We start from the raw sequence: 224,769 nt of genomic DNA on the forward strand, positions 1-224,769 counted from the left end.
GAGAACAACCATTACGCCATGGGCACCTCCGTCGAGCGCGCCTCGGCCCAAGCCAAGGAGCTTCACCATCGCGGGCTCGCGTTCGGCATTCCGGGGCGCGAGGTCGACGGCATGGACGTGGCGGCGGTAAAGGCCGCCGGCGAAGAAGCGCTTGCCCATGTTCGCGGCGGCAACGGGCCGATGATCTTGGAAATGCTGACCTATCGCTATCGCGGCCACTCCATGTCGGATCCCGCGAAATACCGGACCCGCGAAGAGGTCCAGGACATGCGCCAGCACCACGATCCGATCGAGCTCGTCCACAAGCGCCTGACCGAACTCGGGCGCCCCGAAGACGAGATGAAGGCGATCGACAAGGAGATTCGAGCGATCGTCAACGAGGCCGCGCAATTCGCTCAGGACGAGCCGGAACCGGATCCAGACGAGCTTTGGACCGACGTCGTGGCGACGAAAGGCTGAGACGATGCCCACCGACATTCTCATGCCAGCGCTGTCGCCCACGATGGAGGAGGGCACGCTCGCCAAATGGCACGTCAAGGAAGGCGACGCCGTCCAGACCGGCGACGTGATCGCCGAAATCGAAACCGACAAGGCGACGATGGAGGTCGAAGCCATCGAGGACGGCGTCATTCAATCGATACTCGTGGCCGAAGGCACCGAGCATGTGCCCGTCAACCGGCCCATTGCCGTGCTGCAATTGGAAGACGACGAAGCCCCGGCGGAGGGCGGGCCGGCCGCCGCAGCACCGCCGCCCGCGCCCGAGCCGGAACAGCCCGCGCCCCCTGCGCAGGAGCCGCCGCCGGACTTTGGCGAAACCGAGCCGGAGGTGGAGACCGCTCCTGCAGGCCCGCAAGCGGCTCCGTCCGAGCCCGCGCCCGAGCCCGACGTCCCACCCGGTACCGAGACCGTCGACATGACCGTGCGCGAAGCCTTGCGCGACGCCATGGCCGAGGAGATGCGCCGCGACGCCGACGTTTTCGTCATGGGCGAGGAGGTGGCCGAGTACCAAGGCGCCTACAAGGTCACCCAGGGGCTGCTGCAAGAGTTCGGCGACCGCCGCGTCATCGATACGCCCATCACGGAGTACGGCTTCGCGGGCATCGGTGTCGGCGCGGCCTTCGCGGGGCTCCGCCCGATCGTCGAGTTCATGACCTGGAACTTCGCGCTGCAGGCCATAGACCACATCATCAACTCCGCCGCCAAGACGCTCTATATGTCGGGCGGACAGATGCATTGTCCCATCGTTTTCCGCGGACCGAACGGGGCGGCTGCACGCGTCGCGGCGCAGCACAGCCAGGACTTCTCCGCCATCTATGCTCAGGTGCCGGGATTGAAAGTCATCGCGCCTTACAGCGCTGCCGATGCGAAGGGTCTGTTGAAAGCGGCGATCCGGGAGAACACGCCCGTCATTTTCCTGGAGAACGAAATTCTCTACGGTCAAAGCTTCCCGGTTCCCAAACTCGACGACTTCGTTTTGCCCATCGGGAAAGCCCGTATCGCGCGGCCCGGACGCGACGTGACGCTCGTCTCCTATTCACGCGGCCTGGCTTACACCATCGACGCGGCCGAACGCTTGGCGGAGGAGGGGATCGACGCGGAAGTCATCGACCTGCGCACCTTGCGGCCGCTCGATATCGACACCGTGCTGGCCTCGGTGCGGAAGACCAATCGCATCGTGACCATCGAGGAAGGTTGGCCCATCTGTTCCGTCGGCACCGAGATTTGCGCGCAGGTGACATCAGGGGCCTTCGACTATCTGGATGCGCCGCCCCTCAAGGTCACGGGGGCGGACGTCCCCATGCCCTACGCCGCCAATCTCGAGAAGCTCGCGCTGCCCTCCGTGAACCTTGTCGTCAGCGCAGCCAAATCTGTTTGCTACCGGGAGGATGCCGCATGACGGACTTCTGGCTTACCGATGAGGAAATGGACAAGGAGATCGAGGCCAACCGCGCGGCGTGCGAGCGTTTCGACAATTTCGATCCGGATGAGGACGGCTGGAGCGAGATCTGGGACGGCCTGTTTGCGATCCTCACCGAGCACATGGACGAGGTCCGCGAAGTGTTCGACCTGGACCCCCGGAAGTCGGTCCTGTTCGCGAAACATCCGGATCTTCTTTGGGCCGCCTGCGATCCCCAACAGCCCGTGATCTACTCGCCTGTGTTCCGCGAGTTCGGCATGCCCGTCTTCGACGGCGGACCGGCCATGACCACGCTGCGCTACGATCCGTGGACGGGCAAGGAACTTCCGACTTCCGTGCGCAACGCCTTTTTCGAAGAGGCGGAGAGGATCCTAGGTCACGACGTCGGCGTGCTCGACGAGGAACTCGATACGCTGCCTGACGCTTATCAGAGTGAGGCTTGGTGGATCGAGAAGGGACTTTGACCATGAATGTCCCCGTGGGTCACAATGGTCCGCATGAAAGCTCTGCGGAGCATGTGATGGACCGGATTGCGGAGCAAATCCTGGGAAGCGCGCAAGACGGAAACGGTGGCACCACACGGTTGTTTGCGTCTCCTCTGGCGCGGCGCATCGCCCGCGATCGCGGCATCGACCTTGCGTCGCTGAAGGGCTCAGGCCCCCATGGCCGTATCGTGCTCGCCGACGTGGAACGCGCGGAAAGTCAGCCCCGGCCAGCGGCGCCCGAACCGTCCGCCGCACAGAAAGAAGCACCCGTCCACGGCGAGCTCATGCAAGCGCCGTCATCTTCGACGGCATCTGTCCCCGGCATGGCTCAACCCATGCCGGACAAGCAGATCCTCGCGCTGTACGAGGCAGGACGCTACGAGGTCGTGCCACACGACACGATGCGCCGCTTCATCGCCGACCGTCTGACCCTCGCAAAGCAGACGATCCCGCATTTCTACCTCAACATAGAATGCGAGTTGGACGCGCTTCTCGCCGCCCGCGAGAGGCTGAACGGCATGGCGCCCCAAGAGGGTCCGCGCGCCTTCAAGCTCTCGGTGAACGACTTCATCATCAAGGCCATGGCCATGGCGCTGCAGACCGTGCCGGCGGCCAACGCGACCTGGACGGAACAGGGCATCCTGCGCCATCGCCCGTCGGACATCGCCGTGGCGGTGGCTCTCGAAGGCGGCGGTCTTTACACGCCGGTGATCCGCGACACCGAGCTCAAGAGCCTGTCGGAGATCTCCAACGAGATGCGCGACCTCGCGTCCCGCGCCCGCTCCAAACGCCTCGCGCCGCACGAATATCAGGGCGGCGCGACGTCTATCTCCAATCTCGGCATGTACGGCATCGACAGCTTCGACGCGGTCATCAACCCGCCGCACAGTTCGATCCTCGCCGTGGGGCGCGCGGAGAAGAAGCCCATCGTCAAGGACGACGCCATCAAGATCGCTACGATGATGGGCGTCACGCTCTCTTGCGATCATCGGGTCATTGACGGTGCGCTCGGAGCGGAGTTGCTTGCCGCCTTCAAGGCCTATCTCGAAGACCCCGTGACGATGCTGGTCTAGCGGGGGAGACCGTCTGACATAGCCATGGCGCTCGAACCCACATTCCGCCCGGCGACGCTTGCCGATGCCGCCGACTTGGCCGTGCTCGCGGACATCGCGGCGAATGGTCTCGCGAACAGGATCTGGCTGGAACAGGCCGGGCCTGGGCAGTCGGCGCTCGAAGTGGGGCGCCAATCGGTGCGACGGCCCGAGGAAGTGGTTTCCTATAGCAATGCGACCATTGCCATGGTGGGTACGGAAATCGCCGGCTGCCTGATCGGTGGGCTGCCCGAGGATCTGTACGACGTATCTCTTCCTGACGAGAAGCCAGACTATTTTCGCCCCGTCGCGCAGCTCGCGATTCAAGCGCCAGGCACATGGTACATCGACGTCATTGCCAGCTACGCTGAGTTCCGGGGATATGGTCTCGGGTCGAAGCTTCTGGCGGTTGCGGCCTCGAAGGCCACGGAGACCCACACACGCGGCAATAGTCTCGTCGTCGGCAGCTGGAACACAGGTGCCCAACGCCTCTATGCGCGCTGCGGTTTTAAACAAATGGCACGGGAGCCGGCAATCTTGCCGGAGTCGTATCCGCAATCTGGAGACTGGATTCTTATGCAAAGGCCGCTGACGTGACCAAGACGCCGACATTCCGCCCGGCGACACTCGCGGATGCAGCCGCCTTGGCCGTGCTCGTCGATATCGCGGGCGAGGGCGGACCGAACCGGCTGTGGCTCGATATGGCCGGCCCGGGGCAATCGGCGCTCGAGGTCGGACGCGAACGCGCGCGCCGGGAAGAGGGAGGCTTCTCGTATCGTCACGCGACCGTAGCCGAGATCGGCGAAGAGATTGTCGCCTGCCTCATCGGCTACCGGCTGGACGACCCGTACGATCTTTCGGACGTCGACGAATTGCCCGCCATGTTTCAACCGCTTGTGCGTCTCGAAGCCCAAGCGCCCGGCACGTGGTATGTGAACGTGCTGGCGACGTTTCCGGAGCACCGCGGCCAAGGCCTTGGGCTAGAGCTTCTCGAAATCGCAAACGGCCGAGCGCATGAAAGTGGCGCCTCGGCCGCAAGCATCATCGTGGGAAGCTGGAACGAGAGGGCAAGCCGGCTCTACCGGCGCGCCGGATACGAGCAGATCGCAAGTGAACGTGCCGTGCTTCCGCCGGACCTGCCGCAATCGGGAGACTGGATTTTGATGACACGGCCATTGACGAGCGGGGCGACCGCATGACGTCCGCCACGGAGTTCGACCTCGTCGTCATCGGCGGCGGACCCGGCGGCTATGTGGCGGCAATCCGCGCCGCGCAACTTGGCATGCGCACGGCCCTGATCGAGCGCGAGCATCTCGGCGGCATTTGCCTCAACTGGGGCTGTATTCCCACCAAGGCGTTGCTGCGCACCTCGGAGCTCTACAGGCAAATCAAGGAGGCCGAGGCATTCGGCCTGCTCGTAGACGGTGTCGGCTTCGATTTCGAGCGGCTCATTCAAAGAAGCCGCGCAGTGGCCGACAAACTGTCCAGCGGCGTCGCCTTCTTGATGAAGAAGAACAAGATCACGGTATTTGACGCGAGCGCCAGGCTCGAAGGTCCCGGCCGCGTCGCCCTCACAGCAAAAGACGGCGCCATCCTGCCGTCGGTCACGGCGAAACACATCGTCATCGCGACCGGCGCGCGGGCGCGCAGCCTTCCCGGCCTGGAGCCGGATGGGGTCCGCATTTGGACCTACAAGGAAGCCATGGTGCCGCCGAGCCTGCCGAAGTCGCTGCTCGTCATCGGCTCGGGCGCGATCGGCATCGAGTTCGCCAGCTTCTATCGGGCGCTCGGAGTCGAGGTCACGGTTGTGGAAGTCCAGGATCGAATTCTGCCGGTGGAAGACGAAGAGATATCCAAGCTCGCCCATAAGGCGTTCACGAAACAAGGCATCACCATCCACTCGGGCGCGACGGTCGAACAACTCCACCATGATGACGCCGACGGCGTCTCGGCACGGCTGCGCACCGCCGACGACAACACCACCGAAATCGCCCTGGAGCGCGCCATCATGGCGGTCGGGATCACCGGCAATGTCGAAGGCCTCGGCCTCGAGCAGCACGGCGTGACGGTCGAAAGGGGGCACATCGTCATCGACGAATGGTGCCGCACGAATGCGCCCGGCATCTATGCCATCGGAGACGTGGTCGGTCCGCCCTGGCTCGCCCACAAGGCCATGCATGAAGGCGTCCTCTGTGTGGAGAAAATCGCCGGCATAGTGGGCGTTCATCCGCTCGACCCGCGCAACGTGCCGGGCTGCACCTATTGCACGCCCCAGATCGCGAGCCTCGGGCTGACCGAGACCGCTGCCCGCGAGGCGGGCTACGAGCTCAAAGTCGGCCGCTATCCATATTCCGCCAACGGGAAGGCCATTGCGCTGGGTGAGACCGATGGCCTCGTCAAGACAATCTTCGACGCCAAGACCGGCGCTCTGCTCGGCGCGCACATGATTGGCGCCGAAGTCACGGAACTGATTCAGGGATTCGCGATCGGCAAGACACTCGAAACGACTGAAGCCGAACTCATGGCGACGATCTTTCCTCATCCGACATTATCGGAGATGATGCATGAGTCGGTTCTGGATGCGTTTGGACGTGCCTTACATATTTGAACGCGCCTATTCGATAGCGCCGAACAGACGCACGGCATGGTGGCGCAGCACCGATAGCCAGACCAACGGCAGGAGATTCGAAATGTCGCTCATCATCTTCCTTGTGGTCGGCCTGATCGCCGGCGTTCTCGCCTCGTATCTGATGGGGCGTAAAAACGATCTTCTCACCAATCTGTTGATCGGCGTCGTGGGCGCCGTCGTGGGTGGCCTGCTGGGCGGCGTCGTCGGCATCACCGCCTCGAACCTCCTTGGCCAAGTCATCATCGCGACCGCAGGCGCCGTTCTGTGTATTTGGCTTTGGCAGCGGATGCGCTAGGCTCGCGCCAGCGGCCTTACAGCAGAAGGGGAGGCAGGAATGGAAGCGCACGGTTTGTTCTCGATGCCAGGTGTCGGCTTTCTCGGCTTGATAATCATCGGCATCCTCGCCGGTTACATCGCCGAGAAGATCACGGCATCCGACCACGGCTTGTTCACGAATTTCCTGGTCGGTATCGCCGGTTCGTTTCTCGGCGGCACGCTGGCGCGGGTTATCGGCGTCGAGTTCTACGGCTGGCTCGGCAATCTGATCGTCGCCTCGATCGGCGCCGTCATCGTCATCTGGCTTTGGCGTAAGATCAATCCGTAGCCCATACCTTCAAGATTGCGCATGGTTACACTGCTGAACACGGTTGACACTCCGAGCAAGCGCCCACGCCATCCCGAAAAGGCGCGGCTTCCCGATACGCCCGTGATGCGCAAACCCGCTTGGATCCGCGTGAAGGCGCCGGGAAATAATACGTTCGACGGCACGCGCGAGACGTTGCGGCGGCACGGTCTCCATACGGTCTGCGAAGAGGCCGCTTGCCCCAATATCGGCGAATGCTGGTCGAAGCGGCATGCCACCGTGATGATCATGGGCGATGTGTGTACGCGTGCCTGCGCCTTCTGCAATGTCGCCACGGGCAAGCCGGCGCATCTGGATCCGGATGAGCCGGAGCGCACGGCGGGCGCCATTGCCGAGCTCGGCCTGACCCATGTGGTCGTCACGTCCGTAGATAGGGACGACCTTGCCGATGGCGGCGCGGCCCATTTCGCGCGCACCATCACCGCGATACGAGAAGCGGCGCCGGAAACCACGATCGAGGTTTTGACGCCGGACTTCATGCGCAAGGAGGGTGCCCTCGAGATCGTCCTGGACGCGCGTCCCGACGTCTTCAACCACAACATCGAGACGGTGCCGTCGCTTTATCGGCGCATCCGTCCGGGTGCCGACTTTTCTCATTCCACGTGGTTGCTCAAAGAGGCAAAGCGTCTCGACCCGGCCGTCTTCACAAAATCAGGCATCATGGTTGGCCTCGGCGAAACCGACGACGAGGTCGAGAGCGTCATGGACGATCTACGCTCCGCGGACGTGGATTTCCTCACGATCGGCCAGTACTTGCAGCCGACGCGGAAGCACGCCGCCGTCGACCGTTTCGTCACGCCCGAGCGGTTTGCTGACTACAAACGAATCGCCGAGGCCAAGGGCTTCCTTCTTGTCGCATCGACACCGCTGACGCGCTCGTCCTATCACGCGGCAGAAGACTTCGAGCAACTGAAAGCGGCGCGGCTTGCGAGCCTCCACAGCTAGTTTAAAAGCCCGGCATGCAAACTTACGAAACCCGACACCGCGTCGCCCACGGGGCTGACGAGATGTATGCGCTGGTCGCGAATGTGGAGGACTATCCGAAGTTCCTGCCGCTCTGCGAAGAGCTCACCATCGCGCGCCGCGAGACCGTCGGTGGCAAAGAGGTTCTCACCGCCCTGATGGAGGTCGGATACAAACTCATCCGCGAACGGTTCACCAGCCGGGTCACGCTCGACCCAGCGGCGCGGTCGATCCTCGTCGAGTATGTCGACGGGCCTTTCGAGCATCTGGAAAATCGCTGGGTGTTCGAACCGCTAGGCGCAGGCGCATCGGAGATCGACTTCTACATCGCTTACCGGTTCCGCTCACGCATATTCGAGAGGCTGGTCGGCAGCTTATTCGACAAGGCGGTCCGCAAATACACGGACGCTTTCGAAGCGCGCGCGGACCAGATCTATGGCGTGAAGGGCCGGGTGCTCACAAGCTAGAAGCGACGCTAGGCGAGGGCGCGCAACATGAGGAGCGCGCGTTCCACGCTCAGGCGCCGAACTTCGTCGCGGCCAACGTCGCCAAACTCAACACGCTGATGCTGTGTCGGCACGTCCCGGCGTTCCGCCGCGAAGTGCACCAATCCGACCGGTTTGTCGGCCGTCCCGCCGCCGGGCCCGGCGATGCCGGTAATGGCCACGGCCATGGTCGCGTTGCTGTGGGCCAATGCGCCGCCTACCATGGCGCGCGCGACCTCCTCGCTCACCGCGCCATGTTTCTCGATCAGCCAGAAGGGGACATTCAGCATTTCAGACTTGGCCGTGTTGGAGTAAGTGACGAACCCGCGGTCGAACACGTCCGACGATCCCGGAACGGATGTGAGGGCGGCCGACACCAGCCCGCCGGTGCACGATTCCGCCGTTGCGATCAGATCACCACGTTCACGCGCGACCTCGAGCACCTCAGCGGCCAGCGCCGTCAACGCCTCGTGTGACGGGGCCTCGCTCACGGCAGCATCACCGTTGCCGTGGCCATGGCAGCGATACCTTCCTCGCGGCCAATGAAACCGAGCTGCTCGTTCGTGGTGGCCTTCACGCTGACTTGGCCGAGGCTGAGACCGAGAATGTCCGCAATCGCGCCGCGCATGGCATCGCGATGCGGCCCGATCTTCGGCGTCTCGCAGATCAGCGTCACATCGGCATGCACGATCGTGCCGCCAAGTGCCGCGATCCGCTCGCCCGCGTCCTTCAGGAACATATCCGAACTGGCGCCGCGCCATCGTGCATCCGTGGGCGGGAAGTGCGCGCCGATGTCCCCATCGGCGATCGTGCCGAGCAGGGCGTCGGTCAGCGCATGCAGACCCACATCGGCATCGCTGTGACCGAGCAGCGTCCGCGTGTGGGGAATGACCACACCGCAGAGCGTGACGGCATCGCCGGGTCCCAGCCTGTGCACGTCATACCCCGACCCGACGCGCATGGTGCCGGCGGGAGCGCTCTGGCGCATCAGTTGATCGGCGATCATCAAGTCCTCCGCCGTGGTCAGCTTCCGATTGTGTTCCGAGCCTTCGACGATCGCCACGTTGATCCCGAACCACTCGGCCACGGAAGTATCGTCCGTGAACTCGAGTGTCGAATCCCGGGCGGCCGCCCGGTGTGCCGTTAGGATCGCCTCGAAGTTGAAACCCTGCGGTGTCTGCGCGCGGAGCAGTCCCTCGCGCGGCACGGTGCCGGCCACACGCCCGGAGTCCTCGCGTTTCAGCGTGTCGGTCACGGGCAGACAGGGCAGGGCGCCGGGCGACGCCTCCAGCGCATCGATCACGCGCGAGACCAACGCTTCGTCGGCGAAGGGCCGCGCGGCGTCGTGGATCAGAACCTTCGCCGGCGCCTTGTCAGCGAGCGCTTCCAGCCCAAGACGGACACTGTCCTGACGACGCGCGCCGCCCAGAACGGCAGGCAGGATGTCAGATGCAAACGAGGCGGTGGCCGCGTCATACAACGCCACATCGTCTGGGTGAATGACGACGAGGATGTCTTGTACACCCGGATGGGCGGCGAAAACCGATAAGGTGCGGGCCAGCATCGGCGCGCCGCCGATTTCGCAGTATTGCTTCGGCTGCGATGCGTCAGTGGAGGCCCGCGCGCCCCGCCCGGCAGCCACGATCAACGCTGCGACAGTCACCAAATACCTCCCCAAGCAGTGCAACAAGAGTACCCATATCGGGCCCTAAGTTGCTGATTCGCAACGTTGTTGCACTGCGGCATATCGATTATTGCCCCAAATGAAAAACACACGTATGTTGCCCAATAATAGTTCATGACTCATCCGTGCTTATATTTTATGCACGGCTCATTGGGCCACCGGAAGGCGGCGGCGAGGATATAGGCTTTGACGCTCTCTACCAAAACGCCAAGGGCGGTCCATGACATAAAGGGCCCTGCGTGCGAAGCGCTTGTGGAAGCCCTTCCGCATCCACTTCTGGTCATCGGCAAGGGACTTGCCATCGACTATGTGAACTCGGCGGCCGAGGACTTCTTCCAGATGAGCGCCAGCGTGCTGTGCCGACACAGCCTGCTGGACGTCGTCGCCTTCGGATGCCCTCTCATCGCGCTCGTGGAGCAAGTTCAACGCAATGGAACAACCGTCAACGAATACGGTGTCGAGCTGAGCTCATTCCGTTTCGAATCCACGAAGCTCGTCGACCTGTATGGCGGACCGGTAGCGGTCGGCGACGGCTCGGTGATGGTGATGATCCAGCAGCGCAGCATGGCGCAAATGATCGAACGCCAGCTGACCCATCGCGGAGCCGCGCGGTCCGTCTCCGGTCTTGCCGCGGTTCTGGCACACGAGATCAAAAATCCGCTCTCGGGTATCCGCGGCGCGGCGCAGCTTCTCGAGGGCGACTGCGACGAGTCCGACCGCACGCTGACCCAGTTGATCTGCTCGGAGTCGGACCGCATCTGCAAACTGGTCGACCGGATGGAAATATTCGGGGACGAACGCCCGCTGCAGCGCGAGCCGGTGAACATCCATGACGTGCTCGACCATGTGAAGCAGGTGGCCTCGACGGGATTCGCCAGCAACATCAAGATCGTCGAGAATTACGATCCGTCTTTGCCGCCGGTTCCCGGCAGCCGCGACAAGCTCGTGCAGGTGTTCCTGAACCTCGTCAAGAATGCCGCGGAGGCGATCGGCGACTCCCGCAAGGACGGTCAGATCACGTTGTCGACGGCCTTCCGCCCGGGCGTGAGGCTGTCCGTACCCGGAAGCCAGGCCCGCGTGAGCCTACCGCTGGAAATCGCCGTCGAGGACAACGGCAGCGGCGTTCCCGCCGACCTGATCCAACACCTGTTCGATCCATTCGTGTCCACCAAACCATCCGGGACAGGCCTGGGCCTTGCCCTGGTTGCGAAAATCATCGGGGACCACGGCGGCATCATCGAGTGCGATTCACGGCCGCGCTACACGGTGTTCCGTGCACTGATGCCGATGGCGAGCCGCGACGGGACAACGCGGACCGCGGAAACAACCGAACAAGACGAAGCACACATCTAAGAGACAGACCGAAGTATGGGAAAAGGCAATATCCTGATCGCCGACGACGACGCGGCAATCCGAACGGTTCTGAACCAGGCACTTGCCCGCGCCGGCTACGCGCCGCGCGCGACCGGGAACGCCGCGACGCTGTGGCGTTGGGTTAGCCAAGGCGACGGGGATCTCATCATCACCGACGTGGTGATGCCGGACGAAAGCGCGTTCGATTTGATTCCGCGCATCAAGAAGCTGCGGCCGGACCTGCCGATCGTCGTGATGAGCGCCCAGAACACGTTCATGACCGCCGTCACCGCGGCAGAGCGGGGGGCGTACGAATATCTGCCCAAGCCCTTCGATCTGAATGAGCTCGTTTCGGTTGTCAGCCGTGCGCTCGCGGAACCCCGCAAGAAGGTACAGCCGCTCACCGCCGAGTCCTCGGACGGCATGCCGCTGATCGGGCGCTGCCCCGCGATGCAGGACATCTACCGCGTCCTGGCGCGGCTGACGCAGACCGATCTCACCGTGATGATCACCGGCGAGTCAGGCACCGGCAAGGAGTTGGTCTCCCGCGCGCTGCACGAATACGGCAAGCGGCGAAACGGTCCGTTCGTGGCGATCAACATGGCGGCCATCCCCAGAGAACTCATCGAGTCCGAGTTGTTCGGACATGAGAAGGGGGCCTTTACCGGAGCCCAGACCCGGCATGTGGGCCGCTTCGAACAGGCCGAAGGCGGCACGCTCTTCCTGGACGAGATCGGCGACATGCCGATGGAGGCACAAACGCGCCTCCTGCGCGTGCTGCAGGAAGGCGAGTACACGACAGTGGGCGGACGAACGCCCATCCGTACCAATGTCCGGATCATCGCCGCGACGAACCGCGATCTGCAGCAGCAGATCGATCAAGGCCTGTTCCGCGAGGATCTATACTACCGGCTCAACGTGGTCCCGCTGCGCCTGCCGCCCTTGCGCGAACGGCTCGAGGACATTCCCGACCTCGTGCGTCATTTCCTTGCAATCGCCGAAAAGGAGGGACTCCCGCCAAAGAGCTTCGAAGCCGGCGCTATTGAGCGCCTCAAGCGACACACCTGGCCGGGCAATGTGCGCGAACTCGAGAACCTGGTCCGCAGGCTGTCGGCCATCTACACCCAAGACATCGTGACCGTCGACATGGTGGAAAGCGAGTTCGCCCCAACCTCTCGTCCGGCCTCCTTCAGCGATGCGCCCGAAGCCACGGCGGATTTGTCCGAAGCGGTGGAGCGCTACCTCAGCGACTATTTCATGAGCTTCGGCCAGGACCTTCCGCCGGCCGGGCTCTACACGAGAATCCTGCGGAAAGTGGAATCGCCGCTGATCACGGCGGCGCTGGCCGCAACGCGCGGCAATCAGATTCGCGCCGCCGACCTGCTCGGCGTGAATCGCAATACGCTGCGGAAAAAGATCCGCGACCTCGGGATCAAAGTCATCCGGACTCCCGCAGCGTAACCCTAGCCAGGCCGACTCCCGCACCCCATATGTCGGCGGTGCATGTCTTCCGGGGTGCCTCCAGTCATGCGCCGCCTGCCTGTCGCCAAAGCGCCACATTGTGATCTTAATGCATCATACCTGTGGTCAATATGCCGCACGGATGACAATCGGCCCGAACCGAACCAGGGACTTGGGAGGGAGAGCAGCACACCTTGCGCGACCCCGAACCAGATAAAAAAATAACCAAGGCAGGCAGCAAGTTAGTTGCTCCACCAAAAGTCGCGCATGAGCGCGATCCCGAGGGGCAGACCACAGTTCCGGCCAAGCGCCGCCGGCTTCAATTCACACTCGGCCTGATCATTATGGTGCTGTCCCTCTGCGCGGGACTGGCCACCTATTTGGTTCTGACGGGCCTTACGCCGATCGTGCCGACGCAGCAGGTGGTCGTGACCACTTTGCTCATCAACGCGGTGCTGGTCGTCGCCATGCTGGGGTTGATTGCCTGGCAAGTGACGGGCCTATGGCTCGCCAGGCGGCGACACGAGGCAGGCGCGCAGCTCCACGTTCGGATTGTCAGCCTGTTCAGCGTCATCGCGGTCGTACCGGCCATCGCGCTTGCGATTTTCGCCAGCGTGTCGCTCGATCGCGGCCTCGATCACTGGTTCTCGAGCCGCACGAAGTCGATCATCCAGAATTCGATCGACGTGGCCACGGCCTATCTCCAGGAGCACGGTCAGGTCATCCGCGCCGACACGGTCGGCATGGCCAAGGACATCGACGAGGCGGTGGAACTCGTGCGGGCGCGGCCGCAGGGTTTCGGGAGCTTCTTGCGCGCTCAGGCCGGCATCCGCGCGATCCCCGCAGCGTATCTGATCGATAGCGAAGGCAAGATGCTCGCGACAGCCGCGTCCATGCCGAACATCCCGTATCGCGCGCCGCCGCCAGAAGCGATGGATCTTGCCAAGAAGGGGCAGGTGATCGTGATCGCGCCCGGCAAGACCAGCCTGGTCGGCGCGATCAAGAGCCTCGACAATTTCGACGACACCTATCTCTACGTTATCCGCCCGGTGAACGCGCGCGTGCTCCAGCAGCTGCGCGCGACGCGCGCCAATGTCGCCGAGTATCAATTGCTCGAGCAACGGCGCACCGGCGTGCAGGTCGCCTTCGGCCTCATGTATGTGACCATCGCGCTGACTCTGCTGTTGTCGGCGATCTGGATCGGTATGTGGTTCGCCAACCGCCTCGTTGCGCCGATCGGCCAACTGATGGGCGCGGCAGAAGAGATCAGCCATGGAAATCTCGGTGTGAAGGTCAGAGTCAACCCGGCCGACGGCGATCTCGCCGTGCTCGGCTCGACGTTCAACACCATGGCCTCCGAACTCAAGACCCAGCGCGATGAACTGGTTGGCGCCAACGCGACGCTCGACGAGCACAACCGCTTCATGTCCGCCGTGCTTTCCGGCGTGACCGCCGGCGTTGTCGGCGTCGATGCGGATGGCACCGTCAACCTCGTGAACCCTTCGGCGGAGGAGCTGCTTGGGCTCAAGGGCGCGGATCTCGTCGGAACGCAGCTCGCCGACGCCGTGCCCGAATTCGGACCGCAGCTGAAGCGGGCCCGCAAGCCTGGGAGGCGGCCGGGAACCGACCAAGTCACGCTTCGCCGGCGCGGGTCGGAACGCAATTTCGCCGTCCGCGTGACGAGCGAAGGGGACGGGCAGGGCTATGTCGTCACCTTCGACGACATCACGGAGCTCGTCATTGCGCAGCGCTCTACGGCGTGGGCCGACGTCGCGCGCCGCATCGCGCACGAGATCAAGAACCCGCTCACGCCGATCCAGCTATCCGCCGAACGCATTCGCCGGAAATACGGAAAGGTCATTACCGAGGACCGCGAAATCTTCGAACAGTGCACGGATACGATCGTGCGCCAGGTGTCGGACATCGGGCGGATGGTGGATGAGTTCTCCGCCTTTGCGCGCATGCCGAAGCCCGTGATGGAACTGCATGACGTACGCGAGATCGTGCGCGAGGCCGTCTTCCTGTTCCAGGTGAGCCGGCCGGATATCGATTTCACGCTCGAACTCCCGGACAAACCAGTCATGACTATGTCCGACCAACGCTTACTCACCCAGGCCGTGACCAACCTGGTTAAGAACGCGAGCGAGGGCATCGACACGGCGGTCGAAAACGATCCCGAACGCGCGGGCACCGGCGAGATTACGGCGAGGGTGGCCGCCAAGGGCGACCGCGTTCACATCACCATCATCGACAATGGTTGCGGCCTGCCCAAAGAGGACCGCGACCGTCTGATCGAGCCTTACATGACGACCCGTGTCAAAGGCACGGGACTTGGATTGGCCATCGTGCAGCGCATTACCGAGCAGCACGGCGGCAAATTGCGGCTGGCTGACGCTCCAAAGCGCGGCGGCAAAGTGGAGGGGGCATCGGTGCAGATCGATCTGCCGATCGTGACGCGTGAGGATATGGACAAGGACGTTGCCGTCGGTTCCGTATCCGAGCCCAAGACGAGTGAAGCGTCTGCCGAAGAAGAGGAAGTAACTCATGGCGTCTGACATCCTGATCGTCGACGACGAGGCCGATATCAGGGAGCTCATTTCCGGCATCCTTGAGGACGAGGGTCACGGCACACGGCTCGCAAAGGACAGCGACGAAACGCTGCAAGCCATTGAAGAACGGCGGCCTTCGCTCGTCATTCTCGACATCTGGCTCCAAGGCTCGCGGCTCGACGGACTCGATCTTCTGGAGGAGATCAAGAAGGCTCATCCGGACCTGCCCGTAATCATCATAAGCGGCCACGGCAATATCGAGACGGCCGTGTCGGCCATCCAGCGGGGCGCCTACGATTACATCGAAAAGCCTTTCAAGGCCGACCGGCTGGTGCTCATCACCGCGCGCGCGCTCGAGACATCGAAGCTCAAGCGCGAGAACAGGGAGTTGCGGGAACGCAGTTCCTATTCCTCGGAAATGATCGGCAAGTCGGCCGCCATCGGCCAGCTGCATCAGGCTATCGAGAAGGTCGCCCCCACGAACAGCCGCGTACTGATTAGCGGCCCCTCCGGATGCGGCAAGGAACTTGCCGCGCGGGTGATGCACGCCAAGTCGCACCGGGCCGACGGGCCTTTCGTCGTCCTTAACGCGGCGGCAATGGTGCCGGAGCGGATGGAACTCGAACTCTTCGGAACCGAGGAGGGGACCGGCTCGGGACCCCGGAAGGTCGGCGCGCTCGAGGAGGCCCATGGCGGGACGCTCTACATCGACGAAGTCGCCGACATGCCGCTGGAGACCCAAGCCAAGATCCTGCGGGTGCTGGTCGAACAGCGCTTCCAGCGTCTCGGCGGCGGCCCCAAGGTCCATGTGGACGTGCGCGTCGTCTCCTCGACCAGCCACGACCTCCAGAAGGAGATTTCCGCGGGGCGCCTGCGCGAGGACCTCTACCACCGCCTCAACGTCGTGCCGATCCGTATCCCAGGACTCTCCGAGCGCCGTGAGGACGTGCCGGACCTCGTGCGCTATTTTGTGCAGACCATTTCCGTTGCCTCAGGCTTGCCGCCGCGCCGGATCGGCGAGGACGCCATGGCCGTTCTTCAGTCCCACGAATGGCCGGGCAATGTCCGTCAGCTCCGCAACAACGTGGAGCGCCTTATGATCCTCGTGGGAGGCGACGCCGACACGATTGTCACGGCCGACATGCTTCCCGACGAGATCGTCTCGCCGGTGCCGCTGACGCCCAACGGGGCGGGCGGGGAGCACCTGATGTCGCTGCCGCTGCGCGATGCCCGCGAGATCTTCGAGCGGGAATACCTCCTCGCCCAGGTCAACCGCTTCGGCGGAAACATCTCCCGTACGGCCGAATTCGTTGGCATGGAACGCTCCGCGCTCCACCGGAAACTTCGCGCATTAGGTGTCAATTCGAATGAAAGAAACGCCGCAATGCGTTAGCATAGCTTAGTGACTCGCTTTGTGAGGGAGGCACGCACGCAGAATACGTCCAAAGTCGAATGTCTTACGGACGCACATTATGGTTGCATCTCAACATGGCCGCATAGGGCCACGAGCCGGTTCGTCTCAAGCCGGCATCATTTTTGAGACCTAGCGTGAACCAAAGGGACAATAAGCCCATGCCGACAGAGCGCACGCAAAGCTTGCAAGACACTTTTCTCAATCACGTTCGTAAAGCCAAGATCCCGCTCACGATTTTCCTTGTGAACGGCGTCAAGCTTCAAGGCGTCGTGACATGGTTCGACAATTTTTGCGTTCTACTGCGCCGGGACGGACACTCGCAGCTCGTCTACAAGCATGCAATCTCGACAATCATGCCCGGCCAGCCTATTCAGCTTGCTGACATCACCGATGCGGAAGGTACCGCGGAGTAATTGCGTCCAACTGACCCCAAACAGCTCGTAAGCAAGCAGGGACAACGAGAACACGACGGGGGGCGCGCGGATCGCCGCGTGCGCGCGGTTGTTTTTGCCCCGATCCTCGATGCAAGGGCGGGCCGGTCTCGGCGGGAGAGTTCGCTAAGCCCGTCCGCGGGCGCGGCCGACCGGACCCCGCAAGCCCGGCTCGAGGAAGCCGTCGGCCTCGCGGCCGCCATCGATCTCGACATTCGCGCCAGCGGCATCGTTCCCGTACCGCAGCCAAAGCCCGCAACACTGTTCGGTTCCGGCAAGGTCGAGGAACTGGCAGGGCTCGTCCGGATGGAAGACGCCGACCTTGTGATCGTCGACCATCCGCTGACGCCGGTGCAGCAACGCAATCTCGAAACGGCCTGGCAGGCGAAGGTACTCGACCGGACGGGACTGATTCTCGAGATCTTCGGTGAGCGAGCCAGGACGCGGGAAGGGCGCTTGCAGGTCGAGCTTGCGCATCTCGTCTATCAGAAGAGCCGGCTCGTTCGCTCCTGGACCCACCTGGAACGGCAACGGGGCGGCTTCGGCTTTCTCGGCGGTCCCGGCGAAACCCAGATCGAGACCGACCGGCGCCTGCTTTCCGAGCGCATCACGAAGATTCAGAACGAACTCGAGCATGTGCGCCAAACGCGGACGCTGCACCGGAAGTCGCGCCAGCGGGTGCCGTATCCGGCCGTGGCGCTGGTGGGCTACACGAATGCCGGCAAATCCACGCTGTTCAACACGCTGACGGGCGCGGAGGTCCTGGCGCAGGACATCCTATTCGCCACGCTCGATCCCACCATTCGCGCGCTTCAGCTACCGAACGGATCGAAATCCGTGCTGTCCGACACGGTGGGCTTCATCTCCGACTTGCCGACCACGCTTGTTGCCGCGTTCCGCGCCACGCTCGAGGAGGTTCAGGAAGCGGACCTGATCCTCCATGTCCGTGACATTTCCGACGGCGCCAGCGCGAGCCAACGCGCCGACGTGAACGCGGTTCTCGCCGATCTCGGGATCAATGCAGACGAGGAGCCTGACCGGGTCCTTGAAGTCTGGAACAAGGCCGACCTGCTCGACCCAGACGCACTGGAGCATGCCCGGAACGAGGCGGCACGGCATGGCGCCATCCTGGTCTCCGCCGTGAGCGGGGAGGGCCTAGAGGCCTTGCTCGCCGAAATCGAGACCCGCCTGAACCGGCGCCGGCAGACTCTCCAGATCGAAGTGCAGCCGCAAGAAGGCGCGTTGTCGAACTGGATCTACGAAAACTGCGAGGTGATCAGCCGCGCCGATCTCGGCGAGGGCGTCGTGTCGTTACGCATTCGGGTGGCGCCTGAGAAGCGCGACAAGCTCGCGCGCGTCGCCGGCGCATCGCGCCTGCAGGCCGCGGTCGAGTAGGGGCTCCCTACCCGGAATTCCCGCCGGGAACCGCCTTAGTCTCGTTTGGCGGCCTTCTCGGCCTGCTTGGCCACGTTCCAAAGCGCCTCCATCTCGTCGAGGTCGGCATCCTTCGGCGTCCGGCCATCGGCGGCCAGCGCGGTCTCGATGTGTTGAAACCGGCGGATGAACTTGTTGCAAGTGCCTCGCAGCGCCGACTCCGGATCGACGTGCAGGTGCCTCGCCACATTCGCCAAGACGAAGGCGATGTCACCGAACTCGTCGGCAATACGCTCCTGAGGCTCATTGTGGGCGATGGCCTCCTTCAGCTCGGCGAGCTCTTCTTCGACCTTTTCGATAATCAGTCCGACATCGGACCAATCGAAGCCGACATCGGCCGCGCGTTTCTGCAGTTTGGCGGCGCGCGTCAGCCCCGGCATGCCCACGGGCACATCATTGAGGATACTGGTCGGATCGGTTGCTTCACCGCGCGCGGCCTTTTCTTCGGCCTTGATCTGCTCCCATAGGCCTGAGCCGAGGAACTCATCGCGGCGGGTAGGGTCCTCGAAGACGTGCGGATGGCGACGGATCATCTTCCGGGTGATCGCATCGGCAACGTCATCGAACGCGAACGCACCTTCCTCGCTCGCCATCTGAGCGTGATAGACGACCTGCAGCAGCAGATCCCCAAGCTCGTCCTTCAGCCCGCTCATGTCGCCGCGCTCGATGGCGTCGGCCACCTCATACGCTTCCTCGATCGTGTAGGGGGCAATGGTCGCAAAGCTCTGCTTCACGTCCCAAGGACAGCCGGTCTCCGGGTCCCGCAGCCGCGCCATGACGGCCAGCAGGTCGGCCAGCGCATAGGTCTTGTCGTCCGGCTTGATGCGCGATCCGGTCATGAAATCCGTTCCATTGCGCTCACCCTGATAGGTTCAATTTTATACGCTAGATCATGGCCTTAGGGGAGCATCATAAGCTCCCCACAACCCATACCCGGAATTCGCATAAGGTATATTATGGAAAATATCGGATATGGGTTTCTGAGGGCTGGCGGCGCTCCCGCGCCGCCGCCGCATACCCGTCCAGCGACCTATCGGCGCTCGTACTGATCCCGGATGAAGCGGTCGAGCAAGCGCACGCCGAAACCCGATCCCCAGCTTCGATTGATCTCGGTCGGCTCCGACGCCATCGCGGTGCCGGCGATGTCCAGATGCGCCCAAGGCGTATCCGGCTTGATGAAGCGCTGCAGGAACTGTGCAGCCGAGATCGAACCGCCCCAACGGCCGCCCGTGTTCTTGATGTCGGCAACCTTGGACTCAATGAGCTTGTCGTATTTCGGACCGAGCGGCAGCCGCCACAGCGTCTCGCCGGTCTCCTTGCCCGCGGCGGTCAGTTGCTCGGACAGTTCGTCGTTGTTCGAGAAGAGCCCGGCGTGCAGCTTGCCGAGCGCGACCATCACCGCGCCGGTGAGCGTCGCGAGGTTGATGACCGCCTTCGGCTTGAACTTCTCCTGGACGTACCAAAGGCAGTCGGCCAGAACCATGCGCCCTTCCGCATCGGTGTTGAGCACTTCGATCGTGGTGCCCGACATGGACTCGACGACGTCGCCGGGGCGCGTCGCCGTTCCGCTGGGCATGTTCTCCACCAAACCGATCACACCGACCGCGTTGACCTTGGCCTTGCGCTCCGCAAGCGCGAGCATAAGCCCCGCAACGCAGGCGGCGCCGCCCATGTCGCCTTTCATGTCCTCCATGCCGGCGGCAGGCTTCAGAGAGATGCCGCCAGTATCGAAGGTCACGCCCTTTCCGACGATCGCGATCGGCTCGCCGCCCTTCTGGCCGCCGCCTTTCCACTGCATCACCGCGACATGGCTGGTGTTCTCACTGCCCTGCCCAACGGCCAGAAGCGCGCCCATCCCGAGGCGCTTCATCTGAGCTTCGCTCAGCACGGTGACTTGCACGCCGGCTTTGGTCAGCGTCTTGGCACGGGCCGCGAACTCGGCCGGGTTCAGCACATTGGCCGGCTCGTTGACGAGATCGCGCGCGAAATTGACGCCATCGAGGATGGCACGCTCGGGCGTGTAGGCCCGGCCAGCGGCACGCGGGTCGGCACAATGGATAACAAGCCGCTTGAGGGTCTTGTCGTCATCGTTGTTAGCCGCCTTCTTCGATTTGTATTTATCGAATGTGTAGTTCCGGAGTTGTGCGCCAAGCGCAAAGCTCGCGATATCCTCCGGCGTGATGCCGTCTTTCGCCGTCTCGAGGTAGATATGCGCCGTATCCCCTTCCTGGCCTGTCAGCTTGCCGCGCACCGCGCCGCCGAAATTGAGCCAATCGTCGTTCGCGTAGTCCTTGAGCTTCCCAAGACCCACGAGAACGATACGCGCGAACTTGACGCCTTGCGGTGCAAGCAAATCGACGCTGGTTCCCTGCTTGCCCTTGAAGCCGGCGATCTTCGCGGCCTGTCGCAGCAGACCCTTGGTCTTCTTGTCGAGATCCTGCGCGGCGGGCGTGAGCTTGCCGCCCTCCTCCGCGAAGACAACAGCGATACCGTCGGCGGCGGCGCCGGATGGGCTGGCAAAGGACAACGTCGTCGGTTTGGTCAAGGCAAACTCCATCGGTGTGGGTCGCGCCGCCCCATGAAAGGCGGCGGTGGGCAAGAAACAGCCTTCGCGGGCGCCCGCGCGCCCGTGGTGCAACAATGCAACAGCGGCAGGAAATCGTTCGACCTTGGTAAGTCTTGCTTGGGCCGAAAGCAACCCATACGGAATGGCCGAAATTCCGCCACGTTAAACTGGTCAAATTCTCGATAGAAACCAGCCGCTTGACGTGAATTTGGGGGCATCTTCGCGGGGCTCGGTTTCCGGATATTTAGGGGACACCGTAAATTCAGGCTCATGACGCTCTTTAGCCGATACATGTTTCGGCAGGTGACGAGTGCGTTTCTGCTCATCCTGCTGACGCTGACGGCCATTATCTGGCTGGCTACGGCGTTGAAACAGCTCGACCTTATCACCTCGCAAGGTCAGGGCCTGATTATGTTTTTTCAGATGACGGCGCTCAGTCTCCCGAGCCTCATTACCCTGATCGCGCCCAATGCCGTGCTCATGGCGGCGCTTTACACCCTCGATCGGATGAACGGCGACAGCGAGATCATCGTGATGACCGCCGCCGGCGCGACGGTCTGGCGGATCTGCCGACCCCTCATTGCGCTGGCGCTGATCGTAAGCACGCTGATCCTGCTGGTGAACGTGTTCGTCAACCCGGCCTGCATGCGGTCGCTCCGCGACCTCATCACGCAGGTGCGTGCCGACCTGATCTCGCAAGTCCTTCAACCAGGACGGTTTTCCAGTCCCGAGCGGGGCCTGACCTTCCATATCCGCGACCGCTCCCAGGACGGCGAGTTGCAGGGGCTTCTCTTCCACGACGAGCGAGATTCGAAGCAGGTTATGAGCTATCTCGCAGACAGAGGGCGAATTCTCAGCAATGACGAGGGTAGCTTTTTGATAATGTTCGATGGATACGTTCATCGATACAATGCAAAGGACAAAGATAAATCCGTCCAGATAATTGCGTTCGATCAGAATATGGTCGACCTGTCCAAGTTTACCGAAGGCGGCGATAAGCGAAATAAACTTGAGCCCAAACAAATGCCAATTATGAGCCTCATAGATCCGCCTGAGGAAGACGGGCTATCAGATAAAGACTATGGGCTCTTGCGCTACGAATTACATGAACGACTGGCAACGCCGCTCTATCCTGTTGCCTTTATCTTCCTGGCCATTGCTTTGATGGGTCAGGCGCGGACGACGCGCGAGAGTAGATGGGGCCAGATTCTCACGGTTTTTGGGCTTGCAGTCGCCATCAGAGTGGCCGGCATAACGGTCGGAAATCTGGTCACGTTGAATGCGTGGGCCGTGATCCTCGTATATGCTATTCCGATCGGGGCGATTCTGATTGCGGCGTGGACGGCGCACGTTAGAATGTCGCCAGAACTGCGGTCCAAGCTGAACTTCGAGCTCAAGTTTCAGCCAAAAAACATAAAGTTGTGGACCGCACGAGGGGTACAGACGGGGTGAAGGCGCAGATGCCAGGCATCAGTGCACGTGGAACGCTCGCGCGCTATTTCTCTGCGCGCTTCCTCGCCGCTATGGTGGCGATGTTCCTAGTCTGCTGCGTACTGATCTTCTTCGTGGACTTCATCGAGATTCTACGGCGCTCGGGAAAATACTCGAACGAAGCGTCTGGTTTTCTTTTGGTGTGGATCACGCTGTTGCGTCTGCCGTCATTCTCCGAACTCACCCTACCCTTCGCAGTTCTCATCGGGACGATCGTGATCTTCCTGATGCTCAGCCGCACGTCCGAACTTGTCGTCTTGCGTGCCGCCGGCGTTTCGGTTTGGCAGTTCACCCTTCCTGCCATCCTCGTCGCCTTCCTGCTCGGGATTGGATTCGTGACCGTCTACAATCCGGTCGCGGCATCCGCGCGCGGCGAAGCCGAGCGGCTCTATGCGGCAGCGTTCGGCAAAGGCGACTCCTTCCTGCAATCGGCGGGAAACTCCGGTGCGTGGTTGCGCGAAGATGGCGAGGATGGCCCCTCCGTCGTCCATGCTTTGCGTGTCCTCAATCAGGGACTCGAACTGCGCGGCGTCTCGGTCTTTCAGTACAGCCCCACACACGAACTGACCGAGCGCATCGAAGCCAAGCGCGCCGTCCTGAAGAACGGCCGCTGGGAACTGGAGGAGGCTTGGGTCAGCGCCCCGGGCCGCGAGCCGGTTCTGTACGAAAACTATCTGCTGAGTACCTATCTGACCCCGACGCAGGTGCGTGACACGCTCGGCACCGTCTACTCGATATCGTTTTGGGATCTTCCGAACTTCATCGAGATCGCCGAGCGCGCCGGGTTGCCTGCCACACAGTACCGCGTGCAGTACCAGTTGCTCTTGTCGCGACCGTTCTTGCTCGTGACCATGGTGCTGATCGCGGCAACATGCTCGCTGCAGAGCTTCCGGTTCGGCAACGTGCAGATCAACGCCGTATTCGGATTGGCCGCCGGATTCGGGTTCTTCGTCTTCGCCGAGGTGTCGCGAAACTTCGCAATGTCGGGCCTCACATCGGCAGTGGCGGCGGCCTGGATTCCGGTCATCGTCGCAATGTCACTCGCACTCACTGTGCTCTTGTACAAAGAGGACGGATGACGATGCGCGTGAACCTCACAATCCTCCGAACGATGTGCCGGGCCCTGCCCGGCCTTGACGCGTCTTATGGGCGTCGATTGGCGCTGCCGGTCGCGGTGCTTGCGGCCGCGCTTTGCGCCCTGTGCGTCTCCACCGACCGCGCGCATGCGCAGGCGCAAACGAGCCTGGAACAGATCGTCCAAACGCCCGACGTCAAGTCGTCGGACCCGATGCTGCTGCAGGCGGACGAGTTGATCTACGAGAACAACAACTCGCGTGTCACCGCGCGCGGCAATGTCGAGGTCTATTACGGGGACTACACGCTGCTTGCCGATCGTATCGTCTATGACCGCAGCGCCAACACGCTCGCCGCCGAAGGCAACGTCCGGATGAAGGATCCCGACGGCGCGGTGATTACCGCGAACGAACTGACCCTCACGGACGACTTCCGCGACGGCTTTGTCGATGCCCTCAGATTCGTGACGCAGGATGACACGCGCATCACAGCGCAGTCCGCTTCACGCGAAGCCGGAAATGTCACGGTGTTCCAGAAGGGCATGTTCACGCCCTGTAAGATTTGCCGCGAGAACCCGGACAAGGCGCCGACTTGGCGCATCCGCGCCGGCAAGATCACGCACAAGCGCGATCAGGCGAAGATCACGTTCAACAACGCGACCTTCGACCTCTTCGGTGTGCCGGTTCTCTGGGCGCCCTATTTCGAGACCGCCGACCCCACGGTCAAACGCAAGTCAGGTTTCCTGATCCCGTCCTATAGCCACTCGAACGAGCTCGGCAATACGATCCAGGTGCCCTACTACTTCGCCCTGTCCGACCACTACGATTTCACCTTTGCCCCGATGTGGACGGAGAATGCCGGCACGTTGCTGCTCGGCGACTGGCGGCAGCGCACGGCGAACGGCGGATTCAATCTCGAGCTCGCGGGCGTGTTCGACAACGTCAACGATTACAGCAGCCCCGCCTATGGCGACGACTTCCGCGGCAGCATCAAGACCAAGGGCGTGTTCGCGCTCGACCCCTACTACTCCGTGGGTTGGGACGTCTTGCTCGAAACCGACGAAACGTTCCGGCGCTACTACAATCTCGACTCGCGCCTGCGCACTGACCGTGTCTCGCAGATCTATCTCGAGGGTCTGCGCGGGCGGAACTATTTCTCGACGCGCTTCTACAACACGCAGAGCCTGCTGTTCACCGACGAAGAGTTCTCCGAGGCCGTTGTCTACCCGATCATCGACTACGACTACATCGTCGATAAGCCGGTTCTCGGCGGCGAGCTGAGCTTCAACAGCAACACGATGGTATTCTCAAGCGCTGACGGCACCGACTCGAACCGCTTCATTTTGGAGGCTAATTGGCGGCGGCAGATGATCGATCCCATCGGTCAGGTCTTCACCCCGTTCGGCCGGGTGCGCGGCGACGTCTATAGTCTCGACAATCCCGGTGTTCTCGAGTTGGGCGGCACCGAGGATCTCACGATCGACGATCCGTACAGCGTCGTATCCGACAACCGGGACAACGGCACCATCTGGCGCGGCAACGCGGTTGCCGGTCTCGAGTACCGCTATCCGTTCGTCACGACGACCGGACGGGTCACGCACACGATCGAGCCCATTGGACAGATCATTGCTCGGCCCGATGCCGTGGGAGACCAGCAGGAGATCCCGAACGAGGATGCTCTAAGTTTGGTGTTCGACGATACGATCCTGTTCGATATCGACAAGTTCTCCGGTTACGACCGGATCGAAACAGGCACCCGGGTCAATGCCGGCTTTGGTTATACGGCCCAGCTTGCCAGCGGCGGCTACGCTCGCGCCGTCGTCGGTCAAAGCTACCAGATCGCCGGCGACAATGAGTTCGACAACGCGTTCTACCAGAACAGTGGTCTGTCAACGAGCAACTCGGATTACGTTACGGGCGTCTATGTCCAGACCGTGAGCGGTTTCGCCTTCACCGGCCAAGCGCGTTTCGATCAGGATAATTTCTCTATGGTCCGGACCGATTTGGGCTCCAGCCTCAACTACGGCCCAGTTCAGGCGCGGGTGAACTACGCGAAGGTGCCTGGCACGATCGAAACGAGCGACATCACGCCGAACCTCACCAACGTCGTGAACGCGGACGACAGCGAGGAAATTCTGCTGGCCGGCGCACTGGCCATCACCGACGAGTGGTGGCTGCTCGGCAACCTGCGCTACGACATTGCGGGCAGCCAGACAATCACGGACGGTCTCGGCCTCCGGTACCAAGACGATTGCTTCAAGATCGATGTGACCTACCAGCGCTCGTTCATTCGCGACCAGGACATCGAGCCGGATGAGCGCTTCGTCTTCACGTTCGCGCTGAAGCACCTCGGCGAGTACACCGCCTCGGCAGATGCCGGCGCGCTCGGCACCAGCGACAGCGGAGGGCTCTAGCAGCGATGCGCCTTGCACCTTCAAACCTGCAGCAAGTCTTCATCGCCACCGCCGGCGCGCTCATGTTGCTGCTCGCCGCAGTCGGCGCCCACGCGCAAGACGTGAATATCAAGCTGTTGGTCAATGACGACCCCATCTCCGATTACGACATAGCGCAGCGTGCCAGGTTTCTGCAGCTGACCGCCAGGGAACAGCCCGGTCCGGAGCTCGACAAGAAGACAACGGAAATGCTGATTACGGAGCATATCCAGCTTCAGGAAGGCCAGAAGCTCGGCATTACGCCCAGCGAGGCAGAGGTGAATAGGGTTCTGGACGGCATGGCCTCGCAGAACAATCTCGATGCCAACGGCCTCGCTTCCGCCCTGGCACGCTCGGGCGTCAACATCCAAACCTTGAAGAACCGCATCGGCGCCCAGATGGTCTGGCAGCGCGTCGTCCAGCAAAAATTCCGCCGCGAAGTGAGTGTGAACGACGCTCAGATCGACGAAGCTTTGGCGGAGACCGGCGGCGGGTCGTCGTCGGGTGGCCTCAAACAGATCCGCCTTCCCCTCTCCAGCGGCGCCAACCAGAAAACCGTCGCGGCAAGAGTCGCAGAGGCCGAGAACCTACGGACTCAGTTTCGCGGGTGCGGCAGCGTCCAGACCCTAGCCAAAGGCGTACAAGGGGCAACCATCCGCAACCTCAAGGTCCAGGACGCCACAACGCTCGGATCTCCCGCGCGTATCCTGGTTCGCAACGCCAAGGTGGGACAGATGACGCCGCCCACGGTCGGCCCCGCCGGGGTCGAGCTCTATGCCGTTTGCGGCAGCCAAACCGCCGAGGCCACCGGCGACCTGAATATCCGCGACGAAACCGAGCGGAAGATCATGAACGAAGAGCTCAAGGAAAAGGCGGAGCAATATCTTGCGGAGCTCCGCGAGAAGGCTTTCATCGAGTACCGCTGACGGCGCGCTGCGGCGATGTTCCTAGGCGTCCAGGCATGCTAGGCCATTGCGCATGTCAGTCCCGGCCACCAAGCCCCTCGCCCTGACCATCGGCGATCCAGCCGGCATCGGTCCGGACATCACCCTGCTTGCCTTCGAGGCACGGCACCGCGAGGAGCTGCCCCCCTTTGTCTACCTCGGGGATAAAGCCACGCTGGAGGCGCGTGCGGCACAACTCGGCCTGTCCGTTCGGATCGAGACCGTTGCGCGCCCGCTGGAGGCGGTGGGCATGTTTGCCGACGCCTTACCGATCCTTCCAGTTCCTGTCGCGGTTCCTGTGCAGCCCGGCAAGCCGGAGCCCGGCGCCCAGGCAGCCGTGACCGCCTCCATCGAAGCGGCCGTGGAAATGGTCCTATCGGGCGAAGCACGGGCCGTCGTCACCAACCCGATCTCCAAATCGTATCTGTACCAGGCAGGCTTCACCTTCCCTGGGCATACGGAGTATTTGGCTGCGCTCGCCGCGGCGGACGGCCCGGCCCCGCACCCCGTGATGATGCTCGCCTCGAAAATTCTCAAAGTCGTCCCCGTGACGACCCACATTCCGTTGAAGGACGTGCCATCCGCGTTGACGCGCGACCTGCTGATGAAAACTATCGCCATCACAGACCGGGACATGCGCCGGCGCTTCGGGCTCGCGCGGCCGCGGATCGCCGTGAGCGGCCTCAACCCACATGCCGGTGAGGACGGGAGTCTCGGCCGCGAGGAGACCGACATCATCGCAAGCACGATCCTCGCAGCCCAGGACGCCGGTCTCGACGTCAGCGGTCCCTACCCCGCGGACACGCTATTCCACGAAGCTGCTCGAGAGCGCTACGACGTGGCGATCTGCATGTATCACGATCAGGCCTTGGTGCCGTTCAAGACGCTCGCCTTCGAGGACGGCGTCAACGTCACCCTCGGACTGCCGTTCGTACGCACCTCCCCGGACCACGGCACCGCCTTCGATATTGCCGGCACGGGCAAGGCGAACCCGAGAAGCCTCGTCGAAGCCTTGCGGCTGGCGGACGCCATGACTGCCGCGAGCGCGGGACCCGCCGCATGACCGCGCCGGACGGTCTGCCGCCGTTGCGCGAGGTGATACGCGCAGCCGGACTCTCGGCGAAGAAGAGTCTCGGTCAGAACTTCCTGCTGGATCTCAACCTGACCCGTCGCATTGCCCGCTCGGCCGGGCCGTTGGAAGGCGTGACGGTCGTGGAGGTGGGGCCAGGTCCCGGCGGCCTCACCCGCGCACTTCTTATGGAGGGCGCGGCAAAAGTGATCGTCATCGAGCGCGACGAGCGCTGCCTGGCGCCGCTTGAGGACATCGCCGTGGCCTACCCGGACCGGCTCGAGATCCTGAGCGCCGATGCCCGCGAAATCGACTACGGCGCCTTGCCGATCCAAGGCCCTGCGCGCCTCGTCGCCAACCTTCCGTATAGTGTCGGCACGCCCCTTCTGGTCGGCTGGCTCAAGACCGATCCTTGGCCGCCGTGGTTCGAGAGCCTGGTCCTCATGTTTCAGCGGGAGGTCGCCGAGCGCATCGTCGCCACGCCCGGCGGCAAGGATTATGGACGCCTCGCGGTCCTGTCACAGTGGCGCACGGACCCGCGGATTCTGTTCTCGCTACCGCCGGATGCCTTCACGCCGAAGCCCAAGGTGGCCTCCGCCGTGGTCAAGCTCGTGCCGAAGGCAAATCCTGAGCCGTCCTGCGATGTGAGGGTGCTCGAGCGCGTGACCGCCGCCGCCTTCGGTCAGCGGCGGAAGATGCTGCGGGCGAGCCTCAAGCAAGTCACGCCCGATCCAGAGGCGCTGCTGACGGCGCTTGATCTCGATCCTAAGGCCCGGGCCGAGACGCTGCAGATCGCCGACTTCTGCCGTATCGCGAATGCGCTGGCTCAGAAGCAATAGCGTCGGGCCGGAGTCGGCCAACGGCTAGAGTTCGGTCAGCAGCCCCTGCACGAAGCCGTCCAAGCCGGTCAGCCGTGTGCGCTTCAAACGCTCCGCGGCAAGCACGGCATGTACCGCCGCGACGGACTGATCCACGTCGAAATTGACGAGTACATAGTCGTAGGCCGTCCAATGCTGGATCTCGTTGCTGGCTCCGGCCATGCGGCGCGCGACCACATCGTTGGAATCCTGTGCCCGTGCCTTTAGTCGTTCCTCCAGCGCGCCGGCCGTTGGCGGCAGGACGAAGACGGAAACGACATCGTCTTTCGCTTGCTCGCGCAGAGAATCCGCGCCCTGCCAATCCACATCGAAAAGCACATCGCGGCCGTCCGCCAAGGCTTCGTCCACCGGCGCTCGCGTGGTGCCGTAGAAATTGTCGAACACGAGCGCCCACTCGAGGAACGCCTTCGCGTCGCGCATCTGCGTGAAGGTCTGTTTGTCGATGAAGTGGTAGTCCTTGCCGTCCACTTCCCCGGGGCGCCGTGGACGCGTCGTGTGCGAGATCGAAGGTGCAATGCCTGGGTCTTCATCGAGAACCCGCCGCGCGATCGTCGTCTTGCCCGCGCCAGAAGGCGACGACAGCACCAGCATGAGGCCGCGCCGTTTGATCGTCTCCATGGGAGCGCTCATCTGTTCGCCTCACTCGATGTTCTGAACCTGCTCGCGCAGCTGATCGATGACGGATTTGAGCTCGAGCCCGATCCTGCTGATCTCGATATCGGCTGCCTTCGAACAGGTGGTGTTGGCTTCACGATTGAACTCCTGTGCCAGGAATTCGAGTTTTCGCCCCGCAGGCTGGCCGGTCGCAATCAGCTCTCGCGCGGCGGCGACATGGGCAATCAGCCGGTCGAGCTCTTCTTGTATGTCGGCCTTCGCGGCTAGGAGAAGCCCTTCCTGGTGCAAGCGCTCGGGGTCGAGCGACGCCCCGGCCTCGTCCAACCGCGCGATCTGCTCGCGCAGCCGCGCCGCGATCAGGTCCGGTTGTTTCGCCATGACGGCCGTTGCCTGACAGACGAGGGTCTCGATGGCCGAGAGCTGCGCTTGGATGACTTCGGTCAACCGCTCTCCCTCCGCGACACGCGCGGCGACAAGCTGATTGAGCGCCGCGGACAACCCCTCAAGCAGCGCCGCGGCAAATGCCTCTCGCTGCTCGTCGCTTTCCTCCGGCTCCGCGACCTCGACGACCCCGCGCATGCCGAGAAGCGTGTCGAGCTTCGCCGGCTCGAGTAGGGTCTGCTTGCGCGCCTGCTCCGCCACGGCGAAAGCCGCCGCCAGCGCCGCTTCGTTCAAGCGGATCTCCAATTGCCCGGCGTCGCGTTTTACCGAAAGCGACACGGTGCAATTGCCCCGCGCCAGTTGCTCCTGGCAGCGCGTCCGAACTTGGGGCTCGAGCCGCTCCAACCCGGGGGGAAGGCGCAACCGCAAGTCCAACGAACGGCCGTTCACGCTGCGGATTTCCCAGAACCAGCTGGTGTCGCCGTGAGTCCCGTCGGCGCGAGCAAAGCCGGTCATACTCTTTAAGGTCATAAGTCTTGCCCACCCCTCCCCGACGCGGCCCGGTCCGCCCTAACGAACGGACTTAGCCGGGTTTTATACCCGAGTCGCGACCGAATCGGCCACGAAGCTTGCCTCGGGGTCAGCCCGTTCTCGTGCGTGTGGGTGTGCATGGATCGGCGCGTGAGAACAATGGCTGCCGAGCGGCTTATCGGGTCGGATTGCGCTGCGGCAACACTACAGGGCCGCCGGTCGGGGTCAGCCCGTCTTCGCCTTCCGGCAAGAGCATGCCCAGCTCCGCGGCCAATTTGGCGGCCTCTTCCTCGGCCTTTTGCCGTGCACGGATTTCCCGCTCGATCTTCCGCCACTTGGCGACATTTCGATTATGCTCTGCGAGCGTCGTAGAGAAGATGTGGCCGCCGGTGCCATCGGCCACGAAATAGACCTCGTCGGTCTTCGCGGGCTTCAGAACCGCCTCGATCGCCGCCCGGCCGGGATTGCCGATCGGCGTCGGCGGAAGACCGTCTATTTGGTAGGTATTGTAGGGATTTTCCTGCTTCAGCTCATCCTTGGTAATGGGATGATCACGCATGCCCGAGCCGCCGAAAATGCCGTAGATAATTGTCGGATCGGACTGCAGACGCATGCCCTTCCGCAGCCTGTTGTTGAAAACGGCAGCGATACGCGGGCGCTCCTCCGCGATACCCGTCTCCTTCTCAACAATAGAAGCCAGGATCACGGCCTCCTCGGGCGTCTTGACCATGATGTCCGGGTCGCGCTCTTCCCAAACTTGGGCCAAGAACTTCCTCTGCGCGGCCTGCATGCGCTGGAGAATGTCCTCCTTCGAATCCTTCGTCCCGAAGCTGTAGGTGTCGGGCAGCAACGACCCTTCCGGCGGTATCTCGGTCACCGCCCCGTCCAGTTCGGCGTTCGCTGAGATCCGCTCGACAATCTGCTGGCTGGTCCAGCCTTCCGGGAACGTGATTCTGTACTGAACGGATTTTCCGTCGACGAGCGTGTTGAGCACCTCTCGCATGGTCGCCTGCTTGTCGAACTGGTACTCGCCGGCCTTGAGGGTGCCCTCGCCCTTGAGCCGCATGAAATAGAAGATTGCCGCCATGAAGATGCGGCGATCCGTGATGATCCCCTCTTCAGTGAGCCGGTTTGCAATGGACGTCGTGCTGGCTCCCTTCGGTACCGCGAAGATCGTCGAGACTTGCAGCGGGCCGGGGCGATCAAACTCGACACGCAGAAAGTAGAAGAAAGACGCCACCAAGACAGCCACGATGACGACGAAGTTGAAAAGCCCGTCGAACAACCGCAGGACCGGATGCGAGTTGTCGTCATCCTCGTCCTGGGGCGGCAGTTCCGGCGGCCGCTGCGGCACGAGCGCCTCGGCAGGGCTGGTCGCCGCCACGTTCACGGCGGGACGCGGCGCCACGGGAGGCGCGGGGTGAGGCTGCTGCGGACGGGGAGCGCCTTGAGCCTGCTGACCAGGCTGTTGACCAGCTGGCTGATACGGAATCTTACGGCCCGTGGCGGGGTCCTCGATGTATTTCCGTCCGGTCTTGCGATCGACGAAAATACGGCGCCGCGTTCCTTGCGGGGGCGACGGTGGAGGGGTGTTCCGCGACGAAGTCATACTGGATGAGCGCGAACCTTAGGGATAACGGCACCAAGTTCCGGGGTAATATGGCGAAAGGGTGTTTCGCCTGGCAAGCAAAAGGACCGGCCGTTTAGGCGGCGTAGCGGCGCATCACCAACGAGGCATTGGTGCCGCCAAAGCCAAACGAATTCGACAGGACGGTATCGATCGTGCGCTGCCGCGCCTTGTGCGGCACCAGGTCGATCGCCGTCGAGACCGACGGATTGTCCAGATTGAGCGTCGGCGGCGCAACGTTGTCCCGGATCGCCAGGACCGAGAAGATCGCCTCGACAGCACCCGCGGCCCCGAGCAGATGCCCGGTGGCCGACTTCGTCGACGACATGGAAACCTTGCCGGCGGCATTCCCAAACATGCGCTCCACGGCCCCAAGCTCGATCTCGTCGCCCATGGGCGTCGATGTCCCATGAGCATTGATGTAGTCGATGTCGGCCACGTCGATCCCGGCGCGCTTTACCGCCGCCATCATGCAGCGATAGGCGCCGTCGCCGTCTTCGGCCGGGGCCGTGATGTGGAAAGCATCGCCCGACAGACCGTAGCCGATGACCTCGGCGTAGATCGTCGCCCCGCGCGCCTTGGCGTGCTCGAGTTCCTCGATCACGACCACGCCTGCCCCCTCGCCCATGACGAAACCGTCGCGATCACGGTCATAGGGGCGGGACGCCTTCTGTGGCGCGTCGTTGAAATTGGTGGACAGAGCGCGGCAGGCGGCAAATCCAGCGAGCGACAGACGGCACACAGGCGATTCCGATCCGCCGGCGACCATGACGTCTGCGTCGCCGAAGGCGACGAGCCGTGAGGCATCGCCGATCGCGTGCGCACCCGTGGAACAGGCCGTCACCACCGAATGATTGGGACCTTTCAGTCCGTGTTCGATGGAGACATAGCCGGACGCCAGATTGATCAAGCGTCCCGGAATGAAGAACGGGCTGACCCGGCGCGGCCCTTTCTCGTTGAACAGAAGCGAGGTCTTCTCGATGCCTTGGAGACCGCCGATGCCCGAACCGATCAGAACGCCGGTGCGGGTCTGATCTTCGTACGACGTTGGCTTCCAGCCGGCATCCTGGAGAGCCTGCGTCGCAGCACCCATCGCGTAAATAATGAAGTCATCGACCTTGCGCTGTTCTTTCGGCTCCATCCAATCGTTCGGATTGAACGAGCCGTCGCTGCCGTCGCCCCTGGGAACCTGGCAGGCGACTTGGCACGACAAATCGGACACGTCGAAGTCTTCGATGCGTTTGGCGGCGTTTTCACCCGCCGTCAGACGCTTCCACGCCGCTTCATAGCCGGAGCCGAGGGGTGAAACGAGACCGAGACCTGTAATGACGACACGTCGCATCGCGGCTTTGCCAGATCCTTAAGCAGAGAGTTCGAGGATCGGGCCCTTTCGGGCCGGATCGCTCATGGTCTGAAGTTCGCGATCAAACCGCCTGGGCTGATCGGGCGGCCCATCTAGGCCGAGTTCTTCTCGAGGAACTTGATGGCGTCGCCGACCGTCAAGATCGTCTCGGCGGCATCGTCCGGAATCTCACAGCCGAACTCTTCCTCGAAAGCCATCACCAGCTCGACCGTGTCGAGGCTGTCCGCCCCGAGATCGTCGATGAAGCTTGCGTTGTCAGTCACCTTGTCGGCTTCGACACCGAGATGCTCGACAACAATCTTTTTTACGCGCTCAGAGATATCGCTCATGTCCTCCTCACCGTCCCTTCAACTCTCATAAGTCCCTATTGGCCTCGCGTACCTCAGAGCATGCAGCCCCCGGCCCAAGACACCCTCTAATGGCTAGTCAGGAGGGTTGATCGCGGCGGGATTGTCCTTTGTCAAGCCCCCGCAAACGGCCGATTGCGTAGCATACTCTATTTGACTTTGCCAGAAGCCCCTAACTCGTAGACCGGTTTACAAAAATTCCAAATCACGTCCGTGCCGGACGCCACCTCCACGGCCGTCAGACCATGATCATCCCGCCGTTCACATGCATCGTTTCGCCAGTGACGTAAGATGCTTCGTCGCTTGAGAAAAACACGACCGCGGCCGCAACGTCCTCCGGCTTGCCGAACACCTGCGCCGGAATGGCGGCGGCAATAGCCTCGGTTTGCTTCTCGGTCAAGGCGTCCGTCATGGGCGTGGAGATAAAGCCTGGCGCAATGCAGTTGGCGGTAATGCCGCGCGCCGCAACTTCACGGGCCAATGACTTGGTCATGCCCACGAGACCGGCCTTGGAGGCGGCGTAGTTGCCCTGCCCCGGATTGCCGAGCACGCCGGAGATCGACGCAATGTTGACGATACGCCCGCCGCGGCGGCGCATCATGCCGCGCAGCACGCCGCGCGTGAGCGTGAACACGGACGTTAGGTTGACCGACAACACGTCATCCCATTCCTCGTCCTTCATCCGCATGAAGAGATTGTCCTTGGTGATGCCCGCGTTGTTCACGAGAATATCGACTTGGCCAAGGGCTTTCTCGGCGTCGTCCGCGAGCGCGGCGACGGCCGTCCGGTCTCGCAGATCGCAAGGAAGCACGAAAACCCGGTCGCCCAGCTCACCGGCCAGCTTCTCCAGCTTCGCGGCATTCGTGCCCGAAATCGCCACGGTCGCGCCCTGGTCGTGCAAAGCCTTGGCGATAGCGCCACCAATGCCGCCCGTCGCGCCCGTCACAAGAGCGGCCTTCCCACTGAGGTCGAACATGATCGAATCTCTCCCTAATGCTTTGCGCCCGCCTAGCCGTTCAGTGCGGCGGCGGCGCTCTCCAATTCTTCCGGGGTGCCGACGCTGCTTGCGTCGACCCCGTCGAGGCGCCGCGCCATACCCGTCAGCACACGGCCCGAGCCAACCTCGTAAATCTTGTCGACACCGCTCTCGGCGAGGAATTGCATCGTCTCCCGCCAGCGCACCATGCCCGTCACCTGTTCGACGAGACGATTCCGAATATCTTCCGGGTCGGTAATCGGCGCGGCAAGAACATTGGCGACAACAGGCACGCACGGCTCCGAAATGCTCACGTCCGCCAGTGCCGCGGCCATGGCCTCGGCGGCAGGCTGCATCAGCGCGCAATGGAACGGGGCGCTTACAGGCAGCAGAACTGCGCGGCGCGCGCCGAACTTGGGCGCAAGCGCAACAGCCCGCTCGATCGCCGTCTTCTTGCCGGAGATCACGACCTGGCCCGCCGCGTTGTCATTGGCGGCCTGGCAGCACTCACCCTCGCTCGCCGCCTCCGCCAATTCTTGCGCCTGCGGCAAATCGGCCCCGAGCAAAGCGGCCATGGCGCCCTCACCGACCGGAACGGCCTCCTGCATCGCACGTCCACGGATTTTCAGCAGCCGCGCCGTGTCAGCGAGGCTCAACGCGCCAGACGCGGCCAGGGCCGAATACTCGCCCAAAGAGTGCCCCGCCACGTAGGCGACCTTGTCCGCCAGGGAGAAACCCGTGGCTTCCAGGGCCCGCATCGCCGCAAGCGAGACCGCCATCAGCGCCGGCTGGGCGTTTTCCGTGAGCGTCAGATCCGCCTCGGGCCCTTCCCACATCAGCGTTGAGAGCTTCTGGTCCAGAGCCTCGTCGACCTCGTCGAAAACAGCCTTAGCCGCCGGAAAAGCCTGGGCTAATCCAGCGCCCATGCCGACAGCTTGGCTCCCTTGTCCGGGAAAAACGAAGGCAATACTCATTATTTTGGAAGAACGGCGCGTTGTTTATCGGAAGGTCGCCAAAGACACTGTTTCAATCTGGCCTGTCAAGCGGGCATAAGTACCGCCCGCCCGGCGTCCCCATTTGCCTTGCAAAGCGTCCGCAAACCACTATAAAGCCCAGCTTCCAGTAACCGCTCCGGTCGGAGGCTGAACGGAGGACCGTTTCCGGGCCCATTTATAATGGGCCGGACGGCAGGAGAAATCCGCCCTCCCGTGTCTCCGCTCTTCTGGGCTAGCGCTCTTTAGAGCTACTTCTTGGGCCTTTCCTTCATAGCGCCCACGACGAGGCTTCGCGCCGGAGCAACAAAGAAGAAGGAAAGGCACACCATGCCTCTCTATGAACACGTGTTCCTGGCGCGCCAGGACGTTTCGACTCAGCAGGTCGAAGGCCTGCAGGAGACCTTCCGCTCTCTGATCGAGGAGAATGGCGGAAAGGTCGCCAAGACCGAATATTGGGGCCTCAAGTCTCTCGCCTACCGTGTGAAGAAGAACCGGAAGGCTCACTACACGCTGATGAACATCGATGCCCCGCACGAGGCCGTTGCCGAGATGGAACGCCAGATGGGTCTGTCTACGGACGTCATCCGTTTCCTGACCGTGCGTGTGGACGAGCATGAGGACGGTCCCTCCGCGATGATGCGCCGTTCCGATCGCGACGAACGCGACGGACGCCGTGGCCCGCGCCGCGAACGCGATCACGACCGTGGCGACCGCCCGTCGCGCGACTCCCACTCCGACCGGGGCGCCTCCAGCAGAGACGACAACGAGGACAATTCCTAATGAGCACGACCACGATCCAAGCGCGCCGCCCGTTCTATCGCCGGCGCAAGACCTGTCCCTTCTCCGGCGACAAGGCCCCGAAGATCGACTACAAGGACGTGAAGCTGCTGCAGCGCTACGTTTCCGAGCGCGGCAAGATGGTGCCGAGCCGGATCACGGCGGTATCCGCCAAGAAGCAGCGGGAACTGGCGCGCGCGATCAAGCGGGCCCGCTTCCTCGGCCTGCTGCCGTACCTGATCCAGTAGTCAAGGCTACCGACTTACAACAAGTAGAAGCTTGGGCCTCCGGGCCAGACGACAAATCGAACCGAAAGTTGGGGTGGGCGCAGGTCCCACCCCTAACCGCCCCCAGAAGGCAAGCGGGACAGCGAGACCAATGCCGGCACATCTTCTCATAGGCGCAGGCGCAGGCCTGGTTTCAGCGGCGCTGTTTGCGTCCGCCGTCGTCTCGGCGGCGCTGGCCGGCCTCATTCTCTATCTTTGTCCGTTGCCGCTGTGCCTCGCAGGTCTCGCCTGGGGCAAGCAGGCCGTCACGCTTGCAGGCGTCGTGGGGGCAATCCTCACCCTGCTCGTGCTCGGCGCTTCGCCGGGTATCGTCTATGCAGTCACCGTGGCGATTCCGGCCACGATCCTGGTGCATCTCAGCCTGCAGTACCGCACCGTTCCTGACCCTGCCGGCACGGCCAAGCAGATCGTCGCCTGGTATCCCGCCGGCCGGATCGTCGCCGCCGCCGCCATCATGGCGGGCGTCATCGCGCTGTTGATGGTGCTGCTTCTCGGTCCCGACATGACCCGTTACCAGGCCGCCATCGATCAGATGATTCCGCTGATCCACGAAACGCTGGGTGCGGACAACGAAATCTGGACGCCCGAGGCGACCGAGAATTTGCGGACCCTTCTGACGCGCGCCCTGCCCGCGGTCATGGCGATCGTCTGGATCACCATCGCGCTGTTCAACATGTGGCTCGCCGGCGCGATCGCAAAGGGTTCCGGTCACGCCTTGCGTCCGTGGCCCAACTTCCACACCCTCGAGATTCCGAATGCGATGGTCATTGCGTTCGCCGTGGCCCTCGCACTGTCCTTTGTTCCCGGAATCATCGGCTTGATCGGCACCGGTTTCGCAGGCGCTTTCTTGATCGCGTATCTGCTTCAGGGGCTCGCGGTCATCCACTTCTACACCCTCGGCATGCCGTTCCGCACGGTCCTGCTGGTGGTCCTTTATCTCGCCGTTTTGCTTCTCGGGTGGGTGGCGATCCTCGTCGCCATTCTCGGGCTTGGCGAACCGATGTTCGGCCTGCGAGGACGCGCCGCGGCCGCCCCGATCAAAACTGACGACGACAACCACGACTAACTAACGACGACTGAAAGACTAGGAGTACTGAACCATGGAAATCATCCTGTTGGAGCGCATCGGCCGCCTCGGACAAATCGGCGATGTGGTCAACGTCAAAGACGGCTACGCCCGCAACTTCCTTCTGCCGCATGGCAAGGCTTTGCGCGCAACCGAAGCCAATCGCGCTCATTTCGAGAACGAGCGTGCGCAGCTCGAGGCACGTGACCTGGAGCGCAAGACCGAAGCCGAAGCCGTGTCCGAGAAACTGGCCGGCGAGAGCTTCGTTGTGATCCGCCAGGCCGGTGACACCGGACAGCTCTACGGCTCCGTGTCGACCCGCGACATTGCCGCGGCCGTGACCGAAGGCGGCTTCTCGATCGAGCGCCAGCAGGTGCTGCTCGACAGGCCCATCAAGACCCTCGGCCTTCACGAAGTCCGCGTGGCGCTGCATGGCGAGGTCGTTCCGACCGTGATCGTCAATGTCGCCCGCACCGAGGACGAGGCCGAGCGCCAGGCGCGCGGCGAAGACGTGACCCAGGAGCTGACCGACGAGGAAGAGGAAGCCGCCGAGGCGCTTGCCGCCGGCGAGGCGCTCTTCGAAGAAGGCGCAGCGCCCGAAGAAGCCGACGAGGCCACCGACGAAGAGACGAAAGAGGATGGCGCAGAGTCCGCTTAGCGCGACAATTCGCGACACGAACCATTAGGCATTCGAGGAGGCAGGTTGTTGTCTCTCCTGCCTCCTCTGCCTAGGATATGCGAGGCTCAACGTCGGTAACAACGGGCCCCGAACACATGATCTGTCGCGTGAACTGACATGTTTCGCCCGCTCAAACTCATTCTTGGGCGGACAATAAAGACCGGCCACCTGCAGCTGGTTGATGCCGAGGGCCGAACCCATGCGTTCGGCGACGGTACGGGCACCCCCGTCATCGCCCACATTCAAGACAAGCGCACCGAGAGACAGCTGTTCTTCAATGCATCCCTCGCGGTGGGCGAAGCCTACATGGACCGGCGCCTCGTTCTCGAACAGGGCACGCTCTACGATCTTCTCGAACTCGCAATGAGCAACGCGTCGTGGCAGCGGCGGCCGGGTTGGATCCAGGCGTTAGACGCCGTGCGCGGCGCTGCCCTGCGACTGCAGCACTACAACCTCACCAAACGGTCCCGGCGGAACGTCGCCCACCATTACGATATCGACGGCTCACTTTACGATCTGTTCCTCGACCCGGACCGACAGTACTCCTGCGCCTATTTCGAGGAAGAAGGCCAGTCGCTCGAGGATGCGCAGGAAGCCAAGAAGCGCCACATCGCCGCCAAGCTCAACCTGTCGGACGGGATGCGGGTGCTCGATATCGGTTCGGGCTGGGGCGGACTGGCGCTGCATCTCGCCAAGACCGCTCATGTGGACGTGACGGGGATCACGCTGAGCGAGGAGCAACTCAAAACCGCCCGCGAGCGCGCGGCCGCCGAGGGGCTATCAAAGGCTGTCCGGTTCGAGCTGTGCGACTATCGCGATCTCGAAGGTCAGTTCGACCGCATCGTCTCGGTGGGCATGTTCGAACATGTCGGGTCCGCGCATTACCGGCAGTTCTTCCGGCAGCTGGAGCGGTTGCTGACCGACCAAGGCGTGGCCCTTGTTCATTCGATCGGTCAGTTCGATGCCCCGACGGCAACGAACCCGTTCATCGCCAAGTACATCTTCCCCGGCGGCTACATTCCCGCCTTGAGCGAGGTTCTGCCTGCGATCGAGCGCGAAGGCCTGCTGACCACGGATGTCGAGATCCTTCGGCTGCATTATGCGACGACGCTGCGCCACTGGCGGCAGCGCTTCCGTGGCGCCTGGCATACGGCGGCGGAGAAATTCGGCGAACGATTCTGCCGTATGTGGGAGATGTATTTGGCTTGCTCGGAAACGAGCTTCCGCTACCAGAAACTCATGGTCTTCCAGATCCAGCTGGCCAAATCCATCGACGCTCTGCCCATGACTCGCGATTACATGACGGACCGCGAACGGGACTTGCGCGCACGCGCCCGCCAGGCGGGCGCCGGGGGCTCATAAAGAGCGGCCGGAACGCGAAATTAGCCTGTGGGTTTGGGCACGATCTCCCCGTTGTTCACAGGACTGACATCTGGTCGGCCCCTGGCAATTAGCTACTCTTGCGCATGACCGCACTGATTCGCCAGACGCCCCAGGGGCCGCATCACGAGCCCCATTCCGAGGCCCCGGACTACCGGGAGGCCCCCCATAATCTGGAGGCCGAGCAGGACCTGCTCGGCGCGATCCTCGTGAACAACGAGGCGCTGGACCGGGTCTCAAGCTTCCTGAAGCCCGATCACTTCTTCGACCCGCTTCATGGGCGCATCTTCGAAAGCGCGGCCAAGCTCATTATGGGCGGCAAGCGCGCGACGCCCATCACGCTCAAGACTTTTTTCCAAGCGGACCCGCCTGTCGGCGATCTCACGGTGCCGCAGTACCTGGGACGCCTCGCCGCCAACGCCACCACGATCATCAACGCCGAGGACTATGGCCGAACGGTCTACGATCTGGCCGTCCGCCGGAACCTGATCGAGATTGGCGAGAGCATGGTCAACACGGCTTACGACTCGCCGATCGACGCGGAACCGTCGAAGCAAATCGAAGAGGCCGAACAGCGGCTCTACGAACTCGCGGAGACGGGAAAATACGGCGCCGGCTTCGAGCCATTCTCGTCCGCCCTCACCGACGCGATCGACATGGCTGCGAACGCCTATCAGCGCGATGGCGGCCTGTCCGGACTTGCCACTGGCTTCGCCGATCTCGACCAGCGCATGGGCGGCTTGCAGGCTTCGGACCTCATCATTCTCGCGGGACGCCCCTCCATGGGTAAGACGGCGCTCGCCACCAACATCGCCTATCACGTGGCCAAGGCCTACGCCGCCGATCCCAATACCGGCGAAGCGACGGACGGTGCTGTGGTGGGCTTCTTCTCCCTGGAAATGTCGGCGGAGCAGCTGGCGACCCGTATCATCTCCGAGCAGTCCCAGATCTCTTCGGAGAAGATCCGCCGCGGCCGCATCGACTCGAACGATTTCGACCGTATCGTCGAGGCCTCCCAGGAGCTCCAAAACCTCCCGCTCTTCATCGACCAGACGGGCGGTATCTCCGTCGCCCAGCTTGCCGCCCGTGCCCGGCGTCTGAAAAGGCAGCGGGGGCTTGGATTTATCATCGTGGATTACCTTCAGCTCTTAACGGGGTCCTCACGCCGCGCCCAGGAAGGCCGCGTGCAAGAGGTGTCCGAGATCACCACCGGATTGAAAGCCCTGGCCAAAGAGCTGCACGTGCCTATTCTCGCGCTCTCACAGCTCTCCCGTCAGGTCGAGCAGAGGGATGACAAGCGGCCGCAGCTGGCGGATTTGCGTGAATCGGGTTCCATCGAACAGGATGCCGATGTGGTAATGTTCGTGTTCCGCGAGGAATACTACCTAGAGCGCAGCCAGCCTCGCGAGAACACCGAAGAGCACAGACAGTGGCAACAGGACATGGAAGCCGTCATGGGCAAGGCCGAGGTCATCGTGGGCAAACAGCGTCACGGGCCGACGGGAACAGTGACGCTGCAGTTCTCTCCGGAGTTCACCCGCTTCTCCAATCTCGCGGCCTCGGATCGTCTGCCGGACCGGATGGAGTGAGCGGCGCAGCAGCGCGGCCGCAGAACCCCGGTCCAGCCGGCAACGACACCCACCAGACGGCGATCTTGACGATCGATCTCGGCGCCCTGGCACAAAACTATCGCGACTTGCGCGAGCGCGCGCGCCCTGCCGAATGCGCGGCCGTCGTGAAAGCGGACGCCTACGGGCTGGGTATGGCGCAAGCCGCTGCCGTTCTCTGGCGCACCGGCTGCCGGACCTACTTCGTGGCGACCATCGGCGAAGCGATCGACCTGCGCACCCTATTGCCCGAGGCGAAGATCTATGTGCTGAACGGCCTCATGGCCGGAACCGCCGCCGCCTTTCACGCCTACAATCTCCGTCCGGTGCTCAATAGCGCCAGAGAGGTCCGTGAGTGGGCCGGCTACTGCACCCATGTGCGCGAGGCCCTGCCCTGCGCCGTTCATCTCGACACCGGTATGAACCGGCTCGGGCTCTCCGCAGCCGACATCGACGAGATCATAAGCATCGCCGATCTGTGGCAAACGGTGGCTTTGTCCTTGGTCGTGAGCCATCTCGCCTGCGCCGACGACTGCGCCCACGCCAAGAACGCGCAACAGCGCGCACGCTTTGACGTGCTTCGAGCGATGTTCCCGGACGCGCCGGCGAGCCTTGCCAATTCCGCCGGCATCCTGCTTGGACGCGACTACCACTACGATCTGGTGCGGCCCGGCGTTGCGCTCTATGGCGGCCACCCACAGCGGCAGGGCGAAAGCCCGTTTCGCTCGGTCGTGCACCTGATGGGCCGGATTCTGCAAATCCGCGACGCGGAAATAGGCGAGACCGTCGGCTATGGCGCAACCCGGACCCTCGACCGCCCCACCCGCATCGCGGTGGTGTCGGCCGGCTACGCGGACGGTTTGTTCCGGGCTCTCTCCGCCGGCGACGGCGAGACGGGTCTGACCGGCTATCTCGGACCCTACCCGGCGCCGATCCTGGGACGCGTCTCCATGGATCTGATCAGCGTGGACGTGACGGACGTGCCGGAGGCGTTCTGCCAGCGGGGCGCTTGGGTCGAGCTCCTCGGCCCCAATGTCAGTGCGCACGCCATGGCGGCGCAAGCCGGAACTATCGACTATGAAGTGCTGACGAGCCTCGGCAACCGCGCCTCGCGCCGTTACATCGGCAGCTAAGCGGGGCGCGTAACGCACGAGAGACTATGGCAAAACCCTCCAAAGCTTACGTCTGTCAATCCTGCGGCGCCGTCGCCGCTCGTTGGTCGGGCAAATGCGCTGCCTGCGGCGAGTGGAACTCCCTGATCGAGGAAGCGTCCACGCCCACGCAAAGCCCGGCTCTCGTCGCCATCAAGGGCGGCAAGGGACGCCAGGCGCAGTTCGAAACATTGGACGCAAAGACCGAGGATGCGCCCCGGCTCAAGACCGGTATCGCGGAGTTGGACCGCGTCCTGGGCGGCGGCCTGGTGCCGGGAGCCGCCGTGCTCGTGGGCGGCGACCCGGGCATCGGCAAGTCCACGCTTCTGCTGCAGGCCGCGGCGGAGCTCGCGACGGACGGCGCGTCCGTGATCTACCTGTCGGGCGAAGAGGCCACCGCTCAAGTACGGATGCGCGCGGGACGCCTTGGAGTCGCGGGCGCGCCCGTCGCGCTCGGCACCGAGACCAACGTCGCCAACATCATCGCCACATTGAGCAGCGGTCCGCCCCCTGCCCTTGTCATCATCGACTCCGTCCAGACGCTCTGGTCGGAAGGCATCGAATCCGCACCCGGCACAATCTCCCAACTGAGAGGCTGTTCCGCGGCGCTCATCAGCTACGCCAAGGCCAGCGGCACGACATTGATCCTCGTCGGCCACGTGACCAAGGACGGCCAGATTGCAGGCCCGAAGGTGATCGAACACATGGTCGACACGGTCCTCTACTTCGAAGGGCTCAGCGGCCATCAGTTCCGCATTCTGCGGTCTGTGAAGAACCGCTTTGGGCCCACCGATGAGATCGGTGTCTTCGAGATGCGCCTGGAGGGCCTCCGCGAAGTCGAGAACCCGTCAGCACTGTTCCTCAACGATGCAGACCGCGGCTCGCCGGGCACGGCCGTCTTCGCCGGCATGGAGGGCACCCGGCCCATCCTTGTGGAGATTCAGGGCCTCGTGGCCCAGAGCGTGCTGGGAACGCCCCGCCGCGCCGTCGTCGGTTGGGACCAGAACCGTCTCTCGATGCTGCTCGCCGTCCTGGAAGCGCGCTGCGGCGTGCGGCTTGGCGGCCACGACGTTTACCTCAACGTGGCCGGCGGCCTCCGGCTGAACGAACCGGCTGCCGACCTTGCAGCGGCCGCGGCCCTGCTCTCGTCCTTCACGGGCCGTGCCGCCCCAGAAGACACGGTCTATTTCGGGGAAGTCAGCCTGACCGGCGCCGTCCGCGCGGTCGGCCACACGGACCAGCGTCTCAAGGAATCGGCCAAGCTCGGCTTCGTCCAGGCCGTTGCACCCGCGAGCAAGGGCCCGGCTGAGCACGACGCGGCCGGCATCGTGCTCAACCCCGTCTCCCAGCTCGAAGAACTCGTGACGTGGTTCGCGCTGCCCGAGGGTTAACCCAGCGGTGGATTGCGACGAAGTGTGACCCCCAAGGCATTGCGCAAGGGGGCCCATTCGTGCTTCATCCGCGAGAATCGTGATAGGTTAGTAACTCTTCCGAGGGAGCGTCGTGGCATGCCGATTTCCTGGCTCGATATCATTTTGATCGTCATCATGCTCATCTCGGGCTTCCTCGCCATGGTGCGCGGATTCACCCGCGAGGTGCTGTCGATCTTCTCCTGGGCCATGGCGGCCGTCGCCGCGCTATACTTCACGCCGCGCTACTACGAAGTTCTCTCGCCCTATATCGACAATCCGAGCATCGCGCAGATCGCGTTCGCCGCGGCCGTGTTCATCATCACGCTGATCATCGTCAGCCTCATCACTTTCCGCATCTCCGACAAGGTGCTCGACAGCCGGGTTGGAGCGCTCGACCGCTCGCTCGGATTCGTGTTCGGCCTGGCCCGTGGCTTCCTCCTCGTGGCCATCGTCTTCATTCTTTTCACCGCGCTTGCGAGAGACCAGCCAGAGTGGGTCACCAGCGCGCGTTCTTATCCTGTCTTGCAGCGCACTCAGGTCGCCATCGAGTCGCTGCTGCCGACCAATCCCGAGGAGTACATCCCCAAGAAGGAAGAGGAAGGCAGCGACGCGGAAACGGATGGTGCGCCTGCCCAGCAGCAAGACGCGCCGCTCTAGTTAGGTGCTTGCGTCAAAGTATCCAGTTGCGTGGCATTGAAGCCCCAGACGGGGCGACTATTTATGGATGACGAAAGGTCCTCGCCCGTGACAGACCAACACGACGAATCAACGCAACTTCAATGGCTTGAAGAAGACCGGCTGCACGAAGAGTGTGGCGTCTTCGGCATCTTCAACCATCCCGACGCCGCGGCCCTGACCGCGCTCGGCCTGCACGCGCTTCAGCACCGCGGCCAGGAAGCCGCCGGTATCGTCAGTTTCGACGGCGAGCACTTCCACACCGAACGCCGGATGGGCCTCGTCGGCGACCACTTCACTTCCCGCCCCGTCATCGAACGCCTGAAGGGCGACATGGCCGTGGGCCACGTGCGCTACTCGACCACGGGCGATGCGGTCATGCGCAACGTGCAGCCCCTCTTCGTCGATCTTGAGTCCGGCGGCTTCGCCCTTTGCCACAACGGCAATCTGACCAACGCGCTCACCCTGCGCGAGAATCTGATCAGCAAGGGCGCCATCTGTCAGTCGACCACGGACACGGAAGTTATCCTTCACCTGGTCGCTCGGAGCGAAAAACGGAACTTCGTCGAGCGCTTCGTTGAGGCGCTGCTGCAGGTGGAAGGCGCTTACGCCTTTGTCGGCATGACCAACAAGAAGCTCGTCGGCGCACGCGACCCGTACGGCATTCGTCCCCTCGTCCTCGGCCGTCTTGGCGATGCCTGGGTGCTGGCCTCCGAGTCCTGCGCGCTGGACATCATCGGCGCGGAGTTCGTACGCGAGGTCGAGAACGGCGAAGTGATCATCGCAACCAAGGACGGGCTCGAGAGCCATCGCTTCGTGCCGAAGAATCCGGCCCGGCTCTGCATCTTCGAATACATCTATTTCGCCCGCCCCGATTCCATCATTGACGGCCGCTCGGTGTACGACGTCCGCAAGGCCATGGGCCGGCAGCTGGCCCTCGAAGCGCCCGCCGATGTGGACATGGTCGTTCCCATTCCCGACAGCGGCGTACCGGCGGCCATCGGCTATGCGCAAGAGTCCGGGCTCCCGTTCGAATACGGCATCATCCGCAACCACTATGTGGGCCGCACCTTCATCGAGCCCGAGCAGCAAATCCGCCAGCTCGGCGTCAAACTGAAACACAGCGCCAACGAACTGCAGGTCCGCGGCAAACGCATCGTCCTGATCGACGACAGCGTGGTGCGCGGCACGACGTCGGTGAAAATCGTGCAGATGATGCGCGAGGCCGGGGCCAAGGAAGTACACATGCGCATCTCAAGCCCGCCGATCACCCACCCGGACTTCTACGGCATCGATACGCCGAACCAGGACAAGCTTCTCGCCGCCAACCGTACGCTCGAAGAGATGCGCGAGTTCATGGGCGCGGACTCCCTGGCCTTTATTTCCGTCGACGGCATCTACCGCGCCATGGGCTTTGACGGCCGCGACGACGACAATCCTCAGTTCACGGACCACTGCTTCACCGGCGAATATCCGACGCGGCTGCGCGACCGTGAAGGCCCGCCCCAGCAGAAGCAGCTTTCGTTCCTCGCAGAGGTCGGTTGACCGACCCTGTTCTCAAAGACCGCATCGCCCTGATTACCGGTGCCTCCCGGGGCATTGGGCGCGCCACGGCCAAGCTTCTGGCGGCCGACGGCGCGCATGTGCTCCTGCTCGGCCGAGACAGGAAGAGGCTCGAAGCGGTGGACGACGAAATCAATGCCGCCGGTGGGAAGGCCACGCTCATTCCCCTAGACCTTGCGAACGGCGCCGCGATCGACCCGCTTGGCCCGTCGCTGTACGAGCGCTTCGGCCGTCTGGACATCTTTGTCGGCAACGCCGCAATTCTCGGCGGCCTGCGTCCTCTCAATCACATCCCGTCGCAAACCTGGGAGAAGGTGCTTGCGGTCAATCTCACCGCGAATTGGCGGCTGATCCGCACGCTCGATCCACTGTTGCGCCTCTCCGATGCGGGCCGCGTGGTCTTCGTGACGTCGTCGCGCGTCGCGGCACAGGGGCGCGCCTACTGGGCGCCCTACTCTGTCTCGAAGGCCGGGCTGGAAACGCTTGCGAAGACCTACGCCAACGAGACCGCGGACAGCGCCATCAAGGTCAATATCGTGGATCCTCGCGCGACCGCGACGTCCATGCGGGCCGAAGCCTATCCTGGCGAAGACCAGAGCACTCTCAAGAGCCCCGCGCAGGTAGCCGAGACGATCGTCAAGCTATGCCTGCCGTCCACGACCGACACCGGTCAGATCGTCCCTGTCGGCTGACGAAAAACGAATGCCGATCAAAGCCTAGCCGGTGGTAATCACCATCCCGTCGTAAGCCGGCTCGATGCCGTCGGGGAGCTGCTCCTTCAGCGTCTCGTAGTCGAGATCGACATGCATATGGGTGAAGATCGCCCGCTTGGGCTGCATGCGCCTGACCCAGCCTAGCGCCTCATCCACGCTCAGATGGCTCGGATGCCCGGTGTAGCGCAGCGCATCAAGGATCCAGACATCGAGCCCTTCGAGCATCGGCCAAGAGCCCTCGGGGAAGTCGCTTACGTCTGGCGAATAGGCGAGCCCGCCGAAGCGATAGCCGAGCGAGTCGGTCGAACCGTGCTGCTGTAGAAACGGAACCGCCTCGATCGGGCCGCCGGGTCCGTCGATGACGATGGGTTCGCCGGGCGTGACCTCGTGCCCGTTTAGCACCGGCGGATACTCGCTGCCGGGGGGCGTCTCGAAGCAATAGTCGAAGCGCTGCCGCAGCACATCGCCAGCCTCTTTCAAATAGTAGACGTCCACACGGCGATGGCCGTTATAGGCGACCATGCGCAGATCATCGATGCCGTGCACATGGTCGGCATGGTCGTGCGTGTAGAGTACGCCGTCCAACAGCCCCACATCGGCATCGTTCAGCTGCTCGCGCAGATCGGGCGGCGTATCCACCAGCACACGGGTCACGCCGTTGTCCCCTTCCCGCTCCACGAGCAGCGCGCAGCGGCGGCGCCGGTTCTTCGGGTTCGACGGGTCGCATGCGCCCCATTGATTGCCGATCCGGGGCACGCCGCCGGAGGTCCCGCAGCCGAGAATGGTTGCTCTCAGGCTCATGCGGCGTCTGATTGCTCCTTTAGAGCCGAGCGCGGCACCTTCTTGAAGAGCCTGAAGAAATTGTCCGTCGTGAGCGCCGCCAACGCATCGAGGCTGAGCCCCCGCACCTCGGCGAGACGGGCGGCGGTCTTCGCCACATAGGCCGGCTCGTTGGTCTTGCCGCGGAACGGCTCGGGCGCGAGGTATGGCGCATCCGTCTCCACCAGCAGGCGCTCCGCCGGCACCGACGCGGCGATGTCCCGGAGTTCTTGGGCCTTCTTGAAGGTCACGACCCCTGAGAAGGAGATGTAGCCGCCGAGCGCCAGGCCCCGGCGCGCCAACTCCGGTCCGCTCGTGAAGCAATGGAGGATCAAGGGAAACGCGCCCTTGGCGCTCTCCTCTTCCAGGATGGACGCCATATCCTCGTCTGCCTCGCGCGAGTGAATGACGAGCGGCAGGCCCGTCTCGCGCGCGGCCGCGATATGGGCGCGGAAGCCCTTCGCTTGGAGTTCCGGCGGCGCGTAGTCGTAGTGGTAGTCGAGCCCCGCCTCGCCGATGGCCACGACTTTCGGGTGCCGCGCGATCTCGATGAGTTGTTCCGCCGTGGTGTCCGGCTCCTCGGCCGCATTGTTCGGATGCGTGCCGATGGAACAGAAGATGTTGTCGTGCTCTTCAACCAGCTCCTTCAGCTCGTCGAATTTCGACACATAGGTTGAGATCGTCACCATGAGCCCCACGCCCGCGTCTTGGGCGCGGGCGAGCAACCCCGGCAGGTCGGATTTGAGCTGGGGAAAGTCGAGGTGGCAGTGGCTATCGATCAGCATCACGGAAAGATGAAATATCGTTAAGGTTCAATATGCTAGGCTCGACGATGCGAGCCTGAGTGGCGTCTTTGTGCAGCACTTTCGCAGACGAAACAACCCGACGGAACAAAAGGACGAGCTCGATCGCCACCCATCGGCGACCACGACCCAAAACCATGCCGGAAAGCCTCGACAGAACAGACGTCTCCACCCGCCGGATCACCCTACCGCTCATAGCCGCCATGGCAGCGGCCGTCCTGCTCATACTGCCCATGGGAGCCGCGCAGGCAGCCTGCAGCAAGCGCGTCTACGTCTACAGCGCCGACTGGTGCGGCACTTGCCGCCGCTTGCGGTCCTATCTCGATCTTAACCGCATTCGCTATACGTTGTTGGACGCGGACAACCCACGCGTTAAAGCAGACATGCAGCGGCGCTTCGGCAACCTCGCCGTGCCCCGCACCCTGATCGGCCGGTCCGTTGTCAGCGGCCTCGACACAGCCAAGATCCAGAAGCTTTGCCGCTAGGAGGACTTGTCATGCGAAGCGCGACCGAGAATGGAACCGAATGTTTCGATCCGCGTTTACCTGCTATGACAATAGCACTCGCCTTTGCCGGTACCCTGGTCTTCGCGGTCCTCGTCTCGGCCTTCTTCGACAGCGTCGGCAACTAGATCGGCTGACACTTCATCGGCTGCTTAGTCGCGGCACTACCACGTCAGCCCGCCTCGCCTTCCGGCTCCACGTAGCGCGGGAAGACGGCTTGCGGCGTCGGCAGTTCGGTTCCGGGCTTGAGGCGTCCCGCCTCGCCCAGCGCAGTAAAGTCCCGCGCATTCTCCGGCACATTCAACAGATCCAGCAGCTTGCCGCCACTTTCGGGCATCACGGCCTGGGCGAGGATCGCCGCCTGGCGCACCACATCCGCCGTCACATAAAGGATCGTGCCCATGCGTGCAGGGTCGGTCTTCTTATGGGCCCACGGCTCCTCGCCCGCGAAATAACGGTTCGCATCCGCGATTAAAGCCCAGATGATCTCGAGCGCCTTGTGAATGGCGAAGGCGTCGATCTCCGCTTCCACGCGCGGCAGCAACCCGTCGGCTTCGGCCAGGATCGCCTTGTCGGCGTCCGTAAGTTCGCCGCGCTCGGGAACAGTCCCGCCGCAGTTTTTGGCGATCATCGAGAGCGAGCGCTGCGCCAGATTGCCGAGGTCGTTGGCGAGGTCCGCGTTGATGCGCTGAACGATTCCGTCATGGCTGTAATTGCCGTCCTGGCCGAACGGCACTTCGCGCAAGAGAAAGTAGCGGATCTGGTCGACACCGTATTCGGCGACAAGTGCATTCGGATCGATGACGTTGCCGACCGACTTCGACATCTTCTCCCCGCGATTGTAGAGGAATCCGTGACCGAACACCTGGCGAGGGAGCGCGACGCCCGCCGACATCAGAAAGGCCGGCCAATAGACCGCGTGAAAGCGGATGATGTCCTTGCCGATGATGTGGACATCCGCCGGCCAGTACTTTTTGAAAGACTCGCTCTCTTCGTCGGGGAAGCCGACTCCGGTGATGTAGTTCGTCAGCGCATCCACCCACACATACATGATGTGCTTGGGGTCGTCGGGAACGGGCACGCCCCAGTCGAAGGTCGTGCGCGAGACGGACAAGTCCTTGAGGCCGCCTCGGACGAAACTCTTCACTTCGTTGGCGCGCGTTTCGGGCCCGATGAAGTTCGGGTTTTCATCGTAGTAGGCGAGCAGCCTGTCCTGGAACTGCGACAGGCGGAAGAAGTAGCTCTCCTCCTCGACCCATTCGACGGGCGTTCCCTGCGGCGACAGCTTGGCGCCGCCGTCCGGTCCTTCGCTCAGTTCGCTTTCGTCGTAATAGGCCTCGTCGCGCACGGAATACCAGCCGGCATATTTGTCGAGATAGATATCGCCGGCAGCGGCCATGCGCCGCCACAACTCTTGTGTCGAACGCTTATGGCGCTCTTCGCGCGTGGTGATGAAGTCGTCGTTCGAGCAGTTGAGCACCTCCACCATTTGGCGGAATTTCGGCGTATTGCGGTCCGCCAACTCGGCGACCTCGATGCCCTGCTTGCGGGCCGTCTGCAGCATCTTGATGCCGTGCTCATCCGTGCCCGTGAGGAAGAACACGTCCTTGCCCTGCAGCCGCCGGAAGCGCGCGATCGCATCGGTCGCAACCGCCTCGTAGGCGTGTCCGATATGCGGCGCATCGTTCGGATACGAGATCGCAGTCGTGATGTAGTAGGTCTCTTTGTCGGCCATAATGTCTCCCTTAGCGGAGACATAGCCTTGCCTTCCCTCCCTGCCAAGCTTGCTCATGCAGCGGGTCAGGACGTTTGGCTAGCCGCAAGCTCCTGGAGGCCGAACCAGCTGTTCAGGACGAGCAGGCCCCGGTCGAGATTGAGGGCAAATGTCTCGGCGCGCGCCGCCGAAATCGCCTCCCAGGCCTCGGCCCAGGCGGGCAAGGTCTCCGCGGTCAGTAGCCGCTGCGCAAGCTTCTCCTCCGCGCCCTTGAGCCCCGTTCCCGTGGCGCCGTAGTGCACCAGCCGCTCGATGAGCCCGAGCAGCAGTGCGAGGTAGAGCTCGAGCTGCTCCGTCTCGTTGACGCCCGCCAGCTTCTCAGCCAGGCGCTGCACGCGGGCGCCGTCGAGATCCGGCAACCCTTCGAACGTCGCGACGATATCGTTGTAAAGCCCGATGCCCTCTCCGGTGACGAGTTCGAGCGCGCGCCGCACGCTCCCCTGCGACAAAGCCAGGGCCGTGCGAAGCGTTTCCTCGTCGGCCTCGATCCCGTCACGCTCGAGCGCGGCCCGAACCGCGCCGGCGAGCGCCGTCTCGTCGAGCGGCGACAGCCGCAAAGCCCGGGTGCGGGAGCGGATTGTCACTGGCAGCCGTCCTTCCGCGTTCGAGACCAGCAAGAACAGCGTGCTCGGCGGCGGCTCTTCCAGCGCCTTCAACAAGGCGTTGGCGGCGTTCTGATTGAGCTGATCGGCCCGGTCGACGATCACCACGCGCCATGAGCCATCGCCCGCTGTGCTACCGAGAAAACTGCGCAGCCGCCGGACTTCATCGACGCTAATCACTTGCGAATAGCGCTTGGTCTTCTCCATCCATGTGCGGCGGATGAGCAGCAAGTTGGGATGGGCCAGTCCCGCGACTTTGCGGAAGATCGGATGATCGGGTGCGACATCCGCCGGTTCGCCGGGAAGGAGATCGCCGGCCTCCGCGTGTGCGAGAATGGTGCGGGCCAAGCGGTAGGCGAGTGTCGCCTTTCCGATGCCTTCCGGCCCCACCAGCAGCCAGGCATGATGCAGGCGCCCGCTGCGAAGCGCCTCTTCGAACTCTTGCGCCGCCGCGTCATGACCGAACACGCGATCCACCTCGCGCGGGCTGGAGAACGGCTCGAGCCGATCCGGCTCGATGGGGCCGGTTTCCGATTTCCTAGCTGCGGCGCTCATGATGGACTGCACAAGGTGCCCCGATCAGGGATTGAGACGCTGCAGGACCGTCTCCCAAACATCCTCGGCGACCATGGCTTCGGGCTGACTTGCGTCCACCACGACGCAGCGGCCCGGTTCTTCATCCGCAATGTCCAAAAATCCACGGCGAATGCGCTCATGGCTCATGAGCTCCTGGCTTTCGAATCGGTCGAGGTCCTGACCTTCGGCGCGCGCTGAGACGCGCGCAAGCCCCTCCTCCGCCGGAATGTCCAGAATAAACGTGATGTCGGGCATCACGGGGCCGACGGTGAGCTGCTCCAACGCATTGATCAGCGCTCGGGGAACACCGCCCATCGCCCCTTGATAGGCCCGCGTCGAATCGACGAACCGGTCGCAGATGACCCACTGGCCCTGCTGCAACGCACCCTGGATCGCATTCTCGATATGATCGGCGCGCGCGGTCGCAAAGAGCACCGACTCCGCGAGCGGGCCAAACTGCGCCACTTGCCCGGACAGCAACACCTCACGGATGTTCTCCGCCGCCGGCGACCCTCCGGGTTCGCGCGTCACGAACACGGGCCGGCCGGAACGCGACAGACGCTCGGCGAGAATGTTGACCTGGGTCGACTTGCCGGAGCCCTCGCCGCCCTCGAAAGTGATGAAGCGTCCAATCTCGATGGCTTGCTGCATGGTGGGATGGGCTCGCCTACCCGGCGCTAAAGCAGCCAGCCGAACGCGAGCACCAGCAGGGAATCGATGCCCCGCATGGCGAAGCCGCTGCTGTTGATGTCTTCGCCCGCATAGAGCGGAATCTCATTGATCGCGGCAAGGTCGGCCGATTGCACCTTGAGCGTCGCGATCTGGTCGCCCTTCTTGATGGGGGCCTTGATGGGTCCCTCGTAGATGATCTCGCCGGTGACGGCGCCCGTGGCGCTCGCCGGAAGAAGAAGGTCGATCGCGCCGTCGCCGACGAGCGGCACGTAGTGTTTCTCACCGCCCCACACCAACGCCTCACTCACCTGCTGCCCGTCTTCGAACAGCCGGAACGGCCGGAAGCTCTTGAAGCCCCATTCCAGCACCCGGCGGGACTCGCTTTCGCGGTCGCCCTTGTTCTCAAGGCCCGTAAGAACGAGAACCAGCCGCTGGTCGCCGCGCTTGGCGCTCGACACGAGGCCGTAACCCGCCTCCTCCGTGTAGCCCGTCTTCAGACCGTCGACGCCGATATCCGCCCAAACCAGGGGATTCCGGTTGCGGAAAGTGAACTTGTCCCGATAGCGGAATTCCTTCTGAGCGAAGTAATGGTAGTACTCGGGATAGGTGTCGATGATGTGTTTGGAGAGCAAAGCGAGGTCCCGTGCCGTCATCAGATGGCCTTCGGCGGGAAGCCCCGTCGGGTTCACGAAGTTGGAGCCTGTCAGCCCGATTTGCTTCGCGTAGTCGTTCATCATCTTGACGAAGCCGCCCTCGGTCCCGCCAATTCCTTCGGCAAGGATCAGCGCCCCGTCATTCGCCGACTGAACGGTCACGCCCTGGATCAAGTCGCTGACGGTGATCGGGCTGCCGAGAGGCGCGAACATGGCGGCGGTCCCCGACGGCGCGCCGCCGGTACGCCAAGCGTGCTCACTCACGGTGAAGGTGTCGTCGAGCGTGATGCGCCCCGCCTTGAGCTCACGGAAGACCACAGCCAGAGTCATGAGCTTGCTCATGCTCGCAGGCGGAATTTGCTTGTCGGCGTCCTTCTCGTAGAGGACGAGATCGGCGCCCGAATCCAGCAGGATCCCGCTTTGGGCCTTGGTGGTGAATTCGTTGGTCTTATTCGCGGCCGCCGAGGCAACGCCCGCGGCCAACGCCAAGCCAAGCGCGCAGCATGCGCAGGCAACGGCAACTTTCGTCAATCTACGCAGAGAGCGCACGCGATCACATCGTTCTTGAGGAATGGTGGGCTAGCGGCCGCCGAAGACGGTCGCCTAGGCACCGTCACTATCGAATGCTTGGTCCGAAAAATCAACCGGCCACGGACCAACGCTCAGTTTTGCAAGATGATTTTGGCGCCCCGGTAGCCTGCATCGGCAACGTCGGACAGCGCCGCCGCCGCGGTGATGCCATCCACGAACGGCCCGACACGAACACGGTAGTACGTCTCGCCCTGCTCGGCGATCGGCTCGACCAAGACTGGTCCGACACCCGCGAGCGCACTCAGCGCCCGCTGCGCGTTCGCCTCGTTCTTGAAGAATCCCGCTTGAATCATCGGGCCTTGGAGTTCGTCCGGTGACGATGAGCCAATGGCGCCGGTTGTCGCCATATCGGCCTGCGGAGCCTCCGGCACGGCGAACTTGGCGTCCGCGGCTGCGGCGGCGCGTATGACCGTCGGCATTGGCGCAGGCTCAGGCTCGGCCTGAGCCACAGCGATGCTCGACCGGTCGGGCCGATCCGGAAGCGGCGGCGGCGCCGGCGGCCCCGGCGGTCCAACCGCGACCACCACTTCGGCCAAACCGTCCTCATCGGTGGTGCCGGCATATTGCGAGTAGCCCCGCGTCGACAGGTAGTCGCGCTCAAACGTATCGTCGCCGTCGAGGCTTGCTTTGCGGAGATAGCGCACACGGACATTGGCCGTGCCGGACCTTTTGAATCCGAGCACTTCGGCCGTGTGCCGGGACAGATCGATCAGGCGCCCATCGCGGAACGGGCCTCTGTCGTTCACGCGCACGACGGCGCTCAAGCCGTTGTCGAGATTGGTGACCTTGACATAGACCGGCAGGGGCAAGGTGGGATGAGCGGCCGACAAGCGCTCCATGTCGAAGATCTCGCCATTGGCCGTCTTCCGCCCGTGAAACAGATCGCCGTACCAGGAGGCGACGCCTCTCTGATCGTAGCTGGGGTCTTCCTCGGGGACGTAGCGCACGCCCTCGATCTCGTAGGGATCGCCGATCTTGAAATGACCGCCCCCTTTGGGCGCGGACTCGCCGATCTGGACGTATCGCTTGCCGAGGCCGTCTGGCTTCTGCTCCACCGGCACGCCATCGGGCCATAGCCACAGCACCGAAACCGAAAGAAGAAGGAGAACAAACCATGCCCGCGCGTCAAATACGCGTCGAGTCAGAGACTTAACGCGACCGGAGTCGGGCTCAGGTCCGTCCGATGTCACCCCGTCCAATGATCCGCCCCCCAAAGGGCTCAAGGAAGCCGCGCCGGAAAAGCTACGAACGCAGAACAAATGGAACTCTTCCGGCGCGCGTTCAATTTGAGCCTAAGTCGGTTATCAAAGAATAAATGCTGCCCCCAATTGCTCACGCACCGGTGGATAGAATGGCCGGTGCACTAAATATGTCCCAGAATCAGCCCATTATAACCCGACCAGGCTGATCGCATCAGATTGTTAACCATAGCAAGACAATCCCGTGCCCCAACGGCCACAGAGTCTTTGAAATCACTCGCGAAACCCCCGCCAAGCCTTGTCGCGCAAAGGTTAACTGGATAACGTCCGGGGTGATGGGCGGGTGCTGCTGTCGGCATGGACTGACATCTCACCAAAGTAACAACCGAACGGACGTACGAATGAGTTCGTGGGCGAAGTTGGCGACAACCGCTGCGGCGGCGGTGTGTCTGGTCCTGGGTGCCCTGGGACCCGCGTCCGCCGCTGAGGTCTCCGAACCGCAGCGCGAGGCAATGCTTCAGCGCATGATCGCCAATCCGAGCGATCTCGATCTCGCGTTCGAATACGCACAAGCTTCGTCCGATGCCGGCGACTACGAAGGCGCGATTTCCGCCCTGGAACGCATGCTGATATACGCGCCCAACACGCCCCGCCTCCAGTTCGAACTCGGCGTGCTCTACTACAAGCTTGGCGCCTATGAGGTCGCCCGCAGCTACTTCGAACAGGTGCTCCTCAATCCGAGCGTGCCGAATGAGATCGCCGACCAGGTTCGGCTCTATATCCAGCAGCTCGCCCTCGCCGCTGACCCGCCGCCCTTCTCCGCGTCGATCTTCAGCGCCATCCGCTGGGAGAGCAACGCGAACTTCGGCCCGGGCACCAACACGGTCACCCTGAACGGCATCGACTTCACCCTGGGCGATCAGTCCGTCGGGCGCCCCGGTTGGAGCTGGTTGAACATCGGGACGCTGCATTACTCCTACGATCTGAAGAACCAGGGCGACCGCATCGAGTTCGACTTCCTGGCCTATTCGACCGTCTACTTCGACGACGAACTCTCCGATATCGATCTCGACTTCTTCGAGTTCACCCTCGGCCCGAGCTTCAATCTGAAGCGCATCGGCTGGGACCAGACCCGGCTGTTTCTGTACGCCATCGGCGACCTGTCCTATCTCGGTTACGACTCGTATTTCTACGCACCGGGCGCAGGTATCCGGCTCTTGAGCTTCGCGGCGACGCAGAGCGTGCTCGATGCCCGCCTCGAGACGCGCTACCGCGACTTCCAAGACAACAGCGAACTGCCCACGAATTCGCTGCGCACGGGCTTCCAGACACGCATTGGGGTGAACTACAGCTACTACTTCACGCCCGGTCTCGTTCTGACGACCCAGGTTTACGCGCAGCGGGAGGCGGCCGACGCCGACTTCTACGCCAATACGGAAGTCGCGTTCTCGGCGGGCTTCGCCTACACCTTCCAGAACCCGCTGTGGCGGGCAGACTACCCGCTGACCTGGCAGTTGGGCGCAGGTATCATCCGGCGCGACTACGACGATCCCGACCCGACGATCAACCCGAACGAGTCCGAGCGGGACGATACGTGGTGGGCACGGACGGCGGTGGTGGTACCCGTCGCGGAGACCTGGGCGCTCGTGCCGCAAGTCGAATATCGCGACCAGCAGTCCAATTACGACCTGCGGACATTCGACGATTTGACAACGATGCTCGGCATCCAGAAGAGGTTCTAGCGTGGGAGCCGTACGCGTCATCACAGCGTCAGTCGCACTGTGTGTGGCGGTTGCCGGCGCATCGTCCGGCGCTTTGGCGAACAAGGTCGGCGTCGCAGCGGCGGTCAATCCGGACGCCTTTTCCGGCGGCAAGGAAATCCGCATCGGCAAATCGATCTTCTACAATGAGAGGATCAGCACCGACGCCAACGGCGTCGTTCAGGTTCTGCTCGTCGACGGCTCCACCTTCACCGTGGGCAAGAACTCCAACGTCGTCATCGACAGGTTCGTTTACGACCCCAACAAGAAGACCGGCGAGATCGTCACGTCCTTCTCGAAGGGCTCCATGCGTTTCATCGGCGGCAAGATCTCGAAGAACCCCGGCGGCGTGACCGTCAACACACCGGACGGCAGCCTCGCCATTCGCGGCGGCATGGCTCAGGGCGCGATCACTTCGCGCGGCACCATCTTCTCGTTCCTCTTCGGCAACGAGATGGTCTTCAAGAGCAAGAGCGGGAAGGTCTACACGGTTTACCAGCCCGGCTACACGCTCGACCTCAGCAGCGGGGTGCCGACGATCCGGCCGACGACGGCGGCAGACATCCAGACGGTCCTGGCCAGCCTGTCCAACAGCAACACGAACACGGACGGCGTGACCACGGACAACCAGCCCCCGCCACAGAACTTCGTGATCCTGCCCCAAGATTTTCAGCAGCTGATCATCGACGCCACGGGCACGCGGATCGACGATGAAATCCTCCAGCAAATACTGGCACTGCAGAATTTGCCACAGGTGCAGATCGAGGACCTCGAGGAGACCAGCATCGAGTTCACCATCGGCGGCTATGGCAGCGGAATCGTCAACGACGACTACTATGGCGACTACGCCATCGGTGCGAGTTCGTACTCGACCGACTTCGACTATAACGAGAACTCCGACGTCATCACCCTGACGCTACGCGACGTCGAGGGGTCCCCGCAGCCATACGAAATAGATCGCGGCACCTTCAAGTTCAGCCCGGTCTCCAAGAACAATTGGAGCCTGTCCGGTCTCCAGCTTATCGACCACGGCGGAAATCCGCTCCAGGTGATAAACAAGAGCGGCTTCGCCGAGAGGCAGACTCAGGCGCTATGCGCAAACTGCAATTTCATTGAATGGGGCACGTTCGGCGCGAACTACTCATACTACGACCAATTTGAGTACCAGCAGGACGAAGAGATCCAATATGGCTGGTGGGTCGGCGGTGCGGTGACCGCATTCAAGGATCTGCCGACGACAGGCACGGCGAGCTATGCCGGCACCGCCAGAGGCACGATCGTTTCGGACACCTACGACGTCCCGCAGGTCGAAGGCCGCGGCGATCTCGGCATGACCTGGAATTTCGCCAAGCGCACGGGACAGCTTTCGATCAGCAACTTCGTCCCCGTCAACAACGGCGTCTACAACATGCCCGCGCTCAACGTGAACGGCACCATGACTATGCCGGGGAACGTCAATCGATTCTCCGGCTCAATTAACGGCATGGCCGGACAGGTTTCTGTGGCGGGCGGCGCAAATGGCTCCTTCGTGACAGACCTGACGCGCCCGGCGGCGGGCGCGATCGGCAATTGGGGCGTCCGCCCACAAGGCCTGCAGAACCCGAATGCCTATGTAGCTACGGGTATTTTTGGCGCTGCTGCAAAGCGTTAGGCCAGCTCACCTAAAGTGCTGCCGTAGCTCCCCCATATCCACTCTGTTGGCGTGTTTGGACAATGTAAAGCGGCCCAAACGTGCTATATAGTTCGTTAACTTGGTTCGGCTCTTCTCTACGGCGTGTAGAAAAGGCTAGAGGGATGGTCAAAAACGGTCACTTGACGCTGCCTCGCGGCGCCGTGGCGATCGCGCTGCTCTGTGGCGCGGGCGTTGGCTTTGCCTTGTCCGCGCCCGCGAAAGCCGCAAAGGTCGGCGTTGCCGCAGCCGTCAATCCGGACGCGTTTTCGTCGCTCTCGCAAGTTCCCAACAAGCAGCTGAATATCGGCAAGTCGATCTTCTACAACGAGCGCATCGAGACCTCGGCGCAAGGGCTCGTGCAGGTGCTTCTGGTGGACGGCTCGACCTTCACGGTCGGCCCCAACTCCAACCTCGTCATCGACAAATTCGTCTACGACCCGAACAAGAAGACCGGCGAGATGGTCGCCACCTTCTCCAAGGGCTCTATGCGTTTCATCGGCGGCAAGCTGTCGAAGAACGCCGGCGGCGTGAAGGTGAACACGCCGGACGGCGCGCTCGCCATTCGCGGCGGCATGTTCCAGGGCAACACGCAGAGGCGGATCTACTCCTTCCTCTATGGCCACTCGATGACGATGCAAGGCCGGAACGGCCAAACGCAGACGGTCTATCAACCCGGCTACACGCTCGACATGTCGAGCGGCCGCGGCAACGTCCGCCCCACCACGGCCGAAGACACGAACGTCTTCATGCAGGCGCTGTCGAGCCCGAACTCCAATACGGCAGGGACGACTGGCGGCGACAGCGGCTCGCAGAACCCCAACAGCACCGCGCAGCAGACCGGTCAGCAGGCCGACAATATCTCGAACGCGGCCAGCCAAGCCGTCGGCGACGCGACCTTCGCTGAGATCCAAACAGAGATCGTCAAACAGCTCGTGAGGCTGGAGGAACTGCGCAACGACCCGGTCACGCTGCCGAAGGTCATAGAAACGCCGGTCATCAACCAGCCGCAAACACCGACAGTCGTAAAGACTGCAGCGACGTTCGACGGATTTGCATCCGGGTTCGTGCAGACCGGAGAGAACGGCAGTGGAAAGCCCGAGTTCCTAAACAACGGAACCGTCGTGGTCATGCTGGACCCGAAGGCGAACACAGTGACCGCAAATGTCAGCGCGGACCACAACAGGACGACGGAAGGTCCGCAGATCGACGCGATCGCTTGGCTCAAGGAAAATGTGCAGGAGCTTAGGAATGTACCGGACCGTTATTTCCCAGACATCACTGTAGGCAGTGAGACGAAGACCGCGACGGCCTTTAATCTCGGCTTCCTTGGCAGTGGTAACGGTGCCTACACCAACAACAACATCTTCCAAGCGCTCGGGAACCCTGGCACAACGCAGGTCTCCCAATTCACGTCGAAGACAGGCACAATCGATGTTGGTCGGTTCAGGGTTCTTTGGTGGAAATTTGGCCCGTACCACTACTCCGTGCCTATCTCGCAACGGAATGACGAATATGCGAATGTTCCGCACGAGGGGCATCTGGCGAGTCTCCCAGGAACCCTTCTTTGCAAAGACTGTAGCTACCTGAAATTCGGCACCTGGGCCTCAGACGTATCATTCGGCCAAAACGCAGAAGACCCAACTGTAGAAAAAATGGGCGGCTGGTGGGTCGCTTCCAAAGACGTCGTAAAAACCGTCGGCGAGCTACCCGCGCAGGGCAACGCGTTCTACGCAGGTAACGCGGTCGGCACCTTCGCGCATCGAATCGAGGGTAAGTCCTGGGACCAGGGACTTGCTACCGGAGGCGTCACGCTGGACTGGGATTTCGCGGAGCGTAGCGGCGATCTACAAGTCATCGATTTCGGCAACGACCTCGGCCGCAAATCGTTCGGCGGCACGGTCTCCAGCCCTGTAGATGTTGTCGGCTTCTCAGGTGACATTACGAATGGTGGCAAGGGCTCGATGCGCGGAACGTTCGTTGGAGCACGCCCAGATCTGGCCCCACGTGCGGTGATGGGCGATTTCAACGCCCGTGGCGGGAACTGGAGAGCTAATGGCGTTTATGGCGCCAGGAACGTGCCCAACCTCCCCCGATAGCCTAAAACGATCCTCGTTCCCCGTCGCTGCGCGGCTGCTGACAAACATGTCCGCACGCGCGGAAAGCCCCTGAATCCGTCGGCTTCCCTGCCACAATTCGGCGTTCGATTGCCCTGCGCCTCGGAAGTTTTGGCCGTTTCGCGAAAAGCTTGCCCTGCCTTTTTCTGTCCCCACATGACCGGCTTGCCAACGCCCTGCGGGCCTGCGGCATGCGACACCAACGGGACGGGACAGGTCTTCATGCGCGCTTCGATCAGCCTCACACCGCGGGCAACCGCCATTGTCGCAAGCTCGGTTCTCTCGGTGCTTCCCATGACCGACATGACCGCCACTGCGGAAGCCGCGGAGCGCGTCGGCGTCGCCTCCGCCGTAACGCCGAAAGCCGCCAGCACGCCTCCGGGCGCCGGCACACGAACCCTCAAGATCGGCAAGTCGGTGTTCTACAACGAGCGGATCACCACGTCGGACTCAGGCGTCGTGCAGGTGCTCCTGGTCGACGGCTCCACGTTCACGGTCGGCCCGCGATCGAGCCTGATCATCGACAAGTTCGTCTACAATCCGCACAAGGGGGCGGGCGAGATAACCGCAACCCTCTCGAAGGGCGCCCTGCGCTTTGTCGGCGGCAAGCTCTCCAAGCAGGAACCCGCCGTGAAGGTCAAAACCCCCGCCGGCGAGCTGACCGTGCGCGGCGGCATTTTCCAGGGCATCGTGAACAACTCCAACCAGGCGGTCTTCGCCTTCGTGTTCGGCGACTATCTGACGCTGAACCGCAAGGGACGCCGCTATGTCATCAAGCAAAACGGCAACCTGTTCGCCATCGGCAATTCAGGGCCGCCGATCATCCGGCGCACCACCCAGACGGACACCAATCTCATCCTGGCCGCGATCTCCGGCGGCGCCGTCGCAAAGGTCTACAAGACCAAGGGCAACGGCTGGCCGTTCTACTACGGCGTCCAACCTTCGGGCCGCTATCCCGACCAGCCGTTCGTGCGCGATCAGTATTACGACAACCTGCCGATCAAACTGCATCGCGTTCCGGAGCCGAAGGTCCACGTCCCGCATGTCCGTAGGCCGGAACCCCCTGCCCCTCCCGTACGCGTGCCCAAACCGCCCACGGTGACGCAAGGGCCGGTCTATACCGCCCCGTCGCCCGGGTTCTCGTGCGCCAACTGCTGACCCAGCGCGATCTCCGACGCCCCGTTTCCACTTGAATTGGAACCGGACAGTTCCCAAATGACTCGGGCCGCGCCCGTCCCGGCGCGGTCTTTCCGCATGGCAGTTCGGCTGTCGTCCCCCTATATAATCTGTGAGAACCACGAACGAAGCTTGCGACGTTGAATGAGGCGTGATGCGTGATCCCAAGATGCGTGATCCGAAGTCCCAGATGTTTGCCGACGCCTGCGCGATGCTCAAACAGGCCGAACAGCTCCATCGGCAATTTTTCGGGCCGTCCAGTGGAACCGGCAGCGCCTGCTGGGAACCGCCGGTCGACATTTTCGAGACCGAGCACGAATTGACCGTGATCACGGCGCTGCCGGGTGTCCGTCCCGAGGCGGTCCGTGCCGAGATCGAAGGCACGACGTTGATCGTCACCGGCGTCCGGCCCCTTCCGGCCGCGGGACGCCGCGCCAATATCGTCCGCCTCGAGATCCCTTACGGCCGCTTCGAGAGGCGCATCGCCATTTCCAGCCGTTTGCGGCTGACCGGCCAAGAACTCGAAAATGGATGTCTGAAATTGATCTTTACGAAGGCAGGCTAACCCCATCACTGAAGTGCACATCATGAATGAGCAAGACCAAAACCTGACCACCGAAAGTCTGCAGAAGAGCGAGGAGACCACCGAGTCCCCGACCGCCGCCGGACGGGCCGAGTCGGCCTATCCCGAGCTGCCGAACGATGCGGTCATTCTGCTGCCGACGCGCAACGCGGTGCTGTTTCCGGGCGTGGTCGCCCCCCTGATGGTTGGCCGCCCCCAGACCGTCGCCGGTGCGCAAGCCGCCGCGCAAGCCGGCAAACCCGTCGGCGTGCTGCTGCAAAGCGACCCGAGCGCCGACGCGCCGGGCCCCGACCAGCTGAACCGTGTCGGCACCATGGCCGAAATCATGCGCTATGTGACGTCGCCCGACGGCGCTCATCATCTCGTCGTGCGCGGCATGAACCGCTTCAAGGTTCTGGAGATCCTCGACGGATATCCGTTTCTCGCGGCGCGGATCGAGGAGGTCGGCGGATCCGAGGTGTTCTCGACCGAGCTTGCGGCCCGGGTGCATCAGCTGCGCGAGCGCGCGCGTGAGGCACTGTCGCTCCTGCCCAATGCGCCGGACGAACTCGCCGGCGCCCTCGAGCAGATCGAGTCGCCCTCCATGCTGGCCGACTTCATCGCCAATGTCATGGATATCAGCCCGCCCGAGAAGCAGGGCATCCTCGAAACGTTCGACGTGTCCGACCGCATCGACAAGGTGCTGCGCGAACTCGTGCAGCAGATCGAGGTTCTGCGCCTGTCGAAGCAAATCGGCGAGCAGACGCAAGAGTCGCTGTCCGGGCGTCAGCGCGAACATATCCTGCGCGAGCAGCTTCGCCAGATCCAAAAGGAGCTTGGCGAGGGCGAAGACGGCGAAGCCGAGATCGCCGAGTTGCGCGAGGCCATCGACAAGGCCGAGATGTCCGAGGAAGCGGAGACGCAGGCCAAGAAGGAACTGCGCCGCCTGGAGCGCATGCCCGAGGCGTCCGCCGAGCACGGCATGATCCGCACCTACCTGGATTGGCTGATCGAGCTGCCCTGGTCGAAGCTCTCTGAGGAGACGATCGACATCGCCGAGGCGCGCCGCATCCTCGATGAAGATCACTACGGCCTGCCGAAGGTGAAACAGCGGATCCTGGAGTATCTTGCCGTCCGCAAGCTCAACCCCGATGGCAACAGCCCGATCCTGTGCTTCGTCGGCCCGCCTGGCGTCGGCAAGACCTCGCTCGGCCAGTCAATCGCGCGCGCCATGGGCCGCCAGTTCGGGCGGATCAGCCTCGGCGGCGTTCATGACGAAGCGGAGATCCGCGGCCACCGGCGGACCTATGTGGGCGCCCTGCCCGGCAATATCGTGCAGGCGCTGCGCAAGGCCGAGACGCGCAATCCCGTCTTCATGCTCGACGAGATGGACAAGCTGAGCGCCAGCTTCCATGGCGATCCGTCCGCGGCGCTGCTCGAGGTCTTGGATCCTGCGCAGAACAGCACGTTCCGCGACAACTATCTCGGTGTCCCGTTCGACCTGTCGAAGGTGATGTTCATCGGGACGGCGAACGTGCTCGACCAGATTCCTGCGCCCTTGCGCGACCGCATGGAGGTCATCGAGATCCCCGGCTACACCGAGGACGAGAAGGTCGAGATCGCCAAGCGCTACTTGGTGAGGCGGCAGCTCGAAGCGAGCGGCCTCACCCCGGAACAATGCGAGATTACCGAAGAGGCGCTGCGCACGATCATCGACGGCTACACCCGCGAGGCGGGCGTCCGTAATCTCGAGCGCGAGATCGGCGCCGTCTGCCGTCACGTGGCCATGCAGATCGCCGAAGGCGGCCAATCCAACATGCGCATCGACGTGGACGACCTGCACGGCATCCTGGGCGCCCGCAAGGTCGACAACGAGGTGGCCATGCGGACGTCGGTACCCGGCGTCGCCACGGGCCTCGCCTGGACGCCGACGGGTGGCGATATTCTCTTCATCGAGTGCACGAAAGTGCCCGGCAAGGGCCGGCTCATCCTGACGGGTCAGCTCGGAGAGGTGATGAAGGAAAGCGCGCAAGCCGCTCTGTCTCTTCTAAAAGTCCGGGCTGGACACCTTGGGATCGAGCAGAGCGTGTTCGATACCTCGGATATCCATCTGCACGTCCCTGCGGGCGCCATCCCCAAGGACGGGCCGAGCGCGGGGGTGGCCATGTTCATCGCCCTCACCTCGCTCTTCACCGGGCGAACCGTTCGTAGCGACATCGCCATGACCGGCGAAATCTCGCTGCGCGGCCTCGTGCTGCCGATCGGCGGGGTGAAGAACAAGGTCCTCGCGGCGGTCCGCGCCGGGATCAAAACCGTGATGCTGCCCGAACGCAATCGCCGGGACTTCGAGGATATTCCGGAAGCCGCGCGCGAAGCGGTCAAGTTCGTCTGGATGTCGACCGTGGACGACGCGCTGGCCGCGGCTCTGAGCCCCCCGGAAGTGCCCGCCGACAGCCCCAACGACCTGTCCGACGATCAGCGCCGGCTGGCCAGCGGCTAGACGCCCCGTGATCACGATGGAGCGGCTTGGGCGCGACCTTGTGGCGCTCGGCGTCGCGCCGGGCGACACGTTGATGCTGCACGTCTCGTTGCGCGCCATCGGCTCCATCGAGAATGGCCCTGACGGCTTGCTCGCGGCGTTGACTGCCGCCGTGGGGCCGGACGGCACACTCCTGATGATTTTGAGCGCGGACATCGCCCATGACTGGGTCAACAAGCGGCCCGAGGCGGAGCGCGCGGCCCTCCTTGCGGATGCGCCGGTGTTCGACCCGCTGGAGGCCCCGGCCTTTTCGGAAGTCGGATTTTTCGCCGATGTCTTCCGAACGGCGCCCGGAACGCGCGTCACCGACAACCCGTCCGGCCGGTTCGGGGCGCGGGGGCTGCTCGCCGAAACGCTTCTGCGCGATGCGCCTTGGCACGACTATTATGGTCCCGGGTCGCCGCTGGAGCGGCTCTGCGAAGCGGGCGGCAAAATCCTCCGCATTGGCGCGAACCCGGACACCACCACTGTCCTGCACTACGCGGAGTATCTGGCCGACGTGCCCGGCAAGCGGCGCGTACGCCGTCACTATCGCTGTCAGGGGGCGGGCGGGCCGGTCATCAGGGCTGTGGAATGCCTCGATGACGAAGACGGCATCGTTCTCGTCGATGGCGAGGACTATTTTGCCTGTATTTTGAAGGTCTATCTGGCTCTCGGCCGTGCGAGGCGTGGCCAAGTGGGAAACGCGCCTGCCGAACTGATCGATGCCAACGACATCACCACTTTCGGGGCTCGGTGGATGACGGAGACGTTTGCCCGATAGACCGCCTCTACTGCCCGGTTTTTTATTGACCCGAACAGCGCACACGGACAGGTTGCTCCAAATCGGTCTTTATCTGGGCTGGTGCTGCCCCTATGATCCCCACATTCATTGGGGGGGTCCCATGCGGTTCCTACTTGGCTTCATATTGGGCGTTGCGCTGACGGTCGTGGCCGCGTTCGTCATGGATCAGCGCGAGCAGCAGGTCGAAAAGCGCGTCGTCAATTGGGACGTCGTGAACGAGAAAGTCGGCGCGGCCACGAAGGACGCGCAACAGGTCTGGTCCGACTTCACCAGCGAGATGACGAGCCAGTAAAACGACTCTGCCTCAACGCGCTATGCGCGGGACTTCCACCAAAATTCGAAAGCCGCCGGCAGCGCCGCATTCTTGATTTGCGGGGGCTTTGGCGGCTTGTCCTCCCGCCGGCTCTTGGGATGGGAGCTCGATTTCTCGGCCTGGGTCGTCGCCACCATGTTCATGCCGATCAGGAAGGCGGCGCCGCTGCCGACGACCGTCAAGATTGCGACTGTCCGCAGCGCGCGCCGTAACTCCCTTCGGCCGGGAGATTCCAGCCGCACGGTCCGGTTCACATAGGCCAAGAACGAGCTGAACAGGGCCGCCAACGCGCCGCCGCTAAATACAAGCATGGCCATTGTCACTTTGCGGTCGACGGTCGCCTGCGGCTCCATGGCCACGATGGTCAGCAGCACCAGCGCGGCGATGCCGTTCAGACCGATAAGGAAAGACAGCGCCCGGCCGGCCAGACGGTTTCGCTCCCGCTCGACAAAGGTGTGGTCAAGGCCGGGTCCAGACTGGGGGCTATTCACGGTCATATCGAAACTCCCAAGCCTCGCTAGCGCAGCACCATCTTCGGAAAATACAACGAAACCGTCCAGTTGGGGGCATTGACGATTTCGCTGATCCGCAGATCGGCACAGACGCTGCACAGCATATACGCATCCACCGCGGCCATATTTGTGCTGGCGCAAAGCCAATCGACCATCCCTGAGACGGCGTCCCGCGCCGCCTGCATCAGATCCGGACCGACCCCCGTCGTGGCCCGGTACCCGGCCTCGTCCAGATGGCGGGACACCGGCCCGCGCGTCTCGAAACGCGGATAGGCGAGCCCCGCATGCTTGATCAGGCCGATCTCGATCGCGACGACCATGGGGCTCTCGATGGCTGTCCCGCACACCTCCCCGTCCCCCTGGGCAGCATGGGTGTCGCCGAGCGACAACAAGCCGCCTGCGACCTCCACCGGCAGGTAGAGCGTCGTGCCGACGGCGTTGTCGCGGATATCGAGATTGCCGCCAACCCGGCGCGGCGGGATCACCGAATGCACGCCCGGCTTGGCGGGCGCGAGGCCAACCGTGCCGCAGAACGGCCGCAAGGGGACGGCAGCGCTCGCCCCGAACAGGGCCGGCGCCAGCGTCCGCGCATCGTACTTCCAGATATGGAGCGCGGGCTCGGGGAACTGATCGGCCAAAAGGCCGAAGCCCGGAATATTGGCGGTCCAGCCCCACCCGGACGGCTCGAAATCCTTGAAGGTCACGGCGACCGCGTCCCCTGGCTCCGCGCCCTCGATATAGATGGGCCCGGTCACGGGGTTCACGCGAGAGGAATCCCGCGCGAGGAACTGCTCGAGTGTAGTGTCGGGCCCCACCTGCCCCGCCGAGGCATCGATGGTCTCGATCTCGACCGTCTCGCCTGGCCGCACGGTCAGGATGGGCTCGATGGCGTTGTCCCAGCCGAAATGATGGTGGTGCTGATGGATCGTATGATTGCAGAGCACCGGTACCCTCCCGCCGCGCTTGGCCGATAGCGCATCATACCGATAATGAGATGATTGGGAGGCTGCGTTGTCGCCGCGCGTGGCGGCGAGCCTGGGGCAAATACGTAGGGCCAGGTCTGGCGGAGACGGGGGGATTCGAACCCCCGATACAGCTTTACACTGTATAACGGTTTAGCAAACCGCCGCCTTCAGCCTCTCGGCCACGTCTCCGCTGGACGCAAAGGCTTACTGGTCTCGTTCGAGCCGGTCAACACGCGTGCGTGCGATTTCCAGCCACACAGAGCCCTTGGGAGCCAGGGCCGAGCGGGCCGGCCCCGTATTGCACTCGGGAACAATATGCTAGGCTGATGGTTCGAAATCCTGGGAGGACTAGCGCATGAGCGGCGTCATCCGGTTCGGATGGCCTAGGCGTGCGGCGGCGTGCCTCGGCATAGCTTTTGCCGCCGCGTCTCTTGCCGTGCCCAATACAGCGCGGGCCGGGAGCGCCGAGTATTGCGTGACCTGCAAGAACCCCAACGCCTCCTACCGCTGCCGCCTCGAAGGAAGCGGCGTCACCCAGAGCGACGCGTTCAAGCTCTATTGCGTGGTGCGGACCACCAAGGAGGGCAATCACGCCTCCTGCGCGGCGAAGAAGGACCCCAACTGCGCCGGCGTGGTGAAGGTCTACAACTACGATGGCCCCACCCTGCCCCCAAAAGTCACGGATGACGCGCGCGTCCGCCAGCTGAACGAGCGCGTGGAACGGGAAAACCGGGCGTTCGAGGACAAGCGCGGCGAGCAACCCAAATCCCTGTTCGAGATGGGCGGCCGCGCCTATGACGCCTCGAAGCGCGGGCTGCAGGGAGCCGGTGCCGCGATCGGCATTGGCGCCGGCGCAAAGAACCAGCAGGCCGCGCCACCCCCGCCTCCGCCGCCCGCAGCTCAGGAGGCGCCGAAGCCGCAGAAGAATTTCGCGCGCCGCAGCTGGGACTGCATGACGTCCTGGTTCCGGGAGTGCGGCAAAGAGTAAGGCGGCACGCCGGTTTCGCCGGCATCCCGCCTTCAGCGCACACTCTGGCGCGCTTGAACCTCGCCCAATCCGACCCTAGTGGGTCTGAAGCCACTCGCGCGCTTGGCGTTGGGCTTCGGAGATCTGATCGGTGGTCATCTCCCGAGCCAGCTCCAGCCGGTAGTCACGCGCGGACTCGTTGCCGCGCGCCGCCGACAGGTTGAACCACTTGTGCGCGGTGACGAGATCGACATCCACGTCGCGCCCCGTCGCATACAGCATTCCAAGCTCGAACAGCGCATCCGCTCCGCCGGCCTGAACCGCAGGCTCAAACTGGCTGCCCAAGACTGTTCCAAGTTCCAATCGTGCCATGACGTCCCCCGTTTTGGCTCTTTGTCCCGCCGCGCATTCGGCTTTCCCCACGAAAGACTTTCGATGCGCGGTGTTGCGTTCAACGAAGACGATCATCGGCGAGGTCTTTGAAGAACGTCTGAATCGATGTGCTTAACGCAAGCTCACCCAAGTCTGAATCGCTTGGTAAGCTTGCTTTACGAGGGCACGGGAATCCGCGGGCTAAAGATTAAGAACGCGGGTTTGAAAGGGTCCTCTAACCATTTCCAGTCGCGTCTCGCTAACCACGCGCAACTTTCCCACACGCGAACGAGATTGAGTGTCGTCCCGTTTTCCCGAAGCGGCGCAGCCAGAATGACTAGCGCCGCGACGCCGCCGAGGGCTGCACGAGCGCTATCCTCCACTCCCAGGCTTTCGGCTGGGATGCGCTACCGAGGGTCGTCCACGGCACGTGCAAGGTCTTCGGCTTACCGACGACCTTTCCGTTGATTTGCCGGATGGCCGGCGCAGCCAGGGACCAGAGGTCCTCCGCGTGGGATGGACGCCACACGACGACAGCCGGGGCGGCCAAATCCTGCGGCCGCACGGGGGGCAAGTGATACGGCCGGCGAAGCGAGACGATGCGCGCCTCGGGAAGTAACGGGCGTAGATTGCCGCCATCGTTGCGGTCCATGACGATCAGCGTTCCGCCCCCGAAGCCGCGTGCCTTCAGTTCCTTGGCGAGCCCCTCGTACGGCACAGCGAGGCGGCAGTGATGGCAGTTCGGCCCCATAGCCTTGGCGAGGTACACCGCGCGTATCGGCACGACCGCAAGCGTGACTGCCAGCAGCACGGCGCCCATCACCGCCGGTCGGCGCGCCGGGGCGTCTTGTGCGGCGACCCACAACAGCCACAACGGCGTGAGCAGAAAGAAGGGATGCATGTAGCGCTCGAGATAGTTCGAGGCGCCCGTCAGCACCGCTCCGAGGAACAGGAAGGCGAAGCCGGCGACGGTCATGTGTAGCAACAAGAGCGGCCAATCAGCCCCTGCGTGTGCGAGATTCCGGGGCTGTACGCCGCGCGTGATTCTCGACCACACCTCGGGCAGAAGGGCCGGAAACATCACCAGCAGAATGGCATCGAGGGGGAAGAGAAAACCGAACGGCGCATAGCTCGCGGTGACGATCCCGGTCATGGTCGCGGTCAAACGATCCGAGGCCATGGGCGCTACCGTGCTGTCGAAGACCTGGACGAGGTTGTGGTGGTTGGCAACAAGCCAGTAGCCGAACGGCGCGGCTATCGCGGCGGCGACACCCACGCTCGCCAGCATGCGCATATCGAAGAGCCGGGCCCGCAACGCGGGCTGAAGAAGCGCGCAAACGCAAAGAATGATCAGATAGGCGACGAAGCCGTACTTGGTGAGGAGACCGAGGCCCGCCACGAGCCCGAAGAGCACATAGTCTCCAAGCCGTCCGCGCTCCACTAGTCTCATAAAGGCCCAGAACGACGCGGCGATGGCGCAGGTCATCACAAGGCTGTGCGTCACGCCTTCGTGGATGTTCCACCCGATCTGGTAGAGCAGCAGCGGCGATAAGCTCGCGAGCACGACCCAGCGCCGATCGTCGAACAGCCGACGCGCAATCAGATAGAAAAATACGAATGTCGCGGTGAGCAGGCCGTACTTGATGATCAAGAAGCCCGCTAGACCCGGACCCGTCGCCTGCTGCACCGACCACAACAGCCACTCGTAGACCGGCGGCTGGCGCTCCTGATAACCGAGCGCAAGGGTCTGGCCGAGAATATTGGCGGGAGCAGCGTCGAGCGAAAGATTATCGGAGTAGGCAAGCCGGAGAGCCGTGTGCACCAGCCCGTAAAGTGCGCCGAACAGCACAACCGCGCTAAGGCACCAGGGTGGGCAAAGTCTCTCTTCTGGGCGCGCGATGCAGACCTGCACCGGCATCACTGACGACGCCATAGCTCTCACTCTTCTTCGCGCCCACGAAGATTTGAGTGAACGGGGCTACGGTTGAAATGTGTCGGCTTGGTGTCATCCGAGCCGCCTGCGGCAGCATGTCATCTGCCACGCGCTGGGACCCGCTTTGGGCCCCGCCATAGGACCAGCTATGGGATCAGGACCGACGAGCCGGTGGTTTGGCGGCCTTCCATGGCGCGGTGCGCGTCGGCCGCATCCTTAAGAGCGAAACTCTGGCTCGCCGCGACCCTGACCGCTCCTTTGGCCAGGACATCGAAAAGATCATTCGCTGTAGAGACCAGCTCCTTTCGCGTGGCGATGAAATCCCAAAGCGACGGCCGCGTGGCGAGCAGCGAGCCCTTTTGCGCCAGAAGGTTGATGCGGAATTCCGGCACCGGCCCCGAAGACTGGCCGAAGCTCACCCACAGCCCCCGTCGCTTCAAGCAATCCAGCGATCCGGGAAACGTCTCCTTGCCGACAGAGTCGTAGACCACGTCGACCCCCTCGCCGCCTGTGTACTCCTTCACCTTGGCGACGAAGTCCTCTTCCCGGTAGTTGATCACATGCGTGCAGCCATGAGAGCGCGCGATCAACGCCTTGCCGGTCGAGCCCACCGTGCCGATCACTGTCGCGCCCAGTGACGCCGCCCATTGGCAGGCGATCGTGCCCACGCCACCCGCCGCCGCGTGGAACAGCAGCGTCGTCTTGGGACCGACCTTGAAGATTTGCCGCAAGAGATATTGCGCGGTCATGCCTTTGAGCATCACGGCCGCGGCGACCTCGTCGCTCACGCCGTCGGGAATGCGCACCACGCGGTCGGCGGCAATCAGACGCTCTTCCGCGTAGCTGCCCGTGTGCCCCGCATAGGCCACCCGGCGGCCGACCTTCAGCGTGCGGACGCCTTCGCCAAGCGCGGTGACGATGCCCGCACCTTCCGTGCCCGGAACGAATGGAAGCGTGTCCTGCGGGTAAAGACCCGACCGCATATAGGCGTCGATGAAGTTGAGGCCAATCGCCGTCTGCTTGATACGGATCTCGCCCGGGCCCGGCGCGCCGATATCCGCCTCTTCCCATTTGAGGACGTCTGGTCCGCCATACTTATGCACGCGGATGACGTGGGTCGTATCTTTGGTCTTGGCTCGGGTCATGTCACGGACGATCCGCCGCTCGCGATCAGGCCAACGCTACTCGATACCGAGCTTCGCCTTGATCAGCGCGTTGACGGCCTGCGGGCTGGCCTTGCCGCCCGTCGCCTTCATCACCTGACCGACGAACCAGCCGGCCATCGCCGGCTTCTCCTTGGCCTGCTCGACCTTGTCGGGATTGGCCGCGAAGACCTCGTCGACCGCCTTCTCGATGGCGCCGGTGTCGGTGACCTGCTTCATGCCACGGGCCTCGACGATCTCGGCCGGGTCGCCGCCTTCGGTCCACACGATGTCGAACATGTCCTTGGCGATCTTGCCGGAGATGGTTCCGTCCTTGATGAGATCGACGATGGCGCCGAGCTGGCCCGAGGACACCGGGCTGTCATTGATGGTGAGGCCTTCCTTGTTGAGCCGGCCGAACAGCTCGTTGATAACCCAGTTCGCAGCCTGCTTGGCGTCACGCCCCTTCGCCACGTCCTCGAAATAGTCGACGCTCTCACGCTCGGCCACAAGCACGTCGGCGTCATAGGGAGTCAGCCCGTACTCGGCGATGAACCGCGCCCGCTTCTCGTCGGGAAGCTCCGGGAGGCTGGCGGCGATCTCGTCGACGAAATCCTGCTTCAGTTCGAGCGGCAACAGGTCCGGGTCCGGGAAATAACGATAGTCGTGCGCCTCTTCTTTCGAGCGCATGGACCGCGTCTCGCCCGTCTTCGCATCGAACAGCCGCGTCTCCTGATCGATGGTGCCGCCGTCCTCGATGATCTCAATCTGGCGGCGCGCCTCGTACTCGATGGCTTGGCCGATGAACCGGATCGAGTTCATGTTCTTGATCTCGCAACGCGTCCCAAGCTCGTCGCCCGGACGGCGGACCGAGACGTTCACGTCGGCACGCAGCGAGCCCTGATCCATGTTGCCGTCACACGTGCCGAGATAGCGCAGGATCGTCCGCAGCTTGGACACATAGGTTTTCGCCTGCTCCGAAGAGCGAATGTCCGGCTTAGACACGATCTCCATCAGCGCCACGCCGGAACGGTTCAAGTCGACATAGGAGTTCTGCGGATGCTGATCGTGCAGGCTCTTGCCCGCGTCCTGTTCCAGGTGCAGGCGCTCGATGCCGACAATGACCCGCTCGCCGCTGAGCATGTCGACGATGACCTCGCCCTCGCCCACGATCGGGTTCTTGTACTGGCTGATCTGATAGCCCTGCGGCAGATCCGGATAGAAATAGTTCTTCCGGTCGAACACCGAGTACAGATTGATCTCGGCCTTCAGCCCGAGCCCGGTCTTGATCGCCTGAGCCACGCAGGTTTCGTTGATGACGGGCAGCATGCCGGGCATGGCCGCGTCCACGAGGCTGACATGGGAATTCGGCTCGCCGCCGAACTCGGTCGAGGCGCCCGAGAACAGCTTCGCGTTCGAGGTGACCTGGGCATGGACCTCCATGCCGATCACGACTTCCCAATCGCCGGTCTCGCCTGCGATCAAATTCGATTTGTCCGATTTGGCGTCCATGATGCTGACCTTGGAGGAACCGTTACTCTTTGGATTCCTTGCGGAGATTTTCTTCCTCGTACTGGATGAACCAGCCGATCATTTGGCGCCACAGCGCCTCGACGAGTTCGGGCGGCAGATTGTTCTTTTGCGCCCGTGCGCGCACCTTGTCGATGACCTGCTGAATGCGCCACGGCACCGTGGCGTCGGCCGGTGACTTCTTCAGCTGCCAGGCCCGGTCCACATAGGCGAAGCGCTCGCAGATCAGATCGACCATCTGCTCGTCGATGCGATCGATCTCGACCCGGACGTCGTCCATGCTCTCGCAATTCTGTGCCGCGCGCGTGGCCATGCTTTCGCTCCCTTATGCGGATGTCTCGGGGACGACCGCATCGACGGCGATCTCCACCAGCCAGTCCGGAGACACGAATCCCGTTACCGCGAGCGTGGTATTGGCGGGACGGATGTCGCCGAAGACCTCGCCATGCACCTTGCTCACCGCTTCGAAGTCGGCGATGTCCACAAGATAGACCGTCGTGCGGACAACGTCCTTGAGGCTGGAACCCGCGTCCTTTAGCGCCTGGTCGATGGTCTCGAAGATCGCGCGTGTCTGCGCCTCCGGGTCCCCGATGGCGACGGGCTTGCCGCCCGACGCCGCGGTCGTGCCGGCCACCGAAATCCAGTTGCCAACGCGCACGGCCCGCGAATAGCCGACAGTCTTCTCGTAGGGGCTCCCCGAAGAGATCAGACGGCGGCTCATGATTTGCTCCACCAGTCCTGCGGTTTGGCCATGGGTCCCGCCGCGTCTTCGATGACCTGTCCCACGCGGAACAGCGTTTCTTCGTCGAAGGCCCGGCCGATGACTTGAAGGCCAAGCGGCGTTCCTTCGGACGACAGACCGGCCGGCACCGAAATCCCCGGTAGACCCGCCATGTTCACCGTCACCGTGAAAATGTCGTTCAGATACATCTCCAGCGGATCGCCTGACTTTTCGCCGGCGGCGAACGCAGGCGCCGGCGTGGTCGGCGTCAGGATCGCATCGACCCCTTCGAAAGCCTGATCGAAGTCCCGTTTGATCAGTGTGCGGACCTTCTGCGCCTTGAGGTAATAGGCGTCGTAATAGCCGGCGGACAGCACATAGGTGCCGATCAGCACGCGCCGCTTCACCTCCGCGCCGAAACCGGATTCGCGCGTGTTCTCGTACATCGAGATCACATCGGTACCGGGCTCGCGCAGCCCGTAGCGAACGCCGTCATAACGGGCGAGGTTCGACGAGGCCTCGGCGGGCGCGACGATGTAATAAGATGGCAGCGCGTATTTCGTATGCGGCAGGCTGATGTCCTTGACCGTGGCGCCCGCCTCCGTCAGCCAGGCGATGCCCTGCTGCCACAGCGCCTCGATCTCCGGCGCCATGCCCTCGACGCGGTATTCCTTGGGAATGCCGATGGTGAGCCCCTTCACGCCCTGGCCGACCGCGGCCTCGAAATCGGGCACGGGAAGGTCAGCGCTGGTCGCATCCTTGGGATCGTGACCTGCCATGGCCCCGAGCAGAATGGCGGAATCTCGCACGGTGCGCGCGATCGGGCCGGCCTGGTCCAGGGACGAGGCGAAGGCGACGATGCCCCAGCGGGAGCAGCGGCCGTAGGTCGGCTTCATCCCGACCGTCCCCGTGAAGGCTGCGGGCTGCCGGATCGACCCGCCCGTATCGGTGGCCGTCGCCCCAAGGCAAAGACGCGCCGCCACGGCGGCGGACGAGCCGCCCGAAGAACCGCCAGGCACGAGCGGGGCATCGGAGCCCTCGCGCCGCCATGGGTTGATGACCTCGCCGTAGAAGCTCGTCTCGTTGGACGAGCCCATCGCGAACTCGTCGTTGTTGAGCTTGCCGAGCATGACGGCGCCCGCGTCCCAGAGATTGCTGGTGACTGTCGACTCGTAGGTCGGCGTGAAGCGGTCGAGGATGTGAGAGCACGCGGTGGTTCGGACGTCCTTGGTGCAGAACAGATCCTTGATGCCGAGCGGAATGCCTTCCAGCGCGCCCGCCTCCCCTTTGGCGATCCGCGCGTCGCTGGCCTTGGCCATCTCGAGCGCGCGCTCCGGCGTCTCGAGCACATAGGCGTTGAGCGCCCGGTTGGCCGACTTGATCGCGGCCGAATGGGCTTCGGTCAGCTCCACGGCCGAAAAAGACTTGTCGGCAAGCCCCTTGCGAGCTTCGGCTATCGTCAGGTCTGTAAGATCCGTCACGGTTGGCTACTCAACGATTTTCGGGACGACGAAGTAGTGGTCGTCCTCTTGGGGCGCGTTCTTGACGATTTCGTCGGCTTTGAAGCCGTCTGTGACCTTGTCTTCGCGCATCTTCATGGTCATGGCCTCGACCCGGGTCATCGGCTCTACATTGGCCGTGTCGAGCTCGTCCAGCTGCGCCACCCAGTCGAGAATGCCCGAAAGCTCCGATTCCAGACGCCCAGCCTCCTCGTCGGTGATGGCGATGCGGGCAAGGCGGGCGATGCGAAAGACGGTGGCGCGGTCGACGGACATGGCTTTGACGCTGGGTTGAGTTCAAACCTTGAGGATATCGGTCCCAAAGGCTCGCTGGCTGGGAGGACGGGTGAAACCGGGGCATCCCCTGTAGCACCGCCCCGGCGGGGCGGCAACTGGGCGAGATCCCGCTCCCGGCAACGTTTAGGCGTCGAAAGGAACGCCGACTTTCGGCACCGTGACCTCGATATCGCCCATGGCCGCCACGAACTTGTCGGGCGTCTGGTCGATCACCGGAAACGTACCGTAGTGACACGGGATAACGGTGTCGAAATCGAAGTATCGCTTGCACGCCAGCGCCGCCGTCCTGGCGCCCATTGTATACCGGTCGCCAATGGGGACGATCCCGATCTGGGGCTCGTACAGCTCGTTGATCAAGGCCATGTCCGCGAAAACGTCTGTGTCGCCCATGTGGTAAAGCGTCTTGCCGCTTTTTGCGGTGATCACGATCCCACAGGGATTGCCGAGATAGACCGGGCGCCCATCGACCATGTTGGAAGACGAGTGGAGCGCCTGCACGAAGGTCAGATCGAAACCGTCATGGGGGATCGTGCCGCCCGTGTTGCCCGGATCGGTCTTCTCGACCCCGTGGCCGGCGAGGTAAGTCGCAAGCTCGTGCACGGCGATCAGCGTCGTCCCGGTCTCCTTGCAGATCCGGACCGTGTCGCCGACGTGGTCTTCGTGGCCATGGGTCAGCGCCACATGGGTGATCCCGTCGATCACGTCGATTTCGGAGATACCCGCCTTCTCGAACGTGGGATTGCCGGTGAGAAACGGATCGATCAGGATGCGGCTAGCGCCGAACTCAACGCGAAAACAAGAATGACCAAACCACGTTATCTTCATCGTCTCACCTCTCACATCACTCAGTGACTATGGCTCCGCCCTTTCCTATCGAAGAGTTGCCGTCGAAGCTACAGCCTGGCGCGCGTCTACTTGGCTTCGATGTCGGAACCAAGACCATCGGCCTTGCGCTGTCGGACGTCACCCGGTCCATCGCGACGCCATACGAGACGGTGCGCCGCACGAAATTTACCACCGACGCCAAGGCAATCGCCGCCATCGCGGCCAAGGAGGGCGTGGGCGGGCTCGTGATCGGCCTCCCGCTCAATCTGGACGGTTCCGAGGGACCGCGCGCCCAGTCGACCCGCGCTTTCGCCCGGAACTTGGCGCAGCATCTGGACCTGCCCACGGCCTTTTGGGACGAGCGCCTGTCGACGGCGGCGGTCGAGCGTCATCTGATCGAGGCCGACGCCTCCCGCAAGCGCCGGGCCGAAGTCATCGATAGGATGGCGGCCGCCTACATCCTGCAAGGCGCGCTCGACCGGATGAAGGCGCTTGGCTAGGCCCACGCCGGACTTAATCGTTGAGTTGGAAGAGCTCGTAATTTTCGGGGTTGTCGGGACACAGACCCGTGCCGCAGAGGGCGACCGTCGAAAAGATATTGGCGACGGTCAGGACGAAGAACAGAAGTATCGCAATCAGCGACAAGCCCTTCAAACGCCCGGAGCCGGCCTGCACCTGCGAAAATTGCCGGTCACCGAGCAGCATGATGCCGCTGCCGAGAACGATGGCGACGGCGAAGAGGAAAGCCCAGGTGTAAAGGTGCATGCCCCAGACCGGAGGCCCGTAAAAGCCGGTTCCCGGAACGATGTGCAGCAGGATCTGCCGCATAGAGATCGCGGCGCTCGCGATCCCGCCGATGATGGCAATCCCGTAATGGCTCGGCTTCGGGCCGAACACGACGTTGAGCGCGATGCCGCAACCGGCGGCAATCAGGCCCGCCCGCTGCAAGATGCAGAGGGGGCACGGAAGCTCGCCGAACCAAACCTGATCGATGAACGCCATCGTCAAGACGGTGCCGATGGCGAGCAACCCCAACGCATTCAGCAGCTTCGACAGCTCGGCGGACACGACCCGGCTCCTCAGAGTTGGATGCTCAAGACTTCACCGACATGAACGCGGAATAGGATCAGCATTGTGGCAATCCCGATGAGCCAGAAGCCCACGGACACACCGCGCTGACGCAGCCATGCCGCACCAATCGCGCACGCAAAAAGAACAAAGGGCAAGCTCATCATGGGGGTCGCGCTCCCAATTGTTCCTGTAGGCCGGCCGTTTCCGGCTGCGTACCCGCGCCGATCGAACGAAGCGCCGCTCGGGTGCGGCGTCGAATGGAAGAGGCCCTGGCCAACCAACGATTCGTCTAGTCCCTGACTATTTGGGATTGGCCGCGCCTTTACAAGCCCTCAGGGCGAGGCGCCCCGTTTGTCACAGGCAGATTGTTCCGCCGCATCATGCCAACTTGTAGTATGCTTTGGGCGTCTGATGCGCTCCAGGCTGTGGTGTCATCGGGTCTTCGCGCCTTGGGCGCCACAGCGCAAAGGGGTTCATTCGAACGACACCAAAAACCGCGACCATCGCGGAGACTTCAGACTGCGAAGCCAAGTGCAGCGCGTCGACAGCGGAAGCGCCCCGGAATGCGCTGCGTACCATGCGACTGGGAGACTCACGATGTGCTGCGCCCACCGCTTGCTCTCTGCGGCCCTCGCCGCCCTTTCCCTCCTCGTTCTCGCGCTCATGGCCGTGCCTTCATCCGGCGCGGCCGGTCCGGTGGAACTCGACAATGCGGGCCTCGTCCAGATGCTCGAAAATCTGGGCTACGAGCCGAAGGAAGGGAAATATCCGAATGGCAATCCTTTTCAGACGATCGCGGGAGCCACGCCCGAGCTGACCTGGAGCGCGAACCTGTCGGTCAATCCCAGCACACATCTCATATGGCTGGAGATGAATTTCTGGTCTCTGCAGGGGGACCAGAAATTTCCCTACGACGTCTTGCTCGAAGCACTCGAGCGCAACTTTCAACTCGATACCATGCGCTACGTGTACCTGAAGGAGTCGCGGAAATTCCGCCTGGCGGGGAGCCTTCCGAACCGGGACATCAAGCCGGTTCAGATCAAGGCACTGATCGATGAGGCGGTAAACGAAGCGCAACAGACGCAGCACCTCTGGAACCCCAACAAATGGCGCCAACAGCCGGCCAAGGACGAGCCCGCCAAAGCGCCCGACCAGGAGGAGGCGGCGGAGCAGGAGGCCCCGTAGCACCGTGCCCCGCGGACCAGGAGGGTCCTATGAAGCTCCCGATTGCCTCATCGATTGCGGTGCTGACGCTCCTGGCCGTACCCGGTACGGCCGCGCTTGGGGCCAAGGACGAGCCGATCACAGACCCGGCGAGACTGGAGCAGGCTCTCAAGGCCTGCACGGGCCAAACCAAGACACGCGAACGACGGCAACAGGCAGCCGCCGCCTGCACGCAGGTCATCCAGTCGCCTGCCGCAGAGGATGACGCCAAGTTCACGGCACTGATGACCCGCGGTCAACTGGACCAGTACGATTGGAAGGCGCAGGCGCTCGCCGACTTCGACGCCGCCATAGCGCTGCGCCCTGACTCGGGCCTCGCCCACTACTGGCGCGGGGTGATGTTGAACAGGCTGGACAGCAAAGAAAGCCCCCTGGCCGCTTTCGACAAAGCCATCTCGCTGGACCCAGATTTCGTCGAAGCGCATCTTGCGCGCGCCGATCGCCTCGCCATGGAGGGCCGTCCAAACGAAGCGCTCGAGGCCTATGGCAGAGCGATCGAGATCGCACCGGACAGCGCACCACCGCTGACAGCGAGGGGACGCCTGTACGCGAAGCTCGGAAATGACGAATTGGCCCTTGCCGACTACGGCAAGGCCATCGTGCTGAAGCCCGATGATGTGTTCGCACTGACGCAGCGCGGCACACTCTATGCAAAGTTGGGGAAGGACGACCGGGCGCTCGGCGACTTCGACAAGGCCATCGCGGTGACGTCCAAGACCGACGCGGTGGACCTCGGCGCGAAAAGGGGCAAAGCCGCGATCTTGTACCGCCGCGCCCGCGACCTCTTCGACAAGGGCGCCTACGAACAGTCGGTCAAGGCCTACAGTACCGCAATGGAACTCGTTTACGATTCCGCAGCCCAAGTTCGGAGGGGCGAAGCGTATTACGCGCTGGGGCAGTATAAGCAGGCGCTTGCGGACTTCGACAACGTCATCGCCAACGCCCAACGCCGACGCGAGGAACTCAAACGCGAGTCCGAGTCCGGCGGCAGAGGCAGCTCGCGTGCCGGCGATCTGCTCTCACGCATGTCGCCGCCCAAGGATGCGCTGGAAGGCCACAAAAAAGCCCTCTGCCAGCTTGAAGGCGGAAAAGACTGCGACCCCACCAAGTCCACCGAGACAACGGACACAGAGCGGGACACGGCCGACTCCGCGCTGACGGAGCTCGTCGCTCTCTGCAATGCAAAGGACCCGGCGAAAGCCGTCGATGGTTGCACCAGGATTCTCGACTCCAAGAGCCTGAACCTCGCCAAGAAAGACCGGGGTTACGTCCTCCACCAGCGCGGACGCGCCTATCTGAACCAGAACAGTCTGCGGCCTGCGATGCTCGATTTCACCGCGGCGCTCAACAATGGCGCCGCCCCGGAACCGGTGCTTATCGACCGCGGGCGTCTGTTCGTACGCGCGAAGGAGTACCAAGAGGCCATTAAGGATCTCACCGCCGCGTTGAAAGCAAATGGCGAGAATGGCACCACCTACTACTTCCGCGCGGCGGCCAATGCCGGCGCAGGACAACTCGACTTGGCGGCGCAAGACTTCGAAACCGCCTTACGCCTTCTCAGTTCGGACTTTTCCGCAGATGCCAGCGCGGAATCCCATCTGGAGAAGGCAAAGGTCCATCACCAGCGCGGACAACTCGGGGCCGCGGCCAACGAGTACCTCCACGCGGCGGTCTTGGCGAAGCCGGGAAGCCCGACCAGAATCCAGGCGCTGGAGTTCCTAAGCCGCGCCAACCTCGCCATCGGCATGCCCGAAATCGCCTTGGCAAGCGTGTCGGACTTCTTGGCTCAGAAGCCCGGCTATGCCCCGGGCCACAACACACGAGGCATGATCTATCTCAAGCTGAACAAGAACGATGAGGCGATTGCCGATTTCAATGAGGCGCTGCGGCTTGATCCCGAGCGCTACGCGTGGGCGTATCTCAGCAATCGCGGCGAAGCCTATTTCAATTTGGGCAAGTTCGACCTGGCCCTGAAGGACCTGGACGAGTCCCTGCGCCGCAACCCCGACAATAAAGATGCCAAGGCGAAAAAGGCGGAAGCCGAAGCGGCCTTGGCTAAGCAGAACTGACCGCAACGCTGCATAATCGGGTTTACTTCGCCCCTCCACGCTCTTGATTCGGCTTCCATTGCCTTCCTTTTACGGTGCCCATTCCGGGAGCTCTTTGTTTCAACAGGACGCCCCGCCCCGCTTGAAGCTTTGGAAATCGGGGCCTATACAGTGCCCTTTAATGAGCAACGTGGCTGAAGCCCCTACCCCATCCTTCCCGCATCGCCACCTTCTTGGCATCGAAGGTCTGAAGCGGGACGAGATCCTGTCGTTGCTCGACCTCTCCGAACAAGCGGCGGCTCAAAGCCGCAGGGTCGACAAGAAGAGCAGCGACCTGCGCGGCCGGACGCTCATCAATCTTTTCTTCGAAGCCTCGACCCGCACCCAGAGCTCGTTCGAACTCGCAGGCAAGCGCCTCGGCGCCGACGTGATGAACATGTCGATCCCGACATCGTCCATCAAGAAAGGCGAGACGCTGATCGATACGGCCGTCACGCTGAACGCGATGCGCCCCGATTTGCTGGTTGTGCGTCATCACGCGGCCGGCGCGGTCGAGCTTCTGTCGCAGAAGGTCGATTGCTCGGTCATCAACGCGGGCGACGGCAGTCACGAGCATCCCACCCAGGCCCTGCTCGACGCCCTGACCATTCGCCGCCACAAAAAGCGCTTCGAGGGGCTGACGGTCGCGATCTGTGGCGACATCGCTCACTCGCGCGTGGCCCGCTCCAACATTCTGTCCCTCAATACGCTCGGCGCCCGGGTCCGCGTGGTGGCGCCGTCAACCTTGCTCGGCGAAGACGTGGAGCGGCTCGGGGTCGAAGCGTTCACGTCCATGCATGAGGGCCTCAAGGACGCGGACGTGGTGATGATGCTTCGCCTGCAGCGCGAACGCATGGCCTCCAGCCTGATCCCCAGCCAGCGGGAATACTTTCACTTCTACGGGCTCGACGCCGAGAAGTTGGCGAGCGCAAGAGAAGACGCCATCGTCATGCATCCGGGGCCCATGAACCGCGGTGTCGAGATCGACGCTGCAATCGCGGACAGTCCGCGCAGCGTTATCCGCGAACAGGTCGAGATGGGCGTCGCCGTGCGCATGGCCGTGCTGCAAGCCCTCGCCCGCCATCTTCCGAACGAATGATCGTCATGGACAACGAAGCCGAACCCGAAACCGCCCACCGCCCCCATCGCAAGCCGCTCGCTCTGGTGAATGCGCGGCTTGTCGACCCGGCTTCGGGACTGGATGCGTTTGGCGGGCTTTTGATCGCCAACGGCGCCATTGCCGATCTCGGCATGCACATCACCGAAGGCTCGATCGAGGGCGCCGAGTCCCTCGATTGCGGCGGGCGCACCGTCGCGCCCGGCCTCATCGACATGATGGTCTTCTGCGGCGAGCCGGGCCATGAGCATCGCGAGACCTTGGCGACCGCGAGCCGCGCGGCGGCGGCCGGCGGCGTCACCACGATCTGCTGCATGCCGAACACCGACCCGGTCATCGACGATGTCGCCCTAGTAGACTTCGTGCTCCGGCGCGCGCGCGATACCGCCCTCGTCCATGTCCATCCAATGGCCGCGATGACCCGTGACCTCATGGGCGAAGACATGGCCGAACTCGGCTTACTGCGCGACGCCGGCGCCATCGCCTTCACCAACGGCAAGACGAGCGTCGCCAACGCCAAGCTGATGCGGAACGTGCTGTCTTACGCCAAGGACTACGGCGCGCTGATCGTTCACCATCTGGAGGACGCCGATCTCGCCCAGGACGGCGTGATGAACGAAGGCGAAGTCGCGACGCGTCTGGGATTGCGCGGCATTCCGACAGAAGCCGAAACGATGATGCTCGATCGAGACATCCGGCTCGTCGAGCTGACCGGGGGCCGTTACCACGCGGCGCAGATTTCTTGCCGCGCCTCGCTGGAGGTAATCCAGGCCGCGAAGGCACGCGGCCTACCCGTTACCTGTGGCGTCAGCATCAATCATTTGACACTGAACGAGAACGATATCGGGTCCTACCGGACGTTCTTCAAAATGACCCCGCCCCTCCGGTCGGAGGAAGACCGCCAAGCCATGGTCGAGGGCGTCGCCAGCGGCGACATCGATGTCATCGTCTCGGCCCACGACCCCCGCGGCGCCGAAGGCAAGCGCCGCCCCTTCGCCGAAGCCAATGACGGCGCGGTGGGCCTCGAGACCATGCTGGGCGCGGGCCTGCGCCTCTTCCACAACGGCGAGATCACGCTGCATCGGCTTTTGAACGCGCTCTCGGCGCGCCCCGCGGAGCTCTTAGGGCTGGCCGGCGGGCGTCTCGTGAAAGGCGCGCCGGCGGATCTCGCCTTGATCGATCTGGAAATGCCCTGGACGGTCGCCCGCGAAGACCTCCGCTCGAAATCAAAAAACACGCCGTTCGACGAAGCCCGGTTCGAGGGACGCGCGCTGGTGACGTTCGTTGCCGGGCGCCCGGTGTATCACTACGGTTGACCCGCGCGACGCGCGACACCGTTGAGGGGGGGGAATGCATGCCGACTGAGGACTGGTCTGCCGCGATGCCGCTTGCACTCGGCGTCTATGTCCTGTGCTTCGCGCTCGGCTATCTTCTCGGCTCTATCCCGTTTGGACTTATACTAACGAAACTGGCCGGGCTCGGCGATGTCCGAAACATCGGGTCCGGAAATATCGGCGCGACCAACGTGCTGCGCACCGGGAACAAGGGCCTCGCCGCGCTCACCTTGTTGCTCGACCTGCTGAAGGGTACCGCCGCCGTTCTCATCGTCGGCGCCTTCGCCGGGCCCTATGGCGCCATCATCGCGGGGCTAGGCGCGTTCCTCGGCCACCTCTTTCCGGTCTGGCTGAGATTTAGCGGCGGCAAGGGCGTTGCCACGTATATTGGTGTCGCGCTCGGTCTCTTCTGGCCTGCGGCTCTCGTATTCTGCCTCGTCTGGCTGCTGGTAGCGGTGATCACGCGCTATTCCTCGCTGTCCGCCCTCACCTCCAGCGCCGCCACCGTGATCTTTCTCGCCGTAGCCGGCCTTACGTCCTTGGCTATCCTGTTTGGCTTGATGACCGCCCTCCTCTACCTTCGTCACAAGGAGAATATCTGCCGGCTGCGACGGGGCGAGGAATCACGCATTGGCGGGAGCAAGCAGAAAGCCTGAACCGGAACAACGGTTGAGCGACGCTCAGCGGCTCGCCTGGCTGCGGCTGCTGCGCAGCGAGAATGTCGGGCCGGCGACGTTCCGCGCTCTCGTCAATCAGTTCGGCGGCGCGCAAGCCGCCATTGATGCGCTGCCCGATCTCTCCCGGCGCGGCGGGCGCACCCAGGCGATCCGCCTATGCAGCATCGACGATGCCGAAGCGGAACTTGCGCGCGCAAAGCGCCTCGGCGCGCATCTCGTCGCCCACGGCGAACGCGGCTATCCACCAGCGCTTGCCCACACGGATGGCTCGCCGCCGCTCATCTATGTGAAGGGGCGGCTCGAACTCGCGGACATGCCGATCGTCTCTATTGTCGGCGCACGGAACGGCTCGGCCGCCGGGCAGAAGTTCACGCGACAAATAGCAAACGCCCTCGGGCTCGAAGGCTTCGTCATCGCGTCGGGCCTCGCCCGCGGCATCGACACGGCCGCCCACAACGCGAGCCTCGACAACGGCACCATCGCGGTCGTGGCTGGCGGTATCGACGTGGTCTACCCGCCGGAGAACGCGGACCTCCAGGCGGCGATCGGCGAGCGCGGGCTGCTCATTAGCGAAAGGTCCCCTGGCCATACGCCGCGCGCGAAGGACTTTCCGCGCCGGAACCGGCTGATATCAGGCATCGCCCTGGGCGTGGTGGTGATCGAGGCGGCGCAGCGCTCGGGATCGCTCATCACCGCGCGCATGGCCGGAGAGCAAGGACGCGAAGTCTTCGCCGTGCCGGGGAGCCCGCTCGACCCGCGCGCGGCCGGCACGAACAATCTCCTGAAACAAGGCGCCACGCTGGTCACGACGCCGGAGGACATCACCGAGGCGCTCGCGCCGATCCTCGGCCGTTCTGTGGGCCGCACCCCGCGCGAATTGTCTTCCGATGAAGAGCAGAAGGTGCCCCGCCCGCTACCCGACATCGGTCAGGCCGAACGCGACCGCGTGATCGAGGCCCTGGGGCCAAGTCCGATCGATATTGACGAGATTATCCGCTGCACGGGAATCGAGACGCGCAAGGTCCACATCATCTTGCTGGAACTCGATCTTGCGGGGCGTCTGCAGCGCCACCCGCGCCAACTCGTGTCGCTAATCGAACCGTGACGCGGATCAATCGGGCTCCGCTTTTTTTTCGTTGGCCTTGCTCAAAGACTTCCCGATGGAATACGCCAAATCGGGCATGTCGTACCTCATCGCGACGAGCATCAGTTCCGTGAGATAGTCCGCAATGTAGTCGGCCGCCTCGCGTTGCGAGGCGAAGGCCACGTCGTCTTGCGGATTCCCGGACTTTGCCTGGAGCGATTTCCCCTCGCCATTCCGCCTCGAATCTCCGCTTCTTGTCACCGCAATCATATCCGCTTTTTGTGAGAATTCGGCGGGCGCGGCCGGGTCAGCGCCAAAGCCCTTTTGATCGTCGTATGGTTGCGGACTAGTAATATATACACTCGATGATTGTCAATCGATCTCGCGGCCAATTTGACACCGGCTGATCGAGTCACCATTTTCGCCCACGTGTCCGGGGGCCATATCCCAAAATTCTCCCTTGGCCGCGCGCCACTCGCACGGCTAGGAACATCTCAATGAACATCGTCATCGTCGAATCGCCTGCCAAGGCAAAAACCATCAACAAGTATCTCGGCTCGGATTACCGGGTACTGGCCTCCTATGGTCACGTCCGCGATCTACCGTCGAAAAACGGATCGGTGGTGCCCGACAACGACTTCGAGATGCATTGGGATGTCGATCCGAAGTCGGCCAAGCGGCTGAACGAGATCGCGCAAGCGGTCAAAGGCGCCGACAAGCTCATTCTGGCGACCGACCCGGACCGCGAAGGCGAAGCGATCTCCTGGCATGTGCTGCAGGTGCTCGAGCGCAAGAAGCTCCTCGGCCAGATCCCCGTGGAGCGCGTGGTCTTCAACGCCGTCACCAAGGATGCGATCCGCGAAGCGATGCGCAATCCGCGCGCGATCGACGAGCCCTTGGTCAACGCCTATCTCGCCCGGCGGGCCCTCGATTATCTCGTCGGCTTTACGCTCTCGCCCGTCCTGTGGCGCAAGCTGCCCGGCGCACGCTCGGCTGGCCGCGTCCAGTCCGTCGCGCTACGGCTCGTCTGCGAGCGCGAGCTGGAGATCGAGAAATTCGTCGCCCAGGAATACTGGTCCCTCACAACGACGCTGGCGAACGGCCAGAACGAGACGTTCAACGCACGACTGTTCTCGGCGGAAGGGGACAAGCTCGGCAAGTTCGACATTCCGGACGAAGCGACGGCAATGGCCTTGAAGGCGGCGCTCGACGGTGGCCGCTACAGCGTCGGGTCGATCGAGAGCAAATCCCAGAAGCGCAATCCCGCCGCTCCGTTCACGACATCCACGCTGCAACAGGAAGCTTCGCGCAAGCTCGGCTTCAGCCCGCGCCAGACCATGCAGGTGGCCCAGCGGCTCTACGAGGGCGTGGCCCTCGGCGGCGTCACCGAAGGCCTCATCACCTATATGAGAACCGACGGCGTGCAGATCGTGCCCGAAGCAATCTCCCAAGTCCGCTCGTTGGTGAGCGGGCTCTACGGGCAGCGCTACGTGCCTGCAAGTCCACGCCAATACTCGACGAAGGCGAAGAACGCGCAGGAAGCGCACGAAGCCATTCGGCCGACCGACTTCAGCAAGGCGCCCGACAAGGTCGCCCGCTATCTCGAACCCGATGCCTTGAAGCTCTATAAGCTCATCTGGCAGCGCACGCTCGCAAGCCAAGCAGCCAGCGCGGAAATCGAGCGCACAACGGCCGATATCGACGTGGCCGGAACGGACGGAAAAACCTACGGCGTCCGCGCCACCGGGTCCGTGATCCGCTTCGACGGCTTTCTGAAGATTTACGAGGAAGGCGTTGACGACGCAGTCGGCGAGGATGGCTCCCTGCCCGCGCTGACCCAAGGCGAGAGCCTCGACCCGCGCGCCGTTGAAGCAAAACAGCATTTCACCGAGCCGCCGCCCCGTTACTCGGAGGCTACCCTCATCAAGAAGATGGAGGAGCTTGGCATTGGGCGGCCCTCGACCTACGCAGCCACATTGAACGTGCTGCGCGAGCGCGAATATGTGCGCATCGATAAGAAGCGGCTCATCCCCGAAGACAAGGGCCGTCTCGTAACCGCGTTCCTGGAAAGCTTTTTTAAGCGCTACGTCGAGTACGACTTCACCGCCGATTTGGAGGAGAAGCTCGATCTCATCTCCGCCGGCGACCTTCAGTGGAAGGACGTGCTGCGCGACTTCTGGCGCGACTTCATCGGCGCAGTGAACGAGATCGGCGATCTTCGGATCGCCCAGGTCCTCGACGCGCTCAACGATCTGCTGGGTCCGCACATCTTCCCGGACACGGGCGACGGCAAGCCCCGCGCCTGCCCGTCCTGCGGCGATGGACAGCTCAGCCTCAAGGTCGGCAAATTCGGCGCTTTCGTCGGCTGCTCGAACTATCCCGATTGCCGGTACACACGGCAGCTCGCCGAGACGGGCGAGAAGGCCGCTTTCGCCGATGGCAAGGTGCTCGGTCTCGATCCTGATACGGAGTTGGAAGTCAGCATCCGCACCGGCCGGTTCGGCCCCTATATCCAGCTTGGCGAAGCGGCGGACGGCGAGAAGCCTAAGCGCGCCTCTATCCCGAAAGGCACGGACCCGGACGCCATCGATTTGGACCGGGCGCTCGCCTTGCTGTCGCTCCCCCGCGAGGTCGGCATTCACCCCGAGTCCGGAAAACCGATCACGGCCGGCTATGGCCGCTTCGGGCCCTACGTTCAGTGCGACGGCAAATATGCGAGCCTGTCCACCCCCGAGGAAGTTTTCGAGGTCGGCGCGAACCGCGCCATCACGCTTCTGGCCGAGAAGGCCGCGAAAGGCGCGCAGCGCGGCGCCAGCGTCATCAAGGAGTTGGGCGAACACCCCGAAGGCGGCGGCAAGGTGCAGGTGCTGAGCGGGCGCTACGGGCCTTACGTCAAGCACGAGAAGATCAACGCGACAATTCCACGGGATCGTGCGCCCGAAGACATCACCCTCGAGGAAGCCGTCGAGTTGATCGCGGCGCGCGCGGCCAAGGCACCCGCGAAGAAAAAAACCGCGAAGAAGGCCCCGGCAAAGAAGAAGGCAGCCAAGAAGACTGCCGCGAAAAAGGCCCCGGCGAAAAAAGCTGCGGCCAAGAAGAGCGCCGCGAAGAAGACGGCGCAAAAGAGCACCTCGTCGAAGGAGGCCGCCGACGAGGCGGCCAGCTAAGCGGCAAACGTGGCCCCACCCAAGAAGACGCCCTCAGCCAAGAAGACTGCATCTGCCGGAAGGGCCAAGCCGAAGCGCCCTGCGAAAACGAAGCCTGCGTCCAAGTCAAAGGCGGCTCCGAAGGGCGGGCTGCCCTCCAAGAAGGAGATCATCGAATTCTTGGCCGGCACGACGTCAAAGGCCGGGAAGCGGGAGATCGCGCGGGCCTTCAACATCAAAGGCTCGGACCGGATCGGATTGAAAGCGCTCCTGCGCGAGATGGCCGATGAAGGTCTGATCGCCGGGTCCCGGCGGAGGCTGTTGCGCCCTGGAGTCCTGCCGTCGGTGACGGTGCTGGAGATCGTTGCCCGCGACGAGGATGGGGAATTCATCGCCCGCCCCGCCGCCTGGGACGACGAGAGCGGGCCCATGCCGAAGATCCTCATGGTCGAAGGCCGCGGCAATCTCGTGCAGGTGCCAGGCATCGGCGATCGCGTTCTGGCGCGGCTCACGCCGCAAAAGCCGGACGCGGACTACCCCTATCACGCGCGCACCATCAAGAAGCTGCCGCGCACAACATCGCGGAGCCTCCTCGGCATCTTCCGGTCTCTGTCGGATGGGCGCGGCGTCATCGATCCCATCGACAAGAAACAGCTCAAGGAATGGACGGTACCGAAGGGCTCTACGGACGAGGCCGAAGACGGCGAGCTGGTCCGCTTCGAGATCGCCCGCTCGGCGCGCTACGGCGTTCCCACCGCCCGTGTGGTCGCTCGGCTCGGGAACCCGGAAGCCCAGCAGGCCATCAGCCTGATCGCGCTTCATGCGCACGGTATACCGGACGAGTTCCCGCCGGCCGCGATTGCCGAAGCCGATGCCGCGAAGGAAGTCGAACTCGGCTCCCGTTTGGACCTTTGCGACGTCCCTCTCCTCACCATCGACCCTGTCGACGCCCGCGACCATGACGACGCGGTTTTCGCGGAAGCGGACACGGCCTCCGACAACGAAGGCGGCTGGATCGTCATTGTCGCCATCGCGGACGTGGCGCACTACGTCACGCCCGGCAGCGCGCTCGACAAGGAAGCCCGAAAGCGGGGCAACTCCGTGTACTTCCCCGACCGCGTCGTGCCCATGCTGCCGGAGCGTATCTCGAACGAGCTGTGCTCGTTGAAGGAAGGCGTCCCCCGCCCCTGCTTGGCCGTCCGCATGGTTTTCGACAAGAACGGCCGCAAGAAGAACCACCGCTTCTTCCGCGGGCTCATGCGATCGGCCGCGAGCCTGTCTTACGAACAGGCCCAAGCGGCAATCGACGGCCGCACGGACGAGGCTACGGCGCCGCTGCTGGAAACGGTGCTGCGGCCTCTCTGGGGCGCCTATGCGAGCCTGAGCAAGGCCCGCGATGCCCGCGGACCGCTCGAACTCGACCTGCCCGAACGGAAGATCCTGCTGGACGACAAGGGCCGCGTGCGCGGGATCGCGACGCCGCCGCGGCTCGATGCGCACCGGCTGATCGAGGAATTCATGATCCAGGCGAATGTCGCCGCCGCCGAGGCCCTGGAGACCAAGCGCTCGCCGCTCGTCTACCGCATCCACGACGCGCCTTCGAAGGAGAAGCTCATGGCGCTCGGCGAGTTTCTAGCGACGATCGAGATGAAGCTGCCGAAAGCCGGAGTACTCAAACCGGCGCAGTTCAACCGCATCCTCGCCGATACGCGCAAATCACCGAACGCCGAACTCGTGGCGGAGGTGGTGCTGCGGAGCCAAAGCCAGGCCGAGTACAGCCCCCGCAATCTCGGGCATTTCGGCCTCAACTTGCGCCGCTATGCGCACTTCACCTCCCCGATCCGGCGCTATGCCGACCTGATCGTGCACCGCGCCCTCATCCGGGCCTTCGGCCTCGGCGAAGGCGGCCTGACGGACAAAGAGATCGACGAACTGGAGGAGGTCTCGGGCGCCATTTCCGACACGGAACGGCGCGCCATGGCGGCCGAGCGGGACACGGTGGACCGGCTGATCGCGGCCTACCTCGCCGACCGCATTGGGGCGCAGTTCACCGCCAAGGTCTCGGGTCTCGTCCGGTCCGGGCTGTTCGTGCGGCTGACCGAGACGGGCGCCGACGGGTTCGTCCCGGCGTCCGCAATCGGGCATGAATACTTCTACCACGACGAGGTGCGGCAAGCCCTGGTGGGTGAAGATACGGGCCTTGCCTACCAACTCGGGGATCCGGTCGAGGTTCGCCTGGTCGAGGCCATCCCGACGGCCGGGGCGCTACGATTTGACATGTTGAGCGAAGGACGCAAGATCGCTAGCTCAAGAGGTCGGCAACGGTCCCATAGCGCGGATCGAAGTAAGCAGCGCCAGCGCGGGAAGCCGCGCGGCGGACGGCCGAGCAAGCGGCGGTGATCAAGCGCCAAGAATCAAGGGCCTCGGCCCAGCGAAAGTGAGAGGATAGCGAGAATGTCACAGGAAGCAGGCCGGTCCACTGGCGAACGTCCCCTCCAGCAGTCACTTCTGCGGGGCGCGCTGCTGAAATGCCCAGCCTGTGGCGTCGGCTCGCTCTTCACACGCTATCTCAAGGTCGCCGACAACTGCGCCCACTGCGGCGAGGCCCTGCACCACCACCGGGCCGATGATGCGCCGGCCTATTTCACGATCGTTATCGTCGGCCACGTGATCGTCAGCCTCGTGCTGGCGGTTGAAATGGCCTACCACCCGCCTCTTTGGGTTCACGCGGCCATTTGGCTGCCCATGACCATCCTGGTCGCGCTAGCCGCCCTCGCCCCCATCAAAGGCCTGCTGGTCTCGCTGCAGTGGGCGCTCCTGATGCACGGCTTCGATCCCAACCACGAAGAAGAGATCGGAGACCGGTTGGCGCCGCCGACCGCCTGAGCCCCGCGGCTCAGCTTGACTTCCGCACGCGAAACAGTAGGTTGCGCGCAACTTGACGCTGGCCCGATTGGGCCGGCGCACCCTATCCCGACAGATTCCATCCGAGGACGACAATGGCGAAGCCCGTCACCCAGAAGATCAAGCTCCTGAGCACCGCCGGCACCGGTTACTTCTACGTCACCAAGAAGAACCCGCGTAATCAGACCGAGAAGATGGTGTTCAAGAAGTACGACCCGGTCGTGCGCAAGCACGTCGAGTTCAAGGAAGCCAAAATCAAGTAGCGCCGCGCCGGGTCGCCTAGCGGCCTAAACGGGCACCCGCCTGCATCGCGCGCTCATAGCGCGCCACCATTCAATCCAGCAAGATGTTGGGAAGGTTGGGCCGTCGTCGAGACGATCCGCCGAAAGTGGTGGCCGGTCGAAACGCGGCGCTAACGAGGAGGCCACTCTACCGCGCTCCGACCGGCCAAACCCCACGGACGCAGGAGATGCGGCGGACCTGAGCATTCCGCAGGGTTGTTCTGTTCACTGGTGAAAGGACGAAGCGAAAGGCCACGTAGGCGGTTCAGCCTTGTGTCCCAATTCCGCTCGACGCCTTCCACACGGCGCATTTGGAACTAACTCAAAGCATAAAAACATCGGCAACGGGAACCAAATCAATCGTTGCCAATTGATTAATACGATAAAATCTCTGCTAGTGTAAAGCGTTAAGCTCAGACCCTCAGCCGAGGTGTCAAGACCGGCAATGGGCCGGGAGCGCCCTCCCGGCACTCCGGCCGGCCATTCCCCACGGAACCCAACTGATTCGGCCTGGTCTGCGGTCGTGATGGCCTTGCAGCGGCCATGCCTCAAGCGGCGTCGCCGACCACCCTATTGCGCCCGTCTCGCTTGGCGCAGTACAGTGCTTGGTCCGCACGCTTCAGAATGAGTTCGGGCGTGTCTTCCTCGTATTCGAGGGCCGCCACCCCCATGCTTGCCGTCACGCTGACCGCCTTGTTCTGCGCGCCAGCGATGAAGGGCGCCGCGGCAATGCACTGCCGCAAACGTTCGCCGACCAGATAGGCGCTTTCGAGCCCGGTGTCGGGCATGACGACCACAAACTCCTCCCCGCCCAGCCGGCAAGCAAGGTCGATACCCCGAATGTTGCGCCGTAACCGCAAGGCAAGTTCCCGCAGGACGTCGTCGCCCGCGTCATGCCCATGCGTGTCGTTGATGGCCTTGAAATGATCCACGTCGATCACCAGCACCGATAGCGGCCGCCCGCGTTCGGCCGACTCCTCGAAGAGCGTCTCCAAGTGGCTACTCAGATAGCGGCGGTTGTGGAGGGCCGTGAGAGGATCCAGCACCGCCATCTCGACGGTCTGCTCCAGCCGCGACCGCAAATAGTCCGTATAGCGCTTTCGTTTCAACTGCGTCCGCACCCGCGCCAGGACCTCGCTCGGGTTGACGGGACGCATGACGTAGTCGTTGACCCCCATATCGAGACCGCGATGAAGACGCGCCTCCTCACCAGGCTCAACGATGATCATGATCGGTAGGTGTCGCGTCCGATCCAGCGAGCGCAGCTGGGAGCAAAGACGCAGCCCATCGGCATTCTGCAGATTCAGACTGACAATCATCAGATCGAAGTCGCCATTCGGCGCGACGAGTAGAGCATGCGCCGGATCCACCATGTGGACGACGTCGTTGTCGGTCTGCAGCGCGTCGACAATCCTCGTTGCGGCGCCTTCCCGGTCTTCGACCATGAGAATACGGCCGTCGCACCCCGTGATGACAACGTCGTCGCCCAGCATGGCCGGATAGCCCATCTGCTGCTCGGTCGTCGCCCTCATAAGCATCTCGTCGGTCAACAGCTTCAAACGCGCGAGATTCTTGACGCGGGTAATCAGAGCCAGGTCGTCGACCGGCTTCGTCAGAAAGTCGTCGGCGCCACATTCGAGCGCTTTCAACAAGTCGTTCGGGTGATCGAGCGCCGTCACCATTACGATGGGGATATGCTGGGTGCGAAAATCGGACTTGAGCCGGCTGCAGACCTCGAAGCCGTCCATGCCGGGCATCATGACATCGAGCAGAATGACGTCTGGCAGGTCCTGGCTGCAGATATCGAGGGCATCGGCGCCGCTCGATGCCGTCTGCACCGTGAAATACTCGGCCACGAGCCGCGCTTCGAGCAGCTTCAGATTGGCCAACATGTCGTCGACGATGAGGACACGCGCGGTCATGGGACTCTAACGCGCCTCTCCGATGAACTGCTTGACCGTATCCAGAAACATCATCACGGAAATCGGTTTGGAGATGTATGCCTCGCAGCCCCCTTCCCTGATCCGCTCCTCATCGCCCTTCATCGCAAAGGCGGTCACGGCAACCACGGGAATGGACCGCAGCTGGTCATCCTCCTTCAGCCATTTGGTGACCTCGAGACCGGAAACCTCGGGAAGCTGAATATCCATGAGAATGAGATCGGGATGGTGCTCCCGCGCCAGTTCCAGGGCCTCCACACCGTTGCGCGTCTGAAGCGTCTGATAGCCATGTGCATCGAGGAGATCATGGAAGAGCTTCATGTTGAGCTCGTTGTCCTCGACAATCAGCACTGTCTTCGTCATCGGCATCGGTCCCGGCGATTCTATTCCGTCTTGGTCGGCAACATAGCCACTATGCGCAGACGAGCTTCGTGCCGGCGGCGGCGCAGCGGGCGGGCGCATGAGAGACGCCATCGGCGCCTGCAGAAAACCACGGATCGGCGCAGCCGCTTCCACGGATGTAGATCGTGTCCTCCAAAACATGGTTCATCGCCCTTCTTGGTTTCGGGCAATATCCCATCGAACCTGTAACTAAACTCTGAAGCGGAACCGGAAATCGTTACAGTTCTTGGCCTTTCCGACCTTTTGCCGAGGGTTTAACTACGGGTTTCCCCAGTCGCAACCGGACCTGACGTTCCGTGGGCGGACTATTTACACTTCGTTTCCTTTAAATACTCAAGCGAGCTCAGCTTTCCCTCGACCGTGTATTCGCCATAGTCGATGAGCAGATCGCGGCTAACGCCGTTTTCATAGAGCCGGAAGTCGATCTGGTAGCTCGGGGTCAGGTCTCCGTCCGCCAGATCGAAATAGCCGATCGAGATGGGCCAAGAGGGCATGTCGCCAAGCTTCTGGTCCTCCGCAACCTTCTCGAGCCGGCCCGTGTCCTCGCCCGGTTTCACCATGCGTCCGATGAAAGCGGTCGTATCGAAGACCCGCTGACCCTTCTCCGTGCCGTCGTAGACCTTCGCCTGAAACACGTTCTGGCCGCTGGCCGCGCGCTCGATCAACGCGATGCTGTGCTGGGTCGGGAACAGGACGGGCCCCGCGAGGCTGAACTCTTCGGACTCGGGCTGGGTGAGTCTGACGGTAATCGCCCCATCGGAGCGGCCGCGGCTGGCCCGACCGATGGTCGCCTCGTCGAGCCGGTGGTTCAACCGCTGCGAGGAGTGAAACCGGAAAGACTTCCCGTCGCCGGCCTCCCCGGTCGACGACCAGACGTCGGCAAGGATCGTCTCGCCTTGCGTGTCGGTTATCTGGCTGACCAACCGCGTGTTGAGCGAATAGCCGCGGCATGCGGACCCGGTGAATTCGAACACCATGCGGCCGTCATAGGCCGTGACGCCGGAGCCGGAGCGCGCCTCCCCAAGCGACATTTCGTAGACCGCCCGATGGGGCGCCAAATGGCTGGCCCCGATTGCCCAGGCCTGTTGGGACACCCCCAACGCGGCGCTAAATACCAGGAAAGACAGCCAATAACCTTTGGCGCGGTTCATCTGTTCGGCCTTCTCAAGCTTGCCCGGAGGTCTGCAGCCATTCTGGCCTATCCGAACCTTAATTTTTGTCACTATCGCTTCGGTCCGGCAAGGGCCGTGCAGGCGCTGCGAACGGACACTCGATACGAAATTGCCGGGCAAGCCTTGCAGGCTAAGGCTTTTTGCTCAACTGTGACCGTAGCGTCGGGTAAGGGAGGAATCATGGCAGGCACGATCGAAGCACGGCTCCAAGCCCTAGACATCGCGCTGCCCGAGGCGAAGCCACCGGTCGCCAGCTATGTGCCATTCATCCATATGAACGGACAGCTTCTGATCTCGGGGCAACTGCCCATGCAGGACGGCGCAATTGCCGTCAAAGGTCAGCTCGGCGGCAACGTCACATTGGAGGACGGGCAGGCTGCAGCGCGCCTCTGTGCGCTGAACATCATGGCCCAGGCCAAGCTGGCCCTGGGCGATCTCGACCGCATCACACAGCTTCTGCGCCTGAACGGTTTTGTCTGCGCCGCGCCAGAGTTCGGCGACCATCCCAAGGTCATCAACGGCGCATCGGATATGTTCGTGGAGGTGTTCGGCGACAAGGGACGCCACACGCGCATTGCCGTCGGCTGCGCGAGCCTACCACTGAACGCAGCGGTCGAGATCGATGCGGTGTTTGCCATAGACTGATCGCGTCGAAGAGAGGACGCAAATGGGCGAACTCTACTGGCTGAAGCGGCCGATCGCCCATCGCGGGCTCCACGACGCAACGCGCGGGATCGTCGAGAACAGCGCTTCGGCGGTAAAGGCGGCCATGCGGAGAGGCATCGCCGTCGAAGTCGATCTGCAGCGCGCGGCCGGGGACATGCCCATTGTGTTTCACGACGCCACGCTCGATCGCCTCACGAACGAAAGCGGTCCTGTCGCTGCGCGCGACGTGGATGCCTTGCACGCGATCCCCCTCAAAGACGGTGGCGGCGACCGGATCCTGTCCCTACCCGAACTCCTCGAACTCGTCGGCGACACCGTCCCGCTGGTGTTGGAGGTGAAGAACCACGGACAGGGGGACGGCGCCTTCGAGGCCAACATCGCCAAGCTGCTCGCCGGCTATCGCGGTCCAGTGGCGGTGATGTCCTTCGATCCTCACGCGGTCGCCGCCTTTCGGCAGCACGCACCCACCCTGCCCCGGGGCCTCGTTTCCTGCCGCTTCAACGACGAGTTCTCCAAGACGCATCTTTCGTCGCTGCAACGTTTCGCCATGCGGCATCTCCTCACATCCACCTTCGCACGGCCCCATTTTGTCGCTTACGATATCCACGCGCTGCCGGCTGTCGCGCCGCTGCTTGCCAAATTCGTCGCCGGCCTGCCCTTGCTGGCCTGGACCGTTCGCACCGAGGCGGATCTGGCGCGCGCGCTGCGGTATGCCGATGCGCCGATCTTCGAAGAGATCGCGCCCTGACGGCCGACATTGGAAAGCCCGGGACGCGGGTCAAGGAGTATGACCGGATCGCCGGACACGAAGCGCGGCATGGACACACCAACGGAACGGAACGAGCAAAACGCGCCAGATCACGGCGCCGAAACCCATCACGCTCCCGGGAAGAGCGCCCCGGAAGCGGTTGTGCGCATCGCGAGCCGGATCGCCGACGTACCGGCGGACCAGTGGGACGCGTGCGCGATTGGCGATAGCGTCTTAACAGCGCCCCCCAACCCTTTCGTCACCCATGCTTTTCTGAAAGCGCTCGAGGAGAGTGGTTCGGCCACACGAGAGACCGGCTGGCTGCCCCAGCATCTGCTCTACGAGGACGGCCAGGGTCACCTGCTCGGGTGCATGCCCTGCTACCTGAAGGGCCATAGCCAGGGCGAGTACGTCTTCGACCACGGCTGGGCCGAAGCCTATATGCGGGCGGGCGGCGATTACTATCCGAAGCTCCAGGCGGCGGTGCCGTTCTCCCCCGTACCGGGGCCGCGGCTGCTCGTCCGGAACTCCGACACCCGCATGGAACGGCAGGCCCTGCTGTTGGAAGCGGGCCGGACGCTGACGAACAGGCTCGGCGTGTCTTCGCTGCACATCACCTTCATGACGCGTGATGAGTGGCGGCTCGCCGGCGAACTCGGCTATCTGCAGCGGACCGATCAGCAGTTCCACTGGCACAATGACGGCTACGGCAGCTTCGACGACTTCTTGAGCGCCCTCGCCTCGCGCAAGCGCAAAGCCATCAAGCGCGAACGCCGCGATGCGCTCAGTAACGATATCGAGATCGAATGGCTCACCGGATCCGCCCTGACCGAAGCGCATTGGGACGCATTCTTCGCCTTCTACATGGACACCGGCGCGCGCAAATGGGGCCGTCCCTACCTGACCCGCAAAGCGTTCAGCCTCTTCAGCGAGACCATGGCCGACCGGCTGCTGCTCGTCATGGCCAAGCGCGGCGCGGACTATATCGCGGGCGCGCTCAACGTGATCGGCGCGGACACGCTCTATGGCCGCTATTGGGGCGCGCTCGAGACCCACGACTTCTTGCATTTCGAGGTCTGCTATTACCAGGCCATCGACTATGCGATCGCTCACGGTCTTGCCCGCGTCGAGGCCGGCGCCCAAGGGAGCCACAAGCTGGCGCGCGGCTATGTCCCAACCGAGACATACAGCGCGCACTACATCGCCGACCCGCGGCTCAGAGCGCCCGTCGCCGAATATCTTCAGCGCGAGCGGCTAGCCGTGGCCGAGGAGAATGCGCTGCTCGCGGCGGAGTCGCCGTATCGGAAGGAAACGCCGCAGCGCGCCTAGTCCAGTACGAACGAGATCTTGCCGTTGATACGGTATTTGGTGATCTTGCCGTTCTCGACCGACGCCTCGAAATTCTTGATGTAGATCGAGCGCACGTTGCGCACGCTCTTCTCGGCCGTCTTCAGGGCGGTCTGCGCGGCGTCCTCCCAGCTCTTGTTGGATTCGGCCAGAACTTCGATCACTTTGAGCATTGTCATTGGACCCTCCCGAGATATGCACTTTCAAAAAATTTTTGTGTAACAATACGTTAGCAGAGCAGACGCAGAGCGCTTGACTCCAATAGAGTCAATGAACGGCGAGCGACAAAGTTCCATCCGCAGGCAAACCAGTTCACGAGCTGGTTGACCTCGGGGGCCTAAGGAATCGAAATGATTCAGCAAATTACCTGCGGCGGACAAACGACGAGAGGAGAGACGGACTGATGGCAGAAAACGATGCGGCGGCCTACGACCCGGAGAACATCTTCGCCAAGATTCTCAAGGGCGAGATCCCCTGCCACAAGCTCTACGAGGACGACGACACCCTCGCCTTCCTCGACATCATGCCGCGTACGGAAGGCCACGCCCTCGTCATCACCAAGGAGCCAGCGGCGGACCTGTTCGGGATCACGCCCGAAGGGCTCGGGAAGCTCATGGCCGTCGTGCAGACGCTCGCGCCGAAGATCAAGCAGGCGGTCGGCGCCGACGGCGTCCTGATTCAGCAGTTCAACGGCGCGGCCGCGGGCCAGACCGTTTTCCACCTCCACGTCCACATCATCCCCCGCAAGGACGGCTTCCCCATGCGGCCCGAGGGCGCCAAGATGGCCGACCCGGAAGACCTCAACGCCACCGCCGAGAAGATCAGGGCCGAGCTCGACGGCTAGTCAAAACAATCATGGCCGGGGCTCGTATGAGCGCCCGGCCATGATGCAATGATCTCTAATTAAGACGCGAAGCGCAGGACGAAGTCCTCAGTCCTCGCCGAGGGGGACTTTGGGCACCGAGCCGGAGCCGCTCGCTTTCGTGCCGCCACGGGGCTTGCGGCTGCGCTTGGGTTTCGACTTCGACGCCTTCGCCTTGACCTTGGCCTCGGCTGCCTTCTCGTCGGCGTCGCGCGGCTTGATCGGGGCGTCGGCCGAGATGTAGTCGAAGTCGAGGCTCTTCTCGCCGCCTTCCTCCTTCACGACCACGCGCACTGTGCCGCCATCCTTCAGCGCACCGAAGAGAATCTCCTCCGCCAGCGGCTTCTTGATGTTCTCCTGGATCACGCGCGCCAGCGGCCGCGCACCGAACTTCTCGTCGTAGCCGCGATCCGCCAGCCACGCGTTGGCTTCAGGGGTCAGCTCGATCGTGATGTTCCGGTCTCCAAGCTGGGCTTCGAGCTGGAACACGAACTTCTCGACGACCTGCGCGATGACGGACGGCGGCAGCGCGCCGAACGGGATGATCGCATCGAGGCGGTTGCGGAACTCCGGCGAGAACAGGCGGTTGATCGCCTCCTCGTCGTCGCCCTCGCGCTTGGTGCGATTGAACCCGATCGCCGCCTTGGCCATGTCGGCTGCGCCGGCATTCGTCGTCATGATCAGGATGACGTTCTGGAAGTCCACGTGCTTGCCGTTGTGGTCGGTCAGCTTACCGTGGTCCATCACCTGCAGAAGGATGTTGAACAGGTCCGGGTGGGCTTTCTCGACCTCGTCGAGCAGCAGCACGCAATGGGGATGCTGATCCACACCGTCGGTCAGGAGACCGCCCTGGTCGAAGCCCACATAGCCGGGAGGCGCACCAATCAGGCGCGACACGGTGTGGCGCTCCATGTACTCGCTCATGTCGAAGCGCAGCAACTCGACGCCAAGCAGCGTGGCGAGCTGGCGTGCGACTTCGGTCTTTCCGACGCCGGTGGGGCCGGAGAACATGTAGCAGCCGATGGGCTTGCCCGGCTCGCGCAGGCCCGCACGGCTCAACTTGATGGCCGCGCCCAGGGCCTCGATGGCCTTGTCCTGCCCGAACACGACGCGCTTCAGATCCTCGTCGATCCCGCGCAGCACCTCCGCGTCGGTCTTGGAGATGGTCTTCGGCGGAATCCGGGCCATAGTGGCGATGGTGTTCTCCACCTCCTTGACGCCGATGGTCTTCCGCCGCTGCCTCTGGGGCACGAGCATCTGCGAGGCGCCCGTCTCGTCAATCACGTCGATCGCCTTATCGGGCAGCTTCCGGTCGTGAATGTATTTCGCCGACAGCTCCACCGCGGATTTGATCGCCTGGTTCGTGTAGCGAATGCGATGGAAGTCCTCGAAGTACGGCTTGAGGCCCTTCAGGATCTCGATCGTGTCGGGCACGGACGGCTCCTTCACGTCGATCTTCTGGAAGCGGCGCACCAAGGCCCGGTCCTTCTCGAAGTGCTGACGGTATTCCTTGTAGGTGGTCGAGCCGATGCAGCGCAGCGAGCCCGATTGCAGCGCCGGCTTCAACAGGTTCGAAGCGTCCATGGCGCCGCCCGAGGTCGCGCCCGCGCCGATCACCGTGTGGATCTCATCGATGAACATGATCGCGCCCGGGAAATTCTCGATCTCCCGCATCACGGCCTTGAGGCGCTCCTCGAAGTCGCCGCGATAGCGCGTGCCCGCCAGCAACGCACCCATATCCAGCTGGAAGATGGTGGCGTCGGACAGGACTTCCGGCACGTCGGCCATGACGATGCGCCGCGCGAGGCCCTCGGCGATGGCGGTCTTGCCAACGCCCGGGTCGCCCACGAACAGGGGGTTGTTCTTCTGCCGGCGGCACAGGACCTGGATCGTGCGCTGGACCTCGGCCTCGCGGCCGATGAGCGGATCGATCCGGCCCGTGCGGGCCTTCTGGTTCAGGTTGATGCAATAGACCTCGAGCGCATCGGCGCCGCGTTTCTTGTCCTCGCCGCCTTCCACGGTCGCTGCGTCGTCATCGATGCCGCGCACAGGCCGTGCGTCGGACATGCCGCCGCGCTTGGCGATGCCATGGCTGATGTAGTTGACCGCATCGAACCGGGTCATGTGCTGCTCTTGCAGGAAGAACGCCGCATGGCTCTCCCGCTCGGCGAAGATCGCGACCAACACGTTGGCGCCGGTCACCTCTTCCCGGCCGCTCGACTGCACGTGAGCAACGGCGCGATGGATCACGCGCTGGAAGCCGGCGGTCGGTTGCGCATCGCCGTGATTGTCGAGGACGAGGCCCGACAGCTCATTGTCGATATAGCCGGTCAGTTTTTCCCGCAGCAAATCGAGATCGACATCGCAGGCACGCATGACGGCGGCCGCGTCGCGGTCGTCGAGGAGCGACAGGAGCAGGTGCTCCAGCGTCGCGTATTCGTGGCTGCGCTCGTTCGCATATTGAAGCGCGCGCCGCAGGGCCTGCTCTAAACTGGTCGAAAAAGAAGCCACGGAATTCCTACTCTTTCTCCATCGTGCATTGAAGCGGATGCTCGTGCTGACGGGCAAAGCTGGTGACCTGAGCTACCTTAGTCTCGGCAACTTCGTAAGTGTAGACCCCGCAGATGCCGACGCCCTTTTGGTGGACGTGCAGCATGATACGGGTGGCTTCCTCCGGAGCTTTGTTGAAAAACCGCTCGAGGATGTACACGACGAAATCCATCGGCGTGTAATCGTCGTTGAGGAGCAATACCTTGTAGAGGCTCGGCCGTTTTGTCTTGGGCCGTACCTTCGTAACAATCTGGGTGCCGGAGTCGTCATCCCGGCGCGGGTCGCCATTGCGCGCCATCGTTAGCCTTCATTCGTCGTCCCTTATGTGGGACCGCGCCGCGCCACTTCCAAGGCGGAGCGCCTTGCCAGGTCCGAAAACCCTCTCGAACGCATTCTAGCGTGATCGGACGGACGGCAGCAATTCGGCTCTAGGTGAAAATGCTAATGTGACGCGCTTTGCTGACAGAAATGGGACACGCCGCCGCCAAAGGCGGCACGTTGGCCAAAAAAAAGGCCCGGGGCAGCGCCCCGAGCCATCCTTGGGAGGAAGATTAGGTGCTGTCGCTTACGCGGCCTTCTTCGCCATGGCGGCTTCCATCGGCTTGTACGCGTCTTTAGCCAGGCCGGCATACATCTCGCCGATCTTGGTCATCTCCGCCATGTAGCCGTCATAGGCCTTCTTGGCGAACTGCGACTGGATTTCGATAGCCTGCTCAATGGACTTGGCGCCGGCAAGCTGCTCGAAAGCCTTCGTGGAATCTTCAAACGCCTTCTTGGAATAGTCGGTGAACTCGGCGGCAATGGCCTGAAAGCCTTTGTTCATCTCGCCGAACGAGCGCACATAGGCGTCAAAACCGTCTTTGCCAACTTTCTGAAACTCTTCAAAACCTTTGATCATCGGGCCCTCTACACAGGTTGGGATCGGAAAAATGCTGCGAACGCGAACACAAATATATGCATTGCACAAAAAACGTCAACCTTGATTTTGCAGTGCACAACATTACGGCGTGTCGGACCCCAAACTGCCCTTAACGCTTTGGCAATCGACGACTTCTAGCCTGTCCGCTTGTCGGCGTTGCAACGCGGATTGACGGACCGCGACCGCCTCGGAGGGATGCGCTGAAGCGCTCGAGGGCGGCGTGACAAACGGGGAAAGGCGTAAGCCAAAGTGTTCGAACAGCTCAAATTTGACTCCGAGCCGCGCGGGTCGTGGATCCGCTCGTCCTGGATCAGCAAGTCTTCGGCCTCCATGCGTCAGGTGACGAAGATCAGTCTGGTGCTCCTGCTGGCGCTCGGCGTGACGCTGACGCATGTCGGCGAGGCTTTTGCCGACAAGCGCGTGAAGGCCGCCATCATCGTCGATGCGAACACGAACAACGTGCTCTATTCCCAGTCCGCCGACGTCCTGCGTTCGCCGGCCTCGCTCACGAAGATCATGACGCTCTACGTCCTGTTCGCCTACATGCGGGCAGGCCGATTCAGCCCCGACACCCAGCTGAAGGTCTCCAAGCACGCCGCCAGCCAGTCTCCGACCAAGCTCTACCTCAAGCCCGGTTCCACCATCGCCGTGAAGGACGCCATCAAGGCCCTGGTCACCAAGTCGGCCAACGACGCCGCCGCGGTCATCGCGGAAAATGTGGGCGGCTCGGAGGAGAATTTCGCGCGCATCATGACCCAGACGGCGCGCAATCTAGGCATGAAGAACACGACCTACCGTAACGCGTCGGGACTGCCAAACAATGAGCAGCTGACCACGGCCCGGGACCAGGCGATCCTCGCCATGCACATCATGCAGGACTACCCGGAGTACTACAGCGTCTTCGAGACCAAGTACTTCGACTACAAGGGCAGAAAGTACCGGAACCACAATCGCCTGCTCTTCACCTACAAGGGCACCACAGGCATCAAGACCGGCTATACGCGTGCCAGCGGATTCAACCTTACGGCTGCAGTGCAGCGCGGCGACAAGCACCTGGTGGGTGTCGTCCTTGGCGGCAGCACCAGCTCGCTGCGCAATGCTGCCATGACCTCGCTGCTCGACAAGCACTGGTCGAGAGCCTCGTCGAAGAAGTCGGGTGCCACGAACTTCATTGCATCGCTGCTCGGAACGCCAAATCCGCCGCGGCCCTCGCGCAAACCGGTTGTCTCTGTGGCGAGCGCCGCCGTCCCTGTCGCGAGCCACACGCCGCCTGCTCAGCCTGCCGTCGCTCAGCCGGCTGTCGCCCAGGCCCCAGTCGTGCAGCCCGCCGTCGCACAACCGGCACAGCAGCGTCCTATCGTGCAGGCAAGCCTTGCCCCGAGCCTTGCGCCGAACCGACTGTCGGCGCCGAGCCCCGCTTCAACGAACCGCATGGGCGACTATCACGTCCAAGTCGGGTCCTATACCTCGCCAGCCGATGCCCAGAACCGGCTCGGCATGGTGCGCCAGCGCGCGCCGCAGCTGCTTGATGGGCACCTGCCCTTCACGGCGACGTTCGAGAAAGACAACAAGGAATGGTACCGGGCCCGGTTTGCCGGCTTCTCGAAAACCGACGCGCGCAGTACCTGCGAAGCGTTGAAGCGCATGCGGCTCGATTGCATCGCCCTCGCCGCCGAGTAGAGGCACCCGCTCCGGCCTAACGGCCGATCAGCACATCCTTCGCTTCGTTGATGCGGGCCGCCAGGTAGGTGGACCCGCCCTGATCAGGGTGCAGCTTCATCATCAGCCGGCGATGCGCCTGCCGAATGTCCTGATCCGAGGCGTCTGGCGCGACCTCGAGCACGGCGCGCGCTTCCTCGACACTCATGCGCCCCCTGGAGAACCCGCCTCTTCCGGCGCCGGCACTCGCCTCTTCGGCCTGCTGGCGCCAATCCGGCACACGCCAGTCGAGATAGGCCTCCATGAGGGCCGCTTCCTTCAGACCGTCTGCCTCGAAGGTGGCGTAGAGCTCGACGGCTTCGGCCTCGCTCAAGGACGAGAGCGTGCGCCCCGCAAACCGGCCCTTCAGGCATTTGCCGTCCATGTAGCCGGTATCGTGGTCGAGCTCCATTTCCAGCCGCTCGGTCTGCACATGGGACGCTTGGCCCTTGGACTTCTCGCCCGAGCCGAACCCGCCAACGCCGCTTCCGGCGATCAGGCTCAAGGCGAACGCGGCGAGCGGAATCGCGAGCGGCAAAGCCCCGCGCAGAGCCAAGAAGCCCGCCACGGCGAACAACGCAACCGCACCGATTTTGCGGAGACCGCCCGCGAGTTGTGTCGGGTTGGCCCGGACAATCACGCGTCCGAGCAATAGGAGGGCGACGAGCAGCGCGCATCCGAGGAAGAAATAGACCATCCGTGCCAGCCTACCGCAGCTGTTCGAGTAGGACCGTCGCAGCGCCGCTCTTGGCGTTCTCGAGCGCCTTGCGGCCACCCGAGGCATAGACCGCCACTGCCGTCAGCAGCGCGCGCAGTTGGGCCGCCGAGCCGGCATCAAAGCGGCAATAGGCGCCCCGTGACAGGCGCGCGATTTCCTTGAACGCCCGCTCGGCGCGCGCATCGTGTCCCTCCTGGAATACGAACACGGGCACACCTATGAGACCGAGCTCGCCGGCGAGCTGGCACAACTCGTCGATGCTCTCCTCCATGCAGTCGCCCACATACACCAGCGCATTGACGGTCTGGCGGCCGGCCTCTCTCTTCGCGTGCGACAAGACTTTGCGGATCTGCGTATGGCCGCCTTCGCAATGGACCTGGCGCATCAGCCGCGCGAGCGCGTCCGGATCGCGCACCCATTTGCTCGACCTGCACTCGCCAAAGCCCCGGAAATACATGAGCTGCACGTCGAGGCCGCCGACCTGCTTGACCGCATCGAACATCTCGCTCTGAAGACCGAGGGCGAGGTCCCAAGTCGGCTGACGGCTCATGGTGGCGTCCATGGCGAAGATCAGCCGTCCCGTCCCCGAGGTTGCCGGCTGCAGGCTCTGAACCTTGCTGAGAAACGCATCGAGTTCCGCCGAGGACGAGGCGCGGCGCGCAACATCCCCCGACGCGGATTTGGAAGGGGCCGTTTGCGAAGAGGTCTTGGATGCCGGAGTCTTTGGTTCGCTCATCCACCCGCTCCGCGATGCGGTTCAAATTCTGAGAAAATGCACACGCTTATAAATGGTCATTTCTGGCCGCATTCTCAATCCCGAAGCGCCGCCTAGCTGTCGTCGCCCCCCGCGGCGAGCAGGCTCGCATTGCCGCCCGCCGCCGTCAGGTTCGTGGTTCGCACGCGCTCAACCGCGAAGGCATCCAGATAATGCGGCCCCCCGGCCTTGGGCCCAGTTCCCGAGAGACCCTCGCCGCCGAAGGGCTGCACACCCACCACGGCGCCAATCTGGTTCCGGTTGACGTAGATATTGCCCACCCGCACCCGCTCGGCCACGAAGTCCGCCGTCGCCTTGATGCGGCTATGGAGGCCGAGCGTGAGCCCGTACCCCGTGGCGTTGATCGCCTCACAAATTTCGCCGAGACGCTGCCCGTCATACCGCACTACATGGAGGATCGGTCCAAAGACTTCCCGCTCCAGGACACCAATCTCGGGGATCTCGAAGATCGCGGGCGCAACGAACGTCCCGTGACTGAGCGCCGGATCTAACTTTGGGTCGAACAGGACGCGTGCTTCTCCACGCATTGTCTCCTTGTGCGCCTCGAGCGCCGCCTTGGCTTCCGCATCGATCACGGGCCCGATGTCGGTCGCATAGTCCAGCGGATCGCCGAGCGTCAGCTCCTGCGCGGCCCCGACGAGCATGTCGATGACCGGGTCCGCGATGTCGGACTGGAGGAACAGGACGCGCAAGGCCGAGCACCGTTGCCCGGCGCTGTCGAAGGCCGAGCGCAGCACATCGTCCACCACCTGTTCGGGCAGCGCGGAGGAATCGACGATCATGGCATTGAGACCGCCGGTCTCGGCGATGAGCTTCGGGATGGGACCAGGCCGCGCTGCCAACGCCATGGCGATGGTCTTGCCTGTATCGGTCCCGCCCGTGAACACCACGCCGTCCACACGCTCATCAGAAACCAGCGCCTTGCCGACGGTCTCCCCAGGGCCCGGCAGGAGATGCAATACATCGCCCGGCACGCCGGCCGCGTGCAGCAGACTAATGGCGGCGGCGGCAGTCAGCGGCGTCTGCTCGGCGGGCTTGGCCACGACCGCGTTGCCGGCGGCCAGCGCGCCGGCGACCTGGCCCGTGAAAATCGCGAGCGGGAAGTTCCACGGTGAGATTGCGGCAAACACGCCACGCCCGTGCAGCGACATCTCATTGCTCTCACCGGTCGGACCAGGCAGCGTCACAGGCGTCTCGAACTTGGCGCGCGCTTCGGCTGCGTAATAGCGCAGGAAATCGACCGCCTCGCGCAGATCGCTCTGGGCGTTGGGGAGCGTCTTGCCGGCCTCGCGCACCAGGAGCGCCATCAGCCCTGGCCTTGCTGCCTCGAAAAGATCCGCGGCCCGTTCGAGGATTGCCGCACGGGCTGCGCCGCCCAGCTGATCCCAGCCTTGAGCCGCCGCTTTGGCGGCGTCGAGCGCTGCATCGACAGCCTTCTCGTCCGCTAAAGTACACGTGCCAACGACAACGCGGCGGTCATGGGGCGAGACGATAGACATCGTCCTTCCTGTGTCGATCGCACGTCCGCTAACGATCGGCGCCGCGGTTGCGGGCGCCCGCAAGGCATCTATCATCGCAGCCAGAAGCGGTGTCCGGGTGGCGTCGTCCCAAAGCGGCAGTCCGAGACTGTTCCCCCGCTCGGCCCCATAGAGATCGGGTGGGATGGGAATCGCGGGATTGGCTTTCTCCGGCAGCCGTGCCGCCGTTTCGACCGGGTCGGCAATGATCGCCGGGATCGGCGCCTCGTCGTCAGCCAGACGATGCACGAACGATGTATTGGCTCCGTTCTCGAGAAGCCGGCGCACCAGGTAGGCGAGCAGGTCACGGTGGCCGCCGACGGGCGCATAGATGCGGCAGGGCTTTTTCAGCCCCTCCACCACTTCACGATAAACTGGCGCGCCCATGCCGAAGAGACGCTGGAACTCGTAAGGCGCATCGCCGGCCAGGTCGGCGACGGCAGCGATGGTGTGGGCGTTGTGGGTCGCAAATTGCGGATAGAAGCAATCTGGCCGAGCAAGAAGCGCCCGGGCCGCGGCCAGATAGGCCACGTCCGTATTCACCTTGCGCGTGAACACCGGATAGCCTGCGAGCCCGGCTTCCTGGGCCCATTTGATTTCGCTGTCCCAATAGGCGCCCTTTACGAGGCGCACCGGAATGCGCCGCCCGGTCTTCTCCGCAATGCGCGCAAGCCAGGCGATCAGCGGCAGGGCACGCTTCGAGTAGGCCTGGACCGCCAGGCCAAGCCCGTTCCAGTTCGAAAGCGCCGGGTCGGCGAAGAGCGGCTCCAACATCGAAAGCGACAGATCAAGCCGCTCCGCTTCCTCCGCATCGACCGTAAGAGGAAGCCACACCTCGCGCATCTGCAGGGCAAGCGCGCGAACACGGGGGACAAGTTCCCGGTGCAGCCGCGCCTCTTGCGAGGCCACGTAACGCGGATGCAGCGCCGACAGTTTGACCGACAGGCCGGATCGCTCGTGCAGGATATCTTCCGTGCGCGCGGCCGGCGGACCAATCCGCGTCGCGATCGCCGATGCAGCCTCCGTGTAACGCCGGCCATACCGCTCGGCGTCTTCGGCTGTGCGGGCCCCCTCGCCCAGCATGTCGAACGAGAATCGGTAGCCGTCCCGCATGTCGGGCGCAGCGTTGTCCAAGGCGCCTTGGATCGTCTCGCCAAGCACGAATTGCTTGCCAAGAATGCGCATGGCGCGGCGCACCGCCTCGCGGATAACCGGCTCACCGCTGCGGGCCACAAGCCGCTGGAGCCGCGCGCCGAGGTCGGCGCTCTTGTCCCCGCCCCAATCGAGCAGGTGCCCTGTCAGCATCAGCCCCCACGTCGAGGCGTTCACAAGCACCGAGTCCGAGTGGCCCAAATGCCTGGCCCAATCGCCCGAGCCGATAGTACCGGCGATCAGCCGGTCGGCGGTGGCTCCATCGGGGATGCGCAGCAAGGCTTCAGCCAAGCAAAGAAGGAGTACGCCCTCATCGCTGGAGAGACCGTATTCGGCAAGAAAAGAGTCGATGCCGCCCTGCGCATGCCGGCCTTCGCGCGCCGCCTCCACCAGCCTCGTGGCGATGCGCGCGATCCTGTGCCTGTCATCGCTATCGAACCGCGCGGCGTCGATCAGCGCCGTGACCAGCGCATCTTCATCGGCGAGCAGGGCCGCACTCAGGTCCTGCCGGCCAAGGCCGTCGCCCGTGTCCGGCACGCTTGAACCCACTGCGGCAGTTGGCGCATTCATGCGCCCAATTTAGGGGTTTCGAGCCATCACGGCGAGGCGTTATGGTCGCGCCCCTTCAAGGCCCCGCCAACTCGTGAAAGGCCCCGATGACCACCGAGATCGAGATCGTCAGAACCGTCGCGGACCTGCGGGCCAGGGTCGCCGCCTGGCGCGCCCTGGACGAGACGGTGGCCATGGTGCCCACCATGGGCGCGATCCACGAAGGCCACATGTCCCTGGTGCGGAAGGCCAAGACGCTGGCCGATCGCGTGGTGGCGTCGATCTTCGTCAACCCGCTGCAGTTCGGCCCCAGCGAAGATTTCGAGGCCTATCCGCGCGGCGAGGAGCGGGATGCCGAACTTCTGGCCGAAGCCGGCGCGGAACTTCTATACGCACCGAACGCGCGCGAGATGTATCCGGACGGCTTTGCGACCACCGTTCACGTATCCGGCCTCACCGAGGGCCTGTGCGGCGCAAGCCGGCCGGATCATTTCGACGGGGTCGCCACGGTGGTGGCCAAGCTCCTGCTGCAATGCGGGCCGGATATCGCGATTTTCGGCGAGAAGGACTATCAGCAGCTTCTCATCATCAAACGCCTCGTCCAGGACCTGAACATCCCGGTTGAGATCGTCGGCGGCGCCATCGTGCGCGAGAGCGACGGGCTCGCCCTGTCTTCCCGCAACGCCTATCTCTCGGATGCCGAACGCGCGATTGCGCCCCTGCTGCGGGCTGCGATCCATCAGGCTGCCCAGCAGATCGCAGGGGGCGGCAGCGCCAAAGCTGCGCTGGAAAGCGCCCGCGCCTCCCTCGAAGCGGCCGGATTCCGCGTCGATTACCTGGAAGCGCTCGATCCCCAAACACTGGCCCCGCTGCCGCGCTCCTTCTCCTCGGCGCGCGTCCTCGTCGCGGCATTTCTCGGCGAGACGCGCCTCATCGATAACGTGCCGGTCCCGCCGCCCGCCTAGCGGCTCTAGTCGATGAGTCTTAAGGAGCGGAGTTCTTCGCGCATGCCGGGCGGCATATCGGCAATCGAGTCGTCCGACGCGGAGAGATCGGGCGGCGCCTCGCCGACCTCCAAATAGCGCCAGCCCTGGAACGGACGGCGCGGGTGGGGCCGCGTCTCGATGATCGCCGGGTCGAGCACGATGCCGCAACAGGGCGACCCGTCTTCGCGTACGGTCTCCTTCAAATCCACGATGCGCTGACGTGCTGAAACAAACCCCTTGATGACCCAGTAGAGCGAACCGCCGTCCAAGACCTCGTCTTTCCGGCGCGGCATCTGTTTGGTCTTGTGACACAACTCAGCGACCTGTCCCGCGCGCGACAGATCGTCCAAACGTTTCGCCTGCCAAAGCCGCAAATCCGGGAGCCTGTCTATTCCGACGCAGAGCTTCACGAGGTGAACCGTCATGAGACCCGGCCCGCTAGTGCGACATGAAGAGGGGAATGGTCGCCTCTTCGAGCATGGTCAGCGTCACCCCGCCGAGAATGAACTCGCGCCAGCGCGAATGATGGAACGCGCCCATGACGATCATGTCGGCGGACAGATTCTTCGCCCGGTTGAGCAAAAGCCGGCCGATATCGCCGCTGTCGTTCATGGGCACCGTTACCGGCTCGGCATCGATGCCGTGGCGGGCCAAATGCGCGACCATGCCGTCCACCGGGAGGTGTTCATCACGGGCCTTGGCTTCGTTGAGGCCCGTCAGAAGCACGACCCTCTTCGCAGCTTTCAGAAACGTGCGGGCATCGCCGAACGCGCGCGCCGCCTCGGCGCTGCCGTCCCACGCTACGACCACCGTCTCGAGGCCAACGGTCTCGCCTGGAGAAGCCGGAACGATGAGCACGGGCCGACCGGAGGCGAACAGGCATCGCTCGACCAGCGCATATTGACCGACCAGCGGATCCCCGTCCCGCGGTTGGCCAAGGATCGCCAGATCGGTAAGACGCGCCGCGGCCGCGAAGTCGTGGGGAAACTCGTCGCTGGTGCCATGCATAAGGCGAACGTCGTACGAGACACCCGCCGCATCAGCCGCTGTGCGGAAGCGCGCCAGCGCCTCTTCGCCTTGGGCCTTAACGCCGTCGAGAACACCGCTCATGTCGGCAAAAGCGACATCCGCGCCGTAGAGCGGCATCAAGGCCTGCGGCGCGAGGGCAACCGCTACAAGGTGCGCTCCTTGCACCTGGGCGAGGCCGATCGCCAACCGGTCGCGCGCTTTGGACGCCTCGGTCCCGTCGACATAGACAATGACATCCTTGAAGCCCATGTGGCCCTCCCCGTGACGGCAGATGATACCGCTTAGGCGCGCGCGGCCAAGCATGCGCTTCATCTTGTCCGCGCTGAGTAGAGCTGAATTCACGCCAGCGTGAGGCAAGTCACAACGCTTTGAAGAGGTGTGACGCATCGGATTCGGGAATTGGGTCTACCGTCCTCTCATGGCGTTCGGCGTCAGAAATTGGGAACACCCACACACTAGGAGAGTATCGATGAAGATGAACCAGAAGTCCGGCACCAAGATTGCCCTTACGGCCGCTGCGCTTATCGTGTCCGGCACGCTGGCCACATCCGCCCTCGCCGCGGGCGGCGAAACCGGAAAGTGCTTCGGCGTGAATGCCTGCAAGGGCCAGAGCGCCTGTAAGACCGCTTCGAACGCTTGCAAGGGCCACAACGCCTGCAAGGGCAAAGGCTTCGTCGTCACGACGGATACCGAGTGCGCCGAAAAGGGCGGCGAATTCAAGAGCTAGCGCTCGCGAGCAGACATCCCACCAGTAGACACTCATAGGAGCGTGGATATGAAACTCAACGCGAAAGCCGGCGCCACGATCGCCGCGACTGCCGCCGCACTGCTCGTCTCCGGCACACTTGTCACCGCGGCCGTCGCCGGCGAGCAGGGCAAGTGCTTCGGCGTCAACGCCTGCAAGGGCAAGAGCGCCTGCAAGACCGCTGCGAACGCGTGCAAGGGCCATAATGCCTGCAAGGGACAAGGCTTCCTTGTGATGTCCGAGAAGAAGTGCGCCCGTAAGGGTGGCAGCTTCCAGGGCTAAGGCCCGAGAAACAGGAAGCCGGTCGCGTTTGCGGCCGGCTTCGCCTCTTCCCATATAACTTTTGGTGCTTCGCGCTTTTGGAGATGGAATTGGCCGACCACAAACCACCCTATCTCGGCTTCGGCCTCGGGTTGCGTCCCGAGCACTACAACGAGATTCTGTCCGGCACTCCCCATGTCGACTGGTTCGAGGTGATCTCCGAAAATTACATGATCCCCGGCGGAAAGCCGCTGCGGGTCCTGGACCAGATTCGCGAGCGCTATCCGGTCGTGATGCACGGCGTATCGCTGTCGATTGCTTCCACCGCGCCGCTCGACATGGAGTATCTGACGGAACTCAAAACGCTCGCCGACCGCGTCGAGCCGAAATGGATTTCCGATCATCTGTGCTGGACCGGCGTGCATGGGGTCAACCTGCACGACCTCCTGCCGATTCCCTATACGCAGGAAGCCCTCGGTCATGTGGTCGATCGCGTTAGCCGGGTGCAAGACTTTTTGGGCCGCCGCCTTACACTGGAGAACGTCTCGAGCTACGTGACTTTCGCACAGTCCGAGATGAGCGAATGGGAGTTCGTGAGTGAGGTGGCCCGCCGGGCCGATTGTTGGCTGCTCTTCGACGTCAACAATGTCTATGTCAGCGCCTGCAATCACGGCTTCTCGACGCGCGACTTCCTGCACGGCGTGCCGCGCGACCGCGTGGTGCAATTCCATCTCGCCGGCCATAGCCATGAAGGCGATCACATCGTGGACACGCACGACCATCCCGTCTGCGACGAAGTCTGGGACTTCTACCGCGAGACGGTCTCGCATTTCGGTCCGGTGTCGACCATGATCGAGCGGGACGACAACATTCCTCCCTTGGCGGAGGTGATTGCCGAACTCGACATCGCACGCAAGATCGCTCAGGAGGTCGCCGAGGCCAAAAAGGTGATCGCCGCGGAATGACGGCATTTAGGTGACGGCATTGCCATGACCAGTCTCAAAGATCTGCAAGCGCGCTTCCAGGCCGGCATTGTGGACGGCGACAACACAGCCCTGAACGATATCAACGACAGCGCGACCGAAGATCGAAGCACGCTCTTCGGCGTCTATCGTAATGCCTACGGACTGCGGCTCGCCGAGATCCTCGGCAAAGACTACGAACTGACCCACACCTATCTCGGCGACGAAGCATTTTCGTGCCTCGCGCGGGCCTATATCGCCGCCCACCCGTCGGACAAGCGCAATGCGCGCTGGTTCGGCCGACACCTGCCCACGTTCGCGCGGCAGACGGCGCCCTTCTCGGAGCACAAGGAAGTCGGGGAGCTCGCCGCGCTCGAAAAGGCTCTCGCCGACGCCTTCGATGGTCCCGACGCTGCACCGGTCTCCACCGAGGAACTGGCCGCGATCCCGCCCGAGGAGTGGGCGGAACTGGTCTTCACGCCCCACCCGACCGCGCAGCGGCTTCGCTTCAAGACGAATGCTGGCGCTATCTGGATGGCGCTCGACGGCGACGACACGCCGCCAGCGCCGGTGCAACTCGCCGAGCCTCAGAACATCCTCGTCTGGCGGCAGGATCTCAGTGCCCGTTTCCGGCCGCTGAGTGCCGAAGAGGCCATGATGTGGGCCGAGGCCACGAGAGGCGTGCGGTTTGGCGTTCTGTGCGAGATGGTCGCGACCTTCGCCGGACCCGACGAGGCCGAATTGCGCGCGGCGACCTATCTCAAGACCTGGCTCGACACAGGCGCGCTAGCATGTGTCAGCCCCGACTGTCCTCAGTCGGATCTGGTGCTGGGAACAGCGCATTAGTGCGCCCCGATAGCCAATAGGCCAGAAGTCCCACCCATTCGCGCGTCGCCGTGTCGACGCGCCGCAAGCCTTCGGAGACCTTGTCGAAGGGTTTGGTGAAGTCCTCAGGCCCGCGCGTCCGGTAATCGACCGGCCACGGCTCTACATCGAACCCGGCCTGGCGGAACGCCCCCATCGAACGTGGCATGTGGTAGGCCGAGGTAATCAGGAGCCAGCGGGTCCCCTCGCTGAAAGCCCCACCTCTGTCTAGCTCCTTCTTCAGGAAAACCGCGTTCTCATAGGTGTCGCGCGCATTCGCTTCCAAAACGAGGCGTCCTCTTTCAACACCGAGATCAGTGAGGATATCCGCAGCGCCCTGCGCTTCGCTGTCGGACTTGTACAGGATGCCCGCGTCTCCACCGGAGAAGGCGACTTTCGCATTCGGAAACCGAAGCGCCAGCATCGCTCCTTCCAGCAGCCGCTCTCCCGCCTCGTTCAAGGTCGGCGCCTTGCGCGCACTGCCGACCAGACGGTTTTCCGCACCACCCAGAATGATGAGCCCTGCGGGAGCCGGCTCTTGATCGAGATCGGCCCGTGGGAAGCGGTCTTCGAGCGGGAGGATCAACGCATTGCCCAGGGGCGACAAGCCGACTACCAGAAGCAGAATGGCCCCGATCGAGACGAAACGCCGGCCCCAGCGCGCCCAGCCCGTCCAGATCAGGATAGCGCCGTACCCGATTAGCAGCGCAATAAACGTCGACGGCTGCAGGACGAACCATACCGCCTTGGCCAAATAGAAGAACATGAAGCCCCCTCGCCCCTAAGCTAACCACAAAGCCGCGAGGCCGAGGAAGGCGAAGAATCCGACAACGTCCGTGACCGTCGTCACGAACACGCCTGACGCGATGGCGGGATCCATATCAAGAGCATCGAGCCCCAGGGGGATCAGGATGCCGGCGAGCGCGGCGGCGAAGAGATTGACGACCATTGCGACCCCGATGACGAGCCCCAGGCCATCGCTCCCGAACCAGAAATAGGCGATTGCCGCCATGATGACGGCGAAGAGCAAGCCGTTGACCAAGCCCACCGCGCATTCGCGCCATATGACACGCATGGCGTTGGCGGGACCCAGGTCTTGAGTTGCAAGCGCGCGAACCGCGACGGTCATCGTCTGCGTTCCCGCATTGCCGCCCATCGACGCGACGATGGGCATGAGTACGGCGAGCGCCACCATTTGCTCGATCGTCGCCTCGAAGAAACTGATCACAATGGAGGCGGCAATGGCGGTCATCAAGTTGGCTACGAGCCAAGTGAACCGCAGCCGCGTCGTCTCCCAGACCGTGTCGACCACGGACTCGCCGCCGACGCCACCCATGGCCAGGATGTCTTCGGAGGCTTCTTCCTGAACCACCTCGACGATGTCGTCGGCGGTAATGACCCCAACGAGACGACCGTCGTCGTCAACCACGGGCGCCGAGTTCAAGTTGTAGCGCTCGAACTGCCGGGCCACCTCTTCCTGGTCGGCTTCGACGGGGATCGGGTGCATCTCTTCATCGATAATGGTCTCAACCTCGGTCGGGCGCTTGGACCGCAGGATCCTGTTGAGCGCCACACAACCGATCAGATGATAGGCCGGGTCGACCACGAAGATTTCGTAGAACCGCTCCGGCAAATCGTCTGCCTCGCGCATGTAATCGATGGTCTGACCGACGGACCAGAACGGCGGCACGGCGATCAGATCCGTCTGCATCATGCGGCCGGCGGAGTCTTCCGGGTATTCCAGGCTCCGCTGCAGAGCGATGCGCTCGAAATAAGGAAGCTTGGAGAGGATATCTTCCCGATCCTTCCGATCGAGATCTTCCAGTAGGTAGACCGCTTCGTCGGAATCGAGCTCCTGCAGCGCCTCGGCCACCTGCTCCGGCGGCATCTCCTCGAGGACCTGGTCACGCACCGCCTCGTCCAGCTCCGGCAGCGTAGCGGCTTTGAAGTCTTGGCCGAGTGCTTCAATGAGCCGGGCGCGGTCGTCCTGACGCAGGATTTCAAGAAGATCGGCAAGGTCGGCTTCGTGTAGATCGAGCGTCAGCTCGCGCGCACGGGAAACGTCTCCCTCTTCGAGCGCGTCGGCGACCGCATGGAGGAACTCGGGACGGACATCCCCTTCCTCGTCGCGTAACGGAAAATCGCTCAACGCGTCTTGCATAAACCGCCCAATCTCAGGAGTTTTTCGAGTTCGACCCGGCGAAGAACCGGCTGAAACGGGCTCTGCACCCCGCGGGGCCGATTCGACCGCTACCAGCCCGCTTGTGATATCAGCCCAACCGTCCGCTGCCTACGAAAGAGGGAAATTTCGACACGCCAAGAACACGCTGCACGTGCGCGACCTGAAAAGCCGGGACTTCGATGCGCAAAACACCGAACCGCGGGCGCTGTGCTCTCAGTCGTTCCCGGGGCCGAGAACCGGCGCTGGCGCGGTGATCTCGAACGTAACGCCGCCCTCGCCGGCCACAACCATCTCGATGCAGTTGCCCGGGCCATCCGTGATCATCCAGGCATGACTCTCGAACGTGGGAACGACGACGGTCTCGCCGTGATTGATGCCGGTATGGTCAACCGGCGTGCCGTCGGTATCGATCCATATAAGGCCGCGATAGCCGTCTGACTTGTTGACGAACGTGATCTCCGCCGCATTCTCAGAGCTTTCGGATTTGATCGTGCCGAACTTGTCGCACGAGACCGCATCCATCTTAGGGCTCACGGGCCCACGAGGCGCCTGCGAAGCGATATCGTTCAACGCAGCGGCGATGGAGGAGCCGGTCGCCTGCGCCATGGGATCCGCCGTCGCCCGATCCCGTGATGCCGCCTCGTCCTCAGTACCCGGCAGATCCCCGCCGCTGCAAGTGGCCCTGAACTTCGCAAGCGCGTTGGAGGCGCCGGTCAAATGTAGCTTCTGCTGCTCTCCACCGGGAATGCCATAGGTGAGAACGCCTTCTTTTGCCATGGCCTCCCAGAGGGGCGCCGCCGCACTGAGTACGGCCCGCAGCCCCGACACGCCGACTTCGGCGTCCTTGCCGTAAACCTTGGCGGGCACTTCTTCGGCGATCTCTCCAACCGAAAGCGACAGAACCACATCCTGGTCCTCGTCGAGGTCGACCGTGTCGTACCAGAAGATCGCGCGCGGCGTGTCACCGTCAGCCCCGCCGCACATCGCCTCGAACGCAACCGCATCCGTCTCGGGGATGCCGTAGGTCAGGATCATGGTGTCTCCATGCTCGGGGACATCGCTATCGTATCTATCGACCGTCCACGTCATCCGCTCCTCCGCGCCGGCGCTTCCACACGCAACGGCGCCCAAGATCAGGGCGAACCCGATAGCGCAACACGATCGAAACTGCATTCGATTGATCTCCAGGGACAGGATCGCCATGAGCCTATCGCAAACGCCGTTGGCCGGCATCCGATCCATGACCGGAAAACACCGAAGCGGGGAGCCGAGGCCTACGCAAACGGCGCCTCGACTTGCCGCCCTCGCCGCTTGCGCCCTCGGAGCGAAGCCGACGACCCCGCAATCAACGCAAAGCCGCTAAAAAACAGAACGACGAAAATACAGCCGTCATGTGCCGCAGCGATCGGATTGAAGGCTTGATTCGTGGCGGCTTGACCATTGACCCCGTGGCCCTCCCCGGCGGACAGCATCTCGTGCGGGAACATCGACGTCACGACCAGCAAGGCCAGCAAGCCGTTCTTCACGACGACTTCGATGACGATGGCGAGCGAGTCGCGCTCGGCCATGCCGCAGGCGTAAGCGCAGAGCCGCGTCAGGAACAGTGCGCCGACACCGAAGACCGCGACGATAGCCGGTCCCAACCAACCGTATGGGCCGAACTGCAGCCGACCAGCACCGAGCGACCCGATGATGATCAAGGCAAGCATAGCAAGGCTCGCCCGCACCATGACCTTCGTGAACAGGATCTGTTGCTTGGAATGGGTCATGCGCCGGATGATCATGCCCACCAGCAAAGGCACGATCAGGAACAGACCGATGTCCAGCATGATCTGCAGCTTGTCGATGCTGAAATTGCCGGGCACTTGCACGTTCACAAGCGCCGCCAGAACGATCGGCGTGGCAAAGAGGCAGATGAGCGTCGTGATGGCCGTCAGCGAGACCGACAGCGCGACGTTGCCGTTGCCGATGAACGTGAGCAGGTTGGACAGCGAACCGCCGGGCATCGCCGCCATCAGCGCGATCCCCGTGGCAATCCCGATCGCGCCGGCCATCGACAAGCCGCCGAAGCCTTCCGGAAACAGGCTGATAGCGTACATGGTCAGCCCGGCCCAGATTGGGACTAGGATCAGCTGCGCAATCAGCCCCACGGCGAGGCCGCGCCAGGCCGCAAGCGTGTTCGCGAAATCGCGGACTGTCAGCGTCGCCCCCATGCCGAGCATGGAAAAGGTGACCATTGTCGCCGAAAGGGCGCGTTCGTACTGTCCGAAATTTGCAAAGAAGGAAAGCGGTTGGTCGATCATCTGGAGCGGAGCCTAGGCTAGTCCGGACGGGACCGGCAAGAACGGCAGGAGGAGCAAGGAGGCAGCGGAACGTTTGATTTGATTCGGAAAGAAGCCGCAAGTGACCCCCGGATGTTGGCCGCCGCCGGCGCCCCGCCTCCGATTTCCCCGAAGTTCACATGGCCAATTTGTCGCCAAATTGGGCCACATCACGGCGGGAAGGCCGAGGACTGAACGACCCTGGCTTTTGGCGCGCGGAATACGTGCATTTGTGGTTTTTCCACGCGCGATTTCGCGGTACCTTTAAGGACGGCTGGGGAGTCGTAACGGGGGTTCCATGCTGCCTGTACGCCAGTCCAGTGTACGCCCTGCGGTCACGTCGTTTCTGATCGCTCTCACCCTGGTCGCTTTCCTGCGCCCGCAGGCGAGCGCCGAGGAAGTTGCTGCTGCCTGCGACGAATTCGGGCTCGCGTTCCTGTCATCGCCGATCTCGCCCTGGAAAGGTGCGCCGCTGCGGGTCATCGCCGCCGCCGAGAAGCCCCTCGCCGGCGAACTGACGATCATCGGACCTTCCGGAAAGATCGCCGCTCAATCGTCCGACATGCAGGTCGGACCGCCCTATTTCTGGACAGCCGAAGTCCCCTCTCCCGAGGCCGGTGCTTGGCAGGCTAAGCTCACGCGGCAAGACGCGGCCGCGAACTGCCGCGATGTCACGCACGACATCACAGTCGCATCCGAACGGCCGCGCGGGGCAAGCGGCGGCAAGAACGTTTGGCCGATCCGCGACGCATGGGATCGCTCGACCGAGAACCTCTATTCGGCCTGGATCCAAAAGCTCTTTGACGCTCCGGTCGACGAAGAGCTGTCATGGAAAGCCATGGGCGACGTTCTGCACGACGAGCAAAGGAACTTGCTGTTCAATCATCTCGGGTTGAACGAGGATCAGACACGCGCACGGATCCGGCCTGACTGCGCCGATCTCCCCTATTTCCTGCGCGCCTATTTCGCTTTCAAAATGGGGCTGCCCTTCGGTTATGCGCAGTGCACGCGTGGTGACGGCGGACGGCCGCCACGGTGTACGAAATGGTGGAACATCGCCAATGAACAGCCGTCGACCGTCGTCGTGAACCAAGGGAGCCGTAAGGCAAGGTCGAACGGTCTCTTCGGAGGCGGGTCGGCCTCCGCGTCGCAGGTGCGCTACACCGTACCGCAACGACCCAAAGGGCTTGTGCCCGGCTTCCAGCACTACCTCGTGAGATCGATTGCGGACGGCGTGCACTCGGGCAACGGCCGGACAGCCGCCGACGACGACAATACGGATTTCTACCCCGTGCCGCTGACCCGCGACGCCTTACGTCCGGGCACGATCTACGCCGATCCTTATGGGCACATCCTGATGCTGGTGAAGCGCGTGCCGCAGACCGACGACAGCGCCGGCGTCTTCCTCGCCGTCGACGGTCAGCCCGACGGCACCGTCGCACGGAAACGTTTCTGGCGCGGCAACTTCCTTTTTGCGCAGGACCCCGCGCTCGGAGGCCCCGGCTTCAAACGCATCCGTCCCATCGAACGGACAAGCAACGGCTCATTGCGGCGGTTGACCAACGCCGAAATCAAGGCCGACCCGGACTACGGCGACTTCTCGCTTCAGCAGTCGACGCTCGACGTCGAAGCCTTTTACGACCGCATGGACGACGTGATGTCGCCCGCGCCGCTCGATCCGGTGAAGGCTATGACAGCGGCCGTCACCGCTCTCGAAGAACAAGTGAACGCACGGGTGAATTCGGTCGAGAACGGGCGCGAGTTTCTCGCCGGCAACCGCGGAACAGTGGCGATGCCCAACGGTCCGTCGATATTCGAAACCTCCGGCCCCTGGGAAAACTTCGCGACCCCATCGCGCGACTTGCGGCTCTTGATCGCAATGGATGTCGTGCGGAAGTATCCGGAGCGCGTCGCCAGGCGCCCTGAGCGCTACGCCATGCCCCCTGGCAAGACACCCGACGAGGTGAAGGCCGAGCTCGAGGAAAGGCTTCTGGCGGAGCTCAGCAAGCGCAAGTTTTCCTACAAGCGCAGTGACGGTTCATCGTGGACGCTCTCCCTCGACGATCTCCTCGTCCGCATCAACGACCTTGAGATGGCCTACAACATCAACGACTGCGCCGAAATGCGCTGGGGCGCACTCGAAGGCAGCGAGGAAGCAAAGACCTGTAAGCGACGCGCGCCCGCTTCACAGCGCCGCATCATGGCGACCGACTATCGGCCTTGGTTCAACGAACGCCGGCGTCCGCCGCGCGGCTGAGGCGCAGCCAAGGCAATCGGCCCTTCCCATAAAGTGACGCCCTCGTCCGCCGCATGGTGTAATGACACCGACGGAGAGACGATGAGCTTTTGCGCGCTGGAGGCCGCACATGGCACGCGACACCATCCTGTTCGACATCAACGAAACGGTTCTCGACCTTTCGCCTCTCAGGCCGAAATTCGAACGCGCGCTCGGAGACGACGCCTTGGCCTCCACATGGTTTGCCATGTTGCTGCACGCGTCCATCGTCTGTGCCCTCACCGGCGTGAGGACAGGGTTCGCAGAGTTGGCTGGACTGATGCTGGACAGGCTTGCGTCGCTCCAGGGCCGCACGCTCTCGAGCGAAGACCGTTGCGATATCCTCGGCAGTTTCGCAAGCCTGGCCCCGCATGATGACGTTAGGCCCGCCTTAAACGTCTTGCGCGACCGCGGCTACCGCACCGTCGCGTTTTCGAACTCGTCGCTGGAACTGGTCACGCAGCAGATCGCCAATTCCGGCCTTGCCCCACACTTCGATCTTGTCGTCTCGGTCGAGGAGGAAGGCAGCTTTAAGCCGGACGCCAAGGTCTACGCATTCGCCGCCGAACGCGCCGGGCGGGCCATCGGCGACCTACGCCTCGTCGCCGCGCACGACTGGGATACCCACGGCGCCCTGAGCGCAGGCATGCAGGCGGCCTATCTCGACCGCACCGGCGCCCCCTACAATCCGCTGTACAGGCGTCCCGAGATCGCGGCTACGGACATGCGCCAGCTAGTCGACCTAGTCCTGTCCTCCGATATGGAGGACAGCTAGGCTGATTGCCGAACGCGCTATTGCCGTTTTGCGACTTCGAATTGGAGCCGCTCGACAAAGATGGTTCGAAACAAGGCGTTTTGACCCATCACCTCGCTAAGGGCGCGATAACCGAAGAGCGGCAGAAAGATCAGAAACATGATGATCGTTGTGGCGATCATCTCCTCGGTCGTGCCACCGCCAACCTCTGCCATCGATTCCGAGAAGGTCTTACCGTCGAAGAAGCCCACAGTCGCTTCTTCGATGACCGTAAAACCGGCGCAGAGAATGAGGAACGCGAGCGACTTGTGAACGATCTGCCAGATGAGCGGCTTCGTCCCGTGCCCCTCGCCCACGTGAAGCGCGTGACCGATCATGATGAACTTCGCCAGCACCAGCGACTTGATGACGGCGAACCCCCACGGCAGCCATCGGACGCTGGCCGTTTCCAGAATGGCCGACTTGTAAAACGTCAGCGCACTGAAAACGATCAGCAAGTACGCGGAGATATAGAACAGCTCCTTGAACTCGGCTTTTACGCGGTCGCGGAGCGCAGGCTTGCCTGGTTGCGTCAAATCCACGGTTGTTCCCTTTTAGCAGAGACTCGCACGGTAGCCTCAGACCCAAAGTGGAACACTACGCCGATCGCGATCAATCGGGTGATAAATTCATTGCTGACCGTCTGCCGTCTCTTGTTGGCGATTGACGGGCCCCCTGCATCAGACGTCCCCTCGGGGCGTTGAGCGCCTCCCACTCGGGCCCCATCGGCTCACTGGCGTGAGGTCGTGCCGACGCGCCTCGGCGCCGGTTCCAGAACAGGAGGGATCAAGGTGAGCGGCGGCACTTCGGTGTCCGCTCACGTCAGCGAGCGGACACGCGCACCAGGTGCCGAGACTTCAGGACGTTCCCTACCAGAACTTCACCTTCACGCCGCCATAGGCAACCGTCGGCGGCCCGGGCGTGATCGTGCGCGCGTTGGAGAAGAAGTCGTCGCCCAGTTGCGGATCGGCCGAAGCCGCGGAGTTGCCGGCCTCTAAATTGAAGAACGTGCCGAACACGCCGTACTCCTCATCGAACACATTGTTCACAAGGCCGAAAATCTGGACACGCGGCGTGATGTCGTAGCTGGTGTGGAGATTCACGGTCCAGTACCCGCCCAGCGGCTCGTTCAGGTTTGAGTCGTCCTGGTAGAAGTACTGATTGCTGACCGCCAGCAGGTCGCCGCCGAACTTCCACTTCGGTGTAATCCAGTAGTCCGCGCCGGCCTTGAACCGGTGCTGCGGGATACCCGGAATGCGATCGCCGGGACGGACGTTGATGCAGCGGATTTCCTCTTCCTCGCCTTCTTCGCCATCTTCATCGTCGCCGCCACCGCCGCGCTCGACGCATTCACCGGCCCGTGGGTTGTCCGGCGCTGCGAGCTCCAGCGGGCTGTCGTAGGTGGCGTCGATGAACGCATAGTTCGCATAGGCGAACAGGCGCTCGTTCGTGTAGGCGACGCTGGCCTCAATGCCCTGGCGCAGCGTATCGCCGCCGTTCTCAAAGACGCCGCGGCCGGCGATCGGCGAGTACACGGTGATGATGTCATCGGTGTTGAGGGTCCTGAACAGGCCGGCGCTCCATTGCAGGGCCTCGCGGCCTCTCTTGTGCTCGCCACGGATGCCGAATTCCCAGGTGTGCGACACAACCTGGTCCAGAGGCGGGTCCGCGACCAGGAAGCTCTCGATCAGACACGGGTTGTTCGGATCCGAGCACGCGAGCTCAGCCGCCACGGGCGCACGGTTGGCTTCCGAGTAGCCGCCGTAAAGCGAAAGATCGTCATTGATTTGATAGGTGGCGCCGATAGCCGGGTTGAAACGGCTATACACGCTGGTTCCATTCAATTCGGGCGCAGTGCCGCTCAGATCCTGGATCTCGATCTTGGCGTAGTTCCAGCGGCCGCCGGCGGTGAGCGCCAGCTTCTCCGTGACGTTGAGAGTGTCGGAGAAATAGAGGCCCACATATTCATTCTCCGTGCCGAGATCCTTAGCCTCGACTTCGGTGGGGGCCGACAGAACGAGCCCGTTCCCCTTGACGACGAAGCGCGGCTTGAAGAAACCCAGCTCACTCGAAGCGCCGTAGGTGACATCGCCCTTGTCGTAGCTTGCGCCGATCAAGAACTGATTCTGACGGTCGAACAGGTCGTCGGTATTTACCATCTGAATCGAGCCACCCCAGCTGTCGGCTGTCTGACCGGTACGGTCGATGGACCCGATAGGCATGCGCAGATCGTCGAACACAATCGGATTGCCCGTCTGGTCGAGCGCCAGCTCGTCTTCGATACATAGGAAGCGCTCAATGGCCTCGTCGCCCTCGCACTCCGCAGCTTCCGAGATATTGCCGTCGTCGTGGCTCTGCTTGAAGTACCGGTAATACGCAACGCCGGCCAGCGTCGTCGTGTCGTTGAGCTTCGCCGTCGCGTTCAAGGCCGGCATCAGCATCTCGTTCTTCGTCGTTTGCGGCGACGTGAACGTCCGCGCGCGATCGAGGTCCAGAAGCTGTATCGGCACGGACGCGGTGACACCGACGAAGTTGTCGGCGCCGGTCAGGCTCGCATGCACATCGTAGACATCGTTGCGATAGCCAAGGTCAAGATACATGCGGCGGATCTCGGACTCGGAGAAGTCACGATAGCCGTTGTCGGTGATGCGCTCGCCGCCGAAATAAACGCCCCAGTTCCCGCTCTGCAGACCGGCCTGAACATCGCCTTCCATACGGCCGAACGAGCCCGCCGAGAAGATCGCCTCGCCGCCCTGATAGGTAAAGCCGTTCTTCATGTTGACGACGATGGCGCCGCCGAGAGCGTTCAAACCGTACACCGGATTGCCGCTGACCACGGCGACATCCCCGATGGCGATTTCCGGAAGGAAGTCCCAGTTCACATTGTCGCCGAAGGATTCGTTGATGCGAACGCCGTTCTGGTACACCGCCAAGCCCTGGGGCACGCCGTTCACCGGTGAGACCTCGAAGCCCCGATATTGAATGTTGGTCTGGAATTCATTGCCCTGAACGTCGCCGATGATGACGCCGGGGACGCGCTGCTGAAGGATCTCCTGGAACGTGTCGACATATCCTTCTCGGGCGAAGTCGCCACCGGTCAAGATCGTGGCCGCGCCCGGCACTTTCGCGAGCGGCAGGTCGGCGCCAGGCACCGGCGAGATGGGAACGCCGGTCGTGGCTGTCATCACGCTGCCATCCGTCTCCGTGCCGATCGGCGCGATCCGATCGTCGAAGGTCTGCTCCACAGGCGCAGGAGGCGCACGGCGTACCGCGGCGGGCGGTGACGCGGGCGGTGGGGTGCGCCGTGCGACGGGCCGCGGCGTCGATTTCGGAATGGACTCGGGCTCCTCGACCGGCGTCGGCTTCGGCTGAACCACCTCGATGGCAGGCACCTCTTCGCCGAAGTCTTCATCCGCTCCAGCGGCGCCGTCCACCGCGTCGACTTCGCCACCCTCGGGCGCCGTCGTGGACGTCCCCGTCGCATCGCCATCCGCCGGTGCGGTGGCTTCCGGGGACGAAGCGCTGTCGTCCACGCTCTCCGTCTGAGCGAATGCGGTACTCGCTCCCAAAATGACCGCAGCACCAGCGATCCCACTCAGCAAAATGCGAAGTGTCATGATGTCCCCCACCGTTTTATCGTCATTGATATTGGCGTGCTGACGCGCACGAAATCGGGTAGGCGCTCGGAAGCGCACGCTGAAGCGCGCGCGAGCGGCCGCGAAAAGCTTTCGGAACTGGAAAGGATTACGCGCCTGGCAGGGGACCGGCGCCGACTGAAGTCTCGGGTCCCCGCGTTCCGGATCGACGGAGCGCGTTCAAAAATGGAAGCGGCGAAATGTTCGCTGAATTGGAGCCTTGGCGTTGGCTTGGTGTTCGGCCCGATATCCGGGCCAGACGAACTGGCCCATGCGGCGAGGTCTGTGACCTCGGCCTTAGTCCATGAGATTTCAGCGGGACCTTGAGGAGGCGGGACAGGAGGTGCCCCCGCATTTTGCGGTTTCCATTGGTGCGGGAGCGTCCGTGCAGGACGGGCCTCCCGGACGAAGCACCGTGCGATGGTGGCGACGGCGCAAAGCTCTTCGGTCTCGTTGTCGGTATCTGGGGCCTGATGGGCGCTCGATAGCAGCGCGAGCGCGTCTTCGAGGGAATTCGCTTTGGGACTGGCCATTTCGGCCACGGCAAAGACGGCGGCTTCGGAAGCCGCTGGTCCGTCCGTACTGTCCGCGCGTGCGCCGCCCGTTCCCAGAAGGAACAAGGCAATCGCAAACGCGCTCATGATGACGCGAAAAGTCACGTCAGCGCCCCCCAACAGTCACCGGCCCGTTATTCGGACTCGATTAACCAATCCCTTGAGTCATCATAGGCTTGCCTGCGACAGAGTATCTACCCAACGACTAGGGCGTGTGCGGCAAATCTGTTGTGAAGTTTTGGCATAGTGGATTGCCAAGTTAGCCCGGGCCCGAGCACGGTCCAGAGGCCATCTGGGACGCCGGCGCGGCGGGGCTGCGAACCGCCGCCACACCTACCGACTGCCATCTAGGACGACAGCACGTCCTCCAGCGCGGCCCCGCGCCCAGCACCTGGCCGGGACTCGTCGATGAGGGCCCGAACGCGCGGAAGCGCCTCCGGATACTCGGCGCGCAGCCACTCGAGCATTTGCTCGCGAATCTCGCAGCGGAGGTCCCAGGCCGTCGGCGAGTTCCGTGCGCTCATCAGGGCCCGAACGGTGATGGTCGCAACGCCGGAGTCGACGACCTGCAGGTTCGCCACCTTTCCGTCCCAAAGCTTGTTCGCATAGAGCAGCTCTTCGAGCTTCTTCCGCATTTCGGCAATGGGCGCGCGGTAGTCGAGATGCCAAAGCACGACGCCGAGGATGGCCGCGCTTTCCCGGGTCCAGTTCTCGAATGGCTTCTCGATGAAGTGGGACAGCGGCACGATCAGCCGGCGCTGGTCCCATATGCGGATGACCACATAGGTGGTGGTGATCTCCTCGACCCATCCCCACTCACCCTCGACGATGAGCACATCGTCGATACGGATCGGCTGGGTGAGCGCGATCTGCATCCCGGCGATCAGATTGGTTAGGATCGGCCGGGCGGCAAAGCCGAGCACGAGGCCCGCGACGCCCGCGGATGCGAACAGACTGACGCCGAACGAGCGCACGGCGGGGAAGATCATGAGGCTCGTGCCGAGCGTCAGCAGGAACACGCCGACAAGCGAAGTACGCCGCAGAATATTGATCTGCGTATGGATGCGCCGGGCCGTGAGATTGTCCTCGACCCCGATATCGTGACGGCGGGCGACACGGCGCGCCGTGGCATTGATGGCGATGGCCGCGCTCCAGCCAAGGAGGACCACAACCCCGACCTTCAAGAGCTGCCGCGTGACCTCCGCGAACTCGGCGTTGAACTCCGCCACCGGCAGCGCCAGGACGAGCGCCAAGAGCACCATCGCAAGGCGTGTGGGGCCGCCGATCCGTTTGAGAATTGAACTCGCGATGCTGTCGCGCTTGATAAAACGGCGGAGCACCATCATCGCCACGGCATGCAGTGCGACGGCAATCACAACAGCGCCCGCGAGCAAGAGCAGGATCGAAAGGTCCTCGTTTCCGGTAATGGAGCGCAGCCGCGCATAGGTGCCGATGGCTAGGTCATCGTTCATGCGGTACGCTCCTTACGTTGGCCAGTTCCTTTCAAGAGTCCCCTTTTGCTTGCGTCGTTTCGCTAACGTCGCAAACAGCTTAACGCATCCGGGGGGCTCTGCAGAACCGCCCCTGCGGTGATCCGCCGCGCCCGGTTTAGGCCGGGAAACGGGTGCGCGAACCGTTGGTTGAGTGTTCAGCGGCCCGAGAAGGGCTGGAGCCGGTCTCGTTGAGCCATGGCTTCCGCCTCACTCCCGGACAAAGGTGCCAAGTCCGGTCCGGTCGTAGTAGTCGAGAACGACCTTGGACGCCTTGCCGTCCTCACCGACGGTGAAAATCGCGCCCGCGAGACCGTTGGCGTTCTCGCCCACGGTCTCGAAGCTGAAGGTATCGCCGTCGAAATGGGACAGGGCGAACATTGTCGGCGCGCCCTCCGGTCCCATCGTCATCGACAGGCCTCCGTCCGCAAGGGAGACGTCCAGCGGACCGTAGTAACCGTTGCCGTAGCTGCCGGCATAGCTGGTGAGGTCGCGCGCGGGCGACGGGTTCGCCGGCACCTTGGTGTAGTCCACCTCCGGCGCTTCGGCCGCTGCCATCTGCTCGAAGACTTGTCCGAGAAAGCCGACCCAGTCGACGGTCTGGCGCCCGTTCGTCGCGACATCCAGCAACGATTCACCGATCGCCTCGGCAACGCCGATCGGTTGACCGTTGGTCAGAGTCACCACGCCGACGTCCTCGCCCGGCAGGAAAACGATGTTGGTCGCAGTTCCGAGTTCGAAAGCGCCCGAGTGGCTGACGCGGACGCGGCCGTGATCGTCATAGCCCACGTTCCACCCGAAGCCGTAGAAGCCGGTGCGGCTGGCGACGGAGCGCGGAGACCCGGGAATGACCTGTGGCGCGCGCGGCGCTGCCAGGGCATCGGCATCGATGATCTCCTTGCCGTCCAGCGTGCCGTTGGCAAGTTGCAGACGCAGGAAACGCAGCACGTCGTTGAGCGAGGCACTGGCGCCGCCGGCAGGCGCCTGTGGGTCCGCGTTGCGATCATAGAGGGCGTCCCAGGTGCCGTCCGGGAGCCGCCTGTGGATATGCGCGCGGTCCGCGTGCGCGAGATAGTCCGCGTGACGATAGCTGGCGGTCGCCATGCCGGCCGGGACGAACAGCGCCTCGTCGGCAAGCTCTTCCCAGCTCTTACCCGCCGCGGCCGCAGCGGCGATGCCGCCCGACGTATATCCGAAATTGGAGTAGTGATAGCTCGTGCGGAACGGGTCGAGCGGTTGCTGGTCGATATGGGACAGGATGTAGGCCCGGTCGAAACCGAGATCCTCCAGAAGATCGCCTGCGCCCGTATGAAGGCCGCTCCGATGCGACAGGAGATCGGCGATCGTGGCGTGCTCGCTCACGTACGGGTCGTTCAGGGCGAAGGCGGGATTATGCGTCCTTGCAGGATCGTCCCACTTGACGACGCCATCCCCGACCAGCTTTGCGACGACCGTCGACGCGATCGGCTTCGACACCGAAGCCAGCAGAAACACCGTGTCCGGATCGATTTTGCCAGGCTTGCCGACTTCGCGAACGCCAAACCCTTTGGCGTAGATCACCTTGTCTTTGTAGACGACACCGACCGCCACTCCGGGGACTCCTGTTCTCTTCATGGCGCTCTCGACAATGCCGTCGAGGGCCGCCGTGGCGTTGTCGATGTCGGCTTGGTCGAAGAGCGGCGGCACCGGTGACACGGGCGCGTTCAGCAACGGCTTTGCCGCCTCTTCCGCTGTGACAGGCCCGGCGGCCATGCTGCAAGCGAGGCAGGTGCCGCCCAAGGCGGTGAGGACCACGCGGCGAACACGATGCCGCGCGGCATTGAGGCATGATGTGGTGGGAACGGGCATACGGCGTACTCCGGTACTATCGACGCCGGGCACTATATCAGGGCGGCGGGCGTTGGCAGCTTCGGTGGGTGGCTGCCTCGTAGGCGCACTCGACCGGACCAACCGCCGCCTAAGGCTCAGCCAGCCGCCAAAATCCGCAATGTTGCATGAGGGTGAGAGTGGTGCGGTCGAGAAGACTCGAACTTCCACGGGAGTTACCCCACAGCGACCTCAACGCTGCGCGTCTACCAATTCCGCCACGACCGCAAGATACCCAGAAAGCTGCCCGGATATGGCTAGACGCCATCCAAAGCGAAGCATTTCGTTTCGGTGCGCTGCCTTAGCAAACATGCCCCTTTGGTGCAAGATGTGCCGCGCCGGACTTTGACTGAAGGATTGCGGGCTCATGCCCCCTGCTCTCGAAACGCCCGCCGGGACCACGGACTCCGCGGCACGCCCCACCCCGCCCCTGGAGTGGATCGTGGCGCCCGCCCCCGTTCCTTACGAGGAGGCCCTGGCCTTCATGGAGGCGCGCGCCGCAGCAATAGCAGATGGCCGCGAGGCCGAATGCGTCTGGCTGCTCGAGCACCCGCCCCTCTATACGGCCGGCACCAGCGCCGACCCGGCCGAGTTGGTCGACTCGAACCGCTTCCCCATCTACGAAGCCGGTCGCGGCGGGCGCTACACCTATCACGGTCCAGGCCAGCGCGTGGCCTATGTCATGCTGGATCTCAAGCTGCGGGGCCGCGATGTACGCCGCCTCGTGACGGGCCTGGAGGACTGGCTGATCGCCACCCTTGCGGCATTCGGTGTCGCCGGGGAGCGGAGCGACAGCGGCATCGGCGTCTTTGTCGGAGAGGCAAAGATCGCCTCCATCGGCGTCCGCATCCGCCGCTGGGTCTCGTTTCATGGCGTCAGCCTGAACGTCTCCCCGAACCTCGAACACTTCTCAGGGATCGTACCCTGCGGCCTGCACGGAACGCCCGTGACGAGCCTCGAGGCACTCGGGGCTGAAACCGACATGGCCCGCGTCGATGCGGCCTTGCGAAAAAGCTTCGAGCAGGTCTTCGGTCGATAGTCATTTCGGGTGACCGGCGGCCTAGTGCGTGGGCAGCACCTGGAAGCCCGAGGGCGGTGCGCCGCCCTCATCGGTGACAACGACCTTGGTGACGCGCGCGTCCGGGGGGCCATCCGCGCAGCGGCGCAGCATCTCATCCACCTGCAGCGCCTGGCCGGAAAATACCGCCTCGACACTGCCGTCGCGCCGATTGCGGACCCAACCTTCGAGATCGAGGCGGTTCGCCATCTGCTCCGTCCAAGCGCGGTAATAGACGCCCTGGACGCGGCCTTCGATCCGCACGGTGACCGTCTTGCGGGCCGGCGCCACCACGTCTTCCGCTTCTACTCGAACTCGAGGATGACAGCGTCCACGTTGAGGCTGTCGCCCGGCTCGGCATGAATCTTGGATACGACGCCGTCCACCTCGGACTTGAGCACGTTCTCCATCTTCATCGCCTCGACGACGCAGAGCGTCTCGCCTGCGGACACTTCCTGTCCTTCCTTGACGGCCAAGGAGACGACGAGGCCCGGCATCGGACACAGAAGGAACTTGGACATGTCCGGCTTTTCCTTCACCGGCATCAGTGCGAGGTAGTTCGCCTCACGCTCGGTGAAGACGCGGACAGGCACTTCCACGCCCTGATAGGTCAGGTGCACGCCATTCAGGATCGAGCGGACTTGCACGGCGACGGGCTCCCCGTCCACCGTACCTTCGAAGACAGGCTCTCCGAACCACCAGCTCGAATTCAGTTGAATCGTTCGCACCGGCTCGCCGGATTCCTCTTCGCCCAGCGTGGCGCGCAGCGGATAGTCGCGGCCCTCAACTTTGACACGGACGAGGTCTCCGTCGCCCAACTCGACCTGACGGACATCGGAGAAACAGACCGGCTCGCCGTGCATCTGCTGCGTGATCATCCGGCGGCGGTTATTGGAAAGGTGATCGATGCTTGCCGAAACGGCAGCGAGCACATCGCGAATGCGTCCCTCGGGCACTGGCGGCGTGAACCCGTCCGGAAATTCCTCGGCGATGAATTTCGTCGAGATGTCGCCCGAGCGCCAACGCTCGTTCCGCATAAGCACAGCGAGGAACGGGATGTTGTGCCGGAAGCCATCGATCGCGAAGGCGTCCAGCGCTCGCCCCATCGCGTCGATCGCCTCGATGCGTGTCGGCGCGTAGGTGATGAGCTTCGCGATCATCGGGTCGTAATAGACCGAGATCTCACCGCCCTCTTCCACACCGGTGTCCAGCCGCGTTGTGATGCCGTCCTCGGTGCCGAGAGCCGGCGGCCGGAACCGGACCAGCCGCCCCGTGGACGGCAGGAAGTTCCGCACCGGATCTTCCGCATAGATACGGGACTCGATGGCGGACCCGGTGAGGGTCACATCTTTCTGCTTGAGGCCAAGCTTCTCACCGCTGGCGACCTTCAGCATCTGCTCGACGAGGTCGAGACCCGTTACGAACTCCGTAACCGGGTGCTCCACCTGGAGCCGCGTGTTCATCTCCAGGAAGTAGAAGTTCTTGTCCTTGTCGACGATGAACTCGACGGTGCCGGCGGAGTCGTAGTCCACGGCCTTCGCGAGCGCGACGGCTTCGGCGCCCATGGCCGCCCGCGTCTTCTCGTCGAGGAAGGGGCTGGGCGCCTCTTCGAGGACTTTCTGATTGCGGCGCTGAATGGAGCATTCGCGCTCGCCGAGATGAATGACATTGCCGTGCTTGTCGCCCAGCACCTGAATTTCGATGTGGCGGGGCTCTTCGATGAACTTCTCGATGAAGACGCGATCGTCGCCAAAGCTCGACTTTGCTTCCGATTGGGACGACGCAAAGCCTTCGGCCACCTCGTCGCTGCTATAGGCAATGCGCATGCCCTTGCCGCCACCGCCGGCAGACGCCTTGATCATCACGGGATAGCCGATGTCGTCGGCGATCTTGACGGCCTCCTCCGGCGTCTCGATCACGCCGAGATAGCCCGGAACGGTCGAGACCTTGGCGTCGGCTGCGAGCTTCTTGGACTCGATCTTGTCGCCCATGGCCTCGATGGCTTTGGGGTTCGGTCCGACGAAAATGATCCCCGCCTTCTTGAGTGCCTTGGCGAAGGCGGCATTCTCCGACAGGAAGCCGTAGCCCGGGTGGATCGCGTCCGCTCCCGTGTCCTTGGCGGCCTGGATGATCTTGTCCATCACGAGGTAGGACTGCGCCGCGGCCGCGGGCCCGATGGCTACGGCCTCGTCGGCCATATACACGTGCAGCGCATCGCGGTCGGCCTCCGAGTAGACGGCTACGGTCTCAATCCCGAGCCGCTTCGCCGTGCGGATGACCCGGCAGGCAATTTCCCCACGATTGGCGATGAGTAGCTTTTTGATCATCGGTCCCCAGTCCCAGTTTTTGTCCAGGCTTTCTAGAGGGAAGCACGGGACGAGTAAACTAGCCAGCGAGCCTATTGTGCAGCCGCGTTGAAAGAGGCAAAACCCGGCGAATCCCGCCTCTTACAACTCTCAATGGCCAGAGCACTATTCAGTTTGTTCAGTCTTGACTGAACATACTGAACGGCATAGCTATCGGGTATGACAAGCAAAGCTGAAAACGCGATCGCAGCGTTCGTCGAGCAGATGGGTTTGATCCTCCAGGCGGAGGGCATGCCTCGCATCGCCGGCCACATTATGGGCCTCATGATTATGCATGAAGGGCCGTTCAGCCTGAGCCAATTGGCTGAACGGCTGAAGGTAAGCCGAGCAAGCATCAGTACGAACACGCGGCTGCTGGAGGACTTGGAGGTTATTGTCCGGACCGCCAAACCCGGCGACCGGCAGGTCTACTTCACGCTGAGTCCGCGGCCTTATGCGCGCATGCTGCGCGGCATGGTTCGGCGGATGCGCCGCGCGCGAGACGTCGTTCAGGGCACTCAGGACGGACTGCCGGAGGGAATGACGGACACCCACGAGCGGCTTCAGGAGCTCGATGATTTCTACGAGGTCCTTATCGACACGTTCGTGGACCTTATCGACACCTGGGACGCCGAGCGCAAAGGGTTGGCGAGGCAGACGAGGAACGGCGATAGGCCATCCGCCTAGCCAAGAGCTGCGGGCTGCAAGTTTAACGAGTGGGACGATCAATCCTTGAAAAAGTCATATGTCATCGCTGCGGTTCTGGCGTGCGCCCTCACTGCCTGGGTGCTGGGCGGCTATTATCTGCGCATTTCCGGCAAGGAGATTGCGGAGACGGCTGAGAACACCAAGACGCTACCCGCAATGAAGGTCTCGGTCCGCACCCAAGAGGCCGAGCCCGTGTCGCAGGTCGTCGTCGCCCAAGGGCAGACGGAACCGAACCGGACGGTGACCGTCCGTGCCGAAACCATGGGACAGGTGTCCGAGATTCTCGCCGAAGAGGGCAGCACGGTAGAGGCGGGAGACATCATCGTCCGCCTGGAGGCCAATGACCGTGAGGCCCGGATCGCCCGCGCGAAGGCACACGTGCGCGAGCAGGAAAGCGCTTTCAAGGCGGCAGAGGCACTCGGCAAGAAGGGGTATCAGTCCCAGCGGCAAGCTGACCAAGTCTTTTCGTCGCTGCAAACGGCCAAGCACGAGCTGCAAGAGGCGCTCATCGAGCTCGAGCGCATAGAGATCAAGGCGCCCTTCGAAGGAGCGGTTCTGTCGCGCCCCGTCGAGCTCGGCGCTTATGTCGATACGAACGGCGAAGTGGCAACCATCGTCGACAACGACCCGCTCGTCGTCAGCGTTCAGATTCCCCAGCAGAAGGTCGCCAATCTTAAGAAGGGTCAGAGCGCGTCCGTACACTTCGCAACCGGTCAGGAGCGTGACGGCAAAATCCGCTATATCGCCGCGCGGGCCGACGAAGGAACCCGCACGTTTCGGGTCGAGATCGAATTGCCCAACGCGGATGGCTCAATACCGTCTGGCATCAGCGCCGAAGCGACGATCCCCACGGGATCGGTGCTGGCGCAGTTTCTTTCGCCGGCCGATCTGTCTCTGAACGAGGCCGGAGCGCTCGGGGTCAAGACGGTCAACGACAAGGACGAGGTCGAGTTCCACGAGGCACAGATCGTCATGTCCGATGCCAACGGCGCCTGGGTCACCGGCCTTCCCAAGACGGCACGCATCATCACGCTGGGCCACGGCTACGTGCAGGTCGGCGAGAAGGTCCAGGTTGCCGAAGAAGAGAACAGCGACGGCGGCGCCGATATGCCGGAGGCATCCGCGCAGCTGGCAACTGGAAGCGTGACCGAGCCGACGGCAGCACAATGAACGCGATCATAGACGCCGCCTTCGAGCGTACGCGAACGGTAGTGCTCGCTTTCGTCATGATCGTCGTCATGGGCGCCATCGCCTACTCGACGATCCCGAAAGAAGCCGATCCGGACATTCAGATCCCCATCATCTACGTCTCGATGACCTATGAGGGTATCTCGCCTGAGGATTCCGAGCGGCTTCTCGTGCGTCCCATGGAGAAGGAGCTCCAGTCCATCGAGGGCATCAAGGAGATGCGTTCGATGGCCGGCGAAGGCTATGGCTCCGTTACGCTCGAATTCTACGCCGGCTTCGATTCTAACAAGGCCCTGGCGGACGTGCGCGAGAAGGTCGACATCGCGCGGGCGGAATTGCCCGTTGAGACCGACGAACCCCGCGTCAACGAGGTCAACATCGCCCTCTTCCCCGTGATCACGGTCGGGCTGTCGGGGAATGTGCCGGAACGCACGCTCGTGCGCATCGCCCGCGACCTCCGAGACAAGATCGAAGGATTGAGCGGCGTGCTCGACGTCGACATCGGCGGTGACCGGGAGGAGGTGCTCGAAGTCGTTGTCGATCCGATGATGCTCGAAACCTACAACATCTCCTTCGCCGACATTTCGAACACCGTCGCGCGCAACAACCGGCTGGTGGCGGCAGGCGCGCTCGAGTCCGTCGCAGGGCGCACACTCCTCAAGGTACCCGGCGTTCTTGAAGACCTCCGGGATATCCTGGACCTGCCAGTGAAGGTCTCGGGCGACACCGTCGTCAAGTTCAGCGACGTCGCCTCAGTGCGGCGTACCTTCAAGGACCCGCAAGGCTTTGCGCGCGTCGGCGGCAATCCGGCCCTGGCGCTGGAGGTCAAGAAGCGCGTCGGCGCCAATATTGTCGAGACCATCGAAGACGTCCGCCGCATCGTTTCGGAGGAGAAGGCCAACTGGCCGCCCGGCGTCGAAGTCAGCTACATGCAGGATAAGTCGAAGCAGATTCGCGACATCCTGAGCGACCTCCAGAACAACGTACTGGCCGCGATCGCGCTCGTGATGATCGTGATCGTCGCCGCGATCGGCGTCCGGCCGGCCATCCTCGTCGGCCTCGCCATTCCGGGATCGTTTCTGGCCGGCATCCTCGCCATCTCGTGGATCGGGCTGACGCTGAACATCGTCGTTCTGTTCAGCCTGATCTTGGTGGTCGGGATGCTCGTGGACGGCGCCATCGTCACGACGGAACTGGCCGACCGCAAGATGCTCGAGGGCCAGCCGCCCAAACAGGCCTACGCGGAAGCTGCAAAGCGCATGGCCTGGCCGATCACGGCCTCGACCGCCACGACGCTGGCCGTCTTCCTTCCTTTGCTTTTCTGGCCGGGCATCGTCGGCGAATTCATGAAGTTCCTGCCGATCACCGTCCTTGTCACGCTCGCCGCCTCGTTGGCCATGGCGCTCGTCTTCATTCCCGTTCTGGGCGGCCTCATCGGATCGGCCGACAAGAGCAACACACACCTGCTCGAAGCCATCCGTGCAGCCGAAGACGGCGATCTCAACAAGATCGGCGGTATGGCCGGCGGCTACCTGCGGATGCTGCGGGGACTGCTGGCGCATCCGGCCAAGGTCCTTGGCCTCGCGGTGGTGCTCCTCATCGGGACCTATGTCGCATTCGGCGTGCTAGGACGCGGCGTAGAGTTCTTCCCGGATGTCGATCAGGACATCGGTCAAGTCCAGGTCCGCGCACGCGGCGACCTGTCGGTCACGGAAATGGACGCCATCGTTCGCAAGGTCGAGGGTCGCCTGCTGACGATGCCTTATTTCGACGCCGTGTATGCGCGAACGATCGGCTCGGGCGCGGGACCCTCGCAAAACGAAATGGCCGAAGACGTCATCGGCGTCGTCCAGTTCGAAATGAAGAATTGGCGGACGCGCCCACCGGCGTCCCAGGTACTCCAGGAGGTCCGTAAGCGGACGGCCGACATTCCGGGCGTCATTCTGGAAGTACGCAAGCAGGAGGCGGGCCCCTCCGCCGGCAAGCCACTCGAACTCCTGGTCACATCGCGCGATCCGAAAAAGATGACCGGCGTCGTCGAACAAGTGCTCGCCGAGATGGACAAGATCGGGGGCTTCGTCGATGTCGAGGACAGCCGTCCCCTCCCCGGCATCGAGTGGCGCGTCAAAGTTGACCGCGAACGGGCGGCCCGCCAGGGCGCCGACGTCACCCTTGTCGGACAAGTCGTGAGCATGGTCACGAACGGCTTGTACGTGGCCGAGTACCGTCCGGACGATGCCGACGAGGAAGTTGAAATTCGTCTGCGCGTGCCGTTCGACAAACGCAATCTCGAACAGCTGAACCGCCTGCGCCTGACGACGGAGAAGGGCCAGGTCCCGATCGGCAATTTCGTTCAATTCGTGCCCGCACAGAAGACGGGTTTTCTGAAGCGCACCGAGGCCCGGCGGATTCTCGAAATCAAGGCCGACGTTGCCGACGGGCTCCTCGTCGACGAGCAGGTGCGCAAGCTCAAGACCGCGATCGCAGCGATGGACCTCGACCCGGCCGTGAGCATCCGCTTCAAAGGACAGGACGAGGACCAGCAAGAGGCGGCCAACTTCCTCATAGCGGCCTTCTTCGTCGCCATCTTCATGATGGTCGCGATCCTGGTGACCCAGTTCAACAGTTTCTATCAGACGTTGCTGGTGCTGAGCGCCATCGTGTTCTCAACGGCCGGCGTGATGATTGGGCTGCTCGCAACCAATCAGCCGTTCGGCATCGTGATGTGCGGCATCGGTATCATCGCGCTCGCCGGCATCGTCGTGAACAACAACATCGTGCTGATCGATACGTATAACGACTTGCGGTCTCACGGCATGCCGGCGCAAGAGGCGATCCTGCGCACCGCCGCTCAACGTGTTCGCCCTGTGCTGCTGACATCGATCACGACCGTCTTGGGGCTCGTGCCCATGGTGTTCGCGATCAGCATCGACATCATCGGTCAGGACGTCTCTATCGGCGCGCCCTCGACGCAATGGTGGACGCAGCTCTCGAGCGCCATCGCCGGCGGTTTGACCTTCGCGACGATTCTGACGCTCTTGCTGACGCCCTGCCTGCTCATGTTGGGGGACAACGTCACGGAGTGGTGGCGCCGCCGCGCAGCAAGACGCGCAGACCGCCTTAGCGATGCAAGCCCGCAGCAGGCCGCCGAGTAACGGCGCGCAACGCCGCACTTTTGGAACTTGCCTCAATGTGTCGACTGGAGAAGCGGCATGAGCCGCCACTTGAAGCGGCGGCCTATGGCACCTAACCGAATGCGGTCGGCTCGGCCTCTTTCGGCATGGCCTCTGCCCGGGACGGGCTCGTGTTCAGAATCGCCGCCAATTCGTCGAGCGAAACCAGGATGTCGTTGAGCGCCTCGACGACCTCCTCGGATGGAGCCGAAGCGGCCGTCTCGTCGGCAAACGAGTAGTCTTCGAGGAGCACCAGCGCCCGCTCGAGGTGCCCGATCAGGCCCTCGTTCTTCTTGATCTGCCCCTGGATGGCAACCTCGTGCCAATCGAGCACCCGCGCCACCAGATCGCCCTCGCCGTCCTCCTTCCGCTTGGCCCGCGCGCGCAGCCGGGCGAGCCGTTCGCCGGCGCGCTGCTGGTGGGCAACGCTCGCCTTGCGGGCGGCGATGTCGTCCTTGATCGCTTGTTCGATCAGGGCGCCGACATCCAATGTGGCCAGGTCCTGCTCGGCGTGAATGATGAGCCCGAGCTTCTCGGCGATGATTTCGATAGCCCCGCCGTCGCGATTGTCAGGCTGCGCGAGTTCCACCTCGCCCGTCTTGTCGTAATGGGCCCGGCGGTCTTCGTCTGACAGCACGGAATAGGCCACGACTAGCTGGTTGAAGGCTTCGACCGAGCCGCCGACGTCCGGGTGTGCCGTCTTGGCTTTCTTTCGGTAGGCCTTGTGGATGTCCTTGCGCGGCGCGGTCCGCTTGATACCCAAGATTTTATACAGATCGATCACCGTAAATCCCCCGGCGCCCCAGGAAAACTCCCAGGAAAAACCCAGTTCGCTCCGGCCCCCCAGAACGAACGCATCTCTAAAACGCAGCACTGAAACCTTAACGTCTCATGACGATGGTTTGTGTCTTGCTCATGGCACCCAACATAATGGGTGAGTCACGGTGGCACGAAAAGTGCCCATTTCTGGCGCTAGACCACAATCATAACGGCGTTGGGCCCGGCTGGTTCCAGTTTGGCAGCGCTTGAGCAAAAGTTGGTAAGGCACTATGCCAATGGTCACTTATGCCCAAGGGCCAAGAACGCATAACATCAAGGTCTAACATCCGGTGCCCGCAACCGGGTTCCACGAGATCAAACTAGGGAAGAAACACACATGCTACGAGCACTTATCCTTGCCGCCTTTGCCCTATCCGTGGGTCAGACGGGCCTGACCACCGCGTCCCTTGCAGCCGAGACCGGAGGACAGGCCAAGATGATTCTCGACCCGGCGGTCCATGGCCTGACGCGTCTGGAACCGCTGCAGCTTGGTGTCGATGGCGACTCCAGCAAGATGACCCCGACCGAATACACGCTGAAGTCCGGTCAGGGCTATCGCTGGAAGATCAAGGCCTCGGACCTGAACGAGTACGCACTGGTCATGCCCGAGTTCGTCCGGAACATCTGGATCCGGAAGATCGAAGTCGGCGAGCCCGAAGTAGAGATAAAGGCCGTGACCTTCGACGAGCTCGAATTCGAAGATGGCGGTGAGGTGGAACTGTTCTTCGTCGCAGTCCGTCCCGGCACCTACAATTTCGGGCCGCGCGGCCTGATGGAACGCGGCATGGTCGGCACGATCACCGTTGAAGGGCCAGACAAGCTCGATATCGCGCCCATACGGCGCGGCAAAGCGGCTGGGTACGACGACGACAACGAATAGTCGGCGCTAGCCCAACGCTCGATCGGACGTGACGATGCCCGCCCAAGCAAAGAGGGCGGGCATTTTTCATTGTCTCTTGGATCGACAGGCCCTCAGCGTGCGGTTACTCGAACGAATGGCCCCAACGCTGGGTCGCACGGGTCTTGGTGACCTCGCCGGAATTGATCAAAGCGACCACGCAGCTCCGCGATAGGCTTTTCCCGGCCTTGTCCATGCAAAAGCGCAAGCCCGGATCGTCGATGGCATGCGCGGAACAGAAACGCTTGTAGTCGTTTCGGCAGGCGCCCTGGACCGTGCTTGAATAGGCCATGGCCGATGAAGCGAACGCGGCAAGCGTTGCGCCAAACACAAGTGTAGGGAGAAGTCTCCCAGACATAGGCAATACTCCTTTTTGCTCTGTACCCCTGCGATAATCGACGCCATCCTTCCATAGGCCGCATGAACCGCCGATGAATGGTGTTGCCGCTGACGTCGCGGGCGTTCCCTCAGCCTGCGACGGGCCAATACAAGCGGTTTTTTGCGGACAAGAGCGCCGAACTCGTGCCACGGTTCGCAACCATCATCGATTCCAAATCACGAGCCCCTCACCGACCAGGACACAAGGTGTATCTCCTCCTTGCCGTCATCGTGCTTCTGCTTCTCTTCGCGGCCTCCTATGGCGGCCCCGGCACATGGGTCTCGCTGGCATCGTCGACCTTGTCTGTCCTGCTCGTCGCCGGCGTCGCCTTCATCGCCAATGCCGGAACCGCCGGCCCGTTTTTCAACGCGCTGGCCGCACAATCGCCGGTGTTCTTCAAGGCCGGCATGCGGGATCTTGCTTTTGCCGCGACCAGCACCGCGGCGTCTTTCGCCGAGGGCCGGCAGCGCGCTGCCGCCGAAAGCACAGCCGCGCCATCCGCGCCGCCCACACCGCTTGCAGCGGACGCACGAAATCCGGATGACGGCAATTGGCTCGATCTGAGTTGGTTCGCTCCAACCGATTGGGTCTTCGCGGCAGTGGACTGGCTCGATCCTGCAGGCTGGTTCGAGGCGCAAGATCAAAGAGCACCCGAAGTCCACATCCGGGTGGGCGAGGACGCCGCTGGGACCGCACCGGCCACGCCTCAGACGCAGGCGCCGCAGACAGTACCGCAAGCCCCGATGCCCACGGTCCGTTCGATGATGCAGCCGCGCGACGAAGCGGCGCAAACCCCTGCCGCCGACGCGCCCTCCTACCGCATCGTCACCGCGCCGTCAGACGACACCGCGCCCGTTACCGGATCGCTTCCCGACAATCCAAGCACCCCGGTGAAATGGCTCGCAGGCGCTCGCGCGCCCGCAGGCATGGAGGGTGTGCTTCTCACGGGTAGGAATGTCTCGACCCAACCGCTGGACGATATTCAGGCGACGCTGAAGCCCGATTCGGCGGCAACACCCGCCGGTCTCAACGATGTCAGGCTGAGCCTGCGTGTCGAGGGGCCCGAGGGAATGGCCGTGTCCGGCACGTCCGTACCGCCCGGCGCGCGGTTTCACCTGCAAGCCGCAGGATTGTCGAACGATGCCGCACGCGAGCTGGGCGCAGCCATCGTGTCCTTTGCGTACTCGCAAGCCGGGCGGCGCCGCACTTCGATCATGTATCTGAAGCAGACCGCCCTTGGCGGAGATCTTGGCGGCGGCGCGGAACCGCAATAGGCGTGTGCTAATCGGCGCTCGCGGGCTCGCCGACTTCCTTGGCCTTCCGCACAAGCTCGTTCAGCGACATCTGGCAATAGGGGCGTACGCCCGACTCGCCGCTGCGTTCCAGGATCTTGAAGCTGTCGTTCTTGTCGGCGACCGCCTGCCGCCTGAGATGCGCCGTGTTGAGGTCGTGATCGCGGCCGAGATAGTATTTCTCGATGGCCACCAGCGCGGTGCCGGCCGTGTCGACATCCTCTTTCGTCAATTGCGCGTGCCGCGCGCATTGCTCGACGATTTCGTACTCGGCGTAATAGTTCTTGAGCGCCACCGAAAGACTGATCGCCGCGCCGGCTGGAACCGCCAGCACCGCCGCGCCGGCCAAAAGCATCCCACACACGCCGACATGGCGAGCCAAAAGCCGCATCTTCGAATCCCCTGAAGCCATTCCCAAGTGGAGGGCCACTTGGTAACCGAGTTTCCGCGCCGCAACAATGGCCGGGACGCAACACTTGCGCGGAGATTTGTTAAAGCGCCAGCGACGGCCGGTCCGAGTAACGCCTGGCGACAATCGATGCTAAACCTCGCAACGCCCCATCCCGGTGCCGGGCGCCGTCGTCTTCAAAAACGCGAAGTCAGGACCACGAAGACTAGAGGCCATGATCACGACCAGCCTGATCGTCTCTTGCCTGATCTTCCTCCTCATCGCGGTTCGGCAATGGCTGCCGCCGTCCGTGCGCATCTGGCACATCATGGTCGCTGGCGCGAGCGTTCTACTCGTTCTGGGAGAGATATCTCCGGCCGAGGCCTGGACGGCGATCGATTGGAACGTCATCGCCTACCTGTTCGGGGTCTTCGCCATCGGGGCCGCCCTTTATGACGCGGGCGTGTCCCATCTGATCGGACGGCGTATCGCCGCCATGACGTCGCACGGCGCGGCGCTGGCCGTGGTGACCGTGGCAACGACGATCTGCTCGGCCGTGCTGACCAACGATGCGTCAGCTATCATCGGCACGCCCATCGTCCTGATGCTCGCACGGGCCTTACGCCTGCCCGCGGGGCCGCTTCTCATCGCCCTCTGCGCCACCGTGACGGTCGGCAGCATGTTCAGCCCCGTCGGCAACCCGCAAAACATTTTGATCGCAACCCGCGGCGGTCTTGCCAATCCGGTGACGACGTTCCTGCTGTGGCTGACCGTGCCGACCGCGCTTTCGCTGGTCGTGGTCTATCTATGGTCGCGCTTTCTGATCTCGCGCGGAAACGACGGCACCAACTTCGACCTCCACGACCTGCCGGAGCCGTCCGACAACGGCAGCGCCTGGCCCGCTTATCTCGCCGTGGGGCTCCTAGTCGTGCTGATCGTGGCCGACAGCGTGATGCAAGGCTTGGGGCACACCCAGCGGATCCCCTTCGGAATCGCGAGCCTCGTCGCATGCGCACCCGTTTTTCTGTTCAGCCCCAATCGCCTGGCCGTCGTCAAGGAGCTGGACTGGGCCACCCTCGCCTTCTTCGTGGCCATGTTCATCGTGACAGGCTCGCTGCTGCAATCCGGCTCGCTGCAAGCCATGCTCGGCGAACGGCAAGCCGACCTCGGCGAACTGCCTGTGATCGCGCTCGGGAGTTTCTGGGCCAGCCAGATCTTCTCCAACGTACCGGTCGTCGAGATATATCTGCATCTCGTGCACGACTGGGAGATCCCCGAACTGATGATGCTGGCCGGCATTTCCACCCTTGCCGGCAACCTCTTCATCATCAGCGCGGCGAGCAACGTGATCGTCGTTCAGCAGGCGGAGCGCTTCGGCAAGACGCCTTTCACGTTCTGGCAGTTTACCTCCGGCGTGCTGCCGATCACCCTCGCGTCCGTCGTCATCACCTATGCCTGGATCGCATTCGTCTCGACGTTGAATTGAGGGAATGAAACCGGCGCTAGTCGCAGCACTACGGACGCCGGATGGTCATTTCGGGCCGGTCACCACCACCACGGCGCGACAGGACAGCTTTCCCGTCTGGCTGTAGCTGTGCGGAAAGCTCGGATCGAAATAGGTCGAGTCGCCTTCGTGGAGTTCGACCGCCTCGTTCTCGAACGACAGCAGGAGCCTCCCTCGAACCACATAGATGAGCTCGCCGCCCGTATGCCGGTGCGGCGCCGTGGCTTCCGCGCCCGGCTCGAATGTCGCGAGATAGGCATCCATACGCCGGTCGGTGACCGGAAAGTCGAGGGACTCGAACCAATAGGTCGGTGCCGCGCCGTCCGTACGATTCGGGAGCCGGAGCCGATCGGCGCGGCGGACGACGGTGGCCTTGGGGCGCTTTGCGTCATCCTCGAAGAAATGCTCCAGTCCCACCCCGAAAACGGTAGCAATCCGCATCAGCGTCGGCAGCGTTGGCACCAGTTGGCCGGTCTCGATCTTGGATATCAGGCCCGCCGACATGCCGGTGTGGTCGCCAAGGCGCACCAGGCTCAAGTCCTTCGACTTGCGCAGCCGACGGATCTTCGGACCGATCTTGTATCGCTCCAGACCGAGCGTTTCGGCGGCCGTTTCCATCGCCTCGCCTCCAATTTCACCAGCGATAAAATGTCAGCTCCGTATTTTTAACGTAGTGCAAATTGTTTTGCACATCACGAAATCTTGTGTGGCGTGAAGGCCGTCTCTGATTTTCAATTGCATCAGTCGAAAGTTGTGAGGACTTTGAAACACGATGAATGAGTGGATCCCGAAAAGATCGATCGGCGCGGTCCCCCTGAACGGCTTGCGGACCTTCGAGGTCGTGGCGCGGCACATGTCGCTGAAGAAGGCCGCCGAGGAACTGAACGTCACGCCCTCGGCCGTCAGTCATCGCCTCCGCGTGCTTGAACGCGTGCTGGGCTGCAAGCTGATGCATCGTCAGGGCGCGGAAATGCAACTCACCCACAACGGGCGTGTGCTCGCACCGGCCCTTTCGCATGGGTTCGAGATCATCGTCGACGCGGTCGGCAATCTGCAGCCGGACTAACGCGGGCCAGCGATCGAGGCAGGAAAGAAAGGACCGGCCATGTATGGATCACTGATGGGAAATCTTCTCCGGGCTATCATCGCCGCGACGCTCACCGTCGCGGCCCTCGGCTTCAGCACGATGGCGGCCGCGGTCGAGATCGGGGCCGTAATGTCCGCGGCGCCGGTCGCCGGCACCGCTCCGGAGCAAACCGGCTGGTTCCACGAAACGGCGATGAGCGAACGGGGCGAACCCGAACCGCCATCGAAACTCGCCATCATAGCATGCCGCGTGGAGGCGCAGTCGCGCGACGCCAATCTGTCCGCGCCTGCAGTCACCGAGCCTGACTGGCTCCTGCCGATGGAGTGCATGCGGGTCGTGGAAACAGTGACTGACGCAGCAGCCATGACGAACCTTTGGCTGCGCCCGATGCAGCCGAACCTCGCCGAACATGGCAGCTGTGCGGAAGTCGCTATGAACTACGCGCCGGAATGGGAGGCTTCTCACCGGAACTGGCTCATCGTCAAGATCGGCTGCCCCACGGCGATCGTCGATGCCGACGGCCGCACCATCGGCTGGCACATGCCCGAATGCCAAGGCACCCTGCCCGGCACCGCCTATCCGTTACGCTGCCGCTTCGACCCAAGCGAGATTTAGGGAATGAGGAAAATCCCTAAAGCGGAATGTTGTCGTGCTTCTTCCAGGGGTTTTCGATGTGCTTGTTGCGCAGCATCTGCAGCCCCCGGCAGATACGCATGCGCGTGCCCTGGGGCATGATCACCTCGTCGATATAGCCGCGCTCGGCGGCGACGAACGGATTGGCGAAACGCGCCTGATACTGGTCGATGCGCTTTTGGATTTTCTCAGGATCGCCGAGCTCTGACCGGTAGAGGATCTCCGCCGCGCCCTTGGCGCCCATCACGGCGATCTCGGCCGACGGCCAGGCATAGTTCAGATCGCCTCGGATGTGCTTGGAACTCATGACGTCGTAAGCGCCGCCATAGGCCTTGCGGGTGATGACGGTGATCTTCGGCACGGTCGCCTCGGTGAAGGCGAAGAGCAGCTTCGCGCCGTGCTTAATGAGGCCGCCATATTCCTGGTCGGTGCCCGGCAGGAAGCCCGGCACGTCCACGAAGGTCACGATCGGGATCGAGAAGCAATCGCAGAAGCGGACGAAGCGCGCCGCCTTGCGGGAGGCGTCGCTGTCGAGCACGCCCGCCAGCACCATGGGCTGGTTGGCGACGATTCCGACCGTGCGCCCTTCCATGCGGGCGAAGCCGATAACGATGTTCCGGGCGAAGGTCTCCTGGACCTCGAAGAAATCGCCCTCGTCCACGACTTTGTGGATCAGTTCCTTGATGTCGTAGGGCTTGTTCGGATTGTCGGGGATGAGCGTGTTGAGCGATGTGTCCTCGCGGTCCCACGGATCGCGGGTCGGGAGCTCCGGCACGCCGGAAAGGTTCGACGTCGGCAGGAAGTCCATGAGCCGGCGCATCTGGAGCAGAGCCTCGACGTCGTTGTCGTAAGCCCCGTCGGCGATGGAGGACTTTGTGGTGTGAACGGAAGCGCCCCCAAGCTGCTCGGCGGTCACCTCTTCCTTGGTCACGGTCTTCACGACGTCGGGACCCGTGACGAACATGTAAGAGGTGTCGCGCACCATGAAGATGAAATCGGTCATGGCTGGCGAATAGACGTCGCCGCCCGCGCACGGCCCCATGATGACGCTGATCTGGGGAATAACGCCTGAGGCCTGGACGTTGCGCAGAAACACCTCGCCGTAGCCGCCGAGCGCCGCAACGCCTTCCTGAATGCGTGCGCCGCCGGCGTCGAACAGGCCGATGACCGGCGCACGGTTGCGCAGCGCCATGTCCTGAACCTTGATCATCTTGTTCGCGTGGGCTTCGGACAGCGAGCCGCCGAACACAGTGAAATCCTTGGCAATCACATAGACCACGCGGCCGTTGATCGTGCCCCAGCCGGTCACCACGCCGTCGCCCGGAACCTTCGTGTCCGCCATGCCGAAATCGGCACAGCGGTGCTCCACATACATGTCGAACTCTTCGAAGGAGTTGTCGTCGAGAAGGAGTTGAAGCCGTTCCCGCGCGGTCAGCTTGCCGCGCTTGTGCTGGGCGTCGATACGCTTCTCGCCGCCGCCCATGCGAGCCTTGGCACGGCGAATTTCCAGCTCTTCGATGACTTCTTTCATTTCGAGAACTCCCCCAGCGGCCGCTTCAGACCACAGCCGCACGTCAGCATGACACTTTTGCCAAGGTCCATAGCATGGCGGGAAAGCGAGGCAAATGGGGAAGGCCGCGCCCGCGTATCGAAAGTTCACCCGGTCTGGGAAGGTCCTGACTCTCTTTCGAAAGACCGTCCTCCAACCGATTCAAAGGAATCAGGAAAGTGCCAGCACTCTGGCGGCCGCATCGAAGTCAGCCTTGCGGTTCTTGCGGCGCTGTTTGGCCTCCGCGTCCTCGCCCCACCGGCTGATCTGCCAGTCCTCGTCGACGTGCGCAGCGTCCCAGGCCGCGTCCGGCGAGAGTTCTCCCCGGGCCACCGCGAGAGGCAGGAGCGCCGACCCGGTCAGGGTCGTCATCACGTGCAGCGCGGCCAGCTTGAGGGCGTCCAGGGGCTCGATCTCGGCCCGCAGAGCCGCGAGCGAGGTCTCCGGCTGGGGCACATGTATGACGCCCTCGGCGAGGCTGAGCGGCGCGCCCAAGGCCCCAGCGGCCCAGGCGAGCACCGGGTCCCACGCCTCAGCTTGGAGGGCGAGAAGCCCCTCGGGCCCGCTCGCCCGGTAGCACAGCAAATCCGAGCCCGCATGGGCCACGATGTCGTCGACCACCGCCGCCTCCTGGCCGACGACCCCGTCGATGGCCGAGTTGACGAGCTTGGTCAGCGGCATCGTATGCGGATCGATCCTCTCCCCTTGCCCCCGCCATTCGTCCGCGATGGCCTCAGCCAAGGCGGCGCTCGGCACGGCCAGCGCAGCCTTGCCTGGGGTGCGCACAGGCCGACCGTCAAGGAAGATACCCGCGCGACCATCCTCCTCCGAAACCGTCACGTCTTTGTAGAAGCGTTTGGGGAGACTTGGGCGTTCGAAGCCGGCGGCAACGGTCTTGCCAGCGGTCTTATCTTTGTCGTTCTGCTGATTGCTCACACTATCACCCAACGGTTCAGACAGAACCGCGCCTAGCCGCACGAGATGCCGCACATCTCGTCGTCCTCGTCCGTGTCGCCGCCCTTGGGCGAGAACCCGAAGGCGGCAAAAGCGGTCTCCATATGGGGTGGCAGCGGGGCGGTAACGTCGACGACGCCCTCGCCGCTCGGATGCGGAAAGCTGATCCGCCGCGCATGCAGATGCAAGCGCCGTTCGATGCCTTCGGGCAGTTCGATCTCGCTCGGATATTTTGTATCGCCCAGAATGGGATGGCCGAGGATGGCCATATGGGCGCGCAGCTGATGCTGGCGCCCCGTGACGGGCTTGAGCGACATGAGCGCCACCTGCCGCGCGGCGCGGTCGATCACCGCGTAATGGGTCACGGCGGACTGGGCCTTATCCTGCTCGCCGGGGCGCGCCTTCCGCACCCGGTCGCCGTCCGGGGTCGTGGCTTTGACTAGCGCCGCGTCGATTTTTCCTTGTGGCGGCTTCGGTACGCCATGCACCAGGGCCCAATAGATCTTCCGCACGGAGCGGGTCTGAAAGGCCTTGCCGAGCTTGGCGGCGACGCTGCGCTTCTTGGCCACCACCAAGACCCCGGAGGTGTCGCGATCGAGACGGTGTACGAGGCGCGGCCGCGTCTGCGGGCTGTCGCCCATCCCCTCGAGAAGGCGGTCGATGTGTTGTGCGGTCTTCGTGCCTCCCTGGACGGCGAGACCCGCCGGCTTGTTGAGGATTAGCAGGTCGTCGTCCTCGTAGAGCGTGATGGACTTCAGGAACGCTCGGTCCGACTTGGAGAGAGGTTTCGCCGCCCCAGGCGGCGGCGGGGCGTCGGGCAGCGGCGGCACGCGCACGCTCTGGCCCGCCTCGAGACGTGTGTTCGCCTTGACCCGGCCGCCGTCGACCCGCACCTGACCCGTCCGCAACAGCTTCTCGAGGCGTCCATGGGGAACTTGCGCGAAATGGGCCTTGAACCAGCGGTCCAGGCGCATTCCGTCTTCCTCGTCCGTGACGTTACGTGTCTCGACAGGAGCCATGGTCAGAGCGCACGCACGAGAGCCAGCCCCGCGAACAGCGCGGCGACGGAAATGAAAACCGAAGCAAAGAAGTACAACCCCGCGTTCAGATAGTCGTGACGGACGACCAGATTGGCGAAATCCGCCGAGAAGGACGAGAAGGTCGTGAAACCGCCCAGAACGCCGAGCGCGAGGAACGCGCGGAGATCCTGGTGCACCGTCCAGCGGAGCGCCATGAGTTCGATCAGAACGCCCATCAAGAAGCATCCGAGGACGTTGGCCATGAGCGTCCCCCAGGGAAAGCTGAAGCCCACGAGCCGCACCATGCCGAGGCCGAGTAGATAGCGTGCCGAAGCGCCGATCGCGCCGCCCGCGGCCACGCTCAAAAGTGTGCTCACCTAAGCCTCCCCGGCCCGTTTCGCCCGGATCTCCGCCCAGCGCTCCAGCCACGCCCTGACCTCGGCCTCATAGCCGCGGTCTGTCGGCGCGTAGAAGTGCTGCCGCTCCATCTGCTCCGGGAAATAGTCCTGCCCGGAAAAGCCTTCCGCCTCGTTATGATCGTAGGTGTAGCCCTCCCCATAGCCTTCCTGCTCCATGAGCTTGGTCGGGGCGTTAAGAATGTGCTTCGGCGGCAGCAGCGACCCGCTCTCCTGCGCCACGCGTGCCGAGGCCTTGAAGGCCATGTAGGCGGCGTTCGATTTCGGCGCGGTCGCAAGATAGACGGTCGCTTGTGCCAGAGCGAGTTCCCCCTCGGGAGATCCCAGGAAGTCATAGGCGTCCTTCGCCGCGTTCGCCTGCAGCAGCGCGGCAGGATCCGCCATGCCGATGTCTTCGACGGCCATGCGCACGAGACGCCGGGCGATATAGAGCGGATCCTCGCCGCCGGCGAACATGCGCGCGAGCCAATACAGAGCTGCGTCCGGGTCGGAGCCACGCACCGATTTATGCAGCGCGCTGATGAGGTTGTAGTGGCCGTCTTGACCTTTGTCGTAGATCGGAGCGCGCCGCTGAACGAGCCGGCCGAGCCCCTCGGGGTCGACGACCGTCTTGGACCCCGGAGGAACGGATAGAAAGACGTCCTCGACCAAGTTGATAAGCCCGCGCCCGTCGCCATCGGCCATGGAGATCAAGGTTGCCCGGGCCTCGTCGTCGAGCGGCAGCTTCCGCCCCTCATGGGCCTCGGCCCGCTGTATCAAAGCCTCGAGCGCCGCCTCGTCCAGCCGCTTGAAGGTCAAGACGCTCGCCCGGGACAGGAGCGCCGAGTTCAGCTCGAAGGAAGGATTCTCCGTGGTCGCGCCGACCAGCACGATCGTGCCGTCCTCCATATGGGGCAGGAAGGCATCTTGCTGCGAGCGGTTGAAGCGATGAATCTCGTCGATGAAGAGCAGCGTGCCGCGCCCGGCCTCGCGTTTGGCCTTGGCCGCGTCGAAGACCTTGCGCAAATCCGCGACCCCGGATTGGATTGCCGAAAGTTGCTCGAAATGAAGGTCGGTCACTTCGGCGAGAAGCCGGGCGACGGTGGTCTTTCCGGTGCCTGGCGGACCCCAGAAGATCACCGAGGTCAGGCGCCCTGCCCCCACCATGCGGCCGAGGAGCCCCTCGCCCAGGAGATGATCCTGGCCAATGACTTCGTCCAGCGTCTGCGGGCGCAACCGGTCGGCCAGTGGGCGCGGCGCGGTGTCGGCGAGGCCCGCCGCCTCGAACAGAGTTGCCGCTCCCTTTCCCGTGCCCCTGGCCATCGCTCAGCCCCGCACCGTGAGATCGAACACTTTGCCGCCGCGCTCGATGGCGAGCCTCCACCGATCCGTCCGGATCTGGAGGAGAACGCTCAGTTGCTTGACGGACTCGACCTCCTGCTCGTTCACACCGACGATCATGTCGCCGGGCCGCAAACCCAGGCGCCCCGCATTCGACCGGCGCTCGACCTTCGTCACCACCACGCCCTTGTCGGCCACGTCGTCGAGCCCCAGCTCGGCGCTCACCGCCGGAGACAGATTGGCCACGCTACTGCCCGCGAACGGGTTCGCGCCAGTTACCTCGCGCTCGTCGCGCGGCGGGTCCTCGATGGGCGCGACGGTCGCGATGGTCGTGCGGAAACGCTTGCCGTCACGATACAAACCAAGCTCGACGGTATTACCGACGCCCTTGGTGACGAAGCGGTACTGGAGCGCTTCCGGATCCTGAATGTCCCTGCCGTCGAAGCTCACGATCACGTCGCCGACCTGAAGCCCGGCGCTCTTGGCGGGCCCCTTCTCGTGCACCCGCGTGACCATGGCGCCCGCCGGGCGATCGAGACCGAGCGACTCTGCAAGGTCGGACGTGAGCGCCTGCAGAGAAGCGCCGAGCCAGGGCCGTTGCACCTTGCCGCCTTTGAGCGCCGATTGAACGACCACCCGCACCATGTTGGAAGGAATCGCGAATCCGATCCCGTGCGACCCGCCACTCTTCGAAAAGATGGCCGTGTTGATGCCGACAAGGCGCCCGTCCATATCGACAAGCGCGCCGCCCGAATTACCGGGGTTGATGGCGGCATCCGTCTGGATGAAGAACTGATAGTCGGAAATGCCAACCTTGGTGCGCGCCAGCGCCGACACGATGCCGCTCGTCACAGTCTGGCCCACGCCGAAGGGATCGCCGATGGCGAGCACAAGGTCGCCCACCTCGAGACCGTCGGAGTTGGCGAACTGGACCGCCGGGAACTTGGCACCGTCGCCGTCCAGGCGCAGCACGGCCAAATCCGTCTGGTCGTCCTTGAGCAGGATCTTTGCTGGGAACTCACGGCCATCGTTCAGGGCCACGGTGATCTCCGACTCCTCCCCGCCGCGGATGACGTGATAATTGGTCACCACCACACCATCGGTGCTGACCAAGACACCCGACCCGAGCGAGTTTTGGATGCGCTCCTGCGGCGTCCCGAACTGCGGACCAAAGAAGCGCCGGAAGAACGGGTCGTTGAAAAGCGGGGAAACCGTTTGCTTGACCCTGTGGCGGACATAGACGTTGACAACGGCTGGCGCCGCCCGCTTCACCACGGGCGCAAAGGACTGCTGAACCGCTGCCGCGCTCTTGGGAACGACCTTGGTCACCACCTCGTCCTGCGCGGAAGCCGTGCAGAGCGGCCCCACGCAAAGCATCGCGGTGACAAGGGCAAAATTGCCAATTCTTCGCAGCAAAAAGTCCAAACGTGTCATCTTTCGCTCTGCTAATGAATCTGAAGAAGATGGAACGCACACCTTAGCGAGTGCAAGACAGATCAACCGTCTTCCAAAGAAAACGGGCGTTCTTGCGGCGACAAGGAGCGGAATTGCCCGCGAATTGGCTCAGCCAAATGCCGACCGCCACGCCTGCACGGCTCGGTTGCCGCCGGTCCTTTTTGAACTAAGATGCCGCGCTGGTGAAGGCCTTCACCGGCATAAACAAACGATTGGAGAGAAACGCATGCGTATTGTCAGAATAGGTCTCGCCGCTTTGGCGGCCACGGTGGCCCTGAGCGCCGCAGCGCACGCCGCAGAGGTCAAGAAAAGCGGCCAAGCGACAGGGACGCCAGCCGACGTTTGGGCCGTGGTGGGCGATTTTTGCGCCATCAAGGATTGGCACCCCGCCGTCGTGGAATGCGACGAGATGGAAGAAGGCGGCGACACCTATCGCGTTCTGACTCTCGGCGATGGCGGCAAGATCAAGGAAAAGCTCACCAACAAGGGCGACACGACCTATAGCTACGAGATCATCGAGAGCCCCCTGCCCGTGCAGAACTACGCCGCCACGCTCACAGTGAGCGAGGACGATGGGGACGATATAGCCGAGGTCGTCTGGGTAGCCGAGTTTGATCCCGCCGACGGCGTGGAAGAGGCCAAGGCTGTCGAAGTCATCAGCGGAATTTTCGACGCGGGAATCGAGGGCATCGGAAAGAAAGCCGGCGCGGCGCAATAGCCCCGAGCAGATCATGCTGCCGCCCATGGCCCAGAACTATGAGCCATGGAAGAAACAGAAAAGGCGCACCGCCAAGCGGTGCGCCTTTTTCTTTTGCGGCTAAAGCCGAAGATCGTGTGCGTGAAGCCTTGACCGGCTCTTATGCGGCGGCAGACTCGCCTTCTTCGTCCTGGTCCTGCGTGGGACCGGAATCCTGACCGCGTGCATCCTCGTCGCGATCCACCAGCTCGATCACGGCCATCGGCGCGGAATCGCCGTACCGGAACCCGGCCTTGAGAACGCGGGTGTATCCGCCCGGACGCTCCGCGTAGCGCGGCCCAAGCGTCTCGAACAGCTTCGCCACCTGGTCCTCGTCGCGAATGCGCGCGAAAGCCAGACGGCGGGCGTGAAGATCGCCACGCTTGGCCAGCGTGATGAGCTGATCGGCCACGCGGCGCAGTTCCTTCGCCTTCGGCAAGGTCGTCACGATCTGCTCATGCTTAATGAGCGCGGCCGCCATATTGGCGAACAACGAACTGCGATGCGTCGATGTCCGGTTCAGCTTCCGGCCTGCCTTGCGGTGTCGCATTGACTTTTCCTCTTTCGAAGCTCGTCAGGCCGCCCTTTCGAACGGCCTGGCGGCTAGTAATGATCCTCGAAGCGCTTAGCAAGCTCTTCGATGTTCTCCGGCGGCCAATCCGGCACGTCCATGCCCAGATGCAGGCCCATGGAGGCCAGGACCTCCTTGATCTCGTTCAGCGACTTGCGGCCGAAGTTCGGTGTCCGCAGCATCTCTGCTTCCGTCTTCTGGATAAGGTCGCCGATGTAAACGATGTTGTCGTTCTTCAGGCAGTTGGCCGAACGGACCGACAGTTCCAGCTCGTCGACCTTCTTGAGCAGCGCGGCGTTGAACACCAGCTCCGGCTGCTGCTGGAACGTCTGCTCCTTCTTCGGCTCTTCGAAGTTCACGAAGACCGAGAGCTGATCCTGAATGATACGCGCCGCGAGCGCGATCGTGTCTTCGGGGCGAACCGAACCGTCCGTCTCGATATTCATGGTGAGCTTGTCGTAGTCGAGGATCTGCCCCTCGCGAGTGTTCTCGACCCGGTAGGAGACCTTGCGCACCGGGCTGAACAGCGAGTCCACGGGAATGAAGCCGATCGGCGCATCGTCCGGGCGGTTCCGCTCGGCCGGCACATAGCCCTTGCCGGACGCGGAGGTGAACTCCATGTGGATAGCGGCGCCTTCATCGAGCGTGCAGATGACGTGCTCCGGGTTCAGGATCTCGACATCGGAACCGCCCTGAATGTCGCCAGCCGTCGCAATGCCGGGGCCTTCCTTCTGAAGCACCATGCGCTTCACGCCTTCGGAATGCTGGTTGACCGCGATTTCCTTGATGTTGAGGACGATGTTGGTCACGTCCTCACGCACGCCCGGAATGGACGAGAACTCGTGCAACACGCCATCGATATGGACGGACGTGATGGCCGCACCCTGAAGCGAAGACAGGAGCACACGACGCAGCGCATTGCCGAGCGTCAGGCCGAAGCCGCGCTCGAGCGGCTCGGCGACAACAGTCGCATACCGTGCCGGATCGCGGCCGGGGGTGACGTTGAGCTTGGTGGGCTTGATGAGATCTTGCCAGTTCTTTTGCAGCACCGGTGTCGCCCTTTCTTGATCGTTGTTTGGAGCCTGAGGCTCCGGAATACGAATGTCTTCGTCCAGCATCGTGCGTCAGCTTGCCTTTTCGTCTTAGACGCGGCGGCGCTTGCGCGGCCGGCAACCGTTGTGCGGGATCGGCGTCACATCGCGAATGGAGATGATGTTGAAGCCCGCCGCCTGAAGCGCACGCAGAGCGGACTCACGGCCCGACCCCGGACCGCGCACCTCGATCTCGAGGTTCTTCATGCCGTGCTCGGTCGCCTTCTTACCGGCGTCCTCCGCGGCGACCTGTGCCGCATAAGGGGTCGACTTCCGCGATCCCTTGAAGCCCATGGCACCAGCCGAAGACCAGGAAATCGCGTTCCCTTGAGCGTCGGTGATGGTGATCATGGTATTATTGAAGCTTGCATGCACATGGGCCACGCCGGACGTGATGTTCTTCCGTTCCCGGCGGCGTACCCGTGCTTTTTCCTTGGCCATGCTCTATTCCCGCGAATTCCACTGAGTCGCGGCAAAAGCATCGCAAAGGTGCTTGGCCGCGCGTTCGTAAGGTCTCTACTTCTTCTTGCCTGCGATCGGCTTCGCCGGCCCCTTGCGCGTGCGCGCGTTGGTGTGCGTCCGCTGACCGCGAACCGGCAGACCGCGCCGGTGCCGCAGGCCGCGATAGCAGCCCAAGTCCATGAGGCGCTTGATATTCATCGACACTTCGCGCCGAAGGTCGCCCTCGACCACGTAGTCGCGGTCGATGGTCTCACGAATCTGGATCACCTCGGATTCGGTGAGTTCGTTCACCCGCCGCTCGGACGGAATGGAAACCTTCTCACAGATCTCCTTGGCAAAAGCATCGCCAATCCCATGGATATAGGTCAGCGCGATCTCGACCCGCTTGTTGGTCGGAATGTTCACGCCTGCAATTCGGGCCACGTCGTCGCCTCCTCACACAGCACGCGCTAACGTGCTGAAATTAAACCAATTTAGCCTATTGAAACACAACAAAACCGACCGCGGACAGGCATCGCCCCCGGGTCCGGTCAGTCCATCAAGCCATGGAACGCGTCTATGTAGCGATTCCGCTTGACAAGGTCAACTGGCCGTAAGCCCGGAAAAACCTAGTTTTGGGCCTATTCTCCGTCCAGCGCCTGATCTATCTCCTTCTGAACCGTAGCAATATCGGCCATACCATCGACGGTTCTGACCTTACCTTGTGCCGTGTAATAGCCGACCAGCGGCTCTGTCTGGTCGTGATATGCCTTCAGCCGCTCCCGAACGACTTCTTCCGTATCGTCCTTGCGGCGCTTGAACTCCGTTCCGCCGCACCGGTCGCAGACGCCCTCTTCCTTGGGCTTCTTGAAAAGCGTGTGGTAGCCCTCGCCGCAGCTGGCGCAGGTGTACCGGCCTGTGATCCGGCCGACGAGCGCATCGTCGTCCACGTCGATCACCACGACCCGGTCCACTTGGTCCCCGCGGGACTTCAGAAGCGAGTCCAGGGCCTCGGCTTGGCCGATCGTGCGCGGAAAGCCGTCAAGGATAAACCCGGCGCCGCCTTCCTCCTGATCCATCCGCTCGGAAATCAGGCCGATGACGAGCTCGTCCGGCACCAATTCGCCGCGCTCCATGATGTCGCCGGCCTGCTGACCGAGTTTGGTCCCGGCCGCGACCGCGGCGCGCAGCATGTCGCCCGTCGAGAGCTGCACCAAACCCCGCATGTCCTCGAGCCGCTTCGCCTGCGTTCCCTTGCCTGCACCCGGCGCGCCCAGCATCACCAAGTTCATCGACGCCGTCCCCTCAGCTTGGCCTTCTTGATCAGCCCCTCGTACTGGTGGGCCAGAAGGTGGCTCTGGATTTGAGCCACGGTATCCATGGTCACGCTCACAACGATGAGGAGCGAGGTGCCGCCGAAGTAGAACGGAACGCCCCATTCGGCGATGAGAATTTCAGGAAGGACGCAGACGGCGGCCAGATAGATCGCACCGACGACCGTAATCCGGGTCAGCACGTAGTCGATATACTCGGCCGTGCGCTCGCCGGGACGGATGCCCGGAAGGAAGCCGCCATACTTCTTGAGGTTATCCGCCGTCTCCTTGGGGTTGAACACAACCGCCGTGTAGAAAAAGGCGAAGAAGATGATCAGCGAGACGTAGATCAGGATGTAGAGCGGCTGCCCGCGGCCCAGCATGGCCGTCACAGAGGTCAACCACTCGGGGCCCTGCCCGGCCGAGAAATTTGCGACCGTGATCGGCAGCAGCAGCAGCGACGAGGCGAAGATCGGCGGAATCACGCCGGCGGTATTCAGCTTTAGGGGGAGATGCGAGGCATCGCCCTGGAACATCTTGTTGCCGACTTGTCGCTTCGGATACTGCACCAACAATCGCCGCTGGGCGCGCTCCATGAAGACGATGAAGCCGATGACCGCAGTCGCCACGATGAACAGGGCGAGGATCAGCCCCGTGGACAAGGCGCCTTGCTTGCCAAGTTCCAGCGTTCCGATCAGCGCTGCCGGCAGTCCCGCGACGATACCGGCATAGATGATCAGCGAGATGCCGTTACCGACGCCGCGCGCCGTGATCTGCTCGCCGAGCCACATCAGGAAGACGGTACCACCCACCAGGGTGATGACGGTCGTAATGCGGAAGAACCAGCCCGGATCGGTGACGATGTTACCGGCGCCTTCGAGGCCAACGGCGATGCCGTAGCCTTGAAGCGCGGCCAAAAGAACCGTGCCGTAGCGGGTATACTGATTGATCTGACGGCGGCCCTGCTCGCCTTCCTTCTTGAGCTGCTCAAGCGTCGGCGAGACCGTCGTCAGAAGCTGAATGATAATCGATGCCGAAATGTACGGCATGATGTTGAGCGCGAAAATCGCCATGCGCCCGACAGCGCCGCCGGAGAACATGTTGAACATGCCCAAGATGCCGGACTGCTGCTGCTTGAAGACGTCCGCAAGCGCCTGAGGATTGATGCCCGGAATCGGAATATAGGTTCCGAGCCGGTAGATCACGAGCGCGACCAGCGTGAACATGATGCGCTTCTTGAGTTCGTCGGCCTTCGCAAAGGCGGCGAAGTTCAAGTTCGACGCGAGCTGTTCTGCGGCAGATGCCATTAGCGCTCTTCCCTTCTCCGGGCCGGCTGGACGGGCCTACAAACCAGCCGCCCTGCCTCGTCCCGGCCCGCCCTACTCGGACGTGTCGTTCTTCGCTGCGGATTTCTTGGCAGCCGCCTTCTTGGGAGCGGCTTTCTTCGTGGCCGCCTTCTTGGCGGTTTTCTTCGGCGCGCCCTCGCCTTCCGGCTTGGCCTGACGCTGCGGCATCTCCGTGATCGTCACGGTGCCGCCGGCCGCCTCGACAGCCTTGACCGCACCACTCGACGCCCCGGTGACCTCGAACGACACTTTCGATTTGAGCTCGCCCCGGCCGAGCAGACGCACGCCGTCGCGTGCGCGGCGGACGACGCCGGCATCGACCAGCGCCTGAACCGTGACCGGCTTGGAGGCGTCAAGCTTCTTGTCGTCGATCGCCGTCTGGATACGGCCGACATTCACCTCGTTGAAGTGCTTGGCGAACTTGTTGTTGAAGCCGCGCTTCGGCAGGCGCATGTGGATCGGCATCTGGCCGCCCTCAAAGCCCTTGATGGCTACGCCCGAGCGCGATTTCTGGCCCTTCTGGCCATGACCGGACGTCTTGCCCAGGCCAGAGCCGATACCGCGTCCCACACGCTTCTTCGACGTTGTCGCGCCGGGAAGGTCGCGAAGATCGTTCAGTCGCATCTTATCTACCCTTAAGCTCCGGCCTCGTCCTCGACGATACGCACCAGGTGGCTCACCTTAGCCACCATGCCGCGCACTTCGGGGCTGTCGACCAGCGTCCGCCGCTTGTGCATCTTGTTCAGGCCGAGCCCGATAAGGGTCGCGCGCTGCACGCCGGGCCGCCGGATCGGGCTTCCGATCTGCTCCACGACGATTGTCTTCTTATTCTCGGCCATCTTCCTTCAACCTTGTCTATGCGCCTTTAGGCTTGCGCCTCGGCACCATCGCCCGCCTGATCACGGCGGCGCGACACGATTTCGCTTACCTTCTTCCCGCGCCGCGCGGCCACGCCGCGGGGGCTGTCCTCATGGCGCAGCGCATCGAACGTGGCGCGCACCATGTTGTAGGGGTTCGAGCTGCCAAGCGACTTCGCAACCACGTCCTGGATGCCAAGCGTCTCGAACACGGCACGCATTGGGCCGCCGGCGATGATGCCGGTACCGGGAGGCGCCGCGCGCAGGATCACCTTGCCCGCGCCGTGCTGTCCGCGCACGTCGTGGTGCAGCGTCCGGCCTTCGCGCAAGGGCACCTTGACCAGGTTGCGCTTTGCCGATTCCGTCGCCTTGCGGATTGCCTCCGGCACTTCGCGCGCCTTGCCGTGGCCGAAACCGACCCGGCCCTTCTGGTCGCCGACAACGACCAGCGCAGCAAAACCAAACCGGCGTCCGCCCTTCACCACCTTGGCGACGCGGTTGATGTGAACCAGCTTGTCGACGAATTCGCTGTCGCGATCGTCGCGATCGCGGTCTCTACCTTGCGGGCCTCGTGCCACGGTCGATCCTTTCCGAATTCCCTAAAAGTTGAGACCCGCCTCGCGGGCCGCGTCTGCGAGCGCCTTGATGCGCCCATGATAGATGTACGAGCCGCGGTCAAAGATCACATCCTTGACACCGGCCTTCACAGCGCGCTCGGCAACGAGCTTGCCAACGGCTTCTGCCGCCGCCGTATCGCTCCCCTTGGGCAGCGCGCCCTTGAGATCCTTATCGAGGCTCGACGCGAATGCGAGCGTCTTGCCCGCACGGTCGTCGATCACCTGCGCATAAATATGCTTCGAGGAACGGAACACCGACAGACGCGCACGTCCATTGGCCGCCCGCTTCAGCGAATGCCGCACCCGGCGCGCACGCCGCACAGTGCTGTTGTTCAACGTACCCATCTTCAATCCCGCTACTTCTTCTTGCCTTCCTTACGGAAAATGTACTCGCCGGCGTACTTCACGCCCTTGCCCTTGTAGGGCTCCGGCGGACGGTAACGGCGGATCTCCGCGGCCACCTGGCCGACCAGCTGCTTGTCGATGCCGCTCACGACAATCTCGGTCGGCTTCGGGCAGCTGATTTCGATCCCCTTCGGAATCTCGAAATCGACGTCATGGCTGAAGCCGAGCTGCAGCTGGAGGGCCTGGCCCTTCATCGCGGCACGGTAGCCAACGCCGTTGATCTCGAGCGTCTTCGAGAAACCTTCCGTCACGCCCGTGACGAGGTTCGACACGATCGTACGCGACATGCCCCACATAGCCCGCGAGTCCTTGTTGTCCTCGACCATGCCGATCTCGATCCCGTCATCGCCCATCTTGGCGATGACCTGGTCGACCAGCACGTGGCTGAGCTCGCCCTTAGGTCCTTTGACCTTGATTTCCTGACCGTCCACCGAGGCGGTTACGCCACTGGGGATCGGAACTGGTTTCTTGCCGATGCGCGACATTGATCAAACCTTCGCTTCAACTGGCTCCGCTAAAATACGCTGCAGAGAATCTCGCCGCCGACATTCTCGTTACGCGCCTGCGAATCCGACATGACGCCCTTCGGCGTCGAAAGAATTGACACACCCAGACCATTCGCAACGGTCGGGAGATTCTTAACCGAGGAGTACACACGCCGGCCCGGTGTCGACACCCGCTTGATGTCTTTGATCACCGGCTCGCCGTCGAAGTACTTGAGCTCGATCTCGAACTCAGACTTGCCGCCGTCGTAGTCGACGCGCGCATAGCCACGGATATAGCCCTCGTCGGCCAGCACCTCGAGCACGCGCTCGCGCAGCTTGGAGGTTGGCGTTGAGACCTTCGTCTTGCGCCGCATCTGCGCATTGCGGATGCGGGTCAGCATATCGCCAAGAGGATCGTTGATGCTCATCGAAGTCCTTACCAGCTCGACTTAACCATGCCGGGGATCAGCCCGTTGCTTGCAAGATCGCGCAACGCAATGCGCGACATGCGAAGCTTGCGGTAGTACCCGCGCGGCCGCCCGGTGAGATCGCAACGGTTGTGAATACGTGTCGGCGAGGCATTGCGCGGAATCTCCGCCAGCTTCAGCCGCGCCGCGAAGCGCTCTTCAGCCGGAAGCGACTCGTCCTTGGCAATGGCCTTCAGCCGTGCCCGACGCGCCTCGTATTTTTTAGCAAGGCGGCGGCGCTTCTTGTCCCGCTCGATCATGCTCGTCTTAGCCATTCAGTCCTCCTGTCGCAGCCAGCCCGTGCTTAGCTACGGAACGGAAAGTTCAAACCCTTCAAAAGCGCGCGTGCCTCGTCGTCGTTATCCGCTGTCGTGCACACGATGATGTCCATGCCGAGCACGTCTTCCACCTTGTCGTAGTCGATCTCGGGGAAAACGATGTGCTCTTTCAGGCCCATCGAATAATTGCCGCGCCCATCGAAACTCTTCGGATTGAGCCCACGGAAGTCGCGAACGCGCGGCAGCGCGACGTTCACAAGCCGATCGAGGAACTCGTACATCCGGTTCTTACGCAGCGTTACTTTCACACCGACGGGCATGCCCTCGCGCAGCTTGAAGCCGGCGATCGACTTGCGCGCCTTCGTGATCACAGGCCGCTGGCCCGCGATCAACCCGAGGTCGTTGGCCGCGGACTTGACCTTCTTCGAGTCGTTCACCGCCTCGCCGACGCCGATGTTCAACACCACCTTCTCGAGGCGGGGAATCTGCATGACGTTCTTGAACGCGAACTCCTTCTCGAGTTCGCCCTTGATGACGTCGTTGTACTGCTGCTTCAACCGCGGTGTATATGCCTGCTCAGCCATCGATGACCTCGCCCGAACGCTTTGCGAAACGCACCTTGCGTCCGTCCTTCAAAAATTTGTAGCCGACGCGCGTGGGCTGCCCATCCTTGGGATCCTCAAGCGCGAGATTCGAAATGTGGATCGGGGCTTCCTTGGTGATAATGCCCCCCTCCTGGGATGCGGTCTGGCGCTGGTGCTTGCGCACCTGTGCCACGCCCTGCACCACCGCACGGTTCTCGGACGGCAAGACCTTCAGGACTTCGCCCTTCTTGCCCTTGTCCTTGCCCGTGAGCACCACAACGTGGTCGCCCTTCTTGATCTTCAAGCCTGCCATGATCACAGAACCTCCGGCGCGAGCGACACGATCTTCATGTGCTTCTTCGCCCGCAACTCGCGCGTGACGGGGCCGAAGATACGCGTACCCACCGGCTCGCCTTGCGCATTGACCAAAACCGCCGCATTGCGGTCGAACCGGATCAGCGAACCGTCCTGGCGGCGCACGCCCGTGGCGGTACGCACGATGACGGCCTTCATGACCTGGCCCTTCTTCACACGGCCGCGCGGAATTGCTTCCTTGACGCTGACCACGATGGTGTCACCGATCGACGCGTATTTCCGCTTCGAACCGCCGAGCACCTTGATGCACTGCACGCGCTTTGCACCCGAGTTATCGGCGACATCGAGATTGGTCTGCATCTGAATCATGGCATTCGCCCTTATTCAGGCCTTCAACGAGGCCCTTCGTTATTCGCCTTAGCTGGCTGCCTGCTCGCGCGGCAAAACCACCCAACATTTTTGCTTCGACATCGGCGCGCACTCTTCGATCCACACCTTCTCGCCGACCTTGAACTCGTTGTTCTCGTCGTGAGCGTGGTAATTCTTCGTGCGGCGGACCACTTTGTGGAACAGGGGATGCGTGAAGCGGCGCTCGACCTTGACCACAACGGTCTTGTCGTTCTTGTCGCTCACCACGGTCCCAATCAAAACGCGTTTCGGCATCGTATCTACCTTTAAGCCTTCGCTGCGGCGCTCTTCTGGCGCGCAACTGTCTTCACGCGCGCAATATCGCGACGCACCTGCCGAACCCGCGCCGTGTTCTCAAGCTGCCCAGAGGCCGCCTGGAAGCGCAGGTTGAACTGCTCTTTCTTCAACTTGACCAACTCGTCATTGAGCTGATCGACCGTCATATCGTTCACTTGGCTCGCTTTCATCGCTTAGCCCTCGATGCGCGCCACAACGCGCGTCTTGATCGGCAGCTTCGCAGCCGCCAGCCGCAGGGATTCCCGCGCTGTCGCCTCGTTCACGCCGTCGATCTCGAACATAATCCGGCCAGGTTTGACCTTGGCCGCCCAGAACTCCGGCGTACCCTTACCCTTACCCATGCGGACTTCGGTCGGCTTCTTCGAAACCGGGACGTCCGGGAAGATGCGGATCCACACACGGCCTGCACGCTTCATCTGACGCGTCATGGCGCGGCGGGCGGCTTCGATCTGCCGCGCGGTGACGCGCGCAGGCTCTTGCGCCTTCAGCCCGAAGGTGCCGAAGTTCAGATCAGACCCGCCCTTCGCCGCACCTTTGATGCGGCCCTTGTGCATCTTGCGGAACTTTGTGCGTTTCGGTTGCAGCATAATTCTTAAGTCCTGCCCTTAGCCCTAAGCCCGTGCGGAGTCGCGCCGGCCACCGGAACGTCCGCCCTCTTGAGCCTCAAGGGCCTTGGTCTCCTGAGCCATGGGATCGTGCTCCATGATCTCGCCCTTGAAGATCCAAACCTTGATGCCGATGATTCCATAAGCCGTGCGCCCGAGCGCCGTGCCGTAGTCGATATTGGCGCGCAGCGTGTGCAGCGGCACACGGCCCTCGCGGTACCACTCCATGCGCGCGATTTCCGCGCCGCCAAGCCGGCCCGAGCAATTTATTCGGATGCCGAGGGCGCCCATACGGATCGCCGACTGCACTGCCCGCTTCATGGCCCGGCGGAACGCCACGCGGCGCTCGAGCTGCTGGGCGATGCCTTCGGCCACCAGCGTCGCGTCGATCTCCGGCTTGCGCACCTCGACGATGTTCAGGTGCACCTCGGAGTCCGTCATCGTCGCCAGCTCTTTGCGAAGCGTCTCGATGTCCGCGCCCTTCTTGCCGATCAGGATGCCCGGGCGAGCGGTGTAGACCGTGACGCGGCACTTCTTGTGCGGACGCTCCACGACGACCTTCGAAATGCCGGCCTGCTTGCGCGTCTTGAGAATATGCTCGCGCATCTTGAGATCTTCGTGCAGCAGGTCTGCATACTCGCCACGCGAGGCAAACCAGCGCGAATCCCAAGTGCGGTTGACACCGAGCCTAAGCCCGATCGGGTTGACTTTCTGTCCCATCAAGCAGGCTCCTCAACTTGACGCACGACCACGGTCATCTGCGAAAACGGCTTCAAGATCCGAGCCGCCCGGCCGCGTGCACGCGCCTGAATGCGCTTCATCACAATGTTCTTGCCCACATAGGCTTCCGAAACGACCAAGGCGTCGACGTCGAGGTCGTGATTGTTCTCTGCGTTGGCGATCGCCGACTCCAGGGTCTTCTTGACGTCCTTGGCGATGCGCTTACGCGAGAAGGTGAGATCGGCCAGGGCGCGATCGACCTTCTTGCCGCGAATAAGCTGAGCGACGAGGTTCAGCTTCTGCGGGCTCACGCGGATCAGCCGGGTGACGGCCTTCGCCTCGTTGTCCTTGAGCGTGCGCTCTCTCTGCGGCTTGCCCATGACTACTTGCCTCTCTTCACTTTCTTGTCGGCGGCGTGGCCGTGATAGGTGCGCGTCGGCGAGAACTCACCGAACTTGTGACCCACCATGTCTTCCGTCACCAGAACCGGAACATGCTTCTGTCCGTTGTGGACGCCGAATGTCAGTCCCACGAACTGAGGGAGAATGGTGGACCGGCGCGACCACATCTTGATCACGGCATTGGAGCCGCTCTCACGCGCCTTCTCGGCCTTCTTCAAGAGAAAGCCGTCGACGAACGGGCCTTTCCAAATCGAACGTGCCACGTCTTATCCCTTCTTCTTCTTCAGATGGCGGCTGCGCAGAATGTACTTGTCGCTCGCCTTGTTGCTGCGCGTCCGCTTGCCCTTGGTGGACTTGCCCCAAGGGGTAACCGGATGCCGGCCACCAGACGTCCGCCCTTCACCACCGCCATGCGGGTGATCGATCGGGTTCATCGCCACACCGCGAACCACGGGCTTGCGGCCCTTCCAGCGGCTGCGGCCGGCCTTCGACAACGACACGTTCGCGTTGTCGGGATTGGAGACAGCGCCGACCGTCGCCATGCAGGAGGCCGGAACCATGCGCGTCTCGCCCGAGTTCAGGCGCAGGATCGCATAGCCGGCGTCGCGGCCGACGAGCTGTACATAGGCACCCGCGGCGCGTGCGATCTGGCCGCCCTTGCCCTGCTTCATCTCCACATTGTGGACGATGGTGCCGATCGGCATGTTGGCCAGCGGCATCGCGTTGCCAGGCTTCACGTCGACTTTCTCGTCGGCGATCACCTTGTCGCCCGGCGCCAGACGCTGCGGTGCCAAAATGTAGGCCAGCTCGCCGTCGTCATACTTGATCAGGGCGATGAACGCCGTGCGGTTCGGATCGTATTCCAGCCGCTCGACAGTCGCCGCGACTCCGCGCTTGGTCCGCTTGAAATCGACCATGCGATACGTCCGCTTGTGACCGCCGCCGCGATGCCAGATCGAGACACGGCCCGTGTTGTTGCGGCCACCCGTCTTGTTCAAGCCCTCCGTGAGCGGCTTGACCGGCTTGCCCTTCCACAGATGGCTGCGGTCCACGAGCACCAGCTGACGCTGGCTCGGCGTGGTCGGTTTGAATGTCTTCAACGCCATCGCTCTAGATCCCTGTCGTCACGTCGATCTTGTCGCCTTCGGCGAGCTTGACGACGGCTTTCTTGGTATCCTTCTGGGTGCCCTTGATGCCCCGGAAAACCTTGGTCTTACCCTTGCGGGTCAGCGTGTTCACGGCCACCACCTTGACGCCGAAAAGCTTCTCCACCGCGCTCTTGATCTGCGGCTTCGTCGCGTCGAGGCGAACCTTGAACACCACCTGATTGGATTCGGACGCCTCACTCGATTTCTCGGTGATCACCGGCGACAAAATCACGTCATATGCTTGCAGCGCACTCATTTGAAACGAGCCTCCAGCGCTTCGAGCGCGGCCTTGGTCAGCACGAGCTTCTCGTGCCGCAAAATGTCGTACACGTTGATGCCTTGGATCGGCAGCACATCCACGTGCGGAATGTTGCGGGCCGCGAGCGCGAAGTTCGTCTGCACCTCGGCGCCGTCCACGATAAGCGCGGATCCAAAGCCCAGCTTCTCGAACTGCGTCTTCAGCGCCTTCGTCTTGGCATCCTTCACGTCGCAGGAATCCAGGACGATCAACTCCTCGGCCTTGGCCTTGGACGACAGCGCATGCTTCAGGGCCAGCGCGCGAACCTTCTTCGGCAGATCGAAGCCGAAATTGCGCGGCTTCGGGCCGAAAGCCTTACCGCCGCCACGGAAGATGCCGGGCTTGGCGCTGCCGTGACGCGCACGGCCCGTGCCCTTCTGCCGGTACATCTTCGCGGTCGTCGCCGTAATCTCAGAACGGTCTTTCGTCGAGACCGTACCGGCGCGGCGCTTGGCAAGCTGGTAGCGCACCATCCGGTGCAGCAAGTCGGCGCGCGGCTCAAGACCGAAGACATCCTCGGACAGTTCCACGGTTCCCGCCTTCTTGGCGTCGAGCGTTGTTACATCCGCTTTCATTACGCGTTCTCTCCGCCCTCTGCCGGCTGAGCCGCTTCAGCCTCGGCAGGTGCCTGAGCTGCAGCCTCATTGACCGGCGCTTTATCCTCGGCGCCCTTCCGGAAGGCACCGGGGACCGGCGCACCCTCGGGCAGCGCCCGCTTGACCGCATCGCGCAGGAGAACCCATCCGCCCTTGGCGCCGGGAACGGCGCCCCGGATCATGATGAGACCGCGCTCGGCATCCGTCTTCACCACGCGCAAATTCTGCGTCGTGACGCTGACGTCACCCATGTGACCGGCCATCTTCTTGCCTTTGAAGACCTTGCCGGGATCCTGACACTGGCCGGTGGAGCCGTGGCTTCTGTGGTTGATCGACACGCCGTGGCTGGCCCGCAGACCGCCGAAACCGTGCCGCTTCATGCCGCCGGCAAACCCCTTACCAATGGAGGTCCCGGAGGCGTCCACGAACTGCCCTTCGACGAAGTGGTCTGCGGTGATCTCCGCGCCCACATCGATCAAGTTCTCGGGGCTGACCCGGAACTCGGCAACCTTGCGCTTCGGCTCGACATTCGCCACGGCGAACCCGCCGCGTTGCGCCCGAGTCAAACGCTTCACTTTGGCACGGCCGGCACCAAGCTGAACGGCGGTGTAGCCGTTCTTTTCCGCGGTCCGCTGACCGACGACCTGGCAGTTCTCCAGGCGCAACACCGTCACCGGGATGTGCTCCCCGGCATCGGTGAAGATCCTGGTCATACCGACCTTCTGCGCGATAACACCTGATCGCATCGAACTAATTCCTTGCCTCGTCCCGATACCGGTTAGAGCTTGATCTCAACATCCACGCCGGCGGCGAGATCGAGTTTCATCAAAGCGTCGACCGTCTGCGGCGTCGGATCGACAATGTCGAGCAGCCGCTTGTGCGTCCGCATCTCGAACTGCTCACGGCTCTTCTTGTCGATATGCGGCGAGCGGTTCACGGTGAACTTCTCGATGCGGGTCGGCAGCGGGATCGGCCCGCGGACATCCGCACCGGTGCGTTTCGCCGTGTTGACGATTTCCTTGGTCGACGCATCGAGAATGCGATGGTCGAAGGCTTTCAGCCTGATTCTTATGTTCTGGCTCTGCATCTCGACGGCCTTAAGTTAGAGAAACGCGCCGCCCCAGAACGGAGCGGCGCGCTCCTCAATTCCCCTTACTCGATGATCGACGACACCACGCCGGCGCCGACGGTGCGGCCACCTTCACGGATAGCGAAGCGGAGCTTCTCTTCCATGGCGATCGGCACGATCAGCTCAACGGTCATGGCGATGTTGTCGCCCGGCATCACCATCTCGGTGCCTTCCGGCAGCTCCACCACACCCGTCACGTCGGTCGTGCGGAAGTAGAACTGCGGACGGTAGTTGCCGAAGAACGGCGTGTGGCGGCCACCCTCTTCCTTGGTGAGGATGTAGGCCTCGGCCTTGAACTTCGTGTGCGGCGTCACAGAACCGGGCTTGGCCAGAACCTGACCACGCTCGACACCTTCGCGGTCCACACCACGGAGCAGACAACCGACATTGTCGCCGGCCTCGCCCTGGTCGAGCAGCTTGCGGAACATCTCAACGCCGGTGACGGTCGTCTTGGTGGTCGGCTTGATACCGACAATCTCGACTTCCTCGCCAACCTTGACGACGCCACGCTCGACACGGCCGGTCACGACGGTACCGCGGCCGGAGATCGAGAACACGTCTTCGATCGGCATCAGGAAGGGCTGATCCTTCGGACGCTCGGGCTGCGGGATGTACTCGTCGACAGCCTTCATGAGCTCCATGATGGCCTTCTGACCGATCTCCGGGTTGCTGTCCTCGATCGCCGCAAGAGCCGAGCCCTTGATGATCGGGATATCGTCGCCCGGGAACTCGTACTTGGACAGAAGCTCGCGAACCTCGAGCTCAACGAGATCCAGAAGCTCCTCGTCGTCGACCTGGTCGACCTTGTTCAGGAACACCACCAGCGCCGGCACGCCAACCTGACGGGCAAGCAGGATGTGCTCGCGGGTCTGCGGCATGGGGCCATCGGCAGCGGACACCACCAGAATGGCGCCGTCCATCTGGGCGGCACCCGTGATCATGTTCTTCACGTAGTCGGCGTGACCCGGGCAGTCCACGTGGGCGTAGTGCCGGTTCTCGGTCTCGTACTCCACGTGTGCCGTGGAGATCGTGATACCGCGAGCCTTCTCTTCAGGCGCCTTGTCGATTTCATCGTAGGCGGTGAACTTGGCGCCGCCGGTCTCAGCCAATGTCTTGGTGATCGCAGCGGTCAGGGTCGTTTTACCGTGATCGACGTGACCAATCGTACCGATGTTGCAATGCGGCTTTGACCGGTCGAATTTCTCTTTAGCCATTGTGGCTCTCCATTCCTCTCACCAAAAGCTAAAACTCAAACGCCCAATCGCTTAGGCGAACTTTGCCTGCACTTCTTCAGCCACCGCCTGCGGAACCTGCGCATAGCTGTCGAACTGCATCGTGAACTGCGCCCGCCCCTGACTCATGGAACGCAGCGTGTTCACATAACCAAACATGTTGGCTAGCGGGACCATGGCATTGATCACCGTCGCGTTGCCCCGGGGCTCCTGGCCTCGGACCTGACCGCGGCGGCTGGTAAGATCGCCAATGATACCGCCCACATATTCTTCCGGCGTCACCACTTCAACCTTCATGATTGGCTCAAGCAGTTTCGGTGCAGCCTTTTGAGCTGCTTCGCGGAAGGCCGCGCGGGACGCGATCTCAAACGCCATGACAGACGAGTCGACATCATGCGACGCGCCGTCAACCAGCGTGCACTTTACGTCAAGGATCGGGAAGCCGGCGAGAATGCCTGAGTCGATGACGCTCTGCACGCCCTTCTCGACGCCCGGGATGAACTCCTTGGGAACGTTGCCGCCGACAACCTTGTTCTCGAAGATGAAGCCTTCGCCAGCCTCGGCCGGCTCGATCTCCATTTTCACGCGGGCGAACTGGCCCGAACCGCCGGTCTGCTTCTTATGGGTGTAGTCGACGCTGGCCGGCTTCGTGATCGTCTCACGATACGCAACCTGCGGCGCGCCCACATTGGCCTCGACCTTAAACTCACGCTTCATGCGATCGACAATGATGTCGAGATGAAGCTCGCCCATGCCCTTAATGATGGTCTGCCCGGATTCGTGGTCGACCGTAACGCGGAAGGACGGATCCTCTTGGGCCAAACGGTTGAGCGCCACGCCGAGCTTCTCCTGGTCGCTCTTCGTCTTGGGCTCGACGGCAACCTCGATGACCGGATCCGGAAACTCCATGCGCTCCAGAATCACGGGCTTGGCCGGATCGCAGAGCGTGTCGCCGGTGGTGACGTCCTTGAGACCCGCAATGGCGACGATGTCGCCTGCATAAGCGTCCTTGATGTCTTCGCGGTGATTGGAGTGCATCAGCAGCATACGGCCGATACGCTCTTTCTTGTCTTTCACCGTGTTGGCCAGCGTCTGGCCGGATTCAACCGTGCCCGAATACACGCGGCAGAAGGTCAGCGACCCCACGAACGGGTCGTTCATGATCTTGAACGCCAGCATCGACAGCGGCGCATCGTCCGAAGCCGGACGATCCACTTCCTGCTCCGTCTTCACGTCGATGGCCTTGATCGGCGGCACGTCGAGCGGGGACGGAAGATAGTCGACCACGGCGTCAAGTAGCGGCTGCACGCCCTTGTTCTTAAAGGCTGAACCGCACAGAATCGGGACGAACTCGAGGTTGCAGGTGCCCTTACGGATAAGCTGCTTGAGCTTCTCCTCAGGAATTTCCTTGCCTTCGAGATAGGCCTCCATGGCCTCCTCGTCGAGCTCGACCGCCTGCTCGACCAGCGCGTCGTGATACTCCTGCGCCTTGTCCTGAAGATCGGCCGGGATGTCCTCGTCGTGGAACGTCGCGCCGAGGGACTCATCGTCCCAGATCACCGCCTTCATGCGGACCAGGTCGACAATACCCGCAAAGTCCGACTCGGAACCGATCGGCAGCTGCAGGACGATCGGGTTCGCGCCGAGGCGCTCCTTGATCGTCTCGAGCGACATGAAGAAGTCGGCGCCGATCTTGTCCATCTTGTTGACGAAGATCATGCGCGGCACGTGATACTTGTCGGCCTGACGCCACACCGTCTCGGTCTGCGGCTCCACACCCTGGTTGGCGTCGAGCAGCGCAACGGCGCCGTCGAGCACGCGCAAGGACCGCTCGACCTCAATCGTGAAGTCCACGTGGCCGGGCGTGTCGATGATGTTGATGCGCTTGTCTTTCCAGAACGCGGTCGTCGCAGCCGACGTAATGGTGATGCCGCGCTCTTGCTCCTGCTCCATCCAGTCCATGGTGGCCGCGCCATCATGGACCTCGCCGATCTTGTGGCTCTTACCGGTGTAGTAGAGCACGCGCTCGGTCGTGGTGGTCTTGCCGGCATCGATATGCGCCATGATACCGATGTTGCGGTAGTCCTTGAGGGGCGTCTGACGGGGCATCGTTCGAGTTCCTTGAGACGGTTACCAGCGATAGTGCGAGAAAGCGCGGTTGGCTTCGGCCATCCGGTGCGTGTCCTCGCGCTTCTTCACGGCAGAACCGCGATTGTTGACGGCATCGAGAAGCTCGCCCGACAGCCGCTCGACCATCGTGTTCTCGTTGCGGCCGCGCGCGGCCGCGATAATCCAGCGAATGGCCAGCGCCTGACGACGGTCGACACGGACCTCGACCGGCACCTGGTAGGTCGCACCGCCCACACGGCGGGACCGCACCTCGATGGCCGGCATGACGTTCTGCAGAGCCTGATGGAACAGCTCGATCGGGTTCTGCTTGACCTTGTCTTCCATCTGGTCGAGCGCGCCATAGACGATCCGCTCGGCGGCAGACTTCTTGCCGTCCAGCATGATGGAATTCATGAACTTGGTGAGCACCTGATCCCCGAACTTGGGATCGGGAATGATCTCCCGCTTATCAGCTTTGTGCCGCCTGGACATATCGCTTCAATCCGTTCCTTAAAAACCGAATAAGCGCCCCACTACTTGGGCCGCTTAGCTCCGTATTTCGAGCGCCGCTGACGGCGGGCGCTGACCCCTTGCGTGTCGAGCACGCCGCGAATGATGTGGTAGCGCACGCCGGGAAGATCCTTCACGCGGCCGCCGCGGATCATCACCACCGAGTGCTCCTGAAGATTGTGGCCCTCGCCGGGGATGTAACTCGTCACTTCCTGCTGGTTGGTCAGGCGCACGCGCGCGACCTTCCGGAGCGCCGAGTTCGGCTTCTTCGGCGTGGTGGTGTAAACGCGCGTGCAAACCCCCCGCTTCTGCGGGCAGGCCTGCATGGCCGGCACTTTGTTGCGCTTTACCGGGGCCTTACGCGGCTTCCGGATCAATTGCTGAATCGTTGGCATAGCAGCCCTAGCGTCCAATCGTTTGCGACGGCGAAACCGCCTCATTCACCTATGGGCGGATGCGCCCAAAACCACATGGGCGGCACCGCCCGAAAAGCTGGGCGGATGGCCCAAAACACAAGAGCTGAAGCTGCGAGTCGTCCCTCGCGTCCTTCAGCGCTCAATCCAGAGGATCTTGAGGGGTAACCCCCAAGATCATGACCCCGATATGATCCCGGTTAGTCCGGCAGCGTCTAACCCGCGCCCCAAAGGGCATCCTTTCGGTGGGCTACCGCCTGCCGTTAATGTGGCCGCGTTGTATCAGGCCGCTTCTCGAAACGTCAAGGGTTCAACGACCTGAAATCGGGGGCCAAGCGCCGTTTTTTTACGGTTTTTCCGCTTAGCCCCCAATATCCTTGTATTGCCTACGCCGAAGCGCCGTCCCCGGTGTCTTCCGGCACCGGCTCAGCCTCGGCTGCATCCTCCGGAACGTCCTCACCGGCAGGTTCGAGAACGTCCTGGGCCGAGCGCTGGCGCTCCTCCAGAATCAGTTCATCGCGATGCGTGGCAATCCGGTTGAGCCGCGAGAGCATGCCACCCGTACCGGCCGGGATGAGCCGGCCCACGATCACATTCTCCTTTAGCCCTTCCAGGGCGTCTTTCTTTCCGTTGACCGCCGCGTCGGTAAGAACGCGCGTGGTCTCCTGGAACGATGCCGCCGAAATGAACGACCGGGTCTGAAGGCTCGCCTTCGTGATGCCGAGCAGTACGTGCTGGCCTTCGGCCTTCTTTCCGCCCGCCTCTTCCGCTGCCAGGTTGGCGTCTTCGAAGTCGATGCGGTCCACCTGCTCGCCCTTCAGGAACTCGGTGTCGCCCGGATCGTCGATCTCGATCTTCTTGAGCATCTGGCTGACGATCACCTCGATATGCTTGTCGTTGATCGTCACGCCCTGGAGCCGGTAGACCTCCTGGATCTCGTTCACGAGGTAGTTGGCCAGTTCCTCGACGCCCTTGATGGCCAGGATGTCGTGCGGCGCCGGGTGTCCATCCAGAAGGTACTCGCCCTTCTCGATCCGGTCGCCTTCCTGCACCGTCAGATGCCGGCCCTTCGGGATCAAGAACTCCACCGGTTCCGCGCCGTCCTCGTCGGGAACGATGCTGATCCGCCGCTTGTTCTTGTAGTCGCGGCCGAGCTGCACGATGCCCGAGACTTCGGCGATGATGGCATGATCCTTCGGACGCCGCGCCTCGAACAGCTCGGCCACGCGCGGCAGACCACCCGTGATGTCGCGGGTTTTGGCGCTCTCCATCGGAATACGGGCCAAGACGTCGCCGGCCTTCACCTCGCTGCCAGGCTCCACGGACAAGACCGCGTCCACCGGCAGCAGGTAGCGAGCTTCACCGCCACGCGAGAGCTTGCCGATTTCGCCCTTCTTGTCCTTGATCACCATGGCAGGCCGAAGATCGACACCGCGCGGGGACGCACGCCAGTCGATGATCACGCTATTGGTGATACCCGTCGACTCGTCCCGCTGCTCCGACACGGAGACACCTTCGACCAAGTCCTCGAACTCGACCGTGCCTTCGATCTCGGTCAGCACCGGACGCGTGTAGGGATCCCACTCGGCCAGACGGTCGCCGCGCTTGACCTTGTCGCCGTCGTCGACACGCAAATGCGTGCCGTACGGCAGACGATGGGTTGCGAGCTCGTTGCCCTCGTCGTCCACGATCACGATAGCCGTGTTCCGGGTCATGACCATGTGGCGGCCTTGGGAGTCCTCGACCACGTTGCGCTGCTTGATCTTCACGGTGCCTTCGTAGGCCGATTCCAGCGAAGACTGGTCGACGACCTTGGAACTCGCCACGCCGCCCAAGTGGAAGGTCCGCATGGTGAGCTGCGTTCCAGGCTCGCCGATCGACTGCGCCGCGATAACGCCCACGGCCTCGCCCATGTTGACGGGCGTGCCCCGGGCTAGATCGCGCCCATAGCAGCTCGCGCAAATGCCGTTCCGGGTTTCGCAGGTCAGGGCCGAGCGCACGCGAATCTCCTGGACCCGCGCGCTTTCGATAGCCTCGACGTGCTCTTCCTCGATCAGTTGACCCTTAGCGATGATGACATCGCCGGTCGCCGGATCCTTGACCGGATCGGCGGCCGTACGGCCCAACACGCGCTGTCCGAGCGACACGGTGACCTCGCCCGCATCGAGAACGGCGCGAACCGTGATGCCGCCATTGGTACCGCAGTCCTCTTCCGTCACGATGCAGTCCTGCGCCACGTCAACGAGACGACGCGTCAGGTAGCCCGAGTTGGCCGTCTTCAAGGCTGTATCGGCCAGACCCTTACGGGCGCCGTGGGTGGAGTTGAAGTACTCCATCACGGTCAAACCTTCCTTGAAGTTCGAAATGATCGGCGTCTCGATGATCTCGCCCGACGGCTTGGTCATGAGACCGCGCATGCCCGCAAGCTGCTTCATCTGCGCCGGCGACCCACGGGCACCGGAATGCGACATCATGTAGATCGAATTGATCGGCTTCTCGCGGCCGGTCTCCTCGTCGATCTGCACCGAGGAAATGCGCTTCATCATTTCCTTCGCGACGAGTTCCGTACATTCGGTCCAGGTATCGACCACCTTGTTGTACTTCTCGCCACGCGTGATCAGACCGTCATTGTACTGTTGCTCGTACTCGCGAACGAGCTCGGTCGTCTTGTGGATGATTTCGTCCTTGGTCTCCGGGATCACCATGTCGTCCTTGCCGAACGAGATGCCGGCGCGGCACGCATAGCGGAACCCGAGGCCCATGATCTTGTCGCAGAAGATGACCGTCTCCTTCTGACCGCAGTGGCGGTAGACCACGTCGATCATCTTGGAAATCGCCTTCTTCGTCAGAAGCTGGTTGACCAGGTCGAAGCTGACCTCCGCACGGCGCGGAAGCAGCTCGCCAAGAAGCATGCGGCCCGGCGTCGTGTCGTAGATATACGCCACCCAGTTGCCGTTCTCGTCCTTGGTGATGTAGCGGCCCTTGACCTTGGCATGCAGCGTCACAGCGCCAGACTCGAGCGCGTGGTGGATCTCGGCGACGTCGCCAAAGATCATCCCCTCGCCCGGCTCGTTGTCCATGACCAGCGACAGGTAGTAGAGGCCGAGCACGATATCCTGCGACGGCACAATGATCGGCGAACCGTTGGCCGGGTGCAGGATATTGTTGGTCGACATCATCAGCACGCGCGCTTCCAGCTGCGCTTCGAGCGACAGCGGCACGTGCACGGCCATTTGGTCGCCGTCGAAGTCGGCGTTGAACGCCGCACAGACGAGCGGATGAAGCTGAATGGCCTTGCCCTCGATGAGCTTCGGCTCAAAGGCCTGAATGCCCAAACGGTGCAGCGTCGGCGCACGGTTCAGCATGACCGGATGCTCGCGGATGACCTCGTCGAGGATATCCCAAACCTCGGGCTTCTCCTTCTCGACCAGCTTCTTCGCTTGCTTGACGGTCGAGGCATGGCCCTTGGCGTCCAGCCGCGAGTAGATGAACGGCTTGAACAGCTCGAGCGCCATCTTCTTCGGCAGGCCGCACTGGTGCAGCATCAGGTCGGGACCGACCACGATGACCGACCGGCCCGAGTAGTCGACGCGCTTGCCGAGCAGGTTCTGACGGAACCGGCCCTGCTTGCCCTTCAGCATGTCGGCGAGCGACTTCAGCGGACGCTTGTTGGCGCCCGTGATGACTCGGCCGCGGCGGCCATTGTCGAACAGCGCGTCGACGGCCTCCTGCAGCATGCGCTTTTCGTTCCGGATGATGATGTCCGGCGCGCGCAGCTCCATCAGCCGCTTCAGGCGGTTGTTACGGTTGATCACGCGGCGATACAGGTCGTTCAGGTCCGACGTCGCGAACCGGCCACCGTCGAGCGGCACCAGCGGGCGCAGCTCCGGCGGAATGACCGGCACGACGGTCAGGATCATCCACTCGGGACGGTTGCCCGACTGAATGAAGGCCTCAACCACCTTCAGGCGCTTGGCCAGCTTCTTCGGCTTGAGCTCGGTGGTCGCCTCGGCGATCTCAACGCGCAAGTCCGCCGCGATCTTCTCGAGGTCGAGACCCTTGAGGAGTTCGCGGATCGCCTCGGCGCCGATCCCAGCGGTGAACGAGTCCTCGCCGAAATCGTCCTGCGCCTGCATGAACTCTTCTTCGGACAGAAGCTGCAACGGCTTGAGCGAGGTGAGCCCCGGCTCCAGCACGATGTAGTTCTCGAAATACAGGACGCGCTCGAGATCCTTCAGCGTCATATCCAGCAGAAGGCCGATGCGCGAGGGCAGCGACTTCAGAAACCAGATATGCGCGACGGGCGCGGCGAGCTCGATATGGCCCATGCGCTCGCGGCGCACCTTGGCCAGCGTGACCTCGACGCCGCACTTCTCGCAGATGACGCCCTTGTACTTCATGCGCTTGTACTTGCCGCACAAGCACTCGTAGTCCTTTACCGGGCCGAAGATGCGCGCGCAGAATAGGCCGTCGCGCTCGGGCTTGAACGTCCGGTAGTTGATCGTCTCAGGCTTTTTGATCTCCCCGAACGACCAAGACAGGATCTTTTCCGGGCTCGCAATACCGATCTGAATCTGATCGAAATTCTGCTGCGGAGTCTGCGGGTTGAACAGGTTCGCGAGATCTTGGTTCATTCTGCTTGTCTCCAAATGGGCGGGGCCGCCGCCCTTCGGTTGTCTTCAACGGGTGTGTAACGAAGCGTCCGGGCTTGACGCTTACTCCGCGGCCGGCTTCGGCAGCTGCATGGCATGCGGCTGCACCTCATCCGGCTTCGGCTGCACCAGTTCGACATTCAGTCCCAATGCACGCATTTCCTTGACCAGCACGTTGAACGACTCGGGGATGCCGGCCTCGAACGTGTCGTCGCCACGGACGATCGCCTCGTAGACCTTGGTGCGGCCCGCAACGTCATCCGACTTCACGGTCAACATTTCCTGGAGCGTGTACGCGGCGCCATAAGCCTCGAGCGCCCACACCTCCATTTCACCGAAGCGCTGACCGCCGAACTGCGCCTTACCGCCCAGCGGCTGCTGGGTGACCAGGCTGTACGGGCCGATCGAACGGGCGTGGATCTTGTCGTCCACCAGGTGATGCAGCTTCAGCATATAGATGTAGCCCACCGTGACCTTGCGCTCGAACGGCTCGCCGGAGCGGCCGTCATACAACGTGACCTGGCCGGACGGGTCGTAGCCCGCCACTTCCAAGAGGTCCGAAACGTCCGCTTCGTGCGCCCCGTCGAATACCGGCGTCGCAACGGGAACGCCTCGGGTCAGATCCTGCCCCACTTCGATCATCTGATCGTCGGAGAGGGCTGCAACAGCCTTGTCAGAACCGTAGATCGTCTTGAGCAGATCCTTGACCGGCTTCGTCTTGTTGGTCTCGTGATACTCCTCGAGCGCCTCGCCGATCTTCTTGCCAAGACCGCGGCACGCCCAGCCGAGGTGGGTCTCCAGGATTTGACCGACATTCATGCGGCTCGGCACGCCGAGCGGGTTCAGCACGATGTCGACCGCCTGGCCGTCCTCGAGATAAGGCATGTCCTCGACCGGCACGATCTGAGAGATCACGCCCTTGTTGCCGTGACGGCCGGCCATCTTGTCGCCCGGCTGGATCTTCCGCTTCACGGCCACGAAGACCTTGACCATCTTCATGACGCCCGGCGGCAGCTCGTCGCCGCGCTGCAGCTTGTCGACCTTATCCACGAAGCGCTGCTCGAGCCGCTTCTTGGCGTCGTCGTACTGCCGGCCGATGGCCTCGACCTCGCTCATGGCCTTCTCGTTCTTAAGCGCGATCTCCCACCACTGGCTGCGGGGAATCTCATCAAGCATGGCCTCGGTGATCTTGGCATCCTTCTTGACCGACTTCGGACCCTTCGCGGCCACCTTGTGCAGCAGCACGTCGCGCAGACGCGCGAAGACGTTGCGGTCCAGGATCGCCATTTCGTCGTCGCGGTCCTTGGCGAGACGCTCGATCTCTTCCCGCTCGATCGCCATGGCGCGCTCGTCTTTCTCGATGCCGTGGCGGTTGAACACCCGCACCTCGACGACCGTACCGGCCACACCCGGCGGCAGCTTCAGGGAGGTGTCGCGAACGTCCGACGCCTTCTCACCGAAGATGGCGCGCAGAAGCTTTTCTTCCGGCGTCATGGGGCTCTCGCCCTTCGGCGTGATCTTGCCGACCAGGATGTCGCCCGGCTGAACCTCGGCGCCGATATAGACGATGCCCGCCTCGTCGAGGTTCTTCAGAGCCTCTTCGGAGACGTTCGGAATATCGCGCGTGATTTCCTCCGGCCCGAGCTTGGTGTCGCGCGCCATGACCTCGAACTCCTCGATATGGATCGAGGTGAAGACGTCGTCGCGCACAACGCGCTCGGAGATGAGGATGGAGTCCTCGAAGTTGTAGCCCATCCACGGCATGAAGGCGACGAGCACGTTCTTGCCGAGCGCGAGTTCGCCAAGATCGGTCGAAGGCCCGTCGGCGATGATCTCGCCGGCCTGAATGGCGTCGCCCACACGCACCAGCGGCCGCTGGTTGATGCAGGTGTTCTGGTTCGAGCGCTGGAACTTGCGCAGATTGTAGATGTCGACGCCCGACTTCGACGGGTCAGTCTCTTCCGTCGCGCGGATGACGATACGGGTGGCGTCCACCTGATCGACGACGCCGGTGCGGCGCGCGCTGATCGCGGCGCCCGAATCCCGCGCCACGACGGATTCCATGCCCGTACCCACAAGCGGAGCTTCCGCCATGAGCAACGGCACGGCCTGACGCTGCATGTTCGAACCCATCAGCGCGCGGTTGGCGTCGTCGTTTTCGAGGAACGGAATGAGCGCCGCGGCGACGGATACAAGCTGCTTGGGCGACACGTCGATGAGGTCCACCCGATCCTGCGGATACAGCTCCACATCGCCAGCGTGACGGCAGACGATGAGGTCCTCGACGAAGCTGCCGTCATCCTTCAGCTCGGCGTTGGCCTGAGCGATGACGTAGCGCGCCTCTTCCATTGCGGAGAGATAGACCACTTCGTCGGTCACCTTGCTCTTCACCACGCGCCGGTACGGGCTCTCGATGAAGCCGTACTTGTTCACGCGCGCGAACGTGGCGAGCGAATTGATCAGGCCGATATTCGGACCTTCCGGCGTCTCAATCGGGCAGATGCGGCCGTAATGCGTCGGGTGCACGTCGCGCACCTCGAAGCCGGCGCGCTCGCGCGTCAGACCACCCGGGCCAAGCGCCGACAGGCGCCGCTTGTGGGTAATCTCCGACAGCGGGTTGGTCTGGTCCATAAACTGCGACAGCTGCGAGGAGCCGAAGAATTCGCGCACCGCGGCCGCGGCCGGCTTGGCGTTGATGAGGTCCTGCGGCATCACCGTATCGATGTCGACAGAGCTCATGCGCTCCTTGATGGCCCGCTCCATGCGCAGCAAGCCGACCCGGTACTGGTTCTCCATCAGCTCACCCACCGAACGCACGCGCCGGTTGCCGAGATGATCGATGTCGTCGATTTCGCCCTTGCCGTCGCGTAGACCGACCAGCGTCTTGATGACCGCAAGGATGTCCTCCTTGCGCAGCGTCCGCATGGTGTCCGGCGCATCGAGGTCGAGGCGCATATTCATCTTCACGCGGCCGACGGACGACAGGTCGTAGCGCTCGGCATCGAAGAAGATACCGTTGAACAGGGTCTGCGCTGCTTCCGGCGTCGGCGGCTCGCCCGGACGCATGACGCGGTAGATGTCGAGCAGCGCCTCGTCCGTGTTGGAATTCTTGTCGATCGCCAGCGTGTTGCGGATGAACGCGCCCACGTTGACGTGGTCGATGTCGAGAACCGGGATCTCCTTAAGCTTCAGCTCCTTCAGGGTCTCCAGCAGCTTCTCGTCGATTTCCTCACCGGCTTCGCCGTAGATCTCGCCCGATTCCAGATTGAGGATGTCCTCTGCCAGGTACCGGCCATAGAGGTCCTCATCGCTGACGAGCAGCTCTTTCAGGCCTTCCTCGGAAAGCTTCCCGGCCAGGCGCGCCGTGATCTTCCTGCCGGCTTCAATAGCAACCTTGCCGGTCTTGGCGTCGATAAGGTCCGTCGTCGGCTTGATGCCGCGCATGCGTTCCGCATTGAACGGCATCTTCCAGCCGTTCTTGGCCGCCTTTAGCGTGATCCGGTCGTAGAACGTCGAGAGAATTTCCTCGTCGTCGAGGCCGAGCGCATAGAGCAGCGTCGTCACCGGCAGCTTCCGGCGGCGGTCGATACGGACATAGACGATGTCCTTGGCGTCGAACTCGAAGTCGAGCCAGGACCCGCGATAGGGAATGATACGGGCGGCGAACAGCAGCTTGCCCGACGAGTGGGTCTTGCCGCGGTCGTGGTCGAAGAACACACCCGGCGAACGGTGCATCTGCGAGACGATCACGCGCTCGGTGCCGTTGATCACGAACGTGCCGTTCGAGGTCATCAGCGGCATGTCGCCCATGTAGACGTCCTGCTCCTTGATGTCCTTGACGGAGCGCGCGCCGGTCTCCTCGTTCACATCAAACACGATGAGACGCAAGGTGACCTTCAGCGGCGCCGCGAAGGTCATGTCGCGCTGCTGGCACTCATCCACGTCGTACTTGGGCGCTTCGAACGCATAGCGCACGAACTCAAGCTGAGCGCGCTCGCCGAAGTCCTTGATCGGAAACACAGAACGAAATACGGACTGCAGCCCCTCGTCCTCGCGACCGCCTTCCGGCTCGTCCACCATGAGGAATTGATCGTAGGACTGTTTCTGAACCTCGATGAGGTTCGGCATCTCGGCCACTTCGGTGATGTGGCCAAAAAATTTCCGATATCGCTTGTGACCGTTCGTTTTCGCCATGTGGTCCTCTCAAAGCTCGCCGCGACCGCTCTCCTAAATCCCCGCCTTGGCGGAAACTCAGGGGAACCGTCACGTCATACGAATTTGGATGGGTTAGGGGCCCGGGCCGACCCCGGTATATGGGGACGGCCCGAGCCTCCTTCAACCCAAGTCTTTAACTCAAGCCTACTTGAGCTCGACAGACGCGCCGGCGTCCTCAAGCTGCTTCTTGATCTTCTCGGCCTCGTCCTTGGCAACGCCTTCCTTGACAGGCTTCGGCGCACCCTCGACCAGGTCCTTGGCCTCTTTCAGGCCGAGGCTGGTGATCGCGCGCACTTCCTTAATGACGTTGATTTTCTTGTCGCCAGCCGAGGTCAGGACGACATCGAACTCGTCCTTCTCTTCGACAGCGGCCGCTTCACCACCGCCGCCGGCGGCAGCCGCCACGGCAACCGGAGCAGCAGCGGAAACGCCCCACTTCTCCTCAAGAATCTTGGCCAGTTCGGCCGCCTCGAGCACCGTCAGGCTCGAAAGATCGTCTGCAATTTTCTGAAGATCAGCCATTGTGTTATCCTCGTACGTTCAACTCTTGTGTTTCGATGTATGTCGTCAAAGGCCTACGCTGCGTCCTTCGAGCCATAAGCGCCGAAAACCCGCGCGAGCTGCGCGGCCGGTGCACTGACCGTCCGGGCGATCTTGCCCGCCGGTGCCTGCAACAGACCAACCAGCTTTCCACGCAGTTCATCGAGCGAAGGCAGCTCGGCAAGCGAGCCAACTGCTTTGGCGTCGAGAACCGTGGCGCCCATCGCACCGCCGAGGATCACGAACTTGTCGTTCCCCTTGGCGAATTTGACGGCCACCTTCGGCGCCGCGACGGGATCTTCGGAATAGGCGAGGCACGTGGGCCCCGTCATGAGATCCGAAATTCCCTGGGCGTCGGTTCCATCCAGCGCGAGCTTCACGAGCCTGTTCTTTGCCACTTTGACCGCGCCGCCAGCTTCTCTCATGTCGCTGCGCAGCTTGGTCATCTGTGACACGGAAAGACCCGCATAGTGAGCCACGACGACCACGCCGGTCTTGGCGAAGACATCGCTGAGCGCCGATACAACTTCGCGCTTTTCAGCTCTTTCCATGCTCACTCCGTTCTTTCAAACCCGCGAAGGCATTGCGCCGGTGCGGGCTTAGGCCACACTGAGCCGCGAGACTTTCGGGGGGCATCGACGCCGTCCCGCGAGCCTTCGCGGCGCTCTGTTGCCTGTCCCGCTCGTCCGCGCAAAAACGCACGTGAGCCACATACGAGGTTCAACCGATCTTCCGAATGCGGCAGCGCCCTTTCCGAGCAACGTCCGCACTCCTCGAACCGTTTGTCTCCCGTCTCATGCAGGCCCTAAAGGCTTAAGCGGTTTCCCACACCTGCAATCTCGGACAGGTTCGGGCCGCTCGGCGAACCGGACGGCCCATCGGGACGAAACGTCCCGTTCGGAACCGAAGTCCCGAAACTCTTTCGACTAAGCGCCGCCGATGCTGGCGGGCTCGATCTTGATGCCGGGACCCATCGTCGAGGTCACGGCGATCTTCTTCACAAACGTACCCTTCGCTCCGGAAGGCTTGGCCTTGATCACCGCGTCGGCGAAGGCGCGGATATTGTCGACCAACGCCTGCTCGGTGAAGCTCGCCTTGCCGACACCGGCGTGGATGACGCCCGCTTTCTCGACGCGGAACTCCACGGCGCCGCCCTTGGCGGCCTGAACGGCCGCGGCGACATCGGTGGTCACGGTGCCGACCTTCGGGTTCGGCATCAGGCCGCGCGGGCCGAGCACCTTACCGAGACGGCCGACGAGCGGCATCATGTCCGGGGTAGCGATGCAGCGATCGAACTCGATCGTGCCCTTCTGGACCTGTTCCACCAGATCCTCGGCGCCGACAACCTCGGCGCCCGCCTTCTTGGCTTCCTCGGCCTTGTCGCCCTTGGCGAACACACCAACGCGAAGCGTGCGTCCCGAACCGTGCGGCAACTGGCAAACGCCGCGCACCATCTGATCCGCGTGGCGCGGATCGACGCCGAGATTCATCGCGACCTCGATCGTCTCGTCGAACTTGGCCTTGGCGGCGCCCTTGAGCACCTTCACGGCTTCTTCGACGCCGTAGAGCTTGTCGTTGTCGACCGTCTCGGCCGCTGCACGAAACCTCTTACCGGGCTTGCTCATCGTCTCTACTCCTGAACCTGAAGACCCATCGAACGGGCGGAGCCGGCGATGATCTTCATCGCTTGTTCGACGGTGTTGGCATTCAAATCCTGCATCTTCGCTTCGGCGATTTCCCGCAGCTGATCCTGCGTGACCTTGCCGGCAACCGTGCGTCCCGGCTCCTTGGAGCCGCTCTTGGCCTTCGCCGCCTTCTTAAGAAGGTAGGAGGCCGGCGGCGTCTTCGTCTCGAACGAAAACGACCGATCCGCATACACCGTGATCACGGTCGGGATCGGCGAGCCCGGCTCAACCTTCTGCGTCGCCGCGTTGAACGCCTTGCAGAACTCCTGAATGTTCACGCCGCGCTGACCGAGCGCCGGACCAATCGGGGGCGAAGGATTCGCCTGCCCTGCCGGCACCTGCAGCTTGATATAACCGTCAATCTTCTTCGCCATCCCAGTACGTCCTGCGTTTCACGTCTCGCGCGCGTCAAAAATTTGCGCGCTCGTTACAGTTTTTCCACCTGCGCGTATTCGAGCTCGACGGGCGTCGCCCGGCCGAAAATCGAAACCGCCACCTTGAGCCGCGCCCGTTCTTCGTCGACCTCTTCCACGAGACCGTTGAACGATGCGAACGGGCCGTCGGCCACGCGCACCTGCTCCCCGATCTCGAAGGTCACGGACGGCTTCGGCCGCTCGACACCTTCCTGAACCTGCTGGAGGATGCGGCCCGCCTCCTCCTCGCTGATCGGAATGGGCTTGTTGTCCGTACCCAAAAAGCCGGTCACCTTCGGCGTGTCCTTGATCAGATGGTAGGTCTCGTCGCTGAGCTCCATCTTCACCAGCACATAGCCCGGAAAGAACTTGCGCTCCGACGCCACCTTCCGGCCGCGCCGCATTTCCACGACCTCTTCCATGGGGACGAGCACTTCCTCGAACTGCTCCCCGAGCCCGGCGGATTCTGCCCGCTCCTTGATGGATTCGGCGACCTTCCGCTCGAAGTTCGAGTAGGCGTGGACGATATACCAGCGCATAGCCATCGGACTGAAGCTTCGACCTCCTAGAAAAATCTGATGCCGAGAATCAGCTGGACGAGCGTACCGAGTACCCAGTCCACACCGAGAAAGAAGAGCGCCGCGATGATCGACATGACGACCACCATGATCGTGGTGATGATCGTTTCACGCCGCGTCGGCCAGGTGACTTTCGACACCTCGGTGCGCACTTGCTGCAGAAACTCAAACGGATTCGTTCTCGCCATCTCGTTCTTACTCTCGGGACCCGCATGCCCCGGCTTTCTTTAAACTCAGGACCGTGCGCCCTGGCCGTCGCCGCCAACTCGCGCCTCCGCCGCGTGGCAGGAGTGGAGGGACTCGAACCCCCAACCCCCGGTTTTGGAGACCGGTGCTCTAGCCAGTTGAGCTACACTCCTATCGTCCTCGTCGTCCTCAAACAAAATTCAATAATCAAACCAACAGGCTAAAAGCCCAAGCTCTGGAGCGGGTGAAGGGAATCGAACCCTCATCGTCAGCTTGGAAGGCTGCTGCTCTACCATTGAGCTACACCCGCGACCGTCTTCCTCTGGCTCCACTGAGAGGTGGTGGAGGGGGTTGGATTCGAACCAACGTAGGCATAGCCAACGGGTTTACAGCCCGTCCCCTTTAGCCACTCGGGCACCCCTCCATAAATCAAGAGCGTCAGATGGAATGACTGGTGATTTTAACCAAGCAAAAACACCCCGCCGTCGGCCGGCAGGGTCCGCAATAGCCGCTGTTTATGAGTAGCCAGGCGGTCCCTGTCAACTGTAAATCAGGGGCGAGCGCCTGGAATCCTTGGGATTTATGCTAGGCCTCTACCCGGCCGCCAATTTTCGCAGCGAAAAGTCCTTATCCCCATGACACAGCAGAAACCAAGGCATTCCAAATCACCCAGCCGCGGCGGCGGTTACCGCGCCCGAAAACCGGCGAAAAATCAAGAGACCGACCGGGTACGGCTCTTCGGCTTCCATGCGGTGGAGGCCGCCCTCGCCAACCATCGCCGGCCCGTCTTCGCCATCCAGGCGACGGAGAACGCCGCCCACAAGCTCGCCCCCCTGATGGCCAAGCGCGGTCTCTCTCCCGAACGCGTGCTGCCCAAGGCGCTCGACCGGATACTCGGCCCCGATACGGTCCACCAGGGCGTGCTGCTGGAGGCAGGACCGCTCGATTCGCTGACACTGGACGATCTGGACCTGTCCGGAACGCTGCTCGTGCTGGATCAGGTCACCGATCCCCACAATGTGGGGGCCGCACTGCGATCCGCGGCAGCCTTCGGCGCGAAGGGCCTCGTGATGACCCAGCGCCACAGCCCTCCCCTTGGCGGCGTGCTGGCGAAGTCGGCAAGCGGCGCGCTGGATCTTGTTCCCATCGTGCAGGTCCGCAATCTGGCCGAAGGCTTGGCCGAGCTCGGCGACCGTGGCGTGAGTCGTTTGGGTTTGGCCGAAGAAGCCGAGCAGGCGCTTGAGGACGTGCCCCTCACCCAACCGCTCGCGCTCGTGCTCGGGGCTGAAGGCCGGGGCTTACGGCAATTGACGCGGGAACGCTGCGATGTGCTCTGCCGCATCTCGACGGCCGGCGCGCTGGCAAGCCTCAACGTGTCGAACGCGGCGGCGATTGCCCTCCATTGGGCGCGGGTCAAAACCGCCTAGCCGAAAACGAACGGGAGGGGGACAGCGCCAACGCACCCTCCCCCTCACGTCCGGGAATCAACCAGTACGCACTGGAAGCTCGAAAGACCTAGTCGCAGAACCGGCGGCCGAAGGAATCGTACCAGCAGTTCCGTCGCCAGTAGCAATTGCCGGGACCGAGGTTGCAGCCACCCGCGTAAGCAGGCTGCTTGTAATAAGCGTAGTAGTTCGGGTTCCGATAATAGTAGGCGCGCGGCGCGGGCACGCCACACGGCGCAACGCAGGGCGCAGGCGCAACGGCGACCGGGGCGGCGGCGCAGGGAGAGACACACGGGGCTGCTGCGACGACGCGAGGCCGGCGCCAATTCCGGCGCAGCGGGATAGGCTGGGGCGTCGGCACAAGCACTTGAGCATTGCAGCCGTAGGCGGCGACACACCCCGCCTTCGCCTCAGGCGCGGTCAGCAGACTGAAACCGGCCGCTACAATGACGGCGACAACGACAGTCGTCAGGATCTTCATCTTGGAACTCCACTCGGGAACATACAGAGCAGCCACCCTGGCCTCCCAGAGGCGGCGCGACTGACTGAGTGGAGACTAGCGACGCCAAGTATCGCTAAGGTTAATGCGCTGAAATTCAGGCAAGAAAAAGCCTTGAAACAGTCTTAACGACTGCTCCAAAACGGCACAACATTGCATACCGGAAGAAGTTATTCGCGAAATACACAGAAAGTCTTGTGAGTCCGGGTGTCGGGCTCTACTTCATCGCGCGGTCGACCCAGGCGTTCCCGGAGCCACCACCGTCAGAATAGTGGAAATAGGGCTCGCAGCGCGGGAAATCCTCGCCGGCTGTCGTGTATGGGCGGTAGAACCACCAATAGTTCCGGTCGAGGCAATGGGCCTCCGTGACGCGCTTCATATGGCCGAAGCCGATCAGCCCGCGATTCGTGATGATCTCGGCCTGTTCACCGGCGCGCGCCGAACCGCTCAGCGCGACCACGAGGGCGAGCACCACACTTGCACCAAGCGCAAAAGCATACCCTGATCTGAAGCCAGCCTTGCTTGTCATCCCTCTTGCGCCCCTTTGCGGCACCCCCGTTAAGCGTTCGGAGTCTAAACCAAGCGAAAGGTGCGGGCAATCAAGGGAGTGCGCCGATTACGCAACAGTCACGCAAGAAATTTCTAGTCATGTTATACCGGGCGAACCGACTACGGCCCCCCGCGCCGCACATAACCACCACCTGACCTCATCGTAGGTCAGAAGCTCTCGAAGGAGTATTCCCACATGGCGACCCAAAAATCCGAAACCGACGAACTTGCCGCTCAGATTGATGCCATCAAGGCCGAGATGCAGAACATCAGCGCCACCATGGGGCGTATCGCCGAAAAGGGCATGCACCGCGCGCAGGACAAGGCGTTCGAGACGAAGGAAAGCGCCGAGGAAGCCATCAAGCAGAACCCGCTCCAGGCGATCGCGATCGCAGTTGGCCTCGGTCTGCTCATCGGCATCCTGACCCGCCGTTAGGAGAGTCTCCATGTTGCGGCTCGCGCTTTCACTGGTCTCCTCGATTCAGGCCGGCGCCCGGATCAAGCAAACGGTCGAACAGTCCGTGCGACGGGCCGTGATTGTCGTGGCCGCAATCGTGGTCCTTCTCTTCGCCGTCGGCTTTGGCCTGGCCACGGGCTATCAGGCCCTGCTCGTTTACGACTTCACGCCGCTCGCGGCGGCCGGTTTGATCGCCGGCGTCCTGGCGGCCATTGGCCTCGTGCTTCTGCTGATCGGCTTGCACAAACCGAAGCCGAAGCAGCCGAACCTCGTGAATGCGCCTGCCGAAGGCCTGGCCATGGTCGACCAGAGCATCAACAAGGCCATGAACCAGGTGGGGCCGCTGACGCTGCTCGTCGCGGCCTTCGCGGCTGGCCTGCTGGCGAGCCGCCGCCGCTAGCGTCCAGCGCGCCATCGTCATTCGCCTACGCGCCGCGACCCGGGCCGCGGAGGTCGCTGAGGGCGCGCATCGTCCCATTCCGGAACGCCTCTTAAGCCTCTCTTAACCATGCGCATTGCACCTTCTGGATAAGGAAAACGATATCCAGCAAGGGGCGAGGCACAACAATGAAGCTCAGGAGCATGGGTCTGGCACTGCTGGCTTCGGCCTGCATTGCAGACGCGGCATCTGCGCAAGGGGTCGTAGAGACATACGGCCCTCTGCAGAACGCCGTCGATGTCCCGCGCCCCTACGCCATTCCCCTGCCCCCGAACGCCAATCCGCGTCCCCAATGGGAGGTCGGCACGCGCTATTGGTGGAGCGAAGGCTCGACCCGATTCGACATCAACTCCTCGCGCTTGGATCCGGCGCTCTACGGCAGCCCCACCTCCACGCTCACCTATGACGGCGTGACAGGAAATTCGCTCGAGTTCTTCATGTCCGTGCGCAACGAGACGGACACGTTCTTCAAGGGTTTCGTCGGCGGCGGCTGGCTCGGCGGCGGCAGCCTCGACGACGAGGATTTCTTCGCGGGCCAAGTGAAGTTCTCGGATACCTACAGCGAGATCGACGGCGAGGGTTCTGTGTACGTCACACTGGACGTCGGCCAGGACTTCCAAGTCGGTCACGGCGGCAACCTCGTCATCAGCCCCTTTGTCGGCTTCAACTATTGGCAGGAATCGATCGATGCCTATGGCTCCCGCTGCACCATGGGCCTCGTTGACGGCAGGCAATGTGGCTTTCCGGCCGGCACCTACGGCGTTCCGTCCGGTACGAAAGTCATCAACAACAAGTCCATGTGGTCGTCCTTGCGGCTCGGCACCGAAATCACCGCACGCCTGCTCAATCGGGTGACCTTCCGCGGTGACGCCGCAATCCTGCCGGCGGCCTATCTCCTCAACGAAGACAGTCACTACCTGCGCCCCGATCTGGGGCCGACACCCAACGTTGAGGACAGCGGCACGGGCTGGGGCTATCAGCTCGAAGGCGAACTGAAGATCGACGTGGACGACAACTGGACCGTCGGCGCCGGCGTCCGTTACTGGTACGCCGAAACGGGCGGGATCAGCGAATTCATCGAGAGCCGCACCGAGGTCGACCTCCAGGACTTCACCTCCGAGCGCTTCGGCGTTTTCGGCAACGTCTCGTACCGCTTCAGCACGTTCTAGCGGCAGACGCCTTCCAGGATCGCCATGGTCCTCGTGCTTGAGACTTGAAGACACGCACGGTTAGGCGCTAGAAGCGCAAACCATCGCAGAGGATGCCGGCTTAGCTCAGTTGGTAGAGCGGCTGATTTGTAATCAGTAGGTCGCGGGTTCGACTCCTGCAGCCGGCACCACTACTCTCAAGGCCATGATGACCAGAGCACTCATTGCCGCGATTGCCTGCCTCGGGCTTGCTTTGACAACCGCCTTCATCCCCGCGAACGACGCGCTGGCGCAAGACGATATGTTCGGCCAAAGCGATGATGCCGGCATGGACGACGCCGACGCCGGTGCGTTCTTCGAGGAGTTCATGGGCCAGGTGAAGCGTGACGATGCGGACCGAGAACGGTGCGCCAATACCCGCGACACGGTGTCCAAGGAAGAGCAATACGACGCCTGCACGCGGCTGATCGAGGACGCGCCCAACGAGAACGATCTTGTCGGCTCTTACTACGTCAACCGCGCTTTGGCTCCGAAGAGCCCCGCTGGCCAGTGCGAGGACGTATCGCGAGGCGTCGCGATTATCGAGGGCTTCAAGTCAACCGCATTCCGTGGGGCATTCCTCGAGGCAGCCAAGAGCCTCAAGGAAAGCGCCTGCCGCTAAGAAACCCTCCAGAGCGGCGCACGCATTGTTGAGAGCGCCTCTTTCGCCACCAAGCACCGCCTTGCTCAACATGAGCGCCCGCTCGCCTTCACTTCGAGCCCACGAAACGAACCGCTTTCTCGTAGATCAAGAGCGCGACGCAGCCGCCATGGCTCCCGGGCGAATGGCGCGTGCCGGGCGGGTGGATGACGAAGCTGCCGGCCGGATAGGTCCCGGTCTCGTCGTATTCGTCCCCCTCCAACACGAGCATATGCTCATAGCCGACATGTTCGTGCTCGGCGACGCGCGCGCCGGGCTCGTAGCGCAGCAACACGGCAGCGGCACCGCCATCGGGCTCCTTGTAGAACCAGTGAGCCGTGACGCCGGGGTGAAATGCATCCCAATCGCTTTCACGTAAACCGCGCACGTAGTCGAGAAGGTTGGGCAGGTTCGCCGAGGCGGGAAGAGCGGGCATGGAGCAGCCTCCTTATTGGTCATGCGCACGGCGCGTTGACGCGGCGTGACGTGTCGCGTGCGCGGGATGTGTCGACGGCAAGGGTTCTGGGGCAACGGTCTCCGCTGCATCGAACCAGCGGTCCTCGATCCAGCCCAAACCGATCAGGAGCCAGGTCGTCAGAACGAATGGAGCGGAGAGAACCTGCACACCGAAGTCGGCAATCGCCGGCATCAGCATGGTGGCGATCAACGCCCCCAGGATGGAGAGCCTGAGCTTCCCGCCGCAAACGACGAACACGGCCACAGCCGTCAGCACGCCGTTGAAGCCGTAGAGTCCCATGTCGGCGCTCGCCGGATCCACATGGCGGTAATAGTAGGCCACGACCGTTCCGATAACCGCACCGGCGACGGCCAGAACGCCGTGGCGCCAGTTGCTCAGCAAAACACCGGTCGCGAACAGCACACCCGACAGAACAGCGGGCGAGAACAGAGCCTGTCCCAGGCTCAACAACACGGCCGTGAGGGGATGGAAGGTTGCGCCGTCGGTGGTCGGGAAAGAGAGCAACCGAAGACCATCGAAACTCGGTTCCAGCGCGTAGAGCGCCCAGAACACGATCAGAAACGGCAACGCAAGCGTCGGGAGCGGCAAGACGGCGACACAAATGCGCACCAGCATGATCGTGATCGCGACACAGACGACAAGGACGGCCCACATGCCGACATTTGTCCAGCCGGTTTCGAAATAGGCCGGGATCGCGAGCGCTATCAGGCAGGGGTTGAGGCCCGGCAGCCCGCTCGAAAGGGCGACTCCCCTGTCGCCGAGCAGCATACGCCCGGCTGGGGCCATGATGCCGGCCACAAGAAGATAGGCGGCGCTGATCGGCGAGGCGGCGAGGACGGCCAGCAGAAAGAAGACGCCCGTCAGCTCGTTGCTCTGGAAACACATCTGCGAGGCGCCCCGCAGCACGAGCCGCCAATACGGAACCTCGCCCGGCACGGCGGGCGGGAAGATGTAGTCGACGGGCGGTCTCATGCAGGGCTCCATGCCGGCGGGCTCCGCCGGGGGCGTCTCGCTAAGCTAGGCAGCCTTGTGCGGGCTTGTTTGTCCCGGGACCTCCTTGGCCATCATGTCGAGCAGCACGTCCGACTTGCAGGTCCAGCCGACAATCCCACCCTGTGCAACCAGCGCCTTCAGCGTCATCTCCTTGAATTCCGGAAAATAGCTGTCGGTCCCGTCTTCGACCAGGAGGCAGTCATAGCCCCGGTCGTTCGCGCAGCGCATCGTCGTCTGCACGCAGACCTCGGTCGTCACGCCTGTGATCACCAGTCCGGAGATCTTCCGCCGCGTCAGATACTCGTCGAGGTCGGTGCGATAGAACGAGTCCTTGCCCGGCTTGGAGATGACGTGCTCGTATTCCCGAGGTTCGTTCTCAGAAACAAATTCGACCCCCGGCTCGCCATCGACCAAGATTCGCCCCATCGGTCCAAACTCGCCGATTTTGACCTTCGGGTTTCCCCGATTGCGCTTGGCGGTGGGAAGGTCGGAGAGGTCGGGCTGGTGACACTCTTTCGTATGGATGATCGGCAGCCCGGCCTTGCGAAAGGCGGCTTGCAACTTGCCGATGACCGGGATGCAGGGCTGAATGTTCGCGATGTTGTTGCCGAGCGACTCGGCGAAGCCTCCCGGTTGGCAAAAGTCCCGCTGCATGTCGATGCAGATCAGGGCGATGTGGTCGAAATCGAACTGAAAGGGAAAGGGCTTCGCGTCGATGAATGGCATGTGATGCACTCCGTGGCTGCGTTGGCCGCTGTAATCCGCACTAGGTGATCCGGCTGAAGACACCTAGGCGAGACAACTTAAAATTCAGTTGGAGAGAACCGGCGAATTGAAGACACACGGCTGTTCCGCGTCGGATACGTCGCAACAGGGAAGACACGACACAGAAGTTGTGCGCGCTCATCAGGCATCTGCGCGCAAAACGGCGCTATGAGTTGCGGCTCATCCGTAATCCGTGGATGCTTGCTCGCAGCACTCCTCGACCGGCGTGCATTGAGACTCATCGGCAATCGGCTCGATCATGACACCGCGAAAGCCTTCCCTTGATCCGCCGCAAGACGACTTCGCTGTGATGACGGAGGCGCTCGTGGACGAGGCGGTGCGCCAGAGCCGGATCGCGCCGCGCGGACGTATGATCGCGCCGCTGCATCGCTCCCTGGCCGATCCGGTGCACCGCATGATTAATGCAATCCAGCCCGGAAGTTACGTGCGGCCGCATCGCCACCTCGACCCGCCCAAACCGGAAGCTTGGATCGTTCTGCGCGGTCGGCTTCTCTTTGTGACGTTTCACGACGACGGCGCGATCGACCGTCATCTGGTGCTCGCGGCTCAGTCGGAGCGTTTCGGCGTGGACCTCGTACCGGGGCGCTATCACACCGTCGCCGCCCTTGCGCCCGACACCGTGATCTACGAGGTCAAGTCGGGCCCGTACGAGGCGACGACCGACAAAGCCTTCGCACCCTGGGCACCCGAGGAAGGTACAACCGAGGCCGAGGCGTATCTCAGTAGACTCTTGGCCAACTGCGGCCAGACATCATCCGTTCCGGCAGGCTAGAACGCCTACAACGTCGAGCGCAGAGCGCTCTTAGTCGGATGGCTCGGCGCGCTTAAAAAGTTCCGTGGATTCGACCGGCGCCGCGTCCTTGAGCATTTCCTCGGGACGGCCGTCGTCCCAGCCCAGCATCCGGCGGAACGACTGCATCAGCGGCGGAACACCGGCGCTGATTTCGCCGGCGTCGACGCCTTCGAGCCGCCGCGCCGCGTACGCGAACACGAGGACGATGACGGCGAGCACCAGAACTTCTTTGAGAATCCGCATCGAACGAACTCAAACACCCTCTCCGGTCGCGTCGGCCGAGGCCCAAGCGAGCCACCCGTCCAGCGCCTCCACGGCCGCTCGTGCGTGAGCGCTCATGAGCAGCATCCCCGTCTCGCTCGGCGCGAACCATTCCATCGCCTGGCCCTCCCCGAGAACGAGTTCGGCACCGTCATATCGTTCCAGGAAAATATGTTGCGCGTATGCCCGCCCCTGGTTGCTGAAGCGTTGGCTGAGCCAGTGCCGCGGCGCCTTGAGCGCGTAGGACAGCTCCTCGTACGCCTCTCGGATCGCCGCTTGTTCCAGAGTCTCGCCGGGCTCTACGCCACCGCCGAAAAACGACCAATGGCCGGGGAAGGTCGGCGCATCGTCGGTGCGGTGCTGCAGCAGAATCCGGTTTAGACCGTCGTAGAGAATGACGGCGGAGAGGTCGATCACGGCCATGGGCGTATACAGGACCGCAAGCCCACAGGCGTCAACGCGTCCCGGCTTGATTGCTGTGCATGCGAGCCGCCCCGCAAACGATCTGGGGCGCCCCCACAGGAGCAGCCCCAATCGTCGTGTGTCCGCGAACCGGTACCCGGAAGGCTACTCTTCGATCACGTTCACATTCTTCGCCTTGATGCCGTCCTTGATCTCCGAGGCGATGATGCGGAGGGTGGCTTCGCCGGTGCCCGCCTGCTCGACCTTCAGCCCCGTCTCGTCGCCGTCGTCGTTGTCGGCGGTCCGGGATTGATCGACGGTGACGTTCAACGTCCCCTCGTCGATCTGCTTGAGGGCCGCACCGTATCCGCCATTGTTCTTGGAGGTGAGCTTGGCCAGAAGCGCAGACAGATCGCCGTCCTCGCTCTCGACCATCTTCAACGCATCGTCGGTGTTGTCTTTCGCGTCCACATTCCAAATGCCGAGCTTGAGATCGCCCGCGCCTTCCTCGCCGAAGTCCAGGCCCTCGTCGTGATTGCCCTTGACGGATGTGTCGACGACCAAGGCCCACAGATCGCCGGGACCGGCCTCGTCGATATCGAAACCGTCGTCGTAGTCGATGCTGATTTCGTACTCTTTGACCGAGCCGGACTCGTAGAGCTCGACCTCGCGCTCGAAGCACGAATCGTCGGCCGAACCTGTCACCTTGGCGGGAACATCGGCTTCCTTGAATTCGCCGTCCTCGAACTCGCCTTCGGCTTCTTTCGGCAGGAAGCTCTCCAAGAGCTTCCCGTCGCAATAGTTGCCGTTGTCGTCGAACCTCGAATCGACCGCCGTGGCGAACACGCCGCCCTCCTGCCCTTCGTCCAGTTCGATGCCGTCGGCGCCGGCATTGGTGAACTCGGAGTCCTTGGCATAGAAGAAAATGTCGCCCGGACCTCTCTCGTCCACACGCAGGCCGTCGGCGTCGAAGTGACCGTTGCCGACATCGTCGATCTTGACGTCGTTCAAGCGCACGAGGATGGACGCGGGCGAGCCGTTGCCCTTGCCGCCACGCCCCGCGCCGCAGTTGTCAACGACGTCGCAATCGGAAATGAGCACGCCGTAGTCGGCGAAACCGGAGATCTCCACATCGTCGAGAATGAAGGTGACCGTACCCGTTTGATCGTCACGCACGTCGACGAAGATACCCTTCCCCGTTCCGCCCTGATTCTCGATGCTGAATTTTCCGGGCCCGGCCAGATTGAGCTCGGTCACGGTGAGATCGGCTCCCTGACTGATGGTGAGAAGATTCGTGTCCACTGATGTCTTCACGGTCTGGCCTTTGCCGAGGATGGCCAGCGGTGCCGTCCCCGCATAGTCGAGCGTCGACTTGATCTCGATGTCACCATCGGTCGCGATCAGAACCTGCGTCAGACCGTCCGATTTGGATGCGGCTTCGAGTGCGGCGCGCAGCGTTCCCTCCCCGCTGTCCTCGGCGCTCGTGACCAGAATGGGACCGTCCGCAACCGCGGAAAGGGTGGAAATGGCCGTCATGGCGGCGGCAAGAGCAAGGGTCGAAAAACCGTTCAGGGCGTGTTTCACCGAAGTTTCCTCAAGGCCATAGGGATTGTATGCAGCCGCATTGGTAGCTTGGTATTGCGATGGTTTTGCAACAGTTCCAGCGCCGGCGGACGCCAACACGAGGCGTGCGCGCATGTCTTCAAACTGCCGTGTTGCATGGCAGAATGGGTTTCTCATCCCACAACGATCCCCCTATGATGGCGCCGCTACGGGGGTCCCGGCGGGGGACGAGTTCAAAAGTTGAGGTCTAGAGGGTGACGCGTCATATGACACGGCTTGGATTGCTTCTGCTTGGGGTGCTTTTTCTTGGCGGCGCGGCGTTTGCGCAAACGACATCGCAGCCGGCCCAGTCGCTGAAGCCCACCCCGTCGGCCTGCAGCTCCTCGAGCCAGTCCATGCGGGTCTGCACCAACGGTCTCAGATCGTGCAACGATGTCTGTGCGGCGCAGGCCCTGTCGGCGAACTCGCAGATCGTCGGTTGCGAAACGTCCTGCTGCACCCGCTATAATGTCTGCGTCAAGACGCGAAACTGCGGCTCCCGCGTGATCGACTGCCAATAGAGGCCACGCGTCCGCCGCTTAGGTGCCCCCGGCTTCTGCCGAGACCTCCTCGAGCTGAGCCTTCAGCATCTCGGGATCCAGGTACTGGATCACGGACCGCTCTGCGCCGTCGGAGTCATAGCGAAGCTTGAGCAGCAATCCCCCATAGGATTCGAAGAACTCCTCGATCGAAATGCCATCCGCGCTGCCCGTGGCCTCGGGCGGAAACAGGAAGGTCAGCCGGAAAGGCTCTCCCGGCCCCACGGTGGCCACCGGGCCCGGCGACGATAGCTCTTTGTCTTGTGGCTCCACGACCACGTCGAGCTTGAGATCGGGCCGCTTCACGTCGGCACTGAGAGCAGCCTCCAAATCCGTTAGAGTCTCGTCGGAGTTGTTCACCCCGGCAATTGAGATGCCGTTGATTAGGAACGATTGGGGCGTGCCCGAAAGGGTGAAGACGGAGCGGTCCGGCAACGGGAGGTCGGGCTGGTGGAAGGCCCAGGAAATTTTGGAGAAGGTTTCGTCCCCCGGCTCCGCGGCGATCACGGGGCCGGAAGTCGACCGCAACAGAAAGCCGCCTCCGATCAGAAGGCCGCCAAGGACGAGTAACACGGCACCGGCGAATATCATCATCTGACCGAGATCCAGCCCCCTCTTTTGCGCCCAGTCGGCACCTTGAGCGATCGCGCCCGCCTGCATGCGGGTAACAGCGGCCACGCCGGCTTTCGCCGATGCCACGCCGCGCGCCGTTTGCCGGCGTAGCCAGACCGACCCGGTACTGGCCTTGCTCCCGACACCGCGAGCGAGGCTCCCGGCCTGAATGTTGGCGCGTTGCCCCCATGATGACAGCATATCGCCCATCCGGGCGGCAACGCCTGACGCCAGACCGCCTGGAATCGCCGCTACGGCCGTGCGGCCCTCGCTGGTCCGCTCCGGTTCGGATGGGGACGTCGCATCGGTTTCGCCGGCAGAGCGTGACTCCTGCACCCACGGATTGTTTGCGGGCTGGCCGAAGAGCCTGGTCCCTTCCGGATGCGGCCCATAGGTCTCGAAAACATGGACCGAGGCGGAACGAGCGGCACCAAGAGCCTGGTCATTGTCGTAATGCGCAGTCCCCTCGCCCCTGCCGGCTTGGACCGAGGCCGGCGCACGAACCCGCGCAAAATGCTGCACCTCACGCCCGACCCGCGCCAAGTGAATGAAGAGCTTCGAGGGGATGGCCGCCGCGCGCGAAGCCGTCCACGCGCCGGCCCGGGAAAGTCCGCGCCCGCCCGTCGCGCTGAGCTTGGCGGCCTTCGCAGCGGCAACCCATGCGCCGGAAGCAAGACTGTCGCGGGTGGCGGTGGCCAGTGCCGCTGCGCTGCCGCCGCCGGAGGTCAATCCGCTTCCGATTACACGGCCGCCGCTGCCAAGGGCTTTTCCGGTCTGGCGTGACAGTTTCCCGGCCTCGGCGGCAACAACCTGCGACCCTGCGGCGAGAGCCTGGCTGCCGGCCCGGACCGACGCCTTCGCCTTCGAACCGCTCCAGGCCGCGCCCGCCGCGACGCCAGCGCCGGCACCGCGCGCTGCCAAACCAACCTTCTGGCCCGTCCACTGCGCCCCTTGCGCGAGACCCCGGCCGGCGGCGGCAAACGCCTGAGCCGACACGCGGGCCACGGCCGACAAGCCAGATCCAGCATAGCGCATGCCCGAACCGCAAACACGCACGAGCCCTTGCCACACGACCACCACACCATGGCCGATCGCGCGGACGGCGAAGCGCACGGCGCCCGTGACCTTCCTGGCGCCGAAAACAATCCAGGAGCGGAAGAACAGGTAGAGATCGACAAACGCATCGCGGATTGCTTGAAGTGCGCGCTGGCGCACCAAACGCCGGTGACGGCGGACACGGTCCTTCTTGGCGTTAGCGGCGCGAAGCTCCTGTTGCCGCTGAAGCCAGCGCTCGTGACGATCCCTATCCCGCTTGACGGCGTCGCTCTGGGCCTGGAGCCAGCGCTGGTGGTCGGTCAGATCTTCTTTGACGCTCGATAAAAGGGCGCCCGATCGCGCCGCCGTGTCTTTGGCAGCGGCAACGGACGCCGCCAGGGCCGCGGACTCTTGCTCGTCCACGTCCTCGTCCAAAGTCGACCAGGCACGTCGTTTTTTCATCGGACTGCCCACGCGATGGCCCTCTGTGGACTCCCGGCCGGACTTCCGCCCGCTGACGGGCATCCAACCGCCATCGGCCTTGCGCTCCAGCGCAAGCCGCGATTGGCAACGGAGTCGAATCTCGCGGGCGCTCGACAGCCACAAAGCGTGTCATGAGCCGAAGCGCCATTCCCCACGGCGGAAACCGGTGTTCTACAAGGCTCACCCAACCCGAGCCGCTTAGAACCAAAGCTTATCAATTTCCGCCAATCCACCTTAGCGGTCATCGGGACGGCGGCCAATAGCCCTTCGCCAACGCGTTATGCGGCAGGGCCTCTGTAGCGAGATAGTCTGAGGGGTAATCGCTGCCGGAACGGCGAAACGCGGCGGAGCCTAGAACTCGTTCAGGCCACCCAGGACCCGGTCGAAATCGCGGGCCTTCTGATAGTCGATTTCAGCCTTCGTGGCCCTTTTCGTCGCCCGTTCCTGGCGGCAGGCCTCATAGGCGGCGTCGCCGGGTTCGGCGTTCGTCTTCCGGCATTGTGCGTCGTCCTCGGCGTTGGCGGCTTCTTCCTTGGCCAAACGCCCAGCCTCGATATCGCCGCGCGAAGCGCAACCAGCGAGGGCGACCGCAAGGGACGCGAGGGCCACCGGGACTAGAAAAGGTCTCAACATGACAGATTGGCTTGGCCCCCAAACATGGCACGGTCAAGGTCAAAGCTGCGTGATTGTAACCACGCTGCCTTGAGAGCGCCCGTTTGAGTCCTTAGCTGCGATAAAGGAAAGACGCGTCCCCAGACGAAGACATCGGAGAAATCGTGATCCTGTTCCGCCAACGCCGCACCGCAAACACCGTCCTCTCCCTCCTCGCCGCTCTAATGATCCTTGCCGCTACGGGCGCCGCCCACGCGGGTGAAACGCATGGGGCCGAGAAGGCGTTCTCCGACGGGATTAAACTAGCTTCCACCGACCAGACAACCGAAGCGTCGGAGAGCACCGGCTCTGACAGCAGCAGCCAGAACGGCACCGACGAAGATTCAGACGAATCCAAGAGCGCCGAAAAGCCGCTGCGCCTGCCCGCGGACGTCACAACGCAGCACGTTCTCAAACAGAACGGCAAAGACATTCCGTACACGGCCATTGCCGGCACGATCAAACCCCATGACGGCAGCGGCAAGCCCGAGGCGGAGATCTTCTACACCTCATACACGACGCACCCCTTGGACGCCGACCGGCCGATCACCTTCGTCTTCAACGGCGGTCCTGGTGCCGCATCGACCTATCTGCACCTCGGCGCCATGGGGCCGAAAGTCGTGGCCACCACCGAAGATGGCGCGTTGATCGGGCCGCCTGCGCAACTCATTGCCAACGAGGCGAGCTGGCTGGATTTCACCGACCTCGTCTTTGTCGACCCCGTCGGCACCGGCTACAGCGGCGCCGCCGGCAGCAAGAGCGGGAAGGACTTCTGGGGCGTCGACCAGGACGCGGAATCCCTCGCCGACTTCATTCGTCTCTACCTGACCGAAACGGGCCGCATGGGCTCGCCGGTGTTCCTCGCCGGAGAAAGCTATGGCGGCTTCCGCGTGGCCGTCCTTGCCCGGAAACTGCAAGAGAAAGGCAGCGTATCCCCGAGCGGTCTCGTGTTGATCTCTCCAGCGCTGGAGTTCGCGATGCTGCGGGGCGAGGACTTCGACCCACTTCCCTGGGCACTGCAACTCCCCTCCTATGCCGCGGTAAAGCTGGAGAGCGAGGGAACCACCTCGCGCGAAGGACTGGCGGCAGCCCTTGAAGATGTCGAACACTACGCCATGACCGACTACCTCGTGGCGCTCGCCTCGGGAGTCCAGCCAGGCGGCGAAACGGCAAGCGAAAAAGTGGCCGAGCTCACCGGCCTGCCGTTGCAGAAGGTCGAGCGCTACTTCGCCCGCGTCCCCCAATCCGTCTTCGTCAAGGAGTTCGACCGGGACGACGGTCAGGTCCTGAGCATGTATGACGGGAGCGTCGGCGGTCCCGATCCAAACCCGTCAAGCGCCTGGCCCCGCGGTCCCGACCCCGTTCTCGACGCCACCGTGCCGTTGTGGTCGACAGCCTTCGTGCGCTACGCCGCCGAGGATCTGGGCTACAAGACCGACGAGGAATTCACGCTCCTAAACCGGAAGATCAGCAGCCGCTGGGACTACGGCACCAGCCCCACCAAGCAGGGCTATGCCGGCGTCATGGACGATATCCAAGATGCCCGGGCCGCCAACCCGAACCTCGAAGTTCTGATCGCCAGCGGCTACACCGATCTGATCACGCCCTATTCCGTGCCGGCCTATCTCGTCGGTCAATTGCCGCCGTTGAAGGGCGCGAAGCCCATCGAGATCAAGAACTATGCCGGGGGCCATATGCTCTATTTGCGGGCGCCCTCGCGTCTCCACCTGAAGCAGGACGCGCAAGCCATGTACGCCCGCGCGACCGGCGAAAAAGGATCCTAGACGTTCGTGGAAAGCAGCGGCTTTTCGCGTGCCCCGAAGCGAGGCCAATGCTTCCTCGACAAGCCGACGAGCGTGCCCAACGCGAACAGCCCGATGACCCCAACGGCAAGGGTGTTGGATCCGAACGCCACCAATTGCTGCCCGGCCGCGACCACCAGCAGCGTGTAAGGCAGCAGCGCGGCGAAACTGGCGAGGTAAAAACGCCAACCGCTCAGCGAGGTAATGCCGGCCACGTAGCTGAGCGCGTCCATGTTGAGCCCCGGCACCAGCCGGCACAGAAAGACCGCCAGCATCAAATGCGATTGCGGCGTGTTCTCATCGAGCAGCCAACGGCCAATACGCGTTTGCGAGACCCGATCGAGCCAGCCCCGGCGCACCACGAAATCGCGGCCGAAACGCCTGCCGATAACAAAGCCTACAAGCGCCCCGAGCTGCGCGCCGATCATCACATAGAGCGTGCCGAGAAAGACTCCTTGCGTCGCGCCCGCCGCAAGCAGGAGCGGCGACGTCGGCACGACGCCGGTGAGGCTTGCAAGAAAACGCAAGAACACGATGGCGATGGGGCCGAAGACGCCAAGCGAGGGCAAGCCCCGCTGCAGATCGAAATTTTCGAGCGCAACGGCGCCGGCTGGCGTGGTCGTCCACAAGAGAGCCAGCGTGCACAGGCCGATGAAGGCTGTTGGAATCGCTCGATGAACCTTCAGCATCATGCGCCGTGCTTACGGCAGTCGCATAACCGGAGAACGACAGCCTGAAGCAATGAGCCATTGTTCGTCGTGCCGCTGTTGTTTGGAGATCCACCGTGCCCAGAGCTTGTCAAATTGCGCCAATGTGCGGTCAGAACGGCGCTGCCCCCTTGCGGACGCCCTTTTTTTGTGGTCCACGGGCTCTCCACTGGATCGGCGACTTTGAGGATTGGTGATGTCTCTTGGAGGTCTCACGGACTCTGTACGTACAACCTTGGCCCTTGCGATGGCCGGCGCAGCTGTAGCGGCGTTTGGTTTCGCGGGCCTGGCAAGCGCACAAGATGCTGCGACGACGGACACCGGCGCGGAAGACCAAGCGGCGCAAGTTCTCGCTTGGCATGAGTTTCATTATCCCGAACGCGGCTTCGTCATTTCGTTCCCGGGCGTCACGGAACGGCCCAAGGCCGAGAGCACACCCGTGCCGGGGCAGAATCCCCTGCTTCAGCACGAGTACAAGGTCGAAGCCGGCAAGGACACGGTCTACTCCGTCGTCGTGTTCGAGTATCCGGAGGGACGCGCGCCGAATCCGCCCAGCCAGGACTATTTCGAGAAAGTCGTGACGGCTTACGCCAAGGGCAGCGATACGGATCTGCGCCGCAAGACCCCGCTAAAAATCGACGAGCGTCCGGGCTACGAAGCGAAAGCCGAAGACAGCAAGGGCAAGCTCAACCACTTGATCACGATGGTCGCCAATGGCGACCGGGTCTACATGCTGATCTCGGCCGGACCGAACAAGCACGCCACCAGCGAGGACGCGCTGCGCTTTCGAGACAGCTTCCGTCTGCTCGGCGGGCCGCCGCCGCCCGGGCAGGCTAAGAAAGACGAGTAGGCCCGGCTGGTTGACCTGCGGCTCTCGTCGCTAAACAGGCTCCGCCCGCAGAGTGTCGAAGAAGCGCTGTCGCCTAGCCGACGGCGCGGGCGCGAATAGTCCTACAAGAATCGCAACCAGGAACCCCACCGGGACGCCAAACACGCCGGCCAGGGATCCTTGCACGCCAAGCCAGTTCGCGATCGGCCGCACCGACTCTCTCCACTCCGCCAACACGGCCGCCTGCTTCGCGGCATCGCTTGTGAGGTAGTACTCGTGGCGCAGAGCCTCGAAGGCCGTTGTCTGCGCCGCAGTCGCGTCCGACAAGAGGCTCGAGGACTCGTAGAACAGGATGGGCATCGTGTGCGGCGCGATCATGTAATAGAGGCACACCAAGAGCCCCGCGATCATGCCCGCCAGGGCCGCATCGCTCCCAAGCCGCTTCCACCAGATCCCCAACACCAGCACGGGCAGGAATGCGCTCGCCGCCAAGGACAACGCCGTCGCGGCGCCGACCAGCGTTTCCTGCGGCCACCGCAACGCCACGGCGCCAGCCGCAACGGCGACCGCGAAAACCGACAGGCGGGCCACGGAAAGCTGCCGGCCGGCAGAGGCGTTGGGCGCGAGGCTTTTGAAGTACACGTCGTGAGCGATCATGTTGGCGATCGACAAGGCGAGCGCCGCGCCCGTGGACAGGAGGGCCGCTACGGACACGACGGCGAGCACGGCCTCGCTGAGCATGGACAGGCCGTCGCCAACGGCCAAGGCGGCCGGCTCGTATAGCGCCGCAACCGCTGGAATCGCGGCACAGATGAGGAAAAGGAACACAGGGGCCCCAACGAAAGACAACCGGGCATCGCTCATGTCCGGTGCCGCGAAGCTCCGCATGAGCAGATAGGGCAGCGAAGCGAACCCCGTCACGAGACAGAAGAACAGCGCAAACGAATTGATAGGGCTCGACTGGGCGAAGGGCTGCCAGGACAGAGCTGGGATCACTTCATCGACCAGAAGCGTGTCCGTGCCCGTCAGCGAGCCCGTTTGCCAAAGCACGGCAACGACGGCGACAAGCCCCGCCAGCAGCATCACCATGTAATAGGCGAGCTGCGACAGGCTCAGCGATCGCATGCCGCCGATCAGCGTCGCCACGAAAATGAAGACGATCCCCCCTGCGATGCCGATCCATACGGGAAGCGCCAGCGCCGCCTGTCCCAGCAGGCCGAAGCCGAGCATCACGGCGCCTAGCGCCGGAAACGAACACAGCAAGGCGGCAAAAACGCCGAGCGGCCGCATCGTCTCGGCATTGAACCGTTCCGCCAGGAAGTCCGGCAGCGTGTAGCCACCATAGCCACGCAGGTACGGCGCGATCAGCAGGCCAGCCAGGACGAGGCCGAGCCCCGCGCCCACGAGGAGCAGCGTCGCACCCTGCCAGCCGAAATCGATACCGCCGGCCGCGCCGACGAAAACGAGCGCCCCCACCGCGGACCCGGCGATAGCGATGGCGTTAAGAAAGGCCGGCATGAGACGGCCGGACGCAAAGAAGTCGGCGAGCGGACGGGTCAGGCGAACCAGCCCCGCCCGCGCAAAAAGCAGCGCCGCCATCAGAAGAGTAAGCTGGGTACTTAGCGTTTTGGGCCTCCCTTCGGCCGCCGCGGCCGTGCCTTGTCAGGCGCTGCCGGCGCCGCGTCGCGCAGCAACTCGCCAAGCTGCATGAACTCCGCCTTCCGGGGCGAACTCCTGCGCCAGGCAAGTCCGATCTCCCGTTTGGGCTCCGGCTCGGTGAAACGCAAGAGCCGAATATCGTCGTCAGGATGAACCTCGATCGCCGCCGCCATTTCCGGCAGCAAAGTCACGCCGTAGCCGTTCGCCACCATCTGCATGATCGTGGTGAGGCTCGAGGCGCCGAAACTCTGGCGCATGTCGGGCGCCATCAGATGGCAATAGGACAAGGCCTGGTCCCGGAGGCAATGCCCCTCCTCCAGCAGCAGCAGGCGGTCCTGCGCCAGCATGTCCTGGGTCGCCGACACGATGCCCGAATTGTCCGGCGTGGCCTTGGTCGCGAGAATGAAGGAGTCGTCGAACAAGTAATGAGTCTCCACGGCAGGATCGTCGATGGGCAGCGCCACGAGAATAACGTCGAGGTCGCCGCTTACAAGCTCGCGCACCAATGTTTCGGTGACTGTCTCGCGCAGGCGCAGCGAAAGATCCGGAAAACGCGCCTGCAGGGCCGGCAACGCGGCCGGCAGCAGGTACGGCGCGATCGACGGGATCGCGCCCAGCTTCAGAACACCGGTGAGGAAGCCTTCCTGCCCCTTGGCGTAGTCTACGAGGTCCTGGACCGAGGCAAGAATGGTCCGGGCCCTGCCCGCGATCTCCTCGCCCTTGTCGGTGAGTTCGACGCCGGATTTGCGGCGCTCCACGAGTTTCAGCTTCAACTCGTCCTCGAGATCCTTGATCTGCATGCTGAGGGCGGGCTGGCTGACGGCACAATCTCGCGCCGCCTGCCCGAAATGGCGCGTGCGGGCCAGCGCCTCCAGGTAGCGCAACTGTCGGAAAGACACCATTGGCGATAACGATTAGTTATGAAACGGGGGCGGTCAGTGAGGATTTACTTATCATGGCATCGGCGCCCGCGCTATTTGCGATGAGCCGGGCATGCAATGGAACGGCAGGGTTTCTTCCGGTAGAGTTCAAATATCGGGCTGCCAGGCTGACGGCCCAGATCAGCGGCTTCAGATGTTCTTAATCCGGGTTCAAGCCCGTGTTCATGAACGAGTCATAGATTCCTTGCGGATTCTCCCCATTTATCTAGGGAGAGACCGTTTCGAGGCGCCATGAAGAAGTGCCGTATTTGGAAACCCAATGAGGAAGTAGGCCCGTGACCAAGATTCTAAGTCCCGAGGAACTCGAGGAGGAGCTGCGCGCCATCGGAGCCGCGCAGTACCATGACAAACACCCGTTTCATAAGCTCTTGCACGGCGGCAAGCTGAACAAGGGCCAGGTCCAAGCCTGGGCGCTGAACCGCTACTGCTACCAGTCGGCCGTGCCCCGCAAAGACGCGGCGCTGATGAGCCGCTGCCACGACCGCGACTTGCGGCGCGAGTGGATCCACCGCATCACCGACCACGACGGCCAAGGCGACGAAGAAGGCGGCATCGAGCGCTGGCTCGTGCTCACCGACGGCCTGGGGCTCGACCGCGACTATGTGATCTCCCGCAAAGGCGCCCTGCCCGAGACGGTTTTCGCCGTCGAGGCCTATGTGAACTTCGTGCGCGACAAGACGCTCGTCGAGGCCGTGGCCTCGTCGCTCACCGAGCTGTTCGCGCCGAGCATTCACAAGGAGCGTATCTCGGGCATGCTCGAGAACTACGACTTCATCAGCGACGACGTGATGGCCTACTTCAAGCGCCGCCTCACCCAGGCGCCGCGCGATGCCAACTTCGCGCTCGAGTACTGCAAGCAGAACGCCCGGACGCCCGAGGCGCAGCAAGGCGTGCTCGACGCACTGCGCTTCAAGACCCACGTCTTGTGGGCGCAACTCGATGCGCTTTACCTCGCCTATGTCGATCCGGGCATGATCCCGCCCGGCGCCTTCGTGCCGGATGCGGCCTGATGGCAGATGTGAAACAGCCCGGCCGGCTTGTCGTCGACCGGGCGACAAAACCGGTGATGCCCCGTTATTTGAAACTACGCCACGATGCGGGGCGAGACCGTTGGGTGCTCCTCGCGCCCGAACGGATCATGACGCCGGATGCAATCGCCGTGGAGGTGCTGAAACTGTGCGACGGAGAACGCACCGTGGAAGACATCGCCGCGAAACTGGCCGAGGAGTATTCCGCGCCCGTCGACGTGATTACCGCGGACGTAACCGAGTTACTCCAAGACATGGCCGACAAAGGATACATCAAGGGATAGTGCGATGACGGACGATCTCAAGATTGACAGACATATGGACGCCGTCGCCGTTGACGACGAACCGACGACGGGTGTCATTGGCAGCGAGGAAGAGTCGAACATGCTGTGCGCCGTCGCGCCGGTGGGTCTGCTCGCGGAGCTCACACATCGCTGCCCGCTGCAATGCCCCTATTGTTCGAATCCGGTGGAACTGGAAAGCGTCAAGAACGAGCTGACCACGGAAGAGTGGTGCTCGGTCATGCGCCAGGCCGGCGAGATGGGCATTTTGCAGGTCCATCTGTCGGGCGGCGAGCCCACGGCGCGTAAAGACCTTGAGGACATCGTCAAGGCCGCGGCGGACGCAGGCCTTTACACCAACCTCATCACTGCCGCCGTGAACGTGAAACGCGAGCGTTTGGAGAAGCTCCAGGAGCTCGGTCTCGATCATGTGCAGGTCTCCGTCCAGGACGTGGACCCGGCCGGCGCGGAGCGCATCGGCGCATTCAAGAACGCGCTGGAGAAGAAGCTGGAGGTCTGCCACTGGGTCACCGAGCTCGGCATGCCGCTGACCATCAACGCCCCCATCCATCGCCACAACATCCACAACGTGCCGCGCTATATCGACTTGGCCGTGGAACTCGGCGCACAGCGTGTCGAGATTGCCCATGCGCAGTATTACGGCTGGGCGTTTCTCAACCGCGCCGCGCTGATCCCCACCTACGAAGAGACGGTCGCCTCGATCGAATATGTAGAGGCGGCGCGAGAGCGTCTGAAAGGCATCCTGACCATCGACATGGTCGTGCCCGACTACTACGCCAAGCGCCCAAAGCCCTGCATGGGCGGCTGGGGCAAGGGCTTCATGAACATCACGCCCGCCGGCAAGGTTCTGCCCTGCCACGCGGCGGAAAGCATCCCGGAACTCAATTTCGACAACGTGCGCGACAAGAAGCTCTTGGACATCTGGATGGACTCCGAAGCGTTCAACGCATTCCGGGGCACTGATTGGATGAAGGAGCCTTGCCGGTCTTGTGCGTTCAAGGAAGTCGACTTCGGCGGCTGCCGCTGCCAGGCCATGGCGATCAGTAAGGATCCGCGCAACACGGACCCCGCCTGCTCGCTCTCGCCCTATCACAGCGAGATGGTGAAACTGGCCAAGTCCGAAGCGGCTCAGCCCGCCACGGCGTTCGTCTACCGCAACACGCGCAACGCCGCGCAAGTCGGCAAGGCGCACGGCGAGGAACTGGTCCCGGCCGAATAGCCTGCGCAAAAGCGCTGCTCACCAAGACGTTCTGCAAAGGCGCTCCCATCGCGGGCGCCTTTGTTCTTGGGTGGCTGGAGTTGCGGCTAACGTCACGCCAACGCAGACTCACGCCGATGCTCCCGCCGTGCTCGGGGATGTCTGCGCTGCGTTGCCTAGCAGCGTGACATAGGCATGAGCGAAACTCAGCTGGCCGAGCAAGAATACGAGGTCGAAACAAATCCACTTCAGGGTGAGGGCGGCAAAAATGACCACCCTGCCCTCCAACGGTACCTCGTCCCAATAGAATCCAAGCATACGGACAACCACCCCCACAACCGTCCAGAAGACGACCATGCCGAGTAGCCGTCCGCGACTTCCTTTGGTCATGCGGATGCTCTCTCTCATGGCCTCAATCGGCCCGAGATTCCGGTCGATCACGAGCAAACCCGGGAAGGCCAGAAAAACTCTGGTGACGAAGTATGGGATAAGCATCGCGGCAAAGCAGACGAAGCCCCAATGTGTCGAATTCATAATCTCAGCGGGGCTCCACCCGACTGCACCGAACACGATAGCCGGGAAAGCATATGTTCCTGGCGATAGCGAACCCCAACCGATGAAGTCAAACACAATGAGCCATGGTGCAAGACTCATCGTGTAGGTGTGCTCTAGGTCCCACGCAGAAAAGAGTGCAGCAACAACCGAGACACCGCTGAGTTCTGCCAACCACCAGACAATCCAAACGACCGCGAACGACCAATAAGGATGTGGCCGGAAGAGCGCCCTCAGCCGGCCCGCGTCCAACCCGCCACAAACATGCAGGCAAAACACGAGCATCCCCATGGAAACGAGGATCCCGGTAGCCTCGTAGAGGAGCATGCGCCACCACGCTAAGGGATGCAGGGGGAAATCAGTCGCATTGTCGATGTGTTCAATAATTCTGCCTGGCAGTTCGTACGCAACTGAGATCACCAGTGCGGCCGCCAAAAACAAAGCCGGACGCCCCATGAACATCGTCCAGCTCGATTGAATTGACGACTTGGCTGAAAACCGCATGGGCGAAGCTTAGCGCAACCTCTAATTGTACAGAAGCGCTATGTCAGGGATGTATGTCGCGCACATGCTTCAGGGGCACGAGATGCTTTAGCCTCAGGCCGCCAGCCGCGCGTCCGCTGCCTCGGCGTTGTCAAGCCTGCCCGACAAGGCCCGGTAGGCATAGGCCGTGGCGAGCCCCACAATGGGCACGGCCACGAGAAGGCCGAGCCCAAGGGCCAATACGCCGAGAGCCAGGATGAGCGCTGTGAGGACGGCGAACCCGAACAGCGGCCAGCGGTTGCCCTTGGTCATCTCCATGCTCGTCTTCAGCGCGTCGAGCGGCCCCAAGCCGCGGTCGACGACGAGGAAACCGGCGAACATGAACAGCACCATCGCGATCAGACCCGGCACGATCAGCAGGACGAGACCGAAGCCGATCGCCAGCGACGTCAGAAGCGAGGTGGCGAAAAACTTCCAATAGAATGCCGGATGCCAAAGGGCAGAATACGCCACGCCATCCGGATCGTCGTGGGCGGCCAAGAAAAAGGCGACTGCCCCCTCAATGATCAAAGCGCTCAGCGCGAGATTCACGAGGTTCGACACAATGGTCGGCTCCTCGAGGGTGCCTCCCGTCAATCTGTTGACCCCGCTGGTAACGCCGACGTTCAGGACGTTCGCCACAAGCAGAATGGCGGCGGCGCCAACGAAGAACCAGGGGCGCTTCTTGAACGTGTCCCAGCCAAACTGGATTGCAGTCGTAGGTGAAAACCCCATGAGCACCACCTAGCTCCGTTGCGTGACGGCCCGCCAAGGCAGACTGAACAACACTCACTGCTGATGTTGTAGGGGGATCGCGACCTGAGTCAGAGTCCCCGCCGCCCCCGCCCGTGGCCTCAGATATCGAGCCGCGCGTCCGGTGGCGCAATCCGCGCCGCATGGCCGGACAAGAGCCGGTAGGCATAGGCGAAGGCGATGCCGACGATCGGCGCCGCCACGAGAAGCCCGACGCCGAGCGCAAGTACACCCACGAAGATGATCAGCAGGCAAAGGAGCAGGAAGCCGAACAGCGGCCAGCGATTGCCCTTGGTCATCTCCATGCTCTCTTTCAACGCATCGACCGGGCCCAAGCCGCGGTCGATCACGAGAAAAGTCGAAAACATGAAGAGAACCATGGCGATCAGCCCGGGGACGATCAGCAGTACCAGCCCGATACCCACGGCCAGCGAGGCCAGAACGGACGTGGCGAAGAACTTCCAATAGGGGCTCGGATGCCACAGGGTCGCAAATTCGACCCCATCTGGATTGTCGTGGGAGGCCAGGAAAAAGGCCGTCATACCCATGCTGATCAGCACGCCCAGCAAGTAGCTGACGAGATTGCCGAGGATAGTCGGCTCCTCATACGAGCCACCCGTAATGGTGTCGACCGCGCCGCTGACGATGCCGACGGCAATGTTCGCCACCGCCAGGATCACCATCGCGCCAATGAAGAACCAGGGACGCCTCTTGAACGTCTCCCAACCAAACCGAATTGCGTCGCCGGGTGAGAACTGCATAGAGCCAACCTATCACTTCCGCGCCCGTTTTTTGGAAAAGGATCGCCGTTCTCCAACAGAATCCACAGTTTCCTTAGAAGCGTGAACTATCCCTCAGGATTGCCACTTAATCCCGCCGCTGTTTCCAACTTGCCATCCCATTGTTGCCATTTGTAGCATGCCGAAAAAGAACACGGCCCCTCTGAAGACGCCGCCGGCAAGGGGTGGACTGTGATCTGAGGAAACGCTCGCCCGGCGGCCAAGGCCCGATCATGCGCATCGATACGCTTCCGGTAGGTCTCGCCCGTGCGGTCGCGATTGCCGCTATCATGTTTCTCGGGTTGGCGGCCGGCCCCGCATCAGCCGCCGACAACAACGAACCCGCCCAGCAGAGGGAGGGCGGCGTCGCTATTCGGCTGCCGCAGTCGCCCCCCATGACGCCGGTCGATATTGGCTACATCCGCGAGGAGGTTGCCGGTCCGCGGCCCGCCTCGCGCCTGGACATCGAGCCGGACAATGCGGGCATCGCCGGCGCCGAAATGGGCGTCAAAGAGAACAACGCCGGCGGCCGTTTCATGGGGCACCTCTACGGGCTGGATGTCGAGACGGCTTCATCGCCCGAGGAAGCGGTCGAGGCGCTTAAGAAGCTCTCCGAGTCTGGTCACAACTATATCGTGGTCGACGCTTCGGCGCCGACGTTGCTCAAGCTGTCCGATTGGGCGGCGGACAAGGACATCCTGCTGTTCAATATCCGCGCCGAGGACGTTTCCCTGCGTCAGGAAGATTGCCGCGCGAACGTCATGCATGTCGTGCCGGATCGCTACATGCTCGCCGACGCCCTCGCGCAATATCTCGTCAAGATGGGATGGACGGACTGGCTCGTCGTCCACGGCTCTACGGACGCCGACAAAGCTTACCGCGACGCGGTCGTGCGCGCGGCCGAGCGCTTCGGCGCCAACATCGTCGACGATCGCGAGTACATCGACGTGTCCGGCGGACGGCGCGACAGCGTCGGGCCTATTCCTCCGGCGAAGCCCCACAAGGAAGCCAATGCCAACCACCAGATGGTCAAGCCGGTCGACTACGACGTGATCGTGGTGGCAGACGAGAACCAGACGTTTGGCCCCCTGATACCCTATCGCGGCGGGGGGCAGCCGCGGGTCGTGGCCGGTACGACAGGCCTGACGGCCACCACCTGGAGCCGTGGCCACGAGAAATGGGGCGCGACTCAAGCGAACAACAATTTCGAGAAAGCCAACAACCGGCTCATGCTGCCGATCGACCACATGGCCTACGTGGCCACGCGGACAATCGGAGAAGCAGTGACCCGGAAGCCCAAGAACGACTTTGAAACAGTCTCGGCCTTCATCCACGGGCCTGACCTGCAGCTTGCGCCCTTCAAAGGCATCAAGCAGCAGTTCCGGCCTTGGGACGGTCAGTTCCGCCAGCCCATTCTAATCGCGACCGAGAAGGTGCCGGTGTCCGTATCACCGCAAAAGGGCTTTCCGCATGCGAGCCACCCGGAGATCGAAGTCGACACGCTCGGCATCGACGAGCCGGAGAGTAAATGCAAGATGTAGGCTTATTGAACGGCCGGCGCGGCGCCTTCCGTCGTCAGAAGGTGCCCCTCCCGGTCTAGAACCGGGACATCGTAGTCCTCAAGGATCGCTAGGATCTCGTCCGCGTTCTCGGCCAGGACCTTGTTCACCTGATGCTTGAACTGAGGTTCGTTCGGACGAATGCCGAGCGTGATTGGATAAAACGTCGCCGGCCCCGCGCGCTCCTTTACCAACGGCACGACGTTCAGAGGGACATCGGAAAGAGCGGCGTAGTAGCCGCCGATGGGTCCCCAAAGAAGCCCCGCATCGAGCTCTCCCGAAACGATCTCCGCAATCATTTTTTGAGCAATCGCGGACTGACTCTCACCGGAGCGCGCGTCGAACGGTTTGGCATTCGCGATCAGGCCGTGCATGGCAAGGATGCTCGCCGGCGGCGTGCGCGCGACGAGCCCGATGCGCTTCGATTTGAGCCTTGGATCCGACAACGAGATTACGCCGTCCAACGCCGCATCGTCGGCGCGCGTAATAAGAACGTAGGATGCGTAGTAGTAAGGGTTCGAATCTTCGATCAGCCCCGTGCCTTGCGCATAGCCCATCACCATCGCGCAGGCGTTCTCTCCGACCGTATTCGGGACGTAGCCGGTGTCCTCCGGGAACCATGTGTAGACGAGTTTGAGGTCCAGACGGTCGGCAATGAGCTTGGCAAGCTTGTTTTCAAAGCCTTCCCCCTTGTCGTTCGAGAACGGCATGTTGTCGGGATCGGCGCAAACGCGCAGGACGCCCGCCTCCATGGCGCGCGCTTGACCGGCGGCACACACGAACACGACGGCCAGCACAACGGCCGCCCAAACTGGACCGCCCCGCCGCGCAGCCGCGCTCCTCGTTCGTGATCGAGCTTTGCTCAAGGGCGTTCCTCTGCCGCGCGTCCTGCGCTGTCTCCTCTGTCCGGGCCGGATCGACCAGCCGCGCACGCGTCGAAGTAAGTCAGGGTTCGAGACCGTCTTAAACGACGACTGCAATCCCGGAGCAAGGGCAACCTCTGGGAACCGGCGCCCCTTTGCTTCGGTTTATGGGTCGACCCCTGCGCAACGGCGGATGTTGTCCACCCGTTCCAAACCTGTCGGGTAGTACGCACCGGTGGGGTTGTCGCCGAATTCGGCCATCGCAACCGACCCGGCGTCGATACCGTCATCCTCGCGCCGTTCGCGGAGAAGGCGCACAGCGCAGCAGTCGGCCTCGAGTTCCATGCGCTTCAACGCTGGGGCTATGTAATAGAAGGCCTGCGGTCCGACATGACCCAGCCCCTTCTTGGCGTTCGCCACATGGCCGAGCGTGTGGTGGCAGCACTCATGCGCCAACAGAAATCGGCTGTAACTCGGCTGATCCCGCAGCGTCATGGCGTTGACAACGATAACGGGACGCCCGAGGCGATCCGTCATGGAGGAGGCTTGCTCCTCGACTCCGCGGAGCTTGTAGGTCCGGATGTTGCAGTAGGGATTGTCGACCTCCGGCAGGAAACGCCCCGCCCGGGCCGGCGACGATGGCTGAGAAACAATAAATGCGACCAGTGCGGCCGGAAGCACGGCCACGAGGACGACCGGCAGCCGCGAGAAAACCAGCATTCTTCTTCTATCGCGCCCGGCACCCCACAAACCGGGCAGCCGGCGGACCGGCCATCTGATTTGGCGCATTTGGCGGATATTAGCGGAAACTGGCGCCTCGCACGATAAATACTGCGTTATTTGGGAACTGTGACGTTCGTCACACCCCGTACAAGGCCACGTTGATCCTGGTCATGCCCCCCACCATATACGGCAGACCCCCAACCGCCGATCGGCGATCTTTCGCCCCGGAGGACCCGACGATGATGACCGAACTGATGAAGCAGCTGACCCTTTCCGTCTTTGGCCTCGTTCTTGGCGTGGCCGTTCTCGCCGCCAACAGCAATCCGGCCATGGCCGACCGCGGCAAGGCCTACTGGATCGACGGCACGCCGCGCTATTCCAACGAGCCGACGGTGATCAAGCGGAAATCCAAGTCCGCACAGACCGCCAAGGCCAAAGACAAGTTTCAGAACAATCTCAACTTCGAAACCGAAGCCGTCTGGCGCAACCTGCGCCCGAACTGGTTCTCCGACTAAAGACAGCTGAAACGCCCCGTATCGGGGCGTTTCGTTTTTTGGACTGCCCGTCCGCGTACCGGCGCGCCAATTGACAGGCCCGTATCAGCCGATAGGGTCTGGCCGCTGCGGGCCCCTCGCCCGGCCGAAAACGACGGAATTACGAGCGGGATGGGTCCACGCCTTCTTTATAGCCTCATCATCGGGGCCGCGATTCTGGCTTCCCTGGTGCTGCGCGTCTGGGACCCCACGCCCGTGGCCCGGCTGAGATCCCTCGTCTTCGACTCCTACCAGCGCCTGGCTCCCCTCAAGTTCGACCCGGAACTGCCGGTCCGCATCGTCGATATCGACGAGGAGTCGCTGCAACGGATCGGCCAATGGCCCTGGCCTCGGACGGTCCTGAGCGACCTGTTGGCCAAACTGCGCGATGCCGGCGCCGCCACGGTCGGCTTCGATATGGTGTTCCCGGAACCGGACCGGATGTCCCCGGCCAATGCCGTAAAGTTCTGGCCTCAGTCGGACCAGCTCACCCAGCTCAAAACCGAGCTCGACGCGCTTCCCTCCAATGACGAGATTTTCGGCGAGACCATCGGCACGGCGCCGGTCGTGATGGGCTTCATCGCTTCGCCCATGAACCAGCATGCCTTGCCCGAAGCCAAGGCGGGCATCTCCTTCGGCGGCGACGACCCGCGCCTGTTCGCGCCCCACTACCCCGGCGCGACGTCGAGTCTCAAGGAACTGCAGACCCCCGCGGTCGGCGCCGGCGCGCTCAACTGGGTCCCGGAATACGACCAGATTATCCGGCGCATGCCCATTCTCGTGACCCTCGACGAAACGCTGTATCCGTCTTTTTCCGCCGATCTCCTGCGCGTCGCCCAAGGCGCGTCAACCTATGTGGTCAAGTCCTCCGGTGCGAGCGGCGAGAAGGCGTTTGGCGAGCAGACCGGCATCGTCAAGGTCCGCGTCGGCGATTTCGAAATTCCGACCGATGCGAACGGCCAAATGTGGCTCCATTTTTCGCCGCAGACCCGCGATCGTTATCTGCCGGCCTGGAAGATTTTGAACGGCGAGCTGGGTGAAGAAGCGATCGCAGGACGCATTCTTCTGATCGGCACCAGCGCCGCGGGCCTGCTGGACCTTCGTGCGACGCCGCTCGAAGCCTCCGTACCCGGCGTCGAACTGCACGCTCAGGCCGTGGAACAGATCATCCGCGGCAGCTACCTCATGCGGCCCGATTTCGCGACGCCGGCGGAACTACTTTATATCCTCGTCCTCGGCCTCCTGATCGCCGTGCTGATCTACCGGGCGGGGGCGCTGGGCAGCGCCGTGCTCGGCGGGCTCGCCGTGGCCTTCGTCGTCTGGCTGTCGTGGCACGCGTTCAACAGCTGGGGATGGCTGGTCGATCCGGTCTATCCGACGATCGCCTTGACGGCGATCTATCTCACCGGCTCTTCGTTCGTCTTCTTGCGGACCGAGCGCGAACGCAATCGCGTGCGCAACGCCTTCTCGCACTACATGGCTCCCGCTCTCGTGGAACGGTTGGCGGACGATCCCGAGCGGCTCAAGCTCGGCGGCGAGAATCGCGACATGACGCTTCTCTTCAGCGACGTGCGCGGTTTCACCACAATATCGGAGGGGCTGGATGCGGAGGAGCTCACCCGCTTTCTCAACGACCTGTTCACGCCGCTCAGCAACATCATCCTCGACGAGGAAGGCACGATCGACAAATTCATGGGCGATGCGTTGATGGCCTTTTGGAACGCGCCGCTCGACGACCCCTACCATCCCGGACACGCCTGCGCCGCCGCGCTTCGCATGGTCGACGAGATGGCAGTTCTGAACGAGCGCTGGCAGAAGGCCGCAGAGGAAGCCGGCCGTGAGTACAAGCCCGTGAAGCTCGGCATCGGCCTGAACACGGGCGTTTGCTGTGTCGGCAATCTCGGTTCGGAAACGCGGTTCGACTATTCGGTTATCGGCGACAACGTGAACGTCGCTTCCCGCCTCGAGGGCCAGTCGAAGACCTACGACCTCGTGATCATTGTCGGCGAGGAGACTGCGGCCCGCGCGCCGGATTTCGCCTTCCTCGAACTCGACCTGTTGAAGGTCAAAGGCAAGACAGCGGCCACCCGCATCTTCGGTCTGCTGGGCGACGACGCCGTCCGGCAGAGCGAGGCCTTCGGAGCTCTCGCCGCCAAGCACCAGGACTTCCTGTCCAAATACCGCGCTATGGACTGGGACGGCGCCAAGGTGCTACTGGCCGAATGCGAAACATTAGGCGGCGACAAGCTGAAAGGTCTTTACGCGCTCTATCGCCAGCGCATCGATGCATTTCGTATCACGCCCCCGCCGGACAATTGGGACGGCAGCACGCAAGCAGCCTCCAAATAATCCATTCGAGCAGCCCATCCACCAACGCAATACGCCAAACGCCTACAGTCGAACGTTCCTATGCCTAAGATTGCCATTCTTTGCCTCGCCGCGATCGCCATCTTGATGATCAAGCACACCGTGGCGGACTTCTTCCTTCAGACCCCATTCCAATACTGCAACAAGGGGACGTACGGTCATCCGGGCGGCTTCGTGCACGCGGGGATTCATGTGGCGCTGACGCCGCTCGCGTATCTGGTGCTGGCCCCCGCCTCCTTGATGCTGGCGCTCTGGATCGCGCTGGGAGAGTTCGTCGTCCACTACCATGTGGATTGGGCCAAGGAGCAGTTCGGCCGCCGTATGAAGGCGACGCCGCAAACGGCGAACTATTGGCATGCGCTCGGCCTCGACCAGCTCGCACACGGCCTGACCTATGTCGGCATCGTCGCCGCGCTCGTCTGGGCAATGAGCTGAACCGCAGACAGAACGTGTGCCCTGGGCAGCGCCCGGCCCGAATTGTATGCTCAGCGCCGCGATTGGTTCGTCCAACGGTGAACGAGCGGCTGCGGGAGGCACATCGTGAATGTATTGATCGTCTATGGAACCACCGAGGGGCAAACGCGGAAGGTTGCCGAGCACGTGGCCAAGGACGTGTCCGATCGGGGACATGCCGTCGAAGTGCTCGACGCCGCCGAGTCGGATGCCAACGTTGACCTCAATGACTTTCAAGCCGTAGTACTCGCGGGGTCCGTGCACCAAGAACAGCACCAAAAGGCCGTCAAAAACTTCGCGACCGCCCACAGCGAACAGCTGGATTCGTGCCCGTCGGCGTTTATTTCGGTCAGCCTGTCGGCAGCGCTGGAGGAAACCCGGCCCGAGGCGCAACGCTACGTCGATCAGTTTGTCGAGCTGACCGGATGGCAGCCGCGCATGACTCTCCTATTGGGGGGAGCCGTCCGCTTTACCGAGTACGACTATTTCCAGGAGCAGGTCGTGAAGTTCATCGTCATGAAGCGGGGGCTGGCCGCCGAGGACGGAGGCGATCGCGAGTTCACGGACTGGAGCGCTTTGGACGCTTTCGTCGACGAGTTTCTCGAACGCGCCGCGAGCTAACGGTCGCTGGCGAAGTGGTAGAACTCGTCGTTCAAATATTTGAGCAGGTCCCGCGTTTCGTCCGCCGAAAACTCGGCGTTCGCCATATGACTGCAGCTGGATAGTTGCTCCCTCAACTGATCCAGAGACTGAACGGCGCGGTCCGAGCGCGAGAGAACGCTCGTGTCGTGGCACTCCGTGCAATGCGTGTCGTACAGACGCTTTCCGTTGGCGCTGTCGCCCGGTAGCGATGAGGCTTGCGCCATTGACACGAGCAGCATTGACGCCAACACGCTCAGAAAGCTTTTCATCGCTTACCTCCAGGGTTCTTGTGCAAGCCCCCAATCGGCTTCCCGCTGCGCAGGCCGAACGATGCGGCCTAAGGGCGTGACCAAGACCTGACCGGAATGCCTTGCGCGGAAAGTCGAGGCGCCTATGCCGGCGTAGACTTACCAGCCGCGCCAATAGCGGCGCGATTGCCGTCTGAGATACCGCTTGGGCACACGGTAGACGGTGTACCCTTGCGGATAGTCGTTGCCGTCCCTGAATCGCGGATGCTCGTTCCGGTATTGGAGATAGTCGTCACTATGCCGGGGATATACGTAGCCATAGGGCGGTCCGACATAGACTCGGACCCGCCCCGCCGACGCCGTGGCCGGCACAAGCGCCGTCAGGAAGAGCGCGGCGCCTGCAATGAGTAGTGGTGATTTTGTCATCGCGTTGCTCCGATCGCAAAGACAGAGCATCTCACTGGCATCACAGACTGTCAAAGCAACCGGCTTTGGGGCCGGTTTTCAGGCGCTAGCGCTGCATCCCAAAGCACACCCTTGACTTCCTGCGGCATTGCGGGCTTCACGGTAGTATCTTCAACTCTACCGCCGCTCGGCTCAACCGCTCGGGAGAGTTCCATTGTGACGACACGCGGACTCAGACCGTTGATACGTTCCATCGCCGACAATCCACGTCCGAGCATACAGGACGCCCTGCTCCTCGCCAGCGTCTTGCTCGTGGGGGCACTGCTCGCGCTACAATACAACCTCTTCTGGTTCAGCGCCGAGCTTTCCGACCCCCAGCGCAAGATCTCGCTTGCCGAGGCAATGGCGCTCACCGTCCTGCTCGCTTTGTGCATTTGTGCCTTCGCTGTCCGGCGGCTGCGCGAGGTCAGGTATGACACGGCGCGCCGTGCCGTGACGCGATCTCAGATGCGGCAGCTGCGCACGCTTGCATCCCATGACTCCCTGACGGGGCTCGCAAATCGCCGCGAGTTGGATTCGGCTCTGGCGGCGGCGATCGCCTCCGCGGCCAGTGGACGGAGGCACGCGTTTTTCATGATCGATTTGAACGGCTTCAAACGCATCAACGATGTTTATGGGCACGCCATGGGAGACCGCGTCCTGCAAGCCGTCGCCGGGCGATTTCAGTCCGCGGCCCGGCCAAGCGATCTGCTGGCGCGGCTCGGCGGCGACGAATTCGCCCTCCTCTCCTATGATGTCGATCACGACACCGCCCGCGCCATTGGTCAGCGCATGATGGCCACGCTGGACAGCGAGATTCGGGTCGGCGGACGCTCCCACGAGCCCAGCGCCTCGATCGGCGTGGCGCTCATTCCCCAAAATGGCTCCACGCCGGAGGAGATTATCCATCACGCCGATATCGCGATGTACCGGGCGAAAGGCGAAGACAAGACCGCGCTCGTGTTCTTCGAACCGCCGGCCGCGATTAGCTGACCGGCCGCCGGCGCCGTTTTGAGCGCGCGGACAGGTGCCCATGGTCCGGCGCGGCGGCTGTTGGCAAGCTCCAAGCCTAATGCAGAGCGGATATCTCGCGGTTGGCGAAATCGAGCCGGTCGGACAAGAGCCGGATAATGAGCTTGTGCAGAGACGCCGCTGCACCCGGATCTTCGTCCTGCATCTTGTCGAAGGACTCGCGGGTCAGGATGTAAACGACGCTCGCGCTCTCCGCGACCACGTTCGCGCCGCGCGGCACGTCGCGGTAGAAACCCATTTCGCCGACGACCGTATGACCCAGCATACGCCGTAGACGGATGGACCGCCCGTATTCGCCTTCAATCGTGATCGCGACGCACCCTGATGCCTGGAACACGACGGAGTCCGACGGCTCCCCCTGCCGGAAGAGAACGGCGCCACTATCCAACTCACGCCGGGTCATATAGGGCTCGACCCGCTCGAAGGTGATATCCCCACCGAGTTCGTTCTGCAGCCAGGTCTCGAAGGTGTGCGAGGATGCTTCGCCGACCTCGTGATACAGCAACACCATGTCCTCGCACCATTCGACCGCGTCGTTGCGGGTCGGGAACGCCTGATGCGGCCGGTCCGTACCGAAAAATCCAGCGCCCAGGAACGCGGCGTGCATGGAATCGCTCAGCCCACTGAAGACGAGCGTGACGTCACGCTCCTCGCAATAGTTGCGCAGCTTGACGAGGCTCAAGACGGCCGACGTGTCCAGACCCTGCACTGCGCTGAAGTCGAGCACGATATAGCCGACCGGTTTCTCTTTCTGCTCCTCGATCTCGCGCCGGATCCGCTCGAAGAGCCCGTTCGAGGATCCGAAGAAGATGAAGCCGGACAGCCAGAACACGTGGACGCGCTTGCCTTCCTCCTGGAGGAGGCGCGCTTGCTCCGGCGAACGGTCCACGCTGCTAGACAGCTCGTAGCGGGTCAGGTGACGGCGGATCACGCCGATCCGGCTGTATGAGAGCGCGAACAGCAGGCAGGCGCCGATGACGCCCAGCACCACGCCCACCAGATAGCCGAAATAGAGAATGACGAGCGCAATCGCGATGGCGAGCGCAAGGTCCGTGCGCGACCGCTGCGCCGGCGAATGCACGAGCGCTTCGATCAGAATCATCGTGCCGAGATAGGCCAGCATGCCGCCCAGGATCGCCTTGGGTACGAAGCTGCCCACATCGGCGCCGGCGAACAGCACCAAGCCGCACACGACCGCAACCGACACACCGCTGATCCGCGTCACCGCGCCCGCCTGTTGCAGCAGCAGGCTGTTGTTGAGCGACAGATTGCCGGCCACGCCGCCGAGCACGGAAGCCAGCACATTGGCGAGCCCGTTGGTGCGAAACTCCTTGTCGAGATCGGCGGATTTCTGCCTGGCGACTTCGAGGCTCGAAACGTCGAGCAGCATCGATATCGCCGTCACGCCGCAGACGGCGCCGATTTCCGCACTGCTCAGCGCCATGACGCCCCAATCGATATCGTGGGTCGACAGAGCGCCGATGGGCCACCAGAGCTGCAAGGCGCCGACGGCCGCCAGATACCAGTCCGCCTGGGTGTCAGGGTCGGCCACGAACCACATCAGAATGGCATTCAACACGACAAGGAAAACGACGAAGGCGATGGGCAGCGTCAGATAGTCGTCCATCCAGCGCTTGAGCAGGACGATGAAGAAGGCGAAGGCGAGCCCCACGGCGATCTGCGGCGCGAAGCGCATATCCGCCATGACAGCCCAGCTCGACGGCGACAGAGTGAGGTTGCTGCCGGTGATGACTTCGACGCCGCCGGTGATGAGCAATAACCCCGATGCGGCCAAGAAGCCGCCGATCACCGGAAACGGAACGAAGCGCAGCCACTGACCGAGCTTCAGCCCGCCGAGCCCGAACAACACGGCGCCGGTGAGAAACGTGCTGACCGTGATGGCGACCATTACGTTGATGATCATCGTTTCGGTGTCCGCGCCCTTCGCGGCGAGCCCCGCGGCCACCGTGGTTGCCAACACGCTCATAACGGCGACGGCGGGCGTATCGGGCCCCGCATCGGCGGGAACGAGCGTCGTGGTCAGGGACACGACGACGCCGGTCACCATAGTGCCCATGATGAGCGCGGCCAGTCCGAGCGGGAATCCGGCGGCGATAGAGCCTTGGAAAATTAGGGCGCTGAACGAGATGCAATAGGCGATGTTGACGATCGCCGAGATCGTCCCCGCCATGGCGTCGCGCCCGAGCGTTGCGACGTCAATGTTCTGCGGGCGCTTGGGCGCCAAATTTTCCAGTAAAGACAAAGGCGTATCGGAAATTCACGGGGTTGAATTGTGACCGATCATGGCCGGGCGATACGACAATGCAAGCAAAAACGCCCTCGCCCGCACATTCTTCGGCACAAAGCGATGAGCAGGCGCGTTTCGCGGTGATCCGCACAGACGATTAGGCCGACGGATGCAGCGTGTCGTTGCCGCTCCGGCGCGATTGACCGGTCGCCTTGCCCGTCCCGGCATAGCGCGGATTCCAATGAGCGGCATCGAGACCCGTTTCCACGCCCCACTTGCCCACCCGGCTTGGATGAAGCACGGCCTTGGACAAGAGCCCGTTGAAGGCGAAGCGGGGCACCGCTACGAAACCGAGCTGGCTGAGATGTCCGCGCATGCGCTTGCCGTCGTTGAGCGTGAAGCCCCAGTGCTGCAAATGACAGCTCAACGTCACGAAACCCACATTTGCCGCATCGCGCTCCCGCGCGAACAAGCCTTCGGTGAAGAACGCCCGTCCGATCGCAAGTCCGAACAGACCGCCCGCGAGGCGGCCGCTGCGGTCCCAAGCTTCGACCGAGTGCGCATAACCTGCGCGATGCAGTGCCGTGAAGACCTCGACTAGCCCCTCCTCGACCGCGCAGCCGCGAAGCACCGCCGCGAAGTCCGTGTCGAACGTGACGCCATAGGCCTGCGTCTGCAGCAAACGCCAGACGCGCTGTGAAATGCGGACGTTCTCGGGAAACGACACGGCGCGCTCGGCGGGAGCCCACCACTTGTTCTCCTGGGGATAGAGCCCTTTCGCGTAGGCCGCGACCATGGTGGGCACGTCGAGCGACGAACAGCGTCCGGCCTGCCCTTCGGGCTGACACAGCGCCTTCTCCGGATCGGGCAGGCGCGGACCGAAGCCCACGAACTGTTTGGCAAGCAAGACCAAAGCCGCCGGCTTGCTGTAAAGCCCGGACGTGACAAGGCTTTCTGAGACCTGCTTGAGGACATTCTGTCTCGCGGACACGGGCAACTCCAACGCAATACTCGATGACGCGCGCGGCAGCGATCACAGGCCACCACCTCTCGCATCAAGCTTGCCCGCAAAGGATTCCCAAGGCGTTAACACTCGCCCGGGCCTTGGAATCCAAGCCTGATGGGATAAGAAATCGCCGCTACGCTCTTCCGCTACGGACCCTGTCCACGGCTTCGAGCCAGCCGGCGTAGCGCGCTTCACGCTCGCGCTCGGCCATCTGCGGCTCGTACCGTCTGAACGGCTCCCACGTCCGTGCAAGCGCCGCATCGTCGCCGTAAACGCCAGCCGCCTGACCAGCGAAATAGGCGGCGCCGAGGGCTGTCGTTTCAGCGATCGGGGCCACTTCGACCTCTTCACCGAGAATATCGGCGAGCCGCTGCATGGCCCAGCCATTGGCGGTCATCCCGCCGTCCACACGCAGCACACCGGTCTCGCCGATCCCCGCCCCGGCCATGTCCTGCCGCATGGCGCCCAGCAGGTCGCGGGTCTGAAAGGCGACCGACTCGAGCCCGGCGGCGACAATGTCGGCCTTGCCCGAGGCACGAGACAACCCGACGATGGCCCCCCGTGCTCCCGCGTCCCAGACCGGTGCGCCGAGCCCCTGAAACGCCGGCACCAGATAGACGCCGCTGTCGGGATTGGCCTCCTTGGCCAGGTCTTCGCTATCGGCAGCTTCCGCGATGAGCCCGAGATTGTCGCGCAGCCATTGAATGGTGGCGCCGGCCATGAAGATCGACCCCTCCAAAGCGAACGTGCGCGCGCTGTCCAACTGCCACAACACCGTGGACAACATGCGGTTGACCGAGTTCAGCTGCCTGTCCCCGGTATTGGCGACGACGAAGCAGCCGGTTCCGTAGGTCGCCTTGATCATGCTGGGGCGAACGCAGGCCTGGCCTTTGGCGGCGGCCTGCTGATCGCCCGCAACGCCGCGAATTGGCAGCACCGTACCGAATGCGTCCGCAAGCGCCTCACCGAAGTCGCCGCGATTGTCGCGCACCTCGGGCAAGATGCCGGCGGGAATACCGAGCCGGTCGAGAAGCTTGGGGTCCCATTGACCTTTGCGGATGTCGAACAGCATCGTGCGGGCCGCGTTCGTCGCATCGGTCACATGCAGGGCCCCGCCCGTCAGCTTGAAAAGCAGGAAGCTGTCGATGGTGCCGAAGCAAACCTCGTTGCGCTCAGCCTTTTCGCGTAGCCCCGGAACGTTCGCCAGGAGCCAAGCCATTTTGGTGGCCGAGAAGTACGGGTCGATCAGCAGACCCGTGGTCTCCGTGACATGCGCGCCCCACCCTTCCCGCTCGAGCTCTTCGCAAAGCGGCGCCGTACGCCGGTCCTGCCAAACGATGGCATTGTGGAGCGGCTCGCCGGTCGCGCGATCCCACACCACGGTCGTCTCGCGTTGGTTGGTGATCCCGAGCGCGGCGATATTCGATGCGCCAACCTCGCCGATAACCGCGCGGCAGACCTCGCGAACCGCCTTCCAAATTTCGTTCGGATCGTGTTCGACCCAGCCCGGTTTCGGAAAGATCTGGTTCAACGGCCGCACCGCCGATGCCCCCGGACGCCCCACCTCATCGAAGGCGATCGCCCGCGTGCTGGTGGTTCCCTGATCGATGGCCAGTACGTGCCCCATGAGGCCCCCCACCTATGTGTTGGTTCCTTGCGTTTCCCGAACGATCCAAGCGCAGTACTCGGCGCTTCCGCCTTCCGTCGGCAACACAAGCAGTGCCGGCAGGTCGTAAGGATGCAGCCGCTTGACCTCGGCCATGACCTGCTCCGTCAGCCCTTTGCGGGTCTTGATAATCATGGCGACCTCCTCAGCCGTCTCCCGCGCGCCTTCCCATTCATAAATGGAGACCATGCCGGGGAACACGTTCACACATGCCGCAAGCCGCGCGTCGACCAGTGCGCCGCCGATGTTTTTGGCTTCGTCGATGCTGGGAAAGGTCGCGTAGATCAGAACCGGAAGATCGGTATCGTCCATGTTGGCTCCCTTGCCGCCCTTCTGAAGAGGCGTTTCGTCACTGTCCCACGTCACGCAAGACGGCGATACTCGTTAAGCCTCCGTCGTAAGTGGCACTTGCACGACATTAACACCACAGCTTTAGTGTGGCCTCCCTCAATGGGCGGTTGGATGCACAACAGACCTGTCATGGCCGATTTCGAAAAGATCGCCTTCGTGGCCAGCGAGACGCGCGATGCGGAAGACGCATACGCTGCGCTCGTCAAACGCTATGGCAATGTGCCGCCCAAGGACGCAGATGCAATCGTCGCGCTCGGCGGCGATGGCCTGATGCTTCAGACCATGCATGACCACCTTCACAGCAACATCCCGATCTACGGCATGAATCGGGGCTCGGTGGGCTTCCTGCTCAACGACTACAAGGAGAACCGGCTGAAGGAGCGTTTGGCCGCGGCGGAGATCACCGTCATCCATCCACTGCGCATGGTCGTCCGCGACCGTAACGGGGAAACGCACGAAGCCCTTGCAATCAATGAAGTCTCGCTGTTCCGCCAAATCCACCAAGCGGCCAAGCTCAAGATCGGTGTCGATGGGACCACGCGGCTGGGCGAGCTGATATGTGACGGCGTCCTGGTATCAACGCCGGCCGGCAGCACGGCCTACAACCTGTCCGCCCACGGCCCCATTCTACCGATCACGGCGCCGCTCTTGGCCCTGACACCGATCAGCCCGTTCCGGCCCCGGCGATGGCGCGGTGCGCTCCTGCCCAACGAAGCGCGCGTCTTGATCGAGGTTTTGGAGCACGACAAGCGCCCGGTCAGCGCCGTGGCCGACCACACCGAATTCAGGAATGTGGTGGCGGTGGAGATCGCCGAAGCGAGCGCGATCGATATCTTCATGATGTTCGATCCCGGACATACGCTCGCCGAACGTATCCTCGCCGAACAATTCGATTACTGAGAGCCGCCGAGCTCGAACACCTCGTCGATCACCGCGTAGTCCTGATAACCCAGCCGGGCGATCGGGCGCAGCTTCGTGACGTCGACCCGACCGTCGACCAGAGCGTCGTCGTCGATATGGATGCCCACCACTTGGCCCAGCACGATGGCATGGTTTCCCGGCCCTCCGTCCACGCCCGGAAGCTCGATTGTCCGCCAGTACCTGCATTCGAAGGCAACCGGCGATTCAGCCACCCGGGGCGGCGCGACGATGGTGGACGGCGCGGGGCTGAGGCCGGCCAACACCATCTCGTCCACGTGAGGTTCCACGTGCTTCGACGTCCGGTTCATCGCGTCGCGCAAATCGTAGGTGGCAAGCGAGCACACGAACTCGCCCGTCTCCTCCGCGTTGCGCTGACTGTCCTTGCGGCCCCCCGACGAGAACATCACGAAATGCGGATTGGTCGAGACCGCGTTGAAGAAGCTGTAGGGCGCGAGATTCACGACCCCTTCCGCGTCCAGCGTGGAAATCCACCCAATGGGCCGCGGACTGACGAGCGCCATGAAGGGGTCGCGGGTAAGCCCGTGGGAATTGGAGACTGCGTCGTAGAACATGATGCCTACCGTAAAGCCGGTCTAAGCCAATTCAACATCGATCAGGGCTGCCACGCCGATACGATCTCGTCCAGCGCCGGACGCGGCCTCTCGTCCGGTTTACCATCGGCCGTGCCAATATAAACGAAGCCCGCAACCTTCTCATTCTCCTGAAGGCCGAGCGCCTGCCGCACCCCGACGCTGTAGGCGCACCATTCCGTCACCCAGTTGACCCCGAAGCCGAGCGCACTGGCTGCCACGACGAGGTTCTGGCAGGCGGCGCCGGCCGACAGGACTTGCTCCCATTCCGGCACCGGCGACGGAGACGTGATGCGGGAGATCACGGCGATCACAAGCGGCGCGCGCAGGAACCGCTTCGCCTCCATCTCCAAGCGAACGGCGCTCGAGGCCGGCTCTTCCTGACGGCAGATGTCGGCCAAGACGCGTCCGAAGGCCTCCCGGGCATCTCCTTGAAAGAGGATGAAACGCCAGGGCACCAGCTTCTTGTGGTCCGGAACCCGGGCTGCGGCGGTCAGGATTCTATCGAGCTGGGCCGAATCCGGACCGGGGTCACCGAGGGCATTAGCCGACACCGACCGGCGGGTCAGCAGATGTTCGATCGTAGGTTTGGACATAATATGCGCTGTGTTGGCTAAGGGCCCGGTGCATATCGCGAAACGGCTGCGCTAACAATGGGGCCAATTGGACTGCCGTACAGGGAGCGTCTTCCAAAAATCGGCCTCATTCCGCGTCAATTTACAGGAGTGGGTCGCCGACAAAGCCTATACTGGGCCGGCGTAGGGAAGCGAATTCTGAAAGAGAATCGGTATGCGGGGACAGGTCCTAGCGGCGCGAAGGCTTTTGCTTTTGCCCGTTCTCGTCTTCGGCGCCGTGCCAGCGGCGGCCGAAGAGCCTGCCGTGCCCGCCTCCCAAGCCGCCGTGATCGTGGTCGACGGCTCCCAAGGCATGACCGAGAAGGTCGGTGACAACGCAAAGATCGACAGCGTCACCGGCGTTCTATCCAAGGCAATCGCCACTCAAGGCGAGAAGCGAGCCCTCGGGCTTGTCGCCTTCGGCCATCGCGAAGCCTCGAGCTGTACCGATATCGAAGCCCTTGCCAAGCCCGGCGAGTTGAAAGCCTCGACCGCCGACCCGCTGCTCGGCAAGGTCACGCCGAAAGGCCAAGCGCCGGTTGCCGCTTCCGTCGAGGAAGCCGCCAAGCTTGGATCTGACGGACAACCGCTCAACGTCGTTCTGATCGCTGGCGGCGCGGATACCTGCAAGGCGGATCCTTGCGCGATGGCTCGGACGCTAAAGGAGCAACAGAAGGATCTGCGCATTCACGTGGTGGGCTTGAGCACGCAGCCGCAAGACATCCAACCGCTCGCCTGTATGGCCGAGGCGACCGGCGGAAAATTCGTCGCCGCGACGAACGAGCAAGGATTCGACGTTGCCCTCGGCGCCGTGTTCGCGGCGATCGATGCACCCGTCGCCGCAC

228 protein-coding genes and 6 tRNA genes (2 of these 234 running past the window's edge) are annotated in these 224,769 nt (G+C 63.0%); 99 read left to right on the top strand and 135 right to left on the bottom strand.

Features of this window, described 5'->3' with window-relative positions; translation table 11 throughout:
• The 11 genes from pdhA to GL4_RS10390 form a co-directional block, all read left to right on the top strand.
• Positions 1-459: the final stretch of a pyruvate dehydrogenase (acetyl-transferring) E1 component subunit alpha gene (gene pdhA / locus GL4_RS10340; RefSeq protein WP_425283197.1), read on the top strand. Its footprint begins 591 nt before the window's first position; the window shows 459 of its 1,050 coding nt (coding positions 592-1,050); its start codon lies beyond the left edge, outside the window; it ends in the stop codon at positions 457-459.
• Positions 460-463: 4 nt separating this feature from the next.
• The gene (locus GL4_RS10345) at positions 464-1,897 is read left to right on the top strand and encodes a pyruvate dehydrogenase complex E1 component subunit beta (RefSeq protein ID WP_045367238.1); all 1,434 of its coding nucleotides are present in this window, start codon (positions 464-466) and stop codon (positions 1,895-1,897) included.
• Complete coding sequence (locus GL4_RS16775) at positions 1,894-2,382, top strand: DUF6980 family protein (RefSeq protein WP_052464364.1); 489 nt, start codon at positions 1,894-1,896, stop codon at positions 2,380-2,382. Before GL4_RS10345 ends, GL4_RS16775 begins: the two co-directional genes overlap by 4 nt.
• Positions 2,383-2,438: 56 nt before the next feature.
• Positions 2,439-3,476 (top strand): dihydrolipoamide acetyltransferase family protein, encoded by a 1,038-nt coding sequence (locus GL4_RS10355; protein ID WP_342016310.1) that lies wholly within the window; start codon positions 2,439-2,441, stop codon positions 3,474-3,476.
• 24 nt (positions 3,477-3,500) lie between these two features.
• Positions 3,501-4,091: a GNAT family N-acetyltransferase gene (locus GL4_RS10360; protein WP_045367241.1), complete on the top strand. Its 591-nt coding sequence runs from the start codon at positions 3,501-3,503 to the stop codon at positions 4,089-4,091.
• Positions 4,088-4,693 (top strand): GNAT family N-acetyltransferase, encoded by a 606-nt coding sequence (locus tag GL4_RS10365; protein WP_045367244.1) that lies wholly within the window; start codon positions 4,088-4,090, stop codon positions 4,691-4,693. Before GL4_RS10360 ends, GL4_RS10365 begins: the two co-directional genes overlap by 4 nt.
• Positions 4,690-6,102 (top strand): dihydrolipoyl dehydrogenase, encoded by a 1,413-nt coding sequence (gene lpdA / locus GL4_RS10370; RefSeq protein ID WP_045367247.1) that lies wholly within the window; start codon positions 4,690-4,692, stop codon positions 6,100-6,102. The genes GL4_RS10365 and lpdA overlap by 4 nt, the downstream gene beginning before the upstream one ends.
• A gap of 82 nt (positions 6,103-6,184) precedes the next feature.
• Entirely contained in the window at positions 6,185-6,418 is a 234-nt protein-coding gene (locus tag GL4_RS10375) for a GlsB/YeaQ/YmgE family stress response membrane protein (protein WP_045367250.1), read from the top strand.
• 39 nt (positions 6,419-6,457) lie between these two features.
• Positions 6,458-6,727 (top strand): GlsB/YeaQ/YmgE family stress response membrane protein, encoded by a 270-nt coding sequence (locus tag GL4_RS10380; RefSeq protein WP_045367253.1) that lies wholly within the window; start codon positions 6,458-6,460, stop codon positions 6,725-6,727.
• 21 nt (positions 6,728-6,748) lie between these two features.
• On the top strand, positions 6,749-7,711 hold the full coding sequence (gene lipA / locus GL4_RS10385) for a lipoyl synthase (protein ID WP_045367255.1): 963 nt from the start codon (positions 6,749-6,751) through the stop codon (positions 7,709-7,711).
• Positions 7,712-7,725: 14 nt separating this feature from the next.
• The gene (locus tag GL4_RS10390; RefSeq protein ID WP_045367257.1) at positions 7,726-8,196 is read left to right on the top strand and encodes a type II toxin-antitoxin system RatA family toxin; all 471 of its coding nucleotides are present in this window, start codon (positions 7,726-7,728) and stop codon (positions 8,194-8,196) included.
• An 8-nt stretch (positions 8,197-8,204) separates the two neighbouring features.
• Here the strand turns inward: GL4_RS10390 and GL4_RS10395 are convergent, their stop codons facing one another.
• Both GL4_RS10395 and GL4_RS10400 read right to left on the bottom strand, forming a co-directional pair.
• Entirely contained in the window at positions 8,205-8,705 is a 501-nt protein-coding gene (locus tag GL4_RS10395; protein ID WP_052464371.1) for a CinA family protein, read from the bottom strand.
• Positions 8,702-9,877, bottom strand: coding sequence for a bifunctional 2-C-methyl-D-erythritol 4-phosphate cytidylyltransferase/2-C-methyl-D-erythritol 2,4-cyclodiphosphate synthase (locus tag GL4_RS10400; protein ID WP_197539037.1), 1,176 nt, complete (start codon positions 9,875-9,877; stop codon positions 8,702-8,704). Before GL4_RS10400 ends, GL4_RS10395 begins: the two co-directional genes overlap by 4 nt.
• 273 nt (positions 9,878-10,150) lie before the next feature.
• On the opposite strand from GL4_RS10400, the gene GL4_RS10405 reads away from it, so the two are divergent.
• The 6 genes from GL4_RS10405 to hflX all read left to right on the top strand — a co-directional run bounded on the left by GL4_RS10405 (position 10,151) and on the right by hflX (position 18,501).
• Positions 10,151-11,251: a two-component system sensor histidine kinase NtrB gene (locus GL4_RS10405; RefSeq protein WP_342016311.1), complete on the top strand. Its 1,101-nt coding sequence runs from the start codon at positions 10,151-10,153 to the stop codon at positions 11,249-11,251.
• Between the two features lie 15 nt (positions 11,252-11,266).
• The gene (gene ntrC / locus GL4_RS10410) at positions 11,267-12,712 is read left to right on the top strand and encodes a nitrogen regulation protein NR(I) (RefSeq protein ID WP_045367261.1); all 1,446 of its coding nucleotides are present in this window, start codon (positions 11,267-11,269) and stop codon (positions 12,710-12,712) included.
• Positions 12,713-12,906: 194 nt separating this feature from the next.
• Positions 12,907-15,267, top strand: a complete 2,361-nt coding sequence (locus GL4_RS10415) for a sensor histidine kinase NtrY-like (RefSeq protein ID WP_244462603.1) — start codon at positions 12,907-12,909, stop codon at positions 15,265-15,267.
• Positions 15,257-16,654, top strand: a complete 1,398-nt coding sequence (ntrX, locus tag GL4_RS10420; protein WP_045367262.1) for a nitrogen assimilation response regulator NtrX — start codon at positions 15,257-15,259, stop codon at positions 16,652-16,654. The genes GL4_RS10415 and ntrX overlap by 11 nt, the downstream gene beginning before the upstream one ends.
• 179 nt (positions 16,655-16,833) lie before the next feature.
• Positions 16,834-17,088, top strand: coding sequence for an RNA chaperone Hfq (gene hfq / locus GL4_RS10425; RefSeq protein WP_045367265.1), 255 nt, complete (start codon positions 16,834-16,836; stop codon positions 17,086-17,088).
• 78 nt (positions 17,089-17,166) lie between these two features.
• Positions 17,167-18,501, top strand: a complete 1,335-nt coding sequence (gene hflX, locus GL4_RS10430; RefSeq protein WP_052464375.1) for a GTPase HflX — start codon at positions 17,167-17,169, stop codon at positions 18,499-18,501.
• 35 nt (positions 18,502-18,536) lie between these two features.
• Here hflX and mazG read toward each other — a convergent pair whose 3' ends face one another.
• Both mazG and GL4_RS10440 read right to left on the bottom strand, forming a co-directional pair.
• Positions 18,537-19,379, bottom strand: coding sequence for a nucleoside triphosphate pyrophosphohydrolase (gene mazG / locus GL4_RS10435; protein ID WP_045367268.1), 843 nt, complete (start codon positions 19,377-19,379; stop codon positions 18,537-18,539).
• Positions 19,380-19,570: 191 nt separating this feature from the next.
• A complete protein-coding gene (locus GL4_RS10440; RefSeq protein WP_082025616.1) occupies positions 19,571-21,097 on the bottom strand; it encodes a leucyl aminopeptidase in 1,527 nt (508 codons plus the stop codon).
• Between the two features lie 279 nt (positions 21,098-21,376).
• On the opposite strand from GL4_RS10440, the gene lptF reads away from it, so the two are divergent.
• The 6 genes from lptF to rsmA are packed head-to-tail and all read left to right on the top strand — an operon-like array spanning position 21,377 to position 28,954.
• Positions 21,377-22,558, top strand: coding sequence for an LPS export ABC transporter permease LptF (lptF, locus tag GL4_RS10445; protein WP_052464377.1), 1,182 nt, complete (start codon positions 21,377-21,379; stop codon positions 22,556-22,558).
• An 8-nt stretch (positions 22,559-22,566) separates the two neighbouring features.
• Positions 22,567-23,676: an LPS export ABC transporter permease LptG gene (lptG, locus tag GL4_RS10450; protein WP_052464800.1), complete on the top strand. Its 1,110-nt coding sequence runs from the start codon at positions 22,567-22,569 to the stop codon at positions 23,674-23,676.
• Positions 23,673-26,084, top strand: a complete 2,412-nt coding sequence (locus tag GL4_RS10455) for an LPS-assembly protein LptD (RefSeq protein ID WP_052464379.1) — start codon at positions 23,673-23,675, stop codon at positions 26,082-26,084. The genes lptG and GL4_RS10455 overlap by 4 nt, the downstream gene beginning before the upstream one ends.
• Before the next feature lie 5 nt (positions 26,085-26,089).
• Positions 26,090-27,028, top strand: a complete 939-nt coding sequence (locus tag GL4_RS10460) for a SurA N-terminal domain-containing protein (protein ID WP_045367271.1) — start codon at positions 26,090-26,092, stop codon at positions 27,026-27,028.
• A gap of 52 nt (positions 27,029-27,080) precedes the next feature.
• Entirely contained in the window at positions 27,081-28,109 is a 1,029-nt protein-coding gene (gene pdxA, locus GL4_RS10465) for a 4-hydroxythreonine-4-phosphate dehydrogenase PdxA (protein WP_045367274.1), read from the top strand.
• Positions 28,106-28,954 carry a 16S rRNA (adenine(1518)-N(6)/adenine(1519)-N(6))-dimethyltransferase RsmA gene (rsmA, locus tag GL4_RS10470; RefSeq protein WP_045367277.1) on the top strand — a complete coding sequence of 283 codons (849 nt, stop codon included), beginning with the start codon at positions 28,106-28,108 and terminating at the stop codon, positions 28,952-28,954. Before pdxA ends, rsmA begins: the two co-directional genes overlap by 4 nt.
• Positions 28,955-28,978: 24 nt before the next feature.
• On the opposite strand, the gene gmk is transcribed toward rsmA, so the two are convergent.
• From gmk to fabD, 7 genes are all read right to left on the bottom strand, one after another.
• Positions 28,979-29,623 carry a guanylate kinase gene (gene gmk, locus GL4_RS10475; RefSeq protein WP_045367280.1) on the bottom strand — a complete coding sequence of 215 codons (645 nt, stop codon included), beginning with the start codon at positions 29,621-29,623 and terminating at the stop codon, positions 28,979-28,981.
• 9 nt (positions 29,624-29,632) lie between these two features.
• Positions 29,633-30,505: a YicC/YloC family endoribonuclease gene (locus GL4_RS10480; RefSeq protein ID WP_244462604.1), complete on the bottom strand. Its 873-nt coding sequence runs from the start codon at positions 30,503-30,505 to the stop codon at positions 29,633-29,635.
• Positions 30,506-30,695: 190 nt separating this feature from the next.
• A complete protein-coding gene (gene mltG, locus GL4_RS10485) occupies positions 30,696-31,928 on the bottom strand; it encodes an endolytic transglycosylase MltG (RefSeq protein ID WP_052464381.1) in 1,233 nt (410 codons plus the stop codon).
• A gap of 295 nt (positions 31,929-32,223) precedes the next feature.
• Positions 32,224-33,489, bottom strand: a complete 1,266-nt coding sequence (gene fabF, locus GL4_RS10490) for a beta-ketoacyl-ACP synthase II (RefSeq protein WP_045367286.1) — start codon at positions 33,487-33,489, stop codon at positions 32,224-32,226.
• Positions 33,490-33,602: 113 nt separating this feature from the next.
• Entirely contained in the window at positions 33,603-33,839 is a 237-nt protein-coding gene (locus tag GL4_RS10495) for an acyl carrier protein (RefSeq protein WP_045367288.1), read from the bottom strand.
• Positions 33,840-34,095: 256 nt separating this feature from the next.
• A complete protein-coding gene (gene fabG, locus GL4_RS10500; protein ID WP_045367291.1) occupies positions 34,096-34,833 on the bottom strand; it encodes a 3-oxoacyl-[acyl-carrier-protein] reductase in 738 nt (245 codons plus the stop codon).
• Positions 34,834-34,865: 32 nt separating this feature from the next.
• On the bottom strand, positions 34,866-35,807 hold the full coding sequence (gene fabD / locus GL4_RS10505; protein WP_045367294.1) for an ACP S-malonyltransferase: 942 nt from the start codon (positions 35,805-35,807) through the stop codon (positions 34,866-34,868).
• A gap of 348 nt (positions 35,808-36,155) precedes the next feature.
• On the opposite strand from fabD, the gene rpsF reads away from it, so the two are divergent.
• The 11 genes from rpsF (at position 36,156) to GL4_RS10560 (ending at position 47,117) form a co-directional block, all read left to right on the top strand.
• Positions 36,156-36,608 (top strand): 30S ribosomal protein S6, encoded by a 453-nt coding sequence (gene rpsF / locus GL4_RS10510; RefSeq protein ID WP_045367297.1) that lies wholly within the window; start codon positions 36,156-36,158, stop codon positions 36,606-36,608.
• Positions 36,608-36,853, top strand: coding sequence for a 30S ribosomal protein S18 (gene rpsR / locus GL4_RS10515; protein WP_045367299.1), 246 nt, complete (start codon positions 36,608-36,610; stop codon positions 36,851-36,853). The genes rpsF and rpsR overlap by 1 nt, the downstream gene beginning before the upstream one ends.
• Before the next feature lie 130 nt (positions 36,854-36,983).
• Positions 36,984-37,958, top strand: coding sequence for a DUF2232 domain-containing protein (locus GL4_RS10520; RefSeq protein WP_045367302.1), 975 nt, complete (start codon positions 36,984-36,986; stop codon positions 37,956-37,958).
• Between the two features lie 34 nt (positions 37,959-37,992).
• Positions 37,993-38,616, top strand: coding sequence for a 50S ribosomal protein L9 (rplI, locus tag GL4_RS10525; RefSeq protein WP_045367305.1), 624 nt, complete (start codon positions 37,993-37,995; stop codon positions 38,614-38,616).
• Positions 38,617-38,754: 138 nt separating this feature from the next.
• Entirely contained in the window at positions 38,755-39,999 is a 1,245-nt protein-coding gene (locus GL4_RS10530; RefSeq protein WP_045367307.1) for a cyclopropane fatty acid synthase, read from the top strand.
• Between the two features lie 104 nt (positions 40,000-40,103).
• Complete coding sequence (locus tag GL4_RS10535) at positions 40,104-41,606, top strand: replicative DNA helicase (protein WP_082025618.1); 1,503 nt, start codon at positions 40,104-40,106, stop codon at positions 41,604-41,606.
• A complete protein-coding gene (alr, locus tag GL4_RS10540) occupies positions 41,603-42,757 on the top strand; it encodes an alanine racemase (protein WP_244462605.1) in 1,155 nt (384 codons plus the stop codon). Before GL4_RS10535 ends, alr begins: the two co-directional genes overlap by 4 nt.
• 26 nt (positions 42,758-42,783) lie before the next feature.
• Positions 42,784-44,166 carry a DNA repair protein RadA gene (gene radA / locus GL4_RS10545; protein ID WP_045367310.1) on the top strand — a complete coding sequence of 461 codons (1,383 nt, stop codon included), beginning with the start codon at positions 42,784-42,786 and terminating at the stop codon, positions 44,164-44,166.
• A gap of 117 nt (positions 44,167-44,283) precedes the next feature.
• Positions 44,284-44,844 (top strand): CvpA family protein, encoded by a 561-nt coding sequence (locus GL4_RS10550; protein ID WP_045367313.1) that lies wholly within the window; start codon positions 44,284-44,286, stop codon positions 44,842-44,844.
• A 63-nt stretch (positions 44,845-44,907) separates the two neighbouring features.
• A complete protein-coding gene (gene purF, locus GL4_RS10555) occupies positions 44,908-46,407 on the top strand; it encodes an amidophosphoribosyltransferase (RefSeq protein ID WP_082025619.1) in 1,500 nt (499 codons plus the stop codon).
• Positions 46,404-47,117: an SDR family NAD(P)-dependent oxidoreductase gene (locus GL4_RS10560; protein WP_045367316.1), complete on the top strand. Its 714-nt coding sequence runs from the start codon at positions 46,404-46,406 to the stop codon at positions 47,115-47,117. The genes purF and GL4_RS10560 overlap by 4 nt, the downstream gene beginning before the upstream one ends.
• A gap of 24 nt (positions 47,118-47,141) precedes the next feature.
• Here the strand turns inward: GL4_RS10560 and GL4_RS10565 are convergent, their stop codons facing one another.
• Together GL4_RS10565 and GL4_RS10570 are read right to left on the bottom strand one after the other, a co-directional pair.
• On the bottom strand, positions 47,142-47,939 hold the full coding sequence (locus GL4_RS10565; RefSeq protein WP_045367319.1) for an MBL fold metallo-hydrolase: 798 nt from the start codon (positions 47,937-47,939) through the stop codon (positions 47,142-47,144).
• Positions 47,936-48,742 carry a TatD family hydrolase gene (locus GL4_RS10570; protein WP_045367323.1) on the bottom strand — a complete coding sequence of 269 codons (807 nt, stop codon included), beginning with the start codon at positions 48,740-48,742 and terminating at the stop codon, positions 47,936-47,938. The genes GL4_RS10565 and GL4_RS10570 overlap by 4 nt, the downstream gene beginning before the upstream one ends.
• Before the next feature lie 155 nt (positions 48,743-48,897).
• On the opposite strand from GL4_RS10570, the gene GL4_RS10575 reads away from it, so the two are divergent.
• Both GL4_RS10575 and GL4_RS18105 read left to right on the top strand, forming a co-directional pair.
• A complete protein-coding gene (locus tag GL4_RS10575; protein WP_045367325.1) occupies positions 48,898-49,245 on the top strand; it encodes a glutaredoxin family protein in 348 nt (115 codons plus the stop codon).
• Between the two features lie 11 nt (positions 49,246-49,256).
• Positions 49,257-49,391 carry a hypothetical protein gene (locus GL4_RS18105; protein WP_280136135.1) on the top strand — a complete coding sequence of 45 codons (135 nt, stop codon included), beginning with the start codon at positions 49,257-49,259 and terminating at the stop codon, positions 49,389-49,391.
• A gap of 44 nt (positions 49,392-49,435) precedes the next feature.
• On the opposite strand, the gene metG is transcribed toward GL4_RS18105, so the two are convergent.
• The 5 genes from metG to GL4_RS18110 form a co-directional block, all read right to left on the bottom strand.
• A complete protein-coding gene (gene metG, locus GL4_RS10580) occupies positions 49,436-50,998 on the bottom strand; it encodes a methionine--tRNA ligase (RefSeq protein WP_045367327.1) in 1,563 nt (520 codons plus the stop codon).
• A 65-nt stretch (positions 50,999-51,063) separates the two neighbouring features.
• Entirely contained in the window at positions 51,064-52,194 is a 1,131-nt protein-coding gene (locus GL4_RS10585) for a DNA polymerase III subunit delta' (RefSeq protein WP_045367330.1), read from the bottom strand.
• A gap of 24 nt (positions 52,195-52,218) precedes the next feature.
• The gene (gene tmk / locus GL4_RS10590) at positions 52,219-52,866 is read right to left on the bottom strand and encodes a dTMP kinase (protein ID WP_045367333.1); all 648 of its coding nucleotides are present in this window, start codon (positions 52,864-52,866) and stop codon (positions 52,219-52,221) included.
• 26 nt (positions 52,867-52,892) lie between these two features.
• Positions 52,893-54,071, bottom strand: coding sequence for a D-alanyl-D-alanine carboxypeptidase family protein (locus GL4_RS10595; protein WP_045367336.1), 1,179 nt, complete (start codon positions 54,069-54,071; stop codon positions 52,893-52,895).
• A 131-nt stretch (positions 54,072-54,202) separates the two neighbouring features.
• Positions 54,203-55,186, bottom strand: a complete 984-nt coding sequence (locus GL4_RS18110; RefSeq protein ID WP_280136136.1) for a septal ring lytic transglycosylase RlpA family protein — start codon at positions 55,184-55,186, stop codon at positions 54,203-54,205.
• 545 nt (positions 55,187-55,731) lie between these two features.
• Here GL4_RS18110 and GL4_RS10605 point away from each other — a divergent pair.
• From GL4_RS10605 to GL4_RS10640, 8 genes are all read left to right on the top strand, one after another.
• Positions 55,732-57,072 carry a tetratricopeptide repeat protein gene (locus GL4_RS10605; RefSeq protein WP_045367339.1) on the top strand — a complete coding sequence of 447 codons (1,341 nt, stop codon included), beginning with the start codon at positions 55,732-55,734 and terminating at the stop codon, positions 57,070-57,072.
• 1 nt (position 57,073) lies between these two features.
• Entirely contained in the window at positions 57,074-58,741 is a 1,668-nt protein-coding gene (locus GL4_RS16780) for a FecR family protein (protein WP_052464384.1), read from the top strand.
• A gap of 143 nt (positions 58,742-58,884) precedes the next feature.
• Positions 58,885-60,858 carry a FecR family protein gene (locus tag GL4_RS16785; protein ID WP_052464385.1) on the top strand — a complete coding sequence of 658 codons (1,974 nt, stop codon included), beginning with the start codon at positions 58,885-58,887 and terminating at the stop codon, positions 60,856-60,858.
• Positions 60,859-61,032: 174 nt separating this feature from the next.
• Positions 61,033-62,034 carry a FecR family protein gene (locus GL4_RS16790; protein WP_052464386.1) on the top strand — a complete coding sequence of 334 codons (1,002 nt, stop codon included), beginning with the start codon at positions 61,033-61,035 and terminating at the stop codon, positions 62,032-62,034.
• Positions 62,035-62,206: 172 nt separating this feature from the next.
• A complete protein-coding gene (locus tag GL4_RS10625) occupies positions 62,207-62,617 on the top strand; it encodes an Hsp20/alpha crystallin family protein (RefSeq protein ID WP_197539038.1) in 411 nt (136 codons plus the stop codon).
• A gap of 22 nt (positions 62,618-62,639) precedes the next feature.
• Positions 62,640-65,114 (top strand): endopeptidase La, encoded by a 2,475-nt coding sequence (gene lon, locus GL4_RS10630; protein ID WP_045369969.1) that lies wholly within the window; start codon positions 62,640-62,642, stop codon positions 65,112-65,114.
• A gap of 16 nt (positions 65,115-65,130) precedes the next feature.
• Entirely contained in the window at positions 65,131-65,916 is a 786-nt protein-coding gene (locus GL4_RS10635; protein WP_045369972.1) for an AAC(3) family N-acetyltransferase, read from the top strand.
• Between the two features lie 121 nt (positions 65,917-66,037).
• The gene (locus GL4_RS10640; protein WP_045367342.1) at positions 66,038-66,229 is read left to right on the top strand and encodes a hypothetical protein; all 192 of its coding nucleotides are present in this window, start codon (positions 66,038-66,040) and stop codon (positions 66,227-66,229) included.
• A gap of 20 nt (positions 66,230-66,249) precedes the next feature.
• Here the strand turns inward: GL4_RS10640 and GL4_RS10645 are convergent, their stop codons facing one another.
• The 3 genes from GL4_RS10645 to GL4_RS10655 form a co-directional block, all read right to left on the bottom strand.
• A complete protein-coding gene (locus tag GL4_RS10645; RefSeq protein WP_045367345.1) occupies positions 66,250-66,747 on the bottom strand; it encodes a hypothetical protein in 498 nt (165 codons plus the stop codon).
• Positions 66,748-66,767: 20 nt separating this feature from the next.
• Positions 66,768-67,706 (bottom strand): acetamidase/formamidase family protein, encoded by a 939-nt coding sequence (locus GL4_RS10650; RefSeq protein WP_045367348.1) that lies wholly within the window; start codon positions 67,704-67,706, stop codon positions 66,768-66,770.
• A 117-nt stretch (positions 67,707-67,823) separates the two neighbouring features.
• Positions 67,824-67,916: transfer RNA gene (locus tag GL4_RS10655), tRNA-Ser, on the bottom strand.
• A gap of 166 nt (positions 67,917-68,082) precedes the next feature.
• Here GL4_RS10655 and GL4_RS10660 point away from each other — a divergent pair.
• Positions 68,083-68,715, top strand: a complete 633-nt coding sequence (locus GL4_RS10660; RefSeq protein WP_045367351.1) for a hypothetical protein — start codon at positions 68,083-68,085, stop codon at positions 68,713-68,715.
• Positions 68,716-68,790: 75 nt separating this feature from the next.
• Here the strand turns inward: GL4_RS10660 and GL4_RS10665 are convergent, their stop codons facing one another.
• The 9 genes from GL4_RS10665 to GL4_RS10705 form a co-directional block, all read right to left on the bottom strand.
• Positions 68,791-69,066 carry an SEL1-like repeat protein gene (locus tag GL4_RS10665; RefSeq protein WP_045369974.1) on the bottom strand — a complete coding sequence of 92 codons (276 nt, stop codon included), beginning with the start codon at positions 69,064-69,066 and terminating at the stop codon, positions 68,791-68,793.
• A gap of 337 nt (positions 69,067-69,403) precedes the next feature.
• Positions 69,404-70,999: a glycosyltransferase family 39 protein gene (locus GL4_RS10670; RefSeq protein WP_082025620.1), complete on the bottom strand. Its 1,596-nt coding sequence runs from the start codon at positions 70,997-70,999 to the stop codon at positions 69,404-69,406.
• Between the two features lie 146 nt (positions 71,000-71,145).
• The gene (locus GL4_RS10675) at positions 71,146-72,144 is read right to left on the bottom strand and encodes a quinone oxidoreductase family protein (RefSeq protein ID WP_045367357.1); all 999 of its coding nucleotides are present in this window, start codon (positions 72,142-72,144) and stop codon (positions 71,146-71,148) included.
• A 36-nt stretch (positions 72,145-72,180) separates the two neighbouring features.
• Positions 72,181-73,653, bottom strand: coding sequence for an Asp-tRNA(Asn)/Glu-tRNA(Gln) amidotransferase subunit GatB (gatB, locus tag GL4_RS10680; RefSeq protein ID WP_045367360.1), 1,473 nt, complete (start codon positions 73,651-73,653; stop codon positions 72,181-72,183).
• Positions 73,654-73,675: 22 nt separating this feature from the next.
• Positions 73,676-73,984, bottom strand: a complete 309-nt coding sequence (locus tag GL4_RS10685; RefSeq protein ID WP_045367362.1) for a chorismate mutase — start codon at positions 73,982-73,984, stop codon at positions 73,676-73,678.
• A gap of 12 nt (positions 73,985-73,996) precedes the next feature.
• Positions 73,997-74,392: a RidA family protein gene (locus GL4_RS10690; RefSeq protein ID WP_045367364.1), complete on the bottom strand. Its 396-nt coding sequence runs from the start codon at positions 74,390-74,392 to the stop codon at positions 73,997-73,999.
• Positions 74,389-75,873 (bottom strand): Asp-tRNA(Asn)/Glu-tRNA(Gln) amidotransferase subunit GatA, encoded by a 1,485-nt coding sequence (gene gatA, locus GL4_RS10695; RefSeq protein ID WP_045367367.1) that lies wholly within the window; start codon positions 75,871-75,873, stop codon positions 74,389-74,391. The genes GL4_RS10690 and gatA overlap by 4 nt, the downstream gene beginning before the upstream one ends.
• Before the next feature lie 6 nt (positions 75,874-75,879).
• Positions 75,880-76,167, bottom strand: coding sequence for an Asp-tRNA(Asn)/Glu-tRNA(Gln) amidotransferase subunit GatC (gatC, locus tag GL4_RS10700; RefSeq protein ID WP_045367370.1), 288 nt, complete (start codon positions 76,165-76,167; stop codon positions 75,880-75,882).
• Positions 76,168-76,311: 144 nt separating this feature from the next.
• Complete coding sequence (locus GL4_RS10705; protein ID WP_045367372.1) at positions 76,312-77,013, bottom strand: metal-dependent hydrolase; 702 nt, start codon at positions 77,011-77,013, stop codon at positions 76,312-76,314.
• Positions 77,014-77,042: 29 nt separating this feature from the next.
• Between GL4_RS10705 and ruvX the strand changes: the two genes are divergently transcribed.
• Positions 77,043-77,513 carry a Holliday junction resolvase RuvX gene (gene ruvX / locus GL4_RS10710; RefSeq protein WP_045367374.1) on the top strand — a complete coding sequence of 157 codons (471 nt, stop codon included), beginning with the start codon at positions 77,043-77,045 and terminating at the stop codon, positions 77,511-77,513.
• A gap of 13 nt (positions 77,514-77,526) precedes the next feature.
• Here the strand turns inward: ruvX and GL4_RS10715 are convergent, their stop codons facing one another.
• Both GL4_RS10715 and GL4_RS17530 read right to left on the bottom strand, forming a co-directional pair.
• The gene (locus GL4_RS10715; RefSeq protein ID WP_045367376.1) at positions 77,527-78,081 is read right to left on the bottom strand and encodes a disulfide bond formation protein B; all 555 of its coding nucleotides are present in this window, start codon (positions 78,079-78,081) and stop codon (positions 77,527-77,529) included.
• Between the two features lie 11 nt (positions 78,082-78,092).
• The gene (locus GL4_RS17530; RefSeq protein ID WP_156137518.1) at positions 78,093-78,248 is read right to left on the bottom strand and encodes a DUF5993 family protein; all 156 of its coding nucleotides are present in this window, start codon (positions 78,246-78,248) and stop codon (positions 78,093-78,095) included.
• Positions 78,249-78,681: 433 nt separating this feature from the next.
• On the opposite strand from GL4_RS17530, the gene GL4_RS10720 reads away from it, so the two are divergent.
• From GL4_RS10720 to dprA, 6 genes are all read left to right on the top strand, one after another.
• A complete protein-coding gene (locus GL4_RS10720; protein ID WP_156137520.1) occupies positions 78,682-79,269 on the top strand; it encodes a hypothetical protein in 588 nt (195 codons plus the stop codon).
• A gap of 29 nt (positions 79,270-79,298) precedes the next feature.
• On the top strand, positions 79,299-81,377 hold the full coding sequence (locus GL4_RS10725) for a tetratricopeptide repeat protein (protein WP_172653338.1): 2,079 nt from the start codon (positions 79,299-79,301) through the stop codon (positions 81,375-81,377).
• A gap of 160 nt (positions 81,378-81,537) precedes the next feature.
• A complete protein-coding gene (locus GL4_RS10730; RefSeq protein WP_045367383.1) occupies positions 81,538-82,494 on the top strand; it encodes an aspartate carbamoyltransferase catalytic subunit in 957 nt (318 codons plus the stop codon).
• A gap of 5 nt (positions 82,495-82,499) precedes the next feature.
• Positions 82,500-83,828 carry a dihydroorotase gene (locus GL4_RS10735; protein WP_045369976.1) on the top strand — a complete coding sequence of 443 codons (1,329 nt, stop codon included), beginning with the start codon at positions 82,500-82,502 and terminating at the stop codon, positions 83,826-83,828.
• Between the two features lie 38 nt (positions 83,829-83,866).
• The gene (gene plsY / locus GL4_RS10740) at positions 83,867-84,502 is read left to right on the top strand and encodes a glycerol-3-phosphate 1-O-acyltransferase PlsY (protein ID WP_425283173.1); all 636 of its coding nucleotides are present in this window, start codon (positions 83,867-83,869) and stop codon (positions 84,500-84,502) included.
• A gap of 13 nt (positions 84,503-84,515) precedes the next feature.
• Entirely contained in the window at positions 84,516-85,628 is a 1,113-nt protein-coding gene (gene dprA, locus GL4_RS10745) for a DNA-processing protein DprA (RefSeq protein ID WP_244462606.1), read from the top strand.
• Positions 85,629-85,634: 6 nt separating this feature from the next.
• Here the strand turns inward: dprA and GL4_RS10750 are convergent, their stop codons facing one another.
• Positions 85,635-85,877: a hypothetical protein gene (locus tag GL4_RS10750; protein ID WP_045367389.1), complete on the bottom strand. Its 243-nt coding sequence runs from the start codon at positions 85,875-85,877 to the stop codon at positions 85,635-85,637.
• Between the two features lie 227 nt (positions 85,878-86,104).
• Here GL4_RS10750 and topA point away from each other — a divergent pair, with 227 nt between their 5' ends.
• From topA to rpmG, 4 genes are all read left to right on the top strand, one after another.
• Positions 86,105-88,774: a type I DNA topoisomerase gene (gene topA, locus GL4_RS10755; RefSeq protein ID WP_045367392.1), complete on the top strand. Its 2,670-nt coding sequence runs from the start codon at positions 86,105-86,107 to the stop codon at positions 88,772-88,774.
• Positions 88,775-88,783: 9 nt separating this feature from the next.
• Positions 88,784-91,153, top strand: a complete 2,370-nt coding sequence (gene rnr / locus GL4_RS10760; protein ID WP_052464391.1) for a ribonuclease R — start codon at positions 88,784-88,786, stop codon at positions 91,151-91,153.
• A 54-nt stretch (positions 91,154-91,207) separates the two neighbouring features.
• Complete coding sequence (locus GL4_RS10765; RefSeq protein ID WP_045367396.1) at positions 91,208-91,639, top strand: DUF983 domain-containing protein; 432 nt, start codon at positions 91,208-91,210, stop codon at positions 91,637-91,639.
• 113 nt (positions 91,640-91,752) lie between these two features.
• A complete protein-coding gene (gene rpmG, locus GL4_RS10770; protein WP_045367399.1) occupies positions 91,753-91,920 on the top strand; it encodes a 50S ribosomal protein L33 in 168 nt (55 codons plus the stop codon).
• A 566-nt stretch (positions 91,921-92,486) separates the two neighbouring features.
• Here the strand turns inward: rpmG and GL4_RS10775 are convergent.
• From GL4_RS10775 to GL4_RS10785, 4 genes are all read right to left on the bottom strand, one after another.
• The gene (locus GL4_RS10775; protein WP_045367401.1) at positions 92,487-93,860 is read right to left on the bottom strand and encodes a PleD family two-component system response regulator; all 1,374 of its coding nucleotides are present in this window, start codon (positions 93,858-93,860) and stop codon (positions 92,487-92,489) included.
• A 6-nt stretch (positions 93,861-93,866) separates the two neighbouring features.
• Positions 93,867-94,241: a response regulator gene (locus GL4_RS10780; RefSeq protein WP_045369982.1), complete on the bottom strand. Its 375-nt coding sequence runs from the start codon at positions 94,239-94,241 to the stop codon at positions 93,867-93,869.
• A gap of 49 nt (positions 94,242-94,290) precedes the next feature.
• Positions 94,291-94,428, bottom strand: a complete 138-nt coding sequence (locus tag GL4_RS17535) for a hypothetical protein (RefSeq protein WP_156137522.1) — start codon at positions 94,426-94,428, stop codon at positions 94,291-94,293.
• A gap of 157 nt (positions 94,429-94,585) precedes the next feature.
• Positions 94,586-95,431, bottom strand: coding sequence for a cell envelope integrity EipB family protein (locus GL4_RS10785; RefSeq protein WP_045367402.1), 846 nt, complete (start codon positions 95,429-95,431; stop codon positions 94,586-94,588).
• Positions 95,432-95,632: 201 nt separating this feature from the next.
• Here GL4_RS10785 and GL4_RS10790 point away from each other — a divergent pair, with 201 nt between their 5' ends.
• Genes GL4_RS10790 through GL4_RS10800 form a run of 3 tightly spaced genes read left to right on the top strand, consistent with a single transcriptional unit; the run spans position 95,633 to position 98,195 of the window.
• On the top strand, positions 95,633-96,097 hold the full coding sequence (locus tag GL4_RS10790; RefSeq protein WP_045367404.1) for a RidA family protein: 465 nt from the start codon (positions 95,633-95,635) through the stop codon (positions 96,095-96,097).
• 22 nt (positions 96,098-96,119) lie between these two features.
• The gene (locus tag GL4_RS10795) at positions 96,120-96,866 is read left to right on the top strand and encodes a glycerophosphodiester phosphodiesterase family protein (RefSeq protein ID WP_045367407.1); all 747 of its coding nucleotides are present in this window, start codon (positions 96,120-96,122) and stop codon (positions 96,864-96,866) included.
• 39 nt (positions 96,867-96,905) lie between these two features.
• Complete coding sequence (locus tag GL4_RS10800; protein WP_244462607.1) at positions 96,906-98,195, top strand: GNAT family N-acetyltransferase; 1,290 nt, start codon at positions 96,906-96,908, stop codon at positions 98,193-98,195.
• Here the strand turns inward: GL4_RS10800 and GL4_RS10805 are convergent.
• Positions 98,192-98,392, bottom strand: a complete 201-nt coding sequence (locus GL4_RS10805) for a dodecin family protein (RefSeq protein WP_045367409.1) — start codon at positions 98,390-98,392, stop codon at positions 98,192-98,194. The two genes, GL4_RS10800 and GL4_RS10805, sit on opposite strands and share 4 nt — an antisense overlap.
• A gap of 224 nt (positions 98,393-98,616) precedes the next feature.
• Here GL4_RS10805 and GL4_RS10810 point away from each other — a divergent pair, with 224 nt between their 5' ends.
• The gene (locus GL4_RS10810) at positions 98,617-99,057 is read left to right on the top strand and encodes an HIT family protein (protein WP_045367411.1); all 441 of its coding nucleotides are present in this window, start codon (positions 98,617-98,619) and stop codon (positions 99,055-99,057) included.
• Between the two features lie 87 nt (positions 99,058-99,144).
• Here the strand turns inward: GL4_RS10810 and clpA are convergent, their stop codons facing one another.
• From clpA to GL4_RS10825, 3 genes are all read right to left on the bottom strand, one after another.
• Entirely contained in the window at positions 99,145-101,586 is a 2,442-nt protein-coding gene (clpA, locus tag GL4_RS10815; protein WP_045367414.1) for an ATP-dependent Clp protease ATP-binding subunit ClpA, read from the bottom strand.
• Positions 101,587-101,593: 7 nt separating this feature from the next.
• Positions 101,594-101,923, bottom strand: coding sequence for an ATP-dependent Clp protease adapter ClpS (gene clpS / locus GL4_RS10820; protein ID WP_045367416.1), 330 nt, complete (start codon positions 101,921-101,923; stop codon positions 101,594-101,596).
• A 267-nt stretch (positions 101,924-102,190) separates the two neighbouring features.
• Positions 102,191-102,523: a phasin family protein gene (locus GL4_RS10825; protein WP_045367418.1), complete on the bottom strand. Its 333-nt coding sequence runs from the start codon at positions 102,521-102,523 to the stop codon at positions 102,191-102,193.
• Between the two features lie 270 nt (positions 102,524-102,793).
• On the opposite strand from GL4_RS10825, the gene GL4_RS10830 reads away from it, so the two are divergent.
• Positions 102,794-104,224: a D-alanyl-D-alanine carboxypeptidase gene (locus GL4_RS10830; RefSeq protein WP_052464394.1), complete on the top strand. Its 1,431-nt coding sequence runs from the start codon at positions 102,794-102,796 to the stop codon at positions 104,222-104,224.
• Between the two features lie 16 nt (positions 104,225-104,240).
• On the opposite strand, the gene GL4_RS10835 is transcribed toward GL4_RS10830, so the two are convergent.
• From GL4_RS10835 to putA, 3 genes are all read right to left on the bottom strand, one after another.
• Positions 104,241-104,939: a DnaJ domain-containing protein gene (locus GL4_RS10835; protein ID WP_045367420.1), complete on the bottom strand. Its 699-nt coding sequence runs from the start codon at positions 104,937-104,939 to the stop codon at positions 104,241-104,243.
• Between the two features lie 10 nt (positions 104,940-104,949).
• On the bottom strand, positions 104,950-105,696 hold the full coding sequence (locus tag GL4_RS10840; RefSeq protein WP_045367423.1) for a vWA domain-containing protein: 747 nt from the start codon (positions 105,694-105,696) through the stop codon (positions 104,950-104,952).
• Between the two features lie 92 nt (positions 105,697-105,788).
• Positions 105,789-108,974, bottom strand: a complete 3,186-nt coding sequence (gene putA, locus GL4_RS10845; RefSeq protein WP_082025623.1) for a bifunctional proline dehydrogenase/L-glutamate gamma-semialdehyde dehydrogenase PutA — start codon at positions 108,972-108,974, stop codon at positions 105,789-105,791.
• A gap of 86 nt (positions 108,975-109,060) precedes the next feature.
• On the opposite strand from putA, the gene panC reads away from it, so the two are divergent.
• Positions 109,061-109,918: a pantoate--beta-alanine ligase gene (gene panC, locus GL4_RS10850; protein WP_045367428.1), complete on the top strand. Its 858-nt coding sequence runs from the start codon at positions 109,061-109,063 to the stop codon at positions 109,916-109,918.
• A 5-nt stretch (positions 109,919-109,923) separates the two neighbouring features.
• Here panC and GL4_RS10855 read toward each other — a convergent pair whose 3' ends face one another.
• Positions 109,924-110,364, bottom strand: a complete 441-nt coding sequence (locus GL4_RS10855; RefSeq protein WP_045367431.1) for a DUF1489 family protein — start codon at positions 110,362-110,364, stop codon at positions 109,924-109,926.
• 13 nt (positions 110,365-110,377) lie between these two features.
• The gene (locus GL4_RS10860; RefSeq protein ID WP_172653340.1) at positions 110,378-111,310 is read right to left on the bottom strand and encodes a universal stress protein; all 933 of its coding nucleotides are present in this window, start codon (positions 111,308-111,310) and stop codon (positions 110,378-110,380) included.
• Positions 111,311-111,437: 127 nt separating this feature from the next.
• Between GL4_RS10860 and bufA2 (GL4_RS10865) the strand changes: the two genes are divergently transcribed.
• The 4 genes from bufA2 (GL4_RS10865) to GL4_RS10880 all read left to right on the top strand — a co-directional run bounded on the left by bufA2 (GL4_RS10865) (position 111,438) and on the right by GL4_RS10880 (position 113,782).
• Complete coding sequence (bufA2, locus tag GL4_RS10865) at positions 111,438-111,695, top strand: BufA2 family periplasmic bufferin-type metallophore (protein WP_045367435.1); 258 nt, start codon at positions 111,438-111,440, stop codon at positions 111,693-111,695.
• Positions 111,696-111,743: 48 nt separating this feature from the next.
• Positions 111,744-111,995 carry a BufA2 family periplasmic bufferin-type metallophore gene (gene bufA2, locus GL4_RS10870; RefSeq protein WP_045367438.1) on the top strand — a complete coding sequence of 84 codons (252 nt, stop codon included), beginning with the start codon at positions 111,744-111,746 and terminating at the stop codon, positions 111,993-111,995.
• Between the two features lie 83 nt (positions 111,996-112,078).
• Positions 112,079-112,939 carry an MNIO family bufferin maturase gene (gene bufB, locus GL4_RS10875; protein ID WP_045367440.1) on the top strand — a complete coding sequence of 287 codons (861 nt, stop codon included), beginning with the start codon at positions 112,079-112,081 and terminating at the stop codon, positions 112,937-112,939.
• Between the two features lie 24 nt (positions 112,940-112,963).
• Positions 112,964-113,782: an HvfC/BufC N-terminal domain-containing protein gene (locus GL4_RS10880; protein WP_045367443.1), complete on the top strand. Its 819-nt coding sequence runs from the start codon at positions 112,964-112,966 to the stop codon at positions 113,780-113,782.
• Here the strand turns inward: GL4_RS10880 and GL4_RS10885 are convergent.
• The 4 genes from GL4_RS10885 to GL4_RS10900 all read right to left on the bottom strand — a co-directional run bounded on the left by GL4_RS10885 (position 113,733) and on the right by GL4_RS10900 (position 118,285).
• Positions 113,733-114,566, bottom strand: coding sequence for a YdcF family protein (locus tag GL4_RS10885; protein WP_045367446.1), 834 nt, complete (start codon positions 114,564-114,566; stop codon positions 113,733-113,735). The two genes, GL4_RS10880 and GL4_RS10885, sit on opposite strands and share 50 nt — an antisense overlap.
• A gap of 15 nt (positions 114,567-114,581) precedes the next feature.
• Positions 114,582-115,961, bottom strand: coding sequence for a magnesium transporter (gene mgtE / locus GL4_RS10890; protein ID WP_045367449.1), 1,380 nt, complete (start codon positions 115,959-115,961; stop codon positions 114,582-114,584).
• A 234-nt stretch (positions 115,962-116,195) separates the two neighbouring features.
• Positions 116,196-117,071, bottom strand: coding sequence for a VHL beta domain-containing protein (locus GL4_RS10895; RefSeq protein WP_172653341.1), 876 nt, complete (start codon positions 117,069-117,071; stop codon positions 116,196-116,198).
• Positions 117,072-117,256: 185 nt separating this feature from the next.
• Positions 117,257-118,285: a bile acid:sodium symporter family protein gene (locus GL4_RS10900; RefSeq protein WP_045367455.1), complete on the bottom strand. Its 1,029-nt coding sequence runs from the start codon at positions 118,283-118,285 to the stop codon at positions 117,257-117,259.
• A gap of 316 nt (positions 118,286-118,601) precedes the next feature.
• Here GL4_RS10900 and GL4_RS10905 point away from each other — a divergent pair, with 316 nt between their 5' ends.
• Together GL4_RS10905 and GL4_RS10910 are read left to right on the top strand one after the other, a co-directional pair.
• A complete protein-coding gene (locus GL4_RS10905) occupies positions 118,602-120,560 on the top strand; it encodes a hypothetical protein (protein ID WP_045367457.1) in 1,959 nt (652 codons plus the stop codon).
• Positions 120,561-120,669: 109 nt separating this feature from the next.
• Positions 120,670-121,353: a haloacid dehalogenase type II gene (locus GL4_RS10910; protein ID WP_045367458.1), complete on the top strand. Its 684-nt coding sequence runs from the start codon at positions 120,670-120,672 to the stop codon at positions 121,351-121,353.
• A 17-nt stretch (positions 121,354-121,370) separates the two neighbouring features.
• On the opposite strand, the gene GL4_RS10915 is transcribed toward GL4_RS10910, so the two are convergent.
• The 5 genes from GL4_RS10915 to GL4_RS10935 all read right to left on the bottom strand — a co-directional run bounded on the left by GL4_RS10915 (position 121,371) and on the right by GL4_RS10935 (position 129,144).
• Entirely contained in the window at positions 121,371-121,913 is a 543-nt protein-coding gene (locus GL4_RS10915) for a hypothetical protein (RefSeq protein ID WP_045367461.1), read from the bottom strand.
• Between the two features lie 327 nt (positions 121,914-122,240).
• Positions 122,241-124,988, bottom strand: a complete 2,748-nt coding sequence (locus GL4_RS10920) for a TonB-dependent receptor domain-containing protein (RefSeq protein ID WP_082025625.1) — start codon at positions 124,986-124,988, stop codon at positions 122,241-122,243.
• A 919-nt stretch (positions 124,989-125,907) separates the two neighbouring features.
• Positions 125,908-127,032 (bottom strand): mechanosensitive ion channel family protein, encoded by a 1,125-nt coding sequence (locus tag GL4_RS10925; RefSeq protein WP_052464398.1) that lies wholly within the window; start codon positions 127,030-127,032, stop codon positions 125,908-125,910.
• Between the two features lie 228 nt (positions 127,033-127,260).
• On the bottom strand, positions 127,261-128,898 hold the full coding sequence (locus GL4_RS10930; RefSeq protein ID WP_082025626.1) for a serine hydrolase: 1,638 nt from the start codon (positions 128,896-128,898) through the stop codon (positions 127,261-127,263).
• Positions 128,899-129,057: 159 nt separating this feature from the next.
• A tRNA-Leu gene (locus tag GL4_RS10935) sits at positions 129,058-129,144 on the bottom strand.
• 139 nt (positions 129,145-129,283) lie between these two features.
• Here GL4_RS10935 and lipB point away from each other — a divergent pair.
• Positions 129,284-129,955, top strand: a complete 672-nt coding sequence (gene lipB / locus GL4_RS10940; protein ID WP_045367467.1) for a lipoyl(octanoyl) transferase LipB — start codon at positions 129,284-129,286, stop codon at positions 129,953-129,955.
• A gap of 21 nt (positions 129,956-129,976) precedes the next feature.
• Here lipB and GL4_RS10945 read toward each other — a convergent pair whose 3' ends face one another.
• Both GL4_RS10945 and accC read right to left on the bottom strand, forming a co-directional pair.
• Positions 129,977-130,267, bottom strand: coding sequence for an acylphosphatase (locus tag GL4_RS10945; RefSeq protein WP_045367470.1), 291 nt, complete (start codon positions 130,265-130,267; stop codon positions 129,977-129,979).
• An 11-nt stretch (positions 130,268-130,278) separates the two neighbouring features.
• Positions 130,279-132,300, bottom strand: a complete 2,022-nt coding sequence (gene accC / locus GL4_RS10950) for an acetyl-CoA carboxylase biotin carboxylase subunit (RefSeq protein WP_045367473.1) — start codon at positions 132,298-132,300, stop codon at positions 130,279-130,281.
• Positions 132,301-132,498: 198 nt separating this feature from the next.
• Between accC and GL4_RS10955 the strand changes: the two genes are divergently transcribed.
• The 3 genes from GL4_RS10955 to GL4_RS10965 are packed head-to-tail and all read left to right on the top strand — an operon-like array spanning position 132,499 to position 137,369.
• Positions 132,499-133,005, top strand: a complete 507-nt coding sequence (locus GL4_RS10955; protein ID WP_082025627.1) for a GbsR/MarR family transcriptional regulator — start codon at positions 132,499-132,501, stop codon at positions 133,003-133,005.
• Between the two features lie 45 nt (positions 133,006-133,050).
• Complete coding sequence (locus tag GL4_RS10960) at positions 133,051-134,196, top strand: efflux RND transporter periplasmic adaptor subunit (protein ID WP_045367477.1); 1,146 nt, start codon at positions 133,051-133,053, stop codon at positions 134,194-134,196.
• Positions 134,193-137,369, top strand: a complete 3,177-nt coding sequence (locus GL4_RS10965) for an efflux RND transporter permease subunit (protein WP_045367479.1) — start codon at positions 134,193-134,195, stop codon at positions 137,367-137,369. The genes GL4_RS10960 and GL4_RS10965 overlap by 4 nt, the downstream gene beginning before the upstream one ends.
• Positions 137,370-137,460: 91 nt before the next feature.
• Here GL4_RS10965 and GL4_RS10970 read toward each other — a convergent pair whose 3' ends face one another.
• Entirely contained in the window at positions 137,461-138,261 is an 801-nt protein-coding gene (locus tag GL4_RS10970; protein ID WP_082025628.1) for a J domain-containing protein, read from the bottom strand.
• A 282-nt stretch (positions 138,262-138,543) separates the two neighbouring features.
• On the opposite strand from GL4_RS10970, the gene GL4_RS16795 reads away from it, so the two are divergent.
• Positions 138,544-139,086 carry a cupredoxin domain-containing protein gene (locus GL4_RS16795; RefSeq protein ID WP_156137523.1) on the top strand — a complete coding sequence of 181 codons (543 nt, stop codon included), beginning with the start codon at positions 138,544-138,546 and terminating at the stop codon, positions 139,084-139,086.
• A gap of 103 nt (positions 139,087-139,189) precedes the next feature.
• Here the strand turns inward: GL4_RS16795 and GL4_RS10980 are convergent, their stop codons facing one another.
• Positions 139,190-139,462: a hypothetical protein gene (locus GL4_RS10980; RefSeq protein ID WP_045367484.1), complete on the bottom strand. Its 273-nt coding sequence runs from the start codon at positions 139,460-139,462 to the stop codon at positions 139,190-139,192.
• 227 nt (positions 139,463-139,689) lie between these two features.
• Between GL4_RS10980 and GL4_RS10985 the strand changes: the two genes are divergently transcribed.
• Positions 139,690-140,757, top strand: coding sequence for a hypothetical protein (locus GL4_RS10985; protein ID WP_156137524.1), 1,068 nt, complete (start codon positions 139,690-139,692; stop codon positions 140,755-140,757).
• 7 nt (positions 140,758-140,764) lie between these two features.
• Here the strand turns inward: GL4_RS10985 and GL4_RS10990 are convergent, their stop codons facing one another.
• Positions 140,765-141,166 carry a hypothetical protein gene (locus tag GL4_RS10990; protein ID WP_156137526.1) on the bottom strand — a complete coding sequence of 134 codons (402 nt, stop codon included), beginning with the start codon at positions 141,164-141,166 and terminating at the stop codon, positions 140,765-140,767.
• Positions 141,167-141,398: 232 nt separating this feature from the next.
• On the opposite strand from GL4_RS10990, the gene GL4_RS10995 reads away from it, so the two are divergent.
• A complete protein-coding gene (locus tag GL4_RS10995; RefSeq protein WP_197539039.1) occupies positions 141,399-142,649 on the top strand; it encodes an ArsB/NhaD family transporter in 1,251 nt (416 codons plus the stop codon).
• A gap of 45 nt (positions 142,650-142,694) precedes the next feature.
• On the opposite strand, the gene GL4_RS11000 is transcribed toward GL4_RS10995, so the two are convergent.
• The gene (locus GL4_RS11000; RefSeq protein ID WP_045367489.1) at positions 142,695-143,285 is read right to left on the bottom strand and encodes a helix-turn-helix domain-containing protein; all 591 of its coding nucleotides are present in this window, start codon (positions 143,283-143,285) and stop codon (positions 142,695-142,697) included.
• 154 nt (positions 143,286-143,439) lie between these two features.
• Between GL4_RS11000 and GL4_RS11005 the strand changes: the two genes are divergently transcribed.
• Positions 143,440-143,733 (top strand): LysR family transcriptional regulator, encoded by a 294-nt coding sequence (locus tag GL4_RS11005; RefSeq protein WP_045367492.1) that lies wholly within the window; start codon positions 143,440-143,442, stop codon positions 143,731-143,733.
• A 54-nt stretch (positions 143,734-143,787) separates the two neighbouring features.
• Positions 143,788-144,369, top strand: a complete 582-nt coding sequence (locus tag GL4_RS11010; RefSeq protein WP_208430883.1) for a hypothetical protein — start codon at positions 143,788-143,790, stop codon at positions 144,367-144,369.
• Positions 144,370-144,385: 16 nt separating this feature from the next.
• Here GL4_RS11010 and GL4_RS11015 read toward each other — a convergent pair whose 3' ends face one another.
• The 6 genes from GL4_RS11015 to GL4_RS11040 all read right to left on the bottom strand — a co-directional run bounded on the left by GL4_RS11015 (position 144,386) and on the right by GL4_RS11040 (position 151,079).
• Positions 144,386-145,918: an acyl-CoA carboxylase subunit beta gene (locus GL4_RS11015; protein ID WP_045367498.1), complete on the bottom strand. Its 1,533-nt coding sequence runs from the start codon at positions 145,916-145,918 to the stop codon at positions 144,386-144,388.
• Between the two features lie 189 nt (positions 145,919-146,107).
• Entirely contained in the window at positions 146,108-146,872 is a 765-nt protein-coding gene (locus tag GL4_RS11020; protein ID WP_045367501.1) for an ATP12 family chaperone protein, read from the bottom strand.
• A gap of 32 nt (positions 146,873-146,904) precedes the next feature.
• Positions 146,905-147,909 carry an RluA family pseudouridine synthase gene (locus GL4_RS11025; RefSeq protein ID WP_045367503.1) on the bottom strand — a complete coding sequence of 335 codons (1,005 nt, stop codon included), beginning with the start codon at positions 147,907-147,909 and terminating at the stop codon, positions 146,905-146,907.
• A gap of 2 nt (positions 147,910-147,911) precedes the next feature.
• A complete protein-coding gene (gene crcB / locus GL4_RS11030) occupies positions 147,912-148,286 on the bottom strand; it encodes a fluoride efflux transporter CrcB (protein WP_045367506.1) in 375 nt (124 codons plus the stop codon).
• Positions 148,287-149,627, bottom strand: coding sequence for a replication-associated recombination protein A (locus GL4_RS11035; RefSeq protein WP_045367508.1), 1,341 nt, complete (start codon positions 149,625-149,627; stop codon positions 148,287-148,289).
• 3 nt (positions 149,628-149,630) lie between these two features.
• Positions 149,631-151,079 (bottom strand): DegQ family serine endoprotease, encoded by a 1,449-nt coding sequence (locus GL4_RS11040; protein WP_045367511.1) that lies wholly within the window; start codon positions 151,077-151,079, stop codon positions 149,631-149,633.
• A gap of 247 nt (positions 151,080-151,326) precedes the next feature.
• Between GL4_RS11040 and GL4_RS11045 the strand changes: the two genes are divergently transcribed.
• Positions 151,327-151,818, top strand: a complete 492-nt coding sequence (locus GL4_RS11045; RefSeq protein WP_045367514.1) for an SRPBCC family protein — start codon at positions 151,327-151,329, stop codon at positions 151,816-151,818.
• Positions 151,819-151,957: 139 nt separating this feature from the next.
• Here the strand turns inward: GL4_RS11045 and rplQ are convergent, their stop codons facing one another.
• The 42 genes from rplQ to GL4_RS11255 all read right to left on the bottom strand — a co-directional run bounded on the left by rplQ (position 151,958) and on the right by GL4_RS11255 (position 183,165).
• Positions 151,958-152,386, bottom strand: a complete 429-nt coding sequence (rplQ, locus tag GL4_RS11050) for a 50S ribosomal protein L17 (protein ID WP_045367517.1) — start codon at positions 152,384-152,386, stop codon at positions 151,958-151,960.
• Positions 152,387-152,439: 53 nt separating this feature from the next.
• Entirely contained in the window at positions 152,440-153,456 is a 1,017-nt protein-coding gene (locus tag GL4_RS11055; protein ID WP_045369997.1) for a DNA-directed RNA polymerase subunit alpha, read from the bottom strand.
• Positions 153,457-153,549: 93 nt separating this feature from the next.
• A complete protein-coding gene (gene rpsK / locus GL4_RS11060; protein ID WP_045367520.1) occupies positions 153,550-153,939 on the bottom strand; it encodes a 30S ribosomal protein S11 in 390 nt (129 codons plus the stop codon).
• A 75-nt stretch (positions 153,940-154,014) separates the two neighbouring features.
• Positions 154,015-154,383, bottom strand: a complete 369-nt coding sequence (rpsM, locus tag GL4_RS11065) for a 30S ribosomal protein S13 (RefSeq protein WP_045367521.1) — start codon at positions 154,381-154,383, stop codon at positions 154,015-154,017.
• 197 nt (positions 154,384-154,580) lie between these two features.
• Entirely contained in the window at positions 154,581-155,231 is a 651-nt protein-coding gene (locus tag GL4_RS11070; RefSeq protein ID WP_045367523.1) for an adenylate kinase, read from the bottom strand.
• Complete coding sequence (gene secY / locus GL4_RS11075) at positions 155,228-156,559, bottom strand: preprotein translocase subunit SecY (protein WP_045367524.1); 1,332 nt, start codon at positions 156,557-156,559, stop codon at positions 155,228-155,230. The genes GL4_RS11070 and secY overlap by 4 nt, the downstream gene beginning before the upstream one ends.
• Before the next feature lie 72 nt (positions 156,560-156,631).
• Positions 156,632-157,222 carry a 50S ribosomal protein L15 gene (gene rplO / locus GL4_RS11080; protein WP_045367525.1) on the bottom strand — a complete coding sequence of 197 codons (591 nt, stop codon included), beginning with the start codon at positions 157,220-157,222 and terminating at the stop codon, positions 156,632-156,634.
• A gap of 11 nt (positions 157,223-157,233) precedes the next feature.
• Positions 157,234-157,437 (bottom strand): 50S ribosomal protein L30, encoded by a 204-nt coding sequence (gene rpmD / locus GL4_RS11085; protein ID WP_045367527.1) that lies wholly within the window; start codon positions 157,435-157,437, stop codon positions 157,234-157,236.
• 26 nt (positions 157,438-157,463) lie between these two features.
• Positions 157,464-158,033 carry a 30S ribosomal protein S5 gene (gene rpsE, locus GL4_RS11090; RefSeq protein WP_045367529.1) on the bottom strand — a complete coding sequence of 190 codons (570 nt, stop codon included), beginning with the start codon at positions 158,031-158,033 and terminating at the stop codon, positions 157,464-157,466.
• Positions 158,034-158,054: 21 nt separating this feature from the next.
• Complete coding sequence (gene rplR / locus GL4_RS11095) at positions 158,055-158,417, bottom strand: 50S ribosomal protein L18 (RefSeq protein WP_045367531.1); 363 nt, start codon at positions 158,415-158,417, stop codon at positions 158,055-158,057.
• A gap of 11 nt (positions 158,418-158,428) precedes the next feature.
• Positions 158,429-158,962, bottom strand: coding sequence for a 50S ribosomal protein L6 (gene rplF / locus GL4_RS11100; protein ID WP_045367533.1), 534 nt, complete (start codon positions 158,960-158,962; stop codon positions 158,429-158,431).
• 29 nt (positions 158,963-158,991) lie between these two features.
• Complete coding sequence (rpsH, locus tag GL4_RS11105; protein WP_045367535.1) at positions 158,992-159,390, bottom strand: 30S ribosomal protein S8; 399 nt, start codon at positions 159,388-159,390, stop codon at positions 158,992-158,994.
• 8 nt (positions 159,391-159,398) lie between these two features.
• Entirely contained in the window at positions 159,399-159,704 is a 306-nt protein-coding gene (gene rpsN / locus GL4_RS11110) for a 30S ribosomal protein S14 (RefSeq protein WP_045367537.1), read from the bottom strand.
• Positions 159,705-159,733: 29 nt separating this feature from the next.
• A complete protein-coding gene (gene rplE / locus GL4_RS11115; protein WP_045367538.1) occupies positions 159,734-160,291 on the bottom strand; it encodes a 50S ribosomal protein L5 in 558 nt (185 codons plus the stop codon).
• Positions 160,284-160,604 (bottom strand): 50S ribosomal protein L24, encoded by a 321-nt coding sequence (gene rplX, locus GL4_RS11120; RefSeq protein ID WP_045367540.1) that lies wholly within the window; start codon positions 160,602-160,604, stop codon positions 160,284-160,286. Before rplX ends, rplE begins: the two co-directional genes overlap by 8 nt.
• A gap of 2 nt (positions 160,605-160,606) precedes the next feature.
• Positions 160,607-160,975: a 50S ribosomal protein L14 gene (gene rplN, locus GL4_RS11125; RefSeq protein ID WP_045367542.1), complete on the bottom strand. Its 369-nt coding sequence runs from the start codon at positions 160,973-160,975 to the stop codon at positions 160,607-160,609.
• Positions 160,976-161,023: 48 nt separating this feature from the next.
• Positions 161,024-161,269 carry a 30S ribosomal protein S17 gene (rpsQ, locus tag GL4_RS11130; protein ID WP_045367545.1) on the bottom strand — a complete coding sequence of 82 codons (246 nt, stop codon included), beginning with the start codon at positions 161,267-161,269 and terminating at the stop codon, positions 161,024-161,026.
• An 11-nt stretch (positions 161,270-161,280) separates the two neighbouring features.
• Positions 161,281-161,481: a 50S ribosomal protein L29 gene (rpmC, locus tag GL4_RS11135; RefSeq protein ID WP_045367547.1), complete on the bottom strand. Its 201-nt coding sequence runs from the start codon at positions 161,479-161,481 to the stop codon at positions 161,281-161,283.
• A 3-nt stretch (positions 161,482-161,484) separates the two neighbouring features.
• Complete coding sequence (gene rplP, locus GL4_RS11140) at positions 161,485-161,898, bottom strand: 50S ribosomal protein L16 (protein WP_045367549.1); 414 nt, start codon at positions 161,896-161,898, stop codon at positions 161,485-161,487.
• Between the two features lie 24 nt (positions 161,899-161,922).
• Positions 161,923-162,636, bottom strand: coding sequence for a 30S ribosomal protein S3 (rpsC, locus tag GL4_RS11145; RefSeq protein WP_045367551.1), 714 nt, complete (start codon positions 162,634-162,636; stop codon positions 161,923-161,925).
• Positions 162,636-163,016, bottom strand: coding sequence for a 50S ribosomal protein L22 (rplV, locus tag GL4_RS11150; protein WP_045367553.1), 381 nt, complete (start codon positions 163,014-163,016; stop codon positions 162,636-162,638). Before rplV ends, rpsC begins: the two co-directional genes overlap by 1 nt.
• Positions 163,017-163,018: 2 nt before the next feature.
• Positions 163,019-163,300 carry a 30S ribosomal protein S19 gene (gene rpsS / locus GL4_RS11155; RefSeq protein WP_045367555.1) on the bottom strand — a complete coding sequence of 94 codons (282 nt, stop codon included), beginning with the start codon at positions 163,298-163,300 and terminating at the stop codon, positions 163,019-163,021.
• Between the two features lie 3 nt (positions 163,301-163,303).
• Complete coding sequence (gene rplB, locus GL4_RS11160; protein ID WP_045367557.1) at positions 163,304-164,143, bottom strand: 50S ribosomal protein L2; 840 nt, start codon at positions 164,141-164,143, stop codon at positions 163,304-163,306.
• Between the two features lie 4 nt (positions 164,144-164,147).
• Positions 164,148-164,441, bottom strand: coding sequence for a 50S ribosomal protein L23 (locus GL4_RS11165; RefSeq protein ID WP_045367559.1), 294 nt, complete (start codon positions 164,439-164,441; stop codon positions 164,148-164,150).
• The gene (rplD, locus tag GL4_RS11170; protein WP_045367560.1) at positions 164,438-165,058 is read right to left on the bottom strand and encodes a 50S ribosomal protein L4; all 621 of its coding nucleotides are present in this window, start codon (positions 165,056-165,058) and stop codon (positions 164,438-164,440) included. Before rplD ends, GL4_RS11165 begins: the two co-directional genes overlap by 4 nt.
• Complete coding sequence (rplC, locus tag GL4_RS11175; RefSeq protein ID WP_045367561.1) at positions 165,058-165,825, bottom strand: 50S ribosomal protein L3; 768 nt, start codon at positions 165,823-165,825, stop codon at positions 165,058-165,060. The genes rplD and rplC overlap by 1 nt, the downstream gene beginning before the upstream one ends.
• Positions 165,826-165,857: 32 nt before the next feature.
• Entirely contained in the window at positions 165,858-166,166 is a 309-nt protein-coding gene (rpsJ, locus tag GL4_RS11180) for a 30S ribosomal protein S10 (RefSeq protein ID WP_045367562.1), read from the bottom strand.
• 65 nt (positions 166,167-166,231) lie between these two features.
• On the bottom strand, positions 166,232-167,422 hold the full coding sequence (gene tuf / locus GL4_RS11185; RefSeq protein WP_045367563.1) for an elongation factor Tu: 1,191 nt from the start codon (positions 167,420-167,422) through the stop codon (positions 166,232-166,234).
• Between the two features lie 51 nt (positions 167,423-167,473).
• Entirely contained in the window at positions 167,474-169,549 is a 2,076-nt protein-coding gene (gene fusA / locus GL4_RS11190) for an elongation factor G (RefSeq protein ID WP_045367564.1), read from the bottom strand.
• Positions 169,550-169,570: 21 nt separating this feature from the next.
• Positions 169,571-170,041 carry a 30S ribosomal protein S7 gene (rpsG, locus tag GL4_RS11195; RefSeq protein WP_045367565.1) on the bottom strand — a complete coding sequence of 157 codons (471 nt, stop codon included), beginning with the start codon at positions 170,039-170,041 and terminating at the stop codon, positions 169,571-169,573.
• A 41-nt stretch (positions 170,042-170,082) separates the two neighbouring features.
• A complete protein-coding gene (gene rpsL, locus GL4_RS11200) occupies positions 170,083-170,454 on the bottom strand; it encodes a 30S ribosomal protein S12 (protein WP_045367566.1) in 372 nt (123 codons plus the stop codon).
• A gap of 404 nt (positions 170,455-170,858) precedes the next feature.
• Positions 170,859-175,106 (bottom strand): DNA-directed RNA polymerase subunit beta', encoded by a 4,248-nt coding sequence (gene rpoC / locus GL4_RS11205; RefSeq protein ID WP_045367567.1) that lies wholly within the window; start codon positions 175,104-175,106, stop codon positions 170,859-170,861.
• 81 nt (positions 175,107-175,187) lie between these two features.
• Positions 175,188-179,318, bottom strand: a complete 4,131-nt coding sequence (gene rpoB / locus GL4_RS11210) for a DNA-directed RNA polymerase subunit beta (RefSeq protein ID WP_045367568.1) — start codon at positions 179,316-179,318, stop codon at positions 175,188-175,190.
• Between the two features lie 165 nt (positions 179,319-179,483).
• Positions 179,484-179,861: a 50S ribosomal protein L7/L12 gene (gene rplL / locus GL4_RS11215; RefSeq protein ID WP_045367570.1), complete on the bottom strand. Its 378-nt coding sequence runs from the start codon at positions 179,859-179,861 to the stop codon at positions 179,484-179,486.
• Positions 179,862-179,914: 53 nt separating this feature from the next.
• The gene (gene rplJ, locus GL4_RS11220) at positions 179,915-180,430 is read right to left on the bottom strand and encodes a 50S ribosomal protein L10 (protein ID WP_045367571.1); all 516 of its coding nucleotides are present in this window, start codon (positions 180,428-180,430) and stop codon (positions 179,915-179,917) included.
• A gap of 375 nt (positions 180,431-180,805) precedes the next feature.
• Positions 180,806-181,504, bottom strand: a complete 699-nt coding sequence (gene rplA, locus GL4_RS11225) for a 50S ribosomal protein L1 (RefSeq protein ID WP_045367574.1) — start codon at positions 181,502-181,504, stop codon at positions 180,806-180,808.
• 5 nt (positions 181,505-181,509) lie between these two features.
• Positions 181,510-181,938 carry a 50S ribosomal protein L11 gene (gene rplK / locus GL4_RS11230; protein WP_045367576.1) on the bottom strand — a complete coding sequence of 143 codons (429 nt, stop codon included), beginning with the start codon at positions 181,936-181,938 and terminating at the stop codon, positions 181,510-181,512.
• Positions 181,939-181,991: 53 nt separating this feature from the next.
• Positions 181,992-182,522: a transcription termination/antitermination protein NusG gene (gene nusG, locus GL4_RS11235; protein WP_045367579.1), complete on the bottom strand. Its 531-nt coding sequence runs from the start codon at positions 182,520-182,522 to the stop codon at positions 181,992-181,994.
• A 20-nt stretch (positions 182,523-182,542) separates the two neighbouring features.
• Positions 182,543-182,743 (bottom strand): preprotein translocase subunit SecE, encoded by a 201-nt coding sequence (secE, locus tag GL4_RS11240; RefSeq protein WP_045367582.1) that lies wholly within the window; start codon positions 182,741-182,743, stop codon positions 182,543-182,545.
• Positions 182,744-182,837: 94 nt separating this feature from the next.
• Positions 182,838-182,914: transfer RNA gene (locus GL4_RS11245), tRNA-Trp, on the bottom strand.
• 63 nt (positions 182,915-182,977) lie between these two features.
• Positions 182,978-183,051 (bottom strand) — tRNA-Gly (locus tag GL4_RS11250).
• Positions 183,052-183,080: 29 nt separating this feature from the next.
• Positions 183,081-183,165: transfer RNA gene (locus GL4_RS11255), tRNA-Tyr, on the bottom strand.
• Between the two features lie 211 nt (positions 183,166-183,376).
• Between GL4_RS11255 and rlmB the strand changes: the two genes are divergently transcribed.
• The gene (gene rlmB, locus GL4_RS11260) at positions 183,377-184,168 is read left to right on the top strand and encodes a 23S rRNA (guanosine(2251)-2'-O)-methyltransferase RlmB (RefSeq protein WP_045367584.1); all 792 of its coding nucleotides are present in this window, start codon (positions 183,377-183,379) and stop codon (positions 184,166-184,168) included.
• A gap of 88 nt (positions 184,169-184,256) precedes the next feature.
• Here the strand turns inward: rlmB and GL4_RS11265 are convergent, their stop codons facing one another.
• Both GL4_RS11265 and GL4_RS11270 read right to left on the bottom strand, forming a co-directional pair.
• Positions 184,257-184,667: a hypothetical protein gene (locus GL4_RS11265; protein WP_045367586.1), complete on the bottom strand. Its 411-nt coding sequence runs from the start codon at positions 184,665-184,667 to the stop codon at positions 184,257-184,259.
• 235 nt (positions 184,668-184,902) lie between these two features.
• Positions 184,903-185,214, bottom strand: a complete 312-nt coding sequence (locus GL4_RS11270; RefSeq protein ID WP_156137530.1) for a hypothetical protein — start codon at positions 185,212-185,214, stop codon at positions 184,903-184,905.
• A 216-nt stretch (positions 185,215-185,430) separates the two neighbouring features.
• Between GL4_RS11270 and GL4_RS11275 the strand changes: the two genes are divergently transcribed.
• The 5 genes from GL4_RS11275 to GL4_RS11295 all read left to right on the top strand — a co-directional run bounded on the left by GL4_RS11275 (position 185,431) and on the right by GL4_RS11295 (position 187,939).
• On the top strand, positions 185,431-185,670 hold the full coding sequence (locus GL4_RS11275; protein ID WP_045367592.1) for a glycine zipper domain-containing protein: 240 nt from the start codon (positions 185,431-185,433) through the stop codon (positions 185,668-185,670).
• A 10-nt stretch (positions 185,671-185,680) separates the two neighbouring features.
• On the top strand, positions 185,681-186,091 hold the full coding sequence (locus GL4_RS11280; protein WP_045367595.1) for a phage holin family protein: 411 nt from the start codon (positions 185,681-185,683) through the stop codon (positions 186,089-186,091).
• Positions 186,092-186,258: 167 nt separating this feature from the next.
• Entirely contained in the window at positions 186,259-187,299 is a 1,041-nt protein-coding gene (locus GL4_RS11285; RefSeq protein ID WP_156137532.1) for a hypothetical protein, read from the top strand.
• A 94-nt stretch (positions 187,300-187,393) separates the two neighbouring features.
• Positions 187,394-187,469 (top strand) — tRNA-Thr (locus GL4_RS11290).
• A 14-nt stretch (positions 187,470-187,483) separates the two neighbouring features.
• The gene (locus GL4_RS11295) at positions 187,484-187,939 is read left to right on the top strand and encodes a hypothetical protein (protein ID WP_045367600.1); all 456 of its coding nucleotides are present in this window, start codon (positions 187,484-187,486) and stop codon (positions 187,937-187,939) included.
• Between the two features lie 88 nt (positions 187,940-188,027).
• Here the strand turns inward: GL4_RS11295 and GL4_RS17840 are convergent, their stop codons facing one another.
• From GL4_RS17840 to GL4_RS11310, 3 genes are read right to left on the bottom strand one after another with little or no spacing between them, the layout of a single operon-like run.
• A complete protein-coding gene (locus GL4_RS17840) occupies positions 188,028-188,393 on the bottom strand; it encodes a cupin domain-containing protein (RefSeq protein ID WP_197539040.1) in 366 nt (121 codons plus the stop codon).
• A gap of 12 nt (positions 188,394-188,405) precedes the next feature.
• Positions 188,406-189,407: an urea transporter gene (locus tag GL4_RS11305; protein ID WP_045367602.1), complete on the bottom strand. Its 1,002-nt coding sequence runs from the start codon at positions 189,405-189,407 to the stop codon at positions 188,406-188,408.
• A gap of 45 nt (positions 189,408-189,452) precedes the next feature.
• Entirely contained in the window at positions 189,453-190,154 is a 702-nt protein-coding gene (locus GL4_RS11310) for a cysteine hydrolase family protein (protein ID WP_045367604.1), read from the bottom strand.
• Positions 190,155-190,452: 298 nt separating this feature from the next.
• Between GL4_RS11310 and GL4_RS11315 the strand changes: the two genes are divergently transcribed.
• On the top strand, positions 190,453-190,986 hold the full coding sequence (locus GL4_RS11315; protein ID WP_045367606.1) for a WbuC family cupin fold metalloprotein: 534 nt from the start codon (positions 190,453-190,455) through the stop codon (positions 190,984-190,986).
• 30 nt (positions 190,987-191,016) lie between these two features.
• Here the strand turns inward: GL4_RS11315 and GL4_RS11320 are convergent, their stop codons facing one another.
• From GL4_RS11320 to GL4_RS11330, 3 genes are all read right to left on the bottom strand, one after another.
• Entirely contained in the window at positions 191,017-191,250 is a 234-nt protein-coding gene (locus tag GL4_RS11320) for a hypothetical protein (protein ID WP_045367609.1), read from the bottom strand.
• 9 nt (positions 191,251-191,259) lie between these two features.
• The gene (locus tag GL4_RS11325) at positions 191,260-191,691 is read right to left on the bottom strand and encodes an NUDIX domain-containing protein (protein ID WP_052464406.1); all 432 of its coding nucleotides are present in this window, start codon (positions 191,689-191,691) and stop codon (positions 191,260-191,262) included.
• A gap of 144 nt (positions 191,692-191,835) precedes the next feature.
• Complete coding sequence (locus GL4_RS11330; RefSeq protein ID WP_156137534.1) at positions 191,836-193,254, bottom strand: hypothetical protein; 1,419 nt, start codon at positions 193,252-193,254, stop codon at positions 191,836-191,838.
• A gap of 245 nt (positions 193,255-193,499) precedes the next feature.
• Between GL4_RS11330 and GL4_RS11335 the strand changes: the two genes are divergently transcribed.
• Complete coding sequence (locus GL4_RS11335) at positions 193,500-193,793, top strand: hypothetical protein (protein WP_045367613.1); 294 nt, start codon at positions 193,500-193,502, stop codon at positions 193,791-193,793.
• A gap of 18 nt (positions 193,794-193,811) precedes the next feature.
• Here GL4_RS11335 and GL4_RS11340 read toward each other — a convergent pair whose 3' ends face one another.
• Together GL4_RS11340 and GL4_RS11345 are read right to left on the bottom strand one after the other, a co-directional pair.
• Entirely contained in the window at positions 193,812-195,920 is a 2,109-nt protein-coding gene (locus GL4_RS11340; RefSeq protein ID WP_156137536.1) for a hypothetical protein, read from the bottom strand.
• 372 nt (positions 195,921-196,292) lie between these two features.
• Positions 196,293-196,574 carry a hypothetical protein gene (locus GL4_RS11345; protein WP_156137537.1) on the bottom strand — a complete coding sequence of 94 codons (282 nt, stop codon included), beginning with the start codon at positions 196,572-196,574 and terminating at the stop codon, positions 196,293-196,295.
• 143 nt (positions 196,575-196,717) lie between these two features.
• On the opposite strand from GL4_RS11345, the gene GL4_RS11350 reads away from it, so the two are divergent.
• Complete coding sequence (locus tag GL4_RS11350) at positions 196,718-198,376, top strand: S10 family peptidase (RefSeq protein WP_052464408.1); 1,659 nt, start codon at positions 196,718-196,720, stop codon at positions 198,374-198,376.
• On the opposite strand, the gene GL4_RS11355 is transcribed toward GL4_RS11350, so the two are convergent.
• Entirely contained in the window at positions 198,373-199,086 is a 714-nt protein-coding gene (locus GL4_RS11355) for a TVP38/TMEM64 family protein (RefSeq protein ID WP_052464410.1), read from the bottom strand. The genes GL4_RS11350 and GL4_RS11355 overlap by 4 nt on opposite strands.
• Before the next feature lie 262 nt (positions 199,087-199,348).
• Here GL4_RS11355 and GL4_RS11360 point away from each other — a divergent pair, with 262 nt between their 5' ends.
• Positions 199,349-199,951, top strand: a complete 603-nt coding sequence (locus GL4_RS11360; RefSeq protein WP_045367619.1) for a hypothetical protein — start codon at positions 199,349-199,351, stop codon at positions 199,949-199,951.
• Between the two features lie 30 nt (positions 199,952-199,981).
• Here GL4_RS11360 and GL4_RS11365 read toward each other — a convergent pair whose 3' ends face one another.
• Positions 199,982-201,529 (bottom strand): sodium:solute symporter family transporter, encoded by a 1,548-nt coding sequence (locus GL4_RS11365; protein ID WP_045367621.1) that lies wholly within the window; start codon positions 201,527-201,529, stop codon positions 199,982-199,984.
• Between the two features lie 20 nt (positions 201,530-201,549).
• Entirely contained in the window at positions 201,550-202,491 is a 942-nt protein-coding gene (locus GL4_RS11370; RefSeq protein WP_045367624.1) for a hydrogen peroxide-inducible genes activator, read from the bottom strand.
• Positions 202,492-202,805: 314 nt separating this feature from the next.
• Between GL4_RS11370 and pqqC the strand changes: the two genes are divergently transcribed.
• The 3 genes from pqqC to pqqE are packed head-to-tail and all read left to right on the top strand — an operon-like array spanning position 202,806 to position 205,079.
• The gene (gene pqqC, locus GL4_RS11375) at positions 202,806-203,540 is read left to right on the top strand and encodes a pyrroloquinoline-quinone synthase PqqC (protein ID WP_045367627.1); all 735 of its coding nucleotides are present in this window, start codon (positions 202,806-202,808) and stop codon (positions 203,538-203,540) included.
• Entirely contained in the window at positions 203,540-203,842 is a 303-nt protein-coding gene (gene pqqD / locus GL4_RS11380) for a pyrroloquinoline quinone biosynthesis peptide chaperone PqqD (protein ID WP_045367630.1), read from the top strand. The genes pqqC and pqqD overlap by 1 nt, the downstream gene beginning before the upstream one ends.
• A 4-nt stretch (positions 203,843-203,846) precedes the next feature.
• Positions 203,847-205,079: a pyrroloquinoline quinone biosynthesis protein PqqE gene (gene pqqE, locus GL4_RS11385; protein ID WP_156137540.1), complete on the top strand. Its 1,233-nt coding sequence runs from the start codon at positions 203,847-203,849 to the stop codon at positions 205,077-205,079.
• A gap of 108 nt (positions 205,080-205,187) precedes the next feature.
• On the opposite strand, the gene GL4_RS11390 is transcribed toward pqqE, so the two are convergent.
• The 3 genes from GL4_RS11390 to GL4_RS11400 all read right to left on the bottom strand — a co-directional run bounded on the left by GL4_RS11390 (position 205,188) and on the right by GL4_RS11400 (position 207,646).
• Positions 205,188-206,114, bottom strand: coding sequence for a hypothetical protein (locus tag GL4_RS11390; RefSeq protein WP_156137542.1), 927 nt, complete (start codon positions 206,112-206,114; stop codon positions 205,188-205,190).
• Positions 206,115-206,207: 93 nt separating this feature from the next.
• Positions 206,208-206,867 (bottom strand): DUF7847 domain-containing protein, encoded by a 660-nt coding sequence (locus GL4_RS16800; protein WP_052464411.1) that lies wholly within the window; start codon positions 206,865-206,867, stop codon positions 206,208-206,210.
• A gap of 119 nt (positions 206,868-206,986) precedes the next feature.
• A complete protein-coding gene (locus GL4_RS11400) occupies positions 206,987-207,646 on the bottom strand; it encodes a DUF7847 domain-containing protein (RefSeq protein ID WP_045367636.1) in 660 nt (219 codons plus the stop codon).
• Positions 207,647-207,897: 251 nt separating this feature from the next.
• Between GL4_RS11400 and GL4_RS11405 the strand changes: the two genes are divergently transcribed.
• Complete coding sequence (locus GL4_RS11405) at positions 207,898-209,205, top strand: ABC transporter substrate-binding protein (protein WP_052464413.1); 1,308 nt, start codon at positions 207,898-207,900, stop codon at positions 209,203-209,205.
• A gap of 2 nt (positions 209,206-209,207) precedes the next feature.
• On the opposite strand, the gene GL4_RS11410 is transcribed toward GL4_RS11405, so the two are convergent.
• Positions 209,208-210,020, bottom strand: coding sequence for a quinoprotein dehydrogenase-associated putative ABC transporter substrate-binding protein (locus GL4_RS11410; RefSeq protein ID WP_045367638.1), 813 nt, complete (start codon positions 210,018-210,020; stop codon positions 209,208-209,210).
• Positions 210,021-210,251: 231 nt separating this feature from the next.
• Positions 210,252-210,806 carry a M48 family metalloprotease gene (locus GL4_RS11415; RefSeq protein WP_045367641.1) on the bottom strand — a complete coding sequence of 185 codons (555 nt, stop codon included), beginning with the start codon at positions 210,804-210,806 and terminating at the stop codon, positions 210,252-210,254.
• Between the two features lie 242 nt (positions 210,807-211,048).
• Here GL4_RS11415 and GL4_RS11420 point away from each other — a divergent pair, with 242 nt between their 5' ends.
• From GL4_RS11420 to GL4_RS11435, 4 genes are all read left to right on the top strand, one after another.
• The gene (locus GL4_RS11420; RefSeq protein WP_045367643.1) at positions 211,049-211,324 is read left to right on the top strand and encodes a hypothetical protein; all 276 of its coding nucleotides are present in this window, start codon (positions 211,049-211,051) and stop codon (positions 211,322-211,324) included.
• Between the two features lie 150 nt (positions 211,325-211,474).
• Complete coding sequence (locus tag GL4_RS11425) at positions 211,475-213,691, top strand: CHASE2 domain-containing protein (RefSeq protein WP_045367645.1); 2,217 nt, start codon at positions 211,475-211,477, stop codon at positions 213,689-213,691.
• Positions 213,692-213,751: 60 nt separating this feature from the next.
• Positions 213,752-214,144 carry a DUF3307 domain-containing protein gene (locus GL4_RS11430; protein ID WP_045367647.1) on the top strand — a complete coding sequence of 131 codons (393 nt, stop codon included), beginning with the start codon at positions 213,752-213,754 and terminating at the stop codon, positions 214,142-214,144.
• 105 nt (positions 214,145-214,249) lie between these two features.
• On the top strand, positions 214,250-214,783 hold the full coding sequence (locus GL4_RS11435) for a flavodoxin domain-containing protein (RefSeq protein ID WP_052464415.1): 534 nt from the start codon (positions 214,250-214,252) through the stop codon (positions 214,781-214,783).
• Here the strand turns inward: GL4_RS11435 and GL4_RS11440 are convergent.
• Both GL4_RS11440 and GL4_RS11445 read right to left on the bottom strand, forming a co-directional pair.
• Positions 214,780-215,073 (bottom strand): cytochrome c family protein, encoded by a 294-nt coding sequence (locus GL4_RS11440; RefSeq protein ID WP_045367652.1) that lies wholly within the window; start codon positions 215,071-215,073, stop codon positions 214,780-214,782. The genes GL4_RS11435 and GL4_RS11440 overlap by 4 nt on opposite strands.
• Before the next feature lie 138 nt (positions 215,074-215,211).
• Complete coding sequence (locus tag GL4_RS11445) at positions 215,212-215,478, bottom strand: hypothetical protein (protein WP_156137543.1); 267 nt, start codon at positions 215,476-215,478, stop codon at positions 215,212-215,214.
• 195 nt (positions 215,479-215,673) lie between these two features.
• Between GL4_RS11445 and GL4_RS11450 the strand changes: the two genes are divergently transcribed.
• Complete coding sequence (locus GL4_RS11450; protein ID WP_156137544.1) at positions 215,674-216,489, top strand: GGDEF domain-containing protein; 816 nt, start codon at positions 215,674-215,676, stop codon at positions 216,487-216,489.
• Between the two features lie 76 nt (positions 216,490-216,565).
• On the opposite strand, the gene GL4_RS11455 is transcribed toward GL4_RS11450, so the two are convergent.
• The 4 genes from GL4_RS11455 to cutA all read right to left on the bottom strand — a co-directional run bounded on the left by GL4_RS11455 (position 216,566) and on the right by cutA (position 221,760).
• Positions 216,566-218,719, bottom strand: coding sequence for a SulP family inorganic anion transporter (locus GL4_RS11455; RefSeq protein WP_156137546.1), 2,154 nt, complete (start codon positions 218,717-218,719; stop codon positions 216,566-216,568).
• 214 nt (positions 218,720-218,933) lie between these two features.
• Positions 218,934-219,767, bottom strand: coding sequence for a leucyl/phenylalanyl-tRNA--protein transferase (locus GL4_RS11460; RefSeq protein ID WP_156137548.1), 834 nt, complete (start codon positions 219,765-219,767; stop codon positions 218,934-218,936).
• 148 nt (positions 219,768-219,915) lie between these two features.
• Positions 219,916-221,409 carry a glycerol kinase GlpK gene (glpK, locus tag GL4_RS11465; protein WP_045370012.1) on the bottom strand — a complete coding sequence of 498 codons (1,494 nt, stop codon included), beginning with the start codon at positions 221,407-221,409 and terminating at the stop codon, positions 219,916-219,918.
• A gap of 12 nt (positions 221,410-221,421) precedes the next feature.
• Positions 221,422-221,760: a divalent-cation tolerance protein CutA gene (gene cutA / locus GL4_RS11470; RefSeq protein ID WP_045370014.1), complete on the bottom strand. Its 339-nt coding sequence runs from the start codon at positions 221,758-221,760 to the stop codon at positions 221,422-221,424.
• Positions 221,761-221,928: 168 nt separating this feature from the next.
• On the opposite strand from cutA, the gene GL4_RS11475 reads away from it, so the two are divergent.
• Positions 221,929-222,699 carry an NAD kinase gene (locus GL4_RS11475; RefSeq protein WP_045367662.1) on the top strand — a complete coding sequence of 257 codons (771 nt, stop codon included), beginning with the start codon at positions 221,929-221,931 and terminating at the stop codon, positions 222,697-222,699.
• On the opposite strand, the gene GL4_RS11480 is transcribed toward GL4_RS11475, so the two are convergent.
• Complete coding sequence (locus tag GL4_RS11480; protein WP_045367665.1) at positions 222,693-223,292, bottom strand: flavin reductase family protein; 600 nt, start codon at positions 223,290-223,292, stop codon at positions 222,693-222,695. The genes GL4_RS11475 and GL4_RS11480 overlap by 7 nt on opposite strands.
• A gap of 41 nt (positions 223,293-223,333) precedes the next feature.
• The gene (locus GL4_RS11485; RefSeq protein ID WP_045367668.1) at positions 223,334-223,906 is read right to left on the bottom strand and encodes a nitroreductase family protein; all 573 of its coding nucleotides are present in this window, start codon (positions 223,904-223,906) and stop codon (positions 223,334-223,336) included.
• A gap of 232 nt (positions 223,907-224,138) precedes the next feature.
• Between GL4_RS11485 and GL4_RS16805 the strand changes: the two genes are divergently transcribed.
• Positions 224,139-224,769, top strand: the start of a protein-coding gene (locus GL4_RS16805; RefSeq protein ID WP_052464419.1) for a vWA domain-containing protein. Its footprint extends 1,115 nt past the window's final position; only the first 631 of its 1,746 coding nucleotides appear in the window; the start codon lies at positions 224,139-224,141; its stop codon lies off the right edge, out of view.

The sequence above is a fragment of the Methyloceanibacter caenitepidi genome (assembly GCF_000828475.1).
Taxonomy (GTDB): Bacteria; Pseudomonadota; Alphaproteobacteria; order Rhizobiales; family Methyloligellaceae; genus Methyloceanibacter; species Methyloceanibacter caenitepidi.

Coding starts and splice junctions, on each gene's coding strand:
- GL4_RS10345 (WP_045367238.1), top strand. CDS start 464: ATGCCCACCGACATTCTCATGCCAGCGCTGTCGCCCACGATGGAGGAG.
- GL4_RS16775 (WP_052464364.1), top strand. CDS start 1,894: ATGACGGACTTCTGGCTTACCGATGAGGAAATGGACAAGGAGATCGAG.
- GL4_RS10355 (WP_342016310.1), top strand. CDS start 2,439: ATGGACCGGATTGCGGAGCAAATCCTGGGAAGCGCGCAAGACGGAAAC.
- GL4_RS10360 (WP_045367241.1), top strand. CDS start 3,501: ATGGCGCTCGAACCCACATTCCGCCCGGCGACGCTTGCCGATGCCGCC.
- lpdA (WP_045367247.1), top strand. CDS start 4,690: ATGACGTCCGCCACGGAGTTCGACCTCGTCGTCATCGGCGGCGGACCC.
- GL4_RS10375 (WP_045367250.1), top strand. CDS start 6,185: ATGTCGCTCATCATCTTCCTTGTGGTCGGCCTGATCGCCGGCGTTCTC.
- GL4_RS10380 (WP_045367253.1), top strand. CDS start 6,458: ATGGAAGCGCACGGTTTGTTCTCGATGCCAGGTGTCGGCTTTCTCGGC.
- lipA (WP_045367255.1), top strand. CDS start 6,749: ATGGTTACACTGCTGAACACGGTTGACACTCCGAGCAAGCGCCCACGC.
- GL4_RS10390 (WP_045367257.1), top strand. CDS start 7,726: ATGCAAACTTACGAAACCCGACACCGCGTCGCCCACGGGGCTGACGAG.
- ntrC (WP_045367261.1), top strand. CDS start 11,267: ATGGGAAAAGGCAATATCCTGATCGCCGACGACGACGCGGCAATCCGA.
- ntrX (WP_045367262.1), top strand. CDS start 15,257: ATGGCGTCTGACATCCTGATCGTCGACGACGAGGCCGATATCAGGGAG.
- hfq (WP_045367265.1), top strand. CDS start 16,834: ATGCCGACAGAGCGCACGCAAAGCTTGCAAGACACTTTTCTCAATCAC.
- mazG (WP_045367268.1), bottom strand. CDS start 19,379: ATGACCGGATCGCGCATCAAGCCGGACGACAAGACCTATGCGCTGGCC.
- GL4_RS10440 (WP_082025616.1), bottom strand. CDS start 21,097: ATGGAGTTTGCCTTGACCAAACCGACGACGTTGTCCTTTGCCAGCCCA.
- lptF (WP_052464377.1), top strand. CDS start 21,377: ATGACGCTCTTTAGCCGATACATGTTTCGGCAGGTGACGAGTGCGTTT.
- lptG (WP_052464800.1), top strand. CDS start 22,567: ATGCCAGGCATCAGTGCACGTGGAACGCTCGCGCGCTATTTCTCTGCG.
- GL4_RS10455 (WP_052464379.1), top strand. CDS start 23,673: ATGACGATGCGCGTGAACCTCACAATCCTCCGAACGATGTGCCGGGCC.
- GL4_RS10460 (WP_045367271.1), top strand. CDS start 26,090: ATGCGCCTTGCACCTTCAAACCTGCAGCAAGTCTTCATCGCCACCGCC.
- pdxA (WP_045367274.1), top strand. CDS start 27,081: ATGTCAGTCCCGGCCACCAAGCCCCTCGCCCTGACCATCGGCGATCCA.
- rsmA (WP_045367277.1), top strand. CDS start 28,106: ATGACCGCGCCGGACGGTCTGCCGCCGTTGCGCGAGGTGATACGCGCA.
- gmk (WP_045367280.1), bottom strand. CDS start 29,623: ATGAGCGCTCCCATGGAGACGATCAAACGGCGCGGCCTCATGCTGGTG.
- GL4_RS10480 (WP_244462604.1), bottom strand. CDS start 30,505: ATGACCGGCTTTGCTCGCGCCGACGGGACTCACGGCGACACCAGCTGG.
- fabF (WP_045367286.1), bottom strand. CDS start 33,489: ATGCGACGTGTCGTCATTACAGGTCTCGGTCTCGTTTCACCCCTCGGC.
- GL4_RS10495 (WP_045367288.1), bottom strand. CDS start 33,839: ATGAGCGATATCTCTGAGCGCGTAAAAAAGATTGTTGTCGAGCATCTC.
- fabG (WP_045367291.1), bottom strand. CDS start 34,833: ATGTTCGACCTCAGTGGGAAGGCCGCTCTTGTGACGGGCGCGACGGGC.
- fabD (WP_045367294.1), bottom strand. CDS start 35,807: ATGAGTATTGCCTTCGTTTTTCCCGGACAAGGGAGCCAAGCTGTCGGC.
- rpsF (WP_045367297.1), top strand. CDS start 36,156: ATGCCTCTCTATGAACACGTGTTCCTGGCGCGCCAGGACGTTTCGACT.
- rpsR (WP_045367299.1), top strand. CDS start 36,608: ATGAGCACGACCACGATCCAAGCGCGCCGCCCGTTCTATCGCCGGCGC.
- GL4_RS10520 (WP_045367302.1), top strand. CDS start 36,984: ATGCCGGCACATCTTCTCATAGGCGCAGGCGCAGGCCTGGTTTCAGCG.
- rplI (WP_045367305.1), top strand. CDS start 37,993: ATGGAAATCATCCTGTTGGAGCGCATCGGCCGCCTCGGACAAATCGGC.
- GL4_RS10530 (WP_045367307.1), top strand. CDS start 38,755: ATGTTTCGCCCGCTCAAACTCATTCTTGGGCGGACAATAAAGACCGGC.
- GL4_RS10535 (WP_082025618.1), top strand. CDS start 40,104: ATGACCGCACTGATTCGCCAGACGCCCCAGGGGCCGCATCACGAGCCC.
- radA (WP_045367310.1), top strand. CDS start 42,784: ATGGCAAAACCCTCCAAAGCTTACGTCTGTCAATCCTGCGGCGCCGTC.
- GL4_RS10550 (WP_045367313.1), top strand. CDS start 44,284: ATGCCGATTTCCTGGCTCGATATCATTTTGATCGTCATCATGCTCATC.
- purF (WP_082025619.1), top strand. CDS start 44,908: ATGGATGACGAAAGGTCCTCGCCCGTGACAGACCAACACGACGAATCA.
- GL4_RS10565 (WP_045367319.1), bottom strand. CDS start 47,939: ATGAGCCTGAGAGCAACCATTCTCGGCTGCGGGACCTCCGGCGGCGTG.
- GL4_RS10570 (WP_045367323.1), bottom strand. CDS start 48,742: ATGCTGATCGATAGCCACTGCCACCTCGACTTTCCCCAGCTCAAATCC.
- GL4_RS10575 (WP_045367325.1), top strand. CDS start 48,898: ATGCCGGAAAGCCTCGACAGAACAGACGTCTCCACCCGCCGGATCACC.
- GL4_RS18105 (WP_280136135.1), top strand. CDS start 49,257: ATGCGAAGCGCGACCGAGAATGGAACCGAATGTTTCGATCCGCGTTTA.
- metG (WP_045367327.1), bottom strand. CDS start 50,998: ATGGCCGACAAAGAGACCTACTACATCACGACTGCGATCTCGTATCCG.
- GL4_RS10585 (WP_045367330.1), bottom strand. CDS start 52,194: ATGAGCGCCGCAGCTAGGAAATCGGAAACCGGCCCCATCGAGCCGGAT.
- tmk (WP_045367333.1), bottom strand. CDS start 52,866: ATGCAGCAAGCCATCGAGATTGGACGCTTCATCACTTTCGAGGGCGGC.
- GL4_RS10605 (WP_045367339.1), top strand. CDS start 55,732: ATGAGTTCGTGGGCGAAGTTGGCGACAACCGCTGCGGCGGCGGTGTGT.
- GL4_RS16785 (WP_052464385.1), top strand. CDS start 58,885: ATGGTCAAAAACGGTCACTTGACGCTGCCTCGCGGCGCCGTGGCGATC.
- GL4_RS16790 (WP_052464386.1), top strand. CDS start 61,033: ATGACCGGCTTGCCAACGCCCTGCGGGCCTGCGGCATGCGACACCAAC.
- GL4_RS10625 (WP_197539038.1), top strand. CDS start 62,207: ATGCGTGATCCCAAGATGCGTGATCCGAAGTCCCAGATGTTTGCCGAC.
- lon (WP_045369969.1), top strand. CDS start 62,640: ATGAATGAGCAAGACCAAAACCTGACCACCGAAAGTCTGCAGAAGAGC.
- GL4_RS10635 (WP_045369972.1), top strand. CDS start 65,131: ATGGAGCGGCTTGGGCGCGACCTTGTGGCGCTCGGCGTCGCGCCGGGC.
- GL4_RS10640 (WP_045367342.1), top strand. CDS start 66,038: ATGCGGTTCCTACTTGGCTTCATATTGGGCGTTGCGCTGACGGTCGTG.
- GL4_RS10645 (WP_045367345.1), bottom strand. CDS start 66,747: ATGACCGTGAATAGCCCCCAGTCTGGACCCGGCCTTGACCACACCTTT.
- GL4_RS10660 (WP_045367351.1), top strand. CDS start 68,083: ATGAGCGGCGTCATCCGGTTCGGATGGCCTAGGCGTGCGGCGGCGTGC.
- GL4_RS10665 (WP_045369974.1), bottom strand. CDS start 69,066: ATGGCACGATTGGAACTTGGAACAGTCTTGGGCAGCCAGTTTGAGCCT.
- GL4_RS10670 (WP_082025620.1), bottom strand. CDS start 70,999: ATGGCGTCGTCAGTGATGCCGGTGCAGGTCTGCATCGCGCGCCCAGAA.
- GL4_RS10675 (WP_045367357.1), bottom strand. CDS start 72,144: ATGACCCGAGCCAAGACCAAAGATACGACCCACGTCATCCGCGTGCAT.
- gatB (WP_045367360.1), bottom strand. CDS start 73,653: ATGGACGCCAAATCGGACAAATCGAATTTGATCGCAGGCGAGACCGGC.
- GL4_RS10685 (WP_045367362.1), bottom strand. CDS start 73,984: ATGGCCACGCGCGCGGCACAGAATTGCGAGAGCATGGACGACGTCCGG.
- GL4_RS10690 (WP_045367364.1), bottom strand. CDS start 74,392: ATGAGCCGCCGTCTGATCTCTTCGGGGAGCCCCTACGAGAAGACTGTC.
- gatC (WP_045367370.1), bottom strand. CDS start 76,167: ATGTCCGTCGACCGCGCCACCGTCTTTCGCATCGCCCGCCTTGCCCGC.
- GL4_RS10705 (WP_045367372.1), bottom strand. CDS start 77,013: ATGAAGATAACGTGGTTTGGTCATTCTTGTTTTCGCGTTGAGTTCGGC.
- ruvX (WP_045367374.1), top strand. CDS start 77,043: ATGGCTCCGCCCTTTCCTATCGAAGAGTTGCCGTCGAAGCTACAGCCT.
- GL4_RS17530 (WP_156137518.1), bottom strand. CDS start 78,248: ATGATGAGCTTGCCCTTTGTTCTTTTTGCGTGCGCGATTGGTGCGGCA.
- GL4_RS10720 (WP_156137520.1), top strand. CDS start 78,682: ATGTGCTGCGCCCACCGCTTGCTCTCTGCGGCCCTCGCCGCCCTTTCC.
- GL4_RS10725 (WP_172653338.1), top strand. CDS start 79,299: ATGAAGCTCCCGATTGCCTCATCGATTGCGGTGCTGACGCTCCTGGCC.
- GL4_RS10730 (WP_045367383.1), top strand. CDS start 81,538: ATGAGCAACGTGGCTGAAGCCCCTACCCCATCCTTCCCGCATCGCCAC.
- GL4_RS10735 (WP_045369976.1), top strand. CDS start 82,500: ATGGACAACGAAGCCGAACCCGAAACCGCCCACCGCCCCCATCGCAAG.
- plsY (WP_425283173.1), top strand. CDS start 83,867: ATGCCGACTGAGGACTGGTCTGCCGCGATGCCGCTTGCACTCGGCGTC.
- GL4_RS10750 (WP_045367389.1), bottom strand. CDS start 85,877: ATGATTGCGGTGACAAGAAGCGGAGATTCGAGGCGGAATGGCGAGGGG.
- topA (WP_045367392.1), top strand. CDS start 86,105: ATGAACATCGTCATCGTCGAATCGCCTGCCAAGGCAAAAACCATCAAC.
- GL4_RS10765 (WP_045367396.1), top strand. CDS start 91,208: ATGTCACAGGAAGCAGGCCGGTCCACTGGCGAACGTCCCCTCCAGCAG.
- rpmG (WP_045367399.1), top strand. CDS start 91,753: ATGGCGAAGCCCGTCACCCAGAAGATCAAGCTCCTGAGCACCGCCGGC.
- GL4_RS10775 (WP_045367401.1), bottom strand. CDS start 93,860: ATGACCGCGCGTGTCCTCATCGTCGACGACATGTTGGCCAATCTGAAG.
- GL4_RS10780 (WP_045369982.1), bottom strand. CDS start 94,241: ATGACGAAGACAGTGCTGATTGTCGAGGACAACGAGCTCAACATGAAG.
- GL4_RS17535 (WP_156137522.1), bottom strand. CDS start 94,428: ATGAACCATGTTTTGGAGGACACGATCTACATCCGTGGAAGCGGCTGC.
- GL4_RS10785 (WP_045367402.1), bottom strand. CDS start 95,431: ATGAACCGCGCCAAAGGTTATTGGCTGTCTTTCCTGGTATTTAGCGCC.
- GL4_RS10790 (WP_045367404.1), top strand. CDS start 95,633: ATGGCAGGCACGATCGAAGCACGGCTCCAAGCCCTAGACATCGCGCTG.
- GL4_RS10795 (WP_045367407.1), top strand. CDS start 96,120: ATGGGCGAACTCTACTGGCTGAAGCGGCCGATCGCCCATCGCGGGCTC.
- GL4_RS10800 (WP_244462607.1), top strand. CDS start 96,906: ATGACCGGATCGCCGGACACGAAGCGCGGCATGGACACACCAACGGAA.
- GL4_RS10805 (WP_045367409.1), bottom strand. CDS start 98,392: ATGACAATGCTCAAAGTGATCGAAGTTCTGGCCGAATCCAACAAGAGC.
- GL4_RS10810 (WP_045367411.1), top strand. CDS start 98,617: ATGGCAGAAAACGATGCGGCGGCCTACGACCCGGAGAACATCTTCGCC.
- clpS (WP_045367416.1), bottom strand. CDS start 101,923: ATGGCGCGCAATGGCGACCCGCGCCGGGATGACGACTCCGGCACCCAG.
- GL4_RS10825 (WP_045367418.1), bottom strand. CDS start 102,523: ATGATCAAAGGTTTTGAAGAGTTTCAGAAAGTTGGCAAAGACGGTTTT.
- GL4_RS10835 (WP_045367420.1), bottom strand. CDS start 104,939: ATGGTCTATTTCTTCCTCGGATGCGCGCTGCTCGTCGCCCTCCTATTG.
- GL4_RS10840 (WP_045367423.1), bottom strand. CDS start 105,696: ATGAGCGAACCAAAGACTCCGGCATCCAAGACCTCTTCGCAAACGGCC.
- putA (WP_082025623.1), bottom strand. CDS start 108,974: ATGAATGCGCCAACTGCCGCAGTGGGTTCAAGCGTGCCGGACACGGGC.
- panC (WP_045367428.1), top strand. CDS start 109,061: ATGACCACCGAGATCGAGATCGTCAGAACCGTCGCGGACCTGCGGGCC.
- GL4_RS10855 (WP_045367431.1), bottom strand. CDS start 110,364: ATGACGGTTCACCTCGTGAAGCTCTGCGTCGGAATAGACAGGCTCCCG.
- bufA2 (WP_045367435.1), top strand. CDS start 111,438: ATGAAGATGAACCAGAAGTCCGGCACCAAGATTGCCCTTACGGCCGCT.
- bufA2 (WP_045367438.1), top strand. CDS start 111,744: ATGAAACTCAACGCGAAAGCCGGCGCCACGATCGCCGCGACTGCCGCC.
- bufB (WP_045367440.1), top strand. CDS start 112,079: ATGGAATTGGCCGACCACAAACCACCCTATCTCGGCTTCGGCCTCGGG.
- GL4_RS10880 (WP_045367443.1), top strand. CDS start 112,964: ATGACCAGTCTCAAAGATCTGCAAGCGCGCTTCCAGGCCGGCATTGTG.
- GL4_RS10885 (WP_045367446.1), bottom strand. CDS start 114,566: ATGTTCTTCTATTTGGCCAAGGCGGTATGGTTCGTCCTGCAGCCGTCG.
- mgtE (WP_045367449.1), bottom strand. CDS start 115,961: ATGCAAGACGCGTTGAGCGATTTTCCGTTACGCGACGAGGAAGGGGAT.
- GL4_RS10895 (WP_172653341.1), bottom strand. CDS start 117,071: ATGACGTGGACGGTCGATAGATACGATAGCGATGTCCCCGAGCATGGA.
- GL4_RS10900 (WP_045367455.1), bottom strand. CDS start 118,285: ATGATCGACCAACCGCTTTCCTTCTTTGCAAATTTCGGACAGTACGAA.
- GL4_RS10905 (WP_045367457.1), top strand. CDS start 118,602: ATGCTGCCTGTACGCCAGTCCAGTGTACGCCCTGCGGTCACGTCGTTT.
- GL4_RS10910 (WP_045367458.1), top strand. CDS start 120,670: ATGGCACGCGACACCATCCTGTTCGACATCAACGAAACGGTTCTCGAC.
- GL4_RS10920 (WP_082025625.1), bottom strand. CDS start 124,988: ATGACACTTCGCATTTTGCTGAGTGGGATCGCTGGTGCTGCGGTCATT.
- GL4_RS10925 (WP_052464398.1), bottom strand. CDS start 127,032: ATGAACGATGACCTAGCCATCGGCACCTATGCGCGGCTGCGCTCCATT.
- GL4_RS10930 (WP_082025626.1), bottom strand. CDS start 128,898: ATGCCCGTTCCCACCACATCATGCCTCAATGCCGCGCGGCATCGTGTT.
- lipB (WP_045367467.1), top strand. CDS start 129,284: ATGCCCCCTGCTCTCGAAACGCCCGCCGGGACCACGGACTCCGCGGCA.
- accC (WP_045367473.1), bottom strand. CDS start 132,300: ATGATCAAAAAGCTACTCATCGCCAATCGTGGGGAAATTGCCTGCCGG.
- GL4_RS10955 (WP_082025627.1), top strand. CDS start 132,499: ATGACAAGCAAAGCTGAAAACGCGATCGCAGCGTTCGTCGAGCAGATG.
- GL4_RS10965 (WP_045367479.1), top strand. CDS start 134,193: ATGAACGCGATCATAGACGCCGCCTTCGAGCGTACGCGAACGGTAGTG.
- GL4_RS16795 (WP_156137523.1), top strand. CDS start 138,544: ATGCTACGAGCACTTATCCTTGCCGCCTTTGCCCTATCCGTGGGTCAG.
- GL4_RS10980 (WP_045367484.1), bottom strand. CDS start 139,462: ATGTCTGGGAGACTTCTCCCTACACTTGTGTTTGGCGCAACGCTTGCC.
- GL4_RS10990 (WP_156137526.1), bottom strand. CDS start 141,166: ATGCGGCTTTTGGCTCGCCATGTCGGCGTGTGTGGGATGCTTTTGGCC.
- GL4_RS10995 (WP_197539039.1), top strand. CDS start 141,399: ATGATCACGACCAGCCTGATCGTCTCTTGCCTGATCTTCCTCCTCATC.
- GL4_RS11000 (WP_045367489.1), bottom strand. CDS start 143,285: ATGGAAACGGCCGCCGAAACGCTCGGTCTGGAGCGATACAAGATCGGT.
- GL4_RS11005 (WP_045367492.1), top strand. CDS start 143,440: ATGAATGAGTGGATCCCGAAAAGATCGATCGGCGCGGTCCCCCTGAAC.
- GL4_RS11010 (WP_208430883.1), top strand. CDS start 143,788: ATGGGAAATCTTCTCCGGGCTATCATCGCCGCGACGCTCACCGTCGCG.
- GL4_RS11015 (WP_045367498.1), bottom strand. CDS start 145,918: ATGAAAGAAGTCATCGAAGAGCTGGAAATTCGCCGTGCCAAGGCTCGC.
- GL4_RS11025 (WP_045367503.1), bottom strand. CDS start 147,909: ATGGCTCCTGTCGAGACACGTAACGTCACGGACGAGGAAGACGGAATG.
- GL4_RS11035 (WP_045367508.1), bottom strand. CDS start 149,627: ATGGCCAGGGGCACGGGAAAGGGAGCGGCAACTCTGTTCGAGGCGGCG.
- GL4_RS11040 (WP_045367511.1), bottom strand. CDS start 151,079: ATGACACGTTTGGACTTTTTGCTGCGAAGAATTGGCAATTTTGCCCTT.
- GL4_RS11045 (WP_045367514.1), top strand. CDS start 151,327: ATGCGTATTGTCAGAATAGGTCTCGCCGCTTTGGCGGCCACGGTGGCC.
- rplQ (WP_045367517.1), bottom strand. CDS start 152,386: ATGCGACACCGCAAGGCAGGCCGGAAGCTGAACCGGACATCGACGCAT.
- rpsK (WP_045367520.1), bottom strand. CDS start 153,939: ATGGCCAAGGAAAAAGCACGGGTACGCCGCCGGGAACGGAAGAACATC.
- GL4_RS11070 (WP_045367523.1), bottom strand. CDS start 155,231: ATGAACTTGGTGATGCTGGGCGCGCCGGGTGCAGGCAAGGGAACGCAG.
- secY (WP_045367524.1), bottom strand. CDS start 156,559: ATGGCATCTGCCGCAGAACAGCTCGCGTCGAACTTGAACTTCGCCGCC.
- rplO (WP_045367525.1), bottom strand. CDS start 157,222: ATGCGACTGAACGATCTTCGCGACCTTCCCGGCGCGACAACGTCGAAG.
- rpmD (WP_045367527.1), bottom strand. CDS start 157,437: ATGGCCGAGAATAAGAAGACAATCGTCGTGGAGCAGATCGGAAGCCCG.
- rplR (WP_045367531.1), bottom strand. CDS start 158,417: ATGGGTACGTTGAACAACAGCACTGTGCGGCGTGCGCGCCGGGTGCGG.
- rplF (WP_045367533.1), bottom strand. CDS start 158,962: ATGTCGCGCATCGGCAAGAAACCAGTTCCGATCCCCAGTGGCGTAACC.
- rpsH (WP_045367535.1), bottom strand. CDS start 159,390: ATGAGCATCAACGATCCTCTTGGCGATATGCTGACCCGCATCCGCAAT.
- rpsN (WP_045367537.1), bottom strand. CDS start 159,704: ATGGCTAAGACGAGCATGATCGAGCGGGACAAGAAGCGCCGCCGCCTT.
- rplE (WP_045367538.1), bottom strand. CDS start 160,291: ATGGCTGAGCAGGCATATACACCGCGGTTGAAGCAGCAGTACAACGAC.
- rplX (WP_045367540.1), bottom strand. CDS start 160,604: ATGGCAGGCTTGAAGATCAAGAAGGGCGACCACGTTGTGGTGCTCACG.
- rplN (WP_045367542.1), bottom strand. CDS start 160,975: ATGATTCAGATGCAGACCAATCTCGATGTCGCCGATAACTCGGGTGCA.
- rpsQ (WP_045367545.1), bottom strand. CDS start 161,269: ATGCCGAAACGCGTTTTGATTGGGACCGTGGTGAGCGACAAGAACGAC.
- rpmC (WP_045367547.1), bottom strand. CDS start 161,481: ATGAAAGCGAGCCAAGTGAACGATATGACGGTCGATCAGCTCAATGAC.
- rplP (WP_045367549.1), bottom strand. CDS start 161,898: ATGCTGCAACCGAAACGCACAAAGTTCCGCAAGATGCACAAGGGCCGC.
- rpsC (WP_045367551.1), bottom strand. CDS start 162,636: ATGGGACAGAAAGTCAACCCGATCGGGCTTAGGCTCGGTGTCAACCGC.
- rplV (WP_045367553.1), bottom strand. CDS start 163,016: ATGGGCAAGCCGCAGAGAGAGCGCACGCTCAAGGACAACGAGGCGAAG.
- rplB (WP_045367557.1), bottom strand. CDS start 164,143: ATGGCGTTGAAGACATTCAAACCGACCACGCCGAGCCAGCGTCAGCTG.
- GL4_RS11165 (WP_045367559.1), bottom strand. CDS start 164,441: ATGAGTGCGCTGCAAGCATATGACGTGATTTTGTCGCCGGTGATCACC.
- rplD (WP_045367560.1), bottom strand. CDS start 165,058: ATGAAAGCGGATGTAACAACGCTCGACGCCAAGAAGGCGGGAACCGTG.
- rplC (WP_045367561.1), bottom strand. CDS start 165,825: ATGCGATCAGGTGTTATCGCGCAGAAGGTCGGTATGACCAGGATCTTC.
- rpsJ (WP_045367562.1), bottom strand. CDS start 166,166: ATGCAGAGCCAGAACATAAGAATCAGGCTGAAAGCCTTCGACCATCGC.
- tuf (WP_045367563.1), bottom strand. CDS start 167,422: ATGGCTAAAGAGAAATTCGACCGGTCAAAGCCGCATTGCAACATCGGT.
- fusA (WP_045367564.1), bottom strand. CDS start 169,549: ATGCCCCGTCAGACGCCCCTCAAGGACTACCGCAACATCGGTATCATG.
- rpsG (WP_045367565.1), bottom strand. CDS start 170,041: ATGTCCAGGCGGCACAAAGCTGATAAGCGGGAGATCATTCCCGATCCC.
- rpsL (WP_045367566.1), bottom strand. CDS start 170,454: ATGCCAACGATTCAGCAATTGATCCGGAAGCCGCGTAAGGCCCCGGTA.
- rpoC (WP_045367567.1), bottom strand. CDS start 175,106: ATGAACCAAGATCTCGCGAACCTGTTCAACCCGCAGACTCCGCAGCAG.
- rpoB (WP_045367568.1), bottom strand. CDS start 179,318: ATGGCGAAAACGAACGGTCACAAGCGATATCGGAAATTTTTTGGCCAC.
- rplL (WP_045367570.1), bottom strand. CDS start 179,861: ATGGCTGATCTTCAGAAAATTGCAGACGATCTTTCGAGCCTGACGGTG.
- rplJ (WP_045367571.1), bottom strand. CDS start 180,430: ATGGAAAGAGCTGAAAAGCGCGAAGTTGTATCGGCGCTCAGCGATGTC.
- rplA (WP_045367574.1), bottom strand. CDS start 181,504: ATGAGCAAGCCCGGTAAGAGGTTTCGTGCAGCGGCCGAGACGGTCGAC.
- rplK (WP_045367576.1), bottom strand. CDS start 181,938: ATGGCGAAGAAGATTGACGGTTATATCAAGCTGCAGGTGCCGGCAGGG.
- nusG (WP_045367579.1), bottom strand. CDS start 182,522: ATGGCTATGCGCTGGTATATCGTCCACGCCTACTCGAACTTCGAGCGG.
- secE (WP_045367582.1), bottom strand. CDS start 182,743: ATGGCGAGAACGAATCCGTTTGAGTTTCTGCAGCAAGTGCGCACCGAG.
- rlmB (WP_045367584.1), top strand. CDS start 183,377: ATGACACAGCAGAAACCAAGGCATTCCAAATCACCCAGCCGCGGCGGC.
- GL4_RS11265 (WP_045367586.1), bottom strand. CDS start 184,667: ATGAAGATCCTGACGACTGTCGTTGTCGCCGTCATTGTAGCGGCCGGT.
- GL4_RS11270 (WP_156137530.1), bottom strand. CDS start 185,214: ATGACAAGCAAGGCTGGCTTCAGATCAGGGTATGCTTTTGCGCTTGGT.
- GL4_RS11275 (WP_045367592.1), top strand. CDS start 185,431: ATGGCGACCCAAAAATCCGAAACCGACGAACTTGCCGCTCAGATTGAT.
- GL4_RS11280 (WP_045367595.1), top strand. CDS start 185,681: ATGTTGCGGCTCGCGCTTTCACTGGTCTCCTCGATTCAGGCCGGCGCC.
- GL4_RS11285 (WP_156137532.1), top strand. CDS start 186,259: ATGAAGCTCAGGAGCATGGGTCTGGCACTGCTGGCTTCGGCCTGCATT.
- GL4_RS11295 (WP_045367600.1), top strand. CDS start 187,484: ATGATGACCAGAGCACTCATTGCCGCGATTGCCTGCCTCGGGCTTGCT.
- GL4_RS17840 (WP_197539040.1), bottom strand. CDS start 188,393: ATGCCCGCTCTTCCCGCCTCGGCGAACCTGCCCAACCTTCTCGACTAC.
- GL4_RS11305 (WP_045367602.1), bottom strand. CDS start 189,407: ATGAGACCGCCCGTCGACTACATCTTCCCGCCCGCCGTGCCGGGCGAG.
- GL4_RS11310 (WP_045367604.1), bottom strand. CDS start 190,154: ATGCCATTCATCGACGCGAAGCCCTTTCCCTTTCAGTTCGATTTCGAC.
- GL4_RS11315 (WP_045367606.1), top strand. CDS start 190,453: ATGACACCGCGAAAGCCTTCCCTTGATCCGCCGCAAGACGACTTCGCT.
- GL4_RS11320 (WP_045367609.1), bottom strand. CDS start 191,250: ATGCGGATTCTCAAAGAAGTTCTGGTGCTCGCCGTCATCGTCCTCGTG.
- GL4_RS11325 (WP_052464406.1), bottom strand. CDS start 191,691: ATGGCCGTGATCGACCTCTCCGCCGTCATTCTCTACGACGGTCTAAAC.
- GL4_RS11335 (WP_045367613.1), top strand. CDS start 193,500: ATGACACGGCTTGGATTGCTTCTGCTTGGGGTGCTTTTTCTTGGCGGC.
- GL4_RS11340 (WP_156137536.1), bottom strand. CDS start 195,920: ATGAAAAAACGACGTGCCTGGTCGACTTTGGACGAGGACGTGGACGAG.
- GL4_RS11345 (WP_156137537.1), bottom strand. CDS start 196,574: ATGTTGAGACCTTTTCTAGTCCCGGTGGCCCTCGCGTCCCTTGCGGTC.
- GL4_RS11355 (WP_052464410.1), bottom strand. CDS start 199,086: ATGATGCTGAAGGTTCATCGAGCGATTCCAACAGCCTTCATCGGCCTG.
- GL4_RS11360 (WP_045367619.1), top strand. CDS start 199,349: ATGGCCGGCGCAGCTGTAGCGGCGTTTGGTTTCGCGGGCCTGGCAAGC.
- GL4_RS11365 (WP_045367621.1), bottom strand. CDS start 201,529: ATGGCGGCGCTGCTTTTTGCGCGGGCGGGGCTGGTTCGCCTGACCCGT.
- GL4_RS11370 (WP_045367624.1), bottom strand. CDS start 202,491: ATGGTGTCTTTCCGACAGTTGCGCTACCTGGAGGCGCTGGCCCGCACG.
- pqqD (WP_045367630.1), top strand. CDS start 203,540: ATGGCAGATGTGAAACAGCCCGGCCGGCTTGTCGTCGACCGGGCGACA.
- pqqE (WP_156137540.1), top strand. CDS start 203,847: ATGACGGACGATCTCAAGATTGACAGACATATGGACGCCGTCGCCGTT.
- GL4_RS11390 (WP_156137542.1), bottom strand. CDS start 206,114: ATGCGGTTTTCAGCCAAGTCGTCAATTCAATCGAGCTGGACGATGTTC.
- GL4_RS16800 (WP_052464411.1), bottom strand. CDS start 206,867: ATGGGGTTTTCACCTACGACTGCAATCCAGTTTGGCTGGGACACGTTC.
- GL4_RS11400 (WP_045367636.1), bottom strand. CDS start 207,646: ATGCAGTTCTCACCCGGCGACGCAATTCGGTTTGGTTGGGAGACGTTC.
- GL4_RS11405 (WP_052464413.1), top strand. CDS start 207,898: ATGCGCATCGATACGCTTCCGGTAGGTCTCGCCCGTGCGGTCGCGATT.
- GL4_RS11415 (WP_045367641.1), bottom strand. CDS start 210,806: ATGCTGGTTTTCTCGCGGCTGCCGGTCGTCCTCGTGGCCGTGCTTCCG.
- GL4_RS11420 (WP_045367643.1), top strand. CDS start 211,049: ATGATGACCGAACTGATGAAGCAGCTGACCCTTTCCGTCTTTGGCCTC.
- GL4_RS11425 (WP_045367645.1), top strand. CDS start 211,475: ATGGGTCCACGCCTTCTTTATAGCCTCATCATCGGGGCCGCGATTCTG.
- GL4_RS11430 (WP_045367647.1), top strand. CDS start 213,752: ATGCCTAAGATTGCCATTCTTTGCCTCGCCGCGATCGCCATCTTGATG.
- GL4_RS11440 (WP_045367652.1), bottom strand. CDS start 215,073: ATGAAAAGCTTTCTGAGCGTGTTGGCGTCAATGCTGCTCGTGTCAATG.
- GL4_RS11445 (WP_156137543.1), bottom strand. CDS start 215,478: ATGACAAAATCACCACTACTCATTGCAGGCGCCGCGCTCTTCCTGACG.
- GL4_RS11455 (WP_156137546.1), bottom strand. CDS start 218,719: ATGGCGGGGACGATCTCGGCGATCGTCAACATCGCCTATTGCATCTCG.
- glpK (WP_045370012.1), bottom strand. CDS start 221,409: ATGGGGCACGTACTGGCCATCGATCAGGGAACCACCAGCACGCGGGCG.
- cutA (WP_045370014.1), bottom strand. CDS start 221,760: ATGGACGATACCGATCTTCCGGTTCTGATCTACGCGACCTTTCCCAGC.
- GL4_RS11475 (WP_045367662.1), top strand. CDS start 221,929: ATGGCCGATTTCGAAAAGATCGCCTTCGTGGCCAGCGAGACGCGCGAT.
- GL4_RS11480 (WP_045367665.1), bottom strand. CDS start 223,292: ATGTTCTACGACGCAGTCTCCAATTCCCACGGGCTTACCCGCGACCCC.
- GL4_RS11485 (WP_045367668.1), bottom strand. CDS start 223,906: ATGTCCAAACCTACGATCGAACATCTGCTGACCCGCCGGTCGGTGTCG.